This window comes from Maricaulis sp. W15, assembly GCF_001924955.1.
Lineage (GTDB): Bacteria > Pseudomonadota > Alphaproteobacteria > Caulobacterales > Maricaulaceae > Maricaulis > Maricaulis maris.
On record NZ_LQXG01000012.1, the window covers coordinates 1 to 230,686 of the forward strand.

General features: G+C 63.0%; 194 protein-coding genes, 3 tRNA genes and 1 rRNA gene (1 of these 198 cut by a window edge). 119 read left to right on the forward strand and 79 right to left on the reverse strand.

Annotated elements, in window-relative coordinates; genetic code table 11:
* The 4 genes from rrf to AWH62_RS16975 all read left to right on the forward strand — a co-directional run.
* Window positions 1–83 (forward strand): 5S ribosomal RNA (gene rrf, locus AWH62_RS05565); the annotation flags it as partial.
* A gap of 367 nt (window positions 84–450) precedes the next feature.
* A complete protein-coding gene (locus AWH62_RS05570; RefSeq protein WP_143742941.1) occupies window positions 451–1,035 on the forward strand; it encodes a hypothetical protein in 585 nt (194 codons plus the stop codon).
* Window positions 1,036–1,170: 135 nt separating this feature from the next.
* Window positions 1,171–1,686, forward strand: coding sequence for a DUF805 domain-containing protein (locus AWH62_RS05575; protein WP_075189500.1), 516 nt, complete (start codon window positions 1,171–1,173; stop codon window positions 1,684–1,686).
* An 88-nt stretch (window positions 1,687–1,774) separates the two neighbouring features.
* Window positions 1,775–1,924: a hypothetical protein gene (locus tag AWH62_RS16975; protein WP_158025573.1), complete on the forward strand. Its 150-nt coding sequence runs from the start codon at window positions 1,775–1,777 to the stop codon at window positions 1,922–1,924.
* A 27-nt stretch (window positions 1,925–1,951) separates the two neighbouring features.
* On the opposite strand, the gene AWH62_RS05580 is transcribed toward AWH62_RS16975, so the two are convergent.
* A complete protein-coding gene (locus AWH62_RS05580) occupies window positions 1,952–3,202 on the reverse strand; it encodes a 2OG-Fe(II) oxygenase (protein WP_075189501.1) in 1,251 nt (416 codons plus the stop codon).
* Between the two features lie 133 nt (window positions 3,203–3,335).
* Here AWH62_RS05580 and AWH62_RS05585 point away from each other — a divergent pair.
* Window positions 3,336–3,412: transfer RNA gene (locus AWH62_RS05585), tRNA-Met, on the forward strand.
* Window positions 3,413–3,490: 78 nt separating this feature from the next.
* Here the strand turns inward: AWH62_RS05585 and AWH62_RS05590 are convergent.
* The 4 genes from AWH62_RS05590 to AWH62_RS05605 form a co-directional block, all read right to left on the reverse strand.
* Window positions 3,491–4,135 carry a response regulator transcription factor gene (locus AWH62_RS05590; protein ID WP_075189502.1) on the reverse strand — a complete coding sequence of 215 codons (645 nt, stop codon included), beginning with the start codon at window positions 4,133–4,135 and terminating at the stop codon, window positions 3,491–3,493.
* Entirely contained in the window at window positions 4,132–6,039 is a 1,908-nt protein-coding gene (locus tag AWH62_RS05595) for an ATP-binding protein (protein ID WP_075189503.1), read from the reverse strand. The genes AWH62_RS05590 and AWH62_RS05595 overlap by 4 nt, the downstream gene beginning before the upstream one ends.
* Window positions 6,040–6,271: 232 nt before the next feature.
* Entirely contained in the window at window positions 6,272–7,708 is a 1,437-nt protein-coding gene (locus AWH62_RS05600; RefSeq protein ID WP_075189504.1) for a hypothetical protein, read from the reverse strand.
* Between the two features lies 1 nt (window position 7,709).
* Window positions 7,710–8,183, reverse strand: a complete 474-nt coding sequence (locus AWH62_RS05605; RefSeq protein WP_075189505.1) for a TadE/TadG family type IV pilus assembly protein — start codon at window positions 8,181–8,183, stop codon at window positions 7,710–7,712.
* 268 nt (window positions 8,184–8,451) lie between these two features.
* Between AWH62_RS05605 and AWH62_RS05610 the strand changes: the two genes are divergently transcribed.
* Window positions 8,452–9,168: a DUF6445 family protein gene (locus AWH62_RS05610; RefSeq protein WP_143742942.1), complete on the forward strand. Its 717-nt coding sequence runs from the start codon at window positions 8,452–8,454 to the stop codon at window positions 9,166–9,168.
* On the opposite strand, the gene thrC is transcribed toward AWH62_RS05610, so the two are convergent.
* From thrC to AWH62_RS16760, 4 genes are all read right to left on the reverse strand, one after another.
* Window positions 9,165–10,457, reverse strand: coding sequence for a threonine synthase (gene thrC, locus AWH62_RS05615; RefSeq protein ID WP_075189507.1), 1,293 nt, complete (start codon window positions 10,455–10,457; stop codon window positions 9,165–9,167). The two genes, AWH62_RS05610 and thrC, sit on opposite strands and share 4 nt — an antisense overlap.
* On the reverse strand, window positions 10,454–11,398 hold the full coding sequence (locus tag AWH62_RS05620; protein WP_075189508.1) for a homoserine kinase: 945 nt from the start codon (window positions 11,396–11,398) through the stop codon (window positions 10,454–10,456). The genes thrC and AWH62_RS05620 overlap by 4 nt, the downstream gene beginning before the upstream one ends.
* The gene (locus AWH62_RS05625) at window positions 11,395–13,197 is read right to left on the reverse strand and encodes a homoserine dehydrogenase (protein WP_075189509.1); all 1,803 of its coding nucleotides are present in this window, start codon (window positions 13,195–13,197) and stop codon (window positions 11,395–11,397) included. The genes AWH62_RS05620 and AWH62_RS05625 overlap by 4 nt, the downstream gene beginning before the upstream one ends.
* A gap of 131 nt (window positions 13,198–13,328) precedes the next feature.
* Complete coding sequence (locus AWH62_RS16760; RefSeq protein WP_143742943.1) at window positions 13,329–13,658, reverse strand: hypothetical protein; 330 nt, start codon at window positions 13,656–13,658, stop codon at window positions 13,329–13,331.
* Between the two features lie 77 nt (window positions 13,659–13,735).
* On the opposite strand from AWH62_RS16760, the gene AWH62_RS05630 reads away from it, so the two are divergent.
* Window positions 13,736–14,146 (forward strand): hypothetical protein, encoded by a 411-nt coding sequence (locus AWH62_RS05630; protein WP_143742944.1) that lies wholly within the window; start codon window positions 13,736–13,738, stop codon window positions 14,144–14,146.
* 324 nt (window positions 14,147–14,470) lie between these two features.
* Here AWH62_RS05630 and AWH62_RS05635 read toward each other — a convergent pair whose 3' ends face one another.
* Window positions 14,471–16,084, reverse strand: coding sequence for a phosphoenolpyruvate carboxykinase (locus AWH62_RS05635; protein WP_075189511.1), 1,614 nt, complete (start codon window positions 16,082–16,084; stop codon window positions 14,471–14,473).
* A 234-nt stretch (window positions 16,085–16,318) separates the two neighbouring features.
* Here AWH62_RS05635 and AWH62_RS05640 point away from each other — a divergent pair, with 234 nt between their 5' ends.
* The gene (locus tag AWH62_RS05640; RefSeq protein WP_075189512.1) at window positions 16,319–17,425 is read left to right on the forward strand and encodes a DUF2891 domain-containing protein; all 1,107 of its coding nucleotides are present in this window, start codon (window positions 16,319–16,321) and stop codon (window positions 17,423–17,425) included.
* A gap of 7 nt (window positions 17,426–17,432) precedes the next feature.
* Here AWH62_RS05640 and AWH62_RS05645 read toward each other — a convergent pair whose 3' ends face one another.
* Window positions 17,433–18,326 carry a pirin family protein gene (locus AWH62_RS05645; RefSeq protein WP_075189513.1) on the reverse strand — a complete coding sequence of 298 codons (894 nt, stop codon included), beginning with the start codon at window positions 18,324–18,326 and terminating at the stop codon, window positions 17,433–17,435.
* Window positions 18,327–18,430: 104 nt separating this feature from the next.
* Between AWH62_RS05645 and AWH62_RS05650 the strand changes: the two genes are divergently transcribed.
* Window positions 18,431–19,843, forward strand: a complete 1,413-nt coding sequence (locus tag AWH62_RS05650) for a M20/M25/M40 family metallo-hydrolase (RefSeq protein ID WP_143742945.1) — start codon at window positions 18,431–18,433, stop codon at window positions 19,841–19,843.
* A gap of 236 nt (window positions 19,844–20,079) precedes the next feature.
* Window positions 20,080–22,002: a hypothetical protein gene (locus tag AWH62_RS05655; protein ID WP_075189515.1), complete on the forward strand. Its 1,923-nt coding sequence runs from the start codon at window positions 20,080–20,082 to the stop codon at window positions 22,000–22,002.
* 31 nt (window positions 22,003–22,033) lie between these two features.
* On the opposite strand, the gene AWH62_RS05660 is transcribed toward AWH62_RS05655, so the two are convergent.
* Window positions 22,034–23,932: a glycosyltransferase family 2 protein gene (locus tag AWH62_RS05660; RefSeq protein ID WP_075189516.1), complete on the reverse strand. Its 1,899-nt coding sequence runs from the start codon at window positions 23,930–23,932 to the stop codon at window positions 22,034–22,036.
* Window positions 23,933–24,128: 196 nt separating this feature from the next.
* On the opposite strand from AWH62_RS05660, the gene AWH62_RS05665 reads away from it, so the two are divergent.
* On the forward strand, window positions 24,129–25,052 hold the full coding sequence (locus AWH62_RS05665) for a hypothetical protein (RefSeq protein WP_075189517.1): 924 nt from the start codon (window positions 24,129–24,131) through the stop codon (window positions 25,050–25,052).
* A gap of 3 nt (window positions 25,053–25,055) precedes the next feature.
* On the opposite strand, the gene AWH62_RS05670 is transcribed toward AWH62_RS05665, so the two are convergent.
* The 4 genes from AWH62_RS05670 to AWH62_RS05685 all read right to left on the reverse strand — a co-directional run bounded on the left by AWH62_RS05670 (window position 25,056) and on the right by AWH62_RS05685 (window position 28,040).
* Window positions 25,056–25,727 carry a glutathione S-transferase family protein gene (locus AWH62_RS05670; RefSeq protein ID WP_075189518.1) on the reverse strand — a complete coding sequence of 224 codons (672 nt, stop codon included), beginning with the start codon at window positions 25,725–25,727 and terminating at the stop codon, window positions 25,056–25,058.
* A 78-nt stretch (window positions 25,728–25,805) separates the two neighbouring features.
* On the reverse strand, window positions 25,806–26,150 hold the full coding sequence (locus AWH62_RS05675; protein WP_143742946.1) for a hypothetical protein: 345 nt from the start codon (window positions 26,148–26,150) through the stop codon (window positions 25,806–25,808).
* Window positions 26,151–26,289: 139 nt separating this feature from the next.
* Entirely contained in the window at window positions 26,290–27,078 is a 789-nt protein-coding gene (locus AWH62_RS05680) for a hypothetical protein (RefSeq protein ID WP_075189520.1), read from the reverse strand.
* A 56-nt stretch (window positions 27,079–27,134) separates the two neighbouring features.
* Window positions 27,135–28,040, reverse strand: coding sequence for a hypothetical protein (locus AWH62_RS05685; RefSeq protein ID WP_075189521.1), 906 nt, complete (start codon window positions 28,038–28,040; stop codon window positions 27,135–27,137).
* Between the two features lie 183 nt (window positions 28,041–28,223).
* Here AWH62_RS05685 and AWH62_RS05690 point away from each other — a divergent pair, with 183 nt between their 5' ends.
* A complete protein-coding gene (locus AWH62_RS05690; RefSeq protein ID WP_075189522.1) occupies window positions 28,224–29,978 on the forward strand; it encodes an amidase in 1,755 nt (584 codons plus the stop codon).
* A gap of 24 nt (window positions 29,979–30,002) precedes the next feature.
* Entirely contained in the window at window positions 30,003–30,632 is a 630-nt protein-coding gene (locus AWH62_RS05695) for a glutathione S-transferase family protein (RefSeq protein ID WP_075189523.1), read from the forward strand.
* A gap of 35 nt (window positions 30,633–30,667) precedes the next feature.
* Here AWH62_RS05695 and AWH62_RS05700 read toward each other — a convergent pair whose 3' ends face one another.
* Entirely contained in the window at window positions 30,668–32,623 is a 1,956-nt protein-coding gene (locus AWH62_RS05700) for a S9 family peptidase (RefSeq protein WP_233128264.1), read from the reverse strand.
* A 376-nt stretch (window positions 32,624–32,999) separates the two neighbouring features.
* Between AWH62_RS05700 and AWH62_RS05705 the strand changes: the two genes are divergently transcribed.
* The 3 genes from AWH62_RS05705 (at window position 33,000) to AWH62_RS05715 (ending at window position 37,368) form a co-directional block, all read left to right on the forward strand.
* Complete coding sequence (locus AWH62_RS05705) at window positions 33,000–35,546, forward strand: TonB-dependent receptor (protein WP_075189524.1); 2,547 nt, start codon at window positions 33,000–33,002, stop codon at window positions 35,544–35,546.
* Between the two features lie 94 nt (window positions 35,547–35,640).
* A complete protein-coding gene (locus AWH62_RS05710) occupies window positions 35,641–36,768 on the forward strand; it encodes a hypothetical protein (protein ID WP_075189525.1) in 1,128 nt (375 codons plus the stop codon).
* A 3-nt stretch (window positions 36,769–36,771) separates the two neighbouring features.
* On the forward strand, window positions 36,772–37,368 hold the full coding sequence (locus AWH62_RS05715) for a hypothetical protein (RefSeq protein ID WP_075189526.1): 597 nt from the start codon (window positions 36,772–36,774) through the stop codon (window positions 37,366–37,368).
* Window positions 37,369–37,376: 8 nt separating this feature from the next.
* On the opposite strand, the gene AWH62_RS05720 is transcribed toward AWH62_RS05715, so the two are convergent.
* Window positions 37,377–37,853, reverse strand: a complete 477-nt coding sequence (locus AWH62_RS05720; RefSeq protein WP_075189527.1) for a hypothetical protein — start codon at window positions 37,851–37,853, stop codon at window positions 37,377–37,379.
* 116 nt (window positions 37,854–37,969) lie between these two features.
* On the reverse strand, window positions 37,970–38,242 hold the full coding sequence (locus AWH62_RS05725) for a hypothetical protein (RefSeq protein WP_143742947.1): 273 nt from the start codon (window positions 38,240–38,242) through the stop codon (window positions 37,970–37,972).
* Window positions 38,243–38,430: 188 nt separating this feature from the next.
* Here AWH62_RS05725 and AWH62_RS05730 point away from each other — a divergent pair, with 188 nt between their 5' ends.
* From AWH62_RS05730 to AWH62_RS05740, 3 genes are all read left to right on the forward strand, one after another.
* On the forward strand, window positions 38,431–38,763 hold the full coding sequence (locus tag AWH62_RS05730; RefSeq protein WP_075189529.1) for a YqjD family protein: 333 nt from the start codon (window positions 38,431–38,433) through the stop codon (window positions 38,761–38,763).
* A gap of 6 nt (window positions 38,764–38,769) precedes the next feature.
* Complete coding sequence (locus AWH62_RS05735; protein WP_075189530.1) at window positions 38,770–39,168, forward strand: hypothetical protein; 399 nt, start codon at window positions 38,770–38,772, stop codon at window positions 39,166–39,168.
* A gap of 105 nt (window positions 39,169–39,273) precedes the next feature.
* On the forward strand, window positions 39,274–39,942 hold the full coding sequence (locus tag AWH62_RS05740) for a hypothetical protein (RefSeq protein ID WP_075189531.1): 669 nt from the start codon (window positions 39,274–39,276) through the stop codon (window positions 39,940–39,942).
* Between the two features lie 601 nt (window positions 39,943–40,543).
* Here the strand turns inward: AWH62_RS05740 and scpA are convergent.
* Complete coding sequence (scpA, locus tag AWH62_RS05745) at window positions 40,544–42,685, reverse strand: methylmalonyl-CoA mutase (protein ID WP_075189532.1); 2,142 nt, start codon at window positions 42,683–42,685, stop codon at window positions 40,544–40,546.
* A gap of 367 nt (window positions 42,686–43,052) precedes the next feature.
* Window positions 43,053–44,483, reverse strand: a complete 1,431-nt coding sequence (locus tag AWH62_RS05755) for a methylmalonyl-CoA mutase family protein (protein ID WP_075189534.1) — start codon at window positions 44,481–44,483, stop codon at window positions 43,053–43,055.
* A gap of 157 nt (window positions 44,484–44,640) precedes the next feature.
* Here AWH62_RS05755 and AWH62_RS05760 point away from each other — a divergent pair, with 157 nt between their 5' ends.
* The gene (locus tag AWH62_RS05760) at window positions 44,641–45,375 is read left to right on the forward strand and encodes a DUF2793 domain-containing protein (protein WP_075189535.1); all 735 of its coding nucleotides are present in this window, start codon (window positions 44,641–44,643) and stop codon (window positions 45,373–45,375) included.
* Here the strand turns inward: AWH62_RS05760 and pip are convergent, their stop codons facing one another.
* Window positions 45,376–46,395 (reverse strand): prolyl aminopeptidase, encoded by a 1,020-nt coding sequence (gene pip, locus AWH62_RS05765; protein WP_075189536.1) that lies wholly within the window; start codon window positions 46,393–46,395, stop codon window positions 45,376–45,378.
* Window positions 46,392–46,859 carry a hypothetical protein gene (locus tag AWH62_RS05770; protein WP_075189537.1) on the reverse strand — a complete coding sequence of 156 codons (468 nt, stop codon included), beginning with the start codon at window positions 46,857–46,859 and terminating at the stop codon, window positions 46,392–46,394. Before AWH62_RS05770 ends, pip begins: the two co-directional genes overlap by 4 nt.
* 187 nt (window positions 46,860–47,046) lie before the next feature.
* Here AWH62_RS05770 and AWH62_RS05775 point away from each other — a divergent pair, with 187 nt between their 5' ends.
* The 6 genes from AWH62_RS05775 to AWH62_RS05795 all read left to right on the forward strand — a co-directional run bounded on the left by AWH62_RS05775 (window position 47,047) and on the right by AWH62_RS05795 (window position 69,819).
* Window positions 47,047–47,535, forward strand: a complete 489-nt coding sequence (locus tag AWH62_RS05775; RefSeq protein WP_255371585.1) for an HlyD family efflux transporter periplasmic adaptor subunit — start codon at window positions 47,047–47,049, stop codon at window positions 47,533–47,535.
* Between the two features lie 670 nt (window positions 47,536–48,205).
* Window positions 48,206–48,622 carry a hypothetical protein gene (locus AWH62_RS16765; RefSeq protein WP_158025575.1) on the forward strand — a complete coding sequence of 139 codons (417 nt, stop codon included), beginning with the start codon at window positions 48,206–48,208 and terminating at the stop codon, window positions 48,620–48,622.
* A gap of 22 nt (window positions 48,623–48,644) precedes the next feature.
* Window positions 48,645–50,381, forward strand: a complete 1,737-nt coding sequence (locus tag AWH62_RS05780) for a Hint domain-containing protein (RefSeq protein WP_075189539.1) — start codon at window positions 48,645–48,647, stop codon at window positions 50,379–50,381.
* Window positions 50,382–50,402: 21 nt separating this feature from the next.
* Complete coding sequence (locus tag AWH62_RS05785; RefSeq protein WP_075189540.1) at window positions 50,403–52,913, forward strand: hypothetical protein; 2,511 nt, start codon at window positions 50,403–50,405, stop codon at window positions 52,911–52,913.
* The gene (locus AWH62_RS05790; RefSeq protein ID WP_075189541.1) at window positions 52,910–61,045 is read left to right on the forward strand and encodes an RHS repeat-associated core domain-containing protein; all 8,136 of its coding nucleotides are present in this window, start codon (window positions 52,910–52,912) and stop codon (window positions 61,043–61,045) included. Before AWH62_RS05785 ends, AWH62_RS05790 begins: the two co-directional genes overlap by 4 nt.
* A gap of 17 nt (window positions 61,046–61,062) precedes the next feature.
* Window positions 61,063–69,819, forward strand: coding sequence for an RHS repeat-associated core domain-containing protein (locus tag AWH62_RS05795; RefSeq protein ID WP_075189542.1), 8,757 nt, complete (start codon window positions 61,063–61,065; stop codon window positions 69,817–69,819).
* Between the two features lie 224 nt (window positions 69,820–70,043).
* On the opposite strand, the gene AWH62_RS05800 is transcribed toward AWH62_RS05795, so the two are convergent.
* Window positions 70,044–70,844, reverse strand: coding sequence for a LytTR family DNA-binding domain-containing protein (locus AWH62_RS05800; protein ID WP_083635036.1), 801 nt, complete (start codon window positions 70,842–70,844; stop codon window positions 70,044–70,046).
* Window positions 70,845–71,333: 489 nt separating this feature from the next.
* Between AWH62_RS05800 and AWH62_RS05805 the strand changes: the two genes are divergently transcribed.
* From AWH62_RS05805 to AWH62_RS05830, 6 genes are all read left to right on the forward strand, one after another.
* On the forward strand, window positions 71,334–72,182 hold the full coding sequence (locus AWH62_RS05805; RefSeq protein ID WP_075189544.1) for a LytTR family DNA-binding domain-containing protein: 849 nt from the start codon (window positions 71,334–71,336) through the stop codon (window positions 72,180–72,182).
* A gap of 179 nt (window positions 72,183–72,361) precedes the next feature.
* Window positions 72,362–75,322, forward strand: coding sequence for a TonB-dependent receptor domain-containing protein (locus tag AWH62_RS05810; RefSeq protein ID WP_075189545.1), 2,961 nt, complete (start codon window positions 72,362–72,364; stop codon window positions 75,320–75,322).
* Window positions 75,323–75,622: 300 nt separating this feature from the next.
* Window positions 75,623–78,529, forward strand: a complete 2,907-nt coding sequence (locus tag AWH62_RS05815) for a TonB-dependent receptor domain-containing protein (RefSeq protein WP_075189546.1) — start codon at window positions 75,623–75,625, stop codon at window positions 78,527–78,529.
* A 444-nt stretch (window positions 78,530–78,973) separates the two neighbouring features.
* Complete coding sequence (locus AWH62_RS16980; protein ID WP_158025576.1) at window positions 78,974–89,362, forward strand: autotransporter outer membrane beta-barrel domain-containing protein; 10,389 nt, start codon at window positions 78,974–78,976, stop codon at window positions 89,360–89,362.
* A 982-nt stretch (window positions 89,363–90,344) separates the two neighbouring features.
* Window positions 90,345–90,692, forward strand: a complete 348-nt coding sequence (locus AWH62_RS05825; protein ID WP_075189548.1) for a hypothetical protein — start codon at window positions 90,345–90,347, stop codon at window positions 90,690–90,692.
* 3 nt (window positions 90,693–90,695) lie between these two features.
* Window positions 90,696–91,988, forward strand: coding sequence for a hypothetical protein (locus AWH62_RS05830; RefSeq protein WP_075189549.1), 1,293 nt, complete (start codon window positions 90,696–90,698; stop codon window positions 91,986–91,988).
* 327 nt (window positions 91,989–92,315) lie between these two features.
* Here AWH62_RS05830 and AWH62_RS16770 read toward each other — a convergent pair whose 3' ends face one another.
* From AWH62_RS16770 to AWH62_RS05865, 9 genes are all read right to left on the reverse strand, one after another.
* Window positions 92,316–93,437 (reverse strand): TauD/TfdA family dioxygenase, encoded by a 1,122-nt coding sequence (locus AWH62_RS16770; protein WP_143742949.1) that lies wholly within the window; start codon window positions 93,435–93,437, stop codon window positions 92,316–92,318.
* 5 nt (window positions 93,438–93,442) lie between these two features.
* The gene (locus tag AWH62_RS05835; RefSeq protein ID WP_075189550.1) at window positions 93,443–95,311 is read right to left on the reverse strand and encodes a triacylglycerol lipase; all 1,869 of its coding nucleotides are present in this window, start codon (window positions 95,309–95,311) and stop codon (window positions 93,443–93,445) included.
* Between the two features lie 891 nt (window positions 95,312–96,202).
* Window positions 96,203–96,910: a hypothetical protein gene (locus AWH62_RS05840; protein ID WP_075189551.1), complete on the reverse strand. Its 708-nt coding sequence runs from the start codon at window positions 96,908–96,910 to the stop codon at window positions 96,203–96,205.
* A gap of 120 nt (window positions 96,911–97,030) precedes the next feature.
* Complete coding sequence (locus tag AWH62_RS05845) at window positions 97,031–98,884, reverse strand: ATP-binding protein (RefSeq protein ID WP_075189552.1); 1,854 nt, start codon at window positions 98,882–98,884, stop codon at window positions 97,031–97,033.
* The gene (locus AWH62_RS05850) at window positions 98,881–99,924 is read right to left on the reverse strand and encodes an SIR2 family protein (RefSeq protein ID WP_075189553.1); all 1,044 of its coding nucleotides are present in this window, start codon (window positions 99,922–99,924) and stop codon (window positions 98,881–98,883) included. Before AWH62_RS05850 ends, AWH62_RS05845 begins: the two co-directional genes overlap by 4 nt.
* Before the next feature lie 207 nt (window positions 99,925–100,131).
* Entirely contained in the window at window positions 100,132–100,719 is a 588-nt protein-coding gene (locus AWH62_RS16780; protein WP_143742951.1) for a hypothetical protein, read from the reverse strand.
* A gap of 121 nt (window positions 100,720–100,840) precedes the next feature.
* Window positions 100,841–101,176: a hypothetical protein gene (locus tag AWH62_RS05855; protein ID WP_075189554.1), complete on the reverse strand. Its 336-nt coding sequence runs from the start codon at window positions 101,174–101,176 to the stop codon at window positions 100,841–100,843.
* A 2-nt stretch (window positions 101,177–101,178) separates the two neighbouring features.
* Window positions 101,179–101,556 (reverse strand): DUF3768 domain-containing protein, encoded by a 378-nt coding sequence (locus AWH62_RS05860; RefSeq protein ID WP_075189555.1) that lies wholly within the window; start codon window positions 101,554–101,556, stop codon window positions 101,179–101,181.
* Complete coding sequence (locus AWH62_RS05865) at window positions 101,553–101,843, reverse strand: hypothetical protein (RefSeq protein ID WP_143742952.1); 291 nt, start codon at window positions 101,841–101,843, stop codon at window positions 101,553–101,555. Before AWH62_RS05865 ends, AWH62_RS05860 begins: the two co-directional genes overlap by 4 nt.
* 395 nt (window positions 101,844–102,238) lie before the next feature.
* On the opposite strand from AWH62_RS05865, the gene AWH62_RS05870 reads away from it, so the two are divergent.
* The 3 genes from AWH62_RS05870 to AWH62_RS05880 all read left to right on the forward strand — a co-directional run bounded on the left by AWH62_RS05870 (window position 102,239) and on the right by AWH62_RS05880 (window position 104,087).
* Entirely contained in the window at window positions 102,239–103,111 is an 873-nt protein-coding gene (locus AWH62_RS05870) for a hypothetical protein (RefSeq protein ID WP_158025577.1), read from the forward strand.
* A 173-nt stretch (window positions 103,112–103,284) separates the two neighbouring features.
* Complete coding sequence (locus AWH62_RS16785; RefSeq protein ID WP_143742954.1) at window positions 103,285–103,743, forward strand: hypothetical protein; 459 nt, start codon at window positions 103,285–103,287, stop codon at window positions 103,741–103,743.
* Entirely contained in the window at window positions 103,707–104,087 is a 381-nt protein-coding gene (locus tag AWH62_RS05880) for a hypothetical protein (protein WP_143742955.1), read from the forward strand. The genes AWH62_RS16785 and AWH62_RS05880 overlap by 37 nt, the downstream gene beginning before the upstream one ends.
* On the opposite strand, the gene AWH62_RS05885 is transcribed toward AWH62_RS05880, so the two are convergent.
* The gene (locus AWH62_RS05885; RefSeq protein WP_143742956.1) at window positions 104,084–104,668 is read right to left on the reverse strand and encodes a hypothetical protein; all 585 of its coding nucleotides are present in this window, start codon (window positions 104,666–104,668) and stop codon (window positions 104,084–104,086) included. The genes AWH62_RS05880 and AWH62_RS05885 overlap by 4 nt on opposite strands.
* A 188-nt stretch (window positions 104,669–104,856) precedes the next feature.
* Here AWH62_RS05885 and AWH62_RS05890 point away from each other — a divergent pair, with 188 nt between their 5' ends.
* A complete protein-coding gene (locus AWH62_RS05890; RefSeq protein WP_075189561.1) occupies window positions 104,857–105,441 on the forward strand; it encodes a recombinase family protein in 585 nt (194 codons plus the stop codon).
* A gap of 3 nt (window positions 105,442–105,444) precedes the next feature.
* On the opposite strand, the gene AWH62_RS05895 is transcribed toward AWH62_RS05890, so the two are convergent.
* Window positions 105,445–105,966 carry an antirestriction protein ArdA gene (locus AWH62_RS05895; RefSeq protein ID WP_075189562.1) on the reverse strand — a complete coding sequence of 174 codons (522 nt, stop codon included), beginning with the start codon at window positions 105,964–105,966 and terminating at the stop codon, window positions 105,445–105,447.
* Between the two features lie 418 nt (window positions 105,967–106,384).
* Window positions 106,385–106,759 (reverse strand): hypothetical protein, encoded by a 375-nt coding sequence (locus tag AWH62_RS05900; protein ID WP_143742957.1) that lies wholly within the window; start codon window positions 106,757–106,759, stop codon window positions 106,385–106,387.
* 315 nt (window positions 106,760–107,074) lie between these two features.
* Between AWH62_RS05900 and AWH62_RS05905 the strand changes: the two genes are divergently transcribed.
* Both AWH62_RS05905 and AWH62_RS05910 read left to right on the forward strand, forming a co-directional pair.
* Window positions 107,075–107,416 (forward strand): hypothetical protein, encoded by a 342-nt coding sequence (locus tag AWH62_RS05905; RefSeq protein WP_075189564.1) that lies wholly within the window; start codon window positions 107,075–107,077, stop codon window positions 107,414–107,416.
* A complete protein-coding gene (locus AWH62_RS05910) occupies window positions 107,403–108,959 on the forward strand; it encodes a recombinase family protein (RefSeq protein WP_075189565.1) in 1,557 nt (518 codons plus the stop codon). The genes AWH62_RS05905 and AWH62_RS05910 overlap by 14 nt, the downstream gene beginning before the upstream one ends.
* On the opposite strand, the gene AWH62_RS05915 is transcribed toward AWH62_RS05910, so the two are convergent.
* A tRNA-Thr gene (locus tag AWH62_RS05915) sits at window positions 108,943–109,017 on the reverse strand. The two genes, AWH62_RS05910 and AWH62_RS05915, sit on opposite strands and share 17 nt — an antisense overlap.
* Window positions 109,018–109,418: 401 nt before the next feature.
* On the opposite strand from AWH62_RS05915, the gene murA reads away from it, so the two are divergent.
* From murA to AWH62_RS05965, 9 genes are all read left to right on the forward strand, one after another.
* Entirely contained in the window at window positions 109,419–110,690 is a 1,272-nt protein-coding gene (gene murA / locus AWH62_RS05925) for a UDP-N-acetylglucosamine 1-carboxyvinyltransferase (protein WP_075189567.1), read from the forward strand.
* Between the two features lie 18 nt (window positions 110,691–110,708).
* A complete protein-coding gene (locus tag AWH62_RS05930) occupies window positions 110,709–111,170 on the forward strand; it encodes a DUF2948 family protein (protein ID WP_075189568.1) in 462 nt (153 codons plus the stop codon).
* Window positions 111,167–111,649, forward strand: coding sequence for a UPF0262 family protein (locus tag AWH62_RS05935; RefSeq protein WP_075189569.1), 483 nt, complete (start codon window positions 111,167–111,169; stop codon window positions 111,647–111,649). Before AWH62_RS05930 ends, AWH62_RS05935 begins: the two co-directional genes overlap by 4 nt.
* On the forward strand, window positions 111,646–112,080 hold the full coding sequence (locus AWH62_RS05940; protein WP_075189570.1) for a low molecular weight phosphatase family protein: 435 nt from the start codon (window positions 111,646–111,648) through the stop codon (window positions 112,078–112,080). The genes AWH62_RS05935 and AWH62_RS05940 overlap by 4 nt, the downstream gene beginning before the upstream one ends.
* Before the next feature lie 120 nt (window positions 112,081–112,200).
* Window positions 112,201–112,419 (forward strand): translation initiation factor IF-1, encoded by a 219-nt coding sequence (infA, locus tag AWH62_RS05945; protein WP_011643070.1) that lies wholly within the window; start codon window positions 112,201–112,203, stop codon window positions 112,417–112,419.
* 23 nt (window positions 112,420–112,442) lie between these two features.
* Window positions 112,443–113,069 (forward strand): Maf family nucleotide pyrophosphatase, encoded by a 627-nt coding sequence (locus tag AWH62_RS05950; protein ID WP_075189571.1) that lies wholly within the window; start codon window positions 112,443–112,445, stop codon window positions 113,067–113,069.
* Window positions 113,066–114,139: a ribonuclease E/G gene (locus tag AWH62_RS05955; protein ID WP_075189572.1), complete on the forward strand. Its 1,074-nt coding sequence runs from the start codon at window positions 113,066–113,068 to the stop codon at window positions 114,137–114,139. Before AWH62_RS05950 ends, AWH62_RS05955 begins: the two co-directional genes overlap by 4 nt.
* 42 nt (window positions 114,140–114,181) lie before the next feature.
* Window positions 114,182–114,349, forward strand: a complete 168-nt coding sequence (locus AWH62_RS05960; RefSeq protein ID WP_075189573.1) for a DNA gyrase inhibitor YacG — start codon at window positions 114,182–114,184, stop codon at window positions 114,347–114,349.
* A 137-nt stretch (window positions 114,350–114,486) separates the two neighbouring features.
* Window positions 114,487–114,561 (forward strand) — tRNA-Phe (locus AWH62_RS05965).
* A 75-nt stretch (window positions 114,562–114,636) separates the two neighbouring features.
* Here AWH62_RS05965 and AWH62_RS05970 read toward each other — a convergent pair.
* Both AWH62_RS05970 and AWH62_RS05975 read right to left on the reverse strand, forming a co-directional pair.
* On the reverse strand, window positions 114,637–116,022 hold the full coding sequence (locus AWH62_RS05970) for a hypothetical protein (RefSeq protein WP_075189574.1): 1,386 nt from the start codon (window positions 116,020–116,022) through the stop codon (window positions 114,637–114,639).
* 275 nt (window positions 116,023–116,297) lie between these two features.
* Complete coding sequence (locus AWH62_RS05975; RefSeq protein WP_075189575.1) at window positions 116,298–117,398, reverse strand: NADH:flavin oxidoreductase; 1,101 nt, start codon at window positions 117,396–117,398, stop codon at window positions 116,298–116,300.
* Window positions 117,399–117,593: 195 nt separating this feature from the next.
* On the opposite strand from AWH62_RS05975, the gene AWH62_RS05980 reads away from it, so the two are divergent.
* From AWH62_RS05980 to AWH62_RS06000, 5 genes are read left to right on the forward strand one after another with little or no spacing between them, the layout of a single operon-like run.
* Entirely contained in the window at window positions 117,594–118,598 is a 1,005-nt protein-coding gene (locus AWH62_RS05980; protein ID WP_075189576.1) for a RimK family alpha-L-glutamate ligase, read from the forward strand.
* Entirely contained in the window at window positions 118,595–119,902 is a 1,308-nt protein-coding gene (locus tag AWH62_RS05985; RefSeq protein ID WP_075189577.1) for a folylpolyglutamate synthase/dihydrofolate synthase family protein, read from the forward strand. Before AWH62_RS05980 ends, AWH62_RS05985 begins: the two co-directional genes overlap by 4 nt.
* A 52-nt stretch (window positions 119,903–119,954) precedes the next feature.
* On the forward strand, window positions 119,955–121,448 hold the full coding sequence (locus tag AWH62_RS05990) for an NAD(P)/FAD-dependent oxidoreductase (protein WP_075189913.1): 1,494 nt from the start codon (window positions 119,955–119,957) through the stop codon (window positions 121,446–121,448).
* On the forward strand, window positions 121,445–122,278 hold the full coding sequence (locus tag AWH62_RS05995; RefSeq protein ID WP_075189578.1) for an SDR family oxidoreductase: 834 nt from the start codon (window positions 121,445–121,447) through the stop codon (window positions 122,276–122,278). The genes AWH62_RS05990 and AWH62_RS05995 overlap by 4 nt, the downstream gene beginning before the upstream one ends.
* Window positions 122,279–122,287: 9 nt before the next feature.
* Window positions 122,288–123,250 carry an alpha/beta fold hydrolase gene (locus AWH62_RS06000; RefSeq protein ID WP_075189579.1) on the forward strand — a complete coding sequence of 321 codons (963 nt, stop codon included), beginning with the start codon at window positions 122,288–122,290 and terminating at the stop codon, window positions 123,248–123,250.
* 613 nt (window positions 123,251–123,863) lie between these two features.
* Here AWH62_RS06000 and AWH62_RS06005 read toward each other — a convergent pair.
* Together AWH62_RS06005 and AWH62_RS06010 are read right to left on the reverse strand one after the other, a co-directional pair.
* Window positions 123,864–124,769: a hypothetical protein gene (locus tag AWH62_RS06005; protein WP_075189580.1), complete on the reverse strand. Its 906-nt coding sequence runs from the start codon at window positions 124,767–124,769 to the stop codon at window positions 123,864–123,866.
* 882 nt (window positions 124,770–125,651) lie between these two features.
* Window positions 125,652–129,092 carry a pyruvate carboxylase gene (locus tag AWH62_RS06010; protein ID WP_083635039.1) on the reverse strand — a complete coding sequence of 1,147 codons (3,441 nt, stop codon included), beginning with the start codon at window positions 129,090–129,092 and terminating at the stop codon, window positions 125,652–125,654.
* A gap of 723 nt (window positions 129,093–129,815) precedes the next feature.
* Between AWH62_RS06010 and AWH62_RS06015 the strand changes: the two genes are divergently transcribed.
* The 6 genes from AWH62_RS06015 to AWH62_RS06040 all read left to right on the forward strand — a co-directional run bounded on the left by AWH62_RS06015 (window position 129,816) and on the right by AWH62_RS06040 (window position 134,982).
* Window positions 129,816–130,205 carry a helix-turn-helix transcriptional regulator gene (locus AWH62_RS06015; RefSeq protein WP_075189582.1) on the forward strand — a complete coding sequence of 130 codons (390 nt, stop codon included), beginning with the start codon at window positions 129,816–129,818 and terminating at the stop codon, window positions 130,203–130,205.
* Window positions 130,202–130,792, forward strand: a complete 591-nt coding sequence (locus AWH62_RS06020) for an SRPBCC domain-containing protein (protein ID WP_075189583.1) — start codon at window positions 130,202–130,204, stop codon at window positions 130,790–130,792. The genes AWH62_RS06015 and AWH62_RS06020 overlap by 4 nt, the downstream gene beginning before the upstream one ends.
* A 2-nt stretch (window positions 130,793–130,794) precedes the next feature.
* On the forward strand, window positions 130,795–131,364 hold the full coding sequence (locus AWH62_RS06025) for a DUF4287 domain-containing protein (protein WP_075189584.1): 570 nt from the start codon (window positions 130,795–130,797) through the stop codon (window positions 131,362–131,364).
* Window positions 131,365–131,667: 303 nt separating this feature from the next.
* A complete protein-coding gene (locus tag AWH62_RS06030) occupies window positions 131,668–132,933 on the forward strand; it encodes a threonine ammonia-lyase (protein ID WP_075189585.1) in 1,266 nt (421 codons plus the stop codon).
* A gap of 90 nt (window positions 132,934–133,023) precedes the next feature.
* A complete protein-coding gene (gene fsa, locus AWH62_RS06035; RefSeq protein WP_075189586.1) occupies window positions 133,024–133,677 on the forward strand; it encodes a fructose-6-phosphate aldolase in 654 nt (217 codons plus the stop codon).
* A 123-nt stretch (window positions 133,678–133,800) separates the two neighbouring features.
* Window positions 133,801–134,982: a lipase family protein gene (locus tag AWH62_RS06040; protein ID WP_075189587.1), complete on the forward strand. Its 1,182-nt coding sequence runs from the start codon at window positions 133,801–133,803 to the stop codon at window positions 134,980–134,982.
* Window positions 134,983–135,110: 128 nt separating this feature from the next.
* Here the strand turns inward: AWH62_RS06040 and AWH62_RS06045 are convergent, their stop codons facing one another.
* On the reverse strand, window positions 135,111–136,184 hold the full coding sequence (locus AWH62_RS06045) for a DUF2855 family protein (RefSeq protein WP_075189588.1): 1,074 nt from the start codon (window positions 136,182–136,184) through the stop codon (window positions 135,111–135,113).
* 285 nt (window positions 136,185–136,469) lie between these two features.
* On the opposite strand from AWH62_RS06045, the gene ccoN reads away from it, so the two are divergent.
* From ccoN to ccoS, 8 genes are read left to right on the forward strand one after another with little or no spacing between them, the layout of a single operon-like run.
* Window positions 136,470–138,122, forward strand: a complete 1,653-nt coding sequence (ccoN, locus tag AWH62_RS06050; protein ID WP_075189589.1) for a cytochrome-c oxidase, cbb3-type subunit I — start codon at window positions 136,470–136,472, stop codon at window positions 138,120–138,122.
* Window positions 138,123–138,131: 9 nt separating this feature from the next.
* Window positions 138,132–138,890: a cytochrome-c oxidase, cbb3-type subunit II gene (gene ccoO, locus AWH62_RS06055; RefSeq protein ID WP_075189590.1), complete on the forward strand. Its 759-nt coding sequence runs from the start codon at window positions 138,132–138,134 to the stop codon at window positions 138,888–138,890.
* 4 nt (window positions 138,891–138,894) lie between these two features.
* A complete protein-coding gene (locus AWH62_RS06060; protein WP_075189591.1) occupies window positions 138,895–139,098 on the forward strand; it encodes a cbb3-type cytochrome c oxidase subunit 3 in 204 nt (67 codons plus the stop codon).
* Complete coding sequence (ccoP, locus tag AWH62_RS06065; protein WP_075189592.1) at window positions 139,085–140,008, forward strand: cytochrome-c oxidase, cbb3-type subunit III; 924 nt, start codon at window positions 139,085–139,087, stop codon at window positions 140,006–140,008. Before AWH62_RS06060 ends, ccoP begins: the two co-directional genes overlap by 14 nt.
* Window positions 140,009–140,049: 41 nt before the next feature.
* Window positions 140,050–141,531: a cytochrome c oxidase accessory protein CcoG gene (gene ccoG, locus AWH62_RS06070; RefSeq protein ID WP_075189593.1), complete on the forward strand. Its 1,482-nt coding sequence runs from the start codon at window positions 140,050–140,052 to the stop codon at window positions 141,529–141,531.
* Entirely contained in the window at window positions 141,531–142,001 is a 471-nt protein-coding gene (locus tag AWH62_RS06075; RefSeq protein WP_158025578.1) for a FixH family protein, read from the forward strand. Before ccoG ends, AWH62_RS06075 begins: the two co-directional genes overlap by 1 nt.
* A complete protein-coding gene (locus tag AWH62_RS06080) occupies window positions 141,989–144,184 on the forward strand; it encodes a heavy metal translocating P-type ATPase (RefSeq protein WP_075189595.1) in 2,196 nt (731 codons plus the stop codon). Before AWH62_RS06075 ends, AWH62_RS06080 begins: the two co-directional genes overlap by 13 nt.
* Complete coding sequence (gene ccoS / locus AWH62_RS06085; protein ID WP_075189596.1) at window positions 144,184–144,384, forward strand: cbb3-type cytochrome oxidase assembly protein CcoS; 201 nt, start codon at window positions 144,184–144,186, stop codon at window positions 144,382–144,384. The genes AWH62_RS06080 and ccoS overlap by 1 nt, the downstream gene beginning before the upstream one ends.
* Here ccoS and AWH62_RS06090 read toward each other — a convergent pair.
* Window positions 144,381–145,136 (reverse strand): DUF2189 domain-containing protein, encoded by a 756-nt coding sequence (locus AWH62_RS06090; protein ID WP_075189914.1) that lies wholly within the window; start codon window positions 145,134–145,136, stop codon window positions 144,381–144,383. The genes ccoS and AWH62_RS06090 overlap by 4 nt on opposite strands.
* A gap of 125 nt (window positions 145,137–145,261) precedes the next feature.
* On the opposite strand from AWH62_RS06090, the gene AWH62_RS06095 reads away from it, so the two are divergent.
* The 5 genes from AWH62_RS06095 (at window position 145,262) to AWH62_RS06115 (ending at window position 154,812) form a co-directional block, all read left to right on the forward strand.
* On the forward strand, window positions 145,262–145,975 hold the full coding sequence (locus AWH62_RS06095; RefSeq protein ID WP_075189915.1) for a sulfite exporter TauE/SafE family protein: 714 nt from the start codon (window positions 145,262–145,264) through the stop codon (window positions 145,973–145,975).
* A gap of 127 nt (window positions 145,976–146,102) precedes the next feature.
* The gene (locus tag AWH62_RS06100; RefSeq protein WP_075189597.1) at window positions 146,103–150,965 is read left to right on the forward strand and encodes an alpha-2-macroglobulin; all 4,863 of its coding nucleotides are present in this window, start codon (window positions 146,103–146,105) and stop codon (window positions 150,963–150,965) included.
* A gap of 2 nt (window positions 150,966–150,967) precedes the next feature.
* Window positions 150,968–153,034, forward strand: coding sequence for a penicillin-binding protein 1C (pbpC, locus tag AWH62_RS06105; RefSeq protein ID WP_075189598.1), 2,067 nt, complete (start codon window positions 150,968–150,970; stop codon window positions 153,032–153,034).
* Between the two features lie 119 nt (window positions 153,035–153,153).
* Window positions 153,154–153,675 (forward strand): hypothetical protein, encoded by a 522-nt coding sequence (locus AWH62_RS06110; protein ID WP_143742959.1) that lies wholly within the window; start codon window positions 153,154–153,156, stop codon window positions 153,673–153,675.
* Between the two features lie 66 nt (window positions 153,676–153,741).
* On the forward strand, window positions 153,742–154,812 hold the full coding sequence (locus tag AWH62_RS06115) for an isoaspartyl peptidase/L-asparaginase family protein (RefSeq protein WP_075189600.1): 1,071 nt from the start codon (window positions 153,742–153,744) through the stop codon (window positions 154,810–154,812).
* A 31-nt stretch (window positions 154,813–154,843) separates the two neighbouring features.
* Here the strand turns inward: AWH62_RS06115 and AWH62_RS06120 are convergent, their stop codons facing one another.
* Window positions 154,844–155,752 carry a LysR family transcriptional regulator gene (locus AWH62_RS06120; protein ID WP_075189601.1) on the reverse strand — a complete coding sequence of 303 codons (909 nt, stop codon included), beginning with the start codon at window positions 155,750–155,752 and terminating at the stop codon, window positions 154,844–154,846.
* A 100-nt stretch (window positions 155,753–155,852) separates the two neighbouring features.
* Between AWH62_RS06120 and AWH62_RS06125 the strand changes: the two genes are divergently transcribed.
* The 3 genes from AWH62_RS06125 (at window position 155,853) to AWH62_RS06135 (ending at window position 158,269) form a co-directional block, all read left to right on the forward strand.
* Window positions 155,853–156,326, forward strand: a complete 474-nt coding sequence (locus tag AWH62_RS06125; protein WP_075189602.1) for a hypothetical protein — start codon at window positions 155,853–155,855, stop codon at window positions 156,324–156,326.
* A gap of 194 nt (window positions 156,327–156,520) precedes the next feature.
* Entirely contained in the window at window positions 156,521–157,150 is a 630-nt protein-coding gene (locus tag AWH62_RS06130; RefSeq protein WP_075189603.1) for a carbonic anhydrase, read from the forward strand.
* Window positions 157,151–157,261: 111 nt separating this feature from the next.
* On the forward strand, window positions 157,262–158,269 hold the full coding sequence (locus AWH62_RS06135; protein WP_075189604.1) for a fumarylacetoacetate hydrolase family protein: 1,008 nt from the start codon (window positions 157,262–157,264) through the stop codon (window positions 158,267–158,269).
* Window positions 158,270–158,706: 437 nt separating this feature from the next.
* On the opposite strand, the gene hspQ is transcribed toward AWH62_RS06135, so the two are convergent.
* Entirely contained in the window at window positions 158,707–159,042 is a 336-nt protein-coding gene (gene hspQ / locus AWH62_RS06140) for a heat shock protein HspQ (RefSeq protein ID WP_075189605.1), read from the reverse strand.
* Between the two features lie 344 nt (window positions 159,043–159,386).
* On the opposite strand from hspQ, the gene AWH62_RS06145 reads away from it, so the two are divergent.
* Together AWH62_RS06145 and AWH62_RS06150 are read left to right on the forward strand one after the other, a co-directional pair.
* The gene (locus AWH62_RS06145) at window positions 159,387–160,394 is read left to right on the forward strand and encodes a Ppx/GppA phosphatase family protein (protein WP_233128265.1); all 1,008 of its coding nucleotides are present in this window, start codon (window positions 159,387–159,389) and stop codon (window positions 160,392–160,394) included.
* Window positions 160,391–161,221, forward strand: coding sequence for an RlmE family RNA methyltransferase (locus tag AWH62_RS06150; RefSeq protein ID WP_075189607.1), 831 nt, complete (start codon window positions 160,391–160,393; stop codon window positions 161,219–161,221). The genes AWH62_RS06145 and AWH62_RS06150 overlap by 4 nt, the downstream gene beginning before the upstream one ends.
* A 41-nt stretch (window positions 161,222–161,262) precedes the next feature.
* On the opposite strand, the gene AWH62_RS06155 is transcribed toward AWH62_RS06150, so the two are convergent.
* Both AWH62_RS06155 and AWH62_RS06160 read right to left on the reverse strand, forming a co-directional pair.
* Window positions 161,263–163,314 carry a bifunctional diguanylate cyclase/phosphodiesterase gene (locus AWH62_RS06155; RefSeq protein WP_075189608.1) on the reverse strand — a complete coding sequence of 684 codons (2,052 nt, stop codon included), beginning with the start codon at window positions 163,312–163,314 and terminating at the stop codon, window positions 161,263–161,265.
* A gap of 98 nt (window positions 163,315–163,412) precedes the next feature.
* On the reverse strand, window positions 163,413–163,829 hold the full coding sequence (locus AWH62_RS06160) for a biopolymer transporter ExbD (protein ID WP_075189609.1): 417 nt from the start codon (window positions 163,827–163,829) through the stop codon (window positions 163,413–163,415).
* Between the two features lie 180 nt (window positions 163,830–164,009).
* On the opposite strand from AWH62_RS06160, the gene AWH62_RS06165 reads away from it, so the two are divergent.
* The 5 genes from AWH62_RS06165 to AWH62_RS06185 all read left to right on the forward strand — a co-directional run bounded on the left by AWH62_RS06165 (window position 164,010) and on the right by AWH62_RS06185 (window position 168,797).
* The gene (locus tag AWH62_RS06165; protein WP_075189610.1) at window positions 164,010–164,723 is read left to right on the forward strand and encodes a DUF4336 domain-containing protein; all 714 of its coding nucleotides are present in this window, start codon (window positions 164,010–164,012) and stop codon (window positions 164,721–164,723) included.
* Between the two features lie 350 nt (window positions 164,724–165,073).
* Window positions 165,074–166,543, forward strand: coding sequence for an IMP dehydrogenase (gene guaB / locus AWH62_RS06170; RefSeq protein WP_075189611.1), 1,470 nt, complete (start codon window positions 165,074–165,076; stop codon window positions 166,541–166,543).
* 119 nt (window positions 166,544–166,662) lie between these two features.
* Entirely contained in the window at window positions 166,663–167,079 is a 417-nt protein-coding gene (locus AWH62_RS06175) for an MAPEG family protein (protein WP_075189612.1), read from the forward strand.
* Window positions 167,076–167,444, forward strand: a complete 369-nt coding sequence (locus AWH62_RS06180) for a DUF3088 domain-containing protein (RefSeq protein WP_083635043.1) — start codon at window positions 167,076–167,078, stop codon at window positions 167,442–167,444. The genes AWH62_RS06175 and AWH62_RS06180 overlap by 4 nt, the downstream gene beginning before the upstream one ends.
* A 39-nt stretch (window positions 167,445–167,483) precedes the next feature.
* Window positions 167,484–168,797, forward strand: coding sequence for an RsmB/NOP family class I SAM-dependent RNA methyltransferase (locus AWH62_RS06185; protein WP_075189613.1), 1,314 nt, complete (start codon window positions 167,484–167,486; stop codon window positions 168,795–168,797).
* Window positions 168,798–168,999: 202 nt separating this feature from the next.
* Here AWH62_RS06185 and AWH62_RS06190 read toward each other — a convergent pair whose 3' ends face one another.
* From AWH62_RS06190 to AWH62_RS06205, 4 genes are all read right to left on the reverse strand, one after another.
* Window positions 169,000–169,848, reverse strand: a complete 849-nt coding sequence (locus AWH62_RS06190) for a sulfotransferase (protein ID WP_075189614.1) — start codon at window positions 169,846–169,848, stop codon at window positions 169,000–169,002.
* On the reverse strand, window positions 169,841–170,641 hold the full coding sequence (locus tag AWH62_RS06195; protein ID WP_075189615.1) for a sulfotransferase: 801 nt from the start codon (window positions 170,639–170,641) through the stop codon (window positions 169,841–169,843). The genes AWH62_RS06190 and AWH62_RS06195 overlap by 8 nt, the downstream gene beginning before the upstream one ends.
* Window positions 170,642–170,770: 129 nt before the next feature.
* A complete protein-coding gene (locus AWH62_RS06200; RefSeq protein WP_075189616.1) occupies window positions 170,771–171,829 on the reverse strand; it encodes an acyltransferase in 1,059 nt (352 codons plus the stop codon).
* A gap of 88 nt (window positions 171,830–171,917) precedes the next feature.
* On the reverse strand, window positions 171,918–172,505 hold the full coding sequence (locus AWH62_RS06205) for a YceI family protein (protein ID WP_075189617.1): 588 nt from the start codon (window positions 172,503–172,505) through the stop codon (window positions 171,918–171,920).
* 228 nt (window positions 172,506–172,733) lie between these two features.
* Between AWH62_RS06205 and guaA the strand changes: the two genes are divergently transcribed.
* Window positions 172,734–174,293 (forward strand): glutamine-hydrolyzing GMP synthase, encoded by a 1,560-nt coding sequence (guaA, locus tag AWH62_RS06210; RefSeq protein ID WP_075189618.1) that lies wholly within the window; start codon window positions 172,734–172,736, stop codon window positions 174,291–174,293.
* Window positions 174,294–174,661: 368 nt separating this feature from the next.
* Here the strand turns inward: guaA and AWH62_RS06215 are convergent, their stop codons facing one another.
* Window positions 174,662–175,159, reverse strand: a complete 498-nt coding sequence (locus tag AWH62_RS06215; protein ID WP_075189619.1) for a GNAT family N-acetyltransferase — start codon at window positions 175,157–175,159, stop codon at window positions 174,662–174,664.
* Window positions 175,147–175,482 carry a DUF1778 domain-containing protein gene (locus AWH62_RS06220; RefSeq protein ID WP_075189620.1) on the reverse strand — a complete coding sequence of 112 codons (336 nt, stop codon included), beginning with the start codon at window positions 175,480–175,482 and terminating at the stop codon, window positions 175,147–175,149. The genes AWH62_RS06215 and AWH62_RS06220 overlap by 13 nt, the downstream gene beginning before the upstream one ends.
* A 255-nt stretch (window positions 175,483–175,737) precedes the next feature.
* Here AWH62_RS06220 and AWH62_RS06225 point away from each other — a divergent pair, with 255 nt between their 5' ends.
* A complete protein-coding gene (locus tag AWH62_RS06225; protein WP_075189621.1) occupies window positions 175,738–175,947 on the forward strand; it encodes a cold-shock protein in 210 nt (69 codons plus the stop codon).
* A 104-nt stretch (window positions 175,948–176,051) separates the two neighbouring features.
* Window positions 176,052–176,285 (forward strand): hypothetical protein, encoded by a 234-nt coding sequence (locus AWH62_RS06230; protein ID WP_075189622.1) that lies wholly within the window; start codon window positions 176,052–176,054, stop codon window positions 176,283–176,285.
* Between the two features lie 41 nt (window positions 176,286–176,326).
* Here AWH62_RS06230 and AWH62_RS06235 read toward each other — a convergent pair whose 3' ends face one another.
* Window positions 176,327–176,752 (reverse strand): helix-turn-helix domain-containing protein, encoded by a 426-nt coding sequence (locus AWH62_RS06235; RefSeq protein WP_075189623.1) that lies wholly within the window; start codon window positions 176,750–176,752, stop codon window positions 176,327–176,329.
* Window positions 176,753–176,831: 79 nt separating this feature from the next.
* On the opposite strand from AWH62_RS06235, the gene AWH62_RS06240 reads away from it, so the two are divergent.
* From AWH62_RS06240 to AWH62_RS06250, 3 genes are all read left to right on the forward strand, one after another.
* Window positions 176,832–177,692 (forward strand): class I SAM-dependent methyltransferase, encoded by an 861-nt coding sequence (locus AWH62_RS06240; RefSeq protein ID WP_075189624.1) that lies wholly within the window; start codon window positions 176,832–176,834, stop codon window positions 177,690–177,692.
* Window positions 177,689–178,192 carry a DUF2938 family protein gene (locus AWH62_RS06245; protein ID WP_075189625.1) on the forward strand — a complete coding sequence of 168 codons (504 nt, stop codon included), beginning with the start codon at window positions 177,689–177,691 and terminating at the stop codon, window positions 178,190–178,192. Before AWH62_RS06240 ends, AWH62_RS06245 begins: the two co-directional genes overlap by 4 nt.
* 95 nt (window positions 178,193–178,287) lie before the next feature.
* Entirely contained in the window at window positions 178,288–178,497 is a 210-nt protein-coding gene (locus AWH62_RS06250) for a SlyX family protein (RefSeq protein ID WP_075189626.1), read from the forward strand.
* A 26-nt stretch (window positions 178,498–178,523) separates the two neighbouring features.
* Here AWH62_RS06250 and AWH62_RS06255 read toward each other — a convergent pair whose 3' ends face one another.
* Both AWH62_RS06255 and AWH62_RS06260 read right to left on the reverse strand, forming a co-directional pair.
* Entirely contained in the window at window positions 178,524–178,859 is a 336-nt protein-coding gene (locus AWH62_RS06255; RefSeq protein WP_075189627.1) for a hypothetical protein, read from the reverse strand.
* Between the two features lie 61 nt (window positions 178,860–178,920).
* Window positions 178,921–180,480, reverse strand: coding sequence for a LytTR family DNA-binding domain-containing protein (locus AWH62_RS06260; RefSeq protein WP_075189628.1), 1,560 nt, complete (start codon window positions 180,478–180,480; stop codon window positions 178,921–178,923).
* Window positions 180,481–180,626: 146 nt separating this feature from the next.
* On the opposite strand from AWH62_RS06260, the gene AWH62_RS06265 reads away from it, so the two are divergent.
* The 14 genes from AWH62_RS06265 (at window position 180,627) to der (ending at window position 191,718) form a co-directional block, all read left to right on the forward strand.
* Entirely contained in the window at window positions 180,627–182,102 is a 1,476-nt protein-coding gene (locus tag AWH62_RS06265; RefSeq protein WP_233128266.1) for an alpha/beta fold hydrolase, read from the forward strand.
* Window positions 182,103–182,189: 87 nt separating this feature from the next.
* Window positions 182,190–183,056, forward strand: coding sequence for a GyrI-like domain-containing protein (locus AWH62_RS06270; RefSeq protein WP_075189918.1), 867 nt, complete (start codon window positions 182,190–182,192; stop codon window positions 183,054–183,056).
* Between the two features lie 78 nt (window positions 183,057–183,134).
* Window positions 183,135–183,752, forward strand: a complete 618-nt coding sequence (locus AWH62_RS06275; RefSeq protein WP_075189629.1) for an SH3 domain-containing protein — start codon at window positions 183,135–183,137, stop codon at window positions 183,750–183,752.
* Window positions 183,753–183,855: 103 nt separating this feature from the next.
* On the forward strand, window positions 183,856–184,272 hold the full coding sequence (locus AWH62_RS06280; protein WP_143742960.1) for a hypothetical protein: 417 nt from the start codon (window positions 183,856–183,858) through the stop codon (window positions 184,270–184,272).
* Window positions 184,273–184,280: 8 nt separating this feature from the next.
* Window positions 184,281–184,820 (forward strand): RNA polymerase sigma factor, encoded by a 540-nt coding sequence (locus AWH62_RS06285; protein WP_075189631.1) that lies wholly within the window; start codon window positions 184,281–184,283, stop codon window positions 184,818–184,820.
* Window positions 184,807–185,124, forward strand: a complete 318-nt coding sequence (locus AWH62_RS06290; RefSeq protein ID WP_075189632.1) for a hypothetical protein — start codon at window positions 184,807–184,809, stop codon at window positions 185,122–185,124. The genes AWH62_RS06285 and AWH62_RS06290 overlap by 14 nt, the downstream gene beginning before the upstream one ends.
* A gap of 105 nt (window positions 185,125–185,229) precedes the next feature.
* Window positions 185,230–185,787, forward strand: a complete 558-nt coding sequence (locus AWH62_RS06295) for an NnrU family protein (RefSeq protein WP_075189633.1) — start codon at window positions 185,230–185,232, stop codon at window positions 185,785–185,787.
* A gap of 76 nt (window positions 185,788–185,863) precedes the next feature.
* A complete protein-coding gene (locus AWH62_RS06300; RefSeq protein ID WP_075189919.1) occupies window positions 185,864–186,247 on the forward strand; it encodes a DUF6249 domain-containing protein in 384 nt (127 codons plus the stop codon).
* Window positions 186,248–186,260: 13 nt separating this feature from the next.
* A complete protein-coding gene (locus AWH62_RS06305; protein WP_075189634.1) occupies window positions 186,261–186,803 on the forward strand; it encodes an RNA polymerase sigma factor in 543 nt (180 codons plus the stop codon).
* On the forward strand, window positions 186,800–187,141 hold the full coding sequence (locus AWH62_RS06310) for a hypothetical protein (RefSeq protein WP_143742961.1): 342 nt from the start codon (window positions 186,800–186,802) through the stop codon (window positions 187,139–187,141). Before AWH62_RS06305 ends, AWH62_RS06310 begins: the two co-directional genes overlap by 4 nt.
* A 62-nt stretch (window positions 187,142–187,203) precedes the next feature.
* The gene (panB, locus tag AWH62_RS06315) at window positions 187,204–188,031 is read left to right on the forward strand and encodes a 3-methyl-2-oxobutanoate hydroxymethyltransferase (protein ID WP_075189636.1); all 828 of its coding nucleotides are present in this window, start codon (window positions 187,204–187,206) and stop codon (window positions 188,029–188,031) included.
* Between the two features lie 73 nt (window positions 188,032–188,104).
* Entirely contained in the window at window positions 188,105–188,866 is a 762-nt protein-coding gene (locus AWH62_RS06320) for a tetratricopeptide repeat protein (protein ID WP_075189637.1), read from the forward strand.
* Window positions 188,859–190,235, forward strand: coding sequence for a PQQ-binding-like beta-propeller repeat protein (locus AWH62_RS06325; RefSeq protein WP_075189638.1), 1,377 nt, complete (start codon window positions 188,859–188,861; stop codon window positions 190,233–190,235). The genes AWH62_RS06320 and AWH62_RS06325 overlap by 8 nt, the downstream gene beginning before the upstream one ends.
* A 10-nt stretch (window positions 190,236–190,245) precedes the next feature.
* Window positions 190,246–191,718, forward strand: a complete 1,473-nt coding sequence (gene der / locus AWH62_RS06330) for a ribosome biogenesis GTPase Der (RefSeq protein WP_075189639.1) — start codon at window positions 190,246–190,248, stop codon at window positions 191,716–191,718.
* Between the two features lie 23 nt (window positions 191,719–191,741).
* On the opposite strand, the gene AWH62_RS06335 is transcribed toward der, so the two are convergent.
* From AWH62_RS06335 to rpsF, 9 genes are all read right to left on the reverse strand, one after another.
* Window positions 191,742–192,458, reverse strand: a complete 717-nt coding sequence (locus tag AWH62_RS06335; RefSeq protein WP_075189640.1) for an SDR family NAD(P)-dependent oxidoreductase — start codon at window positions 192,456–192,458, stop codon at window positions 191,742–191,744.
* Window positions 192,455–193,936, reverse strand: coding sequence for an amidophosphoribosyltransferase (gene purF / locus AWH62_RS06340; protein WP_075189641.1), 1,482 nt, complete (start codon window positions 193,934–193,936; stop codon window positions 192,455–192,457). The genes AWH62_RS06335 and purF overlap by 4 nt, the downstream gene beginning before the upstream one ends.
* Window positions 193,933–194,577, reverse strand: a complete 645-nt coding sequence (locus AWH62_RS06345) for a CvpA family protein (protein WP_075189642.1) — start codon at window positions 194,575–194,577, stop codon at window positions 193,933–193,935. Before AWH62_RS06345 ends, purF begins: the two co-directional genes overlap by 4 nt.
* 18 nt (window positions 194,578–194,595) lie before the next feature.
* Window positions 194,596–195,972, reverse strand: a complete 1,377-nt coding sequence (radA, locus tag AWH62_RS06350; protein WP_075189643.1) for a DNA repair protein RadA — start codon at window positions 195,970–195,972, stop codon at window positions 194,596–194,598.
* 87 nt (window positions 195,973–196,059) lie between these two features.
* Complete coding sequence (gene alr, locus AWH62_RS06355; RefSeq protein ID WP_158025579.1) at window positions 196,060–197,172, reverse strand: alanine racemase; 1,113 nt, start codon at window positions 197,170–197,172, stop codon at window positions 196,060–196,062.
* Window positions 197,153–198,637, reverse strand: a complete 1,485-nt coding sequence (locus AWH62_RS06360) for a replicative DNA helicase (RefSeq protein WP_075189644.1) — start codon at window positions 198,635–198,637, stop codon at window positions 197,153–197,155. Before AWH62_RS06360 ends, alr begins: the two co-directional genes overlap by 20 nt.
* A gap of 182 nt (window positions 198,638–198,819) precedes the next feature.
* The gene (gene rplI / locus AWH62_RS06365; RefSeq protein WP_075189645.1) at window positions 198,820–199,455 is read right to left on the reverse strand and encodes a 50S ribosomal protein L9; all 636 of its coding nucleotides are present in this window, start codon (window positions 199,453–199,455) and stop codon (window positions 198,820–198,822) included.
* A gap of 11 nt (window positions 199,456–199,466) precedes the next feature.
* On the reverse strand, window positions 199,467–199,721 hold the full coding sequence (gene rpsR, locus AWH62_RS06370; protein ID WP_011643151.1) for a 30S ribosomal protein S18: 255 nt from the start codon (window positions 199,719–199,721) through the stop codon (window positions 199,467–199,469).
* An 11-nt stretch (window positions 199,722–199,732) separates the two neighbouring features.
* The gene (gene rpsF, locus AWH62_RS06375) at window positions 199,733–200,086 is read right to left on the reverse strand and encodes a 30S ribosomal protein S6 (RefSeq protein ID WP_075189646.1); all 354 of its coding nucleotides are present in this window, start codon (window positions 200,084–200,086) and stop codon (window positions 199,733–199,735) included.
* A gap of 242 nt (window positions 200,087–200,328) precedes the next feature.
* Here rpsF and fabD point away from each other — a divergent pair, with 242 nt between their 5' ends.
* From fabD to gmk, 7 genes are all read left to right on the forward strand, one after another.
* Complete coding sequence (fabD, locus tag AWH62_RS06380; protein WP_075189647.1) at window positions 200,329–201,276, forward strand: ACP S-malonyltransferase; 948 nt, start codon at window positions 200,329–200,331, stop codon at window positions 201,274–201,276.
* A gap of 4 nt (window positions 201,277–201,280) precedes the next feature.
* Window positions 201,281–202,018, forward strand: coding sequence for a 3-oxoacyl-[acyl-carrier-protein] reductase (fabG, locus tag AWH62_RS06385; protein ID WP_075189648.1), 738 nt, complete (start codon window positions 201,281–201,283; stop codon window positions 202,016–202,018).
* Between the two features lie 159 nt (window positions 202,019–202,177).
* Window positions 202,178–202,414, forward strand: coding sequence for an acyl carrier protein (locus AWH62_RS06390; RefSeq protein WP_075189649.1), 237 nt, complete (start codon window positions 202,178–202,180; stop codon window positions 202,412–202,414).
* A 9-nt stretch (window positions 202,415–202,423) separates the two neighbouring features.
* Window positions 202,424–203,707 (forward strand): beta-ketoacyl-ACP synthase II, encoded by a 1,284-nt coding sequence (gene fabF, locus AWH62_RS06395; protein ID WP_075189650.1) that lies wholly within the window; start codon window positions 202,424–202,426, stop codon window positions 203,705–203,707.
* Window positions 203,708–203,728: 21 nt separating this feature from the next.
* The gene (mltG, locus tag AWH62_RS06400; protein ID WP_075189651.1) at window positions 203,729–204,769 is read left to right on the forward strand and encodes an endolytic transglycosylase MltG; all 1,041 of its coding nucleotides are present in this window, start codon (window positions 203,729–203,731) and stop codon (window positions 204,767–204,769) included.
* Window position 204,770: 1 nt separating this feature from the next.
* Window positions 204,771–205,652, forward strand: coding sequence for a YicC/YloC family endoribonuclease (locus AWH62_RS06405; RefSeq protein WP_075189652.1), 882 nt, complete (start codon window positions 204,771–204,773; stop codon window positions 205,650–205,652).
* Window positions 205,642–206,298 (forward strand): guanylate kinase, encoded by a 657-nt coding sequence (gene gmk, locus AWH62_RS06410; protein WP_075189653.1) that lies wholly within the window; start codon window positions 205,642–205,644, stop codon window positions 206,296–206,298. Before AWH62_RS06405 ends, gmk begins: the two co-directional genes overlap by 11 nt.
* Window positions 206,299–206,310: 12 nt before the next feature.
* Here the strand turns inward: gmk and rsmA are convergent, their stop codons facing one another.
* The 6 genes from rsmA to AWH62_RS06440 form a co-directional block, all read right to left on the reverse strand.
* On the reverse strand, window positions 206,311–207,180 hold the full coding sequence (gene rsmA / locus AWH62_RS06415; protein WP_075189654.1) for a 16S rRNA (adenine(1518)-N(6)/adenine(1519)-N(6))-dimethyltransferase RsmA: 870 nt from the start codon (window positions 207,178–207,180) through the stop codon (window positions 206,311–206,313).
* On the reverse strand, window positions 207,177–208,202 hold the full coding sequence (gene pdxA / locus AWH62_RS06420; RefSeq protein ID WP_369823692.1) for a 4-hydroxythreonine-4-phosphate dehydrogenase PdxA: 1,026 nt from the start codon (window positions 208,200–208,202) through the stop codon (window positions 207,177–207,179). The genes rsmA and pdxA overlap by 4 nt, the downstream gene beginning before the upstream one ends.
* Window positions 208,199–209,506 carry a peptidylprolyl isomerase gene (locus AWH62_RS06425; RefSeq protein WP_075189656.1) on the reverse strand — a complete coding sequence of 436 codons (1,308 nt, stop codon included), beginning with the start codon at window positions 209,504–209,506 and terminating at the stop codon, window positions 208,199–208,201. The genes pdxA and AWH62_RS06425 overlap by 4 nt, the downstream gene beginning before the upstream one ends.
* A gap of 47 nt (window positions 209,507–209,553) precedes the next feature.
* Window positions 209,554–211,746, reverse strand: coding sequence for an LPS-assembly protein LptD (locus tag AWH62_RS06430; protein ID WP_158025580.1), 2,193 nt, complete (start codon window positions 211,744–211,746; stop codon window positions 209,554–209,556).
* 83 nt (window positions 211,747–211,829) lie between these two features.
* Entirely contained in the window at window positions 211,830–212,927 is a 1,098-nt protein-coding gene (locus tag AWH62_RS06435; RefSeq protein ID WP_075189658.1) for an LptF/LptG family permease, read from the reverse strand.
* Entirely contained in the window at window positions 212,924–214,045 is a 1,122-nt protein-coding gene (locus AWH62_RS06440) for an LptF/LptG family permease (RefSeq protein WP_075189659.1), read from the reverse strand. Before AWH62_RS06440 ends, AWH62_RS06435 begins: the two co-directional genes overlap by 4 nt.
* A 141-nt stretch (window positions 214,046–214,186) precedes the next feature.
* Here AWH62_RS06440 and AWH62_RS06445 point away from each other — a divergent pair, with 141 nt between their 5' ends.
* From AWH62_RS06445 to AWH62_RS06460, 4 genes are all read left to right on the forward strand, one after another.
* Window positions 214,187–215,671 carry a leucyl aminopeptidase gene (locus tag AWH62_RS06445; protein WP_075189660.1) on the forward strand — a complete coding sequence of 495 codons (1,485 nt, stop codon included), beginning with the start codon at window positions 214,187–214,189 and terminating at the stop codon, window positions 215,669–215,671.
* Window positions 215,672–215,734: 63 nt separating this feature from the next.
* Complete coding sequence (locus AWH62_RS06450; RefSeq protein WP_075189661.1) at window positions 215,735–216,187, forward strand: DNA polymerase III subunit chi; 453 nt, start codon at window positions 215,735–215,737, stop codon at window positions 216,185–216,187.
* A complete protein-coding gene (locus AWH62_RS06455) occupies window positions 216,184–216,519 on the forward strand; it encodes an I78 family peptidase inhibitor (protein ID WP_075189662.1) in 336 nt (111 codons plus the stop codon). Before AWH62_RS06450 ends, AWH62_RS06455 begins: the two co-directional genes overlap by 4 nt.
* A 13-nt stretch (window positions 216,520–216,532) precedes the next feature.
* On the forward strand, window positions 216,533–216,877 hold the full coding sequence (locus AWH62_RS06460) for an I78 family peptidase inhibitor (RefSeq protein WP_075189663.1): 345 nt from the start codon (window positions 216,533–216,535) through the stop codon (window positions 216,875–216,877).
* A 9-nt stretch (window positions 216,878–216,886) separates the two neighbouring features.
* Here the strand turns inward: AWH62_RS06460 and AWH62_RS06465 are convergent, their stop codons facing one another.
* The 3 genes from AWH62_RS06465 to AWH62_RS06475 all read right to left on the reverse strand — a co-directional run bounded on the left by AWH62_RS06465 (window position 216,887) and on the right by AWH62_RS06475 (window position 222,230).
* Window positions 216,887–217,201 carry a hypothetical protein gene (locus tag AWH62_RS06465; RefSeq protein ID WP_075189664.1) on the reverse strand — a complete coding sequence of 105 codons (315 nt, stop codon included), beginning with the start codon at window positions 217,199–217,201 and terminating at the stop codon, window positions 216,887–216,889.
* A 236-nt stretch (window positions 217,202–217,437) separates the two neighbouring features.
* Window positions 217,438–220,287 (reverse strand): pentapeptide repeat-containing protein, encoded by a 2,850-nt coding sequence (locus AWH62_RS06470; RefSeq protein WP_075189665.1) that lies wholly within the window; start codon window positions 220,285–220,287, stop codon window positions 217,438–217,440.
* Between the two features lie 62 nt (window positions 220,288–220,349).
* A complete protein-coding gene (locus AWH62_RS06475; protein WP_075189666.1) occupies window positions 220,350–222,230 on the reverse strand; it encodes an ABC-F family ATP-binding cassette domain-containing protein in 1,881 nt (626 codons plus the stop codon).
* A gap of 96 nt (window positions 222,231–222,326) precedes the next feature.
* On the opposite strand from AWH62_RS06475, the gene AWH62_RS06480 reads away from it, so the two are divergent.
* From AWH62_RS06480 to AWH62_RS06505, 6 genes are all read left to right on the forward strand, one after another.
* Window positions 222,327–223,205 (forward strand): M28 family metallopeptidase, encoded by an 879-nt coding sequence (locus AWH62_RS06480; RefSeq protein ID WP_075189667.1) that lies wholly within the window; start codon window positions 222,327–222,329, stop codon window positions 223,203–223,205.
* Complete coding sequence (locus AWH62_RS06485) at window positions 223,202–223,579, forward strand: hypothetical protein (protein WP_143742962.1); 378 nt, start codon at window positions 223,202–223,204, stop codon at window positions 223,577–223,579. Before AWH62_RS06480 ends, AWH62_RS06485 begins: the two co-directional genes overlap by 4 nt.
* Window positions 223,580–223,685: 106 nt before the next feature.
* Window positions 223,686–224,108, forward strand: coding sequence for a nucleoside-diphosphate kinase (gene ndk, locus AWH62_RS06490; protein WP_075189669.1), 423 nt, complete (start codon window positions 223,686–223,688; stop codon window positions 224,106–224,108).
* Between the two features lie 143 nt (window positions 224,109–224,251).
* Window positions 224,252–224,878 (forward strand): LysE family translocator, encoded by a 627-nt coding sequence (locus AWH62_RS06495; protein ID WP_083635049.1) that lies wholly within the window; start codon window positions 224,252–224,254, stop codon window positions 224,876–224,878.
* 76 nt (window positions 224,879–224,954) lie between these two features.
* The gene (locus AWH62_RS06500; protein WP_075189671.1) at window positions 224,955–225,971 is read left to right on the forward strand and encodes an adenosine deaminase; all 1,017 of its coding nucleotides are present in this window, start codon (window positions 224,955–224,957) and stop codon (window positions 225,969–225,971) included.
* A gap of 153 nt (window positions 225,972–226,124) precedes the next feature.
* Entirely contained in the window at window positions 226,125–227,003 is an 879-nt protein-coding gene (locus AWH62_RS06505) for a hypothetical protein (RefSeq protein ID WP_075189672.1), read from the forward strand.
* Between the two features lies 1 nt (window position 227,004).
* Here AWH62_RS06505 and arfB read toward each other — a convergent pair whose 3' ends face one another.
* From arfB to AWH62_RS06520, 3 genes are all read right to left on the reverse strand, one after another.
* A complete protein-coding gene (gene arfB, locus AWH62_RS06510; protein ID WP_075189921.1) occupies window positions 227,005–227,424 on the reverse strand; it encodes an alternative ribosome rescue aminoacyl-tRNA hydrolase ArfB in 420 nt (139 codons plus the stop codon).
* A 68-nt stretch (window positions 227,425–227,492) separates the two neighbouring features.
* Entirely contained in the window at window positions 227,493–227,969 is a 477-nt protein-coding gene (locus AWH62_RS06515) for a DUF1772 domain-containing protein (protein ID WP_075189673.1), read from the reverse strand.
* Entirely contained in the window at window positions 227,966–228,823 is an 858-nt protein-coding gene (locus tag AWH62_RS06520) for an NAD(P)H-binding protein (RefSeq protein WP_075189674.1), read from the reverse strand. Before AWH62_RS06520 ends, AWH62_RS06515 begins: the two co-directional genes overlap by 4 nt.
* 132 nt (window positions 228,824–228,955) lie before the next feature.
* On the opposite strand from AWH62_RS06520, the gene AWH62_RS06525 reads away from it, so the two are divergent.
* Window positions 228,956–229,546, forward strand: coding sequence for a TetR/AcrR family transcriptional regulator (locus AWH62_RS06525; RefSeq protein WP_075189675.1), 591 nt, complete (start codon window positions 228,956–228,958; stop codon window positions 229,544–229,546).
* An 18-nt stretch (window positions 229,547–229,564) separates the two neighbouring features.
* Here the strand turns inward: AWH62_RS06525 and purN are convergent, their stop codons facing one another.
* Entirely contained in the window at window positions 229,565–230,215 is a 651-nt protein-coding gene (gene purN / locus AWH62_RS06530; RefSeq protein ID WP_075189676.1) for a phosphoribosylglycinamide formyltransferase, read from the reverse strand.
* 16 nt (window positions 230,216–230,231) lie between these two features.
* Window positions 230,232–230,686: the 3' portion of a phosphoribosylformylglycinamidine cyclo-ligase gene (gene purM, locus AWH62_RS06535; protein WP_075189677.1), read on the reverse strand. It continues 586 nt past the right edge of the window; 455 of the gene's 1,041 nt are visible here — the last part of the coding sequence; its start codon lies beyond the right edge, outside the window; it ends in the stop codon at window positions 230,232–230,234.

Below are 230,686 nucleotides of genomic sequence, written 5' to 3' on the forward strand. Positions count from 1 at the left end.
TCCCATCCCGAACACGGCCGTTAAGACCCCTAGCGCCGATGGTACTGCGTCTTAAGGCGTGGGAGAGTAGGTCGCTGCCCGGTCTGCACGATAGATCCAATATCCTCCACAAATATCAAAACAATCAAACCGTCGCTCACGCGGCGGTTTTTTTGTGCCCGAACCCAAGCCTGAAACTCTCACCGGCCCACGCCGGCAAAGTGTCAGACCGCCTGGATTTATGACCAACCGGAAAACACAACCGTGCGAGCGGCAGGCCGATCGAAATGGGCTTGCCAGTCCGTGCCCTGTCCGGCTCGATGCTCATTGCGGAGATGGACAAGGCAGGGCGCGCCTTCCATCGGTCGGTGTTTCACCGGTGCGAAAGCGCTGCAGGATGACGGGTCAGACCGGTAATGAGAGGATGTCATGTGGGGGTTTTATTGGAGCAGATTGTTCGGGATCATCCTGTTGACGATCAATCTGCTCGCATTTCTGAGCACGTCGGAATGGGTCGTAAGCGGTTCGGTTCTGAACCAAGCCGTGGACGCTTGGGGCCAGATCTGCCGGTGGGGATTTACCCCAATTGACGCAGTAGTTGTTCCGCTTGGCTTTGAGGTGACAGAGCAGGAGCGCTTGGCCCTGACGGTCATGTTGTTGATTTTTCTGCCGGGCGCGTTCGTGAAGAATGCGAATGGCGAACGCAGTCTGAGTGGCATGTCGATCGCCATCGGGTTTAGCCTTATGGGTTTTGCCTGGATGGTTTTTGATGATGCCATCGATCCTGACAACTCGGTGATGCCTTTGCTGGATCCCGAGCGCCAATTGGTCGCCATGCTCAGCCTTTTGGGTTTGATCGTGTGGATTACAAAATTGATTTATTTTGACTTCGAGATGTCGGGTAAAGGGTACTCAGTTGGCAGGAGCACGCGAATGCTTCTGTCCATAGATGGCAGCTATCTCCGAATTTTCGGAAGCTATGTTGTCAATTTGATCGGGGCCTTGCTGATCTTACTGGGCCTGGGGATGGCGGGTCTGCTTACGATCGCGAATTGACCGATAAGGCGTCCTGGCTGACAAGCCATACAGGAACAGACCCGCGCGGAACGCGCCCATCCCCAACCACGCCAGTGATCAATTGGCGTGCGGGAAATCGCTGTATAATCTTGTCTCCAAAATTGGGGGGAATGAATGTCGATTTTTCAACCTGTGTCCTATCACCTCAAAAACCTGACACGGTTTGAGGGCCGGGATTCGCTCGCTGTTTTCCTGCCGTGGGGAATGGTGGGTGTCCAGGTGTTGGGATTTGCGATGATCCTGGCGATCGCACCGGTCATCCTCGAGGTCGCAGGAATCGTCACCGGCCTGTTCGGCGGGCAAGCCTGGATCGTGTCCACGGCGCTCGTCCTGCTGGTCATCCTTGGCCAGATTGCGCTCATGGGCGCGTCAATCACGCGGCGCCTGCATGATAGTGGGCGCAGCCTTGCCTGGGCTGTGCCACCGGCTGTCTTGCTGACGCTGGTTGGCAGCCTGATGCCCCGCCAATTCGCACAGCTCCCGGCCAATGGTGCGGCACCAGACGGTTTCTACGCATTGATGGGCCTCATATTGATCTATCTGCTGTCGGTCTTGCCGCTGATTGGCCTTCTGGGGGCAAATGGCAGCGGTGAACCCAACCGGTATGGCCCGCCGCCAGCTGGCAAGTGACACGAAAAGGACCGATCGGCAGCCCGCTCTTTCCTGTTCGTCCTGTCACACCCGGTCTCAGCGCACACAAGCAATTTACGGGCGGGAATTGACCGTTTCGCTGCTGGAATGGGACGGGCGCGATGCCGCGGCCCCGGGGGCGCTGTGTACCGCGACCGCGTGCAAGACGGTATGCCAGCTCAGCCTTGATCATGTCAGTGAGGATGTCGCACGGTCGCTGCAATTGGTGCGGCACTGACGCATCCGCCGGGCCTGCGCCGCCCGATCAGATCCGCTCGCGCAACCACAGGCTGGCGATCACCTTGACCCCTTCAGTGACGGGTTCGCCGGCGTGCAGACTGGTTTTCTCGCAGCTGCCGTCGGCGGCGACATTGTCAAAGCTCAGGGCATCGCCGCGCCGGCCGGTCCAGCGCACATCAAGCCGCGGGAAGACCGTGTCCCCGCCGGTGAACTCCTCATTCAGGCGTACCAGCGAGGTCGAGACCCGCTGGCCGCGCGCCTTGATGTCCGTGGCGGCATGACCGCCGGAGTCGGCGATGAAGTCGAAATGGGCCCGGTACTCCTCGCCCGGCCGGTAGACGATCACCGCCAGCGCTTCGCCATGCCGGGCCGGCTGGCCGGCAAGGCAGGCCATGCGTGACTTGATCGCCCAAGAGACGAGATCCATCGCCTGTTCCGGCATCGGCGCGGTCAATGAGCTGCGATAGGGATCGTTTTCCAGCTCGCCACTCTTGGGATTGATGATCTGGGCCGGCTTGAGCAGCGGCGCCGCGCCGACCGTAAGGTAATCGCAGGCGCTCGGCGCGATTGCACCGACCCAGCGCTCGATGCGGGGACTGGTGTTGAGACGGTCCGTCGCCGGTGGCGCCGAGGCGAGGGCTTCGGCGATACGGGTGAGGGCGATGTCTGTGTCTTGCGGTACTGCAAAGCCGGCGCTGGCTGGCGCCGCGTCGAGCTTGGCGCAGTGATGCATCAGCCCGCCGGCCATCGGGTGGCCTGAGCGCGCGAGATTGGGGCCGAGATCATCGAGGCAGGCAAAGCGCTCGCCGGCTTCCAGGGCTTCGCGCATCAAGGCTGCGATGGCGAGACCGGACCCGGCGCGGCCGGCCTGGTCCAGCCAGGCCCGGCCGGTCTCTGTTTCGCCCGCCATGATCGCCAGCAGGCCGAGCTCCGTCCGGGCCACCCAGTCGCCGGCCTCGGCCTCGGCTTGCCGCGTCTCGAGGGCGCCCGCCCAGTCCGCGACATCATGACCGATCCCGGCGGCGCGGAAATAGGCGCGGTGCCGGTTGCGCATCACGCTATCCGGTGCGGTGTCGAGGGCGATCCGGACCCGACGGGCTGAATCGGGGCCCGCTTCGGGCAGGCCGCTGAACTGGACCAGCAGGCCCATGGCGGCTTCATCGCCGTCGCAAGTGGCCCGTTCGGCGGCGGAAATGGCGTCGTTATGACGGCCGGCATGCCAGTCTTGCAGAGCGGACCGGGCGATCTGGCTGGGGGGTGTCGAGGCTTGGGTCATGGGGGCCAGTTTAAACCCTGCTTTTGAAAGCTGGCCAAGCGCAGCTATGCTGTTGACCGTACACGGATGTCAGCTTACACACGCGCTCCCGGCACACACCGCCCACCAGAGGCGCTGACCCGGAAGACCCTGATGCGGGGTGGAGCAGTCCGGTAGCTCGTCAGGCTCATAACCTGAAGGTCGTAGGTTCAAATCCTACCCCCGCACCCATTGAAAACCCCGCGCTGTTGGCGCGGGGTTTTTTGGTTTTGGGCGCCTGTCGCATTTGTCTCCATGGCGGATGAGCGATTACCTGTCCCCGGTCGTCAATCCCATCCGCGTCGCATGCCAGCTGGCCTCTGCGCGTGAGGAGATGCCCAGCTTTCGGTAGATTGACTTGATATGGCTGGCGACCGTGCTCTCGGCCAGCTCGAGCGCTGTGGCGACGTCGATATTGCGCAGGCCACGACCGATCAGGCCAAGCACTTCCTTTTCGCGTGTGGTGAGGTCTTCTTCCGGGTCGGCGGCCGGGCCGGTGAAGCGGAAATGTTCCATGATGCGGCGGGCGATTGACGGCGACAGGGCCGGGGTGCCGTCGGCCAGCTGCACCAGCTGCCGGGTCAGTATTTCGGCGGTGTGTTCCTTGAGGAGGTAGCCTTGTGCGCCCGCTGACAGGGCAGCGACAATATGTGCGTCGTCACCCATTATGGTAGTCACGATCGGGATGGCGTCCGGGCAGACCAGACGCAGGCTGCGCAGGACTTCAAGGCCGGACCCGTCGGGCAGGCCCAGGTCGATCAGGGCGATGTCGCAGTCCTGGCGGGCGGCGGCGGCGAGGCCGGAGCGCATGCTGTCAGCCTCCTCAATCCGGCAGTCGGTGAATGCGGCCCGGGCAATGTCGCCAAGCCAGCGGCGCGTTTCGGCGACATCTTCAACAATCAGAATACGGGTCATCCGTGGGCCTCCTCGCAGGATGGAGTCGGCGGGTTTGACGTCACGGGCGCGAGCGGGAAGCACAGGCAAATCTGCGTGCCGCCGGTGCCGCCATCCAGGGTCAGTTCGCCCTTCAGGCTCTGTGAGCGGCTTTGCATATTGGCCAGACCGTGGCCGCGACCGGTCCGGACCGATGGCAGGCCGCGCCCGTCATCGGCCATCACAACGCGGGCGACATCGCCCTCGCGGGTGGCGCGGACCCGCATCGTCTTGGCGCCGGAATGCTTGATCGTGTTGCTGACGGCTTCCCGGATAACCGAGCGCAGGGCGTGCGTGCCCCCGGTCGACAGGCTGGGCGTCGCGCCGATATCCATCTCCCAATCGAGCGCGATGCCGACAGCGCCGAGCCGGTCAGCGGTTTCGACTCGCAGATCGGCCAGTGTTTCATCCAGATCAAGACCGGGCGTGGACGCATTGTTGATGATGTCGCGCAGGTCGGTCAGCGTCTCGCGGATCATCAGGTCCTTGCGCTCTCGATCAGCCGAGTGCAGGGCGCCGAGCAATTGGGCACCGATATTGTCGTGCATGTCGCGAGCGATGCGGCCACGCTCCTCGGCGACGCCGCGATCATAGGCGTCACGGCTCGCCTCGGCGTGCGCCATCAGGTCGATCAGGCGACGGGCGAGGTCGCGCTGCGCTGGCCCGAACAGGCCGCGCCCTGCCCATGGATAGCGCAGGATGAGTGGCGGGATCCCGGTCATGGCCGGCAGTCGGAGGGTCAATCCCTCTTCGGCGATCTCGGGCGCATCCACCGGCGCCGGGTCGAGGGTTGTTTCCAGCGGGTTGAAGGTTTCGGTGACGAGCTGGGCCCAGCGTTCCGCCCGGCGACGGCGCGATGCTTCCAGCGCCACGGCCACGACGGCGCCGAACAACTCGTCTTCGCGCAACCGGCTGCGCGGCATGAAGCGCCGGGCCAGGCCATCACGGAGCGGCAGATAGGCGAAGGCGATAAACAGCAAGGACAGGCCGAAGGCCGATCCCGGCCCGATCGGAAACAGGAAAATGAGCGCCGCGTCCAAAGCCACCAGAACAGCTGTGCCGGCGGCGTAAAACAGGATGCGAAACGCCCATTCACCCAGTTCAAACAAGCGGTAGCGGCGCAGGCCCGCCGCCACCCCGATATAGATCAGGCCGAAAAAGCAAAAAGCGTACTCGGCTGTCAGGAGGGGCGGGTATCCGAATGTATTGGGCACCGCATTGAGAACGATAAAGCCACCTGCGCCGAACAGGACGGCAAGACCGAACCAGACCGTGATGGCTCGGGCCGTCGGGGCATGCCGCGCGGCAATGTATTGCGCCGCGACAGCGAGCATGATCCCGACCATTTCCAGGGTCGTGATGAGATGGACGCTCGCCAGGTGGCCGGCGAGATGTCCGGACAGGGCAAGCAGGGTCCAAAGGCCGAAGATGACGCCGATGATCGCCGCCAGGATGCGCCCGTGTTTGAGATGACCGGGATAGACCAGGAAGAGGGCGATGAAGATGATGCCGAAAGCCGATGCGCCGCTCGCATTGAGCATCAACACCATGCGGAAGCTGGCATCAGCGAGACCGCTGGCGTGCACGTCGAGCGCGGCTGCGGCAAATGTGAAGGTCAGTGTGGCGAGGCCCGACAGTGCGAACAGGCGCGTCGCCAGGTCCCGCGGTCGCAAGGCCCAGACCCATCCTGACAGAATGGCGGCGCCGAAGCCGACAATCAGTTGCGGCCAGAGCTTGGCGGGCTGAGCAACGAGTGGCCGGATATCGCTGCCGGGCGCGACCGGTCGGATGGCCAGCCACAACACCGCAGCCAGGGCCGTCAGGCTGATGATGGCGATCAGCATGAGGCGCATGGCCGGCGCGGTCAGGACAGGCCCGGTTTTCATGGCATTTGGCTTTGCATCTGTCCCCGTCGCGCGATCGCTGGCCACCCTGTCCTCGCTGCCTGTCTGATCGCTTGATCATAACCCGCAGCGACGGCCGACCCGCTCCCCTGAACGGGGGATGGCCGAGTCTATTACAGCGCCATATCGTCCTGAAATCCACTGGGGAACCCGCGCCGCCCGATGCTGCTTGCGGGTGGTGCCCTGACCAGGCTGCCCGCCTCATCGGGCCGTCCTATTCGATCAGGAAGGGGTGACCGCAGCTGGCACCGCGCAGGAAAAGGTCGGCTTCGGCCAGGTGCAGGCCCAATTCTTCGGTCAAGCTGGTAAACTGTTCGACCAGTCCGCCAAGCAGGCCATCGCTCCGCAAGGACAGGCCGAGGGCCGAGGCGTTGACGCCGACCCCTGAACTGGCGGTAGCGGGTGTCCCGTTGGCAATATGGGTCTGGTTCATGCGCACATGCTGACGACGTCCTGATCCCAGATCGACACTCAGCAATGGTCGTCTTGACGTGCGGCTCTCGACGACCAGCCGGGCCGGGCGGGTTTCAACGTCGAAACGGGCATCAATGCGACCATTCGAGCGACAGGAAAGACGGGTGAGTTCGGCGTTGGCTTGGGCCGCCTCGAGCCGGACATCGACGTCGGCCAGGCCGAGCCGGGTTTGCGTCAGAAGATGGAGTTGACGGGTTTCGGCAACGGCGCCTGGATAGCTCGCCGCTCCCATTGGCGGCGACTGCGGTCGTTCTCCGATCGCGAGCGAGAGCGCGGCCAGGCCGGCATCAAGATCCAGGGCGAGCTGATGCTCTGAATTGGCGGCGTAGGCGGTGGCCTCGATCAGGTCCAAGGCCGACATTTCAGTGCCCAGAGGACCGTCCAGATAGGGCATGCGGGTGATGGCCTCGGCGGAGAACAAATCCCCGAGGCGGATGGGCGGCAGGTTTTGCAAGGCGCGTCCCGCGAGCCGGTCGAGAATGGACGGCCCGTCGTCGCCGCTCAATTGGCGGACTGCACTCAGGACGGCGCCGGGTGGAATGTCTGTCGCCAGCAATTGTTCGTAGGTCAGGGCCTGCAAGCGGGTTTCGGCGGCGACCAGGTTGAGGAATGACAGGCTGTCGATGCGGACATCGGCCAGTGCTTCATAATCCATCGCGTCGATCCGCCCGTCATAGCCGATCAGTGCCGCGAGCAGATCACCGGTAACGCCGCCTTCGACGCGGGCGAGCCGGGAACCGATGGCGAAGGATGCGGTATCACGACGCGCCGCGGCGGCCTCGGCCAACAGACGTGAAATCCGTGTCTCACCGTCTTCGTTGATGAGCCGGGCATGCAAGTCAACACGCACGGCATTGATGCGAGACGTGGCGGGATGGAATCGGTCCTGCGGGGCGAGGTCCGGGTCCGGCGTGTAGCGGCCGGTCGTGAGGATGGGCTGGTAGCGCGCGGCATTCAGGCCTTGGTCGGCGATGACCTGTCGGGCGAATTCGGTCGAGTAGTCCTGGTCACGTACGGCCATGAGGGCAATGAGGTCGGCCAGTGCCTGCATTTTGCGGTCTTCGAGATAGCGCAGGCCGTGGTCAAGAATGGAGGCCATCAGGATCGCGATCACGCCCAGCGTCAGGGCGTACATCGGAACGATGGAGCCGCGCTCGTCGTGGAAGAAGTGGCGCATCTCAACTGCCCCCGTTCCGAATGACCTGACGATAGATGTATGGGCTTGCCGGCAGCGGCAGCAGGCCCTCGAAAACGTAGGCGGGGTGCGACTCGACCGAATAGGTGATCAGGACTTCGGTGAACTGGCCGTCATCGTTGATGCGAAGTTCCGCGTCGGCGGGGTTGAGTAGCGGGTAGGCGTCGAGCTTGGCGTCAAAATGGCTGCGCGCGAGCTGTTGGCGTTCCTGGCTGGCAAGGCCGGGTATCGTCGCGCGCCCGGTCTCGGCGATCAGGTGCTGCAGGCTCAGATGGGTCGAAAACACCAGCCCGTAGGCGATGATCCCGAACAGGATCAGGATGGCCAGTGGTGAGAGGATGGCGAATTCCACCGCGCTCGCACCGGAGGTGCCGCGGAAGCGGGCAAGGGTGCGGACGCAAGAGCGAAGTACGACAATATGGCTCTTGTGCCGCCGATCAGACAAACGGGCAGTCATGCGCGTTTCCTCCGGGCGGTTAAGCTTCTTTGTGCTCTCATTGTGCTGCTTCGGCTCAATGTAAGGTAGTCTCATATAGTATGAGGGCTAATGAATTCTGAATCGCGTTGCCTATTACAACCGAATATTGTGAGGTGGTGTTGAAAATTTCCAGAAAAATCAACGAACTTGGTTATGTTGAGGGGATCAATCAAAGCGTGTCTTGTGTGATGGGCGTCACGCAGCGAAGTGTCTGGAACCCGGCTTGCAGGGGGTAACGGCCTGCCAGATGGGTGGCGAGGCCAGCTATGTGTTGGGTGCGTGGCGAGGAGTAGACCGGTGGCGCAGGATTTGGCATCACGGATATGATTGCTGTGAGGGCCGTTCGCGCATGCACATGACGCATATCATTATTGACGACTTTCTTCCCGAGCCGGAACGGGTTCGGCAGGCTGCATTGTCGTTGACGTATCCGCCGCGCCCGGAACGGGCGTCGTACCCCGGGCGCAATGCGGCGACGGCCCTCAATCTTGATGGCATCGAGCAATTGGTCGGGCAGATCGTTCACGAGCGAGTTGCACCGGCGCCGCAGTCTTCGCACGCAGTGCCACGTCTGGCGCTTGACGGTGATGGCAGCAGGGCCAGCGTGCACATAGACTTCAATCACTGGTCGGCGATGATTTTCCTGACCCGGCCGGAGCATTGTGTCGGCGGCACGCATTTTTTTCGCCACCGCGCGACCGGTTGGGACCGGGCGCCGGTTTTTCCGGGCGAAGCGGAAGCCAAGGGATTCAAAAATGCTGATGACGCCGTACGAAGCATTCTGGCGGCGGACCAGCAGGATCGGTCCAAGTGGGAAGAAACCATGATCGCCCCGATGCGCTATAATCGTATCGTCCTGTTTCGGGGATATATGTGGCATGATGCCGGCGTCTCATTTGGCGATACGCCGGAAAACGGCCGTCTCATCCTGCCGCTCTTTTTCGAAAATACCGAGGTGGGTTAGGCTGGCTCCCCGAGAAGGCGGGCGAGTTCGCCGAGCTCATTCCGGAGATCATGAGACCGCGCCGGGCGGTTCAGCGCGGCTTTCAGCATCGGGGGCAATTTGATCGATTGGCCGATCAGGGGTTCGACGGTGTCCGCAAACTTGGCCGGGTGGGCCGTGGCGCCAATTAGCCAATGGCGGGCTGCGCGGTCGACATCATCCAGTCGGTGCCAGGCTTCCAGCGCTGTCGCCGTGTGCGGGCAGGCGACATAGCCGGTCTGGTCATGGATGGTCCGGATCCGGTGGCGAATATCATTGTCCTCAACCCGTTCGACCCGCGCGACCTGACCGGCCGGCATGTCGCTGAGGCGTTCGAAATTGCTCGGTGCGCCGACATCCATGGCATTGGCCAGGGTCGCGATCGAAGCGCGGCCGGCATAATCCCCGCCTGCAAACCAGTCCGCCAGCGTGGCGTTGGCATTGGTGGCGAGGATGATCGGTCCGATCGGCAGACCGCAGGCGCGCGCCAGGATGGCGGCGAAGGCATTGCCCAGATTACCGGTCGGGATGATGAGGCCGGGCGCGGTTCCGGTCTCGGCAAATGTGTCGAGGGCAGCGCGCGCCCAGTAACTCATCTGCGGCAGGAAGCGGCCGATGCTGATCGAATTGGCGGAGGTCAGATTGTGCCGGGTGGCGAGCGCGGTGTCGGCGAAGGCTGATTTCACCAGCGCTTGACAGGCATCAAAATCCGCACTGACCCGGGCCGCCTCGACCGGGGCCTTCCAGCAGCATAGCTGGTGCTCCTGAAAGGGAGAGATGCGCCCGGCCGGAAACAGGATGATGGCGCGCGTGCCGGTAACGCCTTCAGCGGCGCAACCGACAGCGCCGCCGGTATCGCCTGATGTGGCGACCAGAACGGTGGCCGGCGCATCGGTGTTTTGACCGAGAGCGCCGAAGGCGCGAAACAGGAAGCGGGCCCCGAAATCCTTGAATGCGCCGGTCGGGCCGTGAAAGAGTTCCAGGCAATCGGGGGCCGTGTCGTCAGTCCCAATGCGCACTCGCGGCACCGGGAAATCGAACGCGTCGGCGCAGATACCAGGAACAGCGCCGTCGAGTTCGCTGTCGGTGAAGAAGGGGCTGAGCAGGCGTCCGGCCAGTGAAGCCAGGTCCGGCGTGTCGGAAAAATCGGCTGGCGAGAAATGCGGCAGGCTTTGCGGCATGTAGAGACCGCCATCGGGCGCCACCCCGGCGCGTAGCGCTTGGCCGGCATCCACGATTGGTGCTTGTCCCCGGGTCGAACGGTATTTCATTCCACGGACTCCACACGCAGGCCGGCCGAGTCGATCGGCGCGTCATAGGCATTGGCGTCACAATTGCCGGCCCTGAAAGCAGCCGCCATCGCCGCTTCGACGGCGGGCAGGTCGGCTTCCAGGGCCCACGCGAAGACGGACGGACCGGAGCCGGAGAAGGAGCAGCCGAGCGCACCGGCCTCGATCGCGGCAGCTTGCACGGCGGCCAGTTCGGGCAGGAGTGGCAGGCGTTGTGGCTCGATGAAAATGTCCGTCAGTCCGGCGCGAACCAGGTCAAGATCATTGATCGCGCAGCCAGCGACAAAACTGGCGATATTGCGGGCATGCTCGACCGCGATGTCCTTGCCGATCTGCGGCGCCAACAGTTCGCGGGCGCGCTGGGTTTCCACCTTGCGATCTGGATGGAACAGGATGCAGGCGACCCCGGCGGGCAGCGGCAGGCGGCGGATCAGCGGCGGATCAAGGCGGCCCGCGACGACCAGCCCGCCCATCAGGGCGGCCATGACATTGTCCCAGGGCGGCGGATCGGCGGAGACTTTCTCGCCTTCCATTGCCAGCGGCAGGAGGTCGGACAGGCTGAAGGGCGAGCCGAGCAGGGCATTCACTGCGCCGGCGGCGGCCACCGCCGAAGCGGCGGACCCGCCCATGCCGGCGCTCAACGGTACGCCCTTGTGAATGTCGACCGTGATGCCGCAGGGCGCTCCGGCTTTTTGCAGGACGGCGTTCGCTGCTGCCAGGGCGCAATTGTCGGACACCGCTTCGGGCAGGTGTTCGACCAAGCCGGACACGTGGCCCAGGCGGACGCCGGCTTGCTTGTCGCGGCGCACCGTGACGGTGTCGCGTACGGCGTCGAAGGCGAGGCCGAGCACGTCAAACCCGACACCGACATTTCCGATACTGGCCGGTGCGCTTGCGCACGCCAGCTTTGGTTTTTGGCTCATGCCACCGTCCTCGTGGACATTCGACGGATATGGCTAAGCGGATTCTCGGGCATGTGCGATGCCGCCTTGGCGGGCAGGACGGTGTCGCGCTGGATATCCATGATATCGGCGAAGACGGCTTCGGCCGTCGGCCAGCGGCCGGCGCCCTTGCCGAACACGCCGAGTTGGCCGCCGGGCAGGTTGAGCAGGGCGCCATTGCCTTCATTGACCAGACCGGCGAGCGGGTGGTCCGGCGCCAGCGCTTGGATCTCGACCTTGGCTTCCACGCGGCCATCGCGGGTGGTGGAGCAGCGGGCCACCTGTTTGAAGACAAGGCCCTTCTCATTGACCGCGGCGATGCGGTCGGCGGACAAATCACTCAGACTCTCTCGGCTGATCTGATCGGGGTGGAGCGCGACGCCAAAGGCATGGCGCACCAGGATGGCAAGCTTGTCGGCGGCGTCATAGCCGTCGATATCGGCGCTGGGATCCGCCTCGGCAAATCCCAGCCGTTGGGCTTCGGCGACGGCTTCGGCCAGTGGTACGCCAAGTCCGAGCTGTCCGAGCACGAAATTACAGGTGCCGTTGAGCACGCCTTCGACCGAGAGCAGCGTGTCTTCAGCGGCCAGCAGGTCGACAATTTCGAGGATCGGCACGCCGCCGCCAATGGTCGCAGAATAGCGCAGCGAGCGGCCGTTTTCCTGTGCGAGTTGGTGCAGGCGGTCGAAATCCAGCGCCATGACGGCCTTGTTGGCTGTCACCAGATGCGCGCCCTCGCGCAGCACGCTTTGCGACAGCGAGCGTGCGAGGCCGGTGCCACCAATCGTCTCGACCACGATATCGGGATCACCGGCCAACGCCTCGGCGGGATCGGCTGTGAATTGCAAGGCGACGGGCGCGCCGACACGGTGTTGATCCGGATCACGGACCAGGACCGGGTTGAGCGAGAAACGGCCCGGATGGGCGAGGAGATGGGCGCAAACGCCGGCGCCGACAGCGCCATGTCCCAATACCGCAACCTTCAACGGTTTGGCCGCCACGCCGCCGCCGGCGCGCTTTTCGACAGCGGCGATGCGTGTGGCGTAGGGGCGCCCCAGGGCGGCGACTTCGATCACCACATTTTGCTCTTTGGCGCGGGTGATTGCCTTGTCCTGTACGAGGCCGCGGCTGACCTTGGCGGCTTCGTCATAGTCCAGCTGATCGAGCCGTTTGGCATTGGCGACCTTGGCCGGATCGTCGGTATAGACCCCGTCGACATCCTTGATCAGACGCACCCGGTCGGCGCCCAGCCAGTGGGCGAACTCGACCGCGGTCAGATCCGTGCCGCCCCGACCCAGGGTGACCGGCCCGTCCGCACCATCGCCAAAGAAGCCCGGTGCGACGATGACGTCTACGGCACCAAAGCGCGCCAGCACACGCCCGGCGTCCAGCCCGGTCAGATTGGCATCGAGGGCTTCGCCTTCGGCGCGCAGCCCCATCTCATGCGGATCAAGCACGGCCGAGGGGATGCCGGAGCGTTCGAGTGCCAATCCCATGAGGGCCGCCGACTTCAACTCACCGCAGCGGACCAGGCGGGCCAGAAGGGCGTCGGAACAGCCTTGGCCGACATCATTGCCGACGCCGAACAGGGCATCGGTCTCGCCATCAAGGGCGGAGACGACAGCGACCACTTTCTCGCCGGCGCGGACATGCCGGTAAATCTCGTGCGCAGCGCGGGCATAGTCGTCCGGCGTGAACAGGACGGAGCTGCCGAATTTCAACACGCAAAGCTTGAGCGGTCGTTTGGGGAGTTCTGGCTGGGGTTGGTCTGGCAAGGCCATGGGTCGGGTCCTTCGGGTCGGGTCGGTTGGATGTCGGGTTGGGTTTGATGGTTAGGGCTGAAATTCGGACATGAAAAAACCCGCGTCCGGTGAGGGAGCGGGTTCGGTGTGTTGCGGTTTGTCTGGTTCCGCTACGCCACGCCGGCCGCCCCCCTGGTCCAGGAGGTGGTCGTGATAATCATGGTCGTGGTACCGAGGCCGCCATCGATGGCGCAGCCGGTCACGGCCGGGCCCGAAAGGGTCGGCTGGAGGCTGCTGATCATGTCCATGGCGTTGGCCATATCGACAAGTCCTTCGGTAGGCGGGCGACAGCACGATTGCTGCGCCTGCAAAACTTGATGACAAGAAGTGCGCAAAAATTTCGCGCCGTCAAACCCTTTTTGGCAGAAATTCTGTAATCGGGTGTTAAAGGTCACACCCCGGGGCAAGATTTTCTCCGCAGCGCGCGGGCTGGTCGCCATGATCGTGCTGGGGCAAGCTTGAGCCATTCGGCCCGGCTGCGCATCCTGTGACGCTGCGTCGCGATCGGGAGACTGCCATGATCCGCATCATCCTGTCCGTCCTGGCGGGCGTCATCGTCGGCGGGATTGTGACCGGCCTGCTCGAAGCCGTCGGTCATCTGGCCATGCCCTTGCCGGAAGGACTGCTGCCGGAGGATATGAGCGATGCCGATGCCATGCGCGCCGCCATGGCCCAGGTGCCGGATATCAATCGCTTGGCGGTTGTCGCGGCCTGGGCTGGCGGTGCCCTCGCGGCGGGCTGGGTGACCAGCACCGTCGCGCGCTCCCATCATCTCGCCCTCTCCATGATGGCGGGTGGCGGCCTGCTTTTCGCGGGATTGAGCAATCTCATCTTCATCCCCAGCCCGCTCTGGATGTGGGCGGCCGGGCTGGCGGTCTTCCTGCCCATGGCCTGGCTGGGACACAGGCTGGCGCCAAAGCGCGGCTGAGCTCAGGTCGCGCGGAGCGGTTCTGTCTTGTTGTGCGCCCGAGGCTCCACGCCTTGAACGCTTCCCTCGACACAAAGAAAAAGCCCCCAAACCACCGTCATCCTGACGAAAGTCAGGACCCAGTCTGCGACGCACGCTGTTGCCCGGCTTGGCCAAGCCGGGACCGCGAGCCTGGGTCCCGGCCTTCGCCGGGATGACGGTAGTTAACGGCGCGAACGAGGATGATTGGTAGCCCCGGATAGGCGGGCGGCGGCCCACCCAGCCCAGAGAAAAAGCCCCGACCAACCGGCCGGGGCTTTGTCGTGTTCGCGTGTGACGCCAGGCCTACTCGGCCGCAGTCAGCTCGCGCACTTTCGGAGCGGCCGCGCGAACGTAAGGCGCCACATGAGCCTCGAAGATCTTGAAGTTTTCGTTGAACATGGCGACCAGTTGGGCTGCGCGGGCGTCATAGGCGGCGCTGTCCGGCCAGGTCGAGCGCGGGTCGAGGATGCCGTCATCGACACCGGGCACGGCGATCGGGACCATGAAGCCGAAATTCGGGTCTTCACGGAAGGCAGCCGCGTTGAGTGACCCGTCGAGCGCTGCGTTGAGCAGGGCGCGCGTGGCCTTGATCGGCATGCGGTGACCGGTGCCGTAGGCGCCGCTCGTCCAGCCGGTGTTGACCAGCCAGCAATCGACATCGTGCTCGGCGATCAGCTCGCGCAGCAGGGCGCCGTATTCCGACGGGTGACGCGGCATGAAGGGCGCGCCGAAACAGGTCGAGAAGGTGGCTGACGGCTCGGTCACGCCTTTCTCGGTGCCGGCCACCTTGGCGGTATAGCCGGACAGGAAGTGATACATCGCCTGGGCCGGGGTCAGCTTGGCGATCGGCGGCATGATGCCGAAGGCGTCGCAGGTCAGCATGACGACGTTCTTCGGGTGTCCGCAGCGACCGGTTGCCGAGGCATTGGGAATGGCCGAGAGCGGATAGGCGCCGCGGCTGTTCTCGGCAAGGCTGTCATCATCAAGATCAAGGATGCGGGTTTCCGGATCCATGACGACGTTTTCCAGCACCGTGCCCCACATCTTGGTGGTGGCGTGAATTTCCGGTTCGGCCTCGGCCGACAGACGGATCATCTTGGCGTAGCAACCGCCCTCGAAATTGAACAATCCGTTGGGCGACCAGCCATGCTCGTCATCGCCAACCAGCGTGCGGCTGGCATCGGCGGAGAGTGTCGTCTTGCCGGTACCGGACAGGCCGAAGAAAATCGCGGCATCGCTGCCGTCTTCCTTTGCATTGACCGAGCAGTGCATCGGCATGACGCCCTTGGCCGGCAGCAGATAGTTGAGGATGGTGAAGACCGATTTCTTGGTTTCGCCGGCATAGGAGGTGCCGCCGATCAGCACCATGCGGCGCTCGAAATCGACGCCGATCACGGTCTCGGAGCGACAGCCATGGCGCGACGGGTCGGCCTTGAAGCTGGGCAGGTTGATGATGGTGAACTCGGCTGCAAAATCCGCATATTCCTCGGCAGCGGGAATGCGCAGGAGGTGGCGGATGAAGAGCGAGTGCCAGGCCAGCTCGTTGACCACGCGGACCGGAAGGCGGTGATCGAGGTCGGCGCCGCCGAACAATTGCTGGACGAAGAGTTCCTTGCCCGCCATGTGGGCCTGGAAGTCGGTCCACAGGGCATCGAAATGCTCTGGCGAGATGGCGGCATTGTTATCCCACCACACCTGGGTCTCGGTGGCGTCATCGCGCACCGTGAACTTGTCCTTGGCGGAGCGGCCGGTATGGGCACCGGTCTTCACGACCAGGGCGCCGCCTTCGGCGACTTCGGCTTCGCCGCGCTGGACCGCTTCCTGGTAGAGGCGCGCCTCGTTCCAGTTCAGGTTGATCGTGCCGGCCTGGATTCCCAGTGTTGCGAGACCGCCGTCAAGACGTTCGGACTTTGACATGTTTTTCCTAACCCCCAGTGCGCCCGCGACGTCGTTTGGTGCGTCGTCGGGCGGGTCACCCGTTATTCCCGATACCGCTTTGAAACGATGCAGGCCGGGCCTTGTTTTCTGGCGGAAGCAAGTCACTTGCCAGTCCCGCCAAATACTCATGGTATGGGGCCGGTAGCAGATCGACAATGTCCAGAAAAGCCAAAAAGGCACGGCTCGAAAACGCAACAGAGGTGGGAGAAGTTCATGTTATCGCGAACATTTTTTGCGATCATCGCAAATTTTGCTTTTCTTTGCAGCAACATCGCAGAGGCCCAGTCCGAAGCGGTCTCGCAAGACCAGGAGCGGCATTTTCTTCAACTCGCGCTCGACTGCGTTGATCGGGAATACCCGAACAAGATCTCGCATGTGCTGCAGTCCGACACGGACGCCCTGACACCCCGTGCCTTGCACCCGGCCTTTTATGGGTGTTTTGACTGGCATTCCGCCGTGCACGGCCATTGGCTGATCGTCAGGCTGTTGCGCGGCGGGCTGGATGCGGAGGCGGAGGTGGCCGCGACCACCGCGCTTGATGCGCATCTCAACACGGCGGCGATCGCTGGCGAAGTCGCCTATTTCCAGGCCGAGGGCCGGGCCTCGTTCGAGCGGCCCTATGGCCTCGCTTGGCTGCTCCAATTGGGGGCTGAGCTGCGCGAGTGGGACGATCCGCGCGCGCGCCGCTGGTCGCAGGCCCTGGCCCCGCTGGAAGCGGTGATTGCCGATCGTTATCGCAGCTGGCTGCCCAACCTGGCTTATCCGGTCCGGATCGGGACGCATAACCAGTCTGCATTCGGATTTGCCCTGGCGCTGGACTGGGCCCGCACAGCGGGCGATGCGGAATTGGAGGGCATGTTGGTCGATGCGAGCCTGCGGTTTCATCGCGAGGATCGGGCCTGTCCGATCCGCTATGAACCGTCCGGTGAGGACTTCCTGTCACCCTGCCTGATGGAAGCCGACCTGATGCGGCGCGTGCTCGATCAAGCGGATTTCGCGGCTTGGCTGACCGGATTTCTGCCCGACATCCCTCATGACGGCTCAGCCGACTGGCTGGAGCCGGGCGTCGTGCTGGATGCCAGCGACGGCAAGCTGGTTCATCTCGACGGTGTGAACCTGTCGCGCGCGTGGAATCTCGAGGCGATCGCCGACTCGCTGCCAGCGGATGATCCGCGTCGCGACAGTCTGATGGCGGCCTCGGCGCGGCATGCCGCGTCCGGCATCGCCTCGGTGACGGGGGATGACTATGCCGGCGGTCACTGGCTCGCCAGTTTCGCAACCTATCTGGTGACCGGTCGCGCGCTCGACATCCCGCGCTGAGCACGCGTCAGTCCGGCAGCGGAATATGCTCGCTTTCGCCGGGCGGCAGGGTGAAGCGGCCATCGGCCGGAAAGCCGGCCTCGGCGGCGCGGGTCCAGTCGCGTCGGGCCTGGTCGATACCGTCCTGGCTCGCCGCGACGAAATTCCAGTTGATGTGGCGCGGGCCAAGCGTGGCGCCGCCGCACAGCATGACACGGCTGTCGGCCTGTGCCTCCAGGCGGCCCGTCGTGTCATCGGCCAGCACCGCCATCTCCCCCGGGGCAATCGCTTCACCGTCCAGGGTAACATCGCCCTCGACCAGATAGACCGCTTTCTCGGTGTGTTCGATGTCGAGGTCGACAGCGCTGCCCGCCGGCATTTCGCCATGCAGGTAGAATATCGGTGAGAAGACTTCCACCGGGGCCTCAATGCCCCAGGCATTGCCCAGGATCAGGCGGAAGCGGGCACCGCCACGCTCAAACTCGGGCAGGCTGGCGCCGGGGTGGTGAAAAAAGGCCGGTGCCATGTCCTGCTTGTCCTCGGGCAGGGCGACCCAGGTCTGGATTCCATACATGTGGTGACCGGCGGCGCGTTCCGTGTCAGGCGTGCGTTCGGAATGCACCACGCCATGCCCGGCCGTCATCCAGTTCACATCGCCCGGGCGAATGACAAGGTCTTCGCCGAGGCTGTCGCGGTGTTCCATCGCCCCCTCGAACAGATAGGTGACCGTGGCGAGGCCGATATGCGGGTGGGGCCGCACATCGATTCCCTTGCCCGGGGCGAACTGCGCCGGTCCCATCTGGTCGAAGAAGATGAACGGGCCGACCATGCGACGCTTGGCGAAGGGCAGGACACGCCGGACTTCGAACCCGCCGAGATCGCGTGTTCTGCCAGCGAATTTGTGTTCGATCTGTCCGGCCATTGTCTGTCCTCCGACTGAAATTGACTTCCTGGCGCGCACCGGCGTGGCTTGCGCCTGTCGCTGCGGCCTCCATAGTGACGCCCGAACTGTGTCGGGAGGACTTCATGAAATCAATTATCGCGCTTGGAATGACAGTGTTTCTGTCGGCGGAAACACTGGGCCAGGACGGGTTCTCGCTGCCGGCTGACAAGGCTGAAACGGCACAGGCACTGATCGAAACCGCGCTCGAAAGCGATCTGGCCTATGAGATCGTCGAATCGCTGACGACACAGGTCGGGCCGCGCCTGGCCGGATCGGAAGCGGAAGCCCGCGGGCGGGCCTGGGGTGAGGCGCTCGGACGCGAGCTGGGCTTTGACCGCGTCAGCATCGAAGAATTCACCATGCCCTATTGGGAGCGTGGCGAGATGGAAATCGTCATGACCGCGCCTTATGAGCAGGCGCTGTATGGCTCTGCTCTGGGTGGATCCGGGCGGTCGCCGCGACTGGGTGCCGTCAATGCCGAGATCGTCTATTTCCGCAATATCGACGCCCTGACCGCCATTGAAGACGGGGCGCTCGACGGCAAGATCGCCTTTGTCGACGGCGATGCCATGGTGCCGAGTCAGACAGGCGCCGGCTACGGGCCGTCAAACCAGCGTCGCCGGATCGGCTGGCAGCATGCCGAACGCGGCGGCGCCGACGCGCTGGTCGTGCGCTCGGTCGGCTCGGACAGTCACCGCATGCCGCACACCGGCATGATGAGTTCGCAGGATGGCGAATGGGCCGAGATCCCGGTGATTGCGATCTCCAATCCTGATGCCGACCATCTGCGCCGCCTGCACAATTCCGGTGAGGCGATCGAGATGCGGATACGCTCGACCGCCGGTTGGCGCGGTGAAGTGACGAGCGGCAATGTCGTGCTGGACCTGATCGGCCGGGAACTCCCGGACGAGATTGTTGTCATCGGTGGCCATCTCGACAGCTGGGATGAGGGCACCGGTGCGGTTGATGACGGCGCCGGCGTTGCCATCACGACAGCTGCGGCCGCACTGATCGCGCAATTGCCGGAACGCCCGCGTCGTACGATCCGTGTCGTCATGTGGGGGGCCGAAGAAGTTGGTCTGCTGGGCGCGCGTGCCTATGCCGAACAACATGCGGACGAGATCGCCAATCATGTGCTCGCCACCGAATCTGATTTTGGTGCCCGCTCGATCTGGCAATTGGTCTCGAATGTGTCCGAAGAGGGCACGCCGGCGATCGATGCGGTCGGTGACATTATCGGTCCGCTTGGCATCATCCGTGGTGGTTCGAACGTGCCCGGCGGTGGCCCGGATGTGATCCCGCTGGCCATGCAGGGCGTCCCGACCGTGCGTCTCAACCAGAACGGAACCGATTATTTCGACCTGCACCACACGCCGGACGATACGCTCGACAAGATCGATCCGGACGAGTTGGCGCAGAATGTCGCGGCCTATGCGGCGCTGGTTTATCTGGCTGCGGAGGTCGATGTCGACTTCCGCACCAGCAGCGACGAATAACGCCGCGATACAACCTGAAATCATGTCGTGATAGGAGCGGGCTACCTGTGGCGGCCCGCTCCTTTCGTTATGCCCCGATCTTGCCCTGATTGATCCAGATTTCAGCGCAATCCGTCCCGCTTTCGTCGCATTGAAGAATTACGCATTAATCATTCGGTCGCTGGGGGGCGTCGGATTCGAGGGACAAAACCAACCCGACCAATACGTCCGTCTGGGACAGGTCGATGGGGGATCCGATGCGCACGACGAACGGCAAGACCAAACGCAAGCCTTGGTTTTCCTACATCCTGATTATCATCGCGCTCGCCAGCGTCATCACGCTGTTCAATTCCGGCGCGCTCAATGCCGGCCGCGGCAGTTTCGGCCTCTTTGTGACCGATCTGTTCGACACGGTTCTAACCGGAACTGCTGACGCCGAACCGGAGCAGCCGACGGCCGTGACGCTCGCTGATGTCGGTGAGAGCGACGGCCTCTTCATCTCAGGCTACCCGTCCTACGCCACCGTCAACCTGCCGGTCGTCCGTGATACGCCGGTCGACCAGGTCCGGCTGGTGCTGCAGGGCACGCAGGACCTGTCGGAAACGGCGATTGCGGCCATGCGGGTCGTGGTCAATGGCGAGCGTGTGCTGGAACGTGTCCTTGTACCCGGCACCCGCGAATTCCGTTGGGTCATCGCCTTGCCGGAAAGCGCCTTGCACGGCCAGGAACTCAATGTCGGCATCCAGCTGCATGGCGATCTGCCCGACGCGTTGTGTCACAATGACCGCTCGATCGGCGCCGTGGTCACGCTGGATTCGCGGTCCGGCATCGAAATGGATCTCAATCGTGCGGTCTCTTCCATGCGCGACGTGGTCAATCTCCTGCCGGCCGAAGTGACGATCGCCGTCCCGGCGACAGGTGAGACGGATTTCGTGCCGCTGGCCCTGCGGCTCGGCGCGCGCATGACGCAGCGCGGCTATACCGTGAAATTCATGGATCTGGAGGCGCTTGACCGGTACCGGATCGGATCGCGCGGTCTGATCCTGCTGGGCACCAGCGAGCAGCTGGCCGAGGAAGGGTTTGATCGGTATGTGGGCAATGCCGGGCATGGCGGTGCGGCGACGCTTTGGCGCCAGGGCGATTTCGTCCATCTCGGCCTGACCGATGCCAGTCGTACCGATGTCGCCGACTTCATCACCTCCGACATGTTGCCGATTGCCCGCACGGCCTTTGTCTCACCGTCGCAATTCGTTGAGTCGCGGGGCAATGAGTTGATGACCCGGTTCGGCGATATCGGTGTCGACACCTCGATCCAGCGGATCTCGGAATCGCGCAGCTGGGACATTGGCTATGGCCTGGCCAGCCTGCCGGATGGTCGGGTGCCGGACCGTCTGCGCCTGGCGATCCGCCTGCCGGAAGGCCCCGGTGACTTCACCAATCTGGTTCACACGGAACTCAATGGCGTGCTGATCGACAGCCGTCACATGGAGACCGGTCGTCTCAATACATTCACCCTGAACCTGCCGCACGAGGTGCAGAATCTGCGCAATGACCTGCGGGTCTCGGTGCAGCGCCACCGCGAGGCCGGGGGATGCACCATCACGGCGCGCCGCTATCCGGTCCAGCTGCTGCCCGAATCCGGCTTCCTCTACGACGAGGAGACGGTTCCGCTGGCCGGTCTCGCCGGACTGCCGAACCTGTTCCGCGACAGTGTCGCCCTGCGTTTCCCGTCCGGCCTGTCGGGCAATGAACGACTGGCGGCGATGGAACTGGGTTCGGAAGTGGTTGCGAGTTTCGTCCCGCTGACGTCGCGGATCGATTTTGGTTATGTCGACCCCGTTGCGGGGCAGGGCAATGTCGCGATGGAGCCTTTCATCGCCATCAATCATGCGCCGTCCAATGTCGAACTGCCGATCAGCATCGACGGGGACCGTATCGAGATGCGGGGGACCCGCCGTGTGAACAGTGCCGAGATCCGCTCGGTCTCAAATGTCGCCATCCTGCAGGCCGTGACCGCAGCGCTTGCTCGTCCGCGTCCGGGGCAGCTGGACCGGGTGGTCGCCGTGCCGGGCCTGGTGGCGCATGCATTCGACACGCCGCCCTCGCTGATGTCCTCGCCGATCGGGCAGGAACACGTCGCAGTGGTGCATGATGAAGGTGCCGTCCTGACCCTCGATTGAGAGGGCGGGGCGGGCCGGTCTGCCGGTTCGGCTATTGTGCGATGATCGGTGGCTTTTCGACCTGTTCGATCCGTTCCCCCTCCGGAACCGCTAGTGGTTTCGGCGGGGTGAAGCGACGCTCCTTGGCGGAACCCGGATAGACCAGCGTCAGCGTCGCGCCCAGCGTGTAGTAGGAACGCAGCAGCCGGAAGGCCATATAGGCCGGCATGTAGAGGATCAGATCCGGCCGGCGCCAGAAGGCCACCACCGCGCAGGCCATGATGAAGGGCATGCCGAACATCACCGCCAGCACCGTCGTCAGGTGCGGGTGATCATAAATCCCACCAAACAGGAAGAAGAGCACGACGCCATAAATGGCGAGCGGTGCCATCATTGCCCGTCGGGCACCATTCATCAGCGTGAAGGGCAAGACCACGGCGCCGGTGATCAGATTGCCCTGGAACAGCATTTCACGGTTATGGGCGGTGACGTGGTAGAGACTGCGGAACCAGCGCGTTCGCTGCTCGCGCAGGAAATCCATGCTGTCAGGCACTTCGGTGCGGAACTGGACCCGGGGATCGGACACGGCGCGATAGCCCAGATTCGTCATGCGCAGGACGATGTCAGTGTCCTCGCCATTCATCTCCTCGACAATCCCGCCGGCCTCCATCAACACGTCGCGGCGATAGATGCAGAACATGCCCGGAATGCCGAGAATGCCGTTAAAGGCGCCCAGCGCCACCTGGAAATAGCCGTGCCGGTTGAGCACTTCGATGGTGCGGAACTTGTCGAGCAGGCCGGTTTTCTTCAGCGGCAGGGGCAGGCCGCCGACCGTGCCGACACTGTCACTGGCGAAATGGCGCATCGCGATGCGCAGGGATTTCGGATCGATCTGGGTGTCGGCATCAATGCGGACGACAAAATCCTCGGTGATCAGTTCCAGCCCGTGATTGAGCGCCTTGGCCTTGCCGGGGATGAGGCTCTCGATCACCTCGCCGCGGGCACAGCGGCATTTGGCGATGGCCTGGCGGGCAATCTCCGCCGTGTCGTCCGAGGAGCAATTTTCCATCAACAGGATGCGCACCGGCCCGTCATAATGGGCTGCCGCTTCGTCGATCGCGTCGATGGTCTGGGCGATCAGGTGCGATTCGTTATGGGCCGGGATCAGGACAGCGACCGGCGGTGAAAAGGCGCGGCGGCGTGACAGGGCATTGCGCAGCGTGCCGAGGGTCGCCAGTTGCACGGTGAAAAATTGCTGTGCCAGGAAAACCCCTGGCCCCATGCCGCCCAAGAGCGCCAGATTGCGCAATTGCTCGACCTCGGCGCCGTAAAGCGTGATGGCGATGACCGCGCCGATGGCCGAGACCAGCGCCGCGACGCTGACCAGCCAATATTCGTAATACCGGCCCCGGCGCCGCACCGGTGACCCGCAGGGGGCTGGCAGGCGGGCTTGGTTGAGCACGGTGTGCGGGAAGATGGCGAGACCGGACAGTCCGACCAGAATCTGCTGGACATGGACCGGCCATACCGCATCGGCCTGTTGCCAGGACAACAGGGCCGCGCCATCGACGATGGCGGCCACGGCGGCCAGTTTGAACAGGAAGCTGAAGCCCAGTTTCAACCGCGCCAGGATCGGTCCGTGCGCATAAGCCGCGTAGACCACGAAGAAGATCGCCAGGAAGATGCGGATCGGCAGCACGGCATTGAAACGGTCGGCGGTGAAGAAGATGAGGTCGGTCGGCACGCTGCCCGGCCATTGGGCATTGGCCCAGGCCGCCGACGACAGGGCCAGGATGGTGAGCGCCAGGAAGCTGATCAGGAAACCGTCCGTGACCGAGCGGTCCCGCTTGACGCTGATCCCCTTTGGCGCGCTGTCGACTGAACGGAAAAAGTCTGCAGGCCGCGCTGCCTTGCCCGGTCCGGACCGGTCCTGACGATCCTTGCCTGCCATCGTCTCTCCATCCCCCCGGACTGCAGCCCTGTGAGTCGCCCGGACATGACCGGACGCTGAACCATCGCGCCCAAATTCGGCCCGCTTGCCACCTTAAGACATGAAAATATCAAGATTAAGGCGCCAAGGCGATGGCGAAATCCAAGTCGCGGCGATAAGCTTCACGCAACAATACGGACACTCGGGGGGTTCCGCCATGTCATTCCGCTTCAAAACCCTGCTGACCAGCGCGCTGGGGCTGGTTGTGCTGCCCATCGCGGCGCAGGCCCAGGACGCACGTTTCGAATTCCGTTCCGACAATTCGGTCGCCCGCTCCGACCCGTTCATTGACCAGGATGTCCTGGAACCGCAGGGGGCGTTTGATCTCGAGACGGGCTTCGACAGCAATAACTGGCTTCGCATTGTCAAACCGGTCGGTGCCGGACGCGTCTGGCGGTTTGAACAACAGGCCCGGCTGCGTCGCTATGACGAGCGCGATGACCTCAATTCATTCCTGCTCACGCCCCGGGTCCAGTATTGGGCACCGGTGGGTGAACACTGGCAGGCCCGTATCAGTGCTGAAGCCTCCGTGCTCAATCGCGATGGTGATCAGCACTACACGCGTTTTCAGGGCGAGGGGCAGCTACGCTATCGCCCGGCTAACAATCGCGAGACGGTCTTCCGTGTGCGGGCCAACCAGTATGATTTCGGCGACCAGGTCGTCGCCGGGCTGGACCAGAACCAGCTGCGGCTCGGGATCGAGCAATATGGCTATGGCGAGAACCGCCGTTCAGGCTGGTATGTTGCCGGCTTCCTGACCAATTCCGACGCCGATGCGAACCGGTTCAGTTTTGGCGAGGTGCAGGCCCGTGCCCGTACCTGGTGGCCACTGGGTGAAGACACGCGCGGCGAACTGAGGCTTGAAGCCGGACGCCGCGAATATGACGGCGACTTCTCGGCGCTCCAGGCCTTCGCCCGCGAGGATACCCGCTGGAAGGCGACCGGTCGTGTCGAGCATGGCCTTGGCGAGCGGGTGACGTTGTTCGGCGAGGCCGGCTTTGTCGACAATGATTCCAATATTGATCTGCGCAGTTATTCCGGCGCTGTCTTCCAGATCGGTCTGCGTATTGAAAACCGCTAGCGGCTAGCTCCCGACGATCCCGTAGGCGCCACCGCGCTCGATCGCGGCCTTGTAGGCCGGGCGCGCGTGCATGCGCGCGACATAGGCCTGCAAATTGGGGTAGCGCGCGTCGAGACCGCCGCGGGCGGCCGCTGCTTCCAGCGGGAAGGTGAGCTGGATATCGGCGCCGGAGAAGCTGTCGCCGGCAATCCAGTCACGGCCTTCCAGGCGGGTCTCAATGAAGGCGAACAGTGAGCTGAGTTCCGGATCGACATAGCTGTCACGCATGCGCTGGGCGACCTTGCGGATGACGGGTTTGAAGAAGAAGGGGGCCTTGGCCTTGCCGACCTGGTCACTCAGGAGTTTGACCAGCAGCGGGGTCATCAGAGAGCCTTCGGCAAAATGCATCCAGTAGACATACTCGCGATGGCCCGCGCCACCGGGCTCCGGCTTGAGCGCCGGCGCGTAGGTATCGACCAGATATTCAACGATCGCGCCCGACTCGGCGACCACGATATCGCCGTCGGAGATGACCGGCGACTTGCCCAGCGGATGGACGTCGCGCAGCGCTTTCGGGGCCCGCATGGTCGCCGCGTCGCGCTGATATTTCTTGATCTCATACTCAAGCCCGATTTCCTCGAGCAGCCAGAGAATGCGCTGCGAGCGGGAATTGTTGAGGTGGTGGACAGTGATCATGATGCGCTACCTGGCTGACGGGACCGGGTCAGGAGATAGGCGAAGCTGGCCAAAAGGCAAATGGCTTGTTGGGGATTATCAGTCGAGCTGGGCGTCGATCATGTCCGGCGCTGGCGCTTGCCAGCCGGGAACGGGGCTGTCGAGCGCAAGCCCGAGATGTCCGAGAACCAGTTCGAGGCCTTCCACGAGATCATCGCACCCGTCCGCGAGGTCGAGCAGTGTATAGCGCGACAGGGCGATGACATCGCCGACATGGGTGTGGCCATTGTCCGCCAGGCGGAAGGCGAATTCCAGCAATTGCCGCTGGCGCGAGCACAGCGAGACGACGTCGCGGTCGAGCACGGACTCGCGGCGCGGCGGTGCGAGCGAACGCGGAACCGTCAACGCGATATCGTCATCCTTGTCATCGGCCAGAAATGCCATGCGCGACCCCATCAATTGCGTTCCCGATTTTATCGGGCACAAGATATTGTGGGGTGAGCTGCCGGGCGCATAAACGCATAATCTATGCATCGGCGGTGTTTGCTTGTGGAAAACGCGGTGAGCGGATTTGCGGCACGTGTCAGATGTCGGACCAGCGAACCGCGACGCCGAGCCGGTTGAAGACCGTGTCCCAATAGGCCATCAGGGCGCCATGCTGGTCCGCCTCCCAGCGCTGGCGCGGGATCAGCCGGATTTCCAGTGTGACGCCGCGCAAGGAGTCGCCATAGGTGTCGCGAATGGCGGTGGCCACCGTGTCGGCTGGCGGGATTCGGCTGTCCAGAGAGCCGCGCCGCCGCCCATAGACCGAGAATATCTCGGAATTCTGCAACATGTCGGAGACCAGCACGATGCGGCGACCGGGGACCGTATTGTCGAAACTGGGGTGTTGGGCGAGGCGGGCCAGCGCTTCGATAATCGGGCTGGAGGGCGCGTCCTTGGGCAAGACGAGGTCGGCCAGGGCGCGATCCAGCGGTTCGGCAAACAGGGCTTCATAGCGCGCCTGGATGCGTTCGGGGTTGCGATAAAGCGGATTGACCTGCTCGCCCGCGCCCGGATTGCACAGCGAGAAGCTGTTGGTATTGCGAAGCTGGCCGCTCTCATTGAGTTCATAGAGCGACAGGCGCTCGCCGACAGCCAGGGCATCGCGTTCGGACAGGATGGTTTGCTCGATACCCGCGGCCTGCTCGGGCGAGTAAAGGTCGGTCTTGTCGATGATGACCACCCGGTGCGGCGGCAGGGCGCCGGCGAGACACAGGGTCTCGCTATCATACTCCTCGGGCGTGAGGGTGAGATAGAGATAGGTGATGCCACCGAGTACCGCGGCAATGATGGCCATGTTGAACAGGCCTATGGCGTCGCGTCCGGACATTTCCCCCCCCGTCGCTACGTTGAGCGTGTGATCCGCCCAGCTTCGCAGGTCGCAGCTTAGCTGCGCTCGCGTGGACCGGCCAAGTCCTGACAGATCTCATCGAGCAGGTTTTTTGCGTCGACGAGTTCCTCGAGCTCCGGCTGGGAGAGTTTGCGGGCGTCTTTCCAGCCCGTCTCCAAGGCCTTTTCCAGATCGCGGGCGGCGCTTTCCAGGCGGCGGGTGACGCCGCCATAGCCCGGGATTGCATCGTCGAATGTACGGCCTTTGAAGGCAGCAATCGCGGCGAAGGTGGTCCCCAGCACGAACAGAAGCAGGGCTTCCAGCGTCTGCAGGCCGAACGGGTTTGTGCGGGCCTCGATGACCGGGGTCAGCACGGTACCGGTCGCCTCGGCGCCGCCAAGCGCCAGGGTCGCAGCGTTCAGCTCGAGCAGGTCGCGGAAATGTGCGGCGGTCAGATTGAGCATCACCAGCACCGCCACACCGACCAGGACGCCGGCGCCGGCAAGGCCGGCCAGGATGGGGCGATTGCGGTTGGACATGTGGCGCAGGCCGAGAAAGCCGACCAGGAAGAAGGCGGCGATGACATTGGTGAAGGAGACCGTGATCGCCTGCAGCCAACCACCGAGCAGTCCCAAATCCGAACCGGTGGAGAAGAAATAGGCGTTCGCCAGGCCTTCAAACAGGATCAGCGTTGCCAGGATCGAAAAGTGCAGGATGTGCGAATCCGGATAGATCGCCGCCCGGTCAATCGGTTTGATCGCTGGCTTGTCGGTGCCTTGCGTATCGTCGACGGCACCGCCCCAGGTGCGGCGGAATTTCAGCAGGTCTTCGCGGCGTGCGCGGGCAATGGCACGGGCACGGCCAAGCTGGATCAGTGCGCCGGGCGCACGGGTTTCGCGGAATTCAGCAAGGTCTGGACGCAATTCCAGATCAGGCTCGATGACATTTTGATCTAAGGGCATGGCCACCCCCCCATTTCGACCAAGCCGGATTGGCTCTGGCATCATGGTTAATTTGCAATTGTGAAGCGAAATGGCTCGGATTGCGGCAATTTTGAGGGGAAACCTGCCTCATTCGCCCGGTGGGCTATTGAAGTCTGTCCGAACGCGCCGCACCTTCTGGCCGACATGGGAGAGGGGATTATCATGACGGATCGGAAGACATCGCGCCGGGATCTGCTCAAGGGCGGCGCGTTCGCGATTGTGTCGGCGGGCGCAACCGGTGCCGCCATGGCCGGCCAGCAAAGCGCTGTTGCGCCTGCCAGCAAGGCGGCGGCCGGCCCGGTTTCGCCGCAGACCCTGCAGTGCGCAGAAACGCTGTTCGACATTCACTACACCGATGCCGAGCGCGAACAGGTCGTGCAGGAGATCGACGGCTGGATCGACCGGATGACGCGCCAGCGGGCGCACGAGAAACCGAACACGTTGTCGCCGGCCACCGTCTTTGATCCGCGGCTTCGTTCGCGCAGCTATCGCGACCAGCCCGACCGTCTGGTGCCGTCCAACGCCGATGCCGGTGCCTTGCCGACCAGCGATACGATGATCGCCTTTGCGCCGGTCTGGAAGCAGGCGGCCTGGATGCGTCGCGGTCTTCTGACGTCGCGCCGGCTGACTGAAATCTATCTCGACCGTATCGAGCGCCATGGTGCGGCGCTGGAATGTTTTGTCACCGTGACGCCGGAGATCGCCCGCGCCGAGGCCGATCAGGCGGATCGCGAACTGGCCGCCGGTCAGGATCGCGGACCCCTCCATGGCATCCCGTACGGCATGAAAGATATCATCGACGTCGCCGGTGTCCGCGCGAGCTGGGGGGCGACGCCCTTTCAGGACCGGGTCGCCGAGGTGGACGCCACGATTGCGGTGAAGCTGCGCGAGGCCGGCGCCGTCCTGCTCGGCAAGACGACCAATGGTGCACTCGCCTATGGTGATCGCTGGTTCGGTGGCATCACCCGCAATCCGTGGAACACCGAGGAAGGCTCGTCCGGCTCCAGTGCCGGCTCGGCCTCTGCCACGGCGGCCGGGTTGGTTGCCTTCGGAATCGGTACCGAAACCCTCGGCTCCATCGTTTCACCGTCCAATCGCTGCGGCACGACCGGGCTTCGCCCGACCTTTGGCCGGGTGTCACGTCATGGCGCGATGGCGCTTTGCTGGTCACTCGACAAGATCGGCCCCATTTGCCGCTCGGTCGAGGATACCGGTTTTGTCCTCGCCGCACTCAATGGCTATGACGCTGCCGATGCCGGCTCGCTGGGCATGGGGCTGGAGATCGACGCCGGTCGGCCCGTCGCCGGCATGCGGGTCGGCTATGATCCGGCCTGGTTCGAGGCTGGCACAGAGGCTGATCGTGCGGCCCTGCAAGCGGCGCGCGATGCCGGCGTCGAGCTGGTCGAAATCGCGCTGCCGGATCTGCCCTATGATGGTCTGTTCGCCGTGGTCGAGGCGGAATCCGCGGCCGCCTTTGAACAGCTCACATTGTCCGGCGAGGATGACGGCCTGGTCTGGCAGGACACGGCCGCTTGGCCGAATACCTGGCGGCGGGCGCGTTTCATCTCGGCCGTCGACCTGATCAATGTCGATCGTTTCCGGCGCGAAGTGATGGAGATGATGGATAGTATGATGGACGGGCTCGACGCCATGATCGGGCCGAATTTCGCGGGTGCGTTGTTGCTGATCACCAATTATACAGGTCATCCGCAGCTGGCCTTCAAGTCAGGCTATAACCAATTGCAGACCCGGACGATTTTCGGCGACCCGGTCGGCGAGGACGCCCCCACCCACCGGGTCCCGCAAACCACCAGCCTGTGGGCGCCGCTTTTTGAAGAGGGTAATCTGATCGCGCTGGGGCGGGAGATCGAGCGCCGTCTTGCCGTTGCCGATGACCATCCACCCGCCTTTCTCTAGTCCAGCCGATTGCAGGGATTCCTGATGAAATTTTATGACTACAAAGCCGCACCGAGCCCGCGCCGCGCCCGTATCCTGATGGCCGAGAAGGGCATTGATATCGAGATCGAGCAGGTCGATCTGGGTGCCAAGGCGCAATTCGAAGCCGGTTTTCGCGCCATCAATCCGCGCTGCACCGTTCCGGCCCTGCAGCTCGATGACGGCACCGTGCTGTGCGACAATGCCTCGATCGCCCGCTATTTCGAGGAAGTCTTCCCCGACCCGCCAATGCTGGGCCGTACGCCGCTGGAAAAGGCCCTGGTTGCCGAGTGGCTGGCCCGGGTTGAGGGCGAGGGGCTGATGGGTGTTGCGGAAGCGCTGCGCAACCGCTCGGAATTCTTCAAGGACTCGTCCGTCACCGGCCCCAATCGCTATGCCCAGGTGCCCGAACTGGTCGAGCGCGGACGGGCACGGGCGACGGCCTGCCTGCATGATCTCGACGTCCGGCTCGGCGAGGCGGCCTATCTCGCCGGTGACGTGTTCAGCGCTGCCGATATTGCGGCCTTTGTGTTCGTTGACTTCACCGCCTGGATCAAATTGCCGATGCCCGACGGGCTCGACAATCTCGCGCGCTGGCGCGAAGCGGTGGCGGCTCGCCCCAGCATTGACGCTTGAGGCCCGCCGCCCGGGTGATTACGGCGTCGGGGTGATCACGGCGTCGGGGCGGTCTCGGTCGGGCCCGGGTCATGCTCGTCGAACCAGCGCAGGATTTCCGCGACCTTGGTCAATAACCGGCTTGGCCGTGAGTTGGAAATGCCGTGAAAGCTTTCCGGGATGATGACCAATCGGGTCGGGACGCCGTTGAGGTGCAGGGCGGAGTAGAATTGTTCCGTTTCCGCCCGCGGCGTCCGCAAATCCGCGCCACCGACCATCATCAGGGTCGGGGTTGTCACATTGCCGACGAGGGATAGCGGCGAACGACGCCAATATTCGTCCGGATCCTCCCACGGCGCGCTGGCAAACCAGTAGCGGTAGAAGAATTGTGGCAAGTCCGAGTAGAGCACAAAACTGGTCCAGTTGATGACCGGCTTGACCGAGGCTGCCGCGGCGAAGCGGTCGGTATTGCCGATGATCCAGGCCGTCAGCAGCCCGCCGCCGGAACCGCCGGTTACAAAGAGACGGTTTTCGTCGATGAAGCCGCGCCCGAGCATGTGATCAACGGCGCCCATCAGGTCGTCATAGTCGTCGCCTGGATAGGCATGGTGGATCAGGTTGGCGAATTCATAGCCATAGCTGGTTGAGCCGCGAGGGTTTGTGTAGAGCACGACATAGCCGGCGGCGGCCATGAGCTGGAGTTCGGCGGAAAAGGTCGGGCCATAGGCGGTGAACGGGCCGCCATGGATTTCCAGGATCATCGGCCAGCTTCGGGCTGGATCGAAATCAGGCGGATAAAGCACCCAGCCGTGAACCTCGCGACCATCCGCCGGCGAGGCCCAGCTGATCGCTTCTGCGGCGGAGAGTTGGACATTGGCGAGGGTGTCGCTGTTGAGGTTGGTGAGTTGGCTTTGCGTGCCGTCGGCGCGCACCAGGGCCAGCTCCGCCGGCTGTTGTGGCGAACCGGTCGTGATGACGATATCGCCATTCGCTGACACTGAATAATCGCCGCCGGTATAGGGGCGGCCGAAAGTGGCGCCGATCAACCCGTCCGCAACAATGCGCAGCTCGCCTGTGAGATCGACAAAGCCGACCCGGGTCGCACCGCGATCATCGAATTGCACGAACAGGCCGCTGCTGTCGCTGGCCCACTGCGGATTGCCAATGGACCGGTCGAGCGCCGCGGTGAGCGATCGCGGCTCGCCGCCCTCGGCGGGGAGGATATAGAGCTCGGTATTGTGATAGCCCATGCGATGGTCGTCATAGCCGACATAGGCGATCCAGTTTCCGTCCGGCGAGGGCCGTGGCGCAGCATCCGGTCCGGCCCGGTCCGTAAGCTGGACGATCGCGCCGGTCGCGATGTCGAGTCGGTGGAGTTCACTGTCGGGTGGTAATTCGCCCATCTGAGGGCGGCGGTCCGCGGAGAAGATCAGGGCGTCTTGATCTTGCGACCAGACGAAGTCGCCTGATCCGCCCAGCGAGTCTTCACTCAGCCGGGTGACGGCCCCGCTGTCCACGTCAATCATGTAGAAAAGTTGTGTGCCCGGCGGGATGGCGCCGGCCCCGTCGAGCCGGAACACCAGCCGGTTCTCCACTTCCGCGACGGGCGCCCGCTCGGCGTCGGGGCCCGCGGCGGGCAAGGCTGCCGCGACGGGGCCGGGTGACGGCCGGAATATCGACCAGGCCAAGCGTCGCCCGTCCGGGGACCAGGCCAGACCGCTTGGCTGACCGGACAATTGGGTGAGGTGTCTGTCAGTGCCGTCGGCGTCACGAACATGCAGGCTGACGCCATCCTCGGTCAGTCGGGTATAGGCGAGCAGGCGGCTGTCGGGCGACCAGCGCGGCGACCCGGTGATGGCATCACCCTCGACGAGCGATTGATGCTGGCTGCCATCCGGCGCGACGAGCCAAATCGAAGATTGGGTTTGGTCTGTCTCTGCGTCATTTGTGCGTCGCACATAAGCAATGGTCGAACCGTCTGGTGCGAAATGCGGGTCAGACGCGGCCTCCAATTGGAAGACAATCTCGGGACGGAGGGGTGTTGCGGTTTGTCCCCATGTTGCACCTGCGAAGGCGAATGCGGCAAGAAATCCAGTTACCGGTTTGATCACAAACACTCTCCGTCCTGTCACTGCCGGGTCAATCGAGCCCCGACCTGATTCCTGGCACATCACCGTGTCAGGACTGTGCTCCGGCTGCAACAGCATCGCAAAAAGCATCAAAATTCGAGCATGCGGTGCGGAAAATCGTGTGGGCGATGCAGCAAATGTGCTTCACCGGATGCGGCAATTCGATCAGGCTGTAGTCGCATGATGCGGCAAGACCCGATCGACCGCATCAAAAAAGAACGACGGCTGGACCGTCGTCCCAACGGGAGGAAGTTAGAGTATGTCAGTCACCACACGCACAATTCTGTTCGCCGCAACCTCGGCGATCGCTTTGTCGGGCGCCGCGGCGCTCGCCCAGGAAGCCCGCACGGTCGATGTGATCACCGTGACGGCCCAGAAACGCGAAGAAGGTATCCAGGACGTCCCGGTCGCGGTCACCGTGTACGGCGAGGAACTCCTGTCCAACGCCGGCGTCAGCGACATCAAGGATCTGGCCGTCATCGCGCCGGGCCTGAACGTCACGTCCACGTCGAACGAGTTCTCCACCACCGCCCGCATCCGCGGTATCGGCACGGTTGGCGACAATCCGGGACTTGAGTCCTCGGTCGGTGTGGTGATCAACGGTGTGCCGCGCTCGCGCAACGGCATCGGCTTTGGCGATCTCGGCGAACTGCAGGGCATTGAAGTCCTGCGCGGCCCGCAGGGCACGCTGTTCGGCGCCAACACCTCGGCTGGCATCATCAATATCCGCACCAAGGAGCCGGAATTCGAATTCGGCGCCCATGGCGAGGCAACGGTCAGCGGCGGTGGTGCCGATGGTTGGGGCATTTCCGGTGGTATGACCGGCGGCCTGTCCGACAGTGTCGCGGCTCGTGTCTATGTGGCCCGTCGCCAGCGTGATGGTTTCCAGTCGGTCAACACCCACAACGGTCCGCGGACCGAGACCGAGGATGCCAACCAGGATTTCTACACCTTGAATGGTCAGCTCCTGTTCGAAATCAGCGACAATGTCAGCCTGCTTCTCGGCGCCGACTACACCAGCCGTGACGAAGATTGCTGCGGCGCGCCGAGCATCGGGTCCGGCGCGACGGCCGGGATCGTCAACGCGCTGGTGCCGGGTGCTCGCCCGCTGCCGGGCTCTGAAGATCCGTTCAGCCGCCAGATCGACTCCAACCGCGACACCACGCAGGAGATCGAGGATTCCGGTTTCCAGGGTGAGCTGAACTGGGCGTTCGACAATTTCGATCTCACCCTGATCGCGTCTGACCGCAACTTCCAGCTCGCATCCGGTCAGGACACCGACTTCACCGGTGCCGACATTGTCTACCGCCTTGCGGACGAAAACACCGTGGAATTCGACACCACGACGTTTGAGGCCCGGATTGCCGGCTCGACAGAGAGCTTTGACTGGATGGTCGGGACCTATTTCTCCGATGAGACGCTTGTGCGCCGTGACGCCATTCGGACCGGCGTCCACTTTGAGCCCTTCTTGGCCCTGCTTGCCTCGGGCGGCACTTCGGCGACCACCGTGGTTGACCTGGCGAACGGCCTGGCCGGTGTTTCCGCCTTCCTCGGCAATCCGGTCCCCGGTTTCGCCGGCCTGGCCCCGGGGCAGGGCATTCCGGCCGGTGCCTGGAACGTCAATGGCGACCAGTACAATCAAGGTTCGGAAAGCCTGTCCTTCTTCACCCACAATACGTGGCACATGACGGACAATACCGACCTGACCTTTGGCCTGCGCCACACCAGCACCGACAAGTCGGCCACCTTTGACTTCGGCGACAGTGAAAGCCCGGCCTGTGCGGTCTGGGAACATGCTTTCGGTCCGGCGCTCGATTTCTCGACGGCCAGCGCCCAGCAAACCCTGGCCGTGCTTTCCGGTGCAACCAGCCTGCCGGTCGCATCACTGGCACAGCTTGGTACCTTCACCTGTCTGCCGCAAAGCCGCGATGTCTATTCGATGATCGACCACACCCAGTCGATCGAGGAAAACGAGATGTCCGGCCTGTTGTCGCTGTCGCACCGTTTCAACGACGACCTTCTGGTCTACGGAACGTATTCGCGCGGCTACAAGGCGGGTGGTTTCAACCTGGATCGCTTCACCCAGGCCGGTACCGCAGCTGTCAACTTCACCAATGTGTTGGCGGCTCCGGAAACCTATCCGGCATCGTTCGCACCGGAGACGGTCGACAGCTTCGAACTGGGTATCAAGACGGAATGGGCGAACGACACGATCCTTGCCAACTTCTATCTCTTCCGGTCGGACTTCGACAGCTACCAGCTGAACACCTTCAACGGCATCGCCTTCTTCGTCACGTCGATCGATGGCGCGATGACGCAAGGCGCTGAGGCGGAAATCCTCTGGCTTCCCGAGAGCATGCCGGGCCTGACCGTCCAGGGTGGCGTGACCTATGCCGATGCGACCTATGACGAATTCGCCCCGACCGGTACGCCGGATGTGGATCGTCTGTCCGGTCAGAATTTCTCGTTGGCGCCGGAATGGTATGCGTCCGGTGCGCTTACCTATGAAGGTGATTTTGAGAATGGCATGACCTGGCTCGCTCACCTCGACGGTCGCTGGATGTCGGAACAGAATACCGGTTCCGATCTCGATCCGGAGAAGGTCCAGGACGCTTACGCCCTGTTCAACGGTCGCCTCGGCCTCGGCAATCAGGATGAGACCTGGTCGCTGGAAGTCTGGGGTCGCAACCTGCTGGACGAGGAATATATCCAGGTCGGTTTCGACGGCCCGTTCCAGTCGGGATCCTTCAACGCCTTCCTCGGTCAGCCGCGTACCTATGGCGTGACCCTGCGCGTCCGCAACTAAGCGTTTCGACAAGGCATGCGGAAGGGCCGGAGCACACGCTCCGGCCCTTTTGCGTTGAAAGGCCCCCTTGCCCTATGGAGGTGCCTGACCTTAAATGTTATTTCCGCTATGGACGCTGGCCTTCAATCCGCCTTTTTCCGGTGATTTCTGGCCGCATTCTTTGGATGATTTCATGCTCGACCTCGCCATGACGCCCCGCATTCGCAAGACCTTGCTCATGGCTGCCGGGATTCTCGTCCTGGCGGCGATTGTGCTGTTTTCTTTCGGCCCCTTCTCGGTCGGGGCCATCGAATCGCGTCTGGCAACGGGGGCCCGCGAAGCGCTGGATGCGCGCGGTCATGACTGGGCCAGCGTGCGCATGGACGGTCAGCGCGCCATCGTGACCGGCGCCGCGCCGGACAATGAATCGCGTGAGGACGCACTTGCCACGGTCCTGGCCTCGACCTGGAGCGGCGGTCTTGTCGCTGGCGGGGTGACGCGGGTGAGTGATGAAACAATTGAAGCGCGCTTGCAGTCCGGTTTCGTCTTCCGCGCCGACGTCGCGATCAACGGTCGTGTCCTGATCCGTGGTGATGCGACCGATGCCGGTGCCCGTGATGCGATCGCACGTTATGCCGACGCCAATTTCCCCGGCGGTGCCGACACCGACCTGACCCTGGTGCCTGGTGGCTCGTCGTCGCCGGATTGGGAGGAGGCGGCCAAACGCCTGCTCGGCCAGCTCGCTCGTCTGGATCGCGGTGCGGTCGTGCTGCGTGGCGAGCAAGGGGCCTTGGTCGGCGAGGCACCGAACCCACAGATTGCCCAGTCGGTCAGCCAGGCGCTCGAGACCATGCCGGTGCCGTTCCGGGCGGCCAGCGTGATCACCCCGTCCGGCGCGCCGGCGGAAGTCCGCGTCGCCGATGTCGAGGCCTGCTCGGCGGTTATCCTGGCGGCGCAGGGCACTGAAACTCTGCGCTTTGAACGCGCCGGGGCAACGCCGAGTCCGTTCACCTCGGTCGCCCTGCGGCGTATCGGTCGCATGTTTGCGACCTGTCCGGACACGGCCGGGCTGACCGTGTCGATCCGCAGCGATACCGGTGATGCCGCGCTCGACGAGGCGCGCGTCGCGGCGGTCGCTGCCCTGGTCACCAATATCAGCGCGGAAGACCCGCGCATCGCCGTCGTTCTGGCCGATCGTCAGGATGACGCCATATCATTTGCAATCGCGACGCTTGAGGGCTGAGGCATGTTCTACCTGATCTGGGAAATGGGTATTTTGCTGCTGTTGGCAGTCGGGTTCGGCGTTTTCGTCGGCTATCAGATCTGGTCCGGCGACGCGCGCAGTGCCGAGGCTGACGCCGCCCTCGCCGAAAATGCCCGCCTCCGTCAGGAAAACGAGAATCTTGCTCGCCGCCTCGGCGAAGCGAAGTCGTCTTCGCGCGTGGTCGCGGAGCCGGTGGCAGCCCGCGCTGAAGCGCCGGAAATTGCCATGCCGGAACCGGTCGAGGCAGCAGCCGATATCACACGGCCCGGCGATACCCGGTCGACCGGGGATATCGAGCCGGTTGCCAAACCCAAGGCGAAAGCGAAGGCCAAGGCGGCAACAGCTTCGAATACAGCCAAGTCGCAACCGGCCGCGACGTCGGATGCCGGACTTTCCGATATCAAGGGACTTGGACCCAAGGCTGCCGCGGCGCTCAAGGCGGGCGGCGTCACTTCGGTCAGTCAGATCGCGTCATGGACCGACGCTGATATTGCGCGCTGGGACGAGGCGATCAATGGCCGCGGCCGGATCGTTCGCGATGATTGGGTTGGTCAGGCCAAGTCTCTGAGCGGCGGATAGGTCGCGCTTCAACGGGTGGCATTGGCCAGTACGTCGCGGGCGTCATAGGCGCGGACATCCTGTGGGCGCTCACCCGAGCGGACCAGTATATCGATCGAGACCGATTTTTCGCCGGCCGAACCGTCAAGGCGCAATCCGATGCCGACGCCGCGTGAGGAGAAGCCCCGCGAGCCCGACGAGACGCCGACACCGGTGGAGACGCCAACCGGGTTGCGGTCATTGCCGTCCTGGTGACGGTTCGTGACGAGAAACCAGTCGCCACCCTGTTCCAGCGTGATTTCCGCGGCTCGCCGCAAGGCCATCTGCTCTGCCGCGTCAAAATCCGTGTCATTGCCTGCGGCAAAACGGATGCGATATCGATCTTGCTCGATCCGGGTTTGCGACCAGCCGCGGTCGCCGCCATTGGCCGGGCCATATTCGGTCGGGGCATTGGCGCAGGCGGCGAGGCTGACGGCGACGGCGATCATTGAGAGTTGCAAACGCATGCAGGCCTCCTTGGCAGTTTGTCGCCTCGGTGTGATCTGTGTGTCGATACGCGTGCGTCCGGGGCAGGCTGAAGCCTGACACAGTCAAACTGACAGGTCGATGAACATGGTTCGGCTCAACGTCGGAGATAGCGGTCATAAGGCGACGGTGCATGATGGCCCAGGCGATTGAGGGCCTTGTCCAGCCAGTGCCAGCGCTTGCGCCGACCGCGCACAAAAGTCCGGAAGCGGGCATCGGTTGGAATGAGGATGGCCATGCCGACAGCGACCAGGACGGCGCCGAGCGGAACTGGCGATACTGCCAACACAGCCCCGGCTGCGATCAGGACGTAGCCGACCACGCGGGTCAGAACCTGCAGGAGAATTCGGGAAATGCGGTCATTGGTCACGATCGGCCTCATCCGGCGGCAGGCGCAGTAGGGGCGCATGCCTGAAACAATGCGCAATGGCGCGCACCGTTCCGCCAAACCGTCGACGCCGGCGCGTACCCATCGCACCGACTGCGGCCTGACCGCGGAACGATCCCGATGGCCTCGCGTTGCGAATAGGCAGTGTTTAGCTGAAAAGGAGTTGGGACATGCCAACGAAAACCGAAGCGAAAACGGCCCAGGCCAACGGTCAGGCCCGCGATGCCGCCCGGTCCGTGAACGCCGATATGGACGAATTGCGCGACGACCTGAAAGCGCTGCGCGGCGATCTCTCGAAACTCCTGTCCGACACCGGAAGCTACGCCTCGGCCAAATCGCGCGCCGGGCTTGAAAGGTCCAAGGACCTGACCCAGAGCGCCCAGAAAAGCCTCGAGGACACCCGCGAAACGGTCGAGGACAAGGTGCGCGAAAACCCGTTGGCTGCCCTGGGTATAGCAGTCGGAGTGGGGGCTTTGTTGTCTTACGTCTCGTCGCGCCGGTAGTTCGTCATGGAAAAGGCCAAGCTTCGAATGCTGGCTGCCGTGGGCGGTGTCCTGTTCGGCTTCGCCGGCACCCTGTCCATGTCCTACGCCGTGATTGTGATTCTCACCCCGGTGCTGGGACTGGCATGGGCGGCGGTGACTGTCGGTGCAATCCTGGCGGCGCTGGCGATGGCTTGCCTGTACTTCTTCCTCCTGCCGCATAAGCCGGCAGAGGTGGAGGCAAGCCAGGCCGGGGCGCTGACGGCTGAAACCCTGGCCGACCTGCCCTTCGACACGGTCAATGAGATTGTGCGCAAACACCCGCTCAGCGCGCTGACCGTGGCCTTGGCCGCTGGCTATGTCGTCGCCAAGGATCCCGACAATGCGTCGCGGAGCGTGTCGCGTGTGCTCACCGGATTGCTCTGACCTGCCGGAACCGGGAGCATTGACATGACCAGCCGTGATTTTGCCGCCAAGCTGCGGCAGACTCGCGGCGACGGGTTTTGAAGGCATAGGCAAGCGGCAGGGACGATGAGCGTATTCAGGATTGCGAGCCTGGTCGTGACGGCGGTTTCCGGCGGTGTCTTCATCGGTCGAAAACTGCTGGCCGACCAGGTCCGCAAGAAAAAGAAAGCGCTGGTTGAGCAGGCCGGGCAGGAAGTGCGTGAGCGCATGACCAGCCAGGCCCGTGACTTCGTGATCGACCATTTGAGCCGATTCTGCCTCGTCTCCTTCGTGAAAGCTGCCCTGCTGCTGATCGTGGTGGCGCTGGGCGCATCGGGCCTGCTTGCCGACTGGCTCCATGCCAGCCTCGTTTTCGTGCTGTTGGGCCTTTTCATTGTGCGCGACATCATCGTCAGCTGGCCTGTCCTGCGGTTCTCTGTGCGCGAATTGCACAAGAATCGCTGGCGGCCGCGGCTGACCCTCGCGGAAGTGGTTGCGGCCTCCACTTTCGATCAGGTGTTGGCTGAAAGCGCGCAACAGCCCCGGCTCTGGCATGACGATCTCCTGCTCGCCCTCGCTGGCGAAAGCCGGGATGGCATGGTCGAAGAGATTGCGCGTGAAGTGGCGCGCATTGCGTCCGAAACCTCCTGGCCGACCCTGAAACCCTATTTCCTGACCGGTGCCGGCATGAGCCTCGTCCTGTCGTTGCTATATGCCGGCTTCGCCTGGCTGGCCTTGCATGGGCTGGTGATCTGATCGGGGACAGGGACGCATGTCCTTGTATCCGGCACGCGTTCGCATCTCCGCCGCCCGCATTTGCGCCGGAGAGATGGGAGGAGAACGGGATGTCGGCCAATGCCGATAACCGGTTTGATTTGAAAAACGTGACATCGCCGACATCCCGTTCGCGGAGATTTCCCGGACGCTCTCGCCCCCGATTCCAATGCGCCAGGTACTGAGGGTCGGTCGTTTAGTGCCCCTGGACCTGATCGCACGCCCTGCCGGAGCATCGGGATGTCATCCCCGACGCGCGGACAGGCTCCGCTCGTTTCCGGGCACAAGTGACAGGGCCCGCGCCTCCCGTCCCGAAAACCGAGGGGAGTATCCCATGGGGTGAAAGGGGGGCGGATAAGTTTTGTGATTTTTTTGCCAGAGCGCAGTTTCCCTCTCCCTGGGGAGAGGGCCAGGGTGAGGGGTAAATCCCGGTGAACGCAGGACGAATCCCCCTCATCCGCGCTACGCGCACCTTCTCCCAAGGGAGAAGGAAGATGGTGGAGGGCGGGGATAAGTTGCGTCGGGAAGGGCGCCCCGCTGCGCGCACCACCATCCCGCTCTTCAATGGCCAGGACCGTCAGTCTCAGCCGTCCTCCAGCTCCATCCCCATGCGTTCCAGCAGCACCAGGGCACTGTCGGCGATCACGGTGCCGGGCGGGAAGACGGCGGCGGCGCCCATCTGGCGCAGAACCGGTTCGTCATCGGGCGGGATGACACCGCCGACAATGACCAGCACGTCCTCGCGGCCGCGTTTGGACAAGGCGTTGCGCAGGTCCGGGACGAGCGTCAAATGCCCGGCCGCCAGCGAGGACGCGGCGGCGGCGTGGACCTTCTCCGAGACCGCCAGGTCGGCGGCTTCGTCGGGTGTCTGGAAGAGCGGGCCGACGACAACCTCCCAGCCGAGATCGGCATAGGCCGAGGCGACGACTTTCTGGCCGCGGTCATGCCCGTCCTGGCCCAGCTTGGCGATCAGGATTTTCGGCTTTTCCCCAAAGCGCGCCTCGAAGGCCTCGGCGAGCGAGCGGGCTTTCTTCACCCGGTCATCATTAGCGGCAATCTCGCCATACACCCCTTTGACCGTCTTGATCTTTGCGACATGGCGGTTGAAAGCGGTTTCCATGGCGTCGGAAATCTCGCCGACGGTGGCCTTGGCACGGGCGGCATCGACGGAGAGGGCGAGCAGATTGCCGGTCCCGGTGCGGGCGGCTTCGCTGAGCGCGTCCAGTGCCACCTTGAGCGCTTTGGGGTCACGTTCGGCGCGCAGGCGTTCCAGCTTCTCGATCTGTTGCTTGCGGACGAGGTAATTGTCGACCTTGAGGACGGGCACGTCTTCTTCTTCGTCGAGGCGGAATTTGTTGACGCCGGTAATGGTCTGGCGGCCGCTGTCGATCAGGGCCTGGGTGCGGGCGGCGGCTTCCTCGATGCGCAATTTGGGAATGCCGGCCTCGATCGCCTTGGCCATGCCGCCGAGCGCATCAACCTCGGCGATGTGATCCAGGGCGCGGGCCGCCAGGTCATGGGTCAGCCGCTCGACATAGTGCGAGCCGCCCCAGGGATCGATCGCGTCGCAAAGATGCGCCTCGCCGGCCAGCAGGAGCTGGGTATTGCGGGCGATGCGGGCCGAAAAATCGGTCGGCAGGGCCAGGGCCTCGTCGAGCGAATTCGTGTGCAGCGACTGGGTGTGGCCATCGACGGCGGCGATGGCTTCCAGCGCCGTGCGGCCGACATTGTTGAACACGTCCTGGGCCGCCAGCGACCAGCCCGAAGTCTGGCAATGCGTGCGCAGGCAGATCGACTTGTCGGACTTGGGATTGAAGCGCTCCTTGACCAGCTTGGCCCACAACAGGCGCGCGGCGCGCAGCTTGGCGATCTCCATGAAGACATTCATGCCAATGCCGAAGAAGAAGGAGAGACGCGGCGCGAAGGTGTCGACGTCGAGCCCGGCATCAATCCCGGTCTGGATGTATTCCAGACCGTCAGCGATCGTGTAGGCCAGCTCGAGGTCGGCCGGGGCGCCCGCCTCCTGCATGTGATAGCCGGAGATCGAGATCGAGTTGAAGCGCGGCATGTGCTCGGACGTGTACTCGAAAATATCCGAAATGATCCGCATCGAAGGCGCTGGCGGATAGATATAGGTATTGCGGACCATGAACTCCTTGAGGATGTCGTTCTGGATCGTCCCGGAGAGCTTGTCCGGCGTCACGCCCTGCTCCTCGGCGGCGACGATATAGAGCGCCATGATTGGCAGGACGGCGCCATTCATCGTCATCGACACCGACATCTGGTCGAGCGGAATGCCGTCGAACAGGGTTCGGGTGTCATAAATCGAATCGATCGCCACCCCGGCCATGCCGACATCACCGGCAACGCGCGGATGGTCTGAGTCATAGCCGCGATGGGTGGCCAGATCGAAGGCGACCGAGAGGCCTTTCTGGCCGGCCGCCAGATTGCGACGGTAGAAGGCGTTGGAGTCCTCTGCCGTGGAGAAGCCGGCATATTGGCGGATCGTCCACGGGCGCTGGCCGAACATGGTCGGGTAGGGGCCGCGCACGAAGGGCGCTGCGCCGGGGACGGAGCCCAGAAAGTCGATGCCGTTGCTGTCCTCGGCGCGGTATTGCGAGCGGACCGGGATGCCTTCGGCGGGCGTCCACGGCTCGCGCGAACCCGAGCCGGGGCTGCTGGTCTCAGCAAGATTGATCTGCGTGAAGTCGGGGAAATTACTCATTGGGCGGCCTTCTCGGAGTTCGCAATTGCACGAGCGAGTCGGAACCACTCATCGCTTGGCTCATCGAGCAATGTGGCTTCATCAAGCAGCATCACACTGTCTTGGCCACTCGGCTCAACCACGCCGAGAACAACGGTGTTTGGGTCGTTTGTGTGAAGTTCCGCCTGAACGACCAAACCAGCTCGTCGCTCGCCATCGTCGCTGATCCAAATGATCGGTCGGGGAAGCGTTAGGTTCTGCGCCACTGCGGCCGCGCCAGATTGGGCAAACACCGCCCCCCCAGGTCCAACATCCTCAGCTTGAGCGGGGCGATCCATCACGCAAGAGAACACTGCCCATTCGGACGGCTCGTAAGGAAGCTCGCACATTACTTCACCTCCTCGAATGACGCGGGCATTCGCATGGCGTTTAGCGCCCCTTCCGGGGTCTCGATCGCGGGCCAGAGTTCCAGCGTCTCCACCGCACGAGGGTCCGGGTCAACATATTGGGTGACACCCAGGACCGGCGTGGTGCCATCCTCGATCAAGGCGAGGCGTTTGTCGCGCAGCTCGAAAATTTCGCCCTGCAGCCATCCGGTAGCGAAAGCGTCGACCAGCCCGCCGCGGCGCTCGATCTGCTGGAACAGGGACCAGGCGGATTGGGCCAGACTGTCAGCCAGGGTCTCGTGCAGGTAAGAGCCGGCCGCCGGATCGGTGACCTTGCCGAGATGGCTTTCCTCGGCGAGCAGGATGTGCAGATTGCGAGCGACCCGCCGGGCAAAGCCGGTCGGGCGACCGATCGCCTCGGTCATCGGTCGCACTGTGATCGCGTCGGCGCCACCGGCCGCGGCGGCGAAGCCGGCGCAGGCATTGCGGATCAGATTGGTCCAGGCGTCGCGCGCCGAAAGCATGCGGCCGGCGGTGGTGACATGCAGCGACAGGCGCCGGGCCTCACCGGTGGCGCCAAAACTTTCCGCGATGCGGGCGAAGATGCGGCGCGCCGCACGCAGCTTGGCAATGGTGAGGTGGATGTCCGCGTCGGCGGCCAGCCGGGCCTCGATGGCCTTGGCTGCGGCGTTGGCGTCGAGGCCGGTTTCCATCATCAGGCGCATATAGGTCGCGGCGGACGCCGCCATGATGGCCAGCTCCTGGCTCTCACTGGCGCCGGCCTCGAACATGTGGGCCGCCTCGCAGCGGAAAATCTTGAGATTGGGGAAGGCGGCCTGGGCCAGTTCGGTGAGAGCTGCGGCCTTGGGGAAGCACTGATCGTCCAGCGCAATGCCCTGGCGGGCGGCGCGTTCGACCGGGTGCAGGCCGAGACCGCCGCTGACCAATTCGCCGTCGATGCGGCGACGGGCGAACAGGGTCAGGAGGAGGTGGGCGTGATGACCCTGACCGCCCAGACTGTCGAGATGGATCGGGGCGAGCGTCAGATCGACGCCTTTCAGGGCCGAGTCGAGCAATTCGATCTCATTGGCCTTGAGGCCGAACTCACCGGTCGGATCGAGCCGCAACTCCAGCTCCGACGTGCCGCCCATCAAATCATCAAGCGCCGCCATATTGGCGGCTTCCGGTGTCGCCTCCACCAAGGTCTGGCGCATGCCCCAGGGCAGGTGCAGGTCGCGCGGCACGGCGTCGACCGCATGGGCGCCGTCGGGGCGGGAGAAGAAGGCCGGCCCCCGTTTGATTCCGTCGATCGTCGACCGTCCGAGTGTCGCCTCGAAATCAGCGCCGCGCAGGGCTTTTTCGGCCAGTCCGGCCCAGGTTTCGGGCGATTGCGGCGGGAAATCCCCGGCGAGCGAGCGGATAGTGTCAGTCATGCCCGGTTTTCCTCGATCTTCGTATCGTTGTTCTGTGGCGGAGAAAATGCGCGCACGGCCCGTGCGTCAAGTGCGCCGCTGAGACGAGGACAGTGCGTTGGCCAATCCCCGCTCCGCCATTCTGCCACAGACTGGCGGGCCAGCGAGGAGAAACCCCATGTCCCAGACCAGTCCGAGACTCTATTTGCCGCTCGTGATGCCGGCACAGGCGCAAAAGCATGTCACCGTGAATGAGGCGCTGCTGCGCCTCGATGCCCTGGTGCAGACGGTGGTGGAGAGTGCCTCGGTCGATACCCAGCCTGCCGATCCTGATGAGGGCCGTGTCTGGATCATCCCCGACGGCGCCAGCGGTACTGACTGGTCCGGTTATCTGCCCGGCTCGCTGGCCGTGTTTCGCGACGGGTATTGGACCGCCATCCCGCCGCAGGGCGGATGGCGGGTGCATGTGCGCGACACCGGATTTGACCTGGTCCACGACGCCGCAGCGGCCTGTTGGCGCGAGGCGGCTGCGGTTGAAACGCTTGCGGCGGGCGTCAGCGGTGCGGCCAGTCAGGCGATTGTCATTGAGGAGACATTGTCCGGACTCGACGGAGCCAGCGCTACAACCTCCGTCGTGATACCGGCCCGCTCGGTGGTGTTTTGTGTGTCCGTGCGAACCCGGGGCGCGATCAGCGGCGCGGCGTCGTTTGATTGCGGCATTGCGGGGGAGACATCGAAATTTGGTGGATCGCTGGGAATCGCGGCAGGTGCCAGCAATCTCGGCGTCATCGGACCGACCGCATTTTACAGCGACACACCGATTGTGCTGACGGCCAAGGGTGGCGCCTTCACCGGCGGTGAGGTCGCGGTGGCGATCCATGCCTGGTTGCCGGTCGCGCCGGCTCCCGGGTGATCAGGACAATCTGGCGGCGATACAGGCCATCAGATCGTTCAGCTCGTTCTGGGTGGCTTCGGTCATGCCATGACCGTTGACGGCGACGAGCCGGAAATCGGCATGTGGGCAGGCCGCGGCGAGGTCGAAGGCGCTGCGGGGCGGGCAGATCATGTCATAACGCGAGTGCAGAATGCCCATCGGGATGTCCGACAGGCGCTCAGCCTTGGCGAAAATCTCGCCCTCGTCGAGGAAACAGCCATGGCTGAAATAATGTGCCTCGATCAGGGAGTGTGCCGCAATGAAGTCGCGGCCACGCGGGGCCAGGGCAGTTCGTACAGCGTCGGGTGGATTGTCGAGATAGGACAGGCGGTCCTCATACTCGGTCCAGCGATAAACTGCCGAACGGCGCAGGCCCACCAGTGGTGTATCCGGATCATCGAGGCCCGCGAGGTCGGGCAGGCCGGCGGCAATCTCGTCCCGCATTGCTTCAAGATACCAGGCCGCGATCGCGCGGGCTGACTGGCGCAGCGTCGGGGGCACCGGTTCAATGAAGGTTGCGAACGCATCGGGGAAGAAGCGCGGCGCCCCGGCAGCGCTGTGCCACCAGTCATGTTCTTCAGCGCGTGCCGTGAACACTGCTTCAACAATCAGGGCGCGGACCCGGTCCGGATGGGCCTGGGCGTAGACCAGGGCGAGGGTCGATCCCCAGGACGGGCCGAAAACCATCCAGGCCGGCAGGTCGAGATGGGTCCGCAGCGCTTCAATATCGGCGACCAGGTCGGCGGTGGTGTTGTTCTCCAGCGCGAGGTGCGGCGTCGACTGGCCGGCGCCACGCTGGTCAAACAGGATCAGGTCGAACCGGTCCGGATCGAACATGCGACGGAATTTTGCTGAAATGCCGGAACCGGGGCCGCCGTGCAGAAACACGAGTGGCAGGCCGTCCGGATTGCCGCAGCGCTCCCAGTACAGCTCATGTCCGCCGGTAACCGCGAGGCGTCCGGTCTGATGGGGTGTGCATTCGGGAAAGAAGGCGGTCATCGGGTCTCCGTGACGAGCAGGGCACCGCTGTCATGCGCCAGGGATTCAAGGGGATCTGCCGTCCGACTGGGCGTTGTCCGGGCCTGACGTGTCATGGAACGCCCCTTGTAACTGACGCGTATCGTCCAGATGCAGCTGGGTTCGGCGTCCGTGGTTCCGGGGCTCGCCGACGCCGCCAGTTCATGCAGGAAAACGTCGGGGCCGTCGGCGAGCGGACTGTATTCGAGTAGGAAATTCGTATCGGCAAAGCCGGCTTCGATCCGTGACCGGGCGCTTGCCAGATCAAGCGGACAATTGTGTCGGTCGGCCAAGCGTTCGGTCATGTTGATGATGGTGTAGACGACCGGTACCGCAGCGCTGTCGGCACTGGCCGGAGCGCGCGTGGTCACAATCCCGGCGGCGCCTGCCAGCGCGATCAGCAGAACGGCCGCCGCGCGAACCCCATCCGATTGAAATGCCTGCAAAGCACAGCCCCGTCCGACTTCCCGGTGCTGCTGCCAGCAAGCCCCGTCCCTGTTCAGCCAATACCAGACCAGCGCGCAACGACAAGCATCATCACGAGTCGGCGCGATATTCGGATATGTCGGGCTGGCCTGTGGTGGGGCGGGGGAGCTGTCGGAAGCGGAAAGCATTATCGCCACCCGCACCGAAATCCTCGAAAAGGCCGAGGCCCGAGCCGCCCGCCAGACCTTGCTCAGCCCGGTCGATGGCATCGTCAATGCCGTCAATGTCACCATGATCGGCGAGGTCGCCGAGCCCGGCGAGCCGGTGGTCACCCTGGCCCCGGCCGGCCGTGAACTCTATGTCGAGGCCTGCCTCCTCAACCGCGATGTCGGCTTCGTCGCCGAAGGCCAGGAAGTCCGCATCAAGCTGGAAGCCTTTCCCTTCATGCGCTACGGATATCTCGATGGAATTGTTGAGCAAATTTTCCCCGACGCGATCGTTGACCAGAATAGGGGGCTGGTCTATCCGGCACGAATTAGGGTTGTCTCCAATGAGATCCTGCTCAATGGTGTGCAACCTGTACTGGCTGCGGGGATGACAGCCACGGTGGAAATCAAGACCGGTCGGCGGGGCGCGATCGCGTTCCTCTTGAGTCCGGTGATGCGGGCGATGAACGAGGCGGGACGGGAGCGATGAAGCGGGTATCTTGGGTATTCACCGTGATGCTGGTGTTGGGATTATGCACCGCATGCGGCCACGCCAAGCGTGGCACCCAAGCCGTTTACCAATATTCGACAATCTCAAACACACAGCAGACGTGGCGCTTTTACATGCGTGACTGCTTGAATGTCGATCAGTATGCAGCAAACCCCGCCGAGTGTTCTCAGGCCATTGAAAGCCTCTCATTTGCAATTCGCAACTCGGGAGCGTGCCAACTGGAATTCCAATTGCCGTCACGGACAGATTTGTCGAACGAGATGTGTCCGATTTCCGCTCGGTCTGTTGAAAATTTCTCAAATGTCGTTCGCTGCGGCCATGTCGATTGCAATGACGAGCTAGGTGACACCCCATTGGGGGCAAGCCATACGCTGTTTTGCGAGTTTGCGAGGCCAGATTATCTCCCAATAATCGCAGGTTCGCCGGCGCCTTGGTTTTACGATGAAGCCTTGCAGCTTCATTTTTTGCCGGCAGCAAGTCCAGAGTTGGGCCAGACCCAGGGGGGGCTGAGTCCTGATGAGGCTTTGTCTGCGTGCCACCCAATTTTCTTTCGCGGGCGACCGGCTCCCAGTGCCGACTGTCCCATTTGTTGACAATGATCGGCCGCCCGGAATTCCGGCCAGGGGTGGTCGAATTCATTGAGAAAAGAATGGGCGATCGTCGCCGTTTCGGCTGTCGCCGTCTTGGCATGCTTCTGGCCCGGGAGGGGCTGGCGGTACGGCGATTTACAGGCAAGCGCCGTCCGATGGTGGTGCCGAGCAGATTCACTCAGCGCAGGAGCCTGGGCTTCAGGTCTGATGCTCCCTCGGACGAGCGTCGCCTCGGCACGCTGAGCGTGGTCAACGACTGCATCCGCGAAGCGCCGGCGATCACGGGCGACACCTCCAGTCGCGAACCGACTTCAAGGAAAGCCGGACCATTGCCGTGGCCGAGCGGCGTCGGTCTGCGGCCTGAAGCCGAGCGGCCGGCGACCGTTCAAGACCGATCTGCCTTAGTTGGACAGCGCCCGGATCAACGATTTCGCTCGACGCGCGAAACCGCACACGCTATGATGGAGATATTCTGAAAAATAACTTGGGGGCGAATTCATGATCCGGTCTTTCCTTCAGCGAGGCGCGGTACTGTCAACCGCCCTCAGCGCACTCTCTCTGGCCCTCGCGGCCGTTTCGGGCGCCAGCGGACAGGGGGGCGATGGGGCCCCGAATGGCGAAAATTTCGCGGATATTTTCGAGGGCGTCCGCAATCTGCAACCGATACCGCTCGACATGTCGAACGAGCGTCACCGCGCCTATTTTCTCGAACAGCAGAGACTGGCAGGCCTGACGCCTGACAATAGCGACCATCTCGCTCATTTCATGGAGCTTGCCCAAGCCTATCACGGCTCGGTGGGCATGCCGTCGGCTGGTCGGGTCACGCTGACTTCGGAAGGGGAGCGGTTCGATCCCGACACTGGCGAGGCGACCGACAACGCTGTAGGCCCGGTCCATACCATCACATCTTTTCAACAGGACCAGGCCAATCCTTTGACCTATCGCGCGTCCGCGCTGGCGTCGATTGCGGATCAGCCGCCAACCTGCACTCACACCCTGATCGTTACAGACCAGGACGGTAATCCGCAGGGCAATGGGACATCCCTGGTCCAGCAATTTGCCTGCGAGGCCGTGCATCTGAGTGCACAAGGCACGCTCGACGAGAGTGACGCCTGGGCTGGTACGCAGATGACGTATTACTGGATCGACCAGAGTGGAACGCCGCATTCCGGAACGCTCCGCGCAGCGGGTTCGACCATCCCGACATCCATCGTGTCGACAGATCCTGCCGACAAGAATGGCGATGGCATGATCAAATTCTGCTTCGGGCGTCAGGCTGCAGATTGCGATTATCAGCCGTCTGGCGCTTCCGCCAGCAATGTCTTTCTGCCGATCGTCGGCTATGCGACCTACGACACGGCGATCATTGATCCGTCCACGGACGCCGAAGCGAGCGTTTATATTGCGATCTCGCATCCCGAACCGGAAGCCGGTGGTGGCTGCACGCTCCAGGGCGATACGTCGACCTTCCTTCAGGACTATGTGACGCTGAGCAACGGGGACATGCAGGTCAACTGGAACGACCCGACCACACATTTCCCGGCAATCGACAGTAGCTGCATGCCGCATGGCTCGATCGTCTACTACACGATGACCATGAATATCGATCTGACCTCGGGCGGGAACACGATTCCGGTCTTCTTCGGCGTTTCCAGTTCGCCGGAGACGCCAGTTTCGACTGGCCGCTGGTATCAATTGCCCTCGACCCGCATTTACTACAGCTGCGTCGCGGCCGGGACGCAGGTCACGCTTGCGAACGGCGAATCTCGCGCTGTGGAAACGCTCGATATAACCGACCGGATTGCCTCCAATGAGGACGGCGATGCGATGACGGTCTATTCGGTCTATTCCGGCGAAGAAGAGACCATGGTCCGTCTCGTGACCGTGTCGGGGCGCGAATTGCTGATCACCGAGAGTCACCCCGTCGTCCTGACGACAGGGATTGTGCTGGCCGGCGAAATCCGCCCGGGCCAGAGTGTGCGGACGGTCGATGGCCCGGAAGCGGTCCTGTCAGCGGACCGCGTTGCCTATAACGGCCCCGTGCACAACCTGTCGGTCGGCACGGAGGCGGACGGCATCGCATTGACCAGTCACAATACAACCTTCTTTGCGAACGGCGTTCTCATCGGCGACAACGAGATGCAGTGGACGTTCTCGAGCGAGCGTCGGCGCGACATCCTCGCGGAACGCGGCGAAGTTGAGGCGGAGACCGTACGGCAAGGCATCTTGCGGTAATCGGCACGCGACGCGGCCGCCATGACTGCACCCGTCATTCTTCTCGCCGCCTACGACCCCGGTGCCTTCCATGCGCAATGGCAGTTGCCGGGGGCGGCCCCGGCCGGCCTGTCGGGCTTCCGCCTCGACATCACCGGTTCCGGCGGTTTTGCCGCCCGTGAGGAGGTTGGCGCGTCGAGCCGGTCAGACATGTGGGACGTCACGCTCACAGACCTGTCGCAGACCTATGTTTTCACCGTCACGGTGCTGATCAACGGCGCGCCCGGCGACACCAGTCTTCCGGTGACGCTGTTGACGACGGCGCTGTCCCTGACCGGTATCGTCTACGACCTTGACCCCGATACGCTGACGTTGAGCTGGGCTCCGCCGAAGAGCGGCGCCGAAGGCGGGATGGCGACCGTCACCGGTGGCGGGGGGACGCATAATGGCCAGGGCAAGAATGGCACCCGCATTGCCGTCACGCTCGACCCCTCGGACACTTATCAGATCACGGCAAGGGCCTATGCGGATGCGGGCGTCGTCCTGGGGCCGACGAGCCCGGTTTACGCCCCCGTCATTCTTCCGCTGACGCTCACGGCAATCACCTATGATCTCCAGCCGGATATCGTGACCGTCAGCTGGGTCCCGCCGACCGGCACGGCAACCGGCGGGCTGGCAACCGTCGCGGGTGACGGGGCCACGCGAAACGGGACAGGCACGGTCGGAGCAAAAGTCCGCGTCACGCTCGACACCACAAAGATCTATCAGGTTACGGCGCGCGGTGCCGCCTATGACGGGCTGGTGATGGGGCCGGCAAGCGATGCCTATGCGCCAATCGCCGACCCGCTCAGCCTGACCGAGATAACCTATGACACCGACCCGGCGGACGTTCTTACCGTAGGGTGGGGATCGCTGCGGGGCGGAGCGGATGCGGGCCTCGCAACGCTTGTCGGTGGCGGCGCCGCCCACAGCCAGTCCGGGGTCTCGAATGCAGTCTTTCCCGGCACGCTGAATTCCGGGACGGCCTATCAGATCACCGCCAGGCCGACCTCGCATGACGGGCTCGTGCAAGGGCCGGCCAGCCCGGTCTACGCGCCGATCATCGACCCGCTCGACGTAACAGTGATCAGCTATGATCTTTCGCCGGACATGTTGAGCGCGGAATGGAATCCGCCGCCTGCGCCTGCAACCGGCGGCAATGCGACACTGGTGACACCGACCGCCGTCCTTAACGATTCCGGTACAGTGTCTGCCGTCTTCTCCACCACGCTGGATGCGGCGAAAGCCTATAGCCTGACGCTGCGACCGTCGGCACACGGTGGTCTGGTACTGGGCCCCGCCAGCCCGGCATTCACGCCGATCGTCGAGCCTCTGTCGCTGATCTCCCTCGTCTATGACGTCGGACAGCTGACGGTGCAGTGGACCCCGCCCGCAGCGCCCGCCGCCTCCGGACAGGCGACGCTCACCGGGCCGTCGATCTTGCGCTATGGCGAGGGAAAGGCGGGCGCGCCGTTCGCCATCACACTCGATCCCAGCCTCAGCTATAGCGTGACTTTCCGGCCGGTCAGTGCTGACGGTATCGTCCATGGTCCGGTCAGTGAGGTTTTCCACCCGATCGCGCAGCCGATCGCGCTGAAATCCATCGTCTACGACGTCACGCCCTCGGAAACGCTCGGCGTGGCTTGGGAGGCGCCGGCTGCACCTGCCGCGGCGGGGCTCGCCGTCCTCCACACGTCCAGCGGGGTAAAGAGCCAGACCGGTACGAGCGCGGTCAGTTTCGCCACCGCCGTCACGACGGCCGACACGATCACGGCACGCCTGATCGATTCCACCGGCCGCATCGAGGGTCCGGCCAGCGCGGACCACACGCCGATCATGGAAACCACGACGATCAGTCTCGTCAGCTACGATCTTGACCCCGATCTGGTGACGGCCGACTGGGCACCCGCCAGTGCGACACCCAACCCGGCCTATCGCGCCGAGCTGACCCCCGCTGGCGGGACGTCGCAGTACGCCACTGGCAGTGCGACCACCGCGCAATTCCCGGGGACCCTGCCGGTCGGGGAGGATTCGTCCGTTAGGGTCCGCATCACCGATGCAGCTGATCTGGTCAGAGGCCCGCAAAGTGCGGCGGTGATCCCGATCACCGAACAACCCGGCGGGGCGCGGCTCGATTATCTCACCAGTGACCAGTTCCGCGGTACGTGGTCGGCGGTGACCGGATATGATGGTTATCTCTATCGCTTCGATACGGGCGACACGCCGGGGACACCGACGGCCTCGGCTGGCCCGAATGTGACGATCGATCACGCCATCGCAGCGGGCACTGCCTATGCCTTCCGTGTTCGGGTCAAGACCGCGAACGCCCAGGGGCCTTGGAGCACGCCGGCGCCTGGCCCCTATTTGATGAGTGCCCAGACCGAGCATGACGGGCTCGGCCGGCTAACGCGTTTCTCGGCGACCGGATTTGGCGACTTCGTCTATTCCCGCGATGCTTTCGGAAACATCCTGTCGGCAAGCTTTGCGCCGGCAAGCGGCGGGAGAGGCGAATGAGCGCGCCCGCGACCGCACCCGACCTGACGCTGTCCTATGTGACCGACTATCTGCCGCCGGCGACGACGCTTGTGCTCGATGGCCAGACGCGCGCCCAGCACACCTTCGCGGGAAGTGGTGGCGATAATTTCCCGGGGCTTCCGCTGACATTGGGGCTCTGGATCGGCACGTCGGACAGCACCGCCGCCACGATCATCGAGTATGCGGCGAGCGGCACCGGTGGGACGACGCTGTCGCTGTCAAACGCGTCAGCCCTGACCGTCTCGATCGGCGGCACGGACTGGGCGACGGGCGTGTCTGTGGCGACCGGACGGTGGCGTCACATCTGCGTGGTTCTGACGCCCGGACGATGGGGCATGGTCGATGCGCTTCTACAGGTCGACAGCGTCACGGTGGCGGTCAAGCCGGCCGCCTTCAGCATCGCGGCCGGCGCGCTGGGTCCGGCCGGTACACTGACGCTCGGCGGGACGAGCGCCGCTGCCCAGCTGACCGCGAAAGTCAGCGAGCTTCAACTGTGGGCTGTCGCATTCGATGCCGGCGAACGCCTGACCTGGCTTCAGCGACGAGCCGCCGCAGGTACAACGGGGCTCTCGCTCGGATGGGCGCTGAGCGATACTGCAACGTCCGGAACCTTGTCCGGAGCCAGCGCCTCGTCCTTCGCCCCGTCTGCTCTGCGCTTCCGGACGCACAGGCCCGCAAACACCGCGATGGCGACGGCGCGCTGGACGACCGTCAGCGGCAGTACCGGCTATGACGTCGAGGTCCTGTCTTCTGCAACCGGTTGGGTGTCGAGGGCGAGCGGTGTCAGTGCGATCGAACTCGCCCTCGACGCTTTGCCGATGAGAAGCCCGGCGAGCGGGCGCGTGCGGGCGGTCAACGCTGACGGGGCAGGGCCCTGGAGCGCCATTGCGACATTGACGCCGCTTGATCTTGAAGCGCCTGCTGCGACGCTTGGCTGGCAGAGTAGTGATACCGAACTCTGGGCTGACTGGTCCGTGCCCGGCCAGTCCGACAGTTACACCTATCGCCTGGTGCGGACGCCAGCCGCGTCGCCGCCTGCCGATCCTGTGACGCAAACGGGGACGAGCGCGAACATCTCGACCTGTCTCGCCGACCCGAATGGCTGGCAGGTCTTCGTCACCGCCGCCGTGGCGGGCAGTCGCGGGCCGGAAAGCCCCGCCGGGCCGGTGACCGCTCCTGATGTCTCGCTTTACTATGTCGACCAATCGGGAAACGGTCAGTTCGAGTTCGACTGGCCGCCGAACGAAACCGACCCACCGTCCGCCAGCTTCTCGGTCAAGACGGGCGCAACTTCGCTGGCCGGGGCGGTCGTGCATTCGCCAACCTCGCCGCAATCCTTCGATAGCAACGCGCCGGTATCGAGCGGCGAGACCGTGACTGGCAATGCCCGCTTCGTGCGGCTGGCGGCACTGTCCGCAACCACTGAGCGCACGATCACAATCAATGATATTCCGGAACCGGCACCATGTTTCGATATCGCCCCGACGATTGCCACCGAAGCGGTATCCTGGACCTGGGGTAGCGTCACGCAGACGCCGGAATTTGACGTCACGCTATTCCAGGACGGACAGCCGGTCGAACAGTCTTTGAAGACGACCGCTCAGAGTCTTGCTCTGACCAGCTATCTGCCCTCGGAGGCGGCGGATCTCGCAAGGTTGACGATCCGTGTGCAGGGCGTCGATGGAGGGACGGTCGGCCCGCCCAATGCTGTGACGGATGGCGAAACGACGACCGGGGCGCTGGTTTATCGCTGGCCGGGCGGGACGAATCCCGGAACCGCAGCTTTCGAATGGACTCCCGGCACGGCGACAGGCCAGCAGGTCTATGGTCGCGTTTTCAAGACCGGCGAGGTCGCGACCTATTTCCATGGATCTGCGGATCTTACCAAGAAAGTGCTGACAGTTTCGGCGCCCGATACAGGCTTTGCCGAGGGCGACACCTATACCGCGACGCTGAGCGTTCTCGCCGCCGGTTCCTTCACCGGCATGTTCGCTTCGTCATTGACGATCCACAAGCTCGTTGCTCCGAGCGTGACACTTCGGGCCGATAGCACGAATACAACTTTGACAGCGAGCTGGAATCCGCCTGCCGGCGCCCCCGCCCAAACCAGTTACGTTGTGTTGTTGAACCGCGCGGCGCAGGCGGCAAAGGCCGACACGACCTGTGATCTGACAAGCCATCTAGCCGATTCTGATGCTCTTTCGGTACAGGTGGAAGCGACCCTCGACAAATCCTACAGCGCGCCGAGCACGTATAGCGACGCCCCGTCCCCTGCGCCCTCGCTGATCTATCAGGCAGCTACCGGAGGGGGCGGCACCCTCAGCGGCAGCTGGAGCCCGGCGGAGATCACTTATTACGAACTGACGGCCGGGCAGACAACTACAGCCGTGCTGGCCGATGACGGTAGGGCGCAGTTGACGGTCTCCAACCCGGTTGTCGGGACAGATTACACGCTGAAGGTCAAGTCGATCGCGACTTGTCAGCTGGGTGCGATGGCGGAGACGCCAACGGTAACGATTGTTGATCTTGCCGCACCGAGCGTGAGCTTCGCCGAGGCGACTGGCGCCGATCTGGCTGTGAGCTGGGCAGCAATCGATCCGGGCACCGGTTCGGCGGTCACGTATCAGGTGCGTTTGGATGGCACCAATGACGGCGCCCCGGTCAGTGCGACGACGACCACGCTCACGGACGTCCTCGATCGCAATCCGGGGCAGGCCGAGCGGATCGACGTCCAGGCGATCACAACGGGTTCGCACGGCCTGTGGAGTGCGGTCGCGACGGTCGATGCGCCCTCGAGCCTCGGGCTGCTCTACGATCCGGAGACCGGGCAGGCGACCCTCAGCTGGCCGGCGGCCACCGGTGCGAGTGCCTTTGCATTGGCGGCAACGCCGGGCAGTGGCGCCGCCGTCCGCGGCTGGACCAACGTGCCCGGCACGAGCCCGCCTGCGACCTATTCAGAGAGTATCCAGATCGGTTCGGTGCCCGCAAACACGGTCATCGCGGCCTCGGTGCGGGCACTCGGCGGAGGCATGATCGCCGCGGAAACGACGGCCAGCGTCACAATGCGGGATTTCCCCGCGCCCGGCTTCACCGCATCGAACGTGCAGGATGACCCGGGCAACCACCAGCTGGACGTGTCCTGGGTGTTCGATCCCGCGGCCTGGGGGCTGACGTCTGCGAACACGACGTTCGACGTCGAGGTCGACGATGGCGGCACGAAGGTTGGCTCCAAGACAGGCGTCCAAGGCAATTCCACGACCGTTCCCTATCCCGCTGGAACCACACCTGGCACGGTTTTGACCGTCAAGGTCCGGGCCATTGGTGACGGCGTTATCGGCGCTTGGACAGCGCCGGTCTCGATCAGCGTCGGCAGCGGGCTTGGCCAGCCAACGATCACATATTTCGCCTTTGACGCGCAGAACACGATGACGCTGAGTTGGACTGCGGTCGCACCTCCGGTGGCCGGTCAGAAGGTGACATACGAGATCGCGCTAACCGGGCCGGGCATTTCAGCCTCGTACAAAACCCGGACGACGTCGACCTCGGCCAATATTGCCGCAGGCACGACACATGTTGAGCAGCACCAGACCTACACGGCCACCGTGACGGCGGTGGAGCCGGCGCCGGCCGGACCGGCCAGCGCACCGCGAACTGCCTCAACCAACCAGCTACAGCCCAGCCCGCCAGGTGGCGGCAATGGCGATCATGGTGGCGATCCCTTCGATCTCGCGACCGGTGCTTATCTCTATTCGCACGCCGATCTGGCGGTGACGGGTGTCGTGCCGCTGCGACTGGTTGTGGCCTATAATTCCATGCTGGGCTGGCCGGACGATCACCCGATGTTCGCTGGCCAACCCCTCGGGCCGCGCTGGACGCATTCCTTCAATGCCCGAATCTACATTCCCCCGACGCAGCCGGCGGAGCCCTATCTGTCGCTACTGCCTGGCTCGCCTTCGGTCATCAGCTACGACTTTCCGACGGCAGTCGGCGTCGTGACCCAGCGTGATCGGCCCACGGGCGATCTGCTGGTCTACAATTCCGACGGCAGTTTTACGCTCGACAAGCTCGACGGCAGCCGCCAGTTCTTCTCTGCACAGGGCCGACTGACGCGGATCGAAGATCATTTCGGCAATGCGCAGGTTCTGACCTACACACCGGCTGGCCGACTCGACCGCGTCACAGATCAGGGGTCTGGCCGTTATCTGCAGTTCGCCTATGTCGATTCCAACGATCCGGAGAGTCTGCTGGCCTCGGTCAGCGACAATACGGGACGGACGGTGAACTACGCCTATTCCGGCGGCCTTCTCAGCGCCTCCACCGGACCGCAGGCGGGACCACGCCGTTTCACCTATACCGGCGATGCGCTGATGGCGACGGCGGGCGACGAGAACCAGCACACGATCGTCTCAAATACGTACGACCCGACGTCGCACCGTATCGTCCGGCAGCGGACACCCAATGGCAGCGCCCAAGGCCAGCCTTGGGACTATGTCATTACCTGGTCGAGCGGAACGGATGCGGAAGGGCATGAGACCGTCATTGCCGCGATGACAGACCCGAAGGAGCAGCAAACGACGACTACCAGTCTCGCGGTCACATTCGACACCGTCGAACAGGTCATTCCGCTTTCGGACAGCATTGTGGCGCGCAAGACGCGTGTGTTTGACGGGGCAGGACGCCTGTTGAGCGAAACGGCGCTCGAAGGCGCTGGCAGCGCACCACCGAGCGATGGACCGGCCGTCACCTACGCCTATGACGATCGCGGCCGGGTGACTCTCATCGATCCGCCGGGCCTCGGTTCCGTATCGCGGAGTTATGACACGTCCGGCAACCTCCTGACCGAGGCCGATATTCTCGGGAATATCACCCGCTACAGCTATAACGCCGACAATACCCTCGATAGCGTCACCGAGGCCGATGGCACACGGACACAGTTCACCTACAAGCCGGGTGCGATCCGGGGCCTCGCCATCTATATCGACAGCTATCCGGGAGACGGGGCGGGCGGCACGACGAACGCGCCCAACCGCGTGAGCCAGACCTTCACCAGCAAGGGACAATTGCAATCGCGAACCGACGCGACCGGCAATACGGAGAGTTTCGAATACGCCTCCGGGACCGGGTGGCTGACCAAGCGCACAGTGGCCAATGCCGACGGAACGACAGCTCTGATCGAAGTCTTCGACAATGATGCTGCGATGGGCCTGGTGACCACTTTATCGCAGCAGTATGAGGGGCAAGCGGCGAGCCAAGCTTTCGTGACGGGCTTTGTTTACGACCCGGTCGGCAATCTCACCCAGCGGACCGGTGCCGCAGGGTCGGTGTGGGACTTTACCTACGACGCCGCCAATAACCGCCTGACCGAGACCTTGCCGGAGATCGACGGCAGGCGCGATGTCCGGACCTATGACTATGACGAGATCAACCAGCTCACCGGTATCGTCGAACAGGCAAGCGGTCCCCGCGTGGCCTACGGCTTCGCCTATGACCCGCTCGGCAGGCTATCGGCCACGACCGATCCCAACAGCCATACCATCGACATCGACTACGCCCAGATCGGGACGGGCAATACGGCCCTCGTTCGGGAGACGATGACCTATCCCGCGCCGGCTTCCGGGGGCAAGACGATCTCGGTCTTTGTCGATCGCGACGCGCTCGGGCTCGAGCATGCCTTGAGCCTGCCGACCGAGGACGGCGCGACGCCCGTCGTCCTGACCCAGGCCTTTGCCGCCGAGCCGGGTCTGGCCGATAGGACGACCGGCCTGCGCCGGACGCTGACCGCTCCGCCCCCGAGCGCTGGCGGAGCCACAACCACCCAGTCCTGGGTCACCGACGCCGGGGGTGGGCTCTATGCGTATACCGACCAGAAGGGGAAGGTTTGGAACTGGTGTCGCGGCACCCAGGCTTCGAGCGTTGGCAGTTACGTCAATCTCACCCGGACGTTGACCGACCCGACCGGCCGGCGGCGCGTCAATGTCGTCGATCCGAACGGGATGAGAGTCGCGGTGGAAATCGGTCCCGACGGGAGCACGCACACACACGGCTTTGCCTTCGACGCGCTCGGGCGGATCCGGCAGGTCGTGGAACCCATCCCGGCCGATCCCCCTGCCGGCGGGGGAACGCCGGGGCCGGCGACGACGCTGTTCAGCTACGGTTTCGACGCGGCGCAGAGCCAGACCACACTCGATGTCATGCCCTATGGTACCGCCGCCTCGCGCTATTTCTACGACGGTGAGGACCGGCTGGTCGGCTACACCGCGCCATTGGGCGTCAGCGGCCGCTATACCTATGGACGCGGCGACTTGATGACTTCCTGGACCAATGGCCGAAATCAAACCGTCAATTATGGTTTCGATTCGGCCGGTCGGCTGGTCTCGGCGCAATATCCAGGCGGCGATACGATCACCCACACGCTTGATGCAACCGGAAACCGGCTGGAGACGTTGCGCAACGGCGCGGCCGAAATCCACCGCACGTTCGACGATCTCAACCGGATGACCGCGCGCACCGCCGGAGGGCAGACGGTTGGCTATAGTTTCACGCCGTCGGGGCAGGTTCACGTCCTGACCTATCCGGACGGAAGCAAGACGGTGACTTACGGTTATGATGGGCTCGACCGCCTTTCAACCGTTACCGATTGGGCTGGCCGGGAAACACTATACACCTATGACCCGACGGGGCGCGTGCAGGTCGAAACGCTACCCGGCGGGGTCACCGTCACCAATACCTATGACGACGCAGGACGGCGGCTGTCGATGGCCGCAGGCAGTCCGGACGACGTCCTCGTCGCCCGCACCGCTTACACGTATGATGACTTCGCGCAGCTGCAGACATTTGACCAGATTACGCCGGTTCCACCGAGCGCTCCAACGACGTCACCCGATTTCACCTATTCAGCCGACCGTCTGACCCAAATAGGGGCAGATCACGTCACGTATGACGATGACGGCAACATGCTCGGCTGGGCCGCAGTGGGTGAAAGCGAGATCGGTTATGATGCGCTCAACCGTGTCGCGGCGCTGGGGGATCTGTCTTTCACGTATGACGCCGATGGTCTCAGAGTCGACATTGCGGGAGGGGCTGCCGGAGACCAGGCCGTCGTTCACGACATTGCCGACTATTGCGCACCGCGTGTCGAACAGGCTGATCCGCAACGGGCGATCCGGCTGGTCAGCCAAACCAATTCCCTGCCGTCCATGCTCATTCCCGAAGGCGGTCGCGGCCTTGCTGACCCTGCGCCGGAAGAATCGCCGCTCGACCGGGTACTGGCCCTGACCTCCGGCGGCAAAACGTCGAACTTTGTGTATGGGCGCGGCCTGATCGGCCGCGAAGACGGGGATGGTCATTATGAAGACTACATATTCGATCCGCTTGGGAACACGCTTGCCCTGACCGACGCGTCCGGTGCGGTGACCGGCGCGCGGGTTTATGACCCGTATGGAACGCCGCTCGGGGCGAGTGGCACCTCGCCCGCCCCCTTCGGCACCGTCGGGCGCTGGGGCGTGTCCGAGGACCTGTCCGGCTGGACGTACATGCGTGCGCGCGAATATGCGGGCAGTGCATACCGCTTCACGACCCGCGACGTGATCTATGGCGATCCGCGCCTGCCGCAGACAATCAACCGCTACGCCTATCTCTCAGGACAAGCGCTGCGAATGATCGACCCAACCGGGCTCGGCAATGATCACGATGGCGGCGGCGGCGGCGGCGGCGGCGGCGGCGGCGGAGGCGGCGGTGGCGGCGGTGGTGGTGGCTGGGGTCTGTTCGGTGCCATCGTCGGCGGGGTTGTGGTTGGCGGACTTATCGGCGGTGCGATCATCGCCGGTGGCGGCATGATCGGCGGCGGAGGCGCAGCGGGTGGCGGCGGTCTCGCGGCGGCTGGTGGCGCTGGAGCGGGCGCCGCCGGAACCGGGGCGACAGGCACCGCTGCCGGCGGAACTGCCGCGACCGAAGCCGCGACGTCCACCCGGTGGGTCGTCCGCGCGCAAAGAGGCCTTCAGACATTGCGACAGCGTATCAGCACGCCTGTGCGTAACGGATATGTGCGCGTTCCGAGTTCCGGCGACATCGAAATGGATGTGTTGGCCGCCGACCACCCCCACAGTCTATGAGGTCCGGTTGATCGATCATGCTTACGCTGAATGACTTTGCCAACAGTATCGACCCGGCGACGGGCAATCTCGCTTTCTCGCTGCCCCTCGCGGCGCTGCCGGAGGGAAGCGGGCCGGAATTTGCCCTTTCGGCACAGTATGCGAGCGCACTGGACGGGGCGGCGGAGCAATCCAATCTGACTGCGCCGACTGGCTGGCTGGGCCTCGGCTGGACCCTCAACCTGCCATCCATTGTCGCCCTGCCTGAACCGGATTCCCTGGCGCGGGGGCGGCGCCTCTTCCTTGTTCGCGACGGGCGGATGACCGAGCTTGTCCCCATTGAAGACGAGGCAGACGTCACGGTCAGCTATGGCACTGTCGCCGGAGATTTCTGGGTTATCCGCTATAGCGCCGCGAATGAAAGCTGGACGCTGATCGATGAGGACGGGCTGCGTTGGCGCTTTGGCGGCACGCCATCCTCGATCGAGCTGGGCGTGGCTTGGGAGGGCTGGAGCGGAGCTTCATCTGTTACAACCGGGCAGTCCTCGCAGGCGGTGACCTGGTGGCTGTCTCGTCTGACCGATCTCTGGCAGCAGACGGTCGACCTCACTTACACGCAAACCACCGAAACCGTTGGCGACGGCAGTGCGGCCTACACGCAGAGCACCCGTCTTGCCCGGGTCACGCGCGGCGATGGCGCCCGCATTGATCTGAGCTATCAGCCCAAAACCACTGACGAATACGTGCCGGCTCACCAGACGCCGCCAGCGCCAAATGCCTGGCAGGACCGCTATGAATCCCATTTTCTTGCCTCCATCAGCGTTACGGCCGGCGGCGGCGGGCTGCTAAACCGCACCGAATTCTCCTATGCGCTGATGGGTACCGGGCCGCTGACCAAACGGCTTCTGACAGCGGTTGCCTATCGTCCCGGCGGCAGTCCGGGCATGCCGGCCACGACTTTCAGCTATCAGGTCGCCGCTGGAGCGGATTGCGGCATGATGACCGGAATCAACACCGCGCTCGGCGGGACGGTGGAGGTCGAGTATGCGGCCGTGACGCCGGCCTTTTCGGACCGCTCCCAGTCTCTGTCCGCGCCCGCCGGCGGCCCGTTCGGAACGCCCGCGCTGGGTTTCGCCGCTGATTTCGTCGTCGCGGCCTGGCCCGCGACCGATTCGAGCTCGGTAGCGCTGCAGGCGTCGAGCTGGGACGGGCGATGGGTGCCGGCCGATCTCGGCACACTTGCCACGAGCACAGCCGCCCCGGACTGCGCGGTAAAGACGGCCGGGCTCACCTTCGCGGCGCAGACCGCGACCCAGTTCAAGGCCTGGCGCACTGACCCGCGCATGTCCGGCGCGTGGACCGCATCCGACACCGTGACAGTCGCACTGTCGACGCCGGCGAGCGTCGATCTCAGCACAATTGACGACTGCGCCGGCATACTCGGCAGCAATACCGCGGTGTTTCAAGCGTTGATCTGGAATGGTTCGGAATGGGCCGAACGCGCCGCGGAAACGCTTGGCGGGGCGGATAGCAGCCCGCTTTGCGCGATGGATGGTGCGGGCGACGCGCTGGTCGCGGTCGTTGCTGACACGACAAATGCCGGCAAGGGAATTACCGTCCACCGGATGGGGCCGGGGCCGTTCGCGGCCTGGCAGAGCTCCAGCGACGTGCTGGTTCGCGATTCCGGCACGCTGAGCACAGTTTCGGTGACAGCCGGTTGCGGTTTTGCGGTGATCATCGTCGCCGGTCCGGCCGGCGGGCGTACGCGCGCGCGTGCCATCATCGTTGACTGGCTCGGAAGCGGCGGCCAATTCCGATCGACCTCCCTCACACAGTTCAACGTTGATACTGGTGGCGATATTCCGGAACCCGTGGTCAACGGGTCGAGCATCGCGCTGGGCGAACTGATCGCTCGCTATGACGGCCAGCAATGGACGATCAATAGCGTCGAGGCCATCAAACCATCCGGCGCGCAAACACTTCAGTCGATCTCTTGTGCTGCCGACCAGATCGTACGGACCTATTCGACGGCAAGCGGAGACCTGGTCGCCAGCCTCACCGCCTACAATCCCAATACCACCACCGGCGCGCCGTGGGCCATTGCCAACTCCGTAACCGTTCCGTCGGGCGCCTATGCCGCTCGTGCGGCGGCGGGCACGGTTTGGGCCAATCGCTATGTGCTCATGCCGCACACCTCGCAGGACGGGCAAACGACCGGCAATGCGATCTATTACCAGTCGCCGGACATGAGCTGGGGGTTTGCAGGCGTGTTGTCCGACACGCTCTCAGCGAGCGACCTGCCGAGCCTTCAGCTCGCTGGAGAGCGCTTCCTCGTCTATCAGTCCGGCAGCTCGGTCACGGCGATTCCATTGGCCGACGGTACGCTTGACACTGCGAACAAGAGCGCGATCAGCGGTAAGCTTCTCGTCTCGGGCGCCGCGGCAAATCTGTTGGTCGGACCGACGGCTTTCGCGACCTATAGCGGTGACTGGACCAGTGGCCCGACGATCAGCCTGCATCGCGTGACGCGGGGCGGAGCGGATGGAACCGCCTCCGTCATGACGGTCAGCCGCCTGCGATGCCTGCCCGGCAACACGACGGACACGACCACCGGCTATGCGGTCATCGACCGCGCCCCGAGCTATGAGACGGCATCGGCCGTGATGGCGCCGTCGGGTCGGGCGGCCGCCTTCAACCGGACCACGATCGCGAGCCAGTCAGGCAGCGGTACGGCGTGCGGGTCCGTCCTCTACGAGATGTTCAACATGCTGACGGCTGCTGAGGCGGCCTCACTGCCAACCGCGAAACGCCCCGATTATCCGACGGAGACTGGCGCCGATCCGTCCACCGTCACGCGCCTTCTGGCCGGGCTGGCCTACAGGACGACGACAAGTTGGCTAGACGACGCACAGATGGCGCAAAGCAATACCACTGACTCTGTTGTGAAGGCTGTTGCGCGTCAATTCTTGCCGGCGGGCGGCGACTATGCGCCCTGTGGCTTTTTCTCGCGTATCGTCAAGACCACCGTGGTCACGGACGGCGTCACTTCAGTCTTGTCAGTCCAGTACAATCAGAACGGCTTTCCGGCCAAGGTCACGGGCGCTCGTTTCGACGGCGAAGGCCAAACCGAAACGCTGGAAACTGAGATCACCTATTTCCCGGAAGTCTACACGACCGACGTGCCGGAAAACCTCCTGTCGCCAGTCGTGCAATCGATCTCCAAGAGCAATGGTGCGTCGGTGAGCGGGCAGGCAACCACCTGGTCGAGCGACTGGGGCACGCAGGCCACGGATTGGGCGGTTCAGCGCATGTTCGTCGCGGCCGACAAGGATTTCGTCCCCTTCGACGCCTGGACGACCGGTGCCACACCGACGGGATGGCGGCTCGAAACCGAAACGCGCCAGCGCAACAGCTTGGGCAGTCTTGTCGAGGAGGTCGACACGATCGGACGGGCGGTTACGAATATCTATGACCGTTCCGAACGCCATCTCGTTGCCCGGTTCGGACTGTCCAACCCACCGGAGGCGACATATTACGGCTTCGAGCCCTATGAGGCGACAGGGCCGTGGTCGTATCAGGGGGCGTCTTCAATCACGAGCCATATCGTCCAGACCCAGTACCATACCGGATCCCAGTCGCTAGAAATCGCTGCCAGCCCGCCCGCGTCTCCGCAAGGCGCCGTCGCCACACTGCGCGGGCTCGACGCGGATCGGCGCTATATCTTTTCGTGCTGGATGCTGCCGGCGGCTGGCTTCACACCCGATGACACCAAGGCCCGTTGGACACTGCAGGCCTATCAGGACGCCACATCCGCGACGCCGGTCGGTGATCCGGTGGTCGTTGGATTCCCGGCCAGCCCAGATGGCAAATGGGTCTATATCGAAGCGGTGATCGACCTTCCGGCGATTGCTGCGGCAGCCGGCCTGCCAGCCGACACGGTTCTCGGTGTCGGGATCGATGGTTTCAATGCCATCGATGGCGGTGCGGCGGTCTATGTCGACGAGCTGCGTTTCTGCCCGCTCGATGCCGTTTATTCTGCGGTTGTTTTCGATCCGTCGACCTGGATGATCACCGCGTCGCTGGGCGAGAACGGCGCGACCGCGCGTATCGTCCGCACCGAGAATTTGCAGACTGTCGCGACGATCGGTCCGTCGGACGACAATGTCGGCGTCATCTCCGCGACCGCCTATGCGCGAAACCTGTCCGGCCAGGCTGACAGCTATGATCCGGTGCTTCCCAACCAGGTCGTGCGCGTCAGCTCGTCAAGCTTCGGCGGATATCAGGACTTTGATCCGTCCGACGTCGCTGATTGGACATTGGCGAGCGGATGGGGCATCGCCAATCGCCAGCTCACATTTGCCGGTTCAAGCTCCGATCCGATCGGCAGCCGCGCGGAGCTGAAGAACTTCACCTCGAGCAATTACGCGGGCCGCGTCCAGCTGTCCGGCGTGGACCCCGCCTTGACGACCGTGTCGATCGGCAGCGGCGACCTGTTCGTTTCCTGGGTGCCGGGCAGCCCAGGGAAATGGCAATTGCGGCAGTCGGACGGCGGTGGCGGATGGACGACACTTGCCGAGCGCGGCGGTGCGTTCGGAACCGGATGGCTGTTCGCGGTCGTCGATGGCGTTGCTTTTTTCTTTGTCGACGGCAATCAGATATTCGGCGATCTGCTCGACTTCGTCCCGCAGGGCAAGCTGATCATCGCGGCCACTGGCGCCGCGAATTTCGAGCAATTGGTGATCGCCCGCGATCCGTCGATCGATGTGAGCTTCGTCGACGGGGCCGGCACCCTGCTTCAGACCATGGCCATGGTCGACCGCCAGACGGCGCAGATTTCCGGCATCCTGTTCGACGAATTCGGCCGCCCCAGTGTCCAGCGTGAACCGGTGCAACAGACGGTCGCCATTGGTGACGGAGCTGCCACGCCGGCCATCGCCAGCCGCACGGAAGGCGCGCTGACCACCTATCTGCCGGACAAGGCGGGTGGCACTCAGATGACGATCGCGGAATATCTCGATCCGGCCGTCAGCGATGCGCCGTTCAACCGGACGCGGATGGAAGCCTCGCCCTCCGCGCGCCCGTTGGAAATTGCTGGTCCTGGAGCGGACCATGCGCTCGGCAGCGGCCATACAGTCAGGCTCGGCTATGGCGCCAATGGCACGGGAAGCTGGCTTGATCAGGTGCTGACCTCCGGCGCGCCCGGCCGCGCCGCCGGCAGCTACTATCTGAATACCGTGACCGACCCGAACGGAAATCAGCTGCAGACCGCGACAAACCAGTCGGGTCAGGAGATCGCCAAGGCGTTGATCGAGAACGGGAGCACGACGCCGATCCGGATCGAATCCTACCTTTATGACGGGGCCGGGAACCGGATCGAAACCCGACTACCCAACTATTACGACCCGCCAGCGGACGCCGACAGCAATACGGTTTGGAAACGTACATCCATTTACGACTTCCTTGGCAACCGCACGGGCGAGACCGGCCCTGACAGCGGGACGACCCGCTTCATGTATGACAGCGTCAACCGGCAGCGCTTCTCCATGGATGCCGCCGGCGCGGCCCTTAGTCCGCAGGTTATTCAGTACTCGAAGTATGACGCCCAGGACCGCGTGATCGAGACTGGCACGGTATCCAAATCGGGTCTGACCTGGGCCGATCTTGCGGCACATGTCGATGATCCGATCTGGCCGGAAGCCGCCGACGGGGCGCTGTGGCTCGAGCGTTATGAGTATGATCGTGTCGCCGGCCCGGGCGCACAGCCGCCCAATCAGGTTGGCCGGCTGATCGTCTCGCGGTGTAATCGGAGTGCGAGCTGGACCCCCGGGGCGACCGAGATCGATACGGAATCCTTCGTCTACGACCGCGCCGGAAACGTTATCACTCAAACCAATTCCACGCCCGGTTTCGATGACACCATTCGTCAGACCGAGTACGCCTTCGACAATCTCAACCGGCCTATCGAGATCGTTTTCCCGCGCGCGCTTTCCGGCACCGGACAACCGCAGGGCAATCCCGTGAACGCGACCTATTTCTATGATCGGCTCGGCCGCATGGCGTCTGTCGGGGAAGGTGCGGACGGCACCGAAGTACTCGACCCGGACAATCCCGTTCCAGGCCCTGAAGCGCGCTACGCCCGCATGAGCTACGACGCCCGCGGCCTGCTTTCACAGACCGTGCTGGGCATGAATTCCGGCGGACCGATCCAGCAAACCGGCCGCTATGATATTGCAGGCCGACCGTTGACCGTCGGCGGGGACTATGTGCTGCAGACGCTCGCCTATGGGAATGGCGGTATCGGCGGGCCGGATGAAGCCGAGCGCGTGGCAACCAGCACAATAGCCTATATGCGCCACCCGGGCGCGCCCGACGATCTTGCCAGCGGTCTGATCGGCACGCCGCGCACCTGGCAATATGGCTATGATACCGCCGGAAACCTGTGCGCTGCGATGGCATCCGATGCCGGTGAGGATACAGCTCTCAACACCGGAACCGCCACCCACCCCATCACCTATGACGCGAATGGCACGCTTCTGACGGTACCGCGTGGCCCTGCAACCGAAACCTATCATTATGCTGACCCGGCGTCGGGAAAACGAAGCCAGGATCGTATCCTGAGCATCACGACGCAGGTCGATCAGACCGTTGAACTCTCATCAGGCACGTTGCCAGAAGGTTGGGCAGTGTCGGCGAGCAATGCCGGGCCCAGCCCGGTCGATATTGTCACTGGGGCGGGCGGAACAGTCGCCGACTACATCCAGATGGCCGGCGGCACGGCAAGCTATCACCAGACGCTGCGCTATTCCGGAGCGTTCGGCATGGCGCAGAGCTATCGACTGGCCTTTCAGTGGAAAAGCGCGGCGGGATTCGCGGCGGCGCAGGGTCCCGCTTTACTTCAGATCGTCTTCCGCGATGCACAAGGCGACGTTTTCCGCACAACACTGACCGATCTCGGCGCCGGGGCCGACGACTGGACGGCGGTCAACGCCGATTTCGACCTCGCCGATCTTTGCCGGTCGCTCGCCATCATGCCGGCCGATGTGGTTTCCGTGTCCCTGGAGTTTATCAACGGCAAGCGGCAGGACGACGGTAGCGCCGGGCCGGCCCTGATGGTTGGCGCGCTTGTCTTGTCGACCCTGACCATGTCGGGGTCGACACTGGGTTACGATGCGGCAGGCCGACTGGTCTCCAATCCGCAACGCTTCCTCAGTGCGATTCAATACAGGCCCGGCAGCGGTCAGATGGCCGAAGCGAGTTTTTCTGCTCCTGCTGCGGTGCAGAGCGCCAGCTATTTCTATGGATCCACCGGCCAGCTGAGCACGATCACGGTCACGCCGCGTAGCGGCGATCCACGATCGACACTGTTGATCCGGGCGCCCGGCGGGGCAGTCATCGCCCGCTACGACCGCACGGGAAGCGGGCCGGCAACAGGCACTTTCGAAATTCCGGGCAAGGCGGCCGGACTCGCCCGGATCGACACGGATGCCAACGGCGCCGCGCGCTATTATTTGCGCGACAATCTGGGGTCGGTTCGTGGCATCGGGGTTGAGGGTAGCGGCAATGATGCCGGGCTGGAATCCTACTATGATTACGGCGCGTACGGAGAACTTGTTTCGGCCTCCAGCCTCGATACAGAAGGCGGGCGTTATACCGGCCAACGGCTCGATCCGGCCAGCGGCCTGACCCAGTTCGCGCTGCGCGGCTATGATCCGGCCTTGCGTGCCTTCCTCAGCCCCGATCCGGGACAGGAGACGCCGTGGCCTTACGCCTATGTCGGGAATGATCCGATCAACCGGATCGACCCCGACGGTGCCTTCATGCAGTTCGTAATGGCGGAGCGGACGCGCAACTGGGTCGGTCTTGCCCTTTTTGTCGGGGGCTCGATCAACATTCTCTGGACAGTTGGCCAGGCCGTGATTGAGGACCCTTGGGGCGGTGTCGCCGATGCCACCGAATGGGTTATTGGGCGGGTTGTTCTGCCACCGATCGCGGTGATGGCGACGGCTTCCTGGCTGCTCAGCCCGGTGCTTCGCAATTTTGCGAATGTCGTACATCGCGGAAATCCGCATCACCGGACTTGCCCGGTCGTCTCGATTACCATGGATATCGGGGCGGGCATGGCCGGCGCCGGAATGTTGAGCGCCGTACGCGACATCTCCCATGGCTATGTCCGTCGCATTTCCGAACCGCTCGGAGTGGGCGAAATGGGTTGGCGTGCTTTGGGCGAGGCTTGGAATGGTCTTGTTCCGGCGATTGTCGGCTCGCTCTATCAGCATTTGTACTCGCCGCGTCTGAATGCGTTCGGCGTCCGGGGCGTGCTGAACGGTCCGCGCGTCCACCGGATGGCGAATGGTGGCCACCATGAATATTTCCTGCGCGCTGACGGCTTCTACGCCTTCGAGGAATACATTGAGGAAATCGGCTGGATTCCGTCTTTCCTGGAGCAGGGCAATGCCGATATGCGGCGTGATACGAATTTGGCGCTCGCGATATGCCGCCCCTTCAATTATTTCGAACTCTTCGGTCAGCCGCGAATGCGCTATGGCAACCCGGCCTATAAAGCGACGAATCTTGTGCTCGAGCATCGGGATGTGTTCGGCTATGTGCTGTTCCTGAGCCATGCCCACCACACGCCTGGGCGCGGTGGGCCGCGTCATGTTGGCGTGTCGGCAATCATCCGCCATGGTCATTCGGTCAGCTACTATCTCTATGTGACGACGCGGGACGCGCTTTTGCCCGCCGCGGTCCCGAACGTGTTCACGCCAACGAACGGGACGCGCGCCCTTGGCCCATGAGCGGTGCGAGCAAGGTCGCGCGCTGGCGGCGCGGCGGGCGCGACACGCACTGGAAGATGGACGGGCGGATATTGCTTTGGGTATCCGGCGAAACGCACGGATCGCCTTTTGCCCGGCGCCGAATGGCGGCAACCCGCAGCCTTAACGCCGAGCATTCTGACAAATCCAGCCGATCTGCCGGTGTCGGACAGCTGGTCCGCCCGCCGGCATCCGCCAGCCTCCGTCTACGCGGCGACCAGGCTTTCGCCTTGTCGTCCGGCCATGTAGTCGGCCAGCTTGTTTCGGTATTTCCGGCCGATGCGAACCTGCTCGCCGTTGGCCAGGCTGAGTTGATAGGTGCCGTGACGATTGGCCTGGGTACGGACGATATAGTGGACGTTCACGATGGCCGAGCGGTGCACGCGAAGGAAATGTGCGGGGTCGAGGCGGCTTTCAAGTTCCAGCAGCGATATGCGGTGCAGGAGCTGTCGCTGTTCGAGGTTGAAATAGGAGTAGCCACGCGCCGCTTCGATCCAGATGATCGATGATTGTGGAACCCGCACGGTTTCATGCAGGCTGCGAATCCAGAAATCGCGATAGACTTGCCCGATATTCGCGGACGCTGCGCCATTCCGGATTTCAGCAAGTGTCTCGCTGAGGCTGTCTACCTGCGCAAGATCTCGCTGACGCTGCAATTCGAGACGGACCCGTCTGAGGCATTCCTCCAAGCGGATGGTGTCGACCGGCCGCAACAGGAAGTCGGTAACCTGGAGTTCGATCGCGGTGAGCGCATGGACCGGCAGGTCGCCCAGCATGACCACGACCGGCGTGTGATGGCCCGCATTGCCGTTCCGGCACAGGAGGGTCTCAAGTCCGGGCAGGTCGCTGCCCAGAAACACAATGTCGGGTCTCGTGCCATGCCAGACATCCCCATTACCGGGTGCGGCATGACTTCCAAGGCATTCAATATTGGGGTAGCGGGCGAGTTGGCGTTCCAGTCCGGATCGCGCTTTTTCCCGTTGATCCAGTATCAGGTACCTCATCATCAGGACTCCTTACAACTAACTGAAATTGCGTAGATAATCCTTTAGGGTGTGTGGGGTTTCCTGCCTATTGGGGGGGCGGAACAAAGGGGCGGGACCCCCGCCGCTCGGTTTCGTCACACGGGCTGCAGGGATAATCCCGGTTACGGCGTTTTCCGGATCGGGCCGTTCGGGTTGAACCCAAGGCAACAATAGGCCGCAATTGGGTCACCCTGGCCGGGTGCGAAGGGTGTGCGGTGGCGGTTGGAGAGGCGGCCATTGCATTGGGGTGGCCAACAGCCCCGCCTGTTGCCGATCGTCGCGTTCGGTTGCGAATAGCCGCGTTTGGCGACTTTTTGCGGTCGTCGGGATGGATGGGCTGGTACTGGGCGGGGCCCAGTCGGCGCCGCCGCGTGGTGACGAAAATGTAAGCTGCCGGCTTAAACGTCGTCATCCCGTCCCGGGCAGGCTGCGTGACAAATTGGGGAATTGAAACAAGGATCAGACAGGCTGATGGTGCCCGAGTATTTCCACCCTGCCACCCGCATACCGCGCCGCTGGATGATGCGTATTCTGGCGGGGGCCAGCGTGTTTTGGGGCCTCCATGTGCTTGCGTTCGTCGCGATCCAATATGGGGAGGCTGTTGCGGCCGGGGCGCCGCCCAGCTTTGCGTTGGGCGTTCGTCATCAATCGGTCTTCTCGGCGATCGTGTTGCCGGCGATTGTTTCGGGCGCCTTGCTGGGGCTCGACCATGCCCTGCGTGCACGGCATGTCGTGCGGCGGATTATCGAATCGATCGGGCTGGTCGCGGTCTTCGCCATTGCTGACTATTTCTGGACGGTCCTTGTACTTGCCCCCTATACTGGCGTCCCACCCCAGATCCTTGTCGGTTCGACGCCGTCATTGTACTGGCTGCTCCTGCCCAGCTTTACGGTGATGGCATATTTGGCTGGCGCGCAGCTACGGGCGCTTGTCGGTCGTGGCGAGCAGCGGGCCGCAGACGGTAGTTCGCCCGGCCGGCTCGCTGTGAAATCCTCCGGCCGAACCGACTATGTTACGCTGGCCGACATTGTCGTCGTCTCCGCCCAAGGCAATTATGTGTCCCTGATCGATCGGTCCGGACGCGAAGTCCTGCACCGCGCCACCATGATTGAAATGGCGCAAGTGCTTGAAGGGCATGGTTTCATACAAATTCATCGCTCCCATTTCGTGCGCCCGTCCGAAGTGGTGTCCGCCGAGCAACGGGGCGACCGTATTTCCGCGGTTCGACTCAAGAGCGGCTCGGTGTTGCCTGTCAGCGCCACGGGCAGTGCCATTCTCGCCCAAGCGCTCGCAGGACCCCGGCTCGTCTCGTCCGCCTGAGCCGTGACTGGGTGCCGGGGCCGGCCGTTCGGGCCTGCCATCTCCGGTTTGGCGCATACTCGTTGAGGCGTGTTCACCCGCATTGGTTTGATCGCTGCGTCGTTATTTGTCCGTTCGCGGACGAGGCGGCGTTCGATCAGCAAGTGAGAGGGCCGGCCTGACCGGCCCCAGGGGACAATATGACACAGATCAAGACGACACTTCTCAACACGACGACCGCGATCGGTCTGGCCTTGACGGCCGCGGTCGGCATCGCGGTTGCCACCGGCCCTGCGGCCGTCGCGCAGTCATATACGACAGGCAGTGTCGGCGGTACGATTGTCGACGATGCCGGCCGGCCGGTGGCGGGGGCGAACGTGACAATTGTTTCGAGCGCGCGCGGGGCTACCCGGACGGTGACGTCCGGTGCCGACGGTCGTTTCTTTGTGGGCCGCTTGGAGGTTGGAAGCTATACACTCCGGGTTTCGCGCACCGGATATCAGACGATCTCTGACGAGCAGGTCAATGTCTCTGTGGGGACATCGTCGGACTACCGGATGGTGCTGCCGGCGGGCTCGAGTGCGGACGTTATCACGGTCACGGGGCAAGCGATTCAGGCCGATGTCTTCCAGGCATCCGAAACCGGACTCGATCTGGATGTTCAAGCGGTCTTTGAACAGGTCCCGATCGGCCGCGACGTGACCTCGCTGACCTTGCTGGCGCCAGGTACCATTATTGGTGATACCGATTTCGAGGATGGCATCAGTACTGGTTTTGCCTCGATTTCCGGCGCCTCGCCGGGCGAGAATGCCTTCTATATCGACGGTATGAATATCACCGATTTCCGCAATTTCCTCGGTGCATCGGCCGTGCCATTCCAGCTCTACGACCAGCTGGAGGTGAAGTCAGGCGGCTACCAGGCCGAATTCGGCCGTTCGACCGGCGGTGTGGTCAATGCCGTTACGCGTTCGGGCACCAATGAATGGCACTACGGCTTCAACATCTTCTACTCGCCCGACGAGTTGCGCGAAGATTCGCCGTCGAACTTCCGCTACGCCAATCGTTTCGATCAGCGCATGACCTTGGAAAGTGATCTCTGGGTGTCTGGTCCGCTGATTGAGGATCGCGTGTTTTTCTACGGTCTCTATTCGCCGCGTCTCATTGAGGCGATCAATATCACCGAGGCAGGACGCGAAGAAGTTGACCGGAGCGACGATCCCTTCTTCGGTTTCCGCATTGATGCGAACCTGTTTGACGGTCACACACTGGCCTGGACGAGCTTTTCCGACGACCGAACGACTGTTCGCGAGGCCAATGACGTCACATTCAGCGCCGATGGCAGTGAAATCACCGGTCGGACGGCGGTCGCACAGACCAATTTCGAGGAAGGTGGTGACGTCAACATCCTGCGCTACTCCGGTGCATTGGCTGACTGGCTGACCGTGTCGGTCACGGCAGGGCGCCAAACCTTCAACCAGACCATTGCAGGCAGCACGGATGGAAATCCGGCCATCCTGGATGCCCGCGATACCAGCGGCACTGTGATCCAGCTGGGCAACTGGGGCGAGATCGTGCCGTCCCAGGGGGGCGATACCCGTGACCTCATCCGTGCGGATGCCGACATTTATGCCAGCTTTTTCGGCGAGCATAATATCCGGGTCGGTGTCGACCAGGAGACGCTGACCGCCGAGGACGTCTCATACTATTCCGGCGGCGTGTATTATCGGCTCTACGATCCGGCCTCATGCGAGGCCCAGGGTGGACAGGCCGGTCGCGACTGTGTGCGGGTTCGTCATCTCAACCGCGGTGGCGAGTTCGAGACCGTGCAGACGGCCTTTTATATCCAGGACTCCTGGCAGGTCACCGACCGGCTCAATCTCAATCTCGGTCTGCGCAACGAGACATTCGACAATCGCAATGCGGGGGGTGATACCTTCACCCGGATCGAGAACCAGCTGGCACCGCGCCTAGGCGCATCCTTCGACTATTTCGGCGACGGAACGCTGGAATTCTATGGCTTCTATGGCCGCTATTTCCTGCCGGTGGCGACCAATACCAATATTCGCATGGCGGGCGCGGAGCTGTTTACCCAGGACTGGTATCAGTTCACTGGCCTGGATGCTGAAGACGTCCCTCAGCTGGACGGAGCACCATTCCTGGAGGAGGTGTTCGGAGACGGGACGGTGCCCGACACCCGGGCAGTCACGGACCAGTATTTGGACCCGATGTATGTCGACGAATTCATTCTCGGCGCGCGCTGGATGATGAATGACCTCTGGGATTTCGGTTTGAACTACACCTATCGCGATCTCGGTGTGACGTTGGAGGACGTGGCGATCGATGCTGCGGTGATCGCCTATTGCCACGACAACGGCCTCACGGTCGGTGGAACGCCGTGCGAAGACATCTGGACCGGCTTTCACCAATACGTGCTGACCAATCCGGGCGAGGACATGCGGGTCTATCTGCCCGAGCTTGATCAGACCGTCGATCTCGATGCTGCGGCGCTGGGATATCCGACGCCGACGCGGACCTATGAAGCCTTGACCCTGACCTTTGACCGCGAGTTCGACAGTGGCTGGGATCTGCACGGGTCGTGGACGTTGTCCCGCAGCGAGGGCAATTACGAAGGTACGGTGAAATCCGACAACGGTCAGGACGATGCCGGCATCACAACCTCGTTTGACCAGCCTGGTCTGACCGATAACTCTGATGGCTTGTTGCCAAACCATCGGGCCCACAAGATCAAGCTGTGGGGCAGTTATGAGGTCAATGAGCTGTTTTCGATCGGTGCCGCAATGCAGGCGAATTCACCGCGTCATTTCGGCTGTATAGGATTTCACCCGACCGACGCTTTCGCGCAGGCCTATGAAGCTGAATCCTTCTTCTGCAATAGCGCGGCAACACCGCGGGGCAGTCAGTTGGAGAGCGACTGGATCTACAATGTAGATCTGGCTTTCATCTATCGACCGCAGCATTTGCCGTTGGGCGGCACTCCAGTGTTCCGCATGGATATCTTCAATGTCTTCGACAGTTCCGGGGTCACTGATATCCGCGAAATTGGCGAAACCGCGCTCAATGTGCCGGATCCGAATTACGGTGCCGCTCTGCGCTACCAGGCACCGCGTTCGGTCCGCTTCGGGTTGTCCTGGGACTTCTGAGTCCCGGGGCCTGCTGACCGGGGTGGCTGCCCTGGGGGCTGGGAAGCGGCGGGCTTTGCCCGCCGCTTCTTTTTTGTTCGCAGCGGCTGTGTGCCCAGCGCCGTTGCTTGTCGCCAACACTGTCATTCGCAACGCCATCCCGCCATTGGGGCAGCCGCCTCTTTAGTGCCCGTTTGTCTCCTGTCTCATAGCGGGCTTGCGCCCGTTGTCTCGGGCGAACGGGACGAATGGCCGGAGCGGCTGTCGTGCCCGAGAGGGAAGGGGCCGCTTGCCGGTCCCGGTGTATTTCGAGGGGAAACCATGTCGCACCATACAAGAAAGAAACATCTGCTCCTGACCAGCATCCTGGCGGGAGTTGTCGGATTGTCGTCGGCGCCGGGATTGGCGCAGGACGCAGCCGATGACACAACGGCAGCCGAGGATGACGAGGTCATTGTCGTTACCGGGTCGCGATTGCGCCGCAACGAGTTCACATCAGCTTCGCCCGTGCAGATCGTTACTGCCGAGGAGGCGACGCTGGAGGGGCTGGTGGATGCGGCGGAAATGCTGCAGGGCGCCAGCGTCGCTTCGGGTTCGGCCCAGTACAACAACCAGTTCGGCGGCTATGTCGTCTCCGGCGGGACCGGGGTGAATACGATCTCGTTGCGCGGGCTTGGCGCCCAGCGCTCTCTGGTCCTGGTCAACGGGCAGCGTCTCGGGCCGGCCGGCGTGCGTGGCGAAGTGGGCGCGTTTGACCTGAACGTGCTTCCGCCCGTCGTCATAAACCGGTTTGACATTCTCAAGGATGGTGCGTCCTCGGTCTATGGTTCGGACGCTGTGGCCGGTGTGGTCAATGTGCTGACGCTCGACCGTGTCGAGCGGCCCGAACTGACCGTCTCGGTCAATGCCCCGTTCGAGGGCGGCGGCGAGACATATGATATTTCGGGACTCTATGGGCTGGACTTTGCCAATGGCCATATCGTCCTAGCCGCCCAGTACCAACTGCGCGAAGACCTGTCCCTGGGTGACCGGGATTATCTCGCCTGTCAGCAACCGATGATCTATGACGCGCCGGGGGGCAATCGGATCGACCGAGAGGACCGTTCCATCCTTGCCGGAACGGCTCTGGGCGGGTGCGAGAATATCTATTTCAACACCGTGTTCGATCAGGTCAATGGTGGCCGTTACATTCCCGACCCGGACGGCGTCGGTACGCCGGAACTGCCCGGCTATCGCCTGCGGGTGGTTGGCCGGTATGACACGCACGGCCAAGCGTTCTACGAGGACGTGCAGAATGATGCGCGCTACTTGTCGTCGGACGCGATCAACCGGCAGGAACGCAGCAGCGTGTTCGCCTCGGCGAACTTCGAGTTCGACGCGCTTGGCGGTATCGAATGGCGTGCTGATGCTCTCCTCACGCGCCGGGAGACTTTTTCGGAGGGCTGGCGCCAATTCTTCCCGCTGATCGGTGGGGCCACGGCCCAATCGCTCTTCGGTACCTATGGCTATGCCAATGACCCCGGCTATGATCAGGATCTCATTCTTGCCTTGCCGGTGACCATGTGGCCGTCCAACTACGCGGCGGACGTGCGTTACGCCTCCATAAATTCTACGCTCAGCGGCGAGTTGGGGACTGGATTCGGGCCGTTGGCGGGCTGGGGCTGGACAGTATCGGCCCAATATTCCCGTTCGGAAGGGGAATACACCAATAACGGTATCAGGGCTTCGGAATCCGGTGATGTCCGTTTTACCGACGATGCGCCGGACTATGACCCGCTCTCGTTCGAATTCCTGTCAGGCAATTACGGCGCTGATCTCTATGATCAGCTTACCGTCATGGCGACCGGTCTGACGATTTATGAGCAGACGGTCGTGAATGCCACGATCGCCGGCGACCTGTTTGATTTGCCGGCCGGTCCGGTGAGTGCCGCCATTGGCGCCGAGCGTCGCGGCTTCTCCATCGATGACACGCCATCGGAAGCCTCGCGCACAGGCGAATTGTGGAACTCGACCTCTGCCCAGATCACCCGTGGTGAGGACAATGTGTCGGAGTTTTTCGGGGAGATCGAATTTCCGCTGCTCGCCGACCAGATGTTCGCCGAAAGTCTCTCTCTGAACCTGTCCGGTCGCGTCTTCGACTATGAGTCGGCCGGGTCTGATTCAGTCTGGAAGGCCGGCGTGAACTGGCAGATCACGCCGAGTGTCCGACTGCGTGCCACGGAAGGGACCTCGTACCGCGCGCCGGCACTATATGAACTCTTCCTGGGCAACCAGTCGGCCTTCCTGGCACAGCTCTCGATCGATCCCTGTATCGACTGGGGCTTGAGCAATAATGACGATGTGCGTCGCAATTGCGCAGCCGAAGGTATTCCCGATGACTATTCGGGGGCCGCATCCGGTGCCACCATCTATACCGGTGGCGGCCAAGGCGTTCTGGAATCGGAAACGTCGGAAGCGCGCACGATCGGATTGGTCTACACCCCGCAATCGTTGCCGATCTCGATCGCGGTGGACTATTTCGAACTGGAGGTTCTCGACCAGGTGTCTCAATTGGGAGCATCTGCAATCATTGGCGGTTGCTACGGCGCGGCCAATTATCCCAATGCCTTCTGTGACCTGTTCGATCGCAATCCGGGCTCTGCCCAGCTGGATCCGTTTGCCATCACGGAGGTGCGTGACAGCTATATCAATGTGAACTCGCAATATACGTCAGGCGTGGATCTCACGATGCGCTATGCGAACGAACACGATTTCGGCGCTCTCATTGTCGATCTGCAGACAACCTGGACGCTGGACGACATTGTCTACCTGTTCGACCCGAACATTGCGTCCGGTTATGCCAACAATGATTTCAATGGCGTGATCGGTGATCCGCAATTTGTTGCCAATCTGCGCGCTTCGCTTACCCGGAACGCTTGGACCTGGAGCTGGTTTGTGGACTATGTCGACGGCACCACTGACCCGGCGCGGCGTGATCGCACCTTCAACTATCAAGGGTTCGAGAACGCATTCCGGGACCTCAATGTCGAAGGTGTCGTCTACCACGACGCATCCGTGCGTTGGGAAAACGAGGATCTGACCATCCAGGGCGGGATTTCGAACCTGTTTGACGAACATCCGCCAACCGTGTCCGACCCGATCCAGCGCCGGGGCAATACGGCCCTGTCCGGTACCCAGTACGACCTGCGTGGCCGGACCGGCTTTATCCGGGTCACCAAACGCTTTTGATCTAGCCCTTCGGGCAATCCTGAGCTGATGTCAGCCGGTCCGCGATACCACGCGGGCCGGCTGATCTTTGGAAGTTGGGCGTTGGCGCAACCACCGCGACTGGGTCAAGGAGGGCCGCCTCGCGCTGGACGAATGGCGCGACCTGGCTGCTGAAACGCCGAACATCCGGCTGGCGTGATACCACTTCGCTGTTGTCTGACAGCAATAACAGGACCCAACCCGGTCTTTCGAGACGGCTCTCATTTTTACATGATGTTGCCGCTTGCCGGCCTGCGGCATGCACGTCCCGAGACGGCGCTAGGTAAATCCTTAAGCTTCCGTTAAGGTCTTTCGGGGCCGGGGCGGCATTGTTTTTGCGTAAACCCCGGCAGTAGCGTCAGTATCTTGTTCCCGGGGGGGATTGTCTTGTCCAAGTTTCCGAAGGCTTCCAATGGGGGCCAGAAGATGCAGTCCCGCCGTATTTCGTCTCTGCTTCTCGGCACCTCGCCGCACGCGATGAGCATTGCGCTGGCAGGAGCGAGCCTCGCTGCAATTGTCAGCCCGGCGGCCTGGGCAGTCGATGTCGGCGATACTGTCACCAATCCTATCACCGGCGGTACGGAAACCGTCCAGGCCGTCCTCGGCGACAATGTGGTGATGACGGATGCCTTCAATGTCATCATCGTCGCGACCGCGGTCGGCGACACGATTGTTGACCCGACGGCCACCGCGGACACGCCCGGCAGCGCGGCCACCTATACGATCACCTCGATCAATATCGACCCGTTTGCGGCCATTGTGTCCTACACAGCCGAAGACGGCGACGGCAACAGCTTCACCTTCTCCTCGGTCACCTCCCGCAGCGGTGACATCACGACGGCCTCCTCCGGGGTGACCGGATCGCCGGGCTCGCCCGCGACCACCGTCAATCCGGCAATCCCGGCCGGAAACATCAATGTGTTTTCGGACCGGCAAACGGGTTCGAACGGCGCCGACGGTGACAATGCCTGGGGTGCCCGGATTTGCATCATCAAATGCTTCACGATCGGTGAGAATGGCGATCCCGGCGAGGATGGCGGTCCGGGGCCGGATGTGATCCACACGCTGACGACGTCCGGCTTCGGGGACATCGAGTCGATCACCGACAACCTGCCCGGAATCAGCGTGGTTTCAATCGGCGGCGACGGTGGCGATGGTGGCGATTCCGTGGGCTTTGGATTCCAAGGCTATGAAGGCGGCGCGAGTGGCGCAGGCGGCGTCGTCCAACTCACCAGCCATGTCGATGTGTCGACCTCGGGCGAGGCCGGGCATGGAATTTTTGCGCTCAGCCGTGCCGGTTCAGGTGGCGATGGCGGCAGCGGATTTATCTGGTCGGATGGCGGGTCGTCAGGGCCGGCGGCTGAAGGCGGTACGGTCACGGTCGTCAATCACGGTGCCATCAGCACGACGGGTCTCAGCGCGAACGGTATTCTGGCGCAGTCAATGGGCGGTGCGTCGGGCGATGCCGGTTCGAGTTTCGGCATTGTCGGCGACGCGGATTCCGGCAGTACCGGCGGCAATGGGTCCACCGTCACGGTCACAAATTACGGCTCGATCATCACCACGGGGACTTATTCCGACGGAATCGTGGCGCAAAGCATCGGCGGCTCGGGCGGCGATGCGGGCGCATCCGGTGGCCTGGTTGCCTTCGGCGGCGGAGGCGGCGGCGCCGGCAATGGCGGTCTCGTTGTGGTCACCAACGCGGCGACCGGCACGATCACGACGCGCGGCGACGATGCTGTCGGCATCACCGCGCAGTCCATCGGCGGCGGTGGCGGTCGTAGCGGCGCGTCTGCCGGCATTGCGGCGCTGGGCGCCGGCTCCGGCTCTGGCGGCGATGCCGGTACGGTTACTGTTTACAATGACGGTGCCATCTCCACCGGTACGACGACGACCGGTGACCGCAGTCACGGCATCATGGCGCAATCGATCGGCGGCGGTGGCGGGTCCGGGCGTGGCACCGGCGGACTCGTGGCGCTGGGCGGCACGGGCGGGTCCGGCGGCGCGGCTGGCGAGGTTCGGGTCGACAATGACGGGTTGATCACGACCACCGGCGAAGGCGCGCTGGGAATCCTGGTGCAATCGATTGGCGGCGGCGGCGGCAATGGCAGCTCGACCGTCGGTCTGGCGGCCATCGGCGGCGATGGTGATGCGGGCGGCAGCGCGGAGACGGTCACCGTCAGCGGGACCGGGACCATATCGACGACCGGCATGGACGCACACGGTGTTTTGGCGCAGGCCATCGGTGGCGGCGGCGGCAATGGTGGCACCAGCGGCGGTATCGTCGGAATTGGCGGCGACGGCGATGTCGGCGGTGATGGTGGTGTTGTCGACATCACGATGGGCAGCATCCTGACCGAGGGCGACCGGGCATTCGGCATTCTCGCCCAATCGATCGGCGGCGGTGGCGGCAATGGCGGTGCCGGCGGTGGTATCGGCGCCATTGGCGGTGACGGATCCGGCGGCGGTACGGGTAACACAGTCACCGTCACGACAAGCGGCCTGATCCAGACGCAAGGCAATGGCGCGACCGGTATTGTCGCGCAGTCGATCGGCGGCGGCGGCGGCAATGGCGGCGGCGCGGGTGGCATGGTGTCCGTCGGCGGCCAAGGCGGTACCGGCAATTCGGCCTCGACTGTCACGGTCAATGCCAATGGCAATATCCTCACAACCAACGAGAACTCCAACGGCATCATTGCCCAGTCGATCGGTGGCGGTGGCGGTAATGGGGGCAGTGCTGTCTCCGGCGGCCTCTTCGCCAGTGTCGCTGTCGGTGGCGATGGCGCGGTCGGCGGCGAGGGTGGAACGGTCCGGGTCAACACCGCGGACGGGGCATTCATCGAAACCCGCGAACACGGTTCGACCGGGATTGTCGGCCAGTCGGTCGGCGGTGGTGGCGGCAATGGCGGCTATTCGGTTGCCGGCTCGATCGGCGCCTTTGGCTCGGTCAGTGTCGCCGTTGGTGGCAACGCCGGCGCCGGTGGCCGCGGCGGTGTTGTCGAGATGGACCTCGACGGCTCGGTCCTGACATTTGGTGATAATGCGCATGCTGTCCTGGCCCAGTCGGTCGGCGGCGGCGGCGGCAATGGCGGCCAGAGCTTTGCCGGTGCCGTCAGCGCGGGTGTTGGGGCTTCAGCCTCCGTGTCGGTTGCCGTGGGTGGCGATGGTGGTGCCGGGGGGGACTCGGATTCCGTCACGGTCCGGACCGCAGACACGATTCAGACGAGCGGTGATAACTCCTTCGGCGTGCTGGCCCAGTCCATCGGCGGCGGTGGCGGCAATGGTGGTTGGACCGGTACGGCCAACCTCGCCATTTCGACCGGCGCGGCGGTCAGCCTGGGTGTGTCGATGGGCGGCAGCGGCGGCGCTGGCGGCTTTGGCAGCACGGTTCTGATCGACGCGACCGGCAATGTGATCACCGCGGGCAGCAATGCGCATGGCCTTGTTGCCCAGTCCATCGGCGGCGGTGGCGGCAATGGCGGATTCTCCTTCTCCGGCTCGCTCTCTGCCGGGGGTATTGCCGGCGTTGGCGTCGATGTCGCGCTGGGGGGGGATGGCGGAGCCGGATCCTATTCCGGGCAGGTCACGCTCAACAGCGATGGTGTGGTCGCCACCTCCGGTGACAATTCACACGGCTTGTTTGCCCAGTCGGTCGGCGGCGGCGGCGGTAATGGTGGCTGGTCGGCGACCGGCTCGCTCAGCGTTGGCGGAACGGCGGGTGTCGGCATCGGTGTCTCTCTGGGCGGCGATGGTGGAAGCGGCGGTGTCGTCAATGGCGATGTCGTGGTGACATCGGACGGGACCGTCTTCACCTTCGGCAATGTGTCCCATGGCATCCTCGCGCAATCGATTGGCGGCGGTGGCGGCAATGGCGGCTTTGCCTTCTCGGGCTCACTGGCGCTGGGTGGTACGGCGGGCGGCGCGGTGAATGTCGCGCTCGGCGGCGCGGCCGGTGACGGTGCCCATGCGGACGATGTGACTGTTGCGTCGACGGCGGTGGTCGAGACGACAGGCGCCGGATCCCACGGGATCGCGGCCCAGTCGATCGGTGGCGGTGGCGGCAATGGCGGCTGGTCGGCGACCGGCAATATCGCAGCCGGCGGCACGGCCGGTGTCGGCGTGGGTGTGTCGATTGGTGGTGGCGGTGGTGCCGGCTCCTATGCCCGCTCGGTCACGGTTACCCAGACGGACCACATCATCACGCGCGGGACTGACGCGCATGGCGTACTGGCGCAATCCATCGGTGGTGGTGGCGGCAATGGTGGCTTCTCGGTCGCTGCGGGTGCTGCCGGTGGCATGAGTGTCGGCGGCGCGGTCAATATTTCGCTTGGTGGCTCCGGCGGGGTCGGCGGCGCGGCCTCGACCGTCAATGTGACCGTCGAGGATGTGGCAACCGGCGGTGACGGCGCGATCGGTGTGCTGGCGCAGTCAATCGGTGGCGGCGGCGGCAATGGAGGATTTGCCATTGCCGCGAGCCTGGTCGGCGGCGGCTCGGTTGGTGGTGCCGTGAATGTCGGCATCGGTGGATCGGGCGGCAGTGGCGGTTCAGCCGGTGATGTTACGGTCACCGCACAGGAAATCGCCACGCTGGGCGATGGCGCCCATGGCATCTCGGCGCAATCGCTGGGCGGCGGTGGCGGCAATGGTGGCTTCTCGGTTACCGGCGGTTTGAGCTTTGGCACCCAGGCTGCCGCAGTCGGCGTTTCGCTGGGCGGCGGTGGCGGCACCGGCAATACGGCTGGCGTGGTGACGGTCAATGCCACTGATCAAATCACGACGGAAGGCGACAATGCCAATGGCATTCTTGCCCAGTCGATCGGCGGTGGTGGCGGCAATGGTGGAGCCGCAATCTCCGGGACCATAACCGCAGGCAGTTCCAATGCAGCCGGTATCAATGTTGCCATTGGTGGCAATGGCGGTTCGGGCGGTACGGGCGGCGCGGTCAACGTCAACACGCTTGAGACGATCTACACGCTCGGCGACCAGTCCAACGGAATTTTCGCCCAGTCGGTCGGCGGTGGCGGCGGCAATGGCGGCCTGTCCATCACCGGCGGGATCAGCCTGGCGTCTTCCAACAGCGCGGCGATCGGTGTTTCGCTTGGCGGAAGTGGCGGCAGCGGCAATACCGGCGGTGCGGTCACGGTCGACTCGCGTGGCCAGGTCGGCACCGAAGGTGATCAGTCTGCCGGCATCTTCGCCCAGTCGGTCGGCGGCGGTGGCGGCAATGGCGGCTTCTCGGGTGCCTTCGGCGCGACCGGCGGCGGAAACAGTGCAGCGATCAATGTCGCCCTTGGCGGCGATGGCGGCAGCGGCGGCGTCGCAGGGGCGGTTGATGTGACCGTGTCCGGCAATGTCCAGACGCTGGGCGACCAGTCTTCGGCTGTGCATGCGCAGTCGATTGGCGGCGGTGGCGGCAATGGTGGCGCCAGCTTCGCGGCTTCGGTGGCCCTGGGCGACCGCGCCGGCGGTGTGGCGGTTTCGCTCGGCGGCTCCGGTGACAGCGGCGGCAATGCCTCGACAGCGGACGTGCTGAACTCGGCCGTCCTGGCCTCCTTTGGCGATAATAGCCACGGCATCCTGGCGCAGTCGGTCGGTGGCGGCGGCGGCAATGGCGGCTGGGCCGCATCGCTTGCCGGCGGATTTGGCAACAGTTCAGCCGGCCTCGGCGTCTCGCTGGGTGGCTCGGGCGGTGTCGGCGGCACGGGCGACCGGGTTCAGGTGACCAATAATGGTCAGATCACGACCGCCGGCGACAATTCGGTCGGCATCCTGGCGCAATCCGTCGGTGGCGGCGGCGGCAATGGCGGCTTTGCCGTATCCGGCGCCCTCACGGCCGGTGACCGGTCCGTCTCGATCGGCGTGTCCCTGGGTGGCAGCGGCGGTACAGGCGGCACGTCCGGCACGGTCGATGTGACCAATACCGCCTCCATCGGTACGGCGGGGGACATGTCCAGCGCCATCCTGGCCCAGTCAGTCGGCGGCGGCGGTGGCAATGGCGGCTGGACCGGCAGCATGTCCGGCACGGTCGGCAATAACCGCGCCATGGGGATCAGCTTCGGCCTTGGCGGGAGCGGTGGAACCGGTGGCGCGGCCGGCGACGTGATCGTCGATACCAGCGGCTCATTGCTGATGACAGAGGGTGATCGGGCGCATGGCGTCTTTGCCCAGTCGGTCGGCGGTGGCGGCGGCAATGGCGGCATGGCGCTGACGGCGACCTTCGGCGCGTCGGACTCGGTCAATGTCGCGGCCAGTATTGGTGGCACTGGCGGCGAGGGCGGCACGGCCGGCACGGTTGATGTCACCTCATCCTCGATCATCCAGACCGCCGGCTATCGCGCGCACGGTATTTATGCGGAGTCGGTCGGCGGCGGTGGTGGCACCGGCGGCTCGAGCGGTTCGCTCGCAGCGGGCGGGTCGGACTCGGTCAATCTGAGCTTTGCGGTCGGCGGGACCGGCGGCACGGGCAATACCGGCAATACGGTCACCGTCAACAATTCCGGTTCGATCACCGCCTGGGGCGAAGCATCCCACGCGATCTTCGCCCAGTCGGTCGGCGGTGGCGGCGGGGATGGTGGTTTTGCCGGCCTCGACTCCAGCGCCTTCGGAACCCAGATCATTGGCGACCAATGCCTGCCTGAATCCGAGACGCCTTGTGCGCCGACCGGCGGCGGCGGTGCGGGTGCCGGCGGGATCGGCTCGAACACATTCAACCTGGCAACCTCGGTCGGCGGCTTCGGCGGCACCGGTGGGCATGGCGGCGATGTGTTTGTGACCAATAGCGGCACGCTCGTCACCGTGAACAAGGACGCTCATGTCGTCTTCGCCCAGTCTGTCGGCGGCGGCGGCGGCAATGGTGGGCCCAGCATGTCGGCGACGGGTGCAGCCGGGGCCAGCGAGTCGGCCTCGATCGCGATAACCGTCGGCGGGTCTGGCGGCGCGGCCGGTAATGGCGGTGATGTGTCCGTCGACAATGAGGGCACGATCATATCCTGGGTCCGTGGCTCCAACGGTGTCTTTGCCCAGTCAATCGGCGGCGGCGGCGGCAATGGTGGCAGCGCGACCGGATTTGCAATCACGCGTGACGCATCCAGCGTCAATGATGACACCAAGAATCTTGAACTGGTCGCCGTGGTTGGCGGCTTTGGTGGCGCCGCGGGCGATGGTGGCGATGTCACGGTTGCCAATAGCGGGGCAATCACGACCTTCGGCGCCGGTTCGGACGGCATCAAGGCCCAGTCTGTCGGCGGCGGCGGCGGCAATGGCGGCGGCACGTCGCTGGATGGCGAGGAACTGGATGCCCTGTTGTCCAGCAGTGACAATGACTCGCTGAGTTTCACGCTGGGTGGGTTTGGCGGAGCTTCGGGTGATGGCGGCGATGTGCGGGTCACCAATTCCGGCTCGATCAATACCTGGGGCGATGGTGCGCGCGGTATTTTCGCACAATCGGTCGGCGGTGGTGGCGGCGAAGTTGGTCAGGGTGGCGCGACGGCAACCGGCACGATCGCGATCGGCGGCTTTGGCGGTGCAGCGGGCGATGGCGGTGATGTCACCGTGATCAATACCGGCTCGATCCAGACCTCCGGCACACGCTTTTTCAGCGCCGATGATGACCCGAATTACGGTGAAGACGGCGACCTGGCCTATGGCATTTTCGCCCAATCCATCGGCGGTGGCGGCGGCAATGGCGGCGCCGGCAATATGGATGGCTCACGCGATACCCGGAATGCCGTCATCGAAAACAATGGCGATCTGGGCAGCACTTTCCAACCGGACATCAGTATCGGCATGGGCGGCTTTGGCGGCGCATCCGGTGATGGCGGCAATGTGGTTGTGACCAATAGCGGCTCGATCGTCACGACCGGCGACAATGCCCACGCCATTCTCGCCCAGTCGATCGGCGGCGGCGGTGGCAATGCCGGCGACGGCTATATCTCGAATGCCGGCGCGATTTCCTTCGGTGGTATCGGTGGCAATGCCGGCGATGGCGGCGATGTCACGGTCACACACACCGGCGATATCACCACGCATGGCATTGGTGCCTACGGTATTTTCGCCCAGTCGATCGGTGGCGGTGGCGGCAATGCCGGCGATACTACGGTCGGCGTGCAGGAAGCGGGCGTTGATGTCGCCCGCAATCCGATCGGCGGCAATAGCGGTGATGGCGGTGATGTCACCATCAATTCCAGCGGCACGATCAACCTGCTTGGCGGCGGTGCCATCGGCATTTTCGCCCAGTCGATCGGTGGCGGTGGCGGCACGTTTGGTTCAGCCAATGGACTGGGTTTCTTCGGCGCCATGGGTGGAGAAGGCGAAGCGGGCCGGGTGATCGTCAATCACACCGGTGCCATCATTTCGTCCGGCCGCAATGCGATTGCCTTCTTCGCCCAGAGCCTGGGCACGACATTCGCGCCGGCCGAACCGATTGCTGCGATCGCTCCGGACCAGACCGAGGCACAGGCCAGCGTACATGTCGTCGCGGCAGCCACGGAGGCGGCAGAAACGCGTTCGGTGATGCCGTCCTTCACCGACCGTTTCGGTCCGGCCGGCCTTGCCGAATTCGTTGATCCCGAAAGCCGGGCTGACGCGGTCGACGTGATGAGCGCGCTGGCGGCTGCGGCCATCACCGTGACGCTGGACAATGACATTCGTGGCGGGTCGGACCGCGGGATCGGGGTCTTCTTCGACGGCGGCGCCAACAATACGCTGTTCACGTCAGGCAGTGTGTCGGCTGTGTCCGGCAATGCCATTGTCACCACAACCGGCAATGACCTGATCGAGAATACCGGCCTGGTGGTTGGCAATGTGGATCTGGGTTCGGGCGTGAACCGGTTCGACAACCAGGCGGGGGCGACCTTCATCGCCTTCGATACGATTGATCTGAGAGATGATGCGGTCAGCCCGCAAACGGTTCTGGGTCAGGGCAATAGTGTCTCGGTGGACGCGGCTGCCGCAGGCGCTGTGTCGCAATCCGGGCCGGTCGCGACGGGTGTGACCGAAGCGACGACCAAACGGCCGGTTCAGGCTGATCTGGTCGCGCACCCCCAAACAACGCCAGCACCGCTATCGCCCATGGCGGGCAATGGCGATGCATCTGTCGGCGTAAAGGGAGCCCCGGTTCAGGAGGCCCTGTCAGGCCCGATCCCGGAGGGTGACCTGCAGGCCGGGCTGGCGGACGGCAAGCCGACCGTCCAGGTCATGGCGGAACTTGACCGCGACATGACAGGGGCAGAGCTGGCCGGCGAGTCAGTGACGCCCGTGGCTGCGCCCAGCCCGGTCGGCGCAGCAACCTTCCGCAATGCCGGCAATTTCATCATGGGACTGTCAGCCTCGACCTATCCGATCGATCTCCTCAACGGCGATACGTTCGGGAATTTCGATGCCGTCGGCGATCCGACGACCAATCTTCTCTATGGCGCGCGGGTCATCAACACGGTCGAACTGGATGGCCATTTCGAGCAAACGGATAGCGGTCATCTGGTGTTTGACGTTGCCTATGGTCCGTATGCGTCTGACCGGGTGAATGTCACCGGTGGTGCCACGGTCGCCGGGACGGGCGATGTCACCCTGACCTGGCTGCAGGACCGCGAGGCGGTCACGCTGTTTGCGACGGCTGATGGCGCGGTCGACAACGGGCTGTCCATTCGTGACACGCTGGCGGTCGATTTCTCGATTGCCGCTGATGCGGCTGGCATCCATCTGCTGATCGACACGGATTTCGGTCTGGCGAGTTTGAACCGGAACGGTCGGGCGCTGGGTGCGCATATGGATTCGGCCCTGGATGTCGGCGGGTCTGCCGGTATCGGACGCTTGCTGGCTTTCCTCGGCAATATGCAGTCGGACCAGCTTGATCTCTACGAGGCGGTCTTTGCAGAACTCAATCCGGAGCCTCATCTCGCCGTGATGCATGGGCAGCTCAGTTCGGCCAATGATTTTGCCGATGATCTGTTCAATTGCGGATCACCGATCGGTCGTCGCGATGATCAATGCGCCTGGTCGCGATTGGAAATGACCGCGAGTGCGCGCGATGCAGGTTTCGAAAATCTGCACACGGAAAGCGAGTCGATGCGCTTTACCGGCGGATTCGAGCAACGCGTCGGTGATGACTGGTCCGTCGCCGCGGGCGTCAGCTATGCGCAAACCGACCCGATCCGCATTGACGGGCATCGGGCCAGGACCGAGAGCAGTGGTTTCGTGGTCGGGCTTGGCGCCGAGCGTAATCCCGCGACCGGTCCCTATTACGGCGCCTCCGTTTCCGGTGGCTGGTCATGGCATGAGACCGAACGCGCGGTGGAAGTCTTCACAACCGGTATCGGCACGTCTTCACCGGAAACCGGCCATGCCCGTCTCGATGGTCATGTGGGTGAAAGCTTCCGTCATGGCAGCCTGTTCGCCCGCCCGCAGGTCTCGGCCTCGCTGACCGCGCTCTACCATGATGGCCTGACAGAAGAGGGGCTCGACGGTCTGGGCATCGAGGTGCGGGCCGACAAGGAGCTCATCGGTGCGATCAATCCGCAGCTGACGGTTGGCCATATCTTCCGGGAAACGGTGGGCATGGTCGGGGTTGTGTCGCTGACCGGTGGCCTGCGCCTGAGCACACAGGACCGTCTCGAGCTGCCGATGCGTTTCCTCGGTTCCAACCCGCTGGCAGAGCCGGCGATGATCGGCACCTCGCTCGATCAGCTGGTTTACCAGATCGGTGCGGACATCGAGATCGCGGGCAATGAGCGGGTCGGCCTGTCGATCGGCTATGACGCCGAGTTCGGCGCCGAGACCGAGCATCAACGCGCCGGTATCGACTTCCGCGTCCGCTTCTAGACGGAGCGACCAAGCGCAAGCACAGGGCGGCCGGCCGGAGATAGTCCGGGCGGCCGTTTTGCCTTGGCCGGACCGCCCAATCGCATAATCTCCGGTATGCGGCGCACATGATGGAGCTCGCAGGCAGTGCGCCGATGCGATGCCCATACAGTCATGTCGACGTCCCAGGCGCTGTTCAGGTCCGGTCCAGGCTGCCGATCATGATGTGAAGCTTGAAAGTTCGGCGCGGCATGTAGCCCGGCTTGGAAGCTGGAGAAAAATGTCGAGATCGCGTGGTGCGGAAGCGGTTCGGTTGGTCGTTGGTCCGAATGGGTTAGCCCGTGGTGCTTGACCGCGGAAATCCTGATCATCGCGGCTTGATTGGCCGCCGGCAATTTGAATCCGGCTACCCGAGCGCATCGGCAATGCACAGGACTATGCCGGGCAATCGCTTGTCATGAAATCCACAGCGAATTTGCGATGCCGTCTCAGATGCCGTCTCAATTGTAGAAACGGCCGCTCGTCCTGACGGATAGGTGCCGTGATGCACTGAAAAGATCGTGCAGCGCTGTCGATCACATGCGGCCCAGTATTCATTCAATGTTTCGGGGAAATGCGCGGGCGGAAGGAGCGAAATCAAGCACCTTCCGATTCGGTCCGACGCGAAGCGATCAGGCACGCACTCGCGAAATGGCGCCGTGGCGAATGTCGATTTAACTCAACAATATCAAAAACTTGAAAATGGTGCCGCTTGAAGAAGAAAGTTTGAACTCTCTCTTCGACACTTTGGCGGTATGGAACAAGGAACTAGAGGGGCTGGATGCGATCCACATCATAGCGTCGGACCCGGAGCCGTAGGCAGTTTCGCTGCCGTACTCAAATTCGTTCAATTCAAGCTGCGCAGTGGATTGGGCTTGCCCATTCCTCCCGCCATTTGTCGCCCGCTCTCACACTGTGAGGGCGGGCTTTTTCGTATCAACCCAAAGGAATCAAAACCCCGCTCATGTCCGCCAAACGCCTGCCACCGCTTTCGCTGCGCCTGAGCGCAGACGAGCGCGCGCGCCTGGAGCGTATGGCGGATGGCAAGCCGTTGGGTGGTTTCATCAAAGCGTGCCTGTTTGGCGACCGCCGGAAAGCTGCGACCAATCCCATCCGCGAAGAGGTTGCCCGTGCGCTGGCCCTGCTTGGCCAAAGTGGCATCGGCCCGGCCATTCGCTCGATGGCGCGGGATGCTGAGCGCGGCACGCTACCGCTTGATCCTGAAACCCAAGCCTCGATCCGCGCGGCCTGCGCTGATGTGGCAGTGATCAAGTCGCTGCTGATGAAGTCGCTCGGCATCAAGGAGCGCTGACCCATGATTTTGGTGGCATCCCAGCGCGGCGGCGCAAAACAGCTTGGTCTTCATCTGCTGCGCGCGGACGAGAACGAGCATGTCGACGTCCACGAAATCAGCGGGTTCGTCTCTGGCGATGTGGTGGCGGCGCTCAAGGAAGCGCAGGCGGTGGCTAAGGGCACGCGCTGCAAGCAATATCTCTTTTCTGTTTCGCTCAACCCGCCGGAGACGGAGCGTGTCGATATCGGCGTATTCGAGGACGCGCTGGCGCGTATCGAAGAGGCCAACGGCCTGACCGGCCAGCCCCGCGTTGTCGTCTTTCACGAAAAGGAAGGCCGTCGGCATTGTCATGCGGTGTGGTCGCGGATCGATGCGCAGAGCATGACAGCCAAGCCCCTCCCGTATTTCAAGAACAAGCTGCGGGATCTGGGGCGCGAGCTTTATCTCGAACATGGCTGGAAGATGCCGCGCGGCTTCATGAACAGCCGCGAAGCCGATCCGCGGAATTTCTCGCTGGCGCAGTGGCAACAGGCCAAACGCATGGGGCGCAACGCCCGCGACCTCAATTCGGTTGTGCAGGAATGCTGGGCGGTGTCGGATTCCAGAGCCGGGTTCGCCGCATCCCTGAAAGAGCGCGGTCTGTACCTCGCACGCGGCGACCGGCGCGGTTTTGTGGCGGTCTCGACCGAGGGCGAAGTCCTGTCCATCGCGCGCTATACCGGCCAGCGTGCCAAAGCGGTGAATGAGCGGCTGGGCGATCCTGCCGGTCTGCCGGATGTTGAAGAGACCAAGGCACGGATTGCGCGCGATCTCACTCCTGTTGTTCGCAGCTATCTGGGAGATGCCGCCGCCCAGGCTCGTCGCGAGATGCGCCCGCTGGACGCCGCGCGGCGCAAAATGGCGGAACGTCACCGCACCGTCCGCGCGAAGCTCAAGGCGAACCAGCAAGAGCGCAGTACGTACGAAGCCCGCATTCGCGCCGGCCGCCTGCGCCGGGGCCTGCTCGGCCTGTGGGATCGGCTGACCGGTCGTCACACGCAGTCGCTCGAACAAAATGCGCGCGAGGCGAACGCCGCCGCGAAACGAGACAGGGCAGAGCGCAAAAGCGTGGTTGAAACCCAGCTCGCCGAACGCCAGAAACTGCAGGTGAAAATCCGCGCCATGCGGGAGCGGCACTGCACGCTCGAAGACGATATTCGCCGAGAGATTTGCGAGCTGGAACAGCGCGGGGCCGAACCCCTGCGCGAGCGCTTCAACCGGCACAGCGCCAAAGCGCAACGCCATCGCCATCAAGGCCCGACCATGGAGCCCTGACCGCTCACCTCACCTCAACATATCCATTCCAGCACCATGGAATGAGGGTTGCCCCTGCAACCCATGCCAGCCAAGCAGAAACGGGGTGAGCGCAGTCAAGGATCAGTGCGGCGGGCGCAGGGCCAATGGCCCGAGCCTCGGGAACCGCACCCTTGATCGGTGCGAGGGACGGAGGCCCTCATCCAATGCCCAAATTGGTATAAAAACAGAATAAAAAACCGATGATAAAAAGAAACCGGCTGGACCAGCGATAGTGGGAGTCGTTACTTCTTATTGTTTGAACAATATATATCGATATTCTAAGGAGAGCGGATAACGCAGTGAACGTCAGCGGATTTTTTTATTGCATCCGTTTTCAGCATTCCAATGCCACTCACCGCTCAACACATTTTCCCCAAACTGTTCCGGAAAAATAGCAGCATATTTTTTCAAGACAAACATTCCTGGAACATGTTTGTATTCTGTGTGTTTCTCGTGAGAAACGAACCATTTCCGGGATAAAACCCGCACAAAGCCATGGTCGGGATCATCCATGAATCTAGTTCTTCCATGATTAATCACATTATTTCTTACAATACATCCGAATCCTCGACGACTGAAGTTTATGAACGTACTCGACGGCGCGAACGGCATGCAGTGCTCCGCAAGGTATTGGTACCCGCGCAAGACGAGCGGATCGTCTCTCGTTTCCACAACATATTCGCCGCTGCTCACTCTAAAAAAAACCTGTGGCTGACCAAACTCTCCCAAAAATAGTATCGGACTTTTTACACGGATCGCCCCCTTTCCCCGCGGCCGTGTGACAGTAATCGCGTCAGGTAAAAACATACTCCGAAACATGGCAGGATCTTCGATGGCGAGCTGAAGAGCTACCCGCAACGTGTTTTGAAAATAAGTATATCCGCCCCATAGTGGACAGCTCTCAGCATACAGCATGAATGCCTCTATGCACCCACCATATCCGAGCCCATCATTATGAGAACTAAACTGCTCGCTTGTTTCGTTTTGCTCTCGGTATCGAGCCGCTACGTCATCAATGGGTAGATCATATATTTTGCGAGTCCCGTCTGATGGCCCGAATCTTCTTACTGACTCCATATGTGCTTCAAGTGGGTGCTGGATAGGAAACCGGAGCGGCAAATCATCCGATAGCTGCTCAGCAAGTAGAAAGATTGGGTGGCGGTCGTAGGGCCTTTCGGGCGGAGAGAGGTCAATGAAGTGAGCTACGCCTTCGGGACCCCAGAAGGCGTCCGCAAGCTTGCGCCTTTCCTCCCTGGAAAGGCGGCTACTTCGCTCCAAAGGAATAGCGGGCAGGGGCGATGGATGCCGCCTCTGAGCAGCTAAAGGCAGGTCGTTTAGAGATTGAAACCCGAATTCCTGCAAAGCCAAGTCGATGAAAACATCTGACTGCTCAAGGAATTTTCTTTCATCTATCGTGTAACGTTCCATGGGCTCTAGTGTAGCAATAGTGGCACGCGGGACGGGTGCTTCACCTTAAGATGCGCACGTAATTTGAAATCGGCCTCTGAAAGCGACGTTGCACTATCTTGAGACCAATCAACCCGCTCACCCACCATGCGAATAAGAGGTGGCAAGCGGAACGGTCGCGCCTCAAACGACCACTTATCGCCAAATGCGCTCCCAAATTGCAGAATGCCGATGACTCGTGAAGGCCGAGTCGATTGTAGCCAATCATAAACTTGGTCCATTTGGCTTCCCTGTTCAATTAGCTGTCGGACAATCGGCTCATAGTCACCCAAAAACTCGGTCAGCTCGCCGACTGTGGCACCAAGTTCCAAACGCCTCCACGCCTCAATGAGATTGCGAATTCTGTTCGCTCGATCGGAGTAAGATCCAAACCCGATCCCTAAAAATTCTGTCCTCGCACGTTGGGCTTCTTGCACCGCTTCAGAATAGTCGCCCCGCAGCCAAGCCTCGTGGGATAGGTTCAAAGAAAATAGCGCATGGCTAAACCGACGTAGAGATGGGTCGATCTGCGAGTAATCGGTTTGCTGCGTGGGCATCTGATTCACGATCCGGCATATATTTAACGCGTAAACGCAATGCGCGAGCTCAACCTGGTGGGAGATAATGCTCGGTCTATAGTACTTTACCGCAAGCTCTAGCTGTTCAACTGCCGAATTATAGTCGCCACCATCGCGCAGCAAATTAGCAATTAAAAAATGTGCGGTAGCTAAATAGTAGGCCTCCGCGCCGGAAGCTGGCGATCTCGTGGAGAGGATCATTGGTAAGAGCGCGTTGGCCGTCTCGGCAGCGCGCTCTTGGTCTCCATTTTTTCGATAAACTTCAACTTGTTCGGCGTGGAACAAGATTCCCATGCCGACTTTATTTGCCTGATCCAAGATCTCCTGTGAAAACAAGGGGTGTTTAGATTTTCTCTCGTGAAAAAGATGATCCAGCAACAAAAGGTATTGGGCCCAAAGGCCACAAGTGCTAGTCGCGCCAAATGTTTCCTGAACAAGAATTAGCAAGTTCATAAATACTGAGCTTCGCTCCTTCTCCGGGTAAAGGCGCCCAACATTTTGCAGTATTGTAAGAGTGGCAGCTTCGTTGCACTCGGTTAAAGCTGCCCGTAGCGCAACAATGTCGTCCGAGGGCTGAATACGCATCTGGATCAGCGAATTTTTTAGAATAAGATAAGCCAAATCAGAGAAATTTCTTACGTGTGTAATATTAATATGGTTCCGATCCACTATGATTTCGGTGTTTCCAGCGTCGGTACTAGAGGCGCTCTCGACTGAGACGATGCCGTCCTGCCCCCCCACGATGTAAATAGCCTGAAACCGATCGTCACATGAATATAGAGCCCAATCTTCATCGAGCTGTCGGCTAAGATCTGAGTTTTGTTGAAGTTGAACAAGGTGGTTGTGTCTCCAAGAAAATAGAGACCCTAAAGAAGCGATATGCGCACCCCTATGGGGAGTCGCGTAAAATAGTATACCCTTCACATTATGCGGTACATTATATCTAATGCACGAAATTAAATAGCGCTTAGCGACAAGCCCACCAAGGCTGTGGCAGGCCAGAATAATGTTTTTATAATGGCTGTAGTGGGCTCTTATGTGCGTTTCCAGAGCCTTGGCAAGCTCTTGAATTTTCATTGACAATCCACGAAATGGAAGTCGAACTATGGCGCTAGGGTAGTTGAAATAGGAACATTCCACGAATTCGGACAACAATTCGTCTTGATACACGAGCCCCATCATTGAGGACCAAGTCGAACGAAAATCCGAACCCAGCCCATGTATAAATATGACTAGCGTATCCTTCGTAGGCTCTACGGACTGATCGTCGGAAGGCATCAGCGTTTATCCTTCTCCCCACTTTCCTAGTCGTTTTGGGTGAGAGCCTATGACTATTGATAAGCTTTCGGTGTTAAACGTATCTCGGAAGCCTAGGTCCGATATAGTGTGTCGGTATACATCTACACGCCAGAAGTGGAATTTAATTATTTTCAAACGCGAGGTTCGCGGCTCGCCGGAGGTGAATATCGCTACGCGACTACCACTATCCATGTGACGCAATGAAAGCGCGAGTAAAAAGCGCTTCAAATCCCGCTCACCACATCCGGGTGGTGACCAGCTATCGTACATTATACTGTCGAAAATCTGCAAAGAAGGCAGAACATCCTGCCAAGGCCCAAGATGAACTGAAAAAGGTGTCCCTGGATGGGAAGGCTTTACAGTGCGAAGCACTTGCCTAATTGCTTCTGGATGAATATCAATGCCCGTATACGAACCAATTGGCTTCTTGATCACTTCAGATGCAAAGAGGCCCAACCCTATTCCCACATCGAGTACACGTCTATTAGGCTTTAGGCAGATGAGATCAGCATGCATCTTCATCAACTTTTGTTCGGCGTAGGAAACCATTGGCGTCCTGTCGAAATATAACGTTTCTCGTTCAATTCGAAACTTGGATGATCGAATTGCCCGCCAATGGGATGCATGCTTCAGCGCCATGGTTTGAATACACCCGTTTTGATGTTCTTTATCAATCTGAACCAGTTTTAGGTTTCCGGATAGATGGGCAGATAAATTAAGGTGTGTCAGGGGTGATTGCCATGTTGCTTGTTTTTAGCCTCGCCCGCCGCACTCCGTTCTCTTGCGGCGTGCGCCCGGCCATCGGCCTCACCTCAGGAGCCGCTCCCTTTATCAGCGGGAGGGGTAGAGCCCCTGATATCTATGAAGGCTTCATCCAGACCGCTTGCGCCAGAAATCGGTGCTGTAGTTGTTGAGCGTGTGGGAATACGGATCCACAACCGCTTCAAAAGATTCTGGGATCTCCGCCCCGTCGCGATCATCTCTGAAGTAGTCACGGAGCGTATAAAGTCCATCTCGCATAAGCTGCTCCCAAGCGTGATAGAGCTTCTGCTGTCGTTCGCGTTCGAGCATTAATTTGCTGGGTTTCCGCTTCGGTTTAGGCGCCGAGTAGTCAGGACGGAATTCTACAGTGTGAGTGAACCTGATGCGCCCATGGGTCCACTCGTCTTCAACGCCTCTTCGCCATCGAAAGTGGATTGTTACGCTCAAATTTTCAGTGAAGTAGTATGGCGGCAGAATTCGGTCGTCGATGACAAAGAGCTTAGCGTCTTCACGTTCTTCTTCTAGGCGGCCCTTCATCGCGTCTACTGCGTGAGATAGGCCATGACCCTCACGCCAAAGGTCACGCCCGGTTTGTTCACGTTTTCGAGCTGACTTCGCTTTGTCGTGGGCTGCGACAGCACGTTCAAACCGCCGGAGCGCCTGTGAGATGTACGGTCCGCATCTCTCCAAGGATAGCTGGTGTAGCGCTGTGGAGCTTTCCGCACGGATAGACTGGTCGATCAATCGTCTCAGTTCATCCGCATCGAGAATTCCAATGGCGCTTGCTTCTTCAGTTGGGATCGTAAGCTCCACCATGCCTCACCTCGCTTTGTCACTACAGTCTTAGCATGCCCACACGTCGAGGATTGCAACCACCTCTTAGCGTGAATCTGATGCCGCGTTCAATCGCAACCCCGAACGTGTCGGCTGGCTCGACTAGCCCAACAAGTCGCCCAACGGATCGGGCACACAATCAGCGTACTTAAGAGTGGCACTACACGGTTGCAGTTCTTTGTCGAGCGGGTGGACGGTAATCTTCAGCGGCATCTGCCCAGCAACCCCACTGAAAATGCAAGTGCCCGTTGGGAGGGTTGGGATGGATTCTTCGGTGATGCGATCAATGTATGACACAGCGCTTGCGATCGATTGCAGATCCCTCTGATTTATTAGGCGGTGAATGAAATAATTGTGCGCTTGCGAAGTTATTGTATGAGAAATATCGCTGGGTCGCTGGCTTGCAATTGTAACAAAAACGCCAAATTTGCGCCCTTCTTTGATAATTTCCTCAAAGGTCTCAAGTCTATAATCTTTCCAACTCTCGGCTTCTCGAAACGATTCTTTTGAAAGAATATTATGGGCCTCGTCAATAATTATGTTGAGCGACTTACCACTGAATGACTCTTTATGAGTTCGATATGCTAAACGAGCCAACAAAAGCGGGACCGTTTTTCGCATGTCCAAATTTACATCATTCAAAGCAACAACCGCTACATTTTCAGAAAACAAATCCGTTCCAGATTCGGTGTCGAAGATTTTCTGGATATCATCTTGTTTGCTTTTCAGCTTGTTTATTGCGGGCGCGACATGTTCGTTCAGAGCGCGATTGGAAAGCACATCATAAATCAACTGAATATAAGTAAAGTCTATTATTTCTTTTATTAAATTATCGCTTCTAGCATACTGGCTCGCTTGTTGGTACACGCTCGTATTCGGAATTGAACCGGGGTTTGATCTTAGGAAACTACCATTCCATGTGAACTCTTGGGATTGGTTGTGCCAATCCAAGTCATGATCCAACTCTAAGGAAACGCCATTGCCATCAACCGTCAATGGGAGCAACTGTCTGAGATAGTCAAGCAAAAGACTTGCCCTAATTTTATCTGACATTTGTAGAATCAGAGTTATCTGCTGGCGGAGAATATTTTGTGCATAGCCCTCAGGGTCGTCGGAATTTCGGACTTTCTTCAATAGGCTTATGGACCGACGCAGGAACGGCTTCTGAGTTTTTTCTGTGGCATCGGCAAGTACAGATAATATTTCGAGATCAAGAAGCTCGTCCGGGGATAGCGGTATCTTGCTGGCCCCATCCACGCGAGTGGATAGCCTGTAAACCACTTTGTGCTCTGTCAGACAGGATGGAGCGGTATATTCCCCGTTGAAATCAAAGAGCAAAATTTTGCAATTCGATATGAATGCAGCGGTATTCCGACTCCGCAACGCTTCGATGAACTTCTGAAATATGATGGCGAGGGTGTTGGATTTACCGCTTCCGGTGTTGCCGAAGATCGCAATGTGGCTGTTTAGTAAGCCATCAATTGGAAAGCTGATTTCGTATCCCTCGTAATCAGATTGCGAAAACTTAATCGATAGGTCCGCCTGGCTTCCAATAAGGTTGTGAATTTGATGAATCCGTTCACGAGTGAGCAAAAATGCTTCATCACCAACCAGAGGAAGCTCTTTGGTCCCTCCCGTGAAACTACCCTTTCGATCAACGAAACCAACAAGTGTGAGGACCAAAATGCGAGTTCCTTCTTTCTGGAAGGTTCTTGTCGCTCCGCGTTCGTCGATGGCTTGGGCATTTTCGCCCTCCACTTTTGCGATGAGGCTAATGAAGCCCTTTTTGATATCGAGGTAGCTTCCGACTGCGACGTTTCGCAGAAGATCTCCGTCAAAAAAAAGCTCGGCCAGATTCTTGTCTTGGTCCACAGCAACAAAAATTTTGCGACCAGTTAGGGCAACGACCTCCCCAATTCGCAGCACCGCTTCCTTTTCCAGGCGCTGTTCCGTCATTTTGGCGCGTCCAGAGGCGATACGCTCGACAATAGGGAAGCGAACGTTGAGAGATTGATTATTTCGCCATCTTCCGGAACCGCGACCAGCACGTTTGATTGATGCTCAAACGCTTTCAGGAAGTCGTCCGCTGCCGCCGCGTCGTAAGCTGGAAGTACAATTTGAGATGTAGGGTTTCGCAGTGCTCGCTTTGTAATCTCAAGAATGTGCTCATCGCGGAACGAGAAGCCAATGGCAATCAGCAAAGCATTTTCTTGCTCAAAGGAATTCGCGAAAATTCGAAGCTGATCATAGTAGACGCGCTCAAATAAAGTATCGTGGAATTTGCGGAAATTTGGCAGAATCAAGAAACAGCGGACAAGGAACTCTTCGACTTTAACAGGATTCTTTGAATCGGCATCAGATAAGGTATTCAATTCATCGCTCCTCAGGAAAATGGAGCTATCTTCCTTTACCCAGGACAAACAGCCGTGCAGTTTCACCAAATTGACAGTTGGTAGCTCGGACTTTCGGCCAAAAACTGAGCCTGCGCGGTAGGTTCGATCAAAGAACCTTTCTGGTCGAAAGGTTTGTGAGAGAGGAGTCTCTGATGTTCGCTCGAAGCCATCATTCAGTACGAGGCCGGCAGTTTGAGAGCACGCTCGCGCAATGAACGGGTCATAATTCGTTGTAAAAATTGTGGCTTGGCGGGGTAACAACGAGCTCTTTCTGGCGAACAGAATTTGATCCAACGCGGCGATAAACTGCTTATAGGCTTCAAGCGTCATCGCCCCATTGGGGTTTTCGTTTCCAGCAGAGCTTCCGGCGATTAAATCGCGAATGAAGCCATACGCGATGGCATTTGCTTCTTGGATATTTCCAGCCCTAACCAGAGCATCGATTTGGGTCTCAATGTCGAAAGCGACGCTTATTGCGGGCATAGAAGCGCCTGAGCCGATCAAGAAGTTGATATTGCCCGATTGAAGATAGCTAGTGAAAGCTGCGCGAAAGTCGTCGCCAATCCATGAGATCTGCTTTGCCATTTTGGTCGACTCTGTCATTTTTACCTTTTGAAAACTATAAAGAAATCAGCATGCATTACAATCCTTGATTGGACGATCGAAAAGCTAGAGGGATGCAACGGGAGAGCGCAGCATCTCCCTTGCCAAGATGCGCGGGTACTACCCCGCGCACATCTTGCGGACGATTCAATTGAGGGCTTATGCCCTCGGCCGTGGTGCAAGGAAGGTTCAACCTGGGTCACTTTGTCAGGTAGTGCGCTGTCGGCGGTGCCTGGTCAATGAACGAGCGAGCGCTGATGCCGCATAGTCAAAGGCGGCCCATGCTTGATTGCTATTGGCGCCGCTTCCAAATGGTTTGACCATGAGGCCGAAGCAACCCTCATGTCCGAAGAAGCTCTTCAGTGGTTCGACGATGAATTCGAATCCAATGTTATGTTGGTCCGTTGGCTCGATACCGGCGAGCAGGTACTCGGCCAGAGTAACAAAAGTGTCTGGTGACCGGTTGCGTTCGACGTCCCTAAACATAACGGTCACGAAGCCGCCGACAGAGATAGGTGGATCGATATCCCGCGCAAATTCGCTGCATTCGCATCCGCCGGACATCACCTGTGAGGCGGGTGCTGCCATTGCACGCACGAGTTCACCTAAGCCTTGGGACTTTCTCAACTCTGGAATTTCTGAAACCAAGTCAGGCCGGTTTCGCAGATCGATCCAGCCGTAATTTTGGGTGCCATCATCTCGGACAGGCGATTGCCCGTATGGAACGAGCGTGTCCGCGACATCCGTCCTAGCGATTGTCCATCCCAATCCTTGCGCAATAATTCGGTCGGTCATTGCGTGCTCATACGTTGAAGTCCTCAGGCGATAGAATCAAAGCCTACCACGGCCATGAAGCCTCTGGTTGTCGATTGACGCCAAGGACGTATGGCGCGGTTCCTGAGATCGGCGTTGAACGTTAAAGTAGCTTCAACTGTCGGTTTGACGGATCGGGGATGTTGTAGACCTCGCGGGCCATCTTCACGGTGGCTTTGCCTTGGAAGATCGGCTTGTCGGTTACATTGTTGACCGTCTCCCAGCACGCCCAGATTTTCAGGCCTGCGCCCTGGAAGGCGAGGCTGATCTGATTGGGGCCGCCAGAGCCGCCGAATATCCCGAGCGCCTGCCCAAGAAGCTCTTCAAGCCGCGCGTCGGTGACGCCGGCGGCGATCTCTTCGCCATACCAGTGGATGAGAGAGCGTGTGGCGGCCGTGAAGGCCGCCAGCTTGTCCGCATGGGTCAGAGGTCTGGTCATGATCAGTACTCCTCCGCCAGCATGATGGTGAGGACGCGGTAGCTGCGATCCGGGTCTGCCGGATCCTCGCTGCCGCTGTCGCACGCGCGATCGGCGTAGTAGTCGATCTTCCAGAAGAGACGCCCGGCACATTCGATGGTGAAACCACCGAAGTCGCGCTCGCCGTAGGGATCGTTGCCTTCGGTGAAGTCCGCGAAACTGCGCACGCACATCCAGGCTTCGATGATCTGTTCCGGCGTAAGCGCTGCGACACCGCGCGTCATGACGGTCACTCCCAAATCCGGCTCGCTCTCGCCGAGAAAGACCGGGAGCCCGACGCGGGCGCGAAGCTGATCATTCAGCTTCGCAATCCGCTCGGTGCGGGAAAGGCGGGGGCTCACTGCCCCGCCTCCGCGGTTTCGACGCCGGCCTCGAAGAGATCGCTTTCCTGACGGCGGTCGGTATCTGCCGGCATCAGGAAGAGCACACCGTCTTTGAGTTCGGTCGGGATGATCGTGAATTTGGCGATCAGGCCCTTGTCGCGCTCGCGGCGTTCGAAGACAGCGCCGATTTCGACGGGGTAAGCCAGGGTCGGTTGACCGTTGCGATCAGTGCCGTTCTTGGCGGAGAAGCACAGCCGATAGACGGGCGGAGACTTCTTGGTCGGGGTTTGGGTTTGATTGGACATGGTGTCCTCCTTTCGTTGCTCGGCCGGTGAATTCCGGTCCGATGAAAGGCGGACAGCCGCAGGCGGCGGCATCCCGTCATGGGCCACACGGGCCGTAGACAAGTTCGAAACGAACGCAGGCAAGGCTGGCGCGGGCCGCCCATTGACGGGCCGTCAGGGCAACGCCGACGACATGGGGTAGACTTTCAGCAAATGGATGGAATTTTTCATTTGGCCGTAGCGCGGGAAGTCATGGCCAATCTGCCCACAGGAATTACGCGGGAGAAATCCGGTAGTTTTTGACAAGCTCGAACCGGCTTCGGCCTCATCGAGTCATGGACAGGCTTCCCCTCACTCCGGAAATTCGAGCGCAATTGATCTCGGAGCGCGAGCGTACAGGCGTAGGCGCGCACTCATTGCTGCGCCATGCCCAGGGCGCACCGGATGACCTCAGGGGCGTGATGGTGCATCGCTGGTTTGCCGGCACGACAAAATCGGCAATGGAACGTCATCTTGAATTCGTGCTGGCGGCCTATGCGGAACTGCCCGACAAGCCGCCGACGCGGGCAAGAATGCGGGCGCAGCGAATACCGCTCGACAAGGCGCGGATCGAACAACTCGAACATCTCAGGCGAAGCACCGGGATTGGGCCGCAAGCTCTGTTTACGGGCGCGCAGGATGCTCCAGCGGGCGTGAACTCGAACGCTGTCTACGCCTGGCTTGACGGACGCATGACGCACGTTCGCGCGGATCACTACGATTATGTCGTCAAGCGATGGCACACGATACCGGCAAGGCTGAAGCTGACGCCTGCCCGCCGCGCGCGGCTGGTCGCAGAGTCGCGCCGCACCAAAGTCGGCTGGACAGCTTTATTGCGGCAAGTCGGTCTGTCTCCGCAAGAGCTGTCCCCTACCGATCTGTCCCAATGGGCAAACGGCAATATTGCAAGCGTCCGGTCGGATTTGTGGGAGCTGGTCCTCAAGGCCTATGCTGCACTGCCCGATGCAGCGGCCAAATCGGAAACTGTCGAATACCCCTATCAGGGTGGCCGATCCACGGGCGAGCGGCGGACCTTCACCGCGCAGGACCGCGCCGATCTGGAAGCGGAGCGAGAAAGAACCGGCGTATCGCAAACCGAACTCTTGCGCCGGGTCAAAGCCGATCAGCCCGCTGGGCTGAGCGCGAGCAAGATTTCCGGCTGGATAAACAACCCTCCAGGCACTGTGCCGGTCAGGTTGATCGAATGGACGCTGGCGGCTTGGCGGAGCCTGCCCGATAAGGCTTTGTAAAATAGATAAAATCCAAGGCAAACTTTACCTGATCTGAACATTTCTACGGCATTATAAATTTGAATATAAAGTTAGCTTTTGTTCACTTTATAAGCAAATATTAACTTTTTTTATTTACCATAATACTAAATCGGGCACAAAGGCCACGATAGACGAACAATAGGGTGTGATTAATGTCACTGGGGTATTCAAAGGAATTCAATGACGCGACGCGTCCGGGGTTTGATCCGGATGCGGCCGAGGCGGCGATGCGCCGCCTTAAAGATGCGCAGGACATGCAGGACCAGCGGGCGTTCCAGCGTCAGCTTTCCGGCGTTGCGGAAGGCACTGGCGAGATCAGCCAGGCCGTTGGCGCGGCGCGTCAGACTGCCGAGGATGCGGCAAAAGCCGATGAGAGGGAGCGCAAGGAGCGCACCGACCGGGCCGTGATGCTGGATGCCCTCAGTAGTGCGCAGGATTCGCGGATCGCCGAGCGGCCGATGCCGCCGCGCTTGAAGACGTTTTTGAAGCACGATTTGGCGACGCATGGCGCGAGGAAATCGCAAATCGCGTTATGGATCCCGATGAAATACCGGAACGCCAGCCGGGCGAGAGCATGGAGGATTACCGGGCGCGCTTGGAAGATGAGCTGATTGAACGGATGATCGACCCTGAAACAGGTCAGATCAGGCCTGAATACGCCAATGATCCTGAATTGAGTCAGTATGCGGAGTGGGCGCAAGCCAGATACGATGCCCGCGTCGTAGACAATGCAATCGACGTATTGAATGACCCGAACTCGACACCAGAAGAAAAGCGCACGGCAACCGATACCATTGACTCATTTGATGAAATCAGAGCGATGCGACGTGAGGCTGACAGGCTATCGCCTGACGTGGAGCCCGCCATCGATCAGGAGCTTGAGGAACGAACAGACGGCATCAGGGATGCCATGGTGAGCACGACATCAGAGGCAAGCTTCGGCAGCCCATCTTAGTTCAAAGTGTTTGTGTTCTCAGCAACCGTCAATCGGCTATTGAAGCGGATTTGGCTCGCAGTGTCAGGGATGTGCTGGCTCAGAAGCTCTCCGTTTAATCCAAATGGGCCGAAGGTCATCTCGTCCGTCTCCAAAGCGACAGAAGTGCTGCCATTTTCAAGGCCATGTTCCCAGAAAAAGACCGCATTCGTTATGCCGCTCCCTTCAAGAACCCGCTCAATCTCGCTTTGAATAAACTCCGGTGTGTAGGTAGTCGCACCGCCGAAGCGGATGGACACGGCGACCCTATCTGACCGATTGGCAACCCATTCAGACGCGGCATCATCCGCATCATCGAGGAAGTGGATATCCGTGACCGTAGAGGCCAGCTCTGAGCCCGCGATTGATTTGGTGGAGCTCGGCGCGGTGTCGTCCTGCGCACAAGCGGGGGCTGCGAAAAGCGCAGTCGCTGCTGTCGCCGCTGCAAATCCCTGTCTCAATCTTCCAAATGCACTCATCTTCAAAACAATAACGTAATTAAATTTGGGCAAAACATAGCATTGATTGCGCAAATACGCAAGAAAATTGCGATGCAGATTCAATGTTCGCAATTCTATAGCTTGCAAATACGATCATTTATGAAATGGTGATGCTGTATGCTTTATTCAATATTGAAAATCACGCGTTCTCAGGGCATTGTGCGAACGCACCCAGCCGAGGGAGGCCGAGATGGCCGGATTTCAAAACCCATCGTTTTTGAAAGGCTTAGGCCAAGCTCGGGAGGTTCGCCATGGTGATCGGGCCACAGTTGGAAGCAACGGGCCGCTTGGTCGGCTATGCGCGGGTTTCGACGAAGGCGCAAAAGCTCGATCTCCAGTTGGATGCGCTGCGGCGTGCCGGGTGTGAGCAGATCTTCCACGATCACGGCGTCTCCGGGGCGAAGACCAAGCGGCCCGGCCTGGACAGGGCTCTGGCCTATCTGCGGACGGGCGATGTTCTGGTCATCTACAAGCTCGACCGGCTGGGCCGCTCCGTGGAGCATCTGGCGGCGCTGCTGCGGGAGTTTCATGCGCGCGGCATCCATCTGTGTGCCCTGAGCGAGGGTATCGACACGCAGACGATTGGCGGCAAACTGGTCTTCCATGTGTTTAGCGCTGTGGCGGAGTTCCAACGTGACCTTATCCGGGAGAACACCTTGGCCGGGCTGGAGGCTGCGCGGGAGCGCGGCAAGCGGCTCGGCCGCCCAAAACGGCTGAGCGCACAAAAGGTGCGCGAAGCCCGCCGGGCGGTCCATCGCGACGGCGTCAGCTATGCCGCAGCGGCGCGGCGCTTTGGCGTTTCGCCCGCCACGGTATGGCGGGCGGTTGCCGGGTAGCGGTCAGCAGCTCCAGAAGAGATGCAGGTTCTCAAAGCCTAGTTCGATGGCGAATACGTCGCACAGGGTCATGTCCCGCCCCATTGCTTCAAAGTCGATATAGCCATCCAGCGCGGACGGTATAGTGAAGCTCTCCTCCGTATACTCGCGGGCGAAGTCAGCGAACGAGGCATATTGACCCATATAGTGGTCTTCGATGGCGCAACGGGCATATTCCAGCTCTCCGCCGAAATGCTCGATCAGCTTACCGCCAAGCTCGCCATGTTCGGCAATAAATGCGGCCTTCTCTGCCACGCTGTCGATACCTTCATATTCGCTGATCGGCGCGCCTTCGAAGCCATCATAGTCGTGAATGGCCCATTCTTCGGCGCTGGGGATCGGAGAGGCCTTGAGCATGGTCGCGACCTCGGCGCGGATCGCGCCTGCATCTTGGTTGGCGTCGATCCAGCGGCCATGCAGACGCCCGTTATTGTAGGCTGCCAAACAGGCCACATAGATTCTGATTTCTGCTTTTTGCGTCTCCATCTTCAAATCTCCTTTGGGTAAGGGTTGCGCATGCAACCCCTGCCTTCCGGCGAGGATGGGTGTGCAAACGGAGACAAAAATCGACGGCGGGCACAGGGCCAGCGGCCCGCGCCTCGGGAGACCGTCTATTTTTGGCGAAGTGCGCTGAGGGCGAAGCCATAAGCCCTTGCATCAGGGATCGTCACCTGCATGGGCCAAGACCCGCATAGCGGGGCTTGGTGGCCCCAGGGCCATAGAGCCCGCCCGGATGCCAAGAAGCCTCATGAAATTGTATTTATTGAGTAATTTATAGCTGTGAATAGGAGCGCAGAGCCGCATCTTGAATGCGCCGGGCCTTGCTCGCGAGCGCTGCGCTGGTCGATCCGGTTGGGGCGGCGGTTGACCAGATTTTCGACATCTGGTTCGGCGCGCCTTGGCGCTAGATGAATAAAGATGCGGCCTTCTCGCAATCAAGCGATGGGTGGACTACCGGATCGTCCCATCCGCGCGTAAATTGAGCGTGATAGTAGATAAACCGATCAAAGGCCGGATCGTCGCATTGCATCAAAAAGGCGTAGAGCCGATTGACGACGCCCTTCATCAACATCTTCATTTCTTCATCGGAAATATGGGAGGCGTCCGCCCATGAAAACTCGTTCCCGTCCGCATCGATCACTCTGACATCTGAATAATCGCCTGTTCTAGTGACAGGGTAGCGCCCGGCGTGAATATCCTCGATCTCCGTGTTGCGGACACACATTGCGGTCAGTGTTTTCGCCATCTCTGCAAGGTCGTTTTTCTTTGCGGGGGCCATCCTGCGTCTTCCGATTATAGGGTTGGTTCGTTCCCATGAAATACAACAATATGCCGAATATAGAAAGCGTCATGCGATTGTATTTGTTGTGAGAATTCTGGACGAGCCAGGAAATTCGGGGTACTCTGAAACAAATAGGTAGAAAAGCATTTTGAGCGCGCCGGGGCATTCCTCCCGAGCGCGTATTTTTGTGCGCCTAACCTTCAACAACAATCGGATTATCGCACGCGAGACGCGCCCGTTCGCCGCACTATCGCGCGGCGCGGGCGGCTAGCCGGCCCGTGATCCGCCCGGAAAGACAAACAGGAGCCCACCATGCCTGAGGACAATATTCTGCCCGCCGCCGTTTCCCCGCCCGCCCTGGAATTCGATGCGGCGAAATTCCAGTACCTGCTGGACGATCCCGCCGTATCGCCGGAAGAGGGCGAGGCGTTTTTGAAGGCGATATGGGATATTATTGTCCTCATTCTGGATTTTGGCCTTCGGATCGAATTCGAGGGAATCTGTCCACAGGGCGATGAAAGCCGGTCGAAAGAATTGGATGCGGCTCTGGCAGACATGCTATCATCAAAAGATGCTGTTTTAATTGATAAAAATGAGACCGAGCCCGCAGCAAATTCGCGTTCGGTCAGAGGTAGTTTCGATGAATCACGTTGATCGAGTGGATACTGAATGGACCGCGCTGATTTGCTGCCGGGTGTCCGACCGCAGCCAGCTCCGGGGAAGTGGGCTCGACAGTCAGGAACATCGTTGCCGCAAGCATGCCGAGATCAACGGTTATCGCGTCGAGGAAGTCTTTCTTGAAAGCATGTCCGACGGTTATGCGCTTACCGAGCGCCCGACGATCCGTTCATTGCTCGCGCACGTCGATGCCAACCGGCACAGCGGCAAGAATTATGTGGCTATATTCGACGATCACAAGAGATTTGCCAGACAGACGGAAAACCACCTGCTTCTTCGGCGGATGCTGCGCGAACGCGGCGTTCGCGTCGAGTTCCTGAATTTCACGCTGGACGAGACGCCGGAGAACCGGTTTTCCGAAACCATGTTCGCCGCCCAGGCGCAGTTGGAGCGGGAACAAAACGCCCGGCAAAACCGCGAGCGCCGCCGCGCGCGTCTGGAAAAAGGATTCCACGTCACAAGAGCGCCGATCGGCTATCTCTACGAGAAATCCCCGCGCGGCGGCAAGGTGCTCGTCCCCGATGAAATGATAGCCCCGATCATCCGGGAAGCTATCGAGGGCTTTGCCGAAGGCCGCTTCGCGTCACAGGCCGAAGTGAAGCGCTATCTGGAATCCCGCCCGGAATTGCCGATCCGGCGCAACTCGAACGGTGAAATCGCGCCGCAGCGCGTGGTCGAAATTCTACGCCATCATATCTATGCCGGTCTGGTGTCAGCGCCCTATCTGGGCGTATCCCTGCGCAAGGGCCAGCACGCGGCGATTATCAGCTTCGAGACGCACGAGACGGTTCTGGCAAGACTCGCTGCCGGGGTTTATGCGCCCACCCGCAAAGATATCACCGAGGATTTTGTGCTTCGGGGGGCGGTAGTTTGCGATTGCTGCAAGACGCCGCTCACGGCCGGTTGGTCCAAGGGCAAATGCAAGAAATATCCGTATTACTTTTGTCGAGAGAAAGGCTGCGCGGTTTACGGCAAAACCATTCCTCGCGCCCTCATCGAATCCCGCTTTGCGGCGCTGCTCGCTGAAATTCAGCCAAAGCCCAACGTCGCCGGCATCGCGAAAGAAATATTCCAGGAAGCCTGGACACAGCGCGTTGCGCAGATAGAGCATGCGTCGCGCAAATTCGCAGACGAGGCCGACAGGCTGGAAAAGGAAATTGGCCGGTTGGTCGATTGCATCCTTAGCGCCAACTCGCCGCGCGTGATTTCCGCCTATGAAAGCCGCATCGAGGAACTGGAGCGCAAGAAGCTGCTGGCGCAGGAGAGGGCGTCAAAAACGCCACGCGTCGAGGGCCGCTTCGGTGAGTTGTTTGAACATGCCCTGAATGTGCTCTCCAACCCTCTTAAGGCGTGGAAAACAGGGTGTTTTGAGCTGCAGCGCCCATTGCTTCGCATGGCATTTTCCGAGCATCTCGAATACTGCCGCGAAAATGGATTTAGAACACCAAAAACCACCTTGCCGTTCAAGGTGTTAGGGTTGTTTTGTGGACAAGAAATGAGAATGGTGCCGCTAGAGTGAATTGAACACTCGACCTCTCCCTTACCAAGGGAACGCTCTACCCCTGAGCTATAGCGGCGCCGGGTCGCCTTTCGGCGAGCGAGAGCCGGGCATATAACGCAAGCCTGTCGCCGCGCCAAGAGAGTCTTGACGTCATCTGCAGCGTTCGACATGACCTTTTGCATGAACAAGCCCGTTGATCCGCCCGTCACACCGCCGCGCGCAAAGCGCGTACAGCCAGAGCCGAACTCCCGGGAGGCCCGCCTGGCCGAGGCGCTGCGCGCCAATCTGCGGCGCCGCAAGGCGGCCGTACGCACACCCGTTGATGATGGCGCGGAAAAAGACAGTGACGCTGCACAAACTGCCTCAGAAAAGTCCCCCGACCCGTCATAATGCCACCCGGATCGCGCCCTGCTATGGCGCCCGTCCCAAGGACGCCCCATCTCGGGCGTCCCGCATCAGCGTATCCAAGGAGTTCACATGGACCGGATTGTCATCCAGGGCGGCGCCCGCCTTGAAGGTCGTATCGATATCAGCGGCGCCAAGAATTCCGCGCTCAAGCTGATGGCGGCCGCGCTGCTCACCGACGAGCCGGTCATCCTTACCCGCATGCCACGCCTAGCCGACAGCCGTTTCCTCGGGCATTTGCTGGCGAAACTCGGGGTCGAAGTGTCCGAGCGCGATGACGCCCAATTGTCGCTGCACGCGGCGACGATAACCGACACCTTCGCTCCCTATGATCTCGTCCGAAAAATGCGGGCGAGCTTCAATGTGCTCGGGCCGCTCCTGGCGCGCGAGGGGCATGCCCGTGTGTCGCTGCCAGGCGGCTGCGCGATCGGGGCGCGGCCGGTCGATCTCCACCTCAAGGCGCTCAAGGCGCTCGGCGCCGAGATCGAGATCGCGGAAGGCTATGTTTCCGCCAAGGCGCCCAAGGGGGGGCTGGTCGGGGCCGAGATCGATCTGCCCTTCGCCTCGGTCGGCGCCACCGAGCATGCCATGCTCGCAGCGGCGCTGGCGCGCGGCGAGACCGTGATCGAGAACGCGGCCCGTGAGCCGGAGATCGGTGATCTGGCCGATTGCCTGACCGCCATGGGCGCCACCATTGAGGGCGCGGGATCGTCAACCATCCGCATCCAGGGGCGGTCGCGATTGTCCGGCGTTACCCACAAGGTCGTCGCCGACCGGATCGAGACCGCCACCTATGCGCTCGCCGTGGCGGCGGCCGGCGGCGACGCGGTGCTGGACGGCGCCGTGCTGGCGCACAACAAGGCGCTCTGGTCGTCAATGCACGAGGCCGGCGTGACCGTCGAGGCGGTCGAGGGCGGTGTCCGCATTGCCCGCAATGGCAGCCGTCTGAACAGTGTCGATATCGAGACCCAGCCTTTCCCGGGCTTCCCCACCGATGCCCAGGCGCAATTCATGGCGCTGATGTCGATGGCGGCTGGATCCTCGGTGATCCGCGAGACGATTTTCGAAAACCGTTTCATGCACGCCCCCGAGCTGGCGCGCCTTGGCGCCGATATCACCGTGCACGGCAATGAGGCGGTGGTGCGCGGCGTTGAACGCCTGCGCGGGGCACCGGTAATGGCGACCGATTTGCGCGCCTCTGTGAGCCTTGTCATCGCCGGTCTTGCGGCCGAGGGCGAAACCGTGGTCAACCGGGTCTATCATCTGGACCGTGGCTTCGAGCGACTGGAAGCCAAATTGTCCGGGTGTGGTGCCAAGATCGAACGCCTCCCCGGCAGTGCCTAGACGACAGGACAAGACGCCATGACGCCTCCCTTGCGATTGTCAGCCTTCGACGGGCAGGATCTGGACGCGATCTCGGCGGCGCTCCAGGACGCGGTGGCGCTGTTGGGGGACTTCGAGCACTCGCAGCGACTGCGCAGCTTCACCATGGCGTTCAACCGCTTTTGCTGGGAGGCCGGGCGGCGCAATCGGCGCGTGCGCTGCGGGATTCAGATCGGCCATGTGACGGCCGCCCGATCCCGCAATATCCGGCAGGGTGCCGAAGACGCGGTGGTCAATCTGCTCTCAATCCGCTTTGAACCGGGGCAAATGCCGTCCGGACAGGTCATCTGCACATTTTCCGGTGGCGGCGAGCTGCGGCTTGATGTCGAATGCCTGGATGTCGTCCTGGTCGATCTCAGTCGCTCCTGGCGCGCGACCGGTCGCCCCGATCACAGGCCGGCGGATGATGACGACGCGGACGGAGAAACGCACACACAATGACCCAGTTAGCAGACAGGATCGTCCGCATCGATCTCGATGGCGCCAGCATGGGGCCGGGTGATGTCAATGCCGACCATGAACGCCGGGTTGCCATCGCCGACCTGCTGGAGGGCAACCGGTTTCGCCCTGATGGCGATGCGGATGGCCCTTTTGCCCTGCGTCTCGCCATCGAGCATGACCGTCTGGTCTTCGATGTCCGCCAGGAAGACGACACGCCGGTTCGCGGCTTCATGTTCGCGCTGGGGCCGTTGCGGCGCATCGTCAAAGACTATTTCCTGATCTGTGAAAGCTATTACGAGGCGGTGCGCGACGCGCCGCTCGAGCGGATCGAGGCCATCGACATGGCCCGGCGCGGTGTCCACAATGAGGGATCGACGCTGCTGCGCGAGCGCCTGGTCGGCAAGATCGATGTCGATTTCGACACCGCCCGGCGCCTGTTCACCCTGATTTGCGCCTTGCACCGGCGGGCCACGTCATGAGCCTGCCATCGGTGCTTTTCGTCTGCGGCCGCAACGCCATCCGCTCCCCGATGGGCGAGGCCTTGTGGCGCTTGCGTTTCGGCAGCGATGTCATTGCCCGCTCCTGCGGTGTCATTCCGGCAGCTTTCGTCGATCCTTTCATGGTGTCGGTCATGCTGGAAAAGAAGGTCGATCTGGAGGACTTCTCGCCGATCGCCCTCAATGGCGTCGGTGAGCCACCGGCCGATCTCATCGTCTCGCTGTCGACAGCTGCCGACCGCATGGCCAAGGAATATGCCGCGCGCACCGGGGCCGAGTTCCAAGCCTGGCCGATTCCCGATCCCAGCGAGACCGGCGGCAATCGCGACATGAAGGTCGCAGCCTATCGCGAAACCCGTGACGCCATTGCGGCCCGGATCGCGCAATGGCAGCCGACGTCAAAAAGCGCCTGAACACTCGACTTTTGCCTGCAAGGGGGAGTATACAGCGCGCTCCGGGGCGCCGGCCGCTCGGCGAGTCGGCCCATACACCCCAAATTCTATGCCCCCACAGGGTCAGAAACGAGGAGCCGCATGGCGAAAGAAGAGTTGTTGGAGTTTCCGGGCGAAGTCACGGAACTGCTTCCGAATGCGACCTTCCGGGTCAAACTCGAGAATGAACACGAAATCATTGCCCACACTGCGGGCAAGATGCGCAAGAACCGTATCCGCGTGCTCGCCGGCGACAAGGTCCTGGTCGAGATGACGCCCTATGATCTGACCAAGGGCCGGATCACCTATCGCTTCAAATAGCTCTTTTCAGGCGTGGTGACGCGATGACGCTTGCCGACCCGGCAAATCCCCGCCCGCGCCTGATCCTGGCCAGTGCCTCGCCCCGTCGCTTCGACCTGTTGAGCGGGGCGGGACTGACACCCGACGCGGTCGAACCCACCCATATCGACGAGCACGAAATCCCCGGCGAGCTGCCCGGGCCTCTGGCGCTGCGCCTGGCGCAGGAAAAGGCCATGGCCCATCCGGGCAGCGCTGATGGCTATATCCTCGCCGCCGACACGGTGGTTGGCGTCGGTCGTCGCATCCTGCCCAAGACAGAAGACGAAGCCGAAGCGCGTCGTTGTCTGGAGCTCCTGTCCGGCCGCAATCACCGGGTTTTCACCGGCATTGCGGCCCGCGCGCCGGATGGCCGCTTTGCCGCGCGGGTTGTCGAGACACGCGTCAAGTTCAAACGCCTGTCCAGGCCCGAGATCGACGCCTACATCGCCTCGGGTGAATGGCGCGGCAAGGCGGGCGGCTATGCCATCCAGGGCCGGGCCGGGTGTTTCGTGATCAATCTGATCGGCTCCTTCACCGGCGTTGTCGGCCTGCCGCTCTATGAGACCGCCAATCTGCTGAACGGGCTGGGCTATCCGGTCACCGCGCGGATGGGCGAGGGAGGTTCAGCATGAACCGGCAGATCCTGATCGAGGAAAATATCGGCGAAACACGGGCCGCCGTGGCCGAGAATGGCCGCATCGTCGAGCTGCACCTGGACCGTTGGTCCGAAGCCGGACAGCGGGCGGTGGAAGGCGAGATTTACCGCGGTCGCATCCGTCGCGTTGAGCCGGCGCTGAATGCCGCCTTTGTTGATCTCGGTGTCGGCGAGGAGGGGTTCCTGCCCTTCGGCAAGGCCGGCCGGCCCAAGGGGTTGCACGAAGGCGCGGCCATTGGCGTGCGCATTGCCCGCGAGGCCTACGCCGAGAAGGGCCCAAATCTCGGCCTCGTCGAGGTCGAGCCGGGTGAAGCGCCAGACTGCCTGGAGCCCGCCGACATCCTGGCCCAGCGTCTTGTGCGGACCTTCAGCGATGCCGAGCCGGTCTGGGCCGATGAGACCGATTACGATCTTGAGGAAGCCTTCGACGAGGCGCTGGAGCCACAGGTCGCCATTCCCGGCGGTGGTTCGCTCTATATCGAGGCGACGCGGGCCATGACGACGATTGACGTCGATGCCGATGGCCGCAAGGGGCAGGGCAATGCTGCGCAGCTGGCTGTCCAGCTCAACAATTCGGCAGCCAAGGAAGCCGCCCGCCAGGCCCGCATGCGCGGGATTGGCGGCATGATCGCGATTGATTTCGTACACATGCGCGGCCAGCCGGACCGCAAGGCCGTCGAGCAGACCCTGCGCGGCGCTTTCCGTCGCGACCGGGCCAAGGTCGATGTCGCCCCGCTCTCGCAATTCTGCATCGGTGAGATTGCCCGCCAGCGTCGCGGTCGCACCCTGGCCGAGATCATGCTGGGGGCGGATGGTCGTCCGACCGTCGAAACGGCAGCCCTGGCGGCCCTGCGCCGGCTGGAAGGCGAGGCACGGTCCGACCGGGCGCGCAAGCTGCGCCTGACCGTTGGTGCCGAGGTTTACGCTTGGCTGGACGGCGATAGCATTGCCTGGCGCGCCGCGCTCGCTGATCGGATCGGCCCGCGCTTCGAGCTCGCTGAGAGCGCGGAGCTTGATCGCGAAACCTGCCGTGTGGCCCGCGCCTGAGTGTGTCCACACCGACCGCCTCCCCATGAAGGAGCCAAGATCATGAAATGTCCGATTTGCCGCCAGCCCGCCGCCCCTGATTTCAAGCCCTTCTGTTCAAAACGCTGTGCGGATGTCGATCTGGGCAAATGGGTCAGCGGATCCTATGCCATTCCCGGCGAGCCTGCAGACGTCGCCGAAGACAATCCGGCCAGCAAGGAAGATCAATAGGGACACGCGCGGGCGCGGCCCGATGCCGGTGACTGCCACCGGTTGTGATTTCGCTGAAAAGAGCCATGGACACGCCTTCATGGCCGACCTATAAACCGCGCTCTCGATTGGCTGCCGAGGCAGTTCTTCGACACGGTGCCCGGGTAGCTCAGGGGTAGAGCAGCGGATTGAAAATCCGCGTGTCGGTGGTTCAATTCCGCCCCCGGGCACCATTTATCTCCCGAACATGTATGTATTTCAGGATGCGCGCCGGACCGCGCGGCGTCGGCACACGCGGGATTTGCGCTTCACGCGGCGCGGGACAGCAGGCTCTGTAGCGTTGTTTCGATCAGCGGGGCCGGGGTTTTCATGTCCTTGCCGATGACCGCACCGGTGAAAATCTCGTAGCCGGCATCAATGCCGAACTGGAGTTGTTCGGCGGTGTCCACCTGGGTGAGCGCACCGCGCGCGCCGACGCGCCGGATCGAGATCGCTTGGTCGACAAGCTTCTTGACGACGCCATCGCTCAGGCCGGTGTGGGCCCATTTGCGTTCCAGCGACGAGCTGTAGATGGCGATCGAACAATTTTCGAACCGGTTGAGCCGGACGGTGCCTGGTTCGATCTTCGCCAGCAGGTTGGACCCGAAAATCCGCATCGATCGGAACAATTCTTCCATCTGGCCGATCGGCGCTCCGTCGGGAATATTGTCGACGCGGATGTAGAAATACTTCCGTTGGGCCTGGGGAATGTTCTGGAGAATGGAGAAGTACCGGATCCGGTCCTGCGTGCCGATCACGGTCTCGTAATTGACCGGAATGACGACCGCGCACTTCTTGCCGCGGGCCAGCTGTTTCAGAAAGCCGCGCTGAGCCGTCGTTGCAACCGCATGATCCATCGCCTGCAGAATATCGGGATCACGATTGCCGAGGAGCGTCTGACGCCCGTAAAGGTCAGTCCCGTTGTGATGGCGGTGTGGCAGGCAGAAATTGGCGGTGATGTACTTGAATTTGGCATCCCATGACGGCTTGAAAATGATCTCGTCCCATTCCGCTGTCGGTACCTTGAACGGCAGTGTCGACAGCTTGTCGAGATCGGCAGTGGCGTCGATGCTCGGCGGCAAGTCCCCGACGATTTGCGACAGGGCCGGATCGGGGAGGCTGGGTGATTTGTGCTTTGACAGATCACGTGAGGTGGACGCGCCTGACCGGCGATCAATGTCGCGCCAGTTTCCGGCGGCATCCGTCTTCGGCACAACCTTGATGGCACTCCTGCTCGCCTGGCCGATTTCTGCCGCTTGCGATACATCGCTGCGTTTGACCAGTTCGGCGAATTCCGCGACCGACAACTCTTTGGTTTGCGAGCTGATTTCGAGATTTTTGAGAATCCGGTCGCCCAAGAAGTAGTGGTTCAGTCCATCGGATAGTTCGGCGGTTTTCCGCACGGCATCGGCGCCGGAGAGCGTCGAGAAAACCAGTATGAAGCCGCCCCGACAGCGGACCAGAACGTCGTCCTTGGCGAGGCGTTTTTCAATGTACTGGGCGGAAACGCTGTAGATCTTCTTGCGCACTTCGATCCATTGCTCACCGACCTCGTTCTTGATCATGTCCAGGTTGATCCACTGGAAATGACCAATATCGATTCCGTCGCGTCCGGTCAGGGCCGTTTTGATCCGGTCGAGAACATCAGATGTCACAATATCAATCCATCAAAAGGTGCAATCCGGAGAGGCTAGATGGATACGTGTTAATGTGTCGTTCGATAGCTGATGGCAACCGTTCGCAGTGCTGCAATATTTTGTAACTTGCTGATAATGATAAGAAAATAGGCCTCATATGTTATTCGCATCCCGGTTTTTCGAGCGATAACACTCATTGCGTCCGGCATACGCCCCCGGCCGGATAAACAAAGTTGGGCCGGGGGCGGATTTCCCCGCCGGAAGGCGAGGCGATTGCGGGGGTGAGTCCGGCGTTACACCAGCTCTTTCAGCGTCTCCGCGCTGAAATCCTCCAGCTCGCCAAAGCGACCATCGCGGACCTTGGCGGCCCATTCCGGATCCGAGATGAGGGCGCGGCCGACGGCGACGAGGTCGAACTCGTTGCGTTCCATCCGTTCGATCAGCCCGTCCAGAGAGGCAGCGGGCGAGTTCTCGCCCATGAAGGCGCCGATGAAGTCGGAGTTGAGACCGACCGAGCCGACCGTGATGGCCGGCTTGCCGGTCAGTTTGCGGGTCCAGCCGGCGAGATTGAGGTCGGAGCCCTCGAATTCCGGGATCCAGAAGCGGCGCGTGGAGGCATGGAAAATATCGACACCGGCATCGGAGAGCGGGCCGAGGAATTCGCCCAGCAATTCGGGCGTGTCGGCGAGGCGGGCATTATAGTCCTGCTGTTTCCATTGCGAGTAGCGCAGGATGAGCGGCAGGTCGGCCGGGATTTCGGCACGGATGGCCTTGACGATTTCCTGCACAATCGTGGTGCGCTCGACCAGGCCGCCGCCAAAGCGGTCATCGCGCTGGTTCATGCCCTCCCAGAAGAACTGGTCGAGCAGATAGCCATGGGCGCCGTGCATCTCGATGGCGTCAAAGCCGATCTCGGCAGCGGCCTTGGCTGCCTTGGCGAAGGCGGCGATCGTGTCGGCAATATCCTCGGCACTCATCGGCTCGCCGACCTGTTTGCCGCCCGGGACAATGCCCGACGGGCTGTCGGATTTGGCGTCCGGGTGCGGGCCGGTGCCCGGCTTGCGGGCCAAGCCGACATGCCAGAGCTGCGGCGCGATCTTGCCACCGGCGCCGTGGACGGCGTCAACAACGCGCTTCCAGCCGTCCAGCGAGGCGGACTCATGAAAGTTCGGTATGGCGGGGTCGAAGCTGGCGCCGGGCCGGTCGACAGTGGTGCCCTCGGTGATGATCAGGCCGACGGCGTTCTCGGCCCGGCGGCGATAATAGTCGACGACGGGCTGCCCCGGCACGCCGCCCGGGCTTTTCGAGCGCGTCATCGGGGCCATCACGATGCGGTTGGGCAGTGTCAGCGAGCCCAGGGAGAAGGGCTTGAACAGGGCGGAAGTCGAGGTCATGCGGGCATCCTTGCGAAATCAGTTGCGCCAAGACGTAGTGAAGTCTACGACAAAATCGACCCTTCGGTATGTATTCGGGCCATGCATTTTGCGGCGGTGCAGCAAGCGGGCGCGCAATTTCCGGCGCGCGGCCTTGTCGAAATCGACGTGCAGGCAGGGATAGGCGGGCTTGCGGCACGCTTGTAGAAGAGGCGGATGGTCGCCACTGCTTCGTCCCATCATTTGCCCTTCAATGCCCGCTTCGTGCGTTCGGTCTGTGCGCGGCAGGGTTGGCGCCATGTCGATCTGGATGGCGGTGCGGGCTATCTGTTTGCGGTCGAGGCCGATGGCGCGCGTGTCTTGTGCGGATCCGGTGCGGTCTGCGCCTATCCGACCAATTCGGCGACCGCCTACACGATCGCACGCGACAAGGCCTTCACGGCCTCGGTCTTGGCGGCGGCCGGTTTGGCGCATGTTCCGACCGAGCTCTGGTTCGTCGAGACGGCACGCCGGCATTTGCGCCCACCCGGTCGCGAGCGCGCCGACCTTGAGGCCGGCGCGGCTGCCCGGACCTATCCCCTGTTTGCCAAACCCAATCGCGGCGCTCATGGCGATTTTGCTGAACGCATCCCGGATGCGGCCGGCTTGCGGGATTATCTCGCCCGGATCGCTCCGGTGCACGATCAGATCGTGATCCAACCGCTTGTCGAGGCCGCGGAATATCGGGTGTTTGTGGTCGGCGGGCAGGCTCGCTTTCAATACGGCAAGAGCGAAGGCGGTCTGACCGGCGATGGCGTGTCGAATTGGGCGGACCTGTTTGCGGCGCTCAATGCGCAGCTGCAAGCCGATGCGCTGAGCCCGGTGATTGATGATCTTTTCGAGACCGGGTTGGCCGCGATCGGCGCGGCGCCATCGGACATCGCCGGCACGGGGCAGCGCCTGCCGCTTGCCGGGCGCCGTAATCTGGCGACCGGCGGATATCCGGTCGGCTTTTGCACCAAGGTCGATCCGGCACTGGGCGCGCTTGCAATTGCCGCCACCGCGGCGCTCGGCCTTGATGTGGCCGGTGTCGACATTTTTGCGCCGGCTGCGGGTGATCCGCTGGTCCTGGAGGTCAATGCCAATCCGAGTTTTTCCTCGCTGGAATCCTTGGGTGAGACAGCGCTGGCCGAGGCGATCTGGACCGACGTCCTGGGCCGTGCCCTGGCAGCGGCGCGATGAGGATCAGCACGCTCAACCTGCCGCGCTTTGGCACCTGTATCGGCCTGGCGCGAACGGCGTTGATCGCGCAGCGTCTCGGGCTGGATCTGGCCGCGCTGGGCCGGCGATCGGTTGTCATTGCCGGCAGCAATGGCAAGGGCAGTGTCGCGCGCATGCTGGCCAGCCTGTTTGCCGGGGCGGGCGAGCGGACGGGTCTGTTCACCTCGCCGCATCTGCATGCGTTCAATGAGCGCTTTGAGATCGCCGGGACGCAGATTGATGACGCTGTGCTCGAGAGGCTGGAAGCCCGCGTCGCGAGCGCCATCGCGGATCATCTCGTGGCATGTCCCGGAGATCAGCCGGCCGCGTTTGAAGCCGGTTTCCTGACGGCGCTGTTGTGGTTTGAGGAGGCGGGTGCCGACCGTCTTGTCATCGAGGCAGGCATTGGCGGGCGTTATGATCCGACCCGGCTCCTGCGGGCGCCACATGTCGCACTGGTCAGTCTGGATGCCGAACACATGCCGCTGCTCGGCACGACGCTGCGCGAGGTTGCACTGGACAAGCTGGATGTGGCGCCGCCCGGCGCACGGGTTGTACTTGGGCGCAGCCTGGCCGGCGAACGCGCTGCCATCGAGACGGTCGCCGGTCTGAAGGATGTCGTCGTCACTTGGGTCGCCGATGTGTGGCTGGCGCCACGCTCGTCGGACAGCTTGTCCGGCCATGCGGTCAGGCTGACCCATGGCGAGCGTGGCAGGCTGGACATGACAATGGCGATGCATGGTCGTTTCCAAGCGGACAATCTGGAAGTGGCGCTTGAGGTGTTTGCGGGTGCCCGACCCGACCTGTTTGCGGCCGGGTGGCCGTCCTTGATCGTTTCGGCGCTGGCGGGTTGCCGCAATCCGGCCCGGATGGAGTGTTTTGACCGCGGTCCCGGCCTGATCCTCGATGCCGGCCATACGCCGGCGGGGATTGGCGCGGCTGTCGAGAGTGTCCAGACCTTGCTGGACAGGCGGCCGGCGACCCTGTTGCTGGGCATGTCAGCCGACAAGCCGGTCGCGGCCATGCTCGACGTGGTCGCGCCAGCCTTTGACACTGTGATCGTGTCGGCCGCTGCCGGCGGCGTGCCGGCGGCAGAGCTGGCAGCGGCTTACTCGCAGCGGCAGCCGGCGGCGCGGGTGCGGCAGGCGGCGGATGCCGACGCCGCGTTGGCACTGGCCTGCGAGGATGGCGACGACCGGATATTGGTGGCGCTGGGCGGGCTGTTCTGGGCTGCTGCCGTGCGCGAGGCGTGGCTGGCGACAACAGCGACCACTTGCGCCGAGTAGAAAACGGTGTTCACTTTTCTTCGACCGCTGAAGATGCGGTATGGGAGAAAACATGTCCGCGACTGATTTTGATGTGTTGATCGTCGGGGCCGGCCTGTCCGGTATCGGTGCCGCCTATCACCTGCAAACACGCAGCCCCGGCCGCAGTTATGCCATCCTGGAATCGCGCGATTCGATCGGTGGCACCTGGGACCTGTTTCGCTATCCCGGTATCCGTTCGGACAGCGACATGTACACATTCGGCTATGCCTTCCGGCCGTGGACCGGCGGCAAGGCGTTCGCCGACGGCCCCTCGATCCGGCAATATGTCCGCGATACCGCCAGCGAGAACGGGATCGACCGCCATATCCGCTTTGGCCACAAGGTGCTGGCCGCCAATTGGGACAGTGCCAGCGCGCGCTGGCAGGTCCGCTCAACCGACGGGCAGGGCGGCGAGACGGTCCTGACGGCCCGCTTCGTCATGCTGTGCTCGGGTTATTATCGTTACGACCAGGGCTATCTGCCGGAATTTGCCGGCTATGAGGATTTCAAGGGCGCCATTGTTCATCCGCAGCATTGGGACAATGCGCTGGACTATGCCGGCAAGAAGGTCGTGATAATCGGCTCCGGCGCGACGGCCGTGACGCTGGTTCCGGCGATGGCTGACAGTGCCGCCCATGTCACCATGTTGCAGCGCTCACCGACCTATATCGCGGCGCGTCCCTCGCGCGATGTGATTGCCGAGACGCTGCGCAAGGCCCTGCCGGCCAAGCTCGCCTATCTGCTGTCGCGCATCAAGAATATCGGCTTGGCGATCTATGTGTACCAGCTCTCCAAGCGCTGGCCGGACTTTGTGAAGAAGGCGGTGATCAAGGCGGTCCGGGACGAGTTGGGCGAGGGCTTTGATGTCGAGACACATTTCACGCCGCGCTATAATCCCTGGGACCAGCGCTTCTGCCTGGCGCCCGATGGCGACTTTTTCCAGGCGCTGAAATCCGGCAAGGCGGACATCGTCACCGACCATGTCGAGCGTTTCACCGAAACCGGTATCCAGCTGAAATCCGGCGAACATATCGAAGCCGACATCATTGTCCCGGCGACGGGTCTGGAGATGCAATTGGCTGGCGCGGCGCAGATTTCGCGCGATGGCGTCGTGGTCGATCCGGCCGATCTTTATACCTATCGCGGCATGATGCTGGGCGATGTGCCCAATCTGGCGCTGGCCTTCGGTTATACCAATGCGTCCTGGACCTTGAAGGTCGACCTGACCTGCGAACGGGTCTGCCGCATGCTCAATCACATGGAAAAGACGGGCACCGATATCGCCGTGCCGAACGTGCCCGCCGACATCACCCCGGAACCCTTGCTCGATTTCTCCTCGGGCTATGTCCAGCGGGCGATCGCCCACTTGCCCAAACAGGGCGATCGGGCGCCGTGGAAGACCTATCAGAACTATCTGCAGGACATGCTGACCATCCGCTTCGGCAAGCTGGAGGACGGTTACATGACCTTCTCGAAGGCCCCGGAACCGGTGCGGCAGCTGAGCGCCCGGGAGGCAGCAGAATGAGCGGGCGTTTCGACTATGCCGGCCGCACCGCGCTGATCACCGGCGCGGCGAGCGGTATCGGCGCGGCGCTGGCCGCTGGTTTGGCGGCGCGCGGGGCGCATTTGATCCTTGTCGACATCAATGCGGAGGGCCTTGAGGCGGTGGCGGCCCCGCTGCGTGAGGACGGCTGCAATGTCTCGACTTTTGTCGTCGACATGGCCGATGCGGCGGCCATCGCCAAACTGGCATCGGATGTCGCGGCGGCGGGTGATCCGGTGCATCTGCTGATCAATAATGCCGGCATCGCGTTGGGCGGGATGTTTGAAGAGGTCGAGATGGCCGATTTCGAACGCGTTCTGGACATCAATCTTTATGGCGTCATCCGCATGGCCCGGGCTTTCCTGCCCGCGCTCCGGGCCGTCGAGGACGCGCATATCGTCAATATTTCCAGTATTTTCGGCATTGTCGCGCCGGCGGGTCAGGCGGCCTATTCGACGGCCAAGTTCGGCGTACGCGGATTTTCCAACGTGCTGCGCCACGAACTGGCAGGCTCGTCCATCGGTGTGACCACGGTCCATCCGGGCGGAATCGCAACCAATATCGCCGCCAGCGCCAAGCCACCGCCCGGCGCGTCCGAGGCCGAGATCGCGGCCGCCAAGCGGCAAACCCAGCGCCTTTTGGTGATGCCGCCGGCTGAAGCGGCCCGCATCATCCTTAAGGGCGTGGCGCGCAAGAAACCGCGAATCTTCGTGGGCCGTGACGCCCACACCATGATGTGGTTCGAGCGGATTTTCCCGACCCGCTACTGGTCACTCATGCAAAAAATGGTCGGCGCCAAGCGCGCCTCCTAGGGGATTTTCATGCTCACGGTTCTTTCCAGCGTCATTGTCGGCATCATCCTGGTCATCTTGCTGGTGATCTTCATCGCCTGGCGTTTCAGTCATATGGTGGCGGGCAAGGCGGCGGCCGCCCTGCCGCCACGAGGACGCTTCACCGATGTTGCCGGTGGGCGCCTGCACTGGGTCGAGAAGGGCGACGGGCAACCCGTCGTGATGATCCACGGGCTTGGCGGCAACCACCATAATTTCACCTATGCCATGACCGATCGCCTCGCCGCCGCCGGCTATCGTGCCATTGCCATCGACCGGCCCGGCTGTGGCTGGTCCGAGCGCGACAGTGACGAGCAGGCGCGAGTGCCTGAACAGGCCCGCATGATCGCCGAGATGCTGGAGAAGGAGGGCATCGACAAGCCGCTCCTGGTCGGTCATTCGCTCGGCGGGGCAGTGTCACTGGCCCTGGCTGTCAATCATCCCGACCGCGTTGGCGGGCTGGCCCTCGTCTCGGCCCTGGTCACCCCGCCGGATGCACCGTCGGAAGCCTTTGCCGGCATCAATGTCGCCAATCCGCGTGTGCGCCGTTTCATCGCCGAGACGCTCGCCGTCCCGATGTCGATCCGCAATGGCGCCAAGACGTTGGCGATCATTTTCGGACCGGATGCCGCGCCGGAGGATTTCCGCGTTCGCGGTGGCGGCCTGCTCTCGCTGCGTCCGGATGCCTTCTACGCCGCCGCGACCGATCTGACCGCGGTGGAACGCGACATGGCCGGCATCACCGCCCGGATCGGCGAGATCACTGTTCCGGTCGGCCTGTTCTACGGCATGGATGACCGCATTCTCTCAGCCCCCGAACAAATCGCCGCCCTGACGGCTGCCCTGCCTGATGCTGATGTCGAGACGATGGAAGCGCGCGGCCACATGCCGCCGATCATCGAGCCGGAGCGGCTGCAGGCGTTTGTGGAGCGTATGGCGGGGAAGCTGGGTTAGGGGGGCTTCCTAAGGTTGTTCACCCGGGCTGAAGCCTTGAGACTGGTTGTTGCGAAAGAATCAGCCATCGAGGAGAGCCCGCCCAGATGCCCGCGCAAACGGTGCTTTGCAATATCGCTTCATTTAGCGGTGTTTGGTTCGACCGCACCCGCATGTTGCTCGAAGTGCTTTGTTCGGCAGTACGCGCTATGCGTGGAATTCTATCCACACTTATCTACGATGCCGTTCCCACCATATCTTGCATGCTCAATCTCATTGTGCACGAAATATAGATATGAAGAGCGATTCTCTAGTGGGAAGAGCGGCATTGGGGGATTTAACTTTGAGCGATGGCCGAACTTTCTGAGACATTCGGAAACGTTTACGATTACAAAACGTTACAGGCTTTGACGCCCTATATCGGCTATCCAACTGCACGTATGTTGTTCTTGATGGGTTATAAAGACCTGTTCGCAATCGCCGAAGCACGGCCCACTAATATCCGATATCTGCCACATGTCGGGCCGGAGCGATTTTCAAAAATTGTTGAGTGTCTCAACTCGGTTGGTTTGGATTTTGACTATTCAGATGCCGGACCGAAATCTCTTATGGACAATTTCGGGATAAATTCACCCTAACTCGGGATTTCCGCGGTGATAAGGTTGCCATCGACCTTTGACAGCGCCTCGACCTTTCCAAACTCATACTCGGTTGCAGGAAACATTAGATCGAAAGGCGGCATAGTATACTCAGTGGCCTCGGCAAACTCTGCCAAGATCTCGTATAGGGCCATCGCGAAGGCCTTTGTGACGGCATATGCCCGATTAACCTTGCCGGTATCTTCCTCATAGCCCGCCAGGAGCTTGGCCGAGAAAATATTCTCTGCGACGTTGGACCCGTAGTCTGACCGGAGGCGAGATACAATCGTGTGATCTGAAACTGCGTCGCCAAGCGCGCGGCGAATTTCTGAGATGTATCTTGGTTCAACCATCCACACAGACGGGACGATTGCGTTCTCGCACAAGCCTCTGCGCGTGCTTTCGCCGTCGCCTGTAATATCCGTGACAGCGGATTCACAAAAGTGGGTCGCAGCTCGAATTGTGTTGTGGAGCCTCAATATTTTGAACGCGCTGAGAGGATAACGTCGATGTAGCGCATCAACGTCGCTGCGGCCGATTGTGTTGGGCCCAGAATAAAAGTCAGCGGCCGCCCCATTCAATTGGTTGGATAGTCCGACGGCGAACTTTTCCAATGCCGTCGTTAGTGGCGACACGGCGTTTTGAAGGTGAGAAAAACTACCGGTGACGAAAAAGAGATCGCAATTTCGGAATTCTAGAACCTGATCATCAGAGAAATCGCCGACGCACAATGACTTAAACTGCGCCGTATTGTCGATTACGTACCGGCGCTTCGCGGGGCGAAGCTTACGTTCTTTGTCCCGAATCTCGTCAGTCGTGAGCCCAGTGGCACTGAGCTCATTCGTGTCGAATTCGTCCTTGGTCAGAACGAAGGGTATGTCGGTTGCTGGATACATCACCATCCACTGAAACTAGACACAACTTAAACTAACCACAATGAAAACGTGTGCAAGTGCCGCAATCGGGCTAAATCACGTTTGACTTTAGAAAAGTCGTTGAGCAGCAGATGATTAAACCCGATATGCGGCACTTCAATTGGCCTGCATTGTTACAAAACCGTCACCAATCGAACGAAAGCTTCGAATAATGCGATGAAATCCCCAGGGGATGCGCTCATCGTCCCTCACTCCCCTCAAGCCTGAGTCAACGACATGGCGCCCGCCAGCAATTCGCCACCTACTCCGCACCGATGCAATCGGGAAGGAGGTGAACTAAGCATGGAAATTGTTAGCGTGATTTCGTCGGAAATGCTCAATGTAGCGATCGGTGTGGCGGGACTAGTGCTAGGCTGCATAAGCTTGCTGCTGCAGCTCATCGATAAATCCGGGCGCCGCTAGGTTGGAAAGCGGCGAGTAACGCGTGAAAATGGCAACGATCTGAAGGCGCGAGATGCGCCTTTTTCTTTGCGGCCCCTTTTTTGAAAAAAAATACATCAATCTAAGAAATAAATGGTGACAGGCACCCATTCCCGGCGCGAGGCACAGACCGGCCCATACATCCCATGTCAGCCAGCGGGCCGTATCCGGTTCTTGAGGTCAAGGGCGGCGTAGCCGCCGCTTCGCGGGCATGCCCCTTGAGCTCAAGAACCGGATACGGCGTTCTCTCGGCGAGGGATTTATGGCGGGGTGAGCGCCGCGCGCCGCGTGTAAAACAACGTGTTCCCTCTCCCCGGGGAGAGGGTGGCCGGAGGCCGGGTGAGGGGGGAATCCCGGTGCCGTCCGAGTTGATCCCCCTCATCCGTCGCTTCGCGACACCGTCTCCCTCGGGAGAAGGGCGCGCCCGCCTCACTCCACCACGGCCAGCAAGTCCTTGGCATCGACCTGCGTACCCGCGCTGACCGGCAGGCGTTTGACCGTGCCGGCCTGCGGCGCAGTGATCGAGGTTTCCATTTTCATGGCTTCCAGGGTCATCAACAGGGTGCCCGCCTTGACGGTGTCGCCTTCCTTGGCGGCGAGGGTGGCGATCAGGCCGGGCATGGGGGCGGGGATATGCGCCGGGTTGGCCATGTCGGCCTTTTCATTGGCGATGACGGTTGAGGCGACGGACTTGTCGTCGACGCGGACCACGCGCGGCTGACCATTGAGTTCGAAGAAGACTTCCCGCTCGCCATGATCATTGGGCTCGCCGATTGCCATGAAGCGGATATTGAGTGACTTGCCGCGGTCGATCTCGACGGAAATCTCCTCGCCCGGCTCCATGCCATAAAAGAAGACCGGCGTGGGCAGGCGGTCGACGCGGCCGAATTCGCTGCGATGGGCCTCATAATCGGCGAAGACCTTGGGGTACATGATGGCCGAACACAGGTCGTTATCGTTGATCTCGCGCCCGCCATGGCCCTTGATCGTCGCACGCACGGCGTCGAAATCGACCGGGTCGAGATGTTGGCCGGGACGGTCGGTGCGCGGCTTTTCGCCTTTCAGCGCCTTGGCCTGAAGCGCCGGCGGCCAGCCGCCCGGTGGTTGGCCGAGATCACCGCGCAACAAGCCGATCACGCTTTCCGGGAAATTGATCTCGGTATCCGGGTCCAGCACGTCTTCCGGCGTCAGGCCGGACGAGACCATGTAGAGCGCCATGTCGCCAACCACCTTGGAGGAGGGCGTCACCTTGACGATATCGCCGAACATCATGTTCACCGCGGCATACATCTTGGCGACTTCATGCCAACGCTCGGCCAGCCCCATCGAGCGGGCCTGTTCCTTGAGATTGGTGAATTGCCCGCCCGGCATTTCGTGCAGATAGACTTCTGACGCGCCGGCCCGCAGGTCCGGCTCGAAGGCGGCGTACTGGGTGCGCACATCTTCCCAGTAATCCGAGAAGCGGCGGATCACCGCCGGGTCGATCCCGGTGGCGCGATCGGTATCGCCCAGGGCTGTCACGATCGAGCCGAGATTGGGCTGGGAGGTCAGGCCGGAGAAACTGTCCATCGCCGCATCGACGGCATCGGCGCCCGCCTCGCAGGCCGCCAGAACCGTCGCAGCGGCGATGCCCGACGTGTCATGCGTGTGGTAGTGGATCGGCAGTCCGGTCTCGTCCTTGAGCGCTTTCACCAGGGTGCGGATCTGGGCCGGGCGGCACAGGCCGGCCATGTCCTTGATCCCGATGATATGCGCGCCGGCTGATTTCAGCTCACGGGCGAGGCCGAGATAATAATCGAGCTGGTATTTCGGCCGCTCGGCATGACCCAGATCGCCGGTATAGCAGATCGCCGCTTCGCACAGCCGGTCGGTCTTGAGCACCGACTCCATGGCGATTTTCATGTTGTCGGCCCAGTTGAGACTGTCGAACACCCGGAAGACGTCGATCCCGGTCTCGGCCGCCTGTTTGACGAACAGGTCGACGGCATTGTCGGGATAATTGGTGTAGCCGACGGCGTTGGAGGCGCGCAGGAGCATCTGGAGCATGACATTCGGCATGCGCTGGCGCAGGTCGGCCAGGCGGTCCCAGCTGTCCTCTTTCAGGAAGCGCAGGGCGACGTCAAAGGTGGCACCGCCCCAGCACTCGACCGAGAAGAGCTGGGAGAGATGTTCGGCATACGCTTCCGACACGGTGACCATGTCGTGCGAGCGCATGCGGGTGGCCAGCAAGGATTGGTGACCATCGCGCATGGTGGTGTCGGTGATCAGCACGCGCTTTTGGGCCAGCATCCAGTCGCGAAAGCCTTCCGGACCGAGCTGGTCGAGCAATTGCTTGGTGCCGTCTGGCGCCTTGCCGGTGCTGGGCGGCGGCACCGGCGTGACGGCATGGGCGGGCGGCAACGGGCGGCCGGCTACCTCCGGATTGCCATTGACCGAGACGTCGGCGATGAAGCCGAGCAAACGTGTGGCGCGGTCGCGGCGCTTGGGGAAGTCGAACAGGGCCGGCGTGGTGTCGATGAAGCGGGTGGTGATGTCACCGGAGACAAAGTCCGGGTGATTGATGACGTTTTCCAGGAAGGCGATATTGGTCGAGACGCCGCGGATGCGAAACTCGCGCAGCGCCCGGTCCATCCGGCGCACGGCTTCTTCCGGCGTTGCTGCCCAGGCCGTGACCTTCTCCAGCAGGCTGTCGAAATAGCGCGTGATCACGGCGCCGGAATAGGCCGTGCCGCCATCGAGACGGATGCCGAAACCGGTGGCGCCGCGATAGGCGGTGATGCGGCCATAATCCGGGGTGAAATTATTCTGCGGGTCTTCCGTGGTGACCCGGCATTGCAGGGCGTGGCCGTGCAGGGTGATTTTCGACTGTTCGGGGACACCGGTCTCGGACTCGATACCGATATGGCCGCCACGGGCGATCTGGATCTGGGCGCGGACAATGTCGATCCCGGTCACTTCCTCGGTCACGGTATGTTCGACCTGGACGCGCGGATTGACCTCGATGAAGTAGAATTTCCCGGTCTCGGCATCGAGCAGGAATTCCACCGTCCCGGCGCCGCAATATCCCGCATGGCGCACCAGCCGCAGGGCCGCTTCGCAGATCGCGGTGCGGGTGTCCTCGGCCATGTCCGGTGCCGGGGCGCGTTCGACGACTTTCTGGTTGCGGCGCTGGACGGTGCAGTCGCGCTCGTAGAGATGGACCAGATTGCCATGGCTGTCGCCGAGGACCTGGACCTCGATATGGCGCGCCTTGCGGATCAGTTTTTCCAGATAGACCTCGCCATTGCCGAAGGCGGCTTCGGCCTCGCGGCGACCGGCTTCGGCCTGGGCGTGCAGCTCGCTGGCCTCCTCGATCACCCGCATGCCGCGGCCGCCACCGCCCCAGCTCGCCTTGAGCATGAGCGGATATCCGACGGCTTCGGCCATCGCGGCCCAGTCATCGGAAGCGTCGGGCAGGGGGCCTGTCGCAGGGACCACCGGTACGTCCGCCTCGACGGCCATGTTTCGGGCGGCTACCTTGTTGCCGAGGGATTTCATCACATCCGGTGAGGGACCGATGAAGGTCAGGCCGGCGGCGGCGCAGGCCTCGGCGAAGTCCGGGTTTTCCGACAGGAATCCATAGCCGGGATGGATCAGCGTCGCGCCGCACTTCTTGGCAATCGCGATGATGCCGTCAATGTCGAGATAGGCTTTCACCGGCCCGAGACCGGCGCCCACGCGATAGCTCTCATCCGCCTTGAAACGGTGCAGGGCGAGTTTGTCTTCCTCGGCATAGATCGCGACCGTGCGCAGGCCGAGCTCGGTGGCGGCGCGCATGATGCGGATGGCGATTTCACTGCGATTGGCGACGAGGAGTTTTTCGGTAGGCAAGTGAAGTCTCCTGGGGCAGCAGGGTGGCACGCGCCGGTCAGCGCGTTGGTAACGTTACCATAACGCTCGCTTCACGCCGGATGAAAGCGAAATATTGCACTGCGGCAGGTGAGGGTGACGCGTTTTCATGGCCGCGGCAAGGGACGTCGGATCGGGCGCGGGCAAGGTTTTCTCGTCTCCTTGGGGAGGAGGTGCCCCAAAGGGGCGGATGAGGGGGACTCGTCGGCTGGCAGCGGGATTTACCCCTCACCCTGACCCTCTCCCTGTATGGGGGGGCAAGTGGCAGGAGCGGGAAGGCGAGGTCACTTACTTTGAGCCTGCTTCGTTCAGACCCGCACCCGCGCACACGCCGCCGTAAATCACTTGCCGAGAGTTCGCCGTATCCGGTTCTTGAGGTCAAGGGGCATGCCCGCGAAGCGGCGGCTGCGCCGCCCTTGACCTCAAGAACCGGATACGGCCCGCTGGCTGACAAGTGATCTATGGGCGGGTCCGCGCCGGGCGCCAATCCAAGACGAGTCTCTGTCGATTTCGACAGTGTGGGGGCTCTAAATTACTGTTCCCAAGGCGGTTTTTCTAAGTGATTTGGTCCTGCCCCGAGCGTATGTGGGCGCCCGTAATATGTAAGTATTTCAGATGACTGTGGTCGATGTGGGCGCTTAACGCGCGTTATGGCTTGTCTTGCGCGCCTTAATATGTAATATATTCATTACATGAGGTGATGAGATGATGTCTCCGGACACGATGGATGCGGTTTTCCAGGCACTCGCCAGTGCGACGCGGCGGGAGATGCTCGATATTGTCCGCAATGAGCCAGGCTGTTCGGTCGGTGCGGTGGCCAGCCGTTTCGACGTCAGCCGGATCGCGGTGATGCGCCATCTGTCCGTGCTGGAAGAGGCCGGTCTCATCATCTCGGACAAGCGCGGTCGGACGCGGCATCTCTACATGAATGCCGTGCCGATCCAGATGATCCATGACCGGTGGACGAGCGAGTATTCCGCGCTCTGGTCCGGTCGCATGCTGGATATCAAATACCTCGCCGAACAGCGCCGCGCCCAAGAGGGTGATGGTGCGGAGACCGATGACATTGCTCACAAGAAGGGGGAGCCAGGATGAGTGAAGCACACGCCAAAACCCTGTCCGGGGAAATCCGGACCTCGATGTACCGGGTTGTGATCCGGGCGACGATCGACCAGGTCTGGTCCGAACTGATCCGGACTGACCGGCCTTTGCCGTTCTTTTTCAACGGCCAGTATGACACGCCGGGCCTCAAAGATGGCGCCGCCTTTGCCATGCGCACGCCCGACGGCAAGCACACGCTGGTCATGGGCAAGGTGATCGAGTTCGAGCCGCCCTATCGCTATGCGCACACTTTCCGCTTCACCACGGCGGAGGATCCGGTCTCGATCGTGCGCTATGTCCTCAAGGAAGTTGAGGGCGGAGTCGAGTTCACGCTGATCAATGAACATGCCGCCAGCGACGCCGTCTCGAAGTCCGAAAAGCAGATGGCCCAGGGCGCGAAATTCATCTGCGAGAATCTCAAGGCGTTGGTGGAAACCGGCAAGGCCACGACCGGCGGGCGCATGATGTTGTTCATGTTCTCGCTGATGGCGCCGATGACACCGAAATCCGCGTTGAGCAGCAACTGGCCGCTTGAGCGCGCGCCGGACCTTGCGGCGATCAAGACTGTTGAGGAGGCCTGAGCATGGCAAGTTCACCGGAAGACATGGCGCGGTCGATGATCGCCAACATGCCGGAAAAGACCGGCAAGCCGCTCGATGAATGGGTTGCGATCGTCAAGGCCAGCGGTCTGGAGAAGCATGGCGAGATGGTCAAACTGCTTAAGAGTGAGCACGGCATGACCCATGGCTTTGCCAATCTCGTGGCGCATGAGGTCAGGGGTGGGGTGGTGTCGGCGCCGGCTCCGGCTGATGATCTCGTCGCCGCGCAATATGCCGGCCCCAAGGCCGGGCTGAAGCCGATCCATGACAGGCTGGTCGAGGCTGTGTCGGGATTTGGCAAGGATGTCGAGCTGGCCCCGAAAAAGGCCTATGTCTCGCTGCGCCGGGCCAAGCAGTTTGGCCTGATCCAACCGTCGACCAAGGCGCGGGTTGATCTCGGCCTCAATCTCAAAGGGGTGGAGCCGTCTGGCCGGCTGGAAGCGTCCGGCTCCTTCAATGCCATGTGCACGCACCGGGTCCGGCTTGATGGCGTTGATGCGGTCGATGCCGAGATTCTGGGCTGGCTGAAGCAGGCGTATGACGCGGCTGGTTAGCCCGGCGCGGTTTATCGCTGGACAGAGCTGCCGGGCTTCGGCAGGGTGGGGGTGAAATCTTGTTGGAAGGTGGCGTTATGCGTCAATTGACGGGTAAAATCGTGCAAACAGGGCGGGGCGGGGCATTCGCCGCGCTTGGCGTGTCTGCGCGCCGTCTTCCGCTCATTTCAATTATTACCGTCATAGCGCCACATGGAGCGACGACGTTCACGACCTGACCCCTTAATTAGGTTTCGTGCAGTTTGACCCCGCTCCTGGCACCAGGAGCGGGGTTTTTTCTGTGCGGCCCTGCGGAGCGATTGCATGACCCTGCCTGCCAAATCCCGCCCCTCTGCGGCGATCTGTCCGTCGGACCCCCGTCTGGCGGCGGCCTTTGACCATGTTGACCGGCTGCGCGCCGACGGTTTCGGCGGCATTTTGCGGGCGCCGCTGATCGCCTCGCCGGGCCTTGCCGCTGCGGCCGGCTGTGAGCTGTATGTGAAGCTGGAAAATCTCCAGGTCACCGGATCGTTCAAGGAGCGCGGTGCCTTTGCGCGGATGGCGGCGCTGTCGCCGAAGGAGCGGGATCGCGGCGTGGTCGCGGCCTCGGCCGGTAATCACGCCCAGGGCGTGGCCCGCAGTGCGGCGGCGATGGGGATTGGTGCGCGGGTTTTCATGCCGGTCGGGACGCCGATGGTGAAGGTGCATGCGACGCGTGGCTTCGGCGCCGAGGTCGAGATCGCCGGCGATGATTTCGACGCTGCCAAGGCGCTGGCCCAGGCCGCGGCGCGCGAGACTGGTGCCGTTTTCATCCATCCGTTCGACGATCCTGTCGTGCTGGCCGGGCAGGGTACGGTGGCGATGGAGATGCTCGAGGACCAGCCCGATCTCGACGTGCTGGTCTTCCCGGTCGGGGGCGGTGGCCTGGCGGCCGGAGCCGGCCTCGCGGCGCGGCGCATCAAGCCGGAGATCGAGCTGGTCGGCGTCCAGTCCGACCTCTTCCCGGCGTTTGCCAACCGGTATCATGGCGAGGATCGTCCGGTCGGTGGCTTCACGCTGGCCGAAGGCATAGCCGTGCGCCAGCCCGGCGGGTTGACCGGTGATTTGCTGATGGACCTGCTCGACGATGTCCTGCTGGTCGACGAGCGCCAGATCGAGCGGGCCCTCAACCTGTTCATCTCCCAGATGCGTGTCCTGCCCGAAGGCGCCGGAGCGGCCGGTCTGGCAGCGGTGTTGGCCAATCCGGACCGGTTTGCCGGCCGCAAGGTCGGCCTGGTCCTGTCCGGCGGTAATGTCGATACCCGGCTCCTGTCGTCACTCTTGCTGCGCGATCTTGCCCGCTCGCACCGGCTGGCCCGGTTCCGGATCGAGCTGGTCGATGTGCCGGGTCAGCTCTCGGCCGTGTCGGACATCATTTCGCGCGAGGATGGCAATGTGACCGATGTCGCCTATCACAAGACCTTTTCCGATCTGCCGGCCAAGGTGACCTATATCGACATCTCGCTGGAGGCGCAGGACGGCGTCCATATGGACCGGATCCGCAGCGCCCTGCAGGCCGCCGGTTTCCGGGTCGAGCTTGCCGGTTACTGAGCTTTTCTGTCCAACAGGCTTTGAAATGTCACACGGGCTGGTTACCGGTAACCAGCGCCCCACAATCCGACCGCCCGCGAGGAGAGCATCATGAAATTCTTTGTCGACACTGCTGAAACGTCCGAGATCGCCGAACTGGCCGAGGCCGGTCTGGTTGACGGCGTCACCACCAATCCCTCGCTGATCGCCAAGTCCGGCCGTGATTTTCTCGAAGTGGTCAAGGAAATCTGTGACCTCGTCGACGGTCCGGTCAGTGCTGAAGTGACCGCGCTCGACGCGCCGGCGATGATCTCCGAGGGCAAGAAACTGGCTGAGTTGGCGGACAATGTCGTGGTCAAGCTGCCGCTGACCTTTGAAGGCCTCAAGGCCTGTCAGGCGCTCACCGCAGCCAATATCCAGACCAATGTGACGCTGTGCTTCTCGGCCAATCAGGGCCTGCTCGCCGCCAAGGCGGGCGCCACCTATGTCTCGCCCTTCATCGGACGCCTCGATGATCTCGGTGTCGATGGCATGGAGCTGATCGCCAATCTGCGCACGATTTTCGACAATTACGCCTTCGACACCCAGATACTGGCGGCCTCGATCCGCTCCGCCGACCATGTCCAGCAATGCGCCCTGCTCGGTGCTGATGTCGCCACCGTGCCGCCATCGGTCCTGAAAAACCTGGTCAAGCACTCGCTGACCGACAAGGGTCTGGAAGCCTTCATGGCCGACTGGAAGAAGACCGGTCAGAGCATTCTCTGACGGGTCGCGAATGAGCCGGTCGGAACGCTGCGCTGAAAGCGTGTCAGGTCGGTCAGCTCAATCTGTGGATGACTTGCGGCGAGCGGATCGCTAGGCTGGTCCTTCCTTTTCGGGGAGGGGCGCATGCAGTTCACCGGGCATTTTGACGCCGATCTGGCCACCCAGCCGACCAAGCGGGCAGCCTATTCCGACCGCACGGCCTGGCTGATGTCGGTGATGTCGCTGTTCGCCTATCTGCCATTCGAGGACCCGTTCGACCAAACCGCCCTGCGCCGGGTCGCCGAAGCCCTGGCCAGCAAGACCGACGCGACCGAGATCATGGCCGAGTTGTCACGCCTGATCCGTCCCGGTGAGGGCGAGGCCGGTCGTGAGAAATTGCGCGGCCTGCTGGGCGAGTTTGATTTTGAACTCCTCAAGACCATCAGTCTGAGCGAAGGCCTGCGGCATGATACGCAATGCTTCATCGCCCGGCTCAGCCGTGAGCCGGAAGCGGGAAAACCGCCCGAGGACATGCTGGTCCTGTCCTTCCGCGGCACCGAGCCGACGCGGATGGCAGACTTGCGCACCGACCTCGATCTGGAATTGATGGAATTGCCGCACGGCCTCTCGCTGGAAGCCGGGGTCGCCAAGGTCCACAAGGGGTTTTACCTCGCCTATCGCTCGGTCGAGGACCAGATCGCGGCGATTCTCACGCGCGATGACTGCAAGGGCCTGCCGCTTTTCGTCACCGGGCACAGCCTGGGCGGCGGCCTGGCCGTTGTGGCGACCCGTTTCGTCGCCAACGGGTCACGTGGTGCCTGTTACACATTCGGCTCACCCCGCGTGTCGAACCAGGCCTTCACCAACCAGATATTCACGCCGGTCTATCGGATTGTGAATGCGGCCGATATCGTCACGGCCGTCCCGCTGGGTTCAACCGTGATCAATGCGCTGCGGATGTTCATCCGCTGGCTGCCGGTGGTGTCGAAACTCTCGCCCTTTCTCGAAAGGGTGCGCGAATACCGGCATGGCGGCGATCTGCGCTATCTCGGCCCCGCCACGCCCTCGCAAACCGCAAGCGGGCAGATCGACTTTCCCGGCATGAGCTTTTTGAACAATCCCAGCCTGATCGAGCGCTGGTGGCAGAGCGGGCGACGCTTGCTCATGAGCTGGGGGCGGGCTGGTCTCGGTGATCATGCCATCGAGACCTATATCGACAAGCTGGCCTATTACGCCCGACTGCGTCAGCTCATGCGGGCCAGTCTCAACCCGCCACAACCGCCTGCCGCGACAGAGATGGACGGCGATGCGGTTAGCCATCAGTGAACACGGGACGTGTCGCGGTTTATGGCGGCGTGTGCGGTTCAGGCGCCCTCGGCGCGACACAAAGGTCGGAAAAGCCGGGACACGCACCCGTCAAACCGACCCCATGCCACACGCGACGCCCCACCCGATCACACCTTGATGCTGATCCCGTCGCGCGGCGCGGCCTTGCCTTCCAGCAGTGATTTGTAGACCGACAGGGCGCCCTCGCTTCCCGCCTCACTGCGAAAGTCGAAATAGTCCGGAGCAGCATCCGCGAATGTGCGCCAAGCCGCCTTGTAGCGCTGGTCGAACGCCTCCGGACCCCATTGCTTGATCAGGGTGCGGGCGGCGTCGGGCGCGAAGAAGAATTGCGGTTTTGGCGGCGGCAGGTCGCGCGGCGGGGCGGACTGCTCCCAATGCGCGCCACCGACCCGGATATTGCCGGCAAGGCGACCGGCCAGTGCGGTGTGAAGGGCGCGGTTGAGATCGGCATCGCCGGCAAAATCGACAATCGCGGCCGGCCGGGCCGGATTGAGATTGTCCACCGCATCATAGGTGGTGACGGCGTCATAAAGGTCCAGCCCGTTGACGAAGACGGCATTGCGCGTCGAGGTGAGGCCGATGGCCTGTCGCCCGCCGCCGGCTTTCAGGGCGAAGGCGAGGGCGATGGCGGTCTTGCTGGACGCGCTGGTGAGCAGGATCGGCGCATCGGTGAAACCATTGGCATCATCGCGCAGGAAGAAGTCGAGCAGCCAGGCGGTGATGAAGAGCGGCTGCAGCACCATCTGCGCCGCTTCGCCGTTTTCGGTCCAGCCGGGATCGGCGCTGCAGCGGACATAATTATTGTAGGCGGGCGGCAATTCGGCGCGGTGCGGTGCGGTGTCGATGAAGGCGCCGGGCGTGATCTTGCCGGGGCTGACGATCAGCTCGCTGGCGGCCGGGAAATAGCCATATAGGCGTTCGCCGACGGCCAGCCCTTCGACCCGGCTTTCGGCGATGTCAGCAAAGCCCCAGACCGGCAGGCGGCAGCGATCGTCGGTGCCGGGAAAGAAGTCCCAATAGCGCATCGCATCACCGAAGGCGGCATAGGTGATATTGTTCGCCGTCAGCGCGAAGCTGTCGACGGCAAGGCGAGCTTCGCCATCGGCCAGCGGGCGGGCTGTCTCCTCGATGATGCGCACGTCGGTGATGGTCTTGCGGTCGATGGACAAGGCCCAATTCATGATCTCTCTCCCGTTGTTCGACCGTCTTGGCGGTCTGTTGCGAGGCAGAGTTGCCGGGTTCCCGCGGACGATCAAGCCGCGATGTTGGCGCTTGGGCCGCCGCGCACCCAGTACGCCGGATAGTGGCGTGAAAAATGATCGGGGCTGCAATCGGTGCGCGCCATGATAGGCTCGCCTAAAGGGTGTGGAACGGGTCGGGTTTGTCGCACGTGACAAATTGCCATAGATATTTTGTGGAAAATTGAGTTACACCCGGACCATGAAAGCCAATCTCCGGGGGCACACATGATATCCGCTCAAGGGCTGAAACGGGCCGGTTCCGACCCATCGACAGCCATTGTACTCCTCATCACCGTTCTGGGCGCCCTGTGGGCACTTTTCGCTGCGGCCTACGCTCCGGACGCGGCCATGCGCGGCCAGTCCTGGCTGATTCTCGGCGGTTTCCTGACCGGGATTTTCCTTCTGACCGGCTCGATTGCCGGCGGAGGCGTGATCACTGACGAGCGCGAATACAATGAAAGCCTCATCAAAGCTGGGGTGATCGCATCGCTATTTTGGGGTGTGGCCGGGCTGCTGGTCGGCGTCATCATCGCGTTCCAGCTCGCCTTTCCGGTGCTCAATCTGGAACCCTTCGGTTTTACCAGTTTCGGGCGCCTGCGACCGCTTCACACCTCGGCGGTGATTTTCGCCTTCGGCGGCAATGTGCTGATCGCGACCTCCTTTTACGTCGTCCAGCGAACCTGCCGGACCCGGATCGCCGGTGGAATCTGGCCGTGGTTCGTGTTCTGGGGCTATCAATTCTTCATCGTGATTGCCGCCTCGGGCTATCTGATCGGGATCACCCAGGCGCGCGAATATGCCGAGCCGGAATGGTATGCGGATATCTGGCTGACCCTGGTCTGGGTGGCCTATCTCCTGGTCTTCCTCGGCACACTGTGGAAGCGCAAGGAGCCGCATATCTATGTGGCGAACTGGTTCTATCTGGCCTTCATCGTCACGATCGCCGTGCTGCACGTGATCAACAATCTGGCGATGCCGGTCTCCTGGCTCGGTTCGCGCTCCTACTCGGCTTTTGCCGGGGTGCAGGATGCGCTGACCCAGTGGTGGTACGGCCATAACGCGGTCGGCTTCTTCCTCACCGCCGGCTTCCTCGGGATCATGTATTACTTCATCCCCAAGCGGGTGAACCGGCCGGTCTATTCCTACCGCCTGTCAATCATCCACTTCTGGTCGCTGATCTTCATCTATATCTGGGCCGGCCCGCACCATTTGCACTATACCGCGTTGCCCGAATGGGCGCAGACGCTGGGCATGACCTTCTCGATCATGCTGTGGATGCCGTCCTGGGGCGGGATGATCAACGGTCTGATGACGTTGTCAGGCGCTTGGGACAAGCTGCGCACCGATCCGGTCGTGCGCATGCTGGTCATGTCGGTGGCGTTTTACGGCATGTCGACCTTTGAAGGTCCGGTGATGTCGATCCGGGCCGTGAATGCGCTGTCGCACTATACCGACTGGACCATTGGCCACGTCCATTCCGGCGCCCTGGGCTGGGTCGGTTTTGTCTCCTTCGGCGCGCTCTATTGCCTGGTTCCCTGGCTGTGGAAGCGCAAGGGCATGTATTCCAAGGCGCTGGTCGATTGGCATTTCTGGGTCGCGACCATCGGCATCCTTCTCTACATCACCTCGATGTGGTCGGCGGCGATTTTCCAGGGCCTGTGGTGGCGCACCTATAATGCGCTCGGCTTCCTGGAATACTCCTTCGTGGAGACCGTTGAAGCCATGCATGTTCCCTACATTATCCGGGCAGTTGGCGGTGTGCTCTACCTCGTGGGCGCCCTGATCATGGTCTACAATGTGTACCGTACCGTGCGCGGTGATGCGGTTGAGGACGATGAAAACGTCATCGATCAACCCGCCCTCGAAGCGGCGAAATAGGAGGTCGATATGTCAGGGAAAAAATCTCTCTGGAGCGACCTTCACAAGTCGCTCTTCGAAAAGAACTCGCTCATCCTCACGGTCGGGGTGCTGGTGACGGTGTCGATCGGTGGCATCGTCGAGATCGCGCCGCTCTTCTATCTCGACTCAACGATCGAGGAAGTGGACGGCATGCGGCCCTATACGCCGCTGGAACAGCTGGGCCGGGACATCTATCTGCGCGAGGGCTGCTATAATTGCCATTCGCAGATGATCCGCCCGTTGCGCGACGAGGTCGAGCGCTACGGCCACTACTCGCTGGCGGCCGAGAGCATGTATGATCATCCCTTCCAATGGGGATCCAAACGGACCGGGCCGGATGTTGCCCGCGTCGGCGGGCGGTATTCCGATGAATGGCATCGCGACCATATGCGGCGGCCACAGTCGGTGGTGCCGGAATCGGTGATGCCGGCCTATCCCTTCCTGGAAACCTCCGAGCTCGATTTCGGCAATGTCGCGGCGCATTTGCGCGCCCTGCGCACGGTCGGCGTGCCCTATAGCGATGAGATGGTGGCGGCAGCCGTGTCGGACGTCGAAACCCAGCTCGACCCCTATGCCGAGGATTATGACGGCTTCCAGGAACGTTATCCGGGCGCTGTGATGCGCGATTTTGACGGCAATCCGGACCGGGTGACCGAGCTCGATGCGCTCATCGCCTATCTGCAGGTGCTCGGCACCATGGTGGACTTCTCCACCTATGAGGCCGAAGCCGATGAAAATCTGAGGTAGGGCGATGTATGAGATCCTCTCCACCTTCGCCCAGACCTGGGGGCTGTTGATCTTCGTGGTGCTGTTCGCCGCGGCGCTGGTTTATGCCCTCTGGCCACGCAACCAGGCCCGTTTCGACGCCGCCGCAAACGCACCGCTCACTGAAAATGACACGCCGGCCATTGCTGATGAGGCCGAGACCAAGGACGAGACCGATGTCCGAGCATGATAAAAAGCGTGAAACCGACGCCCATACCGGCACGGAAACGACCGGTCACGAGTGGGACGGGATCAAGGAACTCGACACGCCGCTGCCGCGCTGGTGGCTGTATATCTTCTATGCCTGCTGCGCCTGGGCGGTGGTCTATTGGATCTTCATGCCGGCCTGGCCGGCCCTGCCGGGACTGGCGGGGGAGACCGACCACACGCGTGGCCTGCGCAATCATTCCGAGCGCGCCAATGTCGCCATGGCTCTGGACGCGCTCGACGCCCAGCGTGCCGACGGCTTCGCGGCACTGGCGGGAAGCTCGATCACCGAGATCGAGAACGACCCGGAACTGCTCGGCTTTGTCCTGGCAGCCGGGGAGGCGGTGTTCGGCGATAATTGCGCGACCTGTCACGGTGTCGGCGCCCAGGGCTTTGTCGGCTATCCCAATCTCAATGATGATGTCTGGCTGTGGGGCGGTTCCTATGAGGATATCCGCACCACGCTGACGGTCGGTATTCGTTCCGAGCATCCCGAGACCCGTTTCTCGCAAATGCCGGCCTATGGGCGGGATCAATTGCTCAGCCGCGCCGAAATCGGTGATGTCACCGATTATGTGCTCTCCCTGTCGGGCACCAGTGCCGATGTTGGGGCGATCCAGCGGGGCGCGACCGTGTTCGAGGTCCAATGTGCCAGCTGTCACATGGCTGACGGCACAGGCGACCGGGCACAGGGTGCGCCGAATCTGACGGACCGGGACTGGCTCTATGGCGGCAGCCGCGAGCAGGTCATGGCGACCATCCATCGCGGTCCCTATGGCGTCATGCCGGCTTGGGAAAGCCGTCTCGACGAGGCCACCATCGACGCCCTGGCGGCCTATGTCTTCCTTCTTGGCGGCGGGGAGGATGCGACAGCTGGTCCCACGGGTCAGTAGGTCGCATATCGCCCAGATGATTTTTCGGGTCCAAACCAGTCATGTCTGACACCGCCAAACACGGCATGGCTGCACCCGGCATTTCCCGTTCGAAGGCCGAGGCGGTCAATGCGGCCGAGACCCGCGAGCTCTACAAGAAGCGCGAGCCGATCTATCCCAAGCTGGCGCATGGCAAGTTCCGCTTCGCCAAATGGCTGATCATGGGCCTGACGCTGGGGGTGTATTATCTCATCCCCTTCCTGCGCTGGGATCGCGGACCCGATGCGCCGGATCAGGCGGTGCTCGTCGATTTTGCCCATGGCCGCTTCTATTTCTTCTTCATCGAGATATGGCCGCAGGAAATCTACTACATCACCGGCCTGTTGATCATGGCGGCGCTGGGCCTCTTCCTGGCCAGTGCCTTGTTCGGCCGGGTGTGGTGTGGCTATGCCTGTCCGCAGACCGTGTGGACCGATCTTTTCATCATGGTCGAGCGTCTGTTTGAGGGTGATCGCAATGCCCGCATCAAGCTCGATCGCTCGCCCTGGTCGATCAACAAGGCCTGGCGCAAGATCGGCAAGCATGCGGTCTGGCTGGTCATTGCCTTTGCCACCGGCGGTGCCTGGATACTGTATTTCCACGACGCCTGGGACACGCTGGCCAATTTCTTCGCCGGCACGGCGGCGCCGTCCTCCTACGTCTTCGCCGGCGTCCTCACCTTCACCACCTATACGCTGGCCGGGACCATGCGCGAGCAGGTCTGCACCTATATGTGTCCCTGGCCGCGCATCCAGGCGGCGATGACCGATCGCGAAGCCGTCAATGTCACCTACCGCATTGATCGCGGTGAGCCGCGCGGCGCCCACAAGAAGGGCGACAGTTGGGATGATCGTGGCGACTGTATCGATTGCAAGCAATGCGTCGCGGTGTGCCCGATGGGGATCGATATCCGCGACGGGGCCCAGCTGGAATGCATCCAGTGCGCGCTGTGCATCGACGCGTGTGACGACATCATGGACAAGGTCGGGCGTCCGACCGGACTGATCACCTATGAGACCGACGACAATGTCGATCGATTCGTGGCCGGTGAGACGCCGCGCTATCGCTTCATCCGGCCGCGGACCCTGGTCTATGCGGTGTCACTGGTGATCGTCACGACGTTGATGCTGGGCGCCCTGATCACCCGGACCGAACTCGAGCTGAATTCGCAGCGTGACCGTAATCCCAACTTCGTGCGCCTGTCGGATGGTTCGGTGCGCAATGGCTACACGGTGAATGTGATCAACAAGGCCAATTCTGCACGCGTGATGCGATTGGAGGTCGAAGGCGACGCCGCCATCAATGCGCGTATTCTCGGTGTCAGCGATGATCAGCCGGACCAGATCCGGATCGGTGCCGACCGTTCGCAGCGTTATGTCGTCTACCTGACCCTGCCGGCGGACGCGATCGACGGTCCGAGCGAGGATATCCGTTTTCGCGTCTCCGATATTGCCACCGGCGAAACCGCGACCACACCGTCAGTCCTGATTACCGGAGCTCCATGATGCGCAATCCGTTGAATCCGCTGCGTGGCTGGCACGTGCTGATCATGATCATCGCCTTCTTCGGCGTCACGATCGGCGTCAATGCGGCCTTCATCACGCTCGCGGTCCAGACCCATCCCGGCGAGGATGTGCCGCGCTCCTATGTCCAGGGTTTGAACTACAATGACACGCTCGACCGCCGCGACGCCCAGGCTGCCCTCGGCTGGCAGGCGCGGATCAATCTGGTGGAGCGTGACCTGCTGGTCGCGATCAGCGATGCCCAGGGCGCACCGGTTGGCAATTTGGCGCTGGCCGGCACGCTGATCCACCGCGCAGACACCGACCGTGATTGCCCACTCGACTTTACCGAGACCCGTCCCGGCGTTTACCGGGGCAGCCTGCCGTGCGAGGGCAGCGGTGATTGGCGCGTTGAGGTGCACACGGTCGAGGGGGCGCCGTTTGAAATGGTTAGTGAGCTATGGCTGCCATAGACATTCATGCCGATGATGCCGGGCTGATCGGCGGCGCCGACCCGCAAGCCTTCGTGCGTCGCAATGACGGTGTTTCCTATCTCGACCTGATGGTGCGCGGGGCGACGTGCGCCGGTTGCATCGCGCGGATCGAGAGCGGGTTGAAGGCCGATGAGCGGGTGGAAACGGCGCGTCTCAACCTGTCCACCGGTCGGTTGGCCCTGAGCTGGCGCGGCGAGGCGGGGCTGGCCTCCGGCTATGTCCGCCTGCTCGGCCAGCTTGGCTATCCTGCGACGCCCTACGAACCGGAAAGCGACGCCGATCCGCAGCGCGAGGAGGAAAAACGCCTGCTGCGGGCCATGGCGGTGGCCGGCTTTGCGATGATGAATGTCATGCTGCTCTCGATCTCGGTCTGGTCCGGCGGGCTGGAAATGACCGACACGATGCAGGCACTCATGCACCGGATCTCGGCCCTGATCGTGCTGCCGGCGGCGGCCTTTGCCGGTCAGCCCTTCTTCCGCTCGGCCCTGGCGGCTTTGCGGGGGGGCCATGTCAATATGGATGTGCCGATCTCGCTGGCGGTATTGTTGGCCTGCGGCCTGTCGGTCTGGGAGACATTCATCGGTCACGGTCAGACCTATTACGACGCTGCCGTGATGCTGCTCTTCTTCCTGCTGATCGGACGTTTCCTCGATATGCGGCTGCGTGCCCGCGCCGGCGAGGCCGCGCGGGGTCTTGCGGCGATGCAGGCCGCGACGGCCAACCGGCTCGAGAGCGATGGCAGTCTCCGCGCAATCCCGGCCCGCGAGGTCAAAGCCGGTGACCGCCTTGTCCTGGCCGCGGGCGACCGGGTGCCGGTTGATGCCCGCATCCTGGAGGGCGAGGGGGCGCTGGACGGATCTCTGGTCACCGGTGAAACGGCGCCGGTCACCGCGCGTCCGGGACGGGATGTCTATTCCGGCATGCTCAATCTTGACGGCAAGCTCGTGCTTGAAGCGCGGGCCGACCGCGACAATTCCCTGCTCGCCGAGGTGACCCGGCTGGTCGAGGCCGGCGAACAGGCGCGCTCGCGCTATGTCCGACTGGCCGATCACGCGGCACGGCTTTATGTCCCCGTCGTGCACGGACTCGCCGCGCTGACCCTGGTCGGCTGGCTGTTGATTGGCGGCGAGGTGCGTCCGGCGATCATCAATGCGATCGCGGTCCTGATCATCACCTGTCCCTGCGCGCTGGGGCTGGCGGTTCCGGCGGTACAGGTCGTTGCGTCCGGGCGGCTCTATCGCGAAGGCGTGTTGGTGAAATCCGGTGATGCGCTGGAGCGGTTTGCCGGTGTCGACACGGTGGTGTTCGACAAGACCGGGACGCTGACCGAAGGCCGGCCCCGTCTCGTCAATATTGATGAATTGCCGGCGGACGCGCTGGAGCAGGCGGCCCGCCTGGCGCGGACCAGTCGTCACCCCTTGTCACGTGCTATCGCCGATGCCGCCGGCATGGGTGAGGCCGCAGCCGGTGTCCGTGAACAGCCCGGGGGTGGCCTGGAAGCGAGCCGGGATGGCGTGCCGGTCCGCTTTGGCGCCGCACGCTGGCTCGGCATCACGGCGCAAAGCGACCCGCATACCGAAGCCTGGCTGCAGGTCGGCGATAGCGAGCCGGTGCGGTTCCGGTTTGAGGACCGCCTGAAGGCCGATGCCTTGGAAACCGTGTCCGGCCTGACCGCGCGGGGTTGCCAAGTCCTGTTGCTCTCCGGTGACCGGGTCGGACCTGTCGACGCCGCCGCCAAGGCGCTGGGCATTGTCGATTGGCAGGCCGAACTGCAGCCCCAAGACAAGATCGCCGCGCTGGAAGCCATCAAGGCCGGGGGGCGGTCAGTGGCGATGATCGGCGACGGCATCAATGACGCGCCGGCACTGGCCGCGGCCCATGTGTCGGTCTCGCTTGCCTCGGCTGCCGAGATCTCGCAGGCCGCTGCCGATTTCGTGCTGCAGGGGGATCGTCTGGCGGCCTGTCTGGTCACGCTGGATGTCTCGCGCGGCGCCAAGCGCCGGGTGCTCGAGAATTTCGGTCTGGCTGCGGCCTATAACGCGATCGCCGTTCCGATGGCCGTCGCCGGCCTGGTCACGCCCTTGATCGCCGCCATCGCGATGTCGGCCTCGTCGGTCCTGGTGACGCTGAACGCCTTGCGTCTGGCGCGGGGGCAGAGCTGATGTCGGTCCTGATCTGGCTCATCCCGGTTGCCCTGGCGATGGGCGCCCTTGGCCTGGTCGGCTTTTTGTGGAGTCTGCGCAGCGGCCAGTATGAGGATATGGACGGCGCCGCCCAGCGCATCCTGATGGATGATGACACGCCCCTGTCGTCACCGGGTGAGACCCGACGGGACGACAACACCCGCGATGGCGACGACTAGCCAGCCTGTTCCGCGGGCAGGAAGTCGCGATAGGCGTGCCAGGTCGCCAGCGCGATCCAGGGAAAGGCGACCGCGAGGCCGATCCCGAAAAAGGCGATGCCGGCGCCGATGAAAAAAGCAATCAGCCAAGCCCAGGTCAGCATCACAAAGGGCTGGTTGATGACGGCCTTCAGGCTGGTGGTGAGGGCGGTGATGGCATCTACATCGCGATCAATGAGCATCGGGAAGGCGAGCGCGGAAATGGCAAAGGCGAGGGTGGCCAAGCCGGCTCCGACCAGCGTGCCGATCGCCAACAAGGTAAGCCCGGCCGCGTCTGTGAGAAGGTAGTTGAGAAAAGGGCCGGCCTCGAGCGGGCTATAGGGGGCGATCACGATCAGCAGGACCTGTGCGATCCGCACCCAGACCAGCAAGAGCAGCAAGAGCAACAGGCTGAGAAAAGCGATTTGTGAGATGCGGCTAGGAATTCGCGACACAATCACGAGAAAGCGGGGTGTTTCACCGCGCTCGAGCGCATGGCTGACCTGATAGATGCCGACCGCAAAGGCGGGGGCCACCAAGGCGAAACCGCTGAGTGCGACCGGAACAGCGGACGAGAAACCCACGAGGCCGAGCCCGAGTGTGATGACCAGGCCGATAACGACGAAGATGGCGCCATAGGTCAGGCAGACGCGCGGCGCGCGCACGAAATCCTGCCAGCCGGCCCGCAGCCATTGCCAAGGCGCATCGCGCCGGACTTGTTTCACAGTGATCATCATAGCCTCCCCAATACCCGTTCGTTCCGGCTCGCCGGGTTTGCGGCATTACGCCACACTTTTTTTATGGCTTTCCAGCTTTCTTGACAGTGGCCCAGCCTGGCCGCTCGTGGCAAGGAATGATCATGACCGACACAACGCTCGTCCCGCTCAGCCTTGTCGGCGGGTTTCTCGCCGGCTTTGCCTCCAGCCTGCATTGCGTCGGCATGTGTGGTGGGATCGCGTCGAGTCTGACGATGACACTCTCACCCTCAGCCCAAAACGGTGCCCGCTTGCGCACCCTCATGCTCGCCCAGCTTGGCCGCGTGATGGCCTATGTCGTGGCAGGGGGCGTGTTGGCGGCCCTGGGGTCGCAGGCCTATTTCGAGTTTGATCGGGCCGAAGCCCATCTCATCCTGCGCTGGGCCGGTGCCCTGGTGCTGGTCTATATCGGCTTGTCCGTTATCGGCTGGGCACCGTCACTCGCTGGTTTTGATCGGGCCGGTGCCGGAATCCAGTCCTTTATCGCGACGCGGCTCGGCCACCGCGTCCAGGCGGCAAGCCCGGTCATGGCCGGCCTGGTCTGGGGCCTGCTGCCCTGCGGCATGGTCTATGCGACACTGTTCTATGCCCTGCTGTCCGGCAGCGCCGTTTCAGGTGCGATGATCATGCTCGGTTTCGGACTGGGAACGATGCCCGCGGTCACTGCCGCCGCGCTCGGGATGACTCACATTCTCGCTTTGGCGCGGCGACAGCGCATGCGGCTGGCGGTCGGCCTGGCGATCATAATTCTCGGTTTCGCGTCGGCGGCCTTGCCGTGGCGCACCATCGCCGCCCTGTGCGGCCTGCCGCTCGCCTGAGCGCCAGCGATCGCGCCTGCACGCTGATCGGGCAGGGCTAAGAAACCTCAATGTTTCGTAAGCTTTGTGGATGCGTTCCGATTGGCCTTGGCCTATGGTGCGCGCGCTGGGACAGGGAGAGACAGGAATGGCGCAACGGTCCGTAATTTGGCTTGCCGGCTTGCTGGCAATGGCTTTGGGCGCGTGTTCGGGTGGCTCGGACGAGGCGGCGACAGGGCCGGCGTTGGAAACACGCGATGCCACCGCGCCGCGGGCTGCGGAAACCACGCCCGGCCAGTTCGCCTTCCTGCGCTATTCGGTCGATGTCGACGGCGATGCACCGAACCTGTGTCTCGGTTTCACCCACCCGCTCGACCCTGCCGTTGATTACGCCTCCTACGTCTCTGTCACCCCGGCCCGCCCGATCGCGCTCGACGCCGACGGTCAGACCCTGTGTGTCGGCGGTCTCGGCTTTGGCGACGGGCAATCGCTGACCCTGCGCGCCGGTCTGCCGGCAGCCAATGGCGATGGCTTGCTGGTCGATGAGACGGTGGATGTCGATTTCGGTGACCGCCCTGCCTATGTCGGCATCGCCGGCGATGGCGTCATCCTGCCGCGTCTCGATGCTGACGGTCTGGCGATCGAAACGGTCAATGTCGACAGTGTCGCGATTGTCCTGCGCCGTATCAATGACCGGGCACTCGCCTTCCGCTCCATCACCTCCGGCGCCAATGTTGCGGCGGGTGACTATTACTGGTCCGACCAGGACGAGGATCCCGACGCGGTCGGTGAAATCATCTGGCGCGGCGAGATGGACACGGCTGGCCTGCTCAACACGCCGGTCAGCACCATCTTCCCGATTGCCGAAGCCATCGGCACCCTGTCGCCCGGCGCCTATCACATCAGTGTTGTCGATGCGGCCGAGGCGGAAGATGACTATCGCACACCGGCCCGGGCCACGCGTTGGTTGGTGATCACCGATCTCGCCCTGACCGCCTATCGCGGCGCCGAGGGTGTCGATTTCATGGTGCGCTCGCTGCAGACCGCCCGACCGGTTGCCGATGTGCGCGTCGAACTGGTCGCCCGCTCCAATGAAGTGCTGGCCAGTGTCACCACCGATGCCAGCGGTCGCGCCCGTTTCGATGGGCCGCTGACGCGTGGTGAAGGCGCCATGGCGCCGCGCCTGCTGACCGCTTACGGCCCGGACAATGATTTCGCCGTGCTCGATTTCCAGCGCAATCCGGTCGACCTGTCCGGGCTCGACACGTCCGGCCGCCAACGTCCCGAGGGAGCTGACGGTTTCGTCTATCTCGACCGCGGGATCTATCGGCCCGGCGAGGCCGTGCAGGTCAGCGCCCTGATCCGCGACGCCGAAGCCCGTGCCATCAGTGACCGGCCGGTTGATCTGACCGTGTTCGGCCCCAACGGGATCGAGGCCGCCAATGTCCGGTTCCCGGCAGCGGCCGACGCCGGCGGTGTCACCTGGACCTGGGATATACCTAGGACCGCCGCACGCGGCGAATGGCGGATCGTCGCCGAGATGGATGGTTATGGCCGCGTCGGTCAGGCCCGTTTCTCGGTCGAGGACTTTGTGCCGCAACGTGTGGCCCTGACGCTGGACGGTGATGATGAAACGCCGATCCGGGCTGGCGAGACCCGCGATATCGAGGCCAATGTCCGCTTCCTCTACGGCGCGCCGGGGGCCGGTCTGGTCGTTGAGGGACGGGTGCGTGTTGAAGCCGACCCCAGCCCCTTCTCCGACTATGCCGACTTCCGCTTTGGCCGGTCCGATGAGCCCTTCCGCGAATTCACCGATGATCTGCCGGATACGGTTGCCGATGGTGCCGGCCAGGCGGTGCAGACGATTGCCCTGGGCGCTGCCGGTCGCGATGCCAGCCAGCCGCTGCGCCTGCGGGCGGTGATCTCCGCCATCGAGCCGGGCGGTCGCCCGGTCGCCGATGATGTGCGTATTCCCTACCGTCCGGCCGATCTCTATCTGGGCCTGCGTCCGCAATTTGACGGCCGGGCCGAACGCAATCGCGAAACCGCCATCGACGTTGTCGCCCTCGATCCGGCCGGCGCCGCGCAAGCGGTCCCGCTGGACTGGCAGCTGGTGCGCATCGATTGGCAGTATGATTGGTACCGGGTCGATAATGGTCGCTGGCAATGGCGCCGCACCCGCGAAGTCATTCCGATCGAACAGGGCGTGATCACGACCGCCGCCGCCGGCCCGGCCTCGATCGATATCCGGGCGCTGGATTGGGGCAGCTACCGCCTGGTAGTGACCGATGCCGCGAGCGGGCAGGCCGCGTCGACCGATTTCTGGGTCGGCTGGGGCTCGACCGCCCAATCGGGCAGCGAGGCACCGGATCGGGTCGCCCTGTCGACGCCCGACACGGCGACCGCGGTCGGCGACCAGGTCACGCTCAGCCTGTTGCCGCCCTATGCCGGTGAGGCCGAGATTGTGATCGCCAGCGATCATGTCATCGAGACGCGCTCGATCACCATCCCGCAGGAAGGCGCCGAACTGTCCTTCCGTGTCACTGAGGAGTGGGGCGCCGGTGCCTATGCCATGGTGTCGCTGTTCACGCCGCGCCACCCGGTCGACCAGCCGGCGCCGCGCCGTGCTGTCGGTATCGCTTATCTGCCAGTCGACATGGGCAATCGCACCTTCGAACTTGCTCTTGATGTGCCTGACCGCATCCATCCGCGGCAGACGCTTGATCTCGGCATCACGCTGGATGGTCCGGTGCGCGAAGGCGCTTTCGTGACGGTGGCGGCAGTCGATGAGGGCATTCTCGCCCTGACCCGGTTCGCTTCGCCGGACCCGGTCGACTGGTTCTTCGGTCAGGCGGCGCTCGATGTGGCGCTGTATGATGATTACGGTCGCCTGCTCGATCCCAACCAGGGCGCTGCCGCGGCCGTCCGGTCCGGTGGCGACCAGATTGGCGGGGCTGGCTTGACCGTGGTGCCGACGCGCACTGTGGCTCTGTTCAGTGGTCCGGTCTTGGTCGGTCGCAATGGTCGTACGACGGTCAGCCTCGATATTCCCGACTTCAATGGCGAGCTGCGACTGATGGCGGTGGCCTGGAGCACGTCGGCGGTGGGTGGGCTGTCACAGCCGGTGACCGTGCGCGATGATGTGCCGGCCGAGCTGATCCTGCCGCGCTTCCTGGCGCCGGGCGATGTCTCGACCGCCACTCTGACCATCGACAATGTCGATGGTGCGGCGGGTGACTACCAGACGACCGTGTCGGCAACAGGCGCGGTCTCGGCCTCTGCCGGGGACCGGCTGAGCCTGCAGCAAGGCGAACGGGCCGACCGTCGCTATCCGCTGACCGGCGCCGATGCCGGCATTGGCGCCGTCGGTCTGGCGGTGGCCGGTCCGGATGCGTTTGCCGTGTCGCGCGATTACCCGATCGAGGTCCGCTCCGCCTGGTTGCCGTCCTCGACCGTGACACGGGGTCGATTGCTGCCCGGCGAAAACTGGACGTTGAGCGCGGAGGCCTTGGCGGCCTATCTGCCCGGCAATTCCGCGGTCACGCTCAGCTTCTCCCCGACGCCGCTGGACGAGGCGGCTCTGCTGCGTTCCTTGTCGCGCTACCCTTATGGTTGCACCGAACAGATCACCAGCCGGGCGATGCCACTCCTGCTCGCCGACCCCTTGGCCGGTGCGGCCGGGATTGGCGGGGTGGATGGCAGTCGCGCCATCGTCCAGGAGGCCATCGCCACCCTGCTCAACCGGCAGGCCAATGATGGCGCCATCGGCCTGTGGCGGATCGGCGATCGCCAGAGCCGTCCGTGGATCGGAGCCTATGCCGTTGATTTCCTGGCCCGCGCCAAGGCGGCCGGCTACACGGTGCCCGACGCGGCGCTTGATCGCGCCTATGCCGTGCTCGAACATATCGCAGCGCAGGAAAGCTGGCGCGCCAGCGGCTATGATACCAGCATCTACTCTTGGCGTGGCCAGACCGATACGGCCGAGCGCCTGTCGGATCGCAGTGCTGCCTACGCGCTGTATGTGCTGGCCCGGGCCGGACGGGTGGATCGCTCGCGCCTGCGCTATATGCATGACGAGCGGCTGGAGCAGATCGACAGCCCGCTGGCCCGCGCCCAGCTCGGCGCCGCCCTGCACCTGATCGGCGACCGCGCGCGTTCGCGCAGTGCCTTTGACGCGGCCGAAGCAGCGCTGGGCTATGAAAACCGTGGTGACTGGTACCAGTCGGCCCGCCGCGATCTTGCCGGTGTTGTCGCCTATGCCGCCGAGGCGGGGGATGCCGAACGCATTGCCCGACTAGCCGAGCGTGTGGTGGCCGAACTGCCGGAACCCTCACGCCTGTCGACCCAGGAAAAAGCCTTCCTCCTGATGGCGGCCCAGGGCCTGTCCGGCGGCGCCGATGCCCTGTCCATTGACAGCGAGCTGACGGCTGAAAACCCGGCCCGTCCGGTCTATCAGCTGACGCCGGACATGCTGGACGCGTCGCTCGACTTCATTGCCGCTGGGGACGGCCCGGTCTGGGTCACCCAGCTCGCCCACGGCGAAACGCGTGAGGCGCCCGGTGAAGCGGCCGAGGGCCTGTCGGTCCAGAAACGCGTGCTGGCACTTGATGGCTCGACTGTTGACCTTGAGAGTTTGGTCCAGGGCGATCGGCTGATGATCGACATCACCGTCTCGCCGCACGAGCAGCGCCTGATCCCGGCCATTCTCGTGGACCTTCTGCCGCCGGGCTTCGAGATCGAGGCGGAAATCACGCCGTCCGATGCCGGCGCCCGCGGTCCTTATCGCTGGCTGGGCGAGGTGTTTTCGCCGTCGATGAGTGAGATCCGTGATGACCGCTATGCCGCCGCGATGGACCTGACCCATCGGCGACCGCGCCGGCTGGCCTATATCGTGCGCGCCGTGACCCCGGGCGAGTACACGCTGCCCGGCGCTGTGGTCGAGGACATGTATCGCAGTGACGTCTTCGCCCGGTCGGAAACTCGCCGCATCGTGATCGCGCCGCGCGACTGATCATGTTCGGACTGGGGCGGGCATATTGGTTCATCCTGGCGCCACTGGTGGCGCTGGTCGGGCTGTTGGCGCTGGATCGTGCCCTGCCGCCGCCGCTGCCATCGCCGGGGGCGGTTTCGGCCGTTGTCCGTGACCGCAATGGTGAGGTGCTGCGTGCGTTTCCGGTCGAGGAGGGGCGCTGGCGCCTGGCCGCCGATCTCGACCAGCTCGACCCGGATTTCGTTGCGGCCTTGCTTGTCTATGAGGATGAGCGCTTCTTCGAGCATTGGGGCATCGACCTGCCGGCCCTGGTCCGCGCCGCGCGCGACGGCGTGATGGCCGGCCGGATCGTGTCCGGCGGATCGACCATCACCATGCAGCTGGCCCGCCTGATCGAGCCGCGCGAGCGGACATTCGGGGCCAAGCTGATCCAGATGGCGCGGGCGCTGCAGCTGGAATTGCGTCTCAGCAAGGCGGAAATTCTCGAGCTCTATCTCACCCTGGCCCCCTATGGCGGCAATCTGGAAGGGGTGCGGGCGGCCAGCTGGGCCTATTTCGGGCGCGAGCCGGATGATTTGACGATTGACCAGATCGCCATGTTGATCGCCTTGCCGCAATCGCCCGAAGCGCGTCGCCCCGACCGCCGGCCGGACACTGCGATCCGCGCCCGAGGCCGGGTGCTTGACCGTCTGGCGGCGGTCGGACTGGCGCGCACCACCGCTTCGGCCGATGCGGTGAACGATCCGGCTCCGACGCGTCGCGCCTTTCCGGCCGAAGCTTGGCATGTGGCCGAGGCCCTGGTCGCGGCGCGCCCCGAGGTCCGCAATCATGTCTCGACGGTGGACCGGGCGCTGCAATTCATGTTGCAGGACAGCCTGGCCGCCGAATTGCCGGAGACCGGGAATGATGTGCAATTTGCGGCCATCATCATCGAGACCGAAAGCCGGGCCGTGCGCGCTCTGGCCGGGTCGGCCAGCCGGGGGCGCCCGGGAGGCTGGATCGATCTGACGGATCGGCCACGTTCGCCCGGATCCACCCTGAAGCCGTTTATCTACGGCATGGCCTTTGATGATGGTATTGCTGCGCCGGGCACACGCATCGCCGACCTGCCGCGCCGCTTTTCCGGCTATCAGCCCGATAATTTCGATCGCCGTTTCCGCGGCGATGTGACGATTGCTGAAGCGCTGCAGCACTCGCTCAACATTCCCGCCGTGACGACGTTGGACGGGGTTGGCGCGCGACGTTTCAATGCGGCGCTGGGCTTTGCCGGTGCCTCGCCCCTGCGACCGCGCCAGGCCGGTCAGGATAGCGGGCTGGCGGTGGCGCTGGGCGGTGCGGGCCTGACCGTGCGGCAAGTCGCAACGCTCTATGCCGCGCTGGGCGATGGTGGCGCGGCCCGGCCGCTGGTCTGGTTCGAGGACGAGGCGAGTGCCCCCGTCGGCGACGAGGGCGCCTTCCAGATCCTGTCAGCGGAATCGGCGGCTGAAATCCTCGCCGTGCTGCGCCGGGCGCCGCATCCGGGCGGTCGCATGCCGGCATTGTTGGCGCGCGGCGCGCCCGACATCGCCTTCAAGACCGGCACTTCCTACGGCTTTCGCGACGCGTGGGCGGCCGGTGTGGCGGGGCGCTATACCATCGTGGTCTGGTCGGGCCGGGCCGACGGGGCGCCGCGCGAAGGTGTGACCGGTCGCGATGTGGCGCTGCCGGTCCTGTTCCGCATTGCTGACGGGATCAGCCAATCCGGGCCGGATGCCGGCATGGATGTCGAGGGGGAGTCCGACACCTTGCCTGACGACACACCGCAAACCCTCGCCGACTTCCGCCAGGACAGGGCGCCGCACATCCTGTTCCCGCCCGATGGGGCCGAAGTATGGTCGGACCATGCCGGACGCGGTTTCATCCTGGCAGCCCAGGCGCCGGGGCCGCTACGTTGGTATGCCGATGGCCGTGCGGTCGGCCACAATGCGTTGGGCGAACCGGTCTGGGTGCCACCGGGGCCGGGCTTCTATTTGGTCAGTGCTGTCGACGAGCGCGGCCGTGCGACCGAGGTCAGCGTCCGCGTTCGCGGCGCCGCCCGACGCGCGCAATGATCGCGCACAATCAGGGCGCCGCATTGACCGTGAGCATGCGCACGCGCTTGTGATTGATGTGTGTGCGGACAAAGCCCGATTGAGCGCCTAGGTTGACGCGATCAGGAGACCGATATTGCATGCTGACAAGTCTACTCGTTTCGTTGGTGTTGAGCCTTGGCCGTGCGGGTGAGGGCGAGGAAATGGTGCTCGGGCAGACCACCGATTATCACACCAGCCTGATCGCCCTGTCCGGTCATGATTTTTATGGCTTGCAGATCGCAGTACGCCGCCATCGGCCCTGCCAGGTTCGCGCCTTCTTCCACGATGCGCCACCGCGGGCGGCGCAATATTGTTTCGGACGTGTCACGCAGCGCCATGTCACCGAGGCAGGGTCAGGGATTCTCGATGCCGGTGAACGCGTCAATGGCGTGGCGGCCTGCTTTACAGCGACCGACCGGGTCGGGGCGGTGCGGCTTTATACATTTTCCGGCGAGGCGGTGACTGCGCGCGTGGGTAATTGCGTCACCGAGTTTCGCACTGTGTGGTGCGAGCGCGGTTGGACGGTGCAGGGGCTGCAGCTCTATTTTGACCGTCCGGCGGGCGGGTTGAGCCATGCCAGCCTGGTCGGCATGCGCCCGCTCTGCGTCGACTCCGCCTGAACCCTTCCCTTGCCCCATCGGGCCGGGCGCGAGAAGCTTCGCCCGAATTAGGGGAGGGACTTCATCATGCTGCGTTATCTCATTGCGGTCGCCCTAGCGGCCAGCACGCTTGGCCACACGACAGCGGCGCACGCCCAGACCGATGACAGCGCCAATTGGGCCATCGTGATCCATGGCGGTGCCGGCGTCATCGAGCGCGGCGCCATGACGCCCGAGCGCGAAGCCGAATATCGCGCCGCCATGGCCGCCGCGCTGGCGCGCGGTGAAGCGGTGCTCGACGGTGATGGCAGTGCGCTCGACGCGATCGAGGCCGTCATCCATGGCCTGGAAGACGATCCCCTGTTCAATTCCGGTCGGGGCGCTGTATTCACAGCTGCCGGACGCAATGAGCTGGACGCCTCGATCATGGATGGTGCCACACTCAATGCCGGTGCCGTGGCGGGTGTGACCCAGGTCCGCCACCCGATCTCGCTGGCCCGCGCCGTGATGGACAATTCGCGCCATGTCATGCTGCAGGGTGAGGGCGCCGAGACGTTTGCCCGCGAGCAGGGGTTGGAGATCGTGCCGCCGGCCTGGTTCTTCACCGAGCGCCGATGGGCGGCGATGGAACAGGCCCTCGGTGCGCTGGGGCTCGACATTCCGGCGCGGCCCGAGGGTGCGCCTGCGGCCGCCGGGGTCGATCATGGCGAGCTCGAGCGTGATGCCCGCGAGCATCGTTTTGGAACCGTCGGCGTGGTGGCCCTTGATCGCGCCGGCAATATCGCGGCCGGGACGTCGACCGGTGGCACCACCGCCAAGCGTTGGGGCCGGGTCGGCGACAGTCCGATCATCGGGGCGGGCACTTATGCCAACAATGCCAGTTGCGGTGTGTCGGCTACCGGCACGGGCGAATACTTCATCCGCCTCACGGTCGCCAGCCGGGTTTGCGCTCTCGTGGAGCTGCAAGGGCTGAGTCTGCAGGCCGCTGCCGACCAGGTCATCATGGACGAGCTGAGGGCGCTGGACGGCGATGGCGGCATTGTCGCGCTGACCCCTGCCGGCGAGATCGCCTGGAGCTTCAACACGCCGGGCATGTATCGGGCCCGCCAGAGCGAGGGCGGTGAGGCGGTGGTTGCCATTTATGGCGACGAGGACTGAGGCGCACCGCTTGTCAGATGGCGTTTCGGGGCTAGAGAATCGAGGGCTCGCCGCGGCTGAAATAGGCCGCGTCGGCCTTCATTTGCGCGATGATGTGGTCGAAGGCCGCACGCACCCGCGCGCTCTTGCGCACGGTTTCATGGGCCACCACCCATAAATCCAGCGAGCTCTCGAAATCCGGCAGGATGCGCTCCAGCTCGGCGCTGCTGCGGGCGAGGCGATGCGAGGTCACGCCGACCCCGAAGCCGGCCTCCAACCCTTTGACATGACTGGCCGGGCTGTTCGACTTGAAGGAGACATGGCGCGGCAGAACAGGGGCGCCGGCCGCTGTCGCGGGCCAGCCGAAATAATCGCCGATCGACCAGCCCACGCCGGCATGGTCGGCCAGGTCCTCGACCACTTGCGGTCGGCCATGCTTGTCCAGATAGGTGCGCGAGGCATAGAGGCCGGCGCCGACCGTGGCGCCGCGGCGACCGACCAGACTTTGCTGGGTGCCCGGTCCGTTCCAGCGCAGGGCGATATCGGCTTCACGGTCAGCCAGATTGGCCGAATTGTTCTTGATCGTGATGTCGATCCCGATACCGGGATTGGCGACCTGGAAACTCACAAGCGCTCGCGGCAACCAGTCGGCCCCCAGACCTTCGGAGGCCGAGACCACGACCAGGCCGGACAGTGACTGGTCCTGCGCCATGGCGGCGCGTTCGATGGCCGAGGCCTCGTCGCGCATGCGGGCGGCGTGAGCGACGACCCGCTGGCCCAGCGGGGTCAGCCTTGTCTGTCCTTGCTCGCGCTCGAACAGGGGCTCACCGAATCGCGATTCCAGCGCCTGCAGGCGGCGCGTCACCGTGGGTTGACTGACCCCGAGCTCATGGGCTGCGGCGGTCAGGCTGCCAGCCTCGGATACAGCGAGGCAGACGAGATAATCAGACCAGTCATCCATACGAATTTGTATTCCGATGATCATGATATCGTCAATTCCATTCGCGGAACTTCGTTCTAAATATAAACAGTGTTCACCGCACTGCTCATATTCGGAGGGAATGATCGTGCGTACCATCCTGCTCGCTGCAACACTGGCTGTTGCCGCAACCCCCATGACGTTTGCGCAGTCCTGCGATGCTGAACCGGCGCTTGCCGGTCACCGCACCGCCAATGGCACCGTGCGCGCCCAGTACAACGCCGTCGAGCGTGGTGAATGGGCAAATGCAGTCCATATCGGTGAAGGCCTCGTCGACACTGGCATCTCCTCGCGCAACAAGATCGCCGCCTATTCCAACCTCTGCGCCGGCTATGCCGGGAACGGCGAGTTCGAAGCCGCCGTGACGGCCTGCAATTCGGCGCTCGAGCTGAATGACGGCGCTTGGCGCGCACTCAACAATCGCGGCGCGGCTCATTGGCTGGCCGGCAATCGCGATGCGGCGGCTGCCGACTTCCAGGCCGCCAATGCGGCGTCGTCCGGTGAGGACGAAGTGGCTGCGAATCTCGCACTGCTTACGTGCATGACATCAAGCTGATCCTCCCAGACTGGTTTGTAAGCTGCACAGACTGGCGGCCGGGGCGTGTTCTGCCCCGGCCGCTTTTTTGTCGCTGGCAGCCAGGCTCGCGCGGCGGCTGCGGTCGCAGGCTTCTAAATGGTTTCGATTGCAACTAAAACGGCGGTATCGATGTGACCGACCGGCACGCGCCGGCCTGACGCAGGGGATACGCCATGACGACCCTCCCGCCCAAGCAGCTGCTGGATGGCTATCGCGATTTTTGCCGCGATGAGTACAAGACGCAGCGCGAACATTATGCCGAACTGGCCAAGGGCCAGAATCCGCACACGCTGATCATCGCCTGTTCCGACAGTCGCGTGGATCCGGCGGTGGTTTTCAATGCCCGGCCCGGCGATCTCTTTGTCGTCCGCAATGTCGCCAATCTGGTGCCGCCGCGCGATGATGATGGTGGGCGACATGGCGTCTCGGCCGCCATCGAGTTTGCGGTCAGCGCCCTCGGTGTCGACCATATCGTGGTGATGGGGCATGGCCAGTGCGGCGGTGTTGCCGCCAGTGTCGCCGGGCTGGACACGCTGTCGTTCAAATATCTCGGCCCGTGGTTGGAGCCGCTCGAGTCGGCCCGCGCCGAAGTTCACGCAGACCATGCCGGTGCGGATAGTGAAACACTGTGTTCGGCGCTGGAACTCAACTCGATCCGCCACTCCATCGAACGCTTGCACCAATTCCCCTTTGTCGAGCGCGCCATCGCCGAACGGGGGCTGCAATTGCACGGTGCCCGCTTCTCCATCCATGACGGTGTGCTGGAGTGGATGGGGGAAGACGGGCAATTCCATCCGGTCTAGCCTCGTCAGGCCGTGGGCGCTGCCAGCCAGTCAATTCCGCGAAGATCAACCGGTCGGGAACGGACCGGAACCATTCACAAGCCACAGGGCACAAGCCACAGGGAAACCCGGATGAAACTCGCAACACTGAAATCGGATAGCCGCGATGGTCGCCTCGTCGTGGTGTCGAAGGACCTCGCCTGGTGTGCCGACGCCCATCAGATCGCCCCGACCCTGCAGGCGGCACTTGATGATTGGGCGCGCTGCGAGCCGGAGCTGCGCACACTGTCCGACGAGCTCGAGCGCGAGACCATTCCGCGCGAGCGTTTCCATGAACGCGAGGCCCTGTCGCCGTTGCCGCGCGCCTTTCAGTGGGCCGACGGCTCGGCCTATGTCAATCACGTCGAACTGGTCCGCAAGGCCCGCAATGCCGAGATGCCGGCCACTTTCTGGACCGATCCGCTGATGTATCAGGGCGGCTCCGACGCCTTCCTGGCGCCGCGCGCCGACATCCCGCTGGGTGATACGGCCTGGGGCTGTGACATGGAGGGCGAGATCGCCGTCATCACCGGCGACGCGCCGGCGGGCTGTTCGGTCGAGGATGCCGCCAAATCGATCCGCCTCGTCATGCTGGTCAATGACGTGTCCCTGCGCGGGCTGATCCCGGGCGAGCTGGCCAAGGGCTTCGGCTTCTTCCAGTCCAAGCCGCCGAGCGCCTTCTCGCCGGTCGCGGTGACGCCGGACGAGCTGGACGAGGCCTGGGACGGCAAGAAGCTGCATCTGCCGCTCCTGGTGAAGTACAATGGTGAGCTGTTCGGCAAGGCCGAGTGCGGCATCGACATGACCTTCGATTTCGGCCAGCTGATTGCCCACCTGGCCAAGACGCGACCGGTCACCGCCGGCACGATTGTCGGTTCGGGCACGGTGTCCAACAAGCTTGATGACGGCCCGGGCAAGCCGATCAGCGAAGGTGGCGTGGGCTATTCCTGCATCGCCGAAATCCGCATGATCGAGACGATCAATGACGGCAAGCCAAGCACGCCTTTCATGCAATATGGCGACACTGTCCGCATCGAGATGCGGGACAAGGACAACAAGTCCATCTTCGGCGCGATCGAACAGGAAGTGGTCAAGGCCTGATCTGCCGGTCGGGGGATGGACTCAGCAAGACATGAACGGGGCGGGGCGGTGGTCCCGCCCTTTTCGTTGCCGGCAGCGATTTGCTGGTTCGCGTGGGGAAGACGGGGACGGGCATCCAAAATCCGGCGCGCCGCGCGGAGCTGTCCTTAAATCCCTTGTCAGCCAGCGGGCCGTATCCGGTTCTTGAGGTCAAGGGCGCCGCAGGCGCCGCTTCGCGGGCATGCCCCTTGAGCTCAAGAACCGGATACGGCTTTCGCTCGGCAAGGGAATTATGGCTCGGTGGGCGCGCTGCGCCAGCCTTTCTTTTACCAGCCATATCCTCAAATCCCTGTCATCCCTCGGCTTGTCCGGGGGACCTTGTCCAGCCGGTCGATGGGGATGGCCGGGCTGGAGGGAAAACGAGGCCGAGGCGCGTCGGTCCTCGGATGGGTGATGACCTAGTGCGCCTGGTCCGGCGTCATTTTCAGCTGGTAGCGGGTGCCGTCAAAGCCCTCGAAGGCCTCGGAAATCTGCGGATGTTCGACCGGGCCATTCTCGGCGTCGGGCAGGAGATTGCCCTCGGACACGTAGGCGCCGTAATAGCTCTCATCATTCTCCGCCAGCAGATGGTAGAAGGGCTGGTCCTTGGACGGGCGGACATCTTCCGGGATGGACTCGTACCATTCCTCGGTATTGGCGAACTCGGGATCAACATCGACCACCACCCCGCGGAAGGGGAAAAGGCGGTGGCGTACCACATCGCCGAGTCCGAATTTGGCGTCGCGAACGATCATGCTCAACACTCTGACACAAATCTGCCGGCGCGGACCATCCTCGCGCGGCAGCCCATATTTAGGGTGTTTCGAGCAATAAGCTACGGCCTGCGCTGCCATCGGTCACGCATCCTTGCAGGGCCGACGCTTCCTTGTATCCTGCAACCAACATTGTGATCAGCCCGATTCGAGCCGCGCCTCCCGATCCCGGATGCGGCGCGCCGGTCGGCAAGAGGTATATCATGGCGGAGCCATCGTCCCGGGGCTCTCCGGGCAAGGACGCCGCCGCACGCAAGCGGAGAGGGCGCAAACGCGCGCCATCTCCCGTGTACGGCGCGATTGATCTGGGTACGAATAATTGTCGCATGCTCCTGGCGCAGCGCTCGGGCAGCAGTTTTCATGTCGTCGACGCCTTCTCTCGCGTTGTCCGCCTCGGTGAGGGGATAACCGGCAGCGGTGCGCTTTCCGAGGGCGCCATGGACCGGGCTGTCGAAGCGCTGAAAGTCTGTGCCGACAAGATCCGGCGCCAGAATGTGGTCAAGCATCGCTCCATCGCCACCCAGGCCTGCCGCATGGCGGTCAATGGCCAGGACTTTCTCGACCGGGTCGAGCGCGAGACCGGGCTGACCTTTGATCTCATCTCTGCCGAGGAAGAGGCGCGACTGGCCGTGCATGGCTGTGTCGACTTGCTCGACGAGGACAAGGAAGCGGCCCTGGTCATCGATATCGGGGGCGGTTCGACCGAGCTGTCCTGGGTCGACCTCGCCGAATGGCGACGCCGTGGCGGCCGCGAAAGCGGCGGCCGTCCGCCGATGAAATCCTGGACCTCGACACCGGTCGGCGTGGTCACCCTGTCGGAGCGCTTTCCCGAACGCGAGGGCGATCGTGCTGAATGGTATGCCGAGATGAAGGCCTATGCCCGCGACCTGATGAAGACGCCGCGCGGTGCCAAGGCGATGCGGCCGCTGTTCCGCGAAGGTCGGGCCCATCTGGTGGGAACGTCGGGAACGGTCACCTCGATGGCCGGTGTCCATTTGCGTCTGCCACGCTATGACCGCTCCAAGGTGGATGGGTTGTGGATGACCGGCGAGGAAGCGCTGGACGCCTGCAAGCGTCTGCGTGAGCTGGACATTCATGGCCGTGCCCAGGAGCCGACCATCGGGACTGACCGGGCCGAGCTCGTCCTTGCCGGTTGCGCCATCTATGAGGCCGTCGCGGAACTCTGGCCGGCCGAACGCTTGCGTGTGGGCGATCGGGGCTTGCGCGAAGGCATGTTGCTCAATCTGATGCGAAAGTCCAAGAAGCGCAGGCGCCGTCGCCGCAAGGGCGAGAGCACAACCCCGGCGACGCAGACCACGGGATCGGACGAATGAGCGACGACGACAAGACACCGCCGGACGAGCCGACCCCGCCCAAGGATCAGGGCGGCAAGGACGAGGCTGCCGGCGAGGGCCGCGATGCCGACAGCAATGCTGAACTTCCCGGCTGGGGCAGCAGCGACAAGCGTCGCCGTCGCCAGTCCGGTCCGATGAAGAAGGGCGGCGACGCCCGGGCTGCCAAGCAGATGTTTGAACGGGTCAAGACGGCGCGCGGCCGCAAGACCTCCTCGACCCGCTGGCTGCAGCGCCAGCTCAATGATCCCTATGTCAAGAAAGCCCAGATGGAGGGCTATCGCTCGCGCGCCGCCTACAAGCTGCTGCAGCTGGACGAGCGTTTCAAACTGCTCAAGCCCGGCATGCGCGTGGTCGATCTCGGCTCGGCGCCGGGCGGCTGGGTGCAGGTGGCGCTGAAGGCGGGCGCCTCGGAAGTTGTCGGTATCGACTTGCTGGAAATCGAGGCGATTGCCGGCGCGACCCTGCTGGAAAAAGACTTCACCGATGATGACGCGCCGGCTCTGGTCAAGGCGGAGATGGGCGGCGCCGCCGACGCCGTGATCTCCGATCTCGCGCCGTGGACGACCGGCCACAAGAGCACCGACCATTTGCGCATCGTTGCCCTTGCGGAGCTCGCCGCGCATTTCGCCGCCGAAACCCTTACGCCTGGCGGTTTCTTCATTGCCAAGGTTTTCCAGGGTGGATCGGACGGCGAATTGCTGAACTTCCTGAAAGCCAATTTCGAGAAAGTCCGCCATTTCAAGCCCGACGCCAGCCGTTCGGAAAGTGCGGAAACCTTTGTGGTGGCGATGGGGTTCAAGCGGTAGGGGCGCCACCGACGCCACTGACGATTAGCGATGGTGTGCGTCTACGCCGTACTGCTCTTGGGCACGGCATCCGCCAGCACGATGTCTGATGCCGGTGTCTCGGCCAGGATATCCATCGGCGCCGGGCGTCCCAGGAAGAAGCCCTGACCCTCGTCGCAGGCCTCGTCGCGCAGCAGGTCGAGCTGCGTCATCGTTTCGATGCCCTCTGCAAGGACCGGAATTCCCAGGCTCTTGGCCAGCGCCAGGATGGCGCGCACCACGGCCAGCGAACGATGGTCACTTTCCAGCTCGCCGGTGAAGGACTTGTCGAGCTTGATCTTGTCGAAGGGGAAGGTGCGCAGGATGTCGAGCGAGGAATAGCCGGTGCCGAAATCATCCAGTGCCACGGACACGCCGAGCGCCTTGATCTGACGCATGATGTGCATGGATTGCACCTTGTCCTTGATCAGCGCTGTTTCCGTCAGCTCGATTTCCAGGCGCTTCACCGGCAGGCCGGTTTCCAGCAGGATTTGCTGGATCTGGCGGGCGAGGCCCGAATGGGTCAGCTGCACCGCCGACAGGTTGACCGCGACCTTGTGATCATTGTCCCAGGACGCCGCGTCCCGGCAGGCCTGTCGCATCACCCATTCACCCAGTGGCAGGATCAGCCCGTTGGCCTCGGCCAGCGGGATGAAGGTGTCGGGGCCGATCGCGCCGAGGCGCGGATGGGTCCAGCGGAGCAACGCCTCATAACCGCGGATTTCGCCGGTCCCGATCGATGTCTGGACCTGATAATGGACGTGCAACTGGTCATTCTCGATCGCATGGCGCAGATCATTGGCCATGGCGCGACGTTCGCGAACCTCGTCGCCGAGTTCGGTGTCGTAAAAGCAGACGTCCAGCATCGGATCCATCTTGGCCTTGTACATGGCCAGGTCGGCATTGCGGACCAGGCTGTCGCGATCAGCGCCATCATGCGGGAAGACCGCGACGCCGATGCTCGCACCCGTGGCGGACTCGTATTCGCCATAGCTCACCGGGGTCGCGAACATCTGCTCAATGGTGTCGACGCGCTCCTGGAGGGCAATGCGGTTTTCCGCGTTCAGCACGACGCAAAATTCGTCGCCGCCCAGACGGGCCGCAAAATGGGTCTGGCCGGCCAGGCCCTTGAGCCGCTCGGCGAGGGCGCAAAGCACGGCATCGCCGGCCTCATGTCCCCAGACATCGTTGATTTCCTTGAACCGGTTGAGGTCGATTCCGACCACGGCCACGCCGTCCGCGTCCGGGCTGGCGAGGCGGGCGTCCAGATAGGTGTTGAAACTGGTGCGGTTGGCGAGGCCGGTCAGCGGGTCATGCAGCGCCATGTGGCGCAATTGTTCGTCGCTTTCCTCGCGGGTGCGGTGATCGATCAGATAGCTGGTGACGCCAGTCCCGATGATCACCATACCGGCCACGGCGACAGACAATGCCATGGCCCGGAAGGCGGCACTGTCGGCGCCCACTTCCATGCCGGCAATCGGCGTGACGACGAAGGCTGCCATGCCCGTGAAATGCAGGGCGACAATCGCGACAACAAGGATGCCCGGTGCGATGAAAACCGCTGGCCCGTTCTTCCAGCGCTCAACTGCCCAGAAGGCCATCCCAGCCAGGCCGGCCGCGAGTCCGATCGAGGCGGTGACATAGGCCTGATCCCAATCGACCAGACCATCGACGCGATAAGCAAACATGCCGGTGAAGTGCATCGCGGCGATGGCGAGACCGAACACACAGCCGCCGATGGCCGGGGCATGGCGGCTGAATCGCATGCCGGACAAGGCGAGGCCGGCGCCGGTGCCGGCAATCGCCAGGATCATGGAGACCAGGGTCAGCGTGGCGTCAAACGTCACCGGAACGCCGGGCTGGAAGCCCAGCATGGCAATGAAATGGGTCGCCCAGATCGAGGAGCCAGCGCAGACCGCCGTCAGGAACAGCCAGCCGGACTTCTCGGCACCGCGCGTGCTCAGGCCGCGGCGATAGAGATGCATGGTCACGACCGAGCCGGTGGCGCACATCGCAGCCGCCAGCAGGACAAGCCAGAGATTGTGTTCCGTGAACAGGCAGGTAAAGACGCGCATATCGCTCCCTAACTATAGCGATGACGACGTCTTCTAGCGTCGCGGCGTTAAAATTTGGTCGCCTCAAACCCACAGATTGTGTGTGGGCATAGGCGTGGTCAGCCTGCCGCCGGCTCCGTCCGCTGAATCGACACCGGTACGCCATTGGCGCCCATCTCATCCCAGATCCGGACCACGACACCGTGATCGCTCTCGTCATGGACTTCCAGCAAGACGGCACTTTCCGGGTTTTCAGCGCGATGGCGGTTGATGGATGCCAGGACCCGTTCGATATCGGTCCGGTCCTGATTGACGAAGATCTGGTTGTCGCCATCGACCTGGATCAGGATGACCGGTCGGTCCGGCGCATCGCACCCGGCGCCCTCGCATTCCGGCGGTGGACGCATATCGACGCCCTCCTCGGACAGGAAAGTGGCGGTGACGATGAAGAAAATCAGCAGGATGAAGACGATATCCAGCATCGGGGTCATGTTGACCTCTGCCTGGTCGTCGCGTTTGCGAAAGCGCTTGCGCATGCGGGCCTCCCCATTGGCCGATGTAACGCGCCAGCCTCACCCGGCGCGCTGTTACTGCAGCGCTCGCGCAAGGCGATAGCGGGGAGGCGGGAAGGTTATTTGCGGGCCGTATTAGGGCGGCAACCGGGCGTGTGTTCGCGGCAGCTTGCCCGCAGGCCACCCGGTGCCTAGCGTGACCACATGGCCGCAACAACGGACAATTCGACGTTGCAGCGCCTGTCAGACGGGATCTGGACCGCGTCCGGCGACGTCGTCACAGCCGCAGCGGGATTTCACTACCCCACGCGGATGGTGGTTATCCGCCTCGATGATGACCGGCTCTGGGTGTGGTCGCCGGTGGCGCTGAACGAAGCCCGTAAGCGCGAGATCGACGCGCTCGGCCTGGTCGCCCATATCGTGGCGCCCAACAGCCTGCACCATCTCGCCCTGTCCGACTGGCAGTCCGCCTATCCCGCCGCCCGCCTGCACGGCGCGCCGGGCATGGCGGCCCAACTCCCGGATCTGAAATTCGACACCGAATTGACCGACACCGCCGATCCGGCCTGGGCCGGACAGATCGATCAGATCGTCGTGCCCGGCAACCGGATCACCACCGAAGTCGTCTTCTTTCACCGGGCCAGCGGCACGGCGATCTTCACCGACCTGATCCAGCACCTGCCGGACGACTGGTATTCCGGCTGGCGACGCTGGGTCGCGCGCTGGGACCGGATGACCGGGCCAGCGCCCGCCGTCCCCGGCAAATTCCGTCTCGCCTTCCGCGACCGGAAGCGCGCGCGCGCCGCCATCGACCGCATCCTCGCCTGGCCGGCCAGAACCGTCCTGTTTGCGCATGGTGAGCCGGTGCGGGACGATGCGCAGGCGTTTTTGACGCGGGCCTTTGCCTGGTTGCGTTAGGGCGGGGGGCGGCCGCCCTTGTGAGGGCTGGCGCGGCGCGCTGACCGCCCCATTCTTTCCTTGCAGAGATTTCGCCGCAGTGACTTCGCGCCGTCAAGGCGCATGCCCGCTTCGCGGCGCCGAAGGCGGCCTTGACGACGCGAAGTCACTGCGGTCTGCTGGCTGGCAAGCAATGTATGGCGAGATTTGCGCGGGACGCGCGCTGGTGAACTAGGTGTCCGGACTCGCTCCACGAACGCGTGTTGCTCTCCCCCACATCGCGACATTTCCGCGACGGCCCGCATCCCTCCCTTGCCACACGCTCGAATCCATTCTATTGCCGCGCCGCAAGCAGCAATGAGGAGTCTCCCATGGAGATTCGTGAAGGTCTCACCTTCGATGATGTGCTCTTGCAACCGGGCCCGTCCGAAGTTCTTCCCGCCGATGCCAATGTCTCCACGCGTGTGGCCAGCGATGTCGCGTTGAAGATTCCGATGCTCGCCGCCGCCATGGACACCGTGTCCGAGAGCGGCATGGCGATCGCCATGGCACAGGCTGGCGGCCTCGCGGTCATCCACCGCAATCTCACCATTGCCGAACAGGCCGAGGAAGTGCGGCGGGTGAAGCGTTATGAGAGCGGCATGGTGGTCAATCCGGTGACGATCTCGCCGGATGCGACACTCGCCGATCTGCGCGCCCTGATCGCCCAGCACCGGATTTCCGGCATTCCCGTTGTTGAAGGCGCCACGCCGGCTCGCCCGGGCAAGCTGGTCGGCATCATCACCAATCGCGATGTCCGCTTCGCCGATGATCCCAATGAGAAGGTCGGCAATCTGATGACCCGTGACGTGGTCACGGTGAAGGTCGGCGCCTCGCAGGACGAAGCCCGCGCCAAGCTGCACAAGCACCGCATCGAGCGCCTGCTGGTTGTCGATGACGAAGACCGTTGTATCGGCCTGATCACGGTCAAGGATATGGAAAAGGCGCAAGCCTTCCCCAATGCCGCCAAGGACGCCCAGGGCGCGCTGCGCTGTGCGGCGGCGACCACGGTCGGGGATAGCGGTTTCGAGCGCGCCGAGGCGCTGATCGATGCCGGGGTCGATGTGATCGTGATCGATACCGCCCACGGCCAGAGCCAGTCGGTTCTCGACCAGGTCACCCGGGTCAAGAAATCCTCCAGCATGGCCCGTGTCGTGGCCGGCAATGTCGCGACCTATGACGGCGCCAAGGCGTTGATCGAGGCGGGGGCGGACTGCGTGAAAGTCGGGATCGGGCCAGGCTCGATCTGCACGACGCGGATTGTCGCCGGTGTCGGCGTGCCGCAGCTGACCGCCATCATGGATGCCCGCCGCGCCGCTGAAGGCACGGATGCCTGCATCATCGCCGATGGCGGCATCAAATTCTCCGGTGACATGGCCAAGGCGGTCGCCGCCGGCGCCCATTGCGTCATGGTCGGCTCGCTTCTGGCGGGGACGGAGGAAGCGCCCGGCGAGGTCTTCCTCTATCAGGGCCGGTCCTACAAATCCTATCGCGGCATGGGGTCCCTCGGCGCCATGGCGGCCGGCTCTGCCGACCGTTATTTCCAGAAGGATACCGAGCGCATGAAGCTGGTGCCGGAAGGGATTGAAGGCCAGGTGCCGTATAAGGGCCCGGTCGGACCGATCCTGCACCAGATGGTCGGCGGTCTGCGTGCCGCGATGGGCTATACCGGCTCAAAGACAATTGCCGACCTGCATGAGCGGGCGCAATTCGTGCGCATCACCAATGCCGGCCTGCGCGAAAGCCATGTCCACGACGTCAAGATCACGCGCGAAGCGCCGAATTATCCGACGACGAGCTGAACAGATAGCCGGTGAGGGCAAGCCGCCATCTTCGCATGGAGGCCATGCCCGGGCGGAGATTGCCGGTTGGTGGCGGGGTGACTACCCCGTTTCCATCCATTTTTCCAAGGGGAAGCCTGATGTCTGACGCTTTGATTTATCCGCTTCTGGTGCAAGTCGCCCTGACCTTTGTCCTGCTGTTCGCCAATGCGTTGATGCGCACCGGCGCGGTCGGGTCCGGAAAGGTCAAGCCGGCCGATATCGTGCTCGGCCAGCGCGCCTGGCCGCGCAAGGTTCAGCAGGTCTCCAACGCGTTTCAGAACCAGATGGAAACACCGACGCTGTTCTTCGTCGGCATCATCCTGGCGCTTGTGCTGGGCCTGGGTGGCCCGGTCCTCGTGGCGCTGGCCTGGGTCTGGGCGGCGCTGCGCATCATCCATGCCGTGATCCACACCACCAGCAATAATCTGCGCTGGCGCTTTTACAGTTTTGCTGCTGGCGTCTTCGTTCTGCTCGCTTTTTGGATCACGCTGGCGGTCGGGATCTTCACCCGATGACACAGGACCAGCCGATGATCGAGACCGACCAGGACATCCTCTTCCTGCTGACCGGCGCCTGGGACGACGCCGATGGCGGTCCCTGGCTGTGCGCCGATTGCTGCACGATGGAGGGCGCGCTCAAAGTCAATTCGCACTGGGTGGACGCTGTCACGCTGGTCCGGATCGACTATGCCCGTCCGCGCGCGGAGATCGTGGCGCTGCTGGACGCGGACCATCAGAATGCGCCGACGCTCATCCTGGCCGATGACACGACCGCCCATGTCGAGCCGGAGGCGGTTGTGAACGGGCGCCGGATCTACACCGACCCCAAGGCCATCTGCCGTCAGCTGGCGGCGTGCTATACCGGCGCCCAGCCGAAATAAACCGCGCCCGAGTGCGCCCCTACAAGACGGATATCCGACATGAGAGACGGCGCACGCATTGCCGCGGCCATCGAGATTCTCGACACGCTCCAGACCCAGCACCAGCCAGTGAAGGACGCCGTGCGCGATTGGGGCAAGGCGCACCGCTTTGCCGGCTCGGGCGATCGGGCCTGGATTGGCGGGCTGGTGCTCGACGCGCTGCGTCACCAGTCCTCGACCGCCTACGCGATGGAAGATGATGCGCCCCGCACGCTGGCGATCGGCACGGTCGGTCGGGTTTGGGGCATCGAGGCCGATGCCATTGACGCCATGTTCGACGGTGATGACCACGCGCCGGACAAGCTGACCGATGCCGAGCGCGAGGGCTTGGCTCGGGACATTTCCGACGCGCCGCTTCATATCCGTGGTGACGTGCCGGAATGGCTGGAAGAAAGCTTGATCCGGGCCTTTGGTGAGGCGGCGGCGGAAGAGGGGCGCAAGCTCTCTTCGCGGGCACCGGTCGATCTCAGGGTGAATGAAGCGAAAGTCGATTTTGATCGTGCTTTCAAAGAGGTATCGTCGAAACTGAAAGCGGCTGAAAATAGCCCCTTGGTGCGCTCAGGTATTCGAATTCCGCAGCGCGACCCGCGCGGCAAGTCGGCGGCGGCCGAGAGTATTCCCGCCTATGGCAAGGGCTGGGTCGAGGTCCAGGATATCGGCTCCCAGCTGGCGGCCCTGGCTTCGGGCGCCCGTGCAGGCGAGCAGATACTGGATTATTGCGCCGGTGCCGGCGGCAAGACGCTCGCCCTGTCGGCCCTGCTGCACAATACCGGACAGGTCCATGCCTGGGACATTGATTGGCGCCGGCTGCGCGCCATCTGGCCGCGTCTCAAGCGCGCCGATGTGCGCAATGTCCAGGTTCACGACGATAGCGAAGACAAGGCCTTGGGCGGCTTTGTTGAGAAAATGGATGTCGTCTTCTGCGACGCCCCCTGTACCGGAACCGGCACCTGGCGCCGCCGCCCCGACGCCAAATGGCGGTTGAAGCCCATGGCGCTGGAAAAGCGCATGGCCGAACAGGACATCGTGCTGGAACGCGGTCATCGCTATGTGAAGCCGGGCGGCCGCCTTGTTTACATCACCTGCTCGGTCCTGCCGGAAGAAAACGGTGACCGGGTCAATGCCTTCCTCGACAAGGTCGAGGGCTTCAAACCGGTGCCGGTGCTGGACGTGTTGGTCCAGTCGGGCGGCCTGGGCGACGGCGCCGAGGCGTTGCTGGAACCTTGCGTCACCGAACACGGCGCGCTGCAGCTTTCGCCGGGTCGGACGGACACGGACGGGTTTTACATCTGCGTGATGGAGCGGGTGGGGTGATGGACGGCTGAGTGATACCGACTCACCAGGGCGTTTTCAGGTCGGCATGGGCGTGAAGGTTGAAGGCCGAGACGAATGCTAGCCCCAGTGCCGCGGTGAGCGCGGGCACCACACCGCAATAGGCCATCGGGGCGCTCTCTGCGGCGTGTCTGTGGCCAGCAAATGGCAAGGTCGTCGCAGCTCGCTCCGCCTGCCATGAAAACTATCTCCAGCCGTTGCGCCGCCGTTTACCGGCGGTCGCCTGCGGCCCGTATCCGAGTTCGGTCAGCCTTTGCCGCGTTGCCGCGGTCACCTGCCCATCCAGCGCCGAACCCGCGCCCGCCCGTCGCCGGGTCAGGGGCTGGTTGATCAGCGGCACGCTGTCGTGTTCCAGCCCGTGCAGCTCGATGCGTCTCGTGGCGAAGTGCAGCTGGGCCGGTTCGAACTTGAAGCCGAGGAAGGTCATCAGCGTCGTCATGGTCGCTTTGGGTCGGGTCACCAGATCTTCATAGCGCACGCGGCAAATACGGCCTGCCAGGCTGCGTTCGGCGGCGAGGCCGATACCGGTCAGGTCGGTCCAGTATTTCAGCGCCGCGCCCGGATCGCTGACATGCGGGAAGGGGCGGCCCTGAGGGTCGCGCCAGTCGCGGGCGAGCAGGGAGTTGGCGACATCGCGGCCATCCCGCACGACATGGATGAAGCGGGCCTGCGGCAGGAGGCGTCCGAGTGGATCAAAGGCAGCGACATTGAGGCTGGTCTTTTCAACCAGGACCTCGACCCCCGGTGTATCCAACGGTGCGCTGATCATGCCGGTCAGGAGTTCGGCCATGGATTGGCGCATGTCCTCGGCGCCGAGATCGAAATCCCGGGCGTGCAGCGGCCCCAGCTCACGGGCGAAATTCTGCCATTGCATGGCGATCGAGGGCGGCAGGCCGGTGTCGGGACCGCAATGGACATGGCGGTGCGGTTCGATCAGGCGGCGCAGCACGGTCAGGCCGGAACGCGGGCAGCCACCGGCAAAAATCAGGCCCGCCCCGTCGCGGCGCGCCGCTGCGCCGGACGTGTCAGACATAGCCCAAATCAGCCAGATGCTGGCCGGCAATACGCATCACCGTGTCGCGCTCGGCGGTGTCGAGGTCTTGCTGCCAGCGTCCGATGGCCCGGCGGTCGACCGGACCGGCGACGCGTCCGGCGCTGGATTCAGCCGTGCCGGCGGCGGCGTCAAACTCGCGGGCGTGATCGAGGGCTCGGGCCTTGGCCGCGTCGTCCTCGCCGAGCGCGTCAAACAAGGGGGAAATCGTGCCGGCCGGATCGCTGACCAGTGCCTCATAGCGCAGCTCGAAATAATTCGGATCACCGTGCATCCGACGGCCGGCATCAATGCTGGCGCACCACAGGCGGGCGGCCGCTTCGGCATCGCGCGTGATCGCCATTGGCTGGCCGGTGCTGCCATCAGTCCAATCCATCGACAGGAGGGAGGCAACGACGTCGCGACCATCGCGGACAATGCCGATCAGCGGACTGTCCGGGAATATCTGCCGCAGGCGGGAAAAGTGCAGGATATTGGCCGGGGTCTTTTCGGCGACGCGGGCCCCGGTGCGGGCGTGCAGGGGCGCGAGCAGGCTGTCGATGGTGCGGGCAAAGCGATCATTGAGGGCCTGCCGGTCGAGGCCATAGCCACGTTCCAGCATGTCGGCCTGGCCGGTTTCGATCTGTTCGGCGAGATGGCACAGCGCCGGGATGATCCGCATTTCCGGGCCGCACACGATATTGCGGCTGGCATTGACCATGGCGCGCAACAAGGTCGTGCCGGAGCGCGGCGCGCCGCCAATGAAGATGGGAGATTTTCCGACAGCGTACTGCATGACCGATCCGGGGAGGACTTGTCAGCACGGATTACCAGTCGATCGACTGCGGAATAAGTTACAATAGTTCAATGTGTTACGGAAAGTTCATGCAGGCGTAACCTGACCGAGTCCCGTGTCTGTCGGTCGCTAGGTTCGCGGTCGTCCGGGCCGACTGACGCGGCTGATCAGCTGCTTTCCCGCGACCAATAAGGGCCGCTCGACCCAGCGGTGGGCCAGTGCTCCGAGCGCGATGCTGCCGGTCAGGCCGGTCGCATACAATACCAGCAGGCCCGGCAGTGCGCCGGGGATGAGATCGGGCAGCAGACGCGCCAACACGCTGATGACCAAAAGGTGGCCGAGATAGATGGCATAGGACCAGTCACCGACTGCCGCGACGCCGCGTGGCCAGCGTGGTTGCCAGGCCAGAACTGCAGCGACGATACCAATCGCGAGCGGGGCGAAGATCATCGCCCGGGTGTCCGCGTGGGCCAGACCGTCAATGCCAAAGCGTCCGGTCCAGACGGCGGCCAGTGCAAAGCCCAGCACGGCGAGCAGGCTGGCCGCACCGCGCATGCTCGGTAGCCGGTCACGGAATTCTGCCAGCACGATGCCGGCGAGAAATTGCAGGTTGAAGCCGCTCAGGGCCAGTACTGCCCAAGGCGGGCCGGGGCGCAGAATATCGGTCATGGCGAGAAGGGTCAGCCCGGCCCACAGGCCCGCCGCCGCAAGTCTCCAGCGTCGTGGCAGGAAGAGCGCAAGCCCGTAGACGAGGTAGAAGTAGAGCTCATGGGTCAGCGTCCAGCCGACCAGCAGGAGTGGCGGCTGACCGGTGGGCAGCAGGCTCAGGCTGGTTACCCAATCGATGGACTGATCGGCAAAGCCCAACTGGTCACCGATCAGCATGTAACCGATGGCGACCAGCGCCGTGAAAATCCAGTAGAGCGGGAAGATCCGGTTCAACCGCTTCAGCCCGAAGGCGAGGGACGGGCCGTCGGCTTGACGGTAGAGCGTGTGGATGATGAAGCCGGAAATGACGAAGAACACGTCGACGCCGGCAAATCCGGTAAACCCGACGGGTCCGAACCCGTCGGCTCCGAGAAACCGGCTTCCGGCCTGGTGCAGATGGCCGACCACGACCATCATGACAGCGATCGCCCGCAGGTATTGCAGCTCGATGATCTCGGCGTGGGGACGGGCGGTCGGCATTTAAACTCCGGTCAGCGGGCCGATCATCGCGCGACCGGTTGTTCGCGCAAGATTGACCCGGGCCACCGTGTCTCGCCAAGCGGGATGATCAGCCGCGCGTGAAAACCAGAGAGAAGGTGACCGGTGTGACCGGTGTGATCGAGGGCAGACCGGCGAGGTCCTGCAAGGTCGCGAGACCGTCGGTCAGGCCGAAATCAGCCGTGTGCAACAAGACCGGTCCGTGGCTTTCAACAAGCACATTATGCCCGTCAATATCGGTGACCATGACGTCGGCCTGTATATTGGCCGAGGCCCCGTGCAGGTCGATTACCGCCTCGAGCGTCAGCGGGCGACGCTCGCCAATGTCCAGATCGGCCAAGGCTGCGAGGTCGAGCGTGGTGGTGATCCGCGCCTGCGGGAATTCACCCGTTTCAAAAAAATGCTCACGCATGCGCTCATTGCGGATATCGATGCCGGTCGCGACCGTGTCGAGGTCAATGACCAGCTCGGCCCGGCCCTGGCCGTCGACCGATCCGCGAAGCCCGGTGAAGTGATGCGCCTCGGCGACGTCGCCGGATTTGATCGAGACAAAGCCCAGGTGCGAAGCCTCGCTGTCGAGCCGCCAGTCGGCGCCGGTAACCGGCTGGGAACAAGCAGCAAGCAAGGCAACAAGACTGAGAAGGGCGGGCAGACGCATGACAGCACTCCTTGGCAGCGGCACCTGCCTTACCTGCGCGTGCTTGAGGTCCGGTTCAAGCCCGCCGGCCGGTTTTCCGGGCAAAATCTGCCAAAGCGCAGGTCCGGCGTCGCCCGGGACTGGTCAAGCGGACTGACTCGCGCTATCGGGCCACATGCTGACAGATGTTTCTGCCATCTCCCCACAATCTGACCTCCGGGACACCTGCGCGCGCGGGTGCGAACGCCCATGACTGATCAACACGACAAACTCCTTATCATCGATTTCGGCAGCCAGGTGACCCAGCTCATCGCGCGCCGTGTCCGCGAAAGCGGCGTGTTTTGCGAAATCCACCCCTATAACCGCGCCGATGCCGCGTTCATCGATGCCTACGATCCCAAGGCGATCATCCTGTCAGGCTCGCCGCATTCCACCCATTGGGACAATTCTCCGCGCGCCGATGCATCCGTCTTCACACGCGGCATTCCGGTGCTGGGCATCTGCTATGGCGAGCAGACCATGTGCGCCCAGCTGGGCGGCCGGGTCGAAGCCTCCGACGAACGCGAGTTCGGGCGGGCGGATATTACCCTGATCGAGGACAGCCCGCTGTTTGCCGGTTTTGGACCGATCGGTCATGAGGAACGCGTCTGGATGAGCCATGGCGATCGCGTCGCGGCGTTGCCCGAAGGCTTCAAGGTCATTGCCAAGTCCGGCCATGCGCCCTTTGCGGCCATCGCCGATGAGGAACGCCGTTTCTACGGCGTGCAATTCCACCCGGAAGTCGTGCACACGCCGCGTGGGGCGGCTCTGCTCAACAATTTCACCCACCAGATCGCCGGTCTGACCGGGGATTGGTCGATGGCCAATTTCAAGGATGAGGCGATCGCCAAGATCCGCGAACAGGTTGGTGACAAGCGGGTGTTGTGCGGCCTGTCCGGCGGGGTCGACAGCTCGGTCGCGGCGGTGCTGCTGCACGAGGCCATCGGCGACCAGCTGGTCTGCGTCTTCGTCGATACTGGCCTGATGCGCCAGGGCGAGGCCGATGAGGTCGTCACCCTGTTCCGCGAGCACTACAATATCCCGCTCGTCCATGCCGAGGCCGAGGATCTGTTCCTGACCGCCCTCGAGGGCGTCGATGATCCGGAGAAGAAGCGCAAGATCATCGGCAGCCTGTTCATTGATGTCTTCGACGAGAAGGCCAAGGAGGCCGGCGGCGCCGATTTCCTCGCCCAGGGCACGCTCTATCCCGATGTCATCGAAAGCGTCAGCTTTGATGGCGGGCCCTCGGTCACCATCAAGTCGCACCATAATGTTGGTGGCCTGCCGGCGCGCATGAAGATGAAGCTGGTCGAGCCGCTGCGCGAGCTGTTCAAGGATGAAGTCCGCGCGCTGGGCCGTGAGCTCGGCCTGCCGGACGCTTTTGTCGGCCGTCACCCCTTCCCGGGACCGGGCCTCGCCATCCGCATCCCCGGCGCCGTCTCCAAGGAAAAGGCCGACATCCTGCGCAAGGCCGACGCGATCTATATCGAGGAGATCAAGAAGGCGGGTCTCTATGACGAGATCTGGCAGGCCTTCTCGGTCCTGCTGCCGGTGAATACTGTGGGCGTGATGGGCGATGAACGCACCTATGACGCCGTCCTCGCCCTGCGCGCTGTCACCTCCGTCGACGGCATGACCGCCGACTACTACCCCTATGACCACGACTTCCTGGGCCGCGTCGCGACGCGGATCATCAATGAAGTACGCGGGGTGAACCGGGTGGTCTATGATGTGACCAGCAAGCCGCCGGGGACGATTGAGTGGGAGTAGGGGCGAGCACGCCTCCTTCGGGTTGAAGGCCGCGCCTGCGCAGATTGATCCATAAATCCCTTGTCAGCCAGCGGGCCGTATCCGGTTCTTGAGCTCAAGGGCGCGCAGCGCCGCTTCGCGGTTGAAACCCTTGAGCTCAAGAACCGGATACGGCTTTCTCCCGGCAAGGGATGTATGGTTGAGCTTGCGCCGCGCGCGCGCTTTCAATGCCTTTCGCCTCCCCCCAATCCCACACGCCATTTTTCCCGGGCGAAGACCCGGGACCGACCGGACTTGCCTTGAAGCGCTGAATCTCCCGTAGGTCCCGGATAGCGCTGACGCTTCCGGGAAAATGGTGTTGGTGATGGTGAGTGCAGGGGCCGCTTTCTTCAGCGCAACGCCTTCACCACCACACTCATCGGCAAAAACAACACCCGACCATCCGCTGGCCAGGCCAGAAACTCGGCGCACCGTATATAAAAGCGTTTCGCCGCCTCGTTCTTGGCGTGAACCAGCACGGCGGCGATGCCGATGGTTCGTGAGGCGATGGCGATGCGGCGCAGGGCGTCGGCGAGGAGGTCCTGGCCGAGGCCTTGGCCGGAGTGGCTGCGGCTGACGGCGAGGCGCGTGATGATCGCCACCGGGATTGCGTCCGGTGCATTGCGGCGGAGCTTGCCGGGCACTGCGGCTCGTTCGACGGATCCGGCGGACAGGCTGACATAGGCGACGACCGTGTTGCCCTCGCACACGACATAGGTCCGCGAAAAACGGCTCTCATTCTTCAGGGCGCGGTGTTTGAGCCAGTCATCAAGGACCGGCTCGCCGCAGTCGAACGCGGCGAGATCGTGCGCCGCGTTGATCGCTTGCGGCGCGCTCAGGCCCTCCATGCCGGCCGGCGCTGCATCAGGGCGGTCAGTTTCTCGCCAGGCTCGGCGGGAGCCTCCAGCGCATCAGCGAAGGCGTCGAAGGCATTCGGGTCGAGTGTGAACAGCCTGCGGTCGAGCAGGACGTCGATGGCGCGGCTGCGGGCGGTGTCGATCATGAATTCGGTGCGCGACTTGCCCAGCGAGGCAGCGGCCTCGTCGATCAGCGTCCGGGTCTGGCCTTCAATGCGAAGATTGATGCTGCCCTTGGTCGTCCCGGCCTGATCGGAGACGGCCAGCGGGGTGCCAGGCTTGGCCTTGCCGGGAAATTGGCGATCCTTGGTCATGCCATGAATTTGATCATCAGTATATACATTGTCAATACATGCGACTTGCCTTTGACCGCCCCCAAAGCGATTTGCCTTGCCAAATCCCCGGACAACCCCCATATAGCGCTCACTCGAACTTGATTGCCGAATCTTCCGGGCGCGACTTGTCGCCTTCCTGACGCTCTTCCCTTTCAAATTTCGACACTTCGGGCATTCGTCGACACGCGGTCGGCGGGGCCCACCCAAATGTGACTGATTGAAAAGGATCTCGTCATGGCTACTGGTACCGTTAAGTTCTTCAATACTTCCAAAGGTTTTGGCTTCATCCAGCCGGATGATGGCTCGACCGACGTTTTCGTGCACATCTCTGCTGTCGAGCGTTCGGGCCTGTCGACGATCAGCGAAGGTCAAAAGCTGACCTTTGAAGTCGTCCAGGACAAGCGCTCCGGCAAGAACGCGGCTGAAAATCTTCAGACCGTTTAAGCCGACTGCTCCGACCGGCGCATCACGCGCCTGGTGACGAGATTGAAGAGGTCGGGCGATTGCCCGGCCTCTTTGTTTTTCTTCAGATCTTCAGGAGACCGCTCATGACCACACCCTATGCCGACCTGCTGCGCACGACGCCGAAAACGGCCCAGTCCCGCGCCGAAATCACGGACAGCACGGTGCGATCCCTGCTCGATGAAGAAGCAGTTGAGCGCTCCGCCCAGCTGAAATCCCTGCGCGAGGCCCGCCTTGCCATGGAAGCCAAGACTGCCGCCGTGGCCAAGCCGGCCGCGCCGAAAAAGCCGCGCGCCCGCAAACCGATTTCGGTGTCCTGAACGCCGCTTTCCTGACCGTCAGGGCGTCGCGCTGAGCCTGATCAGCTGCGCTGTCGCGGATCGGCGCCGCGCAGACGGCCCGCTGCGGCAGCCCGCATGAAACGTTGGAAACTCGGGCATTCCAGATGACTGGGCGCCTGGCACTCCGCCGCATGTCGCAACCCGTCCCGCATGGCGCTGAGCAGGCGGATCGTGCGGTCAAGCTCGTCCGCCTTGTCAGTCAGCATGCCGCGGTCGATCTTCGGGCGACCATCGGTGCCGAGCACTGCTGCGATCTCGTCGAGCGAGAAGCCGGAGGCGCGGCCCAGCGCAATCAGCGACAGCCGCTCCAATATATCGTCATCAAACACCCGCTTCAGCCCGTGCCGGCCCACGGATCGGATCAAGCCCTTTTCCTCGTAATAGCGCAGCGTTGAGGCCGGCAGGCCGGAGCGCCGGGCGATCACGGAGATATCGAGTGCAGTCACGCTCTTGACCTCAAGTTGACTTGAAGTGGCAGCATGCCCTCATCGCGGTTGATCCGCAAGCCAGGATGAGGAGGACGGCATGTCCGCACAGACAGATAAATTGACGCAGGATACGGGCTGGGCGGGCACGTCCGGAGAGAATTGGGTGACGAGCCAGGCCCTGCTCGATGCGACTTTCGAACCGTTCGAACACCGGCTGGTCGAGGCGGTATCGCCCGGCAGTGGCGACTGGATACTCGATGTCGGTTGCGGCACCGGCGCCACCGTGGTCGCGGCGGCGCGACGCTTGGGAGATGCCGGGCGGGTGGTGGGTATCGACATTTCCGCGCCCATGCTGGAGGCCGCCCGGCGCCGGGTCCGGGATTCCCGTGCCGGTGTCGAGCTGATTTGCGCGGACGCCGAGACCCATCATTTCCTGCCAGGCCGCTTCGACCGGGTCCAGTCGCGCTTCGGGATGATGTTCTTTGCCGACGAGGTGGCGGCGCTGCGCAATCTCTTGACCGCCGTCACGCCGGGCGGCCGGCTTGATGCCGTGGTCTGGCGCGTTGCGGAGGACAATCCTTTCATGACTGCGGCGGCGCGGGCGGTGGCGCCGATCCTGGCTGAGCTTCCCCGATCCGACCCTGACGGTCCGGGCCAGTTCCGCTGGGGTGATGCCGAACGTGTGACGGCTTTGCTGGCCGATGCCGGCTGGCGCGATATCCGCTTTGAACCACTGGATATAGGCTGCCAGTTTCCGCGCAGCGCGCTCGAGAGCTATCTGATCCGTCTGGGGCCGGTCGGGCGCATCTATGACCAACTCGATCCCGAACGACAGCGCTCGGTATTGGCGGCGATGGTTGAGGCGATGGCCCCATTCATCGAGAACCAGTTCGTCCGTTTCAACGCGGCCTGCTGGCAGATCAAAGCCATTCGCCCGCTTGTCGAGGCCGGCTCATGAGCGATGTCGGGGCGACTCTCTCATCCATCATCGCCATCGGGATCGGTGCCAGCCTGGTGCTTGATGCCTGGGTCTGGTTGCGCCAGCGCTGGCTGGGCGTGCCGCCACTAGACTATGGCCGCGTTGGTCGCTGGGCCATCGGTCTTGTCCGTGGGCGGTTTGATGCCGGCCGGACGGGAGGGGCTGTGACGGCAGGCGAAGCGGTGGTCGGTTGGTTGATCCATTTCCTCACCGGGGTTGTCTTCGCAGGCGTGCTGATTGCCATCACCGGGCCCGGCTGGCTGCAAGACCCGACGCCCGGGGCGGCGCTCATGGTCGGTGTTGCCACGGTACTGGCGCCCTTTCTCGTCCTGCAACCGGCCCTGGGCGCCGGTGTCGCGGCCAGCCGCACACCAATGCCCTGGCTCTCGCGTCTGCACAGCGTGGTCAGCCATGCCGTGTTCGGTCTCGGCCTGTATGCCAGCGCCCGGCTGCTCGCTGTCGTCATGACCCGGGTCTGACCGGTCTACGCCGCGACGACATAAGCAGCCTTCGCGGCTTTGATCCGCGCCGCGATCGGATAGATTGCGGCGCGATTGGCCGAGTGGAGAGTGCCGTGATTGATATCCTGCAAGCGCGCATCGAAGCGCTCGAGACGCATATCGCCCATCAGGACCAGACGGTGGATGATCTCAACAGTGTCATCCTCGCCCAGCGCGAGGAGCTGGACCGGCTGACCCGGCGCGTCAACAAGATGCTGGCCCGGCTGGAAGACCTGGAGGCAGCAGCCCCCGGCCCGGAAGTCACCAAGCCGCCGCATTACTAGGCCGGCCCGGTGACGGTGTTGTCGGGTCAGCCGAACACGCCGGTATTGTCGGTCTCGACCGTGATCGGTCGGAACATGCGGTAGATCATCATCGCGAGCACGAATAAGCCGCCGAATATCAAGGCCTGGATGATGACGATCACCGGCATCAACACCATCATCGGCAATGATGCGACCAGGACAGGGCCAAGTCCGGTGACGGAGGAATTGTTCACGGTCACCGGGGCGCCGGTCAGGGCCATCAAGATCATCAATACGAAGAAGACGGCGAACAGCATGCACCAGGCCAGCGTCCAGCCGGTAACAACGAGCTTGTAGATGCTTCCCAGCGTGAGTTGGCCGTTTCTTGTCCGAAGTCGCATGCGTCGCCCCATTGTCGATCCGGTTGAACGTTAGGTTGAAGGGCGTTCGCGGGACAAGCGTTCAGTCGGCATTGTCCACAGCTTTGCTTGCCAGTGCCGTGCGGACGGCCGGCATGATACGGCGACTGACCGGCACTTCAGTGCCGTTGGCGAGGATCAGCCGGCCGGTTCCGCTGGCCTCGCGTTCCAGCGCGGAAACGAAGAGCGTGTTGACGATGTGCGAGCGATGGACCCGCAGGAAGGCTGGCGGCAATTCGCTCTCCAGCCCGCCGAGCGTACCGGTATAGAGCGTGGTGGCGCCGTCCTGGAAATGCAGCTCGACATAATCACCGGCCGCCTTCAGCTGGACGATGCGGTCGCTGGAGACGTAGTCGACCCGGCCGGCGCTCACGAGCTGGATCTGGGCGGGGGCGGATTTCTGACGGGCTTGGGCGAGGGCGGCTTCCAGCTGCAGCGCACGGCGGGTCTCGACGCGTCGCTGGCGGCGCTCCGCGACCAGGGACTGGGCCTGCTGATAGATCAGGAAGGCGAGTATCCCGGCGGCGGTATAGAAATAGCCGATATCCAGAAAGCCTGATCCGAACTGCCACAGCGCCGAACCCGTCAGGGCGAACACGATGACCAGTCCGATCGCGCCGGGTCTGCGCCGGATTGCCCACAGGGCCGACCAGGCCAGGCCGGCGGCAATGGCGGTGAAAAGAACGCCGGCGGTCTTGCCGTCAAAGCCGGGCATCAGCGCGACGACGACGGCCATTGTCAGCACGATTGCCGACAGGCGGGCAAAGCGGGAAAGCCATGCGAGCCGGGTCATGCGTTTGAAAAGATAGGCCAGCAGGCACAGGCTGAAGCCGGCGGCGCAGACGGTGATCAGCACCAGGCGGATATCGTGGAACGGGTAGGGATAGGCGACCAGGCCGCGCGCCGACTCGACCAGGAGTTCGCTGCCAGCAAACAATGACGCCGCCGCCAGCAGCAGCGAGGCTTCGCGCTCCTCATTGCGCCAGGCCGTTACCCCGAAAAAGACGAGACCGATCAGGAACACCCCGAAGGTGATGAGGCTCGGCCAATAGGCGGCGCTGATGGTGCGGGTCGGATCCTGATAGCGACCAAACAGGACCGCATGGATCGGGGATGCCAGGCGAACCCAGCCGCGGTGTGACGACATGCGGATATCGACCACATTGTCGCCGTCCCGGACCAGGGTGTGCGGGACGAAGAGGCTGGCATCAATGCGACCGGCGATCTCGCCGGCGCGGTCGTCGGCCGGGCGTCCATTGGCCCCGATCCGGCTGCCATTTAGAAACACCTCGCTCGACATCTTGCCCATGACGATCAGGCCATAGGGCCCGGTTCCGTCCAGCCCGGCCGCGTCGAGTGGCAGGCGCAATCTCGCCCAGATATGCCGCCCCTGGGGATCAAGCTCGAATACCGAAACTGTCTCGCAGGCCGGGTCGTCATAGTCCGGTGGGCCTTGGTCCTGGTCCGAGGCCGGACAGACGCGGACCGGTTCGAGGGCGACATGGGTCAAGGGTTGGGCGTCTAGGCGCGCGGCGAGGCCTGAGACGGCAAAGGCGAGGCAGGCCGCAAACAGGGCGGCGAGAGGACGAGGGCGAACGGTCATGTTTGCCAGACTAGCGGTGACGCGGTCCGACGTCCCGCCACTTGTCGGTCCATCACTGCCGCTGACCGATTAACGCGTGTTTGTGCCGCGTTGGCGGGCTTTCCTGACGGCGTGCCGGGGGGCATGCAACAGCAGCGGAGACCGCCATGACATCCATTTACCTCACCTTGCGCACCGGCCTGATGGCAGGCGCCGCGCTGGCGCTGGCGCCCCTTGATGCGGTTTTCGCGGACATGCCGGGTGAAACGCCGATGGCCTTCACGGCCCAGAGCGGCGAGACGGTCGATGCGTTTCGCGGCGAGATGCAGCTGCCCGAGAATCGCGCTGATCCCGACAGCCGGCTGATCACGGTCAGTTATGTCCGCTTCCCGGCCACGGGTGAGGTCGTGGGGCCACCCATCGTCTATCTCGCCGGCGGTCCGGGCGGATCCGGGTCCGGCACGGCGCAGGGCCGACGCTTCCCGCTGTTCATGGCAATGCGCCAGCATGGCGATGTGATTGCGTTCGACCAGCGCGGCACCGGCCTGTCGGACCAACCGCCAGCCTGCCAATCCGCTCAGCTGACGGATGAAAGCCAGCAACGCAGCGATGCCGATATCGTGGCCGGTTATCGCGCAGCGCTTGATACCTGCACGGCATTCTGGGCTGCCGAGGGCGTTGATCTTCTCGGCTATACGACGCGTGAAAGCGTCGCCGACCTGTCGGATCTGCGGCGTCATCTCGGTGCGGACCGGATCGCGCTGTGGGGCATTTCCTATGGCAGCCATCTGGCCCTGGCGGCGCTGAACGACATCCCTGACGAGATCGACCGGGTGATTATCGCCAGTGCCGAAGGCCTCGACCAGACGGTCAAGCTGCCGGCCCGGACCGATGCCTATTTCGCGCGCTTGCAGGCGGCCGTGGATAGCCAGCCCGCCGCCGCGCCGCTTTATCCGGACATTGCCGGCTTGATGCGCCGGGTCCATGCCCGGCTTGAGGCGGAGCCGATGATGCTCGACCTGCCGCAGTCGGACGGGTCCAGCATCCCCTTCCTGCTGCAACGCCATCACATGCAGCAATTCGCGTCCGGCCTGATCGCCGATCCGGACAGTGCGCGCATCCTGCCGGCGCTCTACAGCGCTCTTGATGCCGGTGATCCGACGCTGGCGATCATGCTGCTGTCCTACTTCGCGGACCCGGGAGAGGGGATAGCCCTGCGCGCGATGCCGACCGCGATGGATATTGCCTCCGGGGTCAGTGCCGAGCGTCTGGCCCTGTTTGAAGCGCAGGCCGGGAGCGGCTTGGTCGGCTCTTATCTGAATTTCCCGATGCCGCAGCTGGCCGGCGCGATTTCGGGCCTCGATCTGGGTGATGATTTCCGCCGCGGGCCGAGCGGTGACACGCCCGTCCTGCTGCTGACCGGCACGCTGGATGGACGCACCTATCCGCAGGCGCAAGTGGAAGCGGTGGCGGGCCTGGGCAATGTCACCCAGGTGATTGTCCGCAATGCCGGCCACAATCTCTTCATGACGACGCCGGAAGTCGGCGAGGTCATGCATGCTTTCATGCGCGGTGAGGCGGTTGGCCGATCGGAAATTGTCATCGACCTGCCCGATTTCACGACCCATCCCTTGCAGCGCTGAGGTTGCAAAAGCGCAAGATCGGGACCGCCCGCCCTTGCCGGACCGGTTAGACCGGCATCATGGTTCACCACAGCAGGAGTGACGATCATGATGCCGGACAGCCGCCTTCGCCATGCCGAACGGATCGAGCGCGTGCTTGCGCATATTGAGCAGGCTGACAGTGAGGCCGGGCTTTCCGTCGAGGCGCTTGCCGCCGTCGCGGCGCTCTCGCCTTATCACTTCCACCGGGTCTATCGCTTGATGACCGGGGAGACGCCGGGTGACACGATCCGTCGCGTGCGTCTGGCCCGGACGGTGCCCGAATTGCAGGATGCGGATCAGTCCATCACCCGTGCAGCCGGTGGCGCCGGCTACGGGTCGAGCCAGTCCTATGCCCGCGCCTTCCGGGCGGCGACCGGTGGTTCGGCGAGCGATGTGCGCGCCGGACGCGTCGACCTGATCGACCAATTGCTGCGCCCTGCCCACAAGGGCGGCGGGGAGGCTGTGCCGCTGGCCGTCGAGATTGTCTCCACGGCGCCGCTGCGCCTGCTCGCGATCCGCAATATCGGCGCCTATGCCGAACTCAATCAGGCCTATGAGCGCCTGTTTGCCAGCGTGTTCAGCCAACACCCGATGGATGCCCTGCGCGGCATTTACGGCGTCTGGCATGAGGATCCGCGTTTCACGGACCCGGCCGACCTGCATTTTGACTGTGCGATTGCGGTCGGCGATATCGAAGCGCCGGACGGGATCGAACTGATCGCGCTGGCCGGTGGTGATCATGCACGCCTGCGTCATGTTGGCGATTATGACAGCCTGCATGACAGTATCGACCGCCTTTACGCGGCGGTGCTTGATGGTGGTCTGGGCACGTTCGCCGACAGGCCGCTGCATGTTGAATATGTCGATGATCCGGACAGCAGGCCGGCGGCCGAATTGCGGTCTGACATCTATCTGCCGATCGAGCGGGCATGACAGCGCGCCGGCCCCAACGGACAAGACAAACCCTGCCGGCATGGCTAGGCTGGCGGGGTCTTGCCTGAGGGGGAAACCATGCGTCATCTGATTGGCTTGTTGGTCATTGTGTTTGCCTGCGGCACGGCACAGGCCCAGCCGCAGCTCTATCGGGTCGTCAATGTCGATCAGACCGACACGCTGAACGTCCGCGCCACCGCCAACCCGACGGCGGCGATTGTCGACACGCTGTCTCCGAGTGCGAGCCGTGTCGAAGTTCTTGAAGAGCGCCATGGCTGGGGCCGCGTCATCGCTGGTGAGGGCGAGGGCTGGATCAATCTCGCCTATCTCCTGCGCATGGAACGACCGGCCATCGGCGAGTTCGATGCGCCGGGCGGATTGCAGTGCAGTGGCACGGAGCCTTTCTGGGGCCTGCAGCTGCACGAGAGCGGGGATGCGACCTATTATGATGGCGAAAGCCTGGGGGCGGAATTGGTGCTGAACGTGGTTGATGCCCGTACCGCCCGTGCCCGACCCGACCCTCATGTCTATTATCTCAGCGGCGCCGCCGAGGGCGTGGCGGTGATTGCCAGCGGGCAATGCTCGGACGGGATGAGTGATCGTCGCTATGGTTGGCAGGCCAGTGTGGACATGCGCTCGCCGGACGGTGTGTCGAGACTCGTCCAGGGCTGCTGTTTCACACCCGTCCTGCAATAAATTTCATCGACCTGCATCCAACCCGTCGCTTGGCGGCGACACAGGTGTGAAGGCCCGGTGATCGCCGGGTCGATTGTGGATTGTCGAACAGGAGATCGACCCGATGGCCGAGATTTTCGAGAATTACTGGTGGCTGCTTTTCCCGCTGGGCTTTTTCGTTGCCGCTGGCTGGGGCAGTTTCATGCGTTACAAGCGGACCCAGGCCAAGATTGACCTGCTGAAGACCTATGCCGCCTCCGGCAAGGAGCCGCCGGCCGACCTGATCGCCAGCCTGGATGACCCGGAAGGACGTCCGGATTGGTCGGACCTGGATCAGGGCACGAGCGGCGACCGGTCGAACTATGGAACCGGCAGCAATGCCTTCCTTGTGATCCTGTTTGCCGGTTTTGCCGCCGTGTTTGCCTACGAGGGCTATGTCGGCCTGATCGGTATCGGCCAGGTCGCCTATTTTGTCGCGATGATCTTCGTCGTCCTGTCGGCGGCCTTTTTCGTATCGTCCTTCTTCAAGGGCAAGAAATAGGCTGACCGATGAGCTCGCAACCGACGGACGCGGCGCTGGTCGCGGCGGCCCGCTCGGGCAATGACGCGGCCTATGGGCGGATCGTCGACCGGTATCAGGGGGCGATCCGCACATTTTTGTGCCGGTTGAGTCCTTATGATGCGGATGCCGATGATCTGGCCCAGGAGACCTTTCTGGCGGGCTGGACGGAATTGCGCCGGCTGCGCGATCCGGAGCGTTTGAAGACTTGGCTGTTCTCGATTGCCTGGCGCAAGGCCAAGGGCCAGGCACGGTCCATGGCTCGCGCGCGCCAGCGTGACGATGACTGGCAGGACTTGCGTCCGGACAGCGAGACACCCCAGACCGAGCGCGCCATCGCCCTGCGGCAGGCGCTGGGGCAGCTGCCGCCAGACCAGCGCGCCGCGGTCTCGCTCTGCCTCGGCGAGGGCTGGTCGCACGGCGATGCCGCAAACGTCTTGGAAATGCCGCTGGGGACTGTAAAATCACATGTATTGCGAGGGCGTGCGCGCCTCGCTGAAATCCTGGGAGTGGGTGATGGACAAGACTGATCCGCTTGCTGACTTCTTCGCCGCCGATGCGGCACCGGCCAATGACCGGGCCTTCCGGACCCGTGTGATGGAGCGTGTCGCCCGGAGGCGCTTGCGCATCGAGCTGGTCCTGCGCCTGGTTGCGGGCTGCCTGCTGGTGCTCGGATTGGCGTTGGTTTCCCCTGTTTTGCAGAGCCTTGCCGACATGCTTGGGCAGGAAATGTCCATGCCGCTTCAGGTCATCGCAATGGCTGGCGGGATCGCCTTTCTTGGTCACGCCTGGCTGAGCCGGACGATCAATCTGCCACGTTTGCGCCCGTTCTGATCGACGCGACCGGTCAAATCGGCATCACAGGATACCGCATTCGGTTTTCATCCACGACACGCCGATGAATCGCCTATAGTCCAAGCCGAGCTCGGGGAGGCGTTGATGCTGCTTTTGTCTGTGGGACTGGTTTTGTTTCTGGGTGTGCATTGCCTTCGCATCGTGCCGGGGCTGCGCGACGGTTTGCAGACGCGCCTCGGCGCGACCCCCTACAAGCTGACCTATACGGTGATCTCGCTGGCCGGTTTCGCGCTGATCATCTATGGCAAGATCATCGCGCATCCGACACCGTCTGTGTGGCAGGCACCGGACTGGGGCCGTGATCTCGCCCTGATTGCGGTGCCCCTGGGGATCATCCTGATCACCTCGGCCTATGCGCCCGGCCATATCCGCCGCTGGGTGCGCCATCCGATGCTGGCCGGTGTGATCGTCTGGTCGGGCGCGCACCTGCTGGCCAACAGCGAGGCCTCGGCCGTCCTGTTGTTCGGCAGTTTCTTTGTCTGGTCTCTGATTACCTTCATCGCTGCCTGCTTCCGCGAAACACCGCCGCCAGTCGTGAAGGGCTGGGGTGGCGATTTGACAGCGATCGTGCTGGGGCTTATTGCAGCGCTCATCATATTGAATTTGCACATGTATCTGTTTGGTGTTGCGGTAATCGGCTAACGATTGCATCCAATTTGGGATCTCGCCGCATCTCATGGTCAACGGCCGCGTGGTGCGGCTTGAAACGGAGGTTGATATGGGACCGGATATTGTTGTTCCTGTTAGTTTGTTCCTGATGGTCCTTGGCATTGTCGGGTTCTCGGTGAACGCTTCGATGCAAAAGCGCAAGGCGACTCTCAAAGTTGTCGAAGAAGCGATCCGTTCCGGCCAGACCATGACACCGGAAACGATCCGGGCGTTGGGCATGCCGCGCAAGGACCGCAATGGTGACCTGAAAGGTGGGCTGATCCTGATCGCGGTCGCGGCCGCCTTCCTTGTGCTCGGCTGGACGGTCGGCATGGTCGAAGGCGAAGACGAGGCCATGTACATCATGCCAGCGATCGCCTCATTCCCGGGCTTTATCGGCCTGGTCCTCGTCGGTTTCGGCCTGTTGGGCAGCAAAAAAGACGGCTCCGAGTAATCGGAGCGGGCTGATGAAGGCGTCGGACGAAGAACTCACAGCCCTGGTGGTCGCCACGAAGAACCCGGCGGCCTTCGGGGAGCTGGTCCGGCGCCATCAGGGTCTGGTTCGCGGCATGCTGCACCGCATGTGTCGCAACCACGCCCTGGCCGATGATCTCGCCCAGGATGCCTTTATCCGCGCCTATGAGAAGATCGGCAGCTTCAAGGGTACGGGTTCGTTCAAATCCTGGCTGTGCTCGATCGCCTACACCCAGTTCCTGATGTCGGCGCGCAAGCGCAAGGCGACCGAGCGGGTGCTGGAGAAGTACCAGACCGGTATGGACGACAGCGAGGCGCCGCGGGACATGGGCAGTGTGGTTGATCTTGACCGCGGACTGGCCACGTTGAAAGAAGAAGAACGGATCGCGGTTGTGCTATGTTATTCTTGCGGTATGTCGCATTCGGAAGCCGCTGAGGCGACCGGCATGCCGCTCGGGACGGTCAAGTCGCACGTCAATCGCGGCCGGGCCAAGTTGCAGGCGTTTTTTGCGGACGCGGAGGAGATGGTGTCATGACGATGGATGATGCATTCGATGCCCGGCTCAAGGCCGCCTTCGCACAGGCCGCCGAGCCGCTGGAAACCGAGCGCGAGGCCGAGGCTTTTTCCCACCGTGTGATCAAGCAATTGTCCAACCCGGATCGCAAGCGCATCCTGCTGATCGGCGGGGCGGGGTCGACCGGTTCGGCGATCGCCGGCACACAGCTCGAGTCAATCCTCGGCCAGATCAATGTGCCGACCGACGGGCTGATGGCCAATGTCGGTTTCCTGATGAGCCCGGAGGTCATGGCGGCGGGCGCGATGGCAGTGGCCGTGGCCATGGTGGCCGCCGTTCTGCCACGCCGTCTCGCCTGAGGCTTTTGCAGCGCAGCATGCTGCGCTAGGGTCCGGCCATCCGATTTGAAAAGGCCACTCCCATGTCTGCCCAAACCCAGGTTCGGCGGGTCACCGCGCCGGATATCCGCGCCCGTAAGGGCGGTGAGCCGATCGTCAGCCTGACCGCCTATGACACGCCGATGGCGCGCATCCTGGATCCGCATTGCGATCTTCTTCTGGTCGGTGACAGTGTCGGCATGGTGGTGCACGGGCTGGACTCGACGGTCGGTGTCACGCTCGACATGATGATCCTGCACGGCCGGGCCGTCATGCGCGGCGCCAAACGGGCCCTGGTCGCCGTCGACATGCCGTTCGGCAGCTATGAACAATCGCCGGAACAAGCCTTCGCCAATGCCGCTCGCATCATGGCTGAAACCGGCTGCCAGGCGATCAAGATCGAAAGCGGTACCTATGCCGCCGACACGATCCGCTTCATGGCGGCGCGGTCGATCCCGGTCATCGGGCATGTCGGATTGCGGCCGCAGGCGGCGCTCGCCGATGGCGGGTTCAAGGCCAAGGGCCGCACGGATGCCGAGCGTCGACGGGTGATCGACGAGGCGGTCGCCACGGCCGATGCCGGTGCCTTTGCGATCGTGATCGAGGGCGTGGCCGAGGACCTGGCCCGCGAAATCACCGAAACCGTCGCCGTGCCGACCATCGGGATTGGTGCGTCGGCAGCCTGTGACGGGCAGATCCTGGTCACCCATGACATGCTTGGCGTGTTCGATTGGACCCCGAAATTCGTCAAGCGCTATGACAATATGGCCGAGCGCACCGATGCGGCGGTGGCACAATTTGCCCGTGAAGTCCGCGACCGCAGCTTTCCGTCCGAGCGTGAGGTCTACACGATGAAGCGTTCCGACGGCTGACCTCTGTTGCCGCAGGGGGGTAGTAACGCTAGGGTCCGGCGCACATTGATTGGAATTACGGAGCCGCTTCGACGTGGTCGATATTTTTGAAGAAGTCGACGAAGAACTTCGCCGGGACAAGTATCAGGATTTGTTGCGTCAATGGGGGCCGTGGGTCCTCGGCGGTGCTGTGGCAATCATCCTGGGAACGGTCGCCTGGCAAGGCTTCGATGCCTGGCAGACGAGCAAGCGAGAAACCGCGTCCGATGCGTTCATCGCGGCGATGAATGATGTTGAGGCCGGGCGGCTCGGCCTGGCGGCAGCCGGTCTCGAGACTGTCGCTGCCGAAGGCACGCCGGGATATGTATCGCTGGCGCTGATGCAGCGCGGCAATCTGGCGCTCGAACAGGGCGATAATGCCGCTGCGGCGAGGTTCTTTGACCAAGCAGCGGCGCAGGCAAGCGATCCACTGCTGCGGGACATGGCTGAAATCCGGTCGGTCTGGGCATCCTGGGACAGCCTGTCCTTCTCGGATATTGATCTGCGCCTCAGCGTCCTGATCGGCGGGGATTCGCCCTTCCGTCATCTGGCGCGCGAAACCATCGCTGCCGCGGCCCTGCGTGCCGACGAGATCGAACGCGCCCGCACCCAATACCAGTTCCTGTCGTTTGCCAGTGACGCGCCGAGCGGCGTTCAACGCCGGGCCCAGGAAGCGCTCGCCCTGATTGCCCAACGCAACGCCCTGGCCGGTGAGCCGGTGGACGCCAGCGCTGCGGAGGAAGCACCCGCAATCGCGCCTGAAACCGCGACCGAGACCGAAGAAACCACTGACGCCGGGGATTCAGGCGATGATTGATGTAACGCGTATCCGCACCCTTCTCGGTGTGGCCCTTATCGCTCCGCTGGCGGCGTGCTCGTCGGTTCCCAATCCGCTGGACATGATCCCGGGGCGGGGCAATGACAATGAGAATGAACGCCTCAACGGCACCGCGCCAAGTGATGGCCGCGTCTCGATTCTCGACTTCGAACAGGGGCTGCGTCTCGACAGTGAGGCCGAACGCCCTGCCGTCGATCTGCCGACCGCTTATGTCAACACGGTTTGGCCTCAGCCGGGCGGATATCCGACCAATTCGGTCCAGCACACGCAGGCCTCCGGGCCGCTGAACGTCGCTTGGCGCCAGGGCTTCGGCAATGGTTCGGACAATGATCATCGCCTCAATGCCCGTCCGGTCGTGGCCGACGGCAATGTCTTTGCGATTGACGCCCGTGGCGAAGTCGTGGCGATGAATGCCGATACCGGCACGGTGGTCTGGCGTCACCGGATCGAGGCCACGCACCGTTATGACAGCATGTCGTTCGGGGGCGGGCTGGCTTATGATGATGGCCGCATTTATGTGCATTCCGGTCTCAATTTCTTCGTCGCGCTGGATGCCCAGAGCGGTCATGAAATTTGGCGTTCCGAGACGCTTGTTCCGTTCCACGGCGCGCCGACTGTCGCCGATGACCGTATCTTCGTGTCGAGTGACGACAATGAGCTTCTGGCGCTGGACACGGCGACCGGCCAAGTCTTGTGGACCTATCAGGGCATTGTGGAATCGGCGCGTCTGCTCACCGCACCCAGCCCGGCCGTGCTCGGCGATATCGTTGTGGCGCCGTTTGCGTCCGGCGAACTGATTGCCCTGCGGGTGCAGAACGGCAACCCGATCTGGCAGGACAGCCTGACGCGGTCTGGCGGCCTGACCGCAATGTCGGAAATCAATGACGTTGCCGGCAGCCCGGTCGTGGTCGACAACGTCGTCTATGCGATGAGCCATTCCGGCCTGCTCGCGGCGATCTCCCTGCGTACCGGTGAGCGCCTGTGGAGCCAGCCTGCCGGCGGTCTGCATGCGCCTTGGGTCGCCGGGGATTTCCTCTTCGTGACCACCAGCGAGGCCGAGATCGTCTGCATCAATCGTCATGATGGCGAGGTCTACTGGATCACCCAGTTGTCGCTGTTTGAAAATGCGCGCGAGCGCAAGAACCGTCTCGCCTGGACCGGCCCGGTCATGGCCGGCGGACGTCTCGTCGTGAACTCAAGCCGCGGTGACATGGTGGTGCTTGATGCCTTCAACGGCAGCATCCTGTCGGAGCAGGAATTGCGGGGCGATGTGTTCATCCCCCCTGTCATTGCCAATGAAACCGTATATGTCGTCACCGATGATGCGCGGATGATCGCGCTCCGCTAGGCGCAAACGCATGACTGCTCACTTGCCCCGCATCGCCGTCGTTGGACGGCCGAATGTGGGAAAATCGACCTTGTTCAATCGCTTGGCCGGGAAACCCTTGGCCATTGTCGATGACCGCCCCGGTGTCACGCGGGACCGGCGCGAGGCGCGTGGGCGTTTGGGCGATCTGCCGCTGCTGCTGATCGACACCGCCGGATATGATGATGCCGAGAAAGAAGGCCTGGACGCAGAGATGCGCACCCAGACCGAAATGGCCATCCATGATGCCGATCTCTGCCTGCTGCTGATTGATGCCCGGGCCGGCGTCACACCGCTCGATATCGTCTTTGCCGATGTCATCCGCCGCACCGGAAAACCGGTCCTGCTGCTGGCCAATAAATGTGAAGGCAAGGCGGGCGAAGACGGCCTGATGGACGCTTTCGAACTGGGCATGGGCGAACCGATTGCCTTCTCTGCTGCCCATGGCGCCGGTATCGGCGATCTCTATGATGCGATGCTCGAAGCCCTTGGTCCGATGGCCAAGGCGGCTCGTCGCCGCAGCAAGGATGAGGGCGATCCGCCGCTGCGCATTGCCGTCATCGGTCGTCCCAATGCCGGCAAGTCGACCCTGATCAATACGTTGATCGGCGAGGAGCGCCTGATCACAGGCCCCGAGGCCGGCATCACCCGCGACGCCATTTCCGTCGACTGGGTCTGGGACGGGCGCCGCGTGCGCCTGCACGACACGGCCGGCCTGCGCAAGCGCGGCAAGGTCGCCGACCGGCTCGAACGCATGAGCGCCGCCGACACGCTGCGCGCCGTCAAGTTCGCCGAAGTTGTGCTGTTGCTGATGGATGCGGACCACCCGCTTGAGAAACAGGACCTGCACCTGGCCGACATGGCCTACAAGGAGGGGCGGGCCGTCGCGATCTGTGTATCCAAGATGGATCTCGTGCCCAATCGCGAGGCCTATCTCAAGGAAATCCGGCTCGAGTTTGAACGCCTTCTGCCACAGATGACCGGTGCGCCCCTGTTGCCGATTTCGGCCCTGAAGAAAAAGGGTCTCGACGCGATCATGCCGACCCTGGCCAAACTGCACGAGAATTGGGACGCCAAGGTCAAGACGCGTGACCTCAATGATTGGCTGCATGAAATGACCGAGCGGCATCCGCCGCCCGCCGTCAATGGCCGCCGGATCAAGCCGCGCTATATCACCCAGACCAAGGGGCGTCCGCCGACTTTCGTGATGATGTGTTCGCGCGCGTCAGACCTGCCGGAGAGCTATAAACGCTATCTGGTCAACGGTTTGCGCGATGCATTTGAATTGCCCGGCGTGCCGATCCGCCTGATCGTCAAGGCTGGCAAGAACCCCTATGTCGACGGTGATCGCGGCGGCAGTGTTGCGGCCGACAAGTCCGGCAAGCCGGCGCGTCCCAACCGGCCGGTCAAACCGCCCAAGGGGCAGCAACAGGCCAAGGGCAAGGCCGCTGGGCGCAAGCCCTGACGTCCGGTTCGGACGCGGAACAATTAGCCTTCAAATTTCACGATTTCGCCGTGCCGCGTACAGGCCGGGCTGACCAGCTCGGCCAGTAGCGGCCACAGAGCGGCCGGTTCCGGCAGGGTCATCGGATCTTCGCCCGGGAAAGCCTTGGCCCGCATCTGCGTACGCAAAACGCCCGGATAGACCGTATTGATCCGGATTTTCGGATTATTGACATGCTCATTGGCCCAGCTCTCGACCAGCGCGTCGAGGCCGGCCTTGGAGGCCGCATAGGGCGCCCAGAAGGCGCGGCGTGAGGTGGCGGCGCCGGATGAGATGAAGACGGCACGGGCCGCGTCAGAGGCCAGCAGAAGCGGCTCGAAGGCGCGGATCATGCGGGCCGGGGCCATCAGGTTGACGCCGATCACTTCGTGCCAGGTCTTGGATTTGACCTGCGAGGCCGGGGTCAGCACGCCCAGCGCGCCGGCATTGGCCAGCAGGATGTCGAGCTTCTCCCAACGTTCGGTGATGATGCCGCCAAGCTTTTCGATCCCGTCCTGGCTCATCAGATCGAGCGGGACCAGGGTGCAGCTGCCGCCGGCCTTGGTGATGTCATCATCAAGTTCTTCCAGCCCGCCCGTGGTGCGCGCCGTCGCGATGACGTGGGCGCCAGCCTTGGCCAGTTCGAGCGCCATGGCCCGGCCAATACCGCGCGACGCCCCGCTCACCAGAGCGAGGCGGCCTTGAAGATCAATCTGGGTCATGCGTCCACCAGGAAGGAGAGCTGGAATTCCTTGGCCGAGAGATCACGATCATGGTCGGCCAAATGGGTCGGGTATTCACCCGTGAAATAATGGTCGGCGAGCTGCGGCTGCTTGTCATTGCGCGGCGCACCGACAACAGCTTGATAAAGGCCGTTGACGGTCAGGAAGCCGAGGCTGTCGGCCTCCAGCTTCTGCGCCATTTCCTCAACCGACATGTTGGCCGCGATCAGCTCGGCCCGGCCGGCCATGTCGATGCCGTAGAAGTCAGGATGCTTGATCGGCGGGCAGGCTGAACGGAAATGCACTTCCGACGCGCCCGCCTCGCGCATCATGCGCACGATTTTCAGCGACGTCGTACCGCGAACAATGGAATCATCGATCAGCAAAACACGCTTGCCACGCACCACGGCAGCGTTGGCCGCGTGTTTGCGGCGAACGGACAGGTCGCGCCGGTCCTGGGTCGGCTGGATGAAGGTCCGGCCGACGAAGTGCGAACGGATGATGCCCAGCTCGAAGGGAATGCCTGAGGCTTCTGAAAAGCCGATCGCGGCCGGTACGCCACTGTCGGGCACAGGGATGATGACATCGACATCGGCCGGGGTTTCCAGCGCCAGCTGACGACCCATTTCCTTGCGGGCTTCGTAGACGCTGCGGCCGCCGATCACCGAGTCGGGGCGGGCGAAATAAATGTACTCAAAGGCGCAGGTCTGGGCTTGGCGGGCCGGCGCAAACCGTTCCGAGCGCAGCCCGTCCTGGTTCACGACAATCGCTTCGCCGGGTTCGATCTCGCGCACGAATGTGGCGCCGACCATGTCGAGGGCACAGGTTTCGGACGCGAAGATATAGGCCTCGCCGAGCCGACCCATCACCAGCGGACGAATGCCATAGGGGTCGCGCGCCACGATCAACCGGTCATTGACGACGGCGACGAAGGCAAAGGCGCCCTGGACCTGTTTCAGCGCCGACAGGACGCGATTGGTCAGCTTGCTCTTCTTGGACAGGGCCGCGAGGTGGAGCACGACTTCACTGTCTGAGGTCGACTGGAAAATCTGGCCGTGATTGACCAATTCCTCGCGCAGGACGCGGGCATTGGTCAGATTGCCGTTATGGGCGAGGGCAATACCGCCGCCGCGCACATCGGCAAACAGGGGCTGGACATTGCGCAGCACCGATGCGCCTTGCGTCGAATAACGGGCATGGCCGATCGCGACGCGGCCGGGCAGGCGTTGTGGCAGGTCGGGTGAGGTGAAATTCTCGCCAACGAGGCCAAGATAGCGCTCGATATGAAAACGCGACCCGTCATGGGTCGCGATACCGCAGGCTTCCTGTCCCCGATGCTGAAGCGCGTGGAGGCCGAGCGCGGTCAGGATGGCGGCGTCGTCGGCGCCATATACGGCGAAAACACCGCATTCTTCCTGGGGGCGATCACTCTCCGGATCGTAGGTCAGTGTGGCGGGAATGGCGCTGTGGTCGCTCATCCATCGTCTTCCTGGTCATCCGTGGTCGAACCGATGAGGTCATCTAGTCGGTTTCGGTCACGTCTGCCATAGGACGTGTCATTATTTCTTATTGTTTCTGCAATCGGGTCGTTGGGGCCACCGGGCAGGGGGGCGGTCGAGCCGATGCGCGAGCTTTCCGGCGCCAGTGTCTGCAGGGCCCGCGCCGTCGCGTTTACCAGCGGATAGATGCGGGCTTGTGTGACCGAGGTCGGCGGGCGCCCGTTCTCGCCGAAAGTCGCGGCGACAAAGATCACACCAAGCCCCAGTAGAACCAGGCCGCGCACCAGGCCGAAGGCAAAGCCCAGCGTCCGGTCGACCACATTGACATCTTCGCCCTTGGCCAGGCCGCGCGACAGCGAACTCGTCACGAAGGTGACCGCCAGATAGATGATGATGAAAACGATCGCGCCGACGGCCAGCGGCGCCAGCCAGTCCGGATCAATCATGTCCTGTGCCGGACCGATAAAGGCCGGCAGCGCCCACAAGGTCGCCAGCGATGCGGCCACGAAAGCCGTCACCGACAGGGCCTCGCGAACGAAGCCGCGCACCAGCGCCAGCAGACCCGAGGCCAGCAGGATGGTCAGGCCAATGCCATCAAAGGCCGTCAGTGTAGAGTCCATCGGCGCGACACTCCGTAACTATTCGCCCGCCATTGCCCGAAGAGTCTGCACCAATTCGAGCGCCGTGGCCACGCCATCGACCCGGACCGGGGCGGTCTCGTCGGCCGCAGCCTGGGGGGCGATGGCCCGCGTGAAGCCAAGCTTGGCGGCTTCCTTGAGGCGCGAATCACTGCGTCCGACTGGCCGAACATCGCCGGAAAGACTGATTTCTCCGTAAACAACGCCGTCGGCCGGCAGGGCGACGTCCAATGCCGAGGAGACAATCGCCGCCGCGACGGCCAGATCGGCCGCCGGTTCGGTGATTTTCAGGCCACCAGCGACGTTGAGAAATATGTCCCGTCCCGCAATATCAACGCCGCAGCGCGCTTCCAGCACCGCCAACACCATGGCCAGACGACCACTGTCCCAGCCGACGACGGCGCGCCGGGCGGTGCCAAAGGCGGCCGGGGCGACCAGGGCCTGGATTTCTGACAGGACGGGCCGCGTTCCCTCCATGCCGGCAAAGACGGCCGCGCCCGGCGTGTCACCGCCGCGACCATCAAGGAAGAGCGAGGAGGGATTGGCGACTTCCGCCAGTCCCTTGTCGCCCATTTCGAAGACGCCGATCTCATCGGTCGGACCGAAGCGGTTCTTCACGGCGCGCAGGATGCGGAATTGATGCGAGCGTTCGCCCTCGAAATAGAGCACGGCATCGACCATGTGCTCGACCACGCGCGGGCCGGCGATCTGGCCGTCCTTGGTGACATGGCCGACCAAGATGACGGTGCAATTGCTCTTCTTGGCGAAGCGGACGAGTTCCTGGGCGCAGGCGCGAACCTGGGCTACCGTGCCCGGTGCTGCGGCCAGCTGGTCAGACCAGACCGTCTGGATCGAATCGATCACGACAATGTCCGGCTTTTCCGCTTTCAGCCCGTCGAGAATATCATTGAGCGCGGTCTCAGACGCCAGCGAGACCGGCGCGTCGGCCAGGCCGAGGCGGCGGGCACGGCGGCGGACCTGGTCGATCGCTTCCTCGCCGGAGACATAGATGGCGCGGGCCTCGCTGCGGGCGATCTGAGCCATCATCTGCAGGAGGAGAGTCGATTTGCCGATGCCGGGGTCACCGCCGACGAGGATGGCCGAGCCGGGCACCAGGCCGCCACCGCAAACCCGGTCAAGTTCGCTGATGCCTGATTGCAGGCGGGCCGGCTCCGGGCTTTCCGACCCCAGATCGACGAGGTTGAGCCGGGCGGCCCGGCCGCGCCGCTTGGCGCTTGTTGCCTGGCTTCCGAGCGGTGCCGACGGGGTTTCCTCGATCAGCGTGTTCCATTCGCCGCAGGCATCGCAGCGGCCGGCCCATTTCGGCTGCACGCCGCCGCAGGACTGGCAGACATAGGTGGTATCGGCGCGCGCCATGGCGAATCAGTTCCCTTGCTCGCAGGTATTCAAACCCGCCGGGGTGACAGAACAAGTCCTGGCCCGGGCGGGCAGGCCATCGCGATCTCAGCTTTGGTAGACCCGGTCGAAGCGGATGCCGAGCCGGACCAGGAATTCATAGGAGATTGTGCCGGCCGCCTCGGCGATATCGTCGAGATGCTCGCCCAGGAAGCTGACCGGCATGCCCGGTTCGAGCGGTGTTTTCACATCGGTGAGATCGACCGCGATCAGGTCCATCGAGACGCGGCCGAGGATCGGTGTGCGCACCGGTCCGACATGTCCGGCGCCGCCCTTTGCGCTCGCCCAGAGCAGCCCGTCGGCATAGCCGGCCGCGATGGTGGCGACCCGCATTGGCCGCTCCGCCGTCCAGGTCGCGCCATAGCCCAGCGTATCTCCCGCTTCGAGTTCGCGGATCTGCAGGATCGGCGCGTCGATGCGCACGGTGGCTTCAAAGGGCGAGGGATGGCCGGGTGCCGGCGTACCGCCATACAGCGCCAGGCCGGGGCGAAGCACGTCGAAATGCCAGGCCTGGCCCAGAAGGGCGCCGGCGGAATTGGCAAGACTGGCGGGAATGTCGGGAAAGGCAGCCCGGATGGTGGAGAAGCGTTCCAGTTGCGCGGCATTAAGCGGGTGCGCAGGGGCATCGGCGCAGGCGAGATGGCTCATGATCTGACGGACATCGAGCCCGTCCAGCAAGTCGCGATGGGTCAGCAGGTGTTCGGTTTCCATCCGGCCAAGCCCGAGCCGGTTCATGCCGGTATCGAGATGCAGGGCGCAGGGCAGGTCCGGCGCCGTGGCGCGCAGGCTGGCGAGCTGGTCGAGCGTGTTGACCACCGGGATCAGGCCATGCGCCCGCAAGGTCGGCAGTTCAGACGGCCAGAATCCGTTGAACACATAGATCGCTGCCGCGCGCCCGGCCAGCGCCTGGCGGGCTTCGACGCCTTCAGCGGTGTGGGCTGTATAAAACTGGCGGCAGCCGACCTCGGCCAGCGCCGGTATGATCTCGGTCGCGCCGAGGGCATAGGCATTGGCCTTGACCACGGCGCCGACCTCGGCAGTCGGGGCCAGCGCTTGCAGCTTGGCGTAATTTCTCTGGATGGCGGCGAGGTCGATGATCAGGCGCGGAGCCGGGCGGGCCAGCCCGTCGGGCGTGGCAAGGTCAGGACGAAGTGTCGTCAAAGCGCGTTTCCAGATCCGTAAACTTGGTCCGAGCGCCGTCGAACGCCATTTTCGCCGTCCCGATCGCACCATGACGCTGCTTGCCGATGATCACTTCGGCGAGCTTTTCGATGCGGCGGAATTCCTCTTCCCATGCCAGATATTCCGGCGTGTCCTCACGCGGTTTCTCGCGTTCCTTGTAATAGGCCTCACGATACACGAAGAGCACCACGTCGGCATCCTGCTCGATCGAGCCGGATTCGCGAAGGTCGGAGAGCTGCGGTTTCTTGTCTTCCCGGTTTTCGACCTGGCGCGAGAGCTGCGACAGGGCGATCACGGGGACCGACAATTCCTTGGCCAGGGCTTTGAGGTTCTGGGTCACTTCCGAGACTTCTTCCACGCGGCTGCCGCCGGACCGGTTCTTCGACGAGGTCACCAGCTGCAGATAGTCGACCACGATCAGGTCGAGCCCGTGGGTACGCTTGAGGCGGCGGGCGCGGGCGGCGAGGGCGGAAATCGGCAGGCCACCCGTATCGTCGATATAGAGCGGCAGGCCCTGGATCTCGAGGCAGGCGTCGCGGATTTCTTCGTACTGGGTGGCGTCGATCGTGCCCTGGCGGATCATGTAGCCGGGGATGCCGGTATAGTCCGCGATCAGACGCGTCGCGAGCTGTTCCGCCGACATCTCCAGCGAATAGAAACCGACAACGCCGCCGTTGGTGGTCTTCTTGCTGCCGTCGGGCTGGATCTCGAATTGGTAGTTCCGGGCCACGTCGAAGGCGATATTGGTCGCCAGGGCGGTCTTTCCCATCGAGGGACGACCGGCAAGGATGATGAGATCGGACGGGTGCATGCCGCCGAGTTTCTCATCGAGCGACTTGAGGCCCGATGAAATACCCGACAGGCCGCCATCGCGCTCATAGGCAGCGGCCGCCGTCTCGACCGACTCCGCCAGCGCCTGCTTGAACGAGACAAAGCCGCGCGAGGCCGAGCCTTCCTCGGCGAGATTGTAAAGCTGCTGCTCGATCTCCTGGATCAGCTCGCGGGCCTGGACCTCGACATCGGCGCTGGCGGCATTGGCCAGGTCATTGCCGATCCGGATCAGTTCGCGGCGCAGCGCCAGCTCATAGATGATGCGGGCGTATTCGAGGGCCGCATTGCCGGTCGCCGCACCTTCCATGAGGACAGCGAGATAGGTGGTGCCGCCAATGTCCTTGAGGCCGTCATCACGGTCGAAATGGGTCTTGAGCACGACCGCATCGGCCAGCGAGCCGCGACCGATCAGATCGGTGGCGCTTTCGAAGATGCGACCATGCACGGGGTCGTAGAAGTGCTCCGCCTTCAACCAGTCGGCGACGCGGTGGAACATTTCATTGTCGTAGAGGAGCGCGCCCAGAAAGGCTTGTTCGGCGTCGAGATTGTGCGGGGCGGAGTCCAGCTCGGCGACGTCGGATTCGGCTTCGTAGGGCAGGAGGGCTGTGGTCATGCTCTTGGGATACAGAAGCTGGCCACGCGATACACCCCCTGAGACGGTGTCGGCTGTGATTGCCCACAGCTCTTTACCAGGCCTGTGGACAGGTGTGGATAAGTCGACGACTTGGTCGCAAAAGAAAACGGGCCGGTCTGGTGACCGGCCCGTTTCCGCAAAAGCCATGAAGTGGCAGAAGCTTAGGCTTCCGTCTCTTCGCTTTCCTCTTCGCCGGCACCGGCGTCTTCGCTGGCGTCGCGCTGGGCAGCCAATTCCTGGCCTTCCTCGCTGGCTTCGAAGAGTTCGGCCGCCTGGGCTTCAGCGATGGCGCGATCTTCATCGGCCTGCGCCGCGATCACGTCTTCGCCAGCTTCCTGGCGTTCAGCTTCGTCCTGCGAGCGTGCGATATTAATCGTCACGGTCACGGAAACATCGGCGTGCAGCTTGATCTTCAGCTCGTGCAGACCCAGCGTCTTGATCGGCGCATTCAGGGCGACCTGCGAACGGACGACCTTGGTGCCGCTTTCAGACACGATCTCGGCAATGTCACGCGAGGTGACAGAACCGTAGAGCTGACCGCTTTCGCCGGCCTGGCGGATCATGACGAATTTCTCGCCATCAATCGTCTTGCCGGCTTCAGCAGCTTCCGCAGCCCGTTCGGCATTGCGCTTTTCGAGGAGCTCGCGCTCGACTTCAAAGCGCGCCATGTTGGCTTCGGTTGCGCGCAATGCCTTGCCTTGCGGCAGCAGGAAATTACGGGCGAAGCCGGGGCGCACGGAAACGACGTCACCAATGACGCCGAGATTTTCAACGCGTTCCAAGAGAACCAGTTTCATGTCAGTTCTCCTTAATCAACCACATACGGAAGCAGGGCCAGCTGACGCGCACGCTTGATGGCGCGAGCCAGTTCACGTTGCTTCTTGGCCGAAACTGCCGTGATGCGGGACGGGACGATCTTGCCACGCTCGGACATGTAGCGAAGCAGGAGCTTGGGGTCCTTGAAGTCGATCGCCGGTGCATTTTCACCGGAGAACGGACAGACCTTGCGACGACGCATGAACGGACGGCGCGCCGGCAGGTTCGAAATATTGCCTGAAGACATCGTTCGTTCTCCTAGTTCCGCTCGCGACGACCGCGGCGATCATCCTTTTTGGTGAGGATGGCCGACGGCTCTTCGGTGTGGGCTTCAACGCGCAGGGTCATGTAACGGATGACGTCTTCCGACAGACGCTGCAGGCGCTCGAGCTCGTCGATCACGGCGGCTTCAGCGTCGATGTCGATGAGGCCGTAATGGCCCTTGCGTGACTTGTTGATGCGGTAAGCAAGATTGCGCAGACCCCAGTATTCGGTCTTGCCGGTCTTGCCGCCCTTTTCTTCGATCAGGGCTTTGGTCTCTTCGAGAAGAGATTCCATCTGCGCCGGCGAAACGTCCGGACGCACGATGAAGATGTGCTCGTAAAGTGCCATGAAGGCTCCCTTCGATAACGGTTGCGGCGCACACCATGCCGAAGGGTCGGGCAGGTCTGCGGCGGCTCTCCAATTCGGTTGAAACACCATGCTTCAACGCCATGAACGGGAGACCGCAACCAAGCGAAGCGCGGGCCATAGCCCATACGGCCTGCATGTGCAAGCCGCATCGCCTCTTGCGCGCGCCCCTCGGGAAGGGCTAGTCAGCGGCCAACTCAAATCTTCATGGGGGAGGGATCGCCATGAAACTCGCCTTTGTCTTTCCGGGGCAAGGTAGCCAGGCCGTCGGCATGGCGCAGGAACTGGCCGGACAATTTGCCTCGGCCCGGGCTGTGCTTGACGAGGTTGATGCAGCATTGGGCCAGGATCTCAGCGGCCTGATGGCCGAGGGCCCGATCGAAACCCTGACCCTGACCGAGAATGCCCAGCCGGCCCTGATGGCGGCGAGCCTGGCCGTGATGGCCGTGCTCGACACCGAGTTTGACGTAAAGGTCAACGTGGCGGACTTCGTCGCCGGTCACAGTCTTGGTGAGTATTCGGCCCTGGCGGCTGCCGGCGCGCTGTCGATCTCTGATGCCGCCAAACTGCTCAAGCTGCGCGGCCTCGCCATGCAGAAGGCGGTTCCGGTCGGTGAGGGCACCATGGCGGCGCTTCTGGGCGCCGATGAGGAACTCGCTGCCGCCGCTGTTGCTGCCGGTGCCACCGCCGGCGTGTGCGCGATTGCCAATGACAATGCGCCCGGCCAGATCGTGATCTCCGGCTCCACCGCCGCCATCGACGCCGCCATCGCCAAGGCCGGCGAGCTGGGTCTGAAGAAAGCAATGAAACTGCCGGTCTCGGCGCCCTTCCATTGCCCGATGATGCAGGCTGCCGCCGACGCCATGGCCGAAGCGCTTGGCACCGCGACCATCCAAGCGCCGACCGTGCCGGTTGTCGCCAACGTCACGGCGCGCCCGACTTCGGATGTTGAAACGATCCGCAAACAGCTGGTCGAACAGGTCACCGGCCGCGTCCGCTGGCGCGAAAGCGTGTTGTGGATGGTCGAGGAGGCCGGCATCACCACGCTCGCCGAAGCCGGTTCGGGCAAGGTGCTCTCGACCATGCTCAAGCGCACGACCAAGGACGCCACTGGCGTTCCGCTCAACTCGGCGTCCGATCTGGAAGCCTTTGCTGCCTCGCTGAAGGAGTAGTCCCATGTTCGATCTTACCGGCAAGAATGCCCTCGTGACCGGTGCGACCGGCGGGCTGGGCAATGCAATTGCCCGCAAACTGCACGCCCAGGGCGCCACGGTGGCCCTGTCCGGTACGCGTGAAAACGTGCTGCAGGAACTCGCCGATGATCTGGGCGAGCGCGCCCATGTCCTGCCCTGCAACCTGTCCGACGCCGCGGCCGTCGACGCGCTGCCGAAACAGGCGGCCGAGGCCATGGGCTCGCTGGATATCCTGGTCGCCAATGCCGGCATCACCAAGGACCAGCTCCTGATGCGGATGAAGGACGAAGACTGGGACACGGTGCTTCGCGTCAATCTGGAAAGCTATTTCCGTCTGACCCGTGCCGCCTTGCGTGGCATGATGAAGGCACGGTGGGGCCGGATCGTCGGCATCACATCGGTGGTCGGCGTCACCGGCAATCCGGGCCAGACCAATTACTGTGCCTCGAAGGCTGGCATGATCGGCTTCTCCAAATCGCTGGCCCAGGAAGTCGCCGCCCGCGGCGTCACCGTGAATTGTGTGGCACCCGGTTTCATCGCCTCGCCGATGACCGATGTGCTCAATGAGGATCAACGCTCGACCATCCTGGCCAAGATTCCGGCCGGCGATCTTGGCTCGGGCGATGATATCGCCAATGCTGTCGTCTATCTCGCCAGCGCAGAAGCCGGTTATGTCACCGGGCAGACGCTGCATGTGAATGGCGGCATGGCGATGATTTAACTGTAGAACTTGAACCTGCGGGCGTGGTTTCCCATTCTGGTCTTGCCGGGGGAAACATGCTAACTGCCCGCGCATCCCGGGAATGGCCCACTGTTTCGCCGCTTCCCGTCCTGTCCTGCACCGCTATATTGGCGCGGTGAATCACTATGAGGGTCTGAAATGTCTGACGTTCTCGAGCGCGTTACCAAAATTGTCATTGAGCATCTTGATGTCGAGGCCGAAAAGGTCACGGAAAAAGCCAGCTTCATCGACGATCTGGGCGCCGACTCCCTGGATAATGTCGAACTCGTTATGGCGTTCGAAGAAGAATTCGACATCGAAATTCCGGATGACGCTGCCGAGCACATCCAGACGGTCGGTGATGCCGTGAAGTTCATCTCCGAGAAGGTGGGCTAACACCCCCTCATGCGCCGCGTTGTCGTCACCGGTATCGGGCTCGTAACGCCGCTGGGCTGCGGGCGGGAAGTCGTTTGGGAACGTCTTCTCGCCGGTCAGTCCGGCCTCGGCACCATCGAGCATTTCGAGACCTCGGACCTGTCCTGCCGTGTGGCCGGCCTGGTTCCGCGCAAGGACGGACGTGGCGGCGGGCGAGCTGGCGAGGCCGGGGTGTTTGACCCCGACGCCGTCATGTCGCCGCGAGACCAACGCCGGGTGGATGATTTCATCCTGTACGGGATCGCCGCGGCCGACGAGGCCATCGCCGATTCCGGCTGGGTCCCGCAGTCCGAAGAGGACAAGCATCGGGCCGGCGTGATGATCGGATCGGGCATTGGCGGTCTGGAGACCACCTATGACGCCTCGATCCTGCTGCACGAGAAGGGGCCGCGCCGCCTCTCTCCCTTTGTTATTCCCGGCATGCTGATCAACCTCGTCTCTGGCCAGGTGTCTATCAAGCACGGCCTGAAAGGCCCCAATCACGCCGTGGTCACGGCCTGTTCCACCGGTGCCCATGCCATCGGCGATGCTGCCCGGCTGGTTGAGCGCGGTGATGCCGACCTGATGGTCGCCGGGGGCGCGGAAGCGACGGTCTGCCGTCTCGGTGTGGCGTCCTTTATCGCCTGCAAGGCGTTGTCCACAGGTTTCAATGACACGCCGGAACGCGCTTCGCGCCCCTATGACAAGGACCGTGACGGGTTCGTCATGGGGGAAGGTGCCGGTGTCGTCGTGCTGGAAGAATACGAACACGCCAAGGCGCGCGGCGCGACCATCTATGCCGAGGTGAAGGGCTATGGCCTGTCCGGCGATGCCTATCATATCACCGCACCGGCCGAGGATGGCGATGGCGGTTTCCGCTCCATGTCGGCCGCGCTTCGGGATGCCGGCCTGACACCCGCCGATATCGATTATGTCAATGCCCACGGCACTTCGACGCCCAAGGGTGACGAGATCGAACTGCGCGCCGTCGAACGCCTGTTCGGCGACGCCGCCAGCGACATTGTGATGTCGTCAACCAAGTCCGCCATCGGTCACCTGCTCGGTGCGGCTGGCGCGGTCGAGGCGATTTTCTCCATTCTGGCGATGCGTGATGGGATTTGCCCGCCAACGCTCAATCTCGACAATCCGTCGGTCGAGACCGCGATCAATCTGGCCCCGCATGCCGCCGTCAAGCGGCCGGTCCGGGCTGTCCTGTCGAACTCTTTCGGATTCGGCGGTACCAATGCGTCCGTGGTATTTGTCGCGGCCGAGTAACGCGTTTTCGGGGACCAAGACATGAGTGACGCGCCTGCGCCCAAGGCCAAATCCGGCCTGGTCCGCTTTTTTCTCTGGTTTGTAGTTGCCGTGTTCGTGCTCGCCCTGGCGGCGGCGGGTGCGGTCTATGGCGGATACAAGTGGATGCAGGCGGAATTCGCCGCTCCCGGCCCCTCGGCGGAGGAAACCATTATCCTTTTGCCGCGCGGTGACGGCCTGATCGCCATTGCCAGCCGCCTCGAGGCCGAGGGCCTGATCTCCGACCGCCGCGTCTTTCGGGCTGCGGTGACGCTGGATGGCGGCGAAGGCGTCTTGCGGGCCGGCGAGTACCGCATCCCCGCGGGCGCCTCGATGGCCCAGATCTATGAGCAGTTGCGCGTCGGCCAGACGGTGCAATACCCGGTCACCTTCGCCGAGGGGCTGACCAGCGCCATGATCGTGGAGACGTTGGAGGCGGTCGATGTCCTGACGGGTGACATTGCCGAGATACCGGCCGAAGGCACGCTGCTGCCGGAGACATATCTCTTCACCCGCGGCACAACGCGCCAGGACATACTGGATCGCATGGCCGCCGCCCAGACGGAGCTGCTCGACCGGTTGTGGGAGGGGCGTGCCGCGAACCTGCCCTTCGAGACCCGTGAGGAGGCCATCATCCTTGCTTCCGTCGTCGAGAAGGAGACCGGCGTCGGAGCCGAGCGTCCCGAGGTCGCGGCGGTGTTTGTCAATCGCCTGCGCCGCGGCATGCGGCTGGAGAGTGACCCGACCATCATTTACGGCATCAGCCAGGGGCGGCCCCTGGGACGTGGTCTGCGCCGGTCCGAGATCGACAATGCGCAGAACGCTTGGAACACGTATCAGATCCCGCGCCTGCCACCGACGCCGATCGCCAATCCGGGTGCCGAGGCCATTTCGGCTGTTCTCAATCCGGCCGAGAGCACCGCGCTCTTTTTCGTCGCCGACGGATCAGGCGGGCACGCCTTTGCCGACACCTATGCCGAGCATCAGCGCAATGTCGCCAACTGGCGCCGTATCGAGCGCCAGCGTCGCAATGGAGGCAATTGAGATGGGTGTGTTGTCCGGCATGACCGGTTTCGCCCGGGTTGATGGCCAAGCCGACGGCTGGAACTGGACCTGGGAGGCGCGCAGCGTCAATGGCAAGGGGCTGGAGGCACGTTTTCGCCTGCCGACCGGGTTCGAACGTCTCGAGACCAAGGCCCGAGACCTGGCCAAGGCCCGTTTTTCCCGCGGCAATGTCAACGCGACGCTGAACCTGCGTCGGGAAACCGAAGCCGGCGGCGCGCGCATCGACCTCGCGCGGTTGCGGGGTCTGCTCGACCAGGCCGCCCCCTTGTTGGAAAGCGGTGAGGTGGCCCGTCCGACGCTGGATGGGCTGTTGGCCCTGCCAGGCATGATCGACAGTGACCAGGCGGACGGCCCTGACAACAGCGCAGAGCTGGACAACGCCCTGCTGGCCTCCCTCGGCGATGCGCTGGACGGTCTGCAGGCGGCACGTCGCGATGAGGGACGGGCGCTGGCCGATATTCTCGCGGCCCATATTGCGGATATTGCCCGCCTGACCGGCGAGGCCGCCGATCACGCTGCCACCCGCAGTGATGCGATCCGTGATCGCCTGGCCACCAAATTTGCAGAGCTTCTGCCCGAGGGGCTGCCCGAGGACCGACTGGCGACCGAGGCCGCGATGCTGGCCGTGAAAATGGACGTACGCGAAGAGCTCGACCGCCTGCACGCTCATATCGACGCGGCCCGCGAACTGCTCGCCCAGGGCTCGCCGGTGGGTCGGAAACTGGATTTCCTGTCACAAGAGTTTAATCGCGAGGCGAACACATTATGCTCGAAGTCCTCCGATTCTTCGCTGACCGCGATCGGGCTTTCGCTCAAGAACACGGTCGATCAGTTCAGGGAGCAAATACAGAATGTCGAGTGATGGCTTCCCAGCGCCGATCTTTCGTGGCCGCCGTCGCGGCGTTCTGCTTGCCCTGTCCAGCCCTTCCGGCGCCGGCAAGACGACATTGTCCAAGCGTCTGCTGAGCCAGAATCCTGACGTCGTGCTGTCAGTCTCCGCGACCACGCGCGAGCCGCGACCGGGCGAGGTTGACGGGCAGGATTACCACTTCATCTCGGTCGAAGACTTCAAGAAAATGATCGAGGACGATGCCTTCTTCGAGTGGGCGGAAGTCTTTGGCCGCTATTATGGCACGCCGAAAGCGCCCGTGATGGAAGCGGTCGAGGACGGCCGCGACGTGGTTTTCGACATTGATTGGCAGGGCGCCCAGGCATTGGCTGCAGCGGCACCGGATGATGCTGTGCGGGTCTTCATACTGCCCCCCTCGCTCGCCTTGCTGGAAGACCGGCTTCGCAAGCGCGGGCAAGACGCGCCGGAGATCATCAAGGACCGCATGGCGCGCGCCAAGGACGAGATCTCGCACTGGCATGAATACGACTATGTGATCGTCAATGACGACTTCGCGCGGGCATTGGAAAAGCTCAACGAGATCCTGCACGCCGAACGCCTGAAGCGTCTGCGCCATCCCTGGCTGGAAGAATTCGTCGACGCGATCATGGATCAATAGGGCCGGGCGCCGTCAGGCGCGGCTCGCCTCATAGGCTCTGCGCCAGGCACGTGCCAGTGTTTGGAAACCGGCGATATCAATGACTTCAGCGCGTGCACCGGCATCCAGGCCGGCAGCGTCCAGCAAGATGTCGGCGCTGGTGCCGGCCTGCCCGGCCGCTTGCGCCAGGCTCCGGCGCAGCGTCTTGCGGCGCTGGCCGAAGGCCGACGCGGTGATCCGCTCCAGGGCGGTCACGTCCTTGAATTGCTGCGCTTCCGGCAGCGGGTTGAGCACCACGACAGCTGATTCCACCTTGGGCGGCGGGGTGAAGGCGCGGGCGGGTATTTTCAGCGCCAGCCGGGCCTCACAGCGCGACTGGGCAATGACGGCGAGGCGGCCATAGGCCTTGTCGCCCGGCTGTGCCACCACCCGGTCGGCCACTTCCCGCTGGAACATCAAGACGGCGCGCCGCCACCAGATCGGTTCGGCCCGCAGCCATTTGATCAGTAACTGCGTGCCGACATTATAGGGCAGATTCGACAGGATGACCTTGTCTCCCGGCTCGGTCAGCAGCGTCGTTTCATCGACGTCCAGGGCGTCGGCCTGCTTGATGGTCAACCGCCCGCCCGATGCCGTGTTGATCTCGCCCAGTGCGCCGAGAAAACGCGCATCCATCTCCACCGCCAGCAGCGAGGCGGCGCCCTCGGCCAGGATTGCACGGGTCAGCCCGCCGGGACCCGGACCGACCTCGATTGCCTGGTCCTGGCTCATGTCCCCGGCGAGGCGGGCAATCTTGGCGGTCAGGTTGAGATCGAGCAGGAAATGTTGCCCGAAGGATTTCTTCGCGCCGAGATCATGGCTGGCAATAACGTCTCGCAGGGGAGGGAGGTCGTCGAAATTCATGCCCGGCACCCCGCAATCTGCACAGCTTGGTCGAGTGCCGCGAGCAGGCTGTCGGGACGGGCAATGCCTTGGCCGGCAATGGCGAATGCGGTGCCGTGATCGGGCGAGGTGCGCACGATGGGAAGGCCGAGCGTGATGTTGACGCCGCCATGGAAATCCAGCGTTTTCACCGGGATGAGTCCCTGGTCATGATAGAGACAGATGGCGGCATCATAACCGGCGCGCGCTTCGGCATGGAACATCGTGTCCGGCGGCAGCGCATCAGTGATGTCAAAGCCTTCAGCGCGCAGTTTGGCCGCGACCGGGTTGAGCAGACGAATCTCCTCGTCGCCAAGGGCGCCGCCTTCGCCCGCATGCGGGTTCAAGCCGGCAAGCGCAAGGCGCGGCGCGGCAATGGCAAAATCGCGCCGCAGGGCGGCATCGGTCAGGCGGGCGATGGCTTCGACGCGTTCCGGTGTGATTTGGCCGATCGCGCGTGACAGGGCTTCGTGAATGGTCACCAGCACCACACGCAGCCCGCCGCCGGCGAGCATCATCGCCGGCCCGCGGGGACCCTCGAACGGCTGGTCGGCACACAGCTCGGCAAGGAATTCGGTATGGCCAGGGAAGCTGAAGCCCGCCTCATACATCACGGTTTTGGCGATCGGTGCGGTGACAAGTGCGCACGCCCGTTTATCCAGGCAAAGGCGGACTCCTGTCTCGATCGCCGCCTTGATGCAGGCCGCATGAGCCGGATCGGCGGCGCCGGCTTGCACCGGCGCGTGCAGGCTGACACCGACATCAAGTACGGGAAGGGCATCAGGCATGACGGTGGCCGCGGCCTCGGAGGTGGCGATGGCGCGGGGTTGTGGCAGGCCGAGTTGTGTTGCGATTGGTGCGAAGGCTGACAGATCGCCGAGCGCGACCAAGGGGTGGGTTTCGTCGCGCCGTCGCCAGCGCTCCCAAGCCTTGAGGATGATCTCGGGGCCGATGCCCGCCGGATCACCCATCGACACGACGACGGGTGACAAGCGGCTCATCAGTCGCGAATCTCGACGGTGGAGTCGCGGCGCAGGTCGCGCAGCCAACGGCGCGAGTGCAAGGACAATTGTTGGCCGCGCAACTGGCTTTCCAGATCGTCGCGGGTCGGCACGCCGGGGCCGGCGATGGCGCGGTCACAGACAATCAGGGCCTGCAGGCCGACGGCTGATTGCATGATGCCGGTATTCTGACCTTCATCGAGTGGCGCCAATGCATCGCGAATGGCCGGCAGGACGGCATCCGCGGAAATCGAACCGAGCGGGGTGTAGATGGACCCCGTGATCCGGCCGGCCATGGCTTCGGCCTGGCTACAGGTCGGATTGGCGGCCAGTTCGCGCTCGAAATTGCCGCGCGTGGCGTCGGTGACGGCACTCGTCGGCACGGTGACTTGTACAAGATCGTATTGCAGCGTTGTGGTGCCGTCACGGGCCCCGACAAGGGCGATCACCATGAAACCGCCGGGCACTTCGATCGGGTTGGACAGCGCTCCGCGCCCGCCGTGTTGCTCATACTGGCCGCGCATTTGCGGCATGATGGCAGCGACTTCCGGCTGCAGCTGGGAGGCCGTGATCCAGCCGATATCGCCGCCGCTGGCGGCCGACGGTGCGTCGGAGAACTGGCGGGCCAGCTCCGGGAAGGTCGCGCCTTGCTGCAGCTGGTTCATCACCGCGATGACGCGCTGGATCGTCTGTTGTTCCTGACCCGGGCTGGGCACTTCGAACAGCATCTCGAATATACGGAATTGCGGCTGCGAGGCGCTGGCCGCAAGGCGTTCGAGCGCCTGTTCGATCTGTTGCTCGGAAATACGTACGCGTGAGCCGTAGCGACCATTGACGATGATCTGCCAGGCGATCTCGGCTTCCAGCTGATGCCGCAGGGTGGAGACATCGACACCGGAATTCTGCAGGTCCTGAATAATCACGTCGATCGTCGTGCCATTGCGGTCGGCCAGGTCAAGCAGTGAGTTGGATATTTCCTGGTCGGACACCTCGATGTCGAACTCGGACGCGGCCTGCAGCTGAAGATGTTCGTCGATCAGGCCGCGCAGGGCCTGATCCTGAATCCGGACCAGCGTGCCCTCGTCGATCTGGGACATGCCGGTCGACGCGATGATCAGGCGCATGCGGTTGCGCACATCGACCGTGGTGATCGGCTCGTCATTGACCAGGGCGGCCACGCCTTCCGTCGTTTGCGCATGTGCACTGGCGGCACACAACGTCGCGACGGAGGCAAGCAAGGAAAGGACAATTCGTTTGGCGCAGGTCATCAGCAATCGCATATCGGTTCGGCGCGGAACATTACTCAAACTCGTCCCCGGCGCAATCGCCGGACACCGTAGCGCGCGGGGTTGGATCAGTCGGGGCTCACGCTGCCTAGCGTGAACAGGGTGATGCGGAATTGAATGGACTCTGATGGTCCGAGATCCTGAATTCCGAGGTTTTCTCGTTGGTAGACAATGTCAAACTGTGAGCAGTCATCGCCATAGCGGATGCCCAACTCCTGACGGCGCGTGATTTCGCGATCAAGATCGCGCTGAACCAGTCCGATCATGCTCCAGTGTCGTGTCATAGCGACTTCAAAACTACCCGAAAGCTCGCGCTGAGCGCCGCGTGTTACATTGGCGTCGCTGATGTCGAGATAGCGCACCCCGCCGGAAAGGCGTGTGCCGTTATAGTTTATAGAGACGTCGAGGCGATTGGTGTCATGGGTTTCCGGGGCGATCCGGGTGTAGACTTCAGCATCGAAATCCCCGAGCTCGATTGAACCGGCCACAACATAGTCTGATTGGTCGGCGAGCAGGCCGCTTGATGCGTTGAAGACGGCGTCGCCATCAAGACGTTCGCTCTGTCCGACGAAGAGGCGCGCGACACCGTCCTCGCCCCACATGGCGGTCGTTCGCAATCCATAGCTGACCCGCTGGCCTGCTTCCCAGACGTCGAAGCCCGGCGCGCGCACCGGCTGGAACAGAAGGCTTTCGTCGAGGTCGATTGAAAGACTGTCTTCGTTGACGATACGGTCGGCGTCCGGATCGTCCGACGCATACACGTAGGACACGACCGGCTCGACAATCCAGTCCGCCGACTCACCGGCGCGATAGAAAGGCCAACTGATCTCCGTACCGGCCAGGCCCAGGGTCCGAGAGACCGAATCCGACACCGGATCGGTGGCGGGGTTTGTCACCGGAAGATTGTCGAAACTGTAGTGATCGGCGCGGGCCAGGGCGAACGGTTCGACCACCACACCGGGGCCTCCAACCCACCGAGCACGCCAGTCGACCGTGGCCGACGCCCGGTCATAATCAACGCCGGAATCACGCCGAAGAACCGCTGCATCCACGCTCGTGCTGACACGCCCCAAGCCGCGCGGCGCCGTGAACACGTATTCGTAGGCGGCGACAGGAGCCAGGGTCGGCACCCGGTCGTCATCGGCATTGGTTTGCAGTGTCTGGAACTCTGCGGCAATGAGTGAGCCGTAGGAATTCCGGGTTCGCCCATCGACGTAGAGTTGGCTGACCAATTGCCGGTTCTGGGCGGCGATCGGAGCGCCCCGGTCCTTGTCCGCTTCCGAGAAGTCGTAGCGTCTAAGGTGCAGGTTGTCCGAGGCGCGCTGCACGCCAAAGCCCCAGCGCCAGTCCGGGTTTATCGCCCATTCGCCGCCGCCGAAAATATGCCAGCGATCGTCGCTTTCGCCGAAGCGTTCGCCATCGCTGTCGATCTCGAACTCATTGGTATAGCTGCCTTCAAGCTCTACGAAGCCCGACCAGAACCGTTTGCGGTATTCGCCATAGATCAACGGATTTACATTGGTCATCAAGCGCGGCGCAATGACAACATCCTGGGATGGAGAGATCGTCCAGTAATAAGGTTGTTGGTAGACAAAGCCGAGGCGTGACGACACACCGACCTTCGGGAACAGGAAGCCGGATCGCCGTTCCGATGAGGGGTCGGCGTGGGCGAAAACCGGCGCATAAAGCACCGGCAAACCCGCGATCTCCAGCCGCGCATCGCGGTAGTAGATCATCTGGTCTTCAGCGTCCTGAACCACTTCACGGGCGCGCAGGCGCCATGTCGGCGCGTGGTCGCCGTCCTCGCAAAGCTCGCATGCCGTGTAATAGGCGTCATCGAACTGCATCGAGCCGTTTTCGCGCCGAATGGCCGCGGCTGCCGCCACGCGTCCATTGTTTTCGAGCATGCTGGCGAAGCCGATGGCGACGCCGGCTGCGAGCTGGCTGTCCAGTTCCACCTCATCGGCGTATTGGGGGAAAGCGCCCTGGCCGAGAATGATGACATTGCCGCGCGCAATCACGCGGTTTTCATCGGGATGATATTCGATCTCGTCGGCGAGCAGGGTCCGCGGCGCCTGACGCACCCGGACATTGCCGCGGGCGATATAGCCGTTGCCGCCGGCGATATCCTCGACATGGTCGGCTTCCAGATAGATCGGAGACTCGTCCGCCGGGGCTTCCTGCGCGAGTGCCGGTGCCGTCAAGGCGAGCGCCGATGTGCTCAGCAACACTGCCGCTAAGCGGCGAAACTGCGACGCCATGCGCGTCACTCCCTCTCGTCTACCGGCCCCCGCAGGCGGGTGAATATCATGACTAGCCGATGCCGACGACATCGTCCACGCCGTCAACCGTCTTCGGTCGAGGCAATGTAGATCAAAGCCAGCAATGCTGTCAGCGCCGGCGCCGACCAGGCGGCCGTTGCCGGCGGCAAGGCGCCCGAGACGCCGAACGAACTCAGCATTTCCTGGAAGAAAAACATCACGAAACCGGCGATGCCGCCGGCCATGGCAAAGGCCGCCGCCCCGCCCAGACGGTGCAGGCGCAAAGTCGCGGCGGCGGCAATCAGGGTTGAGGCTAGCAGGGTCAATGGCAGGGCAAGCAGGGCATGCAGGCGCAGTTCATAGCGCTGGGTTGCCAGCCCGGCTTCCCGGGCTGAGGTGATCAGGCGCGGCAGGTCCCAGAAGGCGACGCCCTCGGCCGAGCGGGCGCGTTCGAACAGGGCCTGGCGATTGATCGATGTCGGCATGGTGATCTCGCCGAGATCAAGGCGTGACGGCGTGGGTGTCCGCTCGACGGCGCCGGTTATCTGCCAATAGCCCGCATGCAACTCCGCTGATTCGGCATCAATGCGGCGCTCCAGCCGCGGTGTGCCGTCGCTGCCGGCGGCAAACTGGAAGAAGATCGGGTCGCGCAATTCCTGGCGCTGTTCTTCCAGCTGCGTGGCGGCGATCACGGTGAAGCCGTCGATATTGGTCTCGCGCAGCCACACCGGCTGGGCGGCGCCTTCGACGCGGCGGACATTCATCAGGCTGTCGCGCCGCGCTTCAAACTGGGCGTTGAGTTCAGCGGCAAGCGGGTTGAGGCCGGCGGCACCGATAATGCCGACCAGCACCGCAAGCGCCATTGGCGCGGTCAGGATGCGCCAGGCTGACATGCCCGAGGCCCGCATCACGATCAGCTCGCTCGAGCGGTTCAGCCGGAACAGCGATGTCAGGGTTCCAAACAGGAAGACGAAGGGCAGGGTGCTTTCGAGCAGCGACGGCGCCCGCAGCAAGGTCAGGCTGAGCAGGTCCAGTGTCGACACATCGACCCGCGTGCCGACGGCGCGCGATTGCTCCACGAAGTCGACCAGGATGATCACGGTGGCAATGGTCGCGAAAGCGAGCAGCAGGCCGCCAGCTGTCTGGCTGGCCATATAGCGATTGAGACGACCGCCGATCATGCGCTGGCCCCATTGGTTTGTGGTCGGCGTGGACGGGCCCGGGCAGGCCAGTAGATGACCGCAAGCGCGCCGATCATGCCGCCGATCGGGACCAGGTATTGGGCAAGATTCATCGCGGCATCATCGGCACTGGCCGACTGCATGGCGAAGCCCGCGAGCCGCAGCGCCAAGCCGGCGCTGACAGCGATCATCACCCGGCGGCCATATCCCATGCGGGAATGGTCACCGGCCAGGAAACAGGCGGCGGCGATCAGCGCGAAGGCGAGATTGTAGAGCGGTCCCGACAACCGGTAATGCGCTTCGGCCCAGGCGCGTTCCGGTCCGCCGGTGCGGGCGACCTCGGCGGCCGACGGCCACAGGAGTTCGTGCAGATAGCGGTCGGATTCCTTGAAGAACATGGCGTCGGCCGGGCCGACAAACTCGCCGAGATCGAATTCATAGCGGTCGAAATTGGCGTAGTAGAGTTCGCCGGCCGAATCGATCTGTTGCAGATTGCCGTCGATCAGCACCATGGCCGAGCGGTCGCCGGCGCGCACGACGACGCCTTCGCGGGCGGAATAGGTCGAGGCTTCGTCCTGGCCGCGACTGTCATGGATCAGGATGTCCTGCATCCGGCCGTCACGGTCGCGCTCGCGGGCATAGATGGTGACGCCCTGGCCGAGCTGCGAAAACGCCCCCGGCGTCACCAGGCTGGCGGCGACGTCCGAGCGCAGGGTGTGGAGCGAGCGCCGCATTTCGCGATAGGCGACCGGTTGCACGAGGAGATTTACAGCCAGGTTGGCGATCAGGACATAAACGCCAAGGCGCATGACGGGGGACAGCAGTCCGAACCGGCTCATGCCGGCCGCTGAGGCGATGACCAGTTCACTGTCGCTTGTCAGCCGGTTGAGGCTGGACAGGACCGCCACAAAAAGTGCGATCGGCACCAGCAGGGCGGTCAGGTGTGGCAGGGCCAGCGCCGTCACTTTGACGAAGGTCAGGGCAGTCTCGGAATAGCCGGATACCAGGTCGACATTCGACAGGCTCTGCGTCAGCAAGGCCAGGCCGGCAAAGGCGGCTGTCGCCGTCAGGAACGGCCAGAGCAACTGGTTGAAGAAATACCGCTGAACGAGAATCATGAAGCCGGCTTGTGCTGCGCGTTCAGCCTTCTATCTCTCTTCGTGATCGGATACCACTTCCGCGACACAAGTTTTCGGCGTCGGGTGCACACCCTTGCGCACAGAATAGTCACCCCATGCGACTGGATGAGAGGGAATACCATGAAAATCGAATTCGCTGCCGCTCCGAACGCTGCCGGCGCGATCGCCGTTCCGGTTTACGAGGACGCCACGCTGTCGCCGGCCGCTGCCGCGCTCGACACCGCATCCGGTGGTGCCATCAAGCGCGCCATCGCCGCCTCCCGCTTCACCGGCAAGCCGGCCCAGACGCTGGAAATCATGGCCCCGTCGGGCAGTGAGGCCAGCCGCGTCGTCCTGTTCGGCCTCGGTGCCAAGGACAAGCGCACCGCATCGACGCTGGAAAAGGCAGCGGCCGCTGTTGTCGCCAAGCTGCTGATCAGTGGCGAGACGACGCTGTCGATCCAGTTTGACGGTGAGACGGATGGCGATGGCGCCGCTCGCGCCGGCCTCGGTGCCCGTCTGGCGTCCTACCGCTATGACCAGTTCCGCACCAAGCTGAAGGACGAGCAGAAACCCTCTCTCGTCGAGCTGACCATTGCTGTCTCTGACGTTGATGGTGCCAAGGCGGCCTGGGCTGGCTGGGGCGCCGTGGCTGACGGTGTCGACCTGGCCCGCGAAGTCACCAACCTGCCGCCGAACATCCTGAACCCGGAAACCTATGCCAAGAAAATCGAAGGCATGGCCGAGCACGGCCTCGAGATCGAGATCCTCGACGAGGTCCAGATGACCGAACTCGGCATGGGCGCGCTTCTGGGTGTCGGCCAGGCTTCGGAATTCGAAAGCAAGATCGCCATCATGAAGTGGAATGGCGGCAAGGCGGGCGAAAAGCCGCTCCTCTTCGTCGGCAAGGGCCTGACCTTTGACAGTGGCGGCATCTCGCTGAAGCCGGGTGCCGGCATGGACGAGATGCGCGGGGATATGGGCGGTTCGGCCGCCGTGGTCGGCCTGATGCGCGCGCTCGCCGGTCGCAAGGCCAATGTCAACGCGATCGGTATTGTCGGCCTGGTGGAAAACATGCCCGACGGCAATGCCCAGCGTCCCGGCGACATCGTCACGGCGATGTCCGGCACCACGATCGAGATCCTCAATACCGACGCCGAAGGCCGCCTCGTTCTGGCCGATGTGCTCTGGTACGCGCAGGACCGTTTTGATCCCAAGCTGATCATCGACCTGGCGACGCTGACCGGTGCCATCCTGATCGGTCTCGGCAATACCCGCGCCGGTATTTTCTCCAACTCCGACGAGATCGCGGCCCAGCTGTCCTCGGCCGGTGATGCCTCGGACGAGCCGGTCTGGCGCCTGCCGCTCGGCCCGGATTATGAAAAGCATATCGAGACCAAGAATGCCGACATCAAGAATGTCGGTGAGGGCCGTCTCGCCGGCTCGATCTCGGCGGCGGAATTCCTCAAATGCTTCGTCAATGACAAGCCGTGGTGTCATATCGACATCGCCGGCACTGCCATGGGCGGGATGAGCGCCAAGGATGATCCGCGCCAGCCGAGCTGGGGCACGGGCTGGGGTGTGCGCATTCTCGACCGCTTCGTGCGTGACAATTACGAGGGCTAGGCCCATCGCTGATCAGGGCGGCCCGCGCGGCCGCCCTTTTCATATCGGCTGTCGGAGGGGACGATGAGCGGCGATCTCTGGTTCTACCATCTGGAACGCTCCTCGCTGGACGAGGTCCTGCCCGAGCTGCTGGAAAAGACCCTGGCGCGCGGCTGGCGGGCGCTGGTGCGCTCACCCGATGCCAAGCGCCGCGAGGCGATTGACCAGCTGTTGTGGACCTGGCGCGAGGACAGCTTCCTGCCGCATGGCCAGGTCGAGGCCGGATCACCGGAGCGCCAGCCGGTTCTCATTGCCGAGGACGAAGCCAATCCGAACGGGGCACAATGCCTCTTCCTGCTGGATGGGGCCGAACCCGAAAAACCGTCATCCTTTGACCGCATGATCGTCATGTTTGACGGGCAGGACGAGATGGCGGTGCAAGATGCGCGCGCGCTGTGGAAGAAAGCCTCGGGGCAGGACTGTACAGTGTCCTACTGGCGGCAATCGCCGGAAGGCCGATGGGAGAAGAAGGCATGACACGTTATTTGCTGATTGCGCTGGCCGGGCTGTCGGTCGCGGCCTGTTCCACGGGCGGCCATCCGATCGATGGCGGCGAGACCGTCATGCCGACGCCTGATTTTGACGGGGATGGCAGTGGCGACAACAGCGCTGATCCGCTTGCCAGCTGCGGTGCCAATGCCATGGGCTATCTCGTCGGTCAGCCGATCGCGGAGGTCGATCTGGAGACGCTGCACGGCAATATCCGCGTCATCCATCCCGGCATGCCGATTACCCGCGATTATCGCCGCGAACGGCTCAATCTTGACCTCGACGAGGCCGGTGTCATCCTGCGGCCCTGGTGTGGTTGAGCGAGTATTTCCCATGAAAGCGCATGTGATCATCCTGTCCTGCCTGCTGGCTGGCTGCGGACTCACGACCGGCGGCGCGACCTCGACGGACGAACGACAACTTGACGCCCTGCCGTCGCTCGGTTCGACCGAGGATGTCGATGGTGGCGAGGTCCGCGCCCCGATCACCGGCACGTGCGGCATGGAAAATCTCCAGCATTTCGTCGGACGACCGCGCGTGACTGTGCCCGCCAGCGCCATGCCGGAAAACTACCGCGTCGTCGGACCCAATTCGGTGGTGACGATGGATTACCGCCCCGATCGCCTGACGGTGCGGGTCGACGAATATGATATCGTGGAAAGCCTGGCCTGCGGCTGAACCGGGCGCTCAGCCCGCAAACAGGTGCTGCAGGCGCGCGGCGTGATGGCTGGTCAGCGACAGCGCATGACTGGCCAGCCAGGCGCTGACCGTGTGCGCGGTCTCGATGGCCGTTTCGCGATCCATCAGGCTGTCATCAGCCTCACCCGGATAATCGGGACCGTCATGCGAGTCCGGATCGGCGGCCATGACGATATCGACGCGGATATCGTCCGGGCTGTGAAAACTGTTGTCATGACGTGAGGCGGCGGGTCTGGGCGCGGTCGGCGAACCGGTCTTGCGGGAAAGTGTCGGACGCGGCGGCGGCGTGTTCTCGATCTTCATGATCCGCCTCCGTTCCGGCGCGGCGAACAGGCGAGAAAACTGCCGGGCTTTGAGGGCCCGGCATCGGCCAGATCAGCCAGTTTGTGTGTCGCCGGGCGGGCATCCTGTCGGTCGATGACGCCCGGCCACGCGCCTACGGATCCCATTGATCCATCCACCAATTGCTTCGATGCTCATATTATATGAGCGGAAGTGCGAATGGTTTCTTAACGGGACGAATTTGCGTTGAGAGAGGCTTAATTGATCTGGAATTGTCGCCGAAGTGCCAGCAGGGACAGGAAGATCAGCGCCGATGAAGCCAGGCCCTGGATCAGGGTCGAGACCAGCATCAGCCCGGTGAAGATGGGCGCTCGGTCGCCGAGATGGTCGAAGGCGGCACCATTTCCGGCGAGGACGCGCAAGGGACCGAGGGCATTCTTGAAGGCTAGGCCAAGCGTATCGGTCAGGCTGGGATGGATGGGGGCGTCCGGCGCCCACCAGACCCAATTCTCGGCCGCCACACTGCCGGCGAACAACGCAATTGCGAGGACCAGCAGGTTGAGCGCCGCAAAGCCGAGAGTCAGCTTGCCAAGCCAGATCAGCGGACGGGAGATCGAGGTGCCGTAATTGGTGATGATGCCGTATGCCCGTGAGAAACGGTAACCGGCCAGGGTGAGCGGCCCCTGCTTGTCCGGCTCTGCCGAGCGGTCAAAACGATGCTCGCGAGCGCGCAGCTCGAATGTGTAGAAAACCTGTTCCCGCGCCCGGTCATTCTCCTCCGCCATCGCCGTCTTGAGCGCCCGGCAACCCGCCTCCAGCGCCGCGAAGCGCTTGTCGCGGCCACGGCGTTCAAAGTCTGGGTCGGAATCTTCACCGGGATCAAATGCGTCGTCGCGGCCAGCGGCCGCCTCAGCCGCCTTCAGCGCGGCCTCGAATTGCCCGGAATCGGGATGGTCACTGTCGAGCAATATGCCCTGGTCCAGCCGGATGCCGTGAAAGGCGGAGAAAGGCAGGGTGGCGACACCCTTGAAGTCGAGCGGTTCGAAAAAGCGCGCGCCTTCAAAGGCGCTGTTGCGATCCTCGGCGCGCTGCGGAAAACGCACGCGGGAAAAATCGGCCAGGCCGTTGAAACTGGCGCCGCGCAGGCTGAGACGGTGTTGGAACGCGGCACCGGGGCGAACCTCGCTGCCGGACCTGTGCTGGTCCGCCCGCCCGAATTCGCAGGACTGGGCAAACCGTGCACTGCGGAAACTGGCTTCGCCGAGAAATCGTGCGGCGAGAAAGGTGGCACCGTGAGTGAATTCGGCTTGGTCGAACCTGGCATCACGAGACCCGTGAATCCAGAATGCCGTCTCGCGAGGCAGCCCCAGATCGCCGGGCAGGAGGCGTTGAAGGCCAAATATTGTGCCCCAGAAGTCAGCGTTTCCGCCGGAGAATTGCGCATGATAGAAGTTCGCGTTTCCGCCGGAGAATTGCGCTTGATAGAAGTTCGCGTCTCCGCCGGAGAATTGCGCTTCAGTGAAGTAAGCGTTTCCGCCGGAAAATTGCGCGTTCAAGAAGTTCGCGTCTCCCCCGGAGAATTGCGCTTGCCTGAAGTAAGCGTCTCCGCCGGAGAATTGCGCCTCTCTGAAGCCAGCGCCCCCGCCGGAGAATTGCGCTTGATTGAAGGAAGCGTCTCCGCCGGAGAATTGCGCTTCTGAGAAGTAAGCGTCTCCGCCGGAGAATTGCGCTTGATTGAAGTCAGCGTTTCCGCCGGAGAATTGCGCATGATAGAAGTTCGCGTTTCCGCCGGAGAATTGCGCTTGATAGAAGTTCGCGTCTCCGCCGGAGAATTGCGCTTCAGTGAAGTAAGCGTTTCCGCCGGAAAATTGCGCGTTCAAGAAGTTCGCGTCTCCCCCGGAGAATTGCGCTTGCCTGAAGTAAGCGTCTCCGCCGGAGAATTGCGCCTCTCTGAAGCCAGCGCCCCCGCCGGAGAATTGCGCTTGATTGAAGGAAGCGTCTCCGCCGGAGAATTGCGCTTCTGAGAAGTAAGCGTCTCCGCCGGAGAATTGCGCATGATAGAAGTAAGCATCTCCGCCGGAGAATTGCGCTTCTGAGAAGTAAGCGTCTCCGCCGGAGAATTGCGCTTGATTGAAGTCAGCGTTTCCGCCGGAGAATTGCGCTTGATAGAAGTAAGCGTCTCCGCCGGAGAATTGCGCTTCTCTGAAGCCAGCGCCCCCGCCGGAGAATTGCGCTTCAGTGAAGGAAGCGTCTCCGCCGGAGAATTGCGCTTCTGAGAAGTAAGCGTCTCCGCCGGAGAATTGCGCATGATAGAAGTCAGCGTCTCCGCCGGAGAATTGCGCTTCTGAGAAGTAAGCGTCTCCGCCGGAGAATTGCGCATGATAGAAGTCAGCGTCTCCGCCGGAAAATTGCGCGTTCCTGAAATTGGCGTCACCAAGGAAAGCCGCAGCGTGCATCCAGAGCGAAGACCCGAATTCGAGCGTGGACGCATCCACATTGTCCAGCCAGGCCGAGAAATTGGCGGCAAGGTGGAGCATTGCGGGCTCTGAATTTTTGTCTTCGGGGGTGGGCGGGCGGGGGAAGCGGCACAGGATGGCGCCGGACAGCTGGGTGCGATTGTCGGCCCCCTTGAATTCAGCCTTGCCGACCGCCGCGTCTGTTTCGCCGCCCAATTGGATCAGCCGGTCGACTTCGGCTTCCAGCGTCTGCCAGTCCTTCGCCTTCAAATCGGCTTTGAAGCTCGGTGTTCCATCCGAATGGGTGGGCGGCAGGTGCAGGATATGGAAGACAGCCTGGCCTTTGTCTTTGACCAGCAGGCCACCCAAATCCTCGTCCGTTCGCAGCCGACCTGTCGCGCTGTCCCAACGCAGATAGTCCTGTTGTGTCGCTGGACGCGAACCCTTTGGGGCTTTGACAGTCTCGATGCAACGGCCGTCGGGGGAGGCCGACCAGCCAAGCCATGGGTGCTTTGGCTCCCCGCCGGGACGCAGCGCCGCCAGTCCGTCCCAACTGAAATCCTGCTCGCGCCAGTGCGCCCACCACGCCGCCTCGCGCGCCGCTTTCTCAGCCGCCCGTTCGTCCTCTTTCGCCTGGTCGTCCGTGCTCATCCGTCCCCACGATCCTGAGCTGCATGGCACCCAAGTTCGCGTGTTCGCCGGTGGTGGTCAATCTACCCCGCCTGCGCCGCTTCCAGCTTCTCTTCCGCTTCCAGCCAGCTCAGCTCCGCCGCATCCAGCAGCTCCACCGCCTTGGCGCGCTTGATCTGGAGGTCGGTGGCTGTCTTGGGGTCTTTCTGGTAGAGGCCGGGGGCGGCGAGGGCTTTGTCGATGACGTCGATAATGCCGCGCAGGCGGTCGGCTTCCTTGTCCCAGCGGGCGATCTCGTCGCGCAGGGGTTTGAGCGCCTTGCGCTGGTCGGCGGCGGAGCGGCGGGCGATGCTTTTTTCGTCGGTGGCGGCAGTCTTCTTTTTCGGCCCATCCTTGGGTGCGCGGCCGAGCAGGGACTGGCGATAGGTCTCGATATCCTCGTCATAGGGTTTGACCGTGCCATCGCCGACCACCCAGAGCCGGTCGACACAGCTCTCGATCAGATGCCGGTCGTGCGAGATCAGGACGACGGCGCCCTCATACTCATTGATCGCCTGGATCAGGGCGGCGCGGCTGTCCATGTCGAGATGGTTGGTCGGTTCGTCGAGGATGAGGAGGTGCGGGCCTTCAAAGGTGATCAGGTTGAACAGGAGCCGCGCCTTCTCGCCGCCGGACAGCGTGTCGGCCGGGGTTTCCTGGCGGTCACCGGGCAGGCCGAAAGTCGCCAGTCGGGCCCGGCGCTGGGCCTCGGTGGCGTCGGGCATCAGCTCGATAATGTGCTGATAGGCCGACATGTCCGGTGACAGGCTGTCGATCTGGTGCTGGGCGAAATAGGCGATCTGCATCTTCTTGTGCTTGCGCAAATGCCCCTCGAGAGGGACCAGCCGGTCGCACAGGAGTTTCGCCATGGTCGACTTGCCGGCGCCATTGCGGCCGAGAATGCCGATCCGGTCCTCGGTGTCGATATTGAGATTGACGTCGCGCAGGACCGGCTTGCCCGGCGCATAACCGGCCTGGAGATTGACCATGCGCACGATCGGCGGCGCCATGCGGCGCTGCGGGCTGGGAAAGTTGAAGGGCGCCACCGGGTCTTCCACCTGGGTCGCCACGATCTGCATTTTCTCCAGCCGCTTGACCCGCGACTGGGCCTGTTTGGCCTTGGACGCCTTGGCCTTGAAGCGGTCGACAAAGGATTGCAGATGGCGCCGTTCGGCCTCCTGCTTTTCGACCATTTTCATCTGCAGGCGCTGTCGCTCGGCCAGCGCCTTTTCAAAATCATCATAGCCGCCATCCCAGACGGTCAGCTTGCCGTTCTTGAGGTGGGCGATCTTCTGCATCGCGCCGTTCAGGAGGTCGCGGTCGTGCGAGATCACCAGGGCGGCGCCGGGGAAGGTCTTGAGATAGCTTTGCAGCCACATCACGCCTTCCAGGTCGAGATAATTGGTCGGCTCGTCGAGCAGGAGGAGGTCAGGCCGGGCAAACAGGGTCGCGGCCAGGGCCACCCGCATGCGCCAGCCGCCGGAGAATTCGCGGCAGGGACGCCGCTGTTCCTCGCCGGTAAAGCCCAGCCCGGCGAGGATGGAGCCGGCGCGGGCTTCGGCGGTGTGGCTGTCGATATCGGCCAGCCGGGTCTGGATCTCGGCGATGCGATTGGGTTCGGTCGCGGTTTCCGCTTCGGCCAGCAGGGCGGCACGTTCGGTATCGGCGGCCATCACCACATCGATCAGGCTGTCATCCCCGCCCGGCGCTTCCTGGGCCACCGAACCGACACGCGCACCTTTCTGGACGCGCGCCTCACCGCCCTCGGTGGCGGCCTCACCGCGGATCAGGCGGAACAGGGTTGATTTGCCCGTGCCGTTGCGACCCACCAGACCCATCTTGGTCTTGGCCGGCAGGAAGAGCGTCGCCTGATCAAAGAGCATCCGCCCTTCAATGCGATAGGTGAGGTCATTGATGTGCAACATGGGAGAAGGCGGTTAGCGCGTGGCCGTCGGCGGCGCAAGCGGGTCTTACTCTTGCCTTATTGGCCGCCCAGCCTCGCTCAGGAGGGGGAGGTCGCGATGTTCCTGCGCTTTGTGGTGTGTCTGGTGGTCGTGTTGTGTGCGGCCGGACCGACGGGGGCGCAAGAGGCGCTGGTCGACTCGCAGCGCGACTTCATTGTTCGTTTCCAGGCCGCGACCGAGCCGGCCCGCAGCTCAATCCGTGAGCGTGCCGCCGCTGCCGATTTTCTGATGGCGGAGCTCGGGCGCCGAGGTCTGACGGCTGAGCGGAAGCCTTATCGCGCACCCAACATCCACCCGCTGCTGGATCTGATCATGCCGCCGTTCAGCGGGGTCAATGTGACCGCGACGATCCCTGCCACACGCAATGATGCTCCGGTCGTCATCCTTGGTGCCCACTATGACAGCGAAGCCGGCAGTCCGGGGGCCGACGACAATGCCAGCGGCGTTGCGGCCATGCTTGGTATCGCCGAGGCGATCGCCGCAGAGCCAAGGCGAGACTATACCGTGATCCTCGTTTTCTTTGACCAGGAAGAGGAGGGCAAGATCGGCAGTGCGGCTTTTGCGCGTCAGTTGGTCAATGCCGGCGAAGACATTCATTCCATGCACTCCATCGACATGGCAGGCTGGGACAGTGATGGCGACCGGGCAATCGAGATTGATGCCCCGGACAGCTGGTACCCGCGCTATGAACGGGCGGCGCGGCAGATGGATGTCCCCATCACCCGGGTCACGTATGACTCCAGCGATCATGTCTCCTTTCGTGATCGCGGCATTGATGCCATCTGCCTCGGCGAAGCCTTCCGCCTGCGCGATTCCTCGCCGCACCGGCATCGGTCAACTGACACCGCCGACACGCTCAATCACACCTATCTGGCCCGTAATACGCGCCTCATGCTCGGTGTCTTGCTGGGCCTGATCCGAGGGGAGGTGTCATGAGGTTGTCGCTACCTGTTGGCGTTTTGGCTCTGACCCTGGCCGCCTTCGCGGTGCGCGCCGTCATCTACGCCCTGATTGGGTCTCACCTTCCATTGGTCTTCATCCTCGCCGTCGCACTCGCCCTGTTCGCGGCTCATCTGGCCGGCCGTGGTGCCGGACGTGTGGCCGTGCGTGTCTGGGGGCTATGCCTTGTGATTTACGGGGTGTTCCGGCTCGGTCTGGCCGGCCTGCTTGTCGTCGCTCCGATCAGCTCCCCGCACGCGATCGCGAATACGGGGTGGGTCTTCGTGCTCGTGTCTGCGCTTTATCTGCTTGCCGGGGCCTATCTTGTCATCGCCTGGCGCAAGCCTGTCGAACCGACCGTGACCGGATAACACTCTGCCGCTTTTCAAGCGGTCGGTGGCCCGCTATAAGCCGCGCGAATCCACAGGCCGGGTGTGTGCCCGGACAATCACAGTTTCAGTCTCAAGGACTCCTCCCATGGCGACCCAACGCACCTTCTCTATCATCAAGCCCGACGCGACTGCCCGTAACCTGACCGGCGCCATCAATGCCAAAATCGAGGAAGCCGGCCTGCGCATCATCGCCCAGAAGCGCATCCGTCTGTCGCGCGAGCAGGCTGAAGGTTTTTACGGCGTCCACAAGGAGCGTCCCTTCTTCAACGACCTCGTCACCTTCATGATCTCCGGCCCGGTCGTGGTCCAGGTCCTGGAAGGCGAAGACGCCATCGCCAAGTATCGCACCGTGATGGGCGCGACGAACCCGGAGCAGGCTGATGCCGGCACGATCCGCAAGGATTTCGCCGAGTCAATCGAAGCCAACTCGGTGCACGGTTCCGACGCCCCGGAAACCGCAGCGGAAGAAATTCCCTTCTTCTTCTCGGACGACGAAATCGTCGGCTAATCCGAGCCGCAAAATCAGACAAAAAAGGCCCGGTATTCTGCCGGGCCTTTCTTTTTTGTGCGGACCGTATTGCATGCCGCAAACGGGGCTCCTAACTCCGCCCGGCTGGTGCGGTACCGGCTGGTGAGAGAAGGTCGCGCGACATGGATATGGCACTGCTTGCGAGCCTGGTGACCTTCGTCGTCATCATGTCGGTCACGCCCGGTCCCAACAATCTCATGATGATGTCGTCCAGCGCCCTGTTTGGTATCCGCGCGACCTTGCCACACTGGTTGGGAGTCAATATCGGTTTCAACCTTTTGCTCGCCGCCTCGGTGTTCGGACTGGGTGAGTTGATCGAGCGTTTTCCGGTGATGCTGGATCTGGTCCGCATCGGCGGGGCCTTGTGGCTGGCCTGGATGGCATTGACCTTTGCCCAAGCCGGTTGGGAGATTGGCCGGGCCGGCAGCCGGGCCGCCCCCGCAAAGGCGGACCGCTCGCGACCCTTTCGGTCCTGGGAAGCGGCGCTGTTCCAGACGATCAACCCGAAGGCCATCCTGATGGCAGTCTCGACTGCCGGTGCCTATGTCGCCCTGGCCGACACGCCGGTCGAACGGCTCGGGATATTCATCATCACCTTCATCCTGTTCGGCGCGCCGTGCGGACTGATGTGGATTTTCGTTGGCGGCGGGTTGAAGCGGTTCCTGGCCGATGGCGTATCGGCACGCTGGCTCAACTATGCGATAGCCGCCATCCTGCTCGCGACCATCGGGCTCATCCTCGCGGCCTGACGGCTCGCAGGCTGCACCTTGCACAAGCGGGGCACGCAGCAGACCATGGCACTCCCCAAAGCGCCGGAGAGCTGCCATGACCGATATCGCCCGTCTCGTCCAAGCCCTGCCCAAGGCCGAGCTCCATTTGCACATAGAAGGCTCGCTCGAGCCGGAATTGATGTTCGAGCTGGCACGGCGCAACGGGATTGAAATCCCCTTCAACTCGGTTGAGGAAATCCGCGCCGCCTATGATTTCTCCAATCTGCAGGACTTTCTCGACGTCTATTATGTCGGCATGAATGTGCTGATCACCGAGGCCGACTTTTTCGATCTGACCTGGGCCTATCTCCAGCGCGTTCACGCCGAGAATGTCCGCCATGTCGAGATCTTCTTCGATCCGCAGGGCCATACCGATCGCGGCATCGCCTTCGCCACGGTGATTGACGGTATCACCCGTGCGCTGGACAGGGCGCAGTCGGAGCTCGGCATCACCTCAAAGCTCATCCTGTGCTTCCTGCGACACCTCTCCGAAGAGGCGGCTTTTGAGACGCTGGAAATGGCCAAACCCCATCTCGACCGGATCGACGGTGTCGGTCTGGACAGTTCCGAGCTCGGTCACCCGCCGTCAAAATTCCAGCGCGTCTTCGAGGCCGCCGGTGCGCTGGGCCTCCTGCGCGTCGCCCATGCCGGCGAGGAGGGGCCGCCAGAATACATTCATGAAGCCTTGGACCTGTTGAAGGTCGACCGCCTCGACCACGGCAATCGCGCCTTGGAAGACGGCACGCTGGTCGCCCGTCTCGGCCGCGAGCAGATGACGCTGACCGTCTGTCCGCTGTCCAATTTGCGCCTGTGCGGTATCAAACGTCTCGAGGACCACCCCTTGAAGCGTATGCTGGCACTGGGCCTGCGGGCCACGGTCAATTCCGACGACCCGGCCTATTTCGGCGGCTATGTGAACGACAACTACATCCGCACCGCCGCCGCCATTGACCTGACCGCCGACGAGATCATCGAACTGGCGAGGAATTCCTTCCGCGGCGCTTTCCTGCCGGAGGCGGATATTCAGCGCTACTTGGCGGAGATCGATGCGGTGGTGGTGACGGCGGGCTGATCTGTCCTGTCAGAGCGGATCAGCCTGACCTGCCGGCACGCCCTGGCAGCTTTCCGGGCGTAACGGCGCTCGCCGCAAATGGCGCGTTCGCCGACTGCCTCATTGCGGCCCGATTTAATTGCATCCTGATGATTGTGCAATCTGGGGGATGCCATGATCTTGGGCGCGATGTTGGGGCTGAGCTTGCTTGTGCAAGCTCAAGATGAGGGGCAGACCGGCAATGGGTGCGATACGATAGCCGGCGCCGAAACACTGCTCGACGAGGCTGCGGGACGACCGATCCTGCTGGGCGAGATGCACGGCACGGTGCAGGCACCGGAATTTGTGGCCAGCCTACTGTGCCTCGGTGTCGTGCGCGGCGGGCGAACAATCCTTGCCTTGGAAATTTCCTCCAGCGAGCAGGACCGGCTGGATGCTTACCTGGCTTCAGACGGTGGAGAGTCGGCGGTGCGGGCGCTGAGCACAGGGTCGCTCTTTTGGAATGGACGGATGCGCGACGGCCGGTCGAGCGAGGCAATGCTGGCCCTGATCGATACGGTAAGGCTCCGCAGGGCTGCCGGGGCGGCCATTGATATTGTTGCCGTCGATTATCACGCGGTCGATGACGCGGACCTGGCCGAAATGCCGCAGCGGCGTGATCATGCGATGCTGAGACGCGCGCGAAGCCTTGTCGGGAGCGCCGACGTGATCCTTGTGCTTGTTGGAAACGTGCATGCGCGCAGAGCACCAATGGTGTTCGGCGAGAGATCGCTGGAAACCATCGGCTCGCTGGCCGAGCCGGACGAAGTCTACACTGTGCGACTGGGCACTATCGGCGGGGAGGCCTGGACTTGTCGCGGTGCCACGATGGAAACGGTCGAATGCGGCCCTCATGCCTCACCCGCCTATGTCGATTTGGGCGAACACCGTGTCATGTCAATGGAAGATGCGATCGAGGCCGGGGTTCGCGGGGTCGAGGCCGATACTTATCACCGTTATGTCCATCTCGGCGCGAGCGTGGCCTCGCCGCCGGTTTTCCCGCAGCCAGAGTAGCCTAGTCCTCCGACCCGGGCTTGCGCCGCATCGACTTGGTCTGGGATTTCTGCGCCTTGGCCGCCTTCACCCGTTTGATCGAGGCCAGGGATGGCCGCGCCTTCTTGCGCGGTTTCGGGGCGATCAGCGCTTGCTCGATCAGATTGCGCAGGCGGTCGCGGGCGTCGGTGCGGTTGCGCTCGCGCTCGCGGTGACTGTCGGCTTTCAGGACCAAGCCGCCATCCTTGGTCATGCGCGAGCCGGCCAGCCGGACTAGCCGACGCTTGGCGGCGTCGGGCAGGGTGGTGTTGGCGGCGAGGTCGAAGCGCAGTTGCACGGCGCTCTCGGTCTTGTTGACATGCTGGCCACCGGGACCGGAGGCGCGGATAAAACGCTCCTCGATCTCGGCCTCGTCGATCAGGATGGTCTGGGCAATCAACATGACAGACTCCGCAAGCACACCTCCTTATTGCCGTGCTTGCGGGTCTGATCGCAAGTGAGCTTGCCCGGTCATGCGATGGCGGCGAGCAGGAAGCAGGCACAGGTGAGGACGGCTCCGGCCGTGCGGACATGGTTCCAGCCGGTCCAGCGCGCGACATATTGCGGCCAGTAGGCGGACGTACCGTCCGCGTCACCGGCCAGTGACTGCAAGCGGTTGTTCATCGGTATATTGCGCAGGCCGGTGACCAGCAGGACCGGCCCGACATGGCTGGCCATGCCCAGACCCAGCCAGATCGCCATGCCCGGTCGTCCGAACAGGAAGGCGGCCAGGGCCAGGACCAAAGCGAGCGGCACCAGGGCTTTCAACAGCAGCAGGAAAATTGACTTGTAGACGGTCCGGTTGAGGCCGCGCATGGCATCGCCGCCACCGCCCGGCCCGGCCTCATCGAGACCGGGCATGACGAAGTCGGAGAAGGCGAGGAAGATGCCGGCGATGAGGCCGGCACCAAGACCCAACAGCTGGGCCGACAGCGTCAGGGCGATCATGATGCCAGCCCGGCGGCGGGTGTGGCGGCCCAGGCACTGGCCGGAACCGAGGCGGCATAGTCGGCAAAGCTGCGCGGCGGCCGGCCCAGGGCCCGTTCGACACCGTCCATGACCCGGGCATTGCGACCGTCCAGCACCGTTGTGAACAGGTAGTCGAGCAACCAGACATGATCCTGTGGCAGGCCGGCGGCGCGGGCGCCGTCGATGAAGGCCTGGTGCGGAATGTCGACATGGCGGACGGGGCGGCCGGTCCTCTCGGTGATCAGGGCCGCAATATCGGCAAAGCTCAGCAATTGCCGACCGGTCACTTCATAGAGCTGGCCGTCATGTTCCGTGCCGGTCAGAGCCGCGACCGCGATATCGGCAATGTCGCGGATATCGATGAAGGGTTCGGCGGTCTGTCCGACCGGCAGGGCGAGTTCACCGGCCGCGACCATGGGCTGGAAGGCACCTTGGTCGAAATTCTGGAAGAACCAGCTTGAGCGGATCACCGTCCAGCGCAGCCCGCTCTGGCGGATGATGGTCTCGCTGGCTTCCGCTTCGGGCTCACCGCGCCCGGACAGCAGCACGAGTTGCTCCACGCCGGCTTTGCGGGCGCGGTCGGTGAAGACGGCGATGTCGGCCGGGGCGCCGGGCACGGCGAGATCCGGCGCATAGGCGATGTAGACCGAGCGTACGCCCTGCAGGGCATGGTCCCAGCCATCACGGTCCTGCCAGCTGAACGGGCGTTCGGCGTCGCGGGAACCGGAGCGGACAGGGATATTACGCGATTGCAGCGCATTGACGATGAGGCGGCCGGTCTTGCCGGTGGCGCCGAGCACGAGGGTGTCGGCAGATTGGTCGAGGGCGGTCATGGCGATTTCCTTTCACTTGACACGATGTAAACTTTACAGGGTGTCAAGTGCCACCGACTTGACGTCGTGTCAAGTGCGATCAATCCTGCGCCGGGCCGCGTCGATGCGGGGGTAAATGGAAAGGCCAGGGCCATGCCGGATGATGGAGTGCCGACCCGCGAGCGGATCTTGCGGGCGTGCTGGACCCTGCTCGAGCAGGGGCAGGGTGCGAAGACCCGCATGAGCGATATCGCCAGGGCGTCCGGCGTCAGCCGCCAGGCCGTGTATCTGCATTTCAGCACCCGCGCCGAGCTGTTGATCGCGGTGACCCGATTTGTTGATGCCGAGAGCGATATCGATGCCCGCCTGGCCGCCAGTCGCGCCGCGACGTCAGGCCTGGAAAGGCTGGACGCTTTCATTGAAGCCTGGGGCAATTACATCCCGGTCGTGCATCCGGTCTGTCGTGCCTTGCTGGACATGGCGCCCGGCGATGAGGCAGCGAAACTGGCCTGGGATGACCGGATGTCAGCCCTTCGCGAAGGCTGCATGGCCGCGGTCTCTGCCTTGAAGACAGACGGAATTCTGCGTGATGACCCGGATGACGCTACGGCGACTGATCTGTTGTGGACCCTGTTATCGGTCCGCAATTGGGAAAGCCTGGTAGAGGGCTGCGACTGGCCGCAGGCGCGCTATATCGAAGAGATGAAGCGGCTCGCCAGACAGGCCTTGATGTCGACCGGTTGAGCCTTGTGCGACCGCCCGTCAGTCGTGCGGGTTCATCAGCAGTTCGGCACCGAATTCACGGACCTGCAGGCGGACCCGCTCACCGGCCACACGCGCCTTGCCGGAGCAGGCGAGGGCGACGCATTGGGCGTAGAGGGCATGCTCGGCATGCAGCACGCGCTCACCCAGCGTCTCGGCGGTATCGCCATGCAGGACGGGGACAGCGGCCTGGCCGATGATCGGGCCGTCATCCATCTCCGGGCGCACATAATGGACGGTGCAGCCATGAATGCGGACACCGGCTTCCAGCGCCCGCTCATGCGTGTGCAGCCCCTTGAAGGCTGGCAGCAATGACGGGTGGATATTGATCAACAGGTCGCGCCAGCGCTCGGTGAACCAGGGCGTCAGGATGCGCATGAAACCGGCCAGGCAGACGATGCGCGCGCCATAGAGTTTGATCGTCGAGTCGAGCGCCTCCTCGAAGGCCTCCCGGTCGTCAAACTCGCGATGATTGACGACTTCGGTCTCAATGCCAGCGACGCGGGCGATCTCGAGACCGGCTGCGTCGGGATTGTTTGAGGCGACCAGCACGATTTCGGCCGGAAAGTCGTCGTCCCGTGCCGCTTCGATCAGGGCCTGCATGTTGGAGCCGCGCCCGGAGATGAGCACGGCGATCTTTGTCTTCGCCATCTGTGTGTCTCTCGCGTCAGGCCGCTTGGAGTTCGCCGATGATCATGGCGGTCTCGCCGGTCAGTGCAAGCGCTTCCATCGCCGCATCCACCTTGTCCGGCGCCACCGCGAGCAGCATGCCGATGCCGCAATTGAAGGTGCGGTGCATTTCACGGGCGGAAATACCGCCGGTTTCGGCCAGCCACTGGAAGACCGGCGGCAAGGTCCAGGCACTGTAATCGATGACCGGGACTAGCGAGTCGGGCGTCATGCGCGGCGGATTTTCGACCAGGCCGCCACCGGTGATATGGGCGAGACCGGTCAGGAGGCCGGACTTGATCAAGGGCAGGCAGGACTTCACGTAGAGCCGGGTCGGGGCGAGGAAGGCCTCGCCGAGTGTCTGGCCCGGTGCGAAGGGCGCTTCGTCAGACCAGTCCAGGCCCGACAGCTCGACCACTTTGCGGACCAGCGAAAACCCGTTCGAGTGGACGC

What these genes read in the sequence shown, in the direction of transcription:
- AWH62_RS05575 (WP_075189500.1), top strand. Translation starts at nt 1,171, where the DNA reads ATGTCGATTTTTCAACCTGTGTCCTATCACCTCAAAAACCTGACACGG.
- AWH62_RS05580 (WP_075189501.1), bottom strand. Translation starts at nt 3,202, where the DNA reads ATGACCCAAGCCTCGACACCCCCCAGCCAGATCGCCCGGTCCGCTCTG.
- AWH62_RS05590 (WP_075189502.1), bottom strand. Translation starts at nt 4,135, where the DNA reads ATGACCCGTATTCTGATTGTTGAAGATGTCGCCGAAACGCGCCGCTGG.
- AWH62_RS05595 (WP_075189503.1), bottom strand. Translation starts at nt 6,039, where the DNA reads ATGAAAACCGGGCCTGTCCTGACCGCGCCGGCCATGCGCCTCATGCTG.
- AWH62_RS05600 (WP_075189504.1), bottom strand. Translation starts at nt 7,708, where the DNA reads ATGCGCCACTTCTTCCACGACGAGCGCGGCTCCATCGTTCCGATGTAC.
- AWH62_RS05605 (WP_075189505.1), bottom strand. Translation starts at nt 8,183, where the DNA reads ATGACTGCCCGTTTGTCTGATCGGCGGCACAAGAGCCATATTGTCGTA.
- AWH62_RS05610 (WP_143742942.1), top strand. Translation starts at nt 8,452, where the DNA reads ATGGGTGGCGAGGCCAGCTATGTGTTGGGTGCGTGGCGAGGAGTAGAC.
- thrC (WP_075189507.1), bottom strand. Translation starts at nt 10,457, where the DNA reads ATGAAATACCGTTCGACCCGGGGACAAGCACCAATCGTGGATGCCGGC.
- AWH62_RS05620 (WP_075189508.1), bottom strand. Translation starts at nt 11,398, where the DNA reads ATGAGCCAAAAACCAAAGCTGGCGTGCGCAAGCGCACCGGCCAGTATC.
- AWH62_RS05625 (WP_075189509.1), bottom strand. Translation starts at nt 13,197, where the DNA reads ATGGCCTTGCCAGACCAACCCCAGCCAGAACTCCCCAAACGACCGCTC.
- AWH62_RS16760 (WP_143742943.1), bottom strand. Translation starts at nt 13,658, where the DNA reads ATGGCGACCAGCCCGCGCGCTGCGGAGAAAATCTTGCCCCGGGGTGTG.
- AWH62_RS05630 (WP_143742944.1), top strand. Translation starts at nt 13,736, where the DNA reads ATGATCCGCATCATCCTGTCCGTCCTGGCGGGCGTCATCGTCGGCGGG.
- AWH62_RS05635 (WP_075189511.1), bottom strand. Translation starts at nt 16,084, where the DNA reads ATGTCAAAGTCCGAACGTCTTGACGGCGGTCTCGCAACACTGGGAATC.
- AWH62_RS05640 (WP_075189512.1), top strand. Translation starts at nt 16,319, where the DNA reads ATGTTATCGCGAACATTTTTTGCGATCATCGCAAATTTTGCTTTTCTT.
- AWH62_RS05645 (WP_075189513.1), bottom strand. Translation starts at nt 18,326, where the DNA reads ATGGCCGGACAGATCGAACACAAATTCGCTGGCAGAACACGCGATCTC.
- AWH62_RS05650 (WP_143742945.1), top strand. Translation starts at nt 18,431, where the DNA reads ATGAAATCAATTATCGCGCTTGGAATGACAGTGTTTCTGTCGGCGGAA.
- AWH62_RS05655 (WP_075189515.1), top strand. Translation starts at nt 20,080, where the DNA reads ATGCGCACGACGAACGGCAAGACCAAACGCAAGCCTTGGTTTTCCTAC.
- AWH62_RS05660 (WP_075189516.1), bottom strand. Translation starts at nt 23,932, where the DNA reads ATGGCAGGCAAGGATCGTCAGGACCGGTCCGGACCGGGCAAGGCAGCG.
- AWH62_RS05665 (WP_075189517.1), top strand. Translation starts at nt 24,129, where the DNA reads ATGTCATTCCGCTTCAAAACCCTGCTGACCAGCGCGCTGGGGCTGGTT.
- AWH62_RS05670 (WP_075189518.1), bottom strand. Translation starts at nt 25,727, where the DNA reads ATGATCACTGTCCACCACCTCAACAATTCCCGCTCGCAGCGCATTCTC.
- AWH62_RS05675 (WP_143742946.1), bottom strand. Translation starts at nt 26,150, where the DNA reads ATGGCATTTCTGGCCGATGACAAGGATGACGATATCGCGTTGACGGTT.
- AWH62_RS05680 (WP_075189520.1), bottom strand. Translation starts at nt 27,078, where the DNA reads ATGTCCGGACGCGACGCCATAGGCCTGTTCAACATGGCCATCATTGCC.
- AWH62_RS05685 (WP_075189521.1), bottom strand. Translation starts at nt 28,040, where the DNA reads ATGCCCTTAGATCAAAATGTCATCGAGCCTGATCTGGAATTGCGTCCA.
- AWH62_RS05690 (WP_075189522.1), top strand. Translation starts at nt 28,224, where the DNA reads ATGACGGATCGGAAGACATCGCGCCGGGATCTGCTCAAGGGCGGCGCG.
- AWH62_RS05695 (WP_075189523.1), top strand. Translation starts at nt 30,003, where the DNA reads ATGAAATTTTATGACTACAAAGCCGCACCGAGCCCGCGCCGCGCCCGT.
- AWH62_RS05705 (WP_075189524.1), top strand. Translation starts at nt 33,000, where the DNA reads ATGTCAGTCACCACACGCACAATTCTGTTCGCCGCAACCTCGGCGATC.
- AWH62_RS05710 (WP_075189525.1), top strand. Translation starts at nt 35,641, where the DNA reads ATGTTATTTCCGCTATGGACGCTGGCCTTCAATCCGCCTTTTTCCGGT.
- AWH62_RS05715 (WP_075189526.1), top strand. Translation starts at nt 36,772, where the DNA reads ATGTTCTACCTGATCTGGGAAATGGGTATTTTGCTGCTGTTGGCAGTC.
- AWH62_RS05720 (WP_075189527.1), bottom strand. Translation starts at nt 37,853, where the DNA reads ATGCGTTTGCAACTCTCAATGATCGCCGTCGCCGTCAGCCTCGCCGCC.
- AWH62_RS05730 (WP_075189529.1), top strand. Translation starts at nt 38,431, where the DNA reads ATGCCAACGAAAACCGAAGCGAAAACGGCCCAGGCCAACGGTCAGGCC.
- AWH62_RS05735 (WP_075189530.1), top strand. Translation starts at nt 38,770, where the DNA reads ATGGAAAAGGCCAAGCTTCGAATGCTGGCTGCCGTGGGCGGTGTCCTG.
- AWH62_RS05740 (WP_075189531.1), top strand. Translation starts at nt 39,274, where the DNA reads ATGAGCGTATTCAGGATTGCGAGCCTGGTCGTGACGGCGGTTTCCGGC.
- scpA (WP_075189532.1), bottom strand. Translation starts at nt 42,685, where the DNA reads ATGAGTAATTTCCCCGACTTCACGCAGATCAATCTTGCTGAGACCAGC.
- AWH62_RS05755 (WP_075189534.1), bottom strand. Translation starts at nt 44,483, where the DNA reads ATGACTGACACTATCCGCTCGCTCGCCGGGGATTTCCCGCCGCAATCG.
- AWH62_RS05760 (WP_075189535.1), top strand. Translation starts at nt 44,641, where the DNA reads ATGTCCCAGACCAGTCCGAGACTCTATTTGCCGCTCGTGATGCCGGCA.
- pip (WP_075189536.1), bottom strand. Translation starts at nt 46,395, where the DNA reads ATGACCGCCTTCTTTCCCGAATGCACACCCCATCAGACCGGACGCCTC.
- AWH62_RS16765 (WP_158025575.1), top strand. Translation starts at nt 48,206, where the DNA reads ATGGGCGATCGTCGCCGTTTCGGCTGTCGCCGTCTTGGCATGCTTCTG.
- AWH62_RS05780 (WP_075189539.1), top strand. Translation starts at nt 48,645, where the DNA reads ATGATCCGGTCTTTCCTTCAGCGAGGCGCGGTACTGTCAACCGCCCTC.
- AWH62_RS05785 (WP_075189540.1), top strand. Translation starts at nt 50,403, where the DNA reads ATGACTGCACCCGTCATTCTTCTCGCCGCCTACGACCCCGGTGCCTTC.
- AWH62_RS05790 (WP_075189541.1), top strand. Translation starts at nt 52,910, where the DNA reads ATGAGCGCGCCCGCGACCGCACCCGACCTGACGCTGTCCTATGTGACC.
- AWH62_RS05795 (WP_075189542.1), top strand. Translation starts at nt 61,063, where the DNA reads ATGCTTACGCTGAATGACTTTGCCAACAGTATCGACCCGGCGACGGGC.
- AWH62_RS05800 (WP_083635036.1), bottom strand. Translation starts at nt 70,844, where the DNA reads ATGATGAGGTACCTGATACTGGATCAACGGGAAAAAGCGCGATCCGGA.
- AWH62_RS05805 (WP_075189544.1), top strand. Translation starts at nt 71,334, where the DNA reads ATGGTGCCCGAGTATTTCCACCCTGCCACCCGCATACCGCGCCGCTGG.
- AWH62_RS05810 (WP_075189545.1), top strand. Translation starts at nt 72,362, where the DNA reads ATGACACAGATCAAGACGACACTTCTCAACACGACGACCGCGATCGGT.
- AWH62_RS05815 (WP_075189546.1), top strand. Translation starts at nt 75,623, where the DNA reads ATGTCGCACCATACAAGAAAGAAACATCTGCTCCTGACCAGCATCCTG.
- AWH62_RS16980 (WP_158025576.1), top strand. Translation starts at nt 78,974, where the DNA reads ATGCAGTCCCGCCGTATTTCGTCTCTGCTTCTCGGCACCTCGCCGCAC.
- AWH62_RS05825 (WP_075189548.1), top strand. Translation starts at nt 90,345, where the DNA reads ATGTCCGCCAAACGCCTGCCACCGCTTTCGCTGCGCCTGAGCGCAGAC.
- AWH62_RS05830 (WP_075189549.1), top strand. Translation starts at nt 90,696, where the DNA reads ATGATTTTGGTGGCATCCCAGCGCGGCGGCGCAAAACAGCTTGGTCTT.
- AWH62_RS16770 (WP_143742949.1), bottom strand. Translation starts at nt 93,437, where the DNA reads ATGGAACGTTACACGATAGATGAAAGAAAATTCCTTGAGCAGTCAGAT.
- AWH62_RS05835 (WP_075189550.1), bottom strand. Translation starts at nt 95,311, where the DNA reads ATGCCTTCCGACGATCAGTCCGTAGAGCCTACGAAGGATACGCTAGTC.
- AWH62_RS05840 (WP_075189551.1), bottom strand. Translation starts at nt 96,910, where the DNA reads ATGGTGGAGCTTACGATCCCAACTGAAGAAGCAAGCGCCATTGGAATT.
- AWH62_RS05845 (WP_075189552.1), bottom strand. Translation starts at nt 98,884, where the DNA reads ATGACGGAACAGCGCCTGGAAAAGGAAGCGGTGCTGCGAATTGGGGAG.
- AWH62_RS05850 (WP_075189553.1), bottom strand. Translation starts at nt 99,924, where the DNA reads ATGACAGAGTCGACCAAAATGGCAAAGCAGATCTCATGGATTGGCGAC.
- AWH62_RS16780 (WP_143742951.1), bottom strand. Translation starts at nt 100,719, where the DNA reads ATGACCGACCGAATTATTGCGCAAGGATTGGGATGGACAATCGCTAGG.
- AWH62_RS05855 (WP_075189554.1), bottom strand. Translation starts at nt 101,176, where the DNA reads ATGACCAGACCTCTGACCCATGCGGACAAGCTGGCGGCCTTCACGGCC.
- AWH62_RS05865 (WP_143742952.1), bottom strand. Translation starts at nt 101,843, where the DNA reads ATGTCCAATCAAACCCAAACCCCGACCAAGAAGTCTCCGCCCGTCTAT.
- AWH62_RS16785 (WP_143742954.1), top strand. Translation starts at nt 103,285, where the DNA reads ATGTCACTGGGGTATTCAAAGGAATTCAATGACGCGACGCGTCCGGGG.
- AWH62_RS05880 (WP_143742955.1), top strand. Translation starts at nt 103,707, where the DNA reads ATGGAGGATTACCGGGCGCGCTTGGAAGATGAGCTGATTGAACGGATG.
- AWH62_RS05890 (WP_075189561.1), top strand. Translation starts at nt 104,857, where the DNA reads ATGGTGATCGGGCCACAGTTGGAAGCAACGGGCCGCTTGGTCGGCTAT.
- AWH62_RS05895 (WP_075189562.1), bottom strand. Translation starts at nt 105,966, where the DNA reads ATGGAGACGCAAAAAGCAGAAATCAGAATCTATGTGGCCTGTTTGGCA.
- AWH62_RS05900 (WP_143742957.1), bottom strand. Translation starts at nt 106,759, where the DNA reads ATGGCCCCCGCAAAGAAAAACGACCTTGCAGAGATGGCGAAAACACTG.
- AWH62_RS05905 (WP_075189564.1), top strand. Translation starts at nt 107,075, where the DNA reads ATGCCTGAGGACAATATTCTGCCCGCCGCCGTTTCCCCGCCCGCCCTG.
- AWH62_RS05910 (WP_075189565.1), top strand. Translation starts at nt 107,403, where the DNA reads ATGAATCACGTTGATCGAGTGGATACTGAATGGACCGCGCTGATTTGC.
- murA (WP_075189567.1), top strand. Translation starts at nt 109,419, where the DNA reads ATGGACCGGATTGTCATCCAGGGCGGCGCCCGCCTTGAAGGTCGTATC.
- AWH62_RS05930 (WP_075189568.1), top strand. Translation starts at nt 110,709, where the DNA reads ATGACGCCTCCCTTGCGATTGTCAGCCTTCGACGGGCAGGATCTGGAC.
- AWH62_RS05935 (WP_075189569.1), top strand. Translation starts at nt 111,167, where the DNA reads ATGACCCAGTTAGCAGACAGGATCGTCCGCATCGATCTCGATGGCGCC.
- AWH62_RS05940 (WP_075189570.1), top strand. Translation starts at nt 111,646, where the DNA reads ATGAGCCTGCCATCGGTGCTTTTCGTCTGCGGCCGCAACGCCATCCGC.
- infA (WP_011643070.1), top strand. Translation starts at nt 112,201, where the DNA reads ATGGCGAAAGAAGAGTTGTTGGAGTTTCCGGGCGAAGTCACGGAACTG.
- AWH62_RS05950 (WP_075189571.1), top strand. Translation starts at nt 112,443, where the DNA reads ATGACGCTTGCCGACCCGGCAAATCCCCGCCCGCGCCTGATCCTGGCC.
- AWH62_RS05955 (WP_075189572.1), top strand. Translation starts at nt 113,066, where the DNA reads ATGAACCGGCAGATCCTGATCGAGGAAAATATCGGCGAAACACGGGCC.
- AWH62_RS05960 (WP_075189573.1), top strand. Translation starts at nt 114,182, where the DNA reads ATGAAATGTCCGATTTGCCGCCAGCCCGCCGCCCCTGATTTCAAGCCC.
- AWH62_RS05975 (WP_075189575.1), bottom strand. Translation starts at nt 117,398, where the DNA reads ATGACCTCGACTTCCGCCCTGTTCAAGCCCTTCTCCCTGGGCTCGCTG.
- AWH62_RS05980 (WP_075189576.1), top strand. Translation starts at nt 117,594, where the DNA reads ATGGTCGCCACTGCTTCGTCCCATCATTTGCCCTTCAATGCCCGCTTC.
- AWH62_RS05985 (WP_075189577.1), top strand. Translation starts at nt 118,595, where the DNA reads ATGAGGATCAGCACGCTCAACCTGCCGCGCTTTGGCACCTGTATCGGC.
- AWH62_RS05990 (WP_075189913.1), top strand. Translation starts at nt 119,955, where the DNA reads ATGTCCGCGACTGATTTTGATGTGTTGATCGTCGGGGCCGGCCTGTCC.
- AWH62_RS05995 (WP_075189578.1), top strand. Translation starts at nt 121,445, where the DNA reads ATGAGCGGGCGTTTCGACTATGCCGGCCGCACCGCGCTGATCACCGGC.
- AWH62_RS06000 (WP_075189579.1), top strand. Translation starts at nt 122,288, where the DNA reads ATGCTCACGGTTCTTTCCAGCGTCATTGTCGGCATCATCCTGGTCATC.
- AWH62_RS06005 (WP_075189580.1), bottom strand. Translation starts at nt 124,769, where the DNA reads ATGGTGATGTATCCAGCAACCGACATACCCTTCGTTCTGACCAAGGAC.
- AWH62_RS06015 (WP_075189582.1), top strand. Translation starts at nt 129,816, where the DNA reads ATGATGTCTCCGGACACGATGGATGCGGTTTTCCAGGCACTCGCCAGT.
- AWH62_RS06020 (WP_075189583.1), top strand. Translation starts at nt 130,202, where the DNA reads ATGAGTGAAGCACACGCCAAAACCCTGTCCGGGGAAATCCGGACCTCG.
- AWH62_RS06025 (WP_075189584.1), top strand. Translation starts at nt 130,795, where the DNA reads ATGGCAAGTTCACCGGAAGACATGGCGCGGTCGATGATCGCCAACATG.
- AWH62_RS06030 (WP_075189585.1), top strand. Translation starts at nt 131,668, where the DNA reads ATGACCCTGCCTGCCAAATCCCGCCCCTCTGCGGCGATCTGTCCGTCG.
- fsa (WP_075189586.1), top strand. Translation starts at nt 133,024, where the DNA reads ATGAAATTCTTTGTCGACACTGCTGAAACGTCCGAGATCGCCGAACTG.
- AWH62_RS06040 (WP_075189587.1), top strand. Translation starts at nt 133,801, where the DNA reads ATGCAGTTCACCGGGCATTTTGACGCCGATCTGGCCACCCAGCCGACC.
- AWH62_RS06045 (WP_075189588.1), bottom strand. Translation starts at nt 136,184, where the DNA reads ATGAATTGGGCCTTGTCCATCGACCGCAAGACCATCACCGACGTGCGC.
- ccoN (WP_075189589.1), top strand. Translation starts at nt 136,470, where the DNA reads ATGATATCCGCTCAAGGGCTGAAACGGGCCGGTTCCGACCCATCGACA.
- ccoO (WP_075189590.1), top strand. Translation starts at nt 138,132, where the DNA reads ATGTCAGGGAAAAAATCTCTCTGGAGCGACCTTCACAAGTCGCTCTTC.
- AWH62_RS06060 (WP_075189591.1), top strand. Translation starts at nt 138,895, where the DNA reads ATGTATGAGATCCTCTCCACCTTCGCCCAGACCTGGGGGCTGTTGATC.
- ccoP (WP_075189592.1), top strand. Translation starts at nt 139,085, where the DNA reads ATGTCCGAGCATGATAAAAAGCGTGAAACCGACGCCCATACCGGCACG.
- ccoG (WP_075189593.1), top strand. Translation starts at nt 140,050, where the DNA reads ATGTCTGACACCGCCAAACACGGCATGGCTGCACCCGGCATTTCCCGT.
- AWH62_RS06075 (WP_158025578.1), top strand. Translation starts at nt 141,531, where the DNA reads ATGCGCAATCCGTTGAATCCGCTGCGTGGCTGGCACGTGCTGATCATG.
- AWH62_RS06080 (WP_075189595.1), top strand. Translation starts at nt 141,989, where the DNA reads ATGGCTGCCATAGACATTCATGCCGATGATGCCGGGCTGATCGGCGGC.
- ccoS (WP_075189596.1), top strand. Translation starts at nt 144,184, where the DNA reads ATGTCGGTCCTGATCTGGCTCATCCCGGTTGCCCTGGCGATGGGCGCC.
- AWH62_RS06090 (WP_075189914.1), bottom strand. Translation starts at nt 145,136, where the DNA reads ATGATCACTGTGAAACAAGTCCGGCGCGATGCGCCTTGGCAATGGCTG.
- AWH62_RS06095 (WP_075189915.1), top strand. Translation starts at nt 145,262, where the DNA reads ATGACCGACACAACGCTCGTCCCGCTCAGCCTTGTCGGCGGGTTTCTC.
- AWH62_RS06100 (WP_075189597.1), top strand. Translation starts at nt 146,103, where the DNA reads ATGGCGCAACGGTCCGTAATTTGGCTTGCCGGCTTGCTGGCAATGGCT.
- pbpC (WP_075189598.1), top strand. Translation starts at nt 150,968, where the DNA reads ATGTTCGGACTGGGGCGGGCATATTGGTTCATCCTGGCGCCACTGGTG.
- AWH62_RS06110 (WP_143742959.1), top strand. Translation starts at nt 153,154, where the DNA reads ATGCTGACAAGTCTACTCGTTTCGTTGGTGTTGAGCCTTGGCCGTGCG.
- AWH62_RS06115 (WP_075189600.1), top strand. Translation starts at nt 153,742, where the DNA reads ATGCTGCGTTATCTCATTGCGGTCGCCCTAGCGGCCAGCACGCTTGGC.
- AWH62_RS06120 (WP_075189601.1), bottom strand. Translation starts at nt 155,752, where the DNA reads ATGGATGACTGGTCTGATTATCTCGTCTGCCTCGCTGTATCCGAGGCT.
- AWH62_RS06125 (WP_075189602.1), top strand. Translation starts at nt 155,853, where the DNA reads ATGATCGTGCGTACCATCCTGCTCGCTGCAACACTGGCTGTTGCCGCA.
- AWH62_RS06130 (WP_075189603.1), top strand. Translation starts at nt 156,521, where the DNA reads ATGACGACCCTCCCGCCCAAGCAGCTGCTGGATGGCTATCGCGATTTT.
- AWH62_RS06135 (WP_075189604.1), top strand. Translation starts at nt 157,262, where the DNA reads ATGAAACTCGCAACACTGAAATCGGATAGCCGCGATGGTCGCCTCGTC.
- hspQ (WP_075189605.1), bottom strand. Translation starts at nt 159,042, where the DNA reads ATGATCGTTCGCGACGCCAAATTCGGACTCGGCGATGTGGTACGCCAC.
- AWH62_RS06145 (WP_233128265.1), top strand. Translation starts at nt 159,387, where the DNA reads ATGCTCCTGGCGCAGCGCTCGGGCAGCAGTTTTCATGTCGTCGACGCC.
- AWH62_RS06150 (WP_075189607.1), top strand. Translation starts at nt 160,391, where the DNA reads ATGAGCGACGACGACAAGACACCGCCGGACGAGCCGACCCCGCCCAAG.
- AWH62_RS06155 (WP_075189608.1), bottom strand. Translation starts at nt 163,314, where the DNA reads ATGCGCGTCTTTACCTGCCTGTTCACGGAACACAATCTCTGGCTTGTC.
- AWH62_RS06160 (WP_075189609.1), bottom strand. Translation starts at nt 163,829, where the DNA reads ATGCGCAAGCGCTTTCGCAAACGCGACGACCAGGCAGAGGTCAACATG.
- AWH62_RS06165 (WP_075189610.1), top strand. Translation starts at nt 164,010, where the DNA reads ATGGCCGCAACAACGGACAATTCGACGTTGCAGCGCCTGTCAGACGGG.
- guaB (WP_075189611.1), top strand. Translation starts at nt 165,074, where the DNA reads ATGGAGATTCGTGAAGGTCTCACCTTCGATGATGTGCTCTTGCAACCG.
- AWH62_RS06175 (WP_075189612.1), top strand. Translation starts at nt 166,663, where the DNA reads ATGTCTGACGCTTTGATTTATCCGCTTCTGGTGCAAGTCGCCCTGACC.
- AWH62_RS06180 (WP_083635043.1), top strand. Translation starts at nt 167,076, where the DNA reads ATGACACAGGACCAGCCGATGATCGAGACCGACCAGGACATCCTCTTC.
- AWH62_RS06185 (WP_075189613.1), top strand. Translation starts at nt 167,484, where the DNA reads ATGAGAGACGGCGCACGCATTGCCGCGGCCATCGAGATTCTCGACACG.
- AWH62_RS06190 (WP_075189614.1), bottom strand. Translation starts at nt 169,848, where the DNA reads ATGTCTGACACGTCCGGCGCAGCGGCGCGCCGCGACGGGGCGGGCCTG.
- AWH62_RS06195 (WP_075189615.1), bottom strand. Translation starts at nt 170,641, where the DNA reads ATGCAGTACGCTGTCGGAAAATCTCCCATCTTCATTGGCGGCGCGCCG.
- AWH62_RS06200 (WP_075189616.1), bottom strand. Translation starts at nt 171,829, where the DNA reads ATGCCGACCGCCCGTCCCCACGCCGAGATCATCGAGCTGCAATACCTG.
- AWH62_RS06205 (WP_075189617.1), bottom strand. Translation starts at nt 172,505, where the DNA reads ATGCGTCTGCCCGCCCTTCTCAGTCTTGTTGCCTTGCTTGCTGCTTGT.
- guaA (WP_075189618.1), top strand. Translation starts at nt 172,734, where the DNA reads ATGACTGATCAACACGACAAACTCCTTATCATCGATTTCGGCAGCCAG.
- AWH62_RS06215 (WP_075189619.1), bottom strand. Translation starts at nt 175,159, where the DNA reads ATGGAGGGCCTGAGCGCGCCGCAAGCGATCAACGCGGCGCACGATCTC.
- AWH62_RS06220 (WP_075189620.1), bottom strand. Translation starts at nt 175,482, where the DNA reads ATGACCAAGGATCGCCAATTTCCCGGCAAGGCCAAGCCTGGCACCCCG.
- AWH62_RS06225 (WP_075189621.1), top strand. Translation starts at nt 175,738, where the DNA reads ATGGCTACTGGTACCGTTAAGTTCTTCAATACTTCCAAAGGTTTTGGC.
- AWH62_RS06230 (WP_075189622.1), top strand. Translation starts at nt 176,052, where the DNA reads ATGACCACACCCTATGCCGACCTGCTGCGCACGACGCCGAAAACGGCC.
- AWH62_RS06240 (WP_075189624.1), top strand. Translation starts at nt 176,832, where the DNA reads ATGTCCGCACAGACAGATAAATTGACGCAGGATACGGGCTGGGCGGGC.
- AWH62_RS06245 (WP_075189625.1), top strand. Translation starts at nt 177,689, where the DNA reads ATGAGCGATGTCGGGGCGACTCTCTCATCCATCATCGCCATCGGGATC.
- AWH62_RS06255 (WP_075189627.1), bottom strand. Translation starts at nt 178,859, where the DNA reads ATGCGACTTCGGACAAGAAACGGCCAACTCACGCTGGGAAGCATCTAC.
- AWH62_RS06260 (WP_075189628.1), bottom strand. Translation starts at nt 180,480, where the DNA reads ATGACCGTTCGCCCTCGTCCTCTCGCCGCCCTGTTTGCGGCCTGCCTC.
- AWH62_RS06265 (WP_233128266.1), top strand. Translation starts at nt 180,627, where the DNA reads ATGACATCCATTTACCTCACCTTGCGCACCGGCCTGATGGCAGGCGCC.
- AWH62_RS06270 (WP_075189918.1), top strand. Translation starts at nt 182,190, where the DNA reads ATGATGCCGGACAGCCGCCTTCGCCATGCCGAACGGATCGAGCGCGTG.
- AWH62_RS06275 (WP_075189629.1), top strand. Translation starts at nt 183,135, where the DNA reads ATGCGTCATCTGATTGGCTTGTTGGTCATTGTGTTTGCCTGCGGCACG.
- AWH62_RS06280 (WP_143742960.1), top strand. Translation starts at nt 183,856, where the DNA reads ATGGCCGAGATTTTCGAGAATTACTGGTGGCTGCTTTTCCCGCTGGGC.
- AWH62_RS06285 (WP_075189631.1), top strand. Translation starts at nt 184,281, where the DNA reads ATGAGCTCGCAACCGACGGACGCGGCGCTGGTCGCGGCGGCCCGCTCG.
- AWH62_RS06290 (WP_075189632.1), top strand. Translation starts at nt 184,807, where the DNA reads ATGGACAAGACTGATCCGCTTGCTGACTTCTTCGCCGCCGATGCGGCA.
- AWH62_RS06295 (WP_075189633.1), top strand. Translation starts at nt 185,230, where the DNA reads ATGCTGCTTTTGTCTGTGGGACTGGTTTTGTTTCTGGGTGTGCATTGC.
- AWH62_RS06300 (WP_075189919.1), top strand. Translation starts at nt 185,864, where the DNA reads ATGGGACCGGATATTGTTGTTCCTGTTAGTTTGTTCCTGATGGTCCTT.
- AWH62_RS06305 (WP_075189634.1), top strand. Translation starts at nt 186,261, where the DNA reads ATGAAGGCGTCGGACGAAGAACTCACAGCCCTGGTGGTCGCCACGAAG.
- AWH62_RS06310 (WP_143742961.1), top strand. Translation starts at nt 186,800, where the DNA reads ATGACGATGGATGATGCATTCGATGCCCGGCTCAAGGCCGCCTTCGCA.
- panB (WP_075189636.1), top strand. Translation starts at nt 187,204, where the DNA reads ATGTCTGCCCAAACCCAGGTTCGGCGGGTCACCGCGCCGGATATCCGC.
- AWH62_RS06325 (WP_075189638.1), top strand. Translation starts at nt 188,859, where the DNA reads ATGATTGATGTAACGCGTATCCGCACCCTTCTCGGTGTGGCCCTTATC.
- der (WP_075189639.1), top strand. Translation starts at nt 190,246, where the DNA reads ATGACTGCTCACTTGCCCCGCATCGCCGTCGTTGGACGGCCGAATGTG.
- AWH62_RS06335 (WP_075189640.1), bottom strand. Translation starts at nt 192,458, where the DNA reads ATGACCCAGATTGATCTTCAAGGCCGCCTCGCTCTGGTGAGCGGGGCG.
- purF (WP_075189641.1), bottom strand. Translation starts at nt 193,936, where the DNA reads ATGAGCGACCACAGCGCCATTCCCGCCACACTGACCTACGATCCGGAG.
- AWH62_RS06345 (WP_075189642.1), bottom strand. Translation starts at nt 194,577, where the DNA reads ATGGACTCTACACTGACGGCCTTTGATGGCATTGGCCTGACCATCCTG.
- radA (WP_075189643.1), bottom strand. Translation starts at nt 195,972, where the DNA reads ATGGCGCGCGCCGATACCACCTATGTCTGCCAGTCCTGCGGCGGCGTG.
- AWH62_RS06360 (WP_075189644.1), bottom strand. Translation starts at nt 198,637, where the DNA reads ATGACCACAGCCCTCCTGCCCTACGAAGCCGAATCCGACGTCGCCGAG.
- rplI (WP_075189645.1), bottom strand. Translation starts at nt 199,455, where the DNA reads ATGAAACTGGTTCTCTTGGAACGCGTTGAAAATCTCGGCGTCATTGGT.
- rpsR (WP_011643151.1), bottom strand. Translation starts at nt 199,721, where the DNA reads ATGTCTTCAGGCAATATTTCGAACCTGCCGGCGCGCCGTCCGTTCATG.
- rpsF (WP_075189646.1), bottom strand. Translation starts at nt 200,086, where the DNA reads ATGGCACTTTACGAGCACATCTTCATCGTGCGTCCGGACGTTTCGCCG.
- fabD (WP_075189647.1), top strand. Translation starts at nt 200,329, where the DNA reads ATGAAACTCGCCTTTGTCTTTCCGGGGCAAGGTAGCCAGGCCGTCGGC.
- fabG (WP_075189648.1), top strand. Translation starts at nt 201,281, where the DNA reads ATGTTCGATCTTACCGGCAAGAATGCCCTCGTGACCGGTGCGACCGGC.
- AWH62_RS06390 (WP_075189649.1), top strand. Translation starts at nt 202,178, where the DNA reads ATGTCTGACGTTCTCGAGCGCGTTACCAAAATTGTCATTGAGCATCTT.
- fabF (WP_075189650.1), top strand. Translation starts at nt 202,424, where the DNA reads ATGCGCCGCGTTGTCGTCACCGGTATCGGGCTCGTAACGCCGCTGGGC.
- mltG (WP_075189651.1), top strand. Translation starts at nt 203,729, where the DNA reads ATGAGTGACGCGCCTGCGCCCAAGGCCAAATCCGGCCTGGTCCGCTTT.
- AWH62_RS06405 (WP_075189652.1), top strand. Translation starts at nt 204,771, where the DNA reads ATGGGTGTGTTGTCCGGCATGACCGGTTTCGCCCGGGTTGATGGCCAA.
- gmk (WP_075189653.1), top strand. Translation starts at nt 205,642, where the DNA reads ATGTCGAGTGATGGCTTCCCAGCGCCGATCTTTCGTGGCCGCCGTCGC.
- rsmA (WP_075189654.1), bottom strand. Translation starts at nt 207,180, where the DNA reads ATGAATTTCGACGACCTCCCTCCCCTGCGAGACGTTATTGCCAGCCAT.
- AWH62_RS06430 (WP_158025580.1), bottom strand. Translation starts at nt 211,746, where the DNA reads ATGGCGTCGCAGTTTCGCCGCTTAGCGGCAGTGTTGCTGAGCACATCG.
- AWH62_RS06435 (WP_075189658.1), bottom strand. Translation starts at nt 212,927, where the DNA reads ATGATCGGCGGTCGTCTCAATCGCTATATGGCCAGCCAGACAGCTGGC.
- AWH62_RS06440 (WP_075189659.1), bottom strand. Translation starts at nt 214,045, where the DNA reads ATGATTCTCGTTCAGCGGTATTTCTTCAACCAGTTGCTCTGGCCGTTC.
- AWH62_RS06445 (WP_075189660.1), top strand. Translation starts at nt 214,187, where the DNA reads ATGAAAATCGAATTCGCTGCCGCTCCGAACGCTGCCGGCGCGATCGCC.
- AWH62_RS06450 (WP_075189661.1), top strand. Translation starts at nt 215,735, where the DNA reads ATGAGCGGCGATCTCTGGTTCTACCATCTGGAACGCTCCTCGCTGGAC.
- AWH62_RS06455 (WP_075189662.1), top strand. Translation starts at nt 216,184, where the DNA reads ATGACACGTTATTTGCTGATTGCGCTGGCCGGGCTGTCGGTCGCGGCC.
- AWH62_RS06460 (WP_075189663.1), top strand. Translation starts at nt 216,533, where the DNA reads ATGAAAGCGCATGTGATCATCCTGTCCTGCCTGCTGGCTGGCTGCGGA.
- AWH62_RS06465 (WP_075189664.1), bottom strand. Translation starts at nt 217,201, where the DNA reads ATGAAGATCGAGAACACGCCGCCGCCGCGTCCGACACTTTCCCGCAAG.
- AWH62_RS06470 (WP_075189665.1), bottom strand. Translation starts at nt 220,287, where the DNA reads ATGAGCACGGACGACCAGGCGAAAGAGGACGAACGGGCGGCTGAGAAA.
- AWH62_RS06475 (WP_075189666.1), bottom strand. Translation starts at nt 222,230, where the DNA reads ATGTTGCACATCAATGACCTCACCTATCGCATTGAAGGGCGGATGCTC.
- AWH62_RS06480 (WP_075189667.1), top strand. Translation starts at nt 222,327, where the DNA reads ATGTTCCTGCGCTTTGTGGTGTGTCTGGTGGTCGTGTTGTGTGCGGCC.
- AWH62_RS06485 (WP_143742962.1), top strand. Translation starts at nt 223,202, where the DNA reads ATGAGGTTGTCGCTACCTGTTGGCGTTTTGGCTCTGACCCTGGCCGCC.
- ndk (WP_075189669.1), top strand. Translation starts at nt 223,686, where the DNA reads ATGGCGACCCAACGCACCTTCTCTATCATCAAGCCCGACGCGACTGCC.
- AWH62_RS06495 (WP_083635049.1), top strand. Translation starts at nt 224,252, where the DNA reads ATGGATATGGCACTGCTTGCGAGCCTGGTGACCTTCGTCGTCATCATG.
- AWH62_RS06500 (WP_075189671.1), top strand. Translation starts at nt 224,955, where the DNA reads ATGACCGATATCGCCCGTCTCGTCCAAGCCCTGCCCAAGGCCGAGCTC.
- AWH62_RS06505 (WP_075189672.1), top strand. Translation starts at nt 226,125, where the DNA reads ATGATCTTGGGCGCGATGTTGGGGCTGAGCTTGCTTGTGCAAGCTCAA.
- arfB (WP_075189921.1), bottom strand. Translation starts at nt 227,424, where the DNA reads ATGTTGATTGCCCAGACCATCCTGATCGACGAGGCCGAGATCGAGGAG.
- AWH62_RS06515 (WP_075189673.1), bottom strand. Translation starts at nt 227,969, where the DNA reads ATGATCGCCCTGACGCTGTCGGCCCAGCTGTTGGGTCTTGGTGCCGGC.
- AWH62_RS06520 (WP_075189674.1), bottom strand. Translation starts at nt 228,823, where the DNA reads ATGACCGCCCTCGACCAATCTGCCGACACCCTCGTGCTCGGCGCCACC.
- AWH62_RS06525 (WP_075189675.1), top strand. Translation starts at nt 228,956, where the DNA reads ATGCCGGATGATGGAGTGCCGACCCGCGAGCGGATCTTGCGGGCGTGC.
- purN (WP_075189676.1), bottom strand. Translation starts at nt 230,215, where the DNA reads ATGGCGAAGACAAAGATCGCCGTGCTCATCTCCGGGCGCGGCTCCAAC.